Source organism: Pedobacter sp. MC2016-15 (assembly GCF_026239695.1).
Classification (GTDB): Bacteria; Bacteroidota; Bacteroidia; order Sphingobacteriales; family Sphingobacteriaceae; genus Pedobacter.
In genome coordinates this window covers 807,400-1,038,085 of the sequence record NZ_JAPIVS010000001.1, presented here as the reverse complement: position 1 = coordinate 1,038,085, position 230,686 = coordinate 807,400, and the positions used below count along the sequence as shown (strand labels likewise).

Annotated in this window: 199 protein-coding genes, 1 tRNA gene and 1 riboswitch (2 of these 201 running past the window's edge); of the genes, 121 read left to right on the top strand and 79 right to left on the bottom strand. The window is 43.8% G+C overall.

Features of this window, described 5'->3' with window-relative positions:
* From OQY15_RS04630 to OQY15_RS04605, 6 genes are all read left to right on the top strand, one after another.
* Positions 1–117, top strand: partial view of a hypothetical protein gene (locus OQY15_RS04630; protein WP_265788304.1) — the final stretch only. The gene continues 390 nt to the left of window position 1, outside the view; 117 of the gene's 507 nt are visible here — the last part of the coding sequence; the start codon falls outside the window, past its left edge; it ends in the stop codon at positions 115–117.
* A gap of 203 nt (positions 118–320) precedes the next feature.
* Complete coding sequence (locus tag OQY15_RS04625; RefSeq protein WP_265788302.1) at positions 321–947, top strand: hypothetical protein; 627 nt, start codon at positions 321–323, stop codon at positions 945–947.
* Positions 948–968: 21 nt separating this feature from the next.
* Positions 969–4,238, top strand: coding sequence for a SusC/RagA family TonB-linked outer membrane protein (locus OQY15_RS04620; RefSeq protein ID WP_265788300.1), 3,270 nt, complete (start codon positions 969–971; stop codon positions 4,236–4,238).
* A 63-nt stretch (positions 4,239–4,301) separates the two neighbouring features.
* Positions 4,302–5,657: a RagB/SusD family nutrient uptake outer membrane protein gene (locus OQY15_RS04615; RefSeq protein ID WP_265788298.1), complete on the top strand. Its 1,356-nt coding sequence runs from the start codon at positions 4,302–4,304 to the stop codon at positions 5,655–5,657.
* A gap of 24 nt (positions 5,658–5,681) precedes the next feature.
* Positions 5,682–7,121 carry a TlpA disulfide reductase family protein gene (locus tag OQY15_RS04610; protein WP_265788295.1) on the top strand — a complete coding sequence of 480 codons (1,440 nt, stop codon included), beginning with the start codon at positions 5,682–5,684 and terminating at the stop codon, positions 7,119–7,121.
* Positions 7,122–7,192: 71 nt separating this feature from the next.
* Positions 7,193–7,924 carry a hypothetical protein gene (locus tag OQY15_RS04605; RefSeq protein WP_265788293.1) on the top strand — a complete coding sequence of 244 codons (732 nt, stop codon included), beginning with the start codon at positions 7,193–7,195 and terminating at the stop codon, positions 7,922–7,924.
* 92 nt (positions 7,925–8,016) lie between these two features.
* Here the strand turns inward: OQY15_RS04605 and OQY15_RS04600 are convergent, their stop codons facing one another.
* From OQY15_RS04600 to OQY15_RS04585, 4 genes are all read right to left on the bottom strand, one after another.
* Positions 8,017–8,358, bottom strand: a complete 342-nt coding sequence (locus OQY15_RS04600) for a hypothetical protein (protein ID WP_265788291.1) — start codon at positions 8,356–8,358, stop codon at positions 8,017–8,019.
* Positions 8,359–8,404: 46 nt separating this feature from the next.
* Positions 8,405–8,839 (bottom strand): MauE/DoxX family redox-associated membrane protein, encoded by a 435-nt coding sequence (locus OQY15_RS04595; RefSeq protein ID WP_265788289.1) that lies wholly within the window; start codon positions 8,837–8,839, stop codon positions 8,405–8,407.
* A gap of 50 nt (positions 8,840–8,889) precedes the next feature.
* A complete protein-coding gene (locus OQY15_RS04590) occupies positions 8,890–10,071 on the bottom strand; it encodes a lanthionine synthetase LanC family protein (protein WP_265788287.1) in 1,182 nt (393 codons plus the stop codon).
* Between the two features lie 225 nt (positions 10,072–10,296).
* Positions 10,297–10,914 carry a protein kinase gene (locus OQY15_RS04585; RefSeq protein WP_265788285.1) on the bottom strand — a complete coding sequence of 206 codons (618 nt, stop codon included), beginning with the start codon at positions 10,912–10,914 and terminating at the stop codon, positions 10,297–10,299.
* A gap of 264 nt (positions 10,915–11,178) precedes the next feature.
* On the opposite strand from OQY15_RS04585, the gene OQY15_RS04580 reads away from it, so the two are divergent.
* Positions 11,179–11,421, top strand: a complete 243-nt coding sequence (locus OQY15_RS04580; protein ID WP_265788283.1) for a hypothetical protein — start codon at positions 11,179–11,181, stop codon at positions 11,419–11,421.
* Positions 11,422–11,452: 31 nt separating this feature from the next.
* On the opposite strand, the gene OQY15_RS04575 is transcribed toward OQY15_RS04580, so the two are convergent.
* Complete coding sequence (locus OQY15_RS04575) at positions 11,453–11,917, bottom strand: hypothetical protein (protein WP_265788282.1); 465 nt, start codon at positions 11,915–11,917, stop codon at positions 11,453–11,455.
* 347 nt (positions 11,918–12,264) lie between these two features.
* Here OQY15_RS04575 and OQY15_RS04570 point away from each other — a divergent pair, with 347 nt between their 5' ends.
* From OQY15_RS04570 to OQY15_RS04520, 11 genes are all read left to right on the top strand, one after another.
* A complete protein-coding gene (locus tag OQY15_RS04570; protein ID WP_265788279.1) occupies positions 12,265–13,419 on the top strand; it encodes a hypothetical protein in 1,155 nt (384 codons plus the stop codon).
* A gap of 198 nt (positions 13,420–13,617) precedes the next feature.
* Complete coding sequence (locus OQY15_RS04565) at positions 13,618–14,253, top strand: DUF6266 family protein (protein WP_265788277.1); 636 nt, start codon at positions 13,618–13,620, stop codon at positions 14,251–14,253.
* Between the two features lie 30 nt (positions 14,254–14,283).
* On the top strand, positions 14,284–14,577 hold the full coding sequence (locus OQY15_RS04560; RefSeq protein WP_265788274.1) for a hypothetical protein: 294 nt from the start codon (positions 14,284–14,286) through the stop codon (positions 14,575–14,577).
* Positions 14,578–14,614: 37 nt separating this feature from the next.
* Positions 14,615–15,136 (top strand): RNA polymerase sigma factor, encoded by a 522-nt coding sequence (locus OQY15_RS04555; protein WP_265788272.1) that lies wholly within the window; start codon positions 14,615–14,617, stop codon positions 15,134–15,136.
* 152 nt (positions 15,137–15,288) lie between these two features.
* Positions 15,289–15,954, top strand: a complete 666-nt coding sequence (locus OQY15_RS04550; RefSeq protein ID WP_265788269.1) for a DUF6266 family protein — start codon at positions 15,289–15,291, stop codon at positions 15,952–15,954.
* 69 nt (positions 15,955–16,023) lie between these two features.
* Positions 16,024–16,479 carry a hypothetical protein gene (locus tag OQY15_RS04545; protein ID WP_265788267.1) on the top strand — a complete coding sequence of 152 codons (456 nt, stop codon included), beginning with the start codon at positions 16,024–16,026 and terminating at the stop codon, positions 16,477–16,479.
* Positions 16,398–16,946 carry a peptidoglycan-binding protein gene (locus OQY15_RS04540; RefSeq protein ID WP_265788265.1) on the top strand — a complete coding sequence of 183 codons (549 nt, stop codon included), beginning with the start codon at positions 16,398–16,400 and terminating at the stop codon, positions 16,944–16,946. Before OQY15_RS04545 ends, OQY15_RS04540 begins: the two co-directional genes overlap by 82 nt.
* Positions 16,939–17,496, top strand: coding sequence for a hypothetical protein (locus OQY15_RS04535; RefSeq protein WP_265788263.1), 558 nt, complete (start codon positions 16,939–16,941; stop codon positions 17,494–17,496). The genes OQY15_RS04540 and OQY15_RS04535 overlap by 8 nt, the downstream gene beginning before the upstream one ends.
* 3 nt (positions 17,497–17,499) lie before the next feature.
* The gene (locus OQY15_RS04530) at positions 17,500–17,667 is read left to right on the top strand and encodes a hypothetical protein (protein ID WP_265788260.1); all 168 of its coding nucleotides are present in this window, start codon (positions 17,500–17,502) and stop codon (positions 17,665–17,667) included.
* A 95-nt stretch (positions 17,668–17,762) separates the two neighbouring features.
* Entirely contained in the window at positions 17,763–18,386 is a 624-nt protein-coding gene (locus tag OQY15_RS04525; RefSeq protein ID WP_265788258.1) for a hypothetical protein, read from the top strand.
* A 142-nt stretch (positions 18,387–18,528) separates the two neighbouring features.
* Positions 18,529–19,548: a glycosyltransferase family 2 protein gene (locus OQY15_RS04520; RefSeq protein ID WP_265788256.1), complete on the top strand. Its 1,020-nt coding sequence runs from the start codon at positions 18,529–18,531 to the stop codon at positions 19,546–19,548.
* Here the strand turns inward: OQY15_RS04520 and OQY15_RS04515 are convergent.
* The 5 genes from OQY15_RS04515 to OQY15_RS04495 form a co-directional block, all read right to left on the bottom strand.
* Positions 19,545–19,706: a hypothetical protein gene (locus tag OQY15_RS04515; protein ID WP_265788254.1), complete on the bottom strand. Its 162-nt coding sequence runs from the start codon at positions 19,704–19,706 to the stop codon at positions 19,545–19,547. The genes OQY15_RS04520 and OQY15_RS04515 overlap by 4 nt on opposite strands.
* Positions 19,707–19,752: 46 nt before the next feature.
* Positions 19,753–20,025: a hypothetical protein gene (locus tag OQY15_RS04510; protein ID WP_265788252.1), complete on the bottom strand. Its 273-nt coding sequence runs from the start codon at positions 20,023–20,025 to the stop codon at positions 19,753–19,755.
* 71 nt (positions 20,026–20,096) lie between these two features.
* Entirely contained in the window at positions 20,097–20,354 is a 258-nt protein-coding gene (locus OQY15_RS04505) for a hypothetical protein (RefSeq protein ID WP_265788250.1), read from the bottom strand.
* Between the two features lie 56 nt (positions 20,355–20,410).
* On the bottom strand, positions 20,411–20,914 hold the full coding sequence (locus OQY15_RS04500; RefSeq protein WP_265788248.1) for a BLUF domain-containing protein: 504 nt from the start codon (positions 20,912–20,914) through the stop codon (positions 20,411–20,413).
* Positions 20,915–21,057: 143 nt separating this feature from the next.
* Positions 21,058–21,582 carry a DUF892 family protein gene (locus OQY15_RS04495; protein WP_265788246.1) on the bottom strand — a complete coding sequence of 175 codons (525 nt, stop codon included), beginning with the start codon at positions 21,580–21,582 and terminating at the stop codon, positions 21,058–21,060.
* Between the two features lie 241 nt (positions 21,583–21,823).
* On the opposite strand from OQY15_RS04495, the gene OQY15_RS04490 reads away from it, so the two are divergent.
* The 3 genes from OQY15_RS04490 (at position 21,824) to OQY15_RS04480 (ending at position 24,934) form a co-directional block, all read left to right on the top strand.
* Positions 21,824–22,918 (top strand): GAF domain-containing protein, encoded by a 1,095-nt coding sequence (locus tag OQY15_RS04490; RefSeq protein WP_265788244.1) that lies wholly within the window; start codon positions 21,824–21,826, stop codon positions 22,916–22,918.
* A 104-nt stretch (positions 22,919–23,022) separates the two neighbouring features.
* On the top strand, positions 23,023–24,582 hold the full coding sequence (locus OQY15_RS04485) for an ATP-binding protein (protein ID WP_265788242.1): 1,560 nt from the start codon (positions 23,023–23,025) through the stop codon (positions 24,580–24,582).
* Complete coding sequence (locus OQY15_RS04480) at positions 24,566–24,934, top strand: response regulator (protein ID WP_265788240.1); 369 nt, start codon at positions 24,566–24,568, stop codon at positions 24,932–24,934. The genes OQY15_RS04485 and OQY15_RS04480 overlap by 17 nt, the downstream gene beginning before the upstream one ends.
* Positions 24,935–25,427: 493 nt before the next feature.
* On the opposite strand, the gene OQY15_RS04475 is transcribed toward OQY15_RS04480, so the two are convergent.
* A complete protein-coding gene (locus OQY15_RS04475) occupies positions 25,428–26,192 on the bottom strand; it encodes a CHASE3 domain-containing protein (RefSeq protein ID WP_265788238.1) in 765 nt (254 codons plus the stop codon).
* Positions 26,193–26,414: 222 nt separating this feature from the next.
* Here OQY15_RS04475 and OQY15_RS04470 point away from each other — a divergent pair, with 222 nt between their 5' ends.
* Positions 26,415–27,362 carry a chemotaxis protein CheB gene (locus OQY15_RS04470; RefSeq protein ID WP_265788236.1) on the top strand — a complete coding sequence of 316 codons (948 nt, stop codon included), beginning with the start codon at positions 26,415–26,417 and terminating at the stop codon, positions 27,360–27,362.
* Position 27,363: 1 nt separating this feature from the next.
* On the opposite strand, the gene OQY15_RS04465 is transcribed toward OQY15_RS04470, so the two are convergent.
* From OQY15_RS04465 to OQY15_RS04450, 4 genes are all read right to left on the bottom strand, one after another.
* Positions 27,364–28,167, bottom strand: a complete 804-nt coding sequence (locus OQY15_RS04465) for an MBL fold metallo-hydrolase (protein WP_265788234.1) — start codon at positions 28,165–28,167, stop codon at positions 27,364–27,366.
* A 113-nt stretch (positions 28,168–28,280) separates the two neighbouring features.
* On the bottom strand, positions 28,281–29,108 hold the full coding sequence (locus OQY15_RS04460; RefSeq protein ID WP_265788232.1) for a helix-turn-helix domain-containing protein: 828 nt from the start codon (positions 29,106–29,108) through the stop codon (positions 28,281–28,283).
* A gap of 94 nt (positions 29,109–29,202) precedes the next feature.
* The gene (locus tag OQY15_RS04455; RefSeq protein WP_265788230.1) at positions 29,203–29,439 is read right to left on the bottom strand and encodes a hypothetical protein; all 237 of its coding nucleotides are present in this window, start codon (positions 29,437–29,439) and stop codon (positions 29,203–29,205) included.
* Between the two features lie 20 nt (positions 29,440–29,459).
* Positions 29,460–29,759 carry a hypothetical protein gene (locus OQY15_RS04450; RefSeq protein WP_265788228.1) on the bottom strand — a complete coding sequence of 100 codons (300 nt, stop codon included), beginning with the start codon at positions 29,757–29,759 and terminating at the stop codon, positions 29,460–29,462.
* A gap of 602 nt (positions 29,760–30,361) precedes the next feature.
* On the opposite strand from OQY15_RS04450, the gene OQY15_RS04445 reads away from it, so the two are divergent.
* Positions 30,362–31,828, top strand: coding sequence for an NAD(P)/FAD-dependent oxidoreductase (locus OQY15_RS04445; RefSeq protein WP_265788226.1), 1,467 nt, complete (start codon positions 30,362–30,364; stop codon positions 31,826–31,828).
* A 513-nt stretch (positions 31,829–32,341) separates the two neighbouring features.
* Entirely contained in the window at positions 32,342–33,280 is a 939-nt protein-coding gene (locus tag OQY15_RS04440) for an NADP-dependent oxidoreductase (protein ID WP_265788223.1), read from the top strand.
* 78 nt (positions 33,281–33,358) lie between these two features.
* On the opposite strand, the gene OQY15_RS04435 is transcribed toward OQY15_RS04440, so the two are convergent.
* The gene (locus OQY15_RS04435) at positions 33,359–34,099 is read right to left on the bottom strand and encodes a DUF3667 domain-containing protein (protein WP_265788221.1); all 741 of its coding nucleotides are present in this window, start codon (positions 34,097–34,099) and stop codon (positions 33,359–33,361) included.
* Positions 34,100–34,295: 196 nt separating this feature from the next.
* Between OQY15_RS04435 and OQY15_RS04430 the strand changes: the two genes are divergently transcribed.
* Positions 34,296–35,564 (top strand): ATP-binding protein, encoded by a 1,269-nt coding sequence (locus tag OQY15_RS04430; protein WP_265788219.1) that lies wholly within the window; start codon positions 34,296–34,298, stop codon positions 35,562–35,564.
* Positions 35,557–36,264, top strand: a complete 708-nt coding sequence (locus OQY15_RS04425; RefSeq protein ID WP_265788217.1) for an RloB family protein — start codon at positions 35,557–35,559, stop codon at positions 36,262–36,264. The genes OQY15_RS04430 and OQY15_RS04425 overlap by 8 nt, the downstream gene beginning before the upstream one ends.
* Positions 36,265–36,306: 42 nt before the next feature.
* Here the strand turns inward: OQY15_RS04425 and OQY15_RS04420 are convergent, their stop codons facing one another.
* On the bottom strand, positions 36,307–36,768 hold the full coding sequence (locus tag OQY15_RS04420; RefSeq protein WP_265788215.1) for a hypothetical protein: 462 nt from the start codon (positions 36,766–36,768) through the stop codon (positions 36,307–36,309).
* Between the two features lie 261 nt (positions 36,769–37,029).
* On the opposite strand from OQY15_RS04420, the gene OQY15_RS04415 reads away from it, so the two are divergent.
* From OQY15_RS04415 to OQY15_RS04400, 4 genes are all read left to right on the top strand, one after another.
* The gene (locus tag OQY15_RS04415) at positions 37,030–38,133 is read left to right on the top strand and encodes a DUF695 domain-containing protein (RefSeq protein ID WP_265788213.1); all 1,104 of its coding nucleotides are present in this window, start codon (positions 37,030–37,032) and stop codon (positions 38,131–38,133) included.
* A gap of 100 nt (positions 38,134–38,233) precedes the next feature.
* Complete coding sequence (locus tag OQY15_RS04410) at positions 38,234–38,746, top strand: hypothetical protein (RefSeq protein ID WP_265788210.1); 513 nt, start codon at positions 38,234–38,236, stop codon at positions 38,744–38,746.
* A gap of 182 nt (positions 38,747–38,928) precedes the next feature.
* On the top strand, positions 38,929–40,260 hold the full coding sequence (locus tag OQY15_RS04405; RefSeq protein ID WP_265788208.1) for an ATP-binding protein: 1,332 nt from the start codon (positions 38,929–38,931) through the stop codon (positions 40,258–40,260).
* A complete protein-coding gene (locus OQY15_RS04400; protein ID WP_265788206.1) occupies positions 40,247–40,855 on the top strand; it encodes an RloB domain-containing protein in 609 nt (202 codons plus the stop codon). Before OQY15_RS04405 ends, OQY15_RS04400 begins: the two co-directional genes overlap by 14 nt.
* A 36-nt stretch (positions 40,856–40,891) precedes the next feature.
* Here OQY15_RS04400 and OQY15_RS04395 read toward each other — a convergent pair whose 3' ends face one another.
* The gene (locus OQY15_RS04395; RefSeq protein WP_265788200.1) at positions 40,892–41,827 is read right to left on the bottom strand and encodes an AraC family transcriptional regulator; all 936 of its coding nucleotides are present in this window, start codon (positions 41,825–41,827) and stop codon (positions 40,892–40,894) included.
* Positions 41,828–41,902: 75 nt separating this feature from the next.
* Here OQY15_RS04395 and OQY15_RS04390 point away from each other — a divergent pair, with 75 nt between their 5' ends.
* From OQY15_RS04390 to OQY15_RS04380, 3 genes are all read left to right on the top strand, one after another.
* On the top strand, positions 41,903–43,024 hold the full coding sequence (locus OQY15_RS04390) for an NAD(P)/FAD-dependent oxidoreductase (RefSeq protein WP_265788197.1): 1,122 nt from the start codon (positions 41,903–41,905) through the stop codon (positions 43,022–43,024).
* A gap of 442 nt (positions 43,025–43,466) precedes the next feature.
* A complete protein-coding gene (locus OQY15_RS04385; RefSeq protein WP_265788195.1) occupies positions 43,467–45,455 on the top strand; it encodes a hypothetical protein in 1,989 nt (662 codons plus the stop codon).
* Between the two features lie 286 nt (positions 45,456–45,741).
* Complete coding sequence (locus OQY15_RS04380) at positions 45,742–46,413, top strand: hypothetical protein (protein ID WP_265788193.1); 672 nt, start codon at positions 45,742–45,744, stop codon at positions 46,411–46,413.
* 269 nt (positions 46,414–46,682) lie between these two features.
* On the opposite strand, the gene OQY15_RS04375 is transcribed toward OQY15_RS04380, so the two are convergent.
* The gene (locus OQY15_RS04375; protein WP_265788191.1) at positions 46,683–47,144 is read right to left on the bottom strand and encodes a PA2169 family four-helix-bundle protein; all 462 of its coding nucleotides are present in this window, start codon (positions 47,142–47,144) and stop codon (positions 46,683–46,685) included.
* Positions 47,145–47,632: 488 nt separating this feature from the next.
* Here OQY15_RS04375 and OQY15_RS04370 point away from each other — a divergent pair, with 488 nt between their 5' ends.
* Positions 47,633–48,775 (top strand): epoxide hydrolase family protein, encoded by a 1,143-nt coding sequence (locus OQY15_RS04370; RefSeq protein ID WP_265788189.1) that lies wholly within the window; start codon positions 47,633–47,635, stop codon positions 48,773–48,775.
* A 9-nt stretch (positions 48,776–48,784) separates the two neighbouring features.
* Here the strand turns inward: OQY15_RS04370 and OQY15_RS04365 are convergent, their stop codons facing one another.
* A complete protein-coding gene (locus tag OQY15_RS04365) occupies positions 48,785–49,360 on the bottom strand; it encodes a chemotaxis protein CheB (RefSeq protein WP_265788186.1) in 576 nt (191 codons plus the stop codon).
* Positions 49,361–49,987: 627 nt separating this feature from the next.
* Here OQY15_RS04365 and OQY15_RS04360 point away from each other — a divergent pair.
* Positions 49,988–50,776: a carbon-nitrogen hydrolase family protein gene (locus OQY15_RS04360; protein ID WP_265788184.1), complete on the top strand. Its 789-nt coding sequence runs from the start codon at positions 49,988–49,990 to the stop codon at positions 50,774–50,776.
* A gap of 114 nt (positions 50,777–50,890) precedes the next feature.
* Positions 50,891–51,241, top strand: a complete 351-nt coding sequence (locus tag OQY15_RS04355; protein WP_265788182.1) for a nuclear transport factor 2 family protein — start codon at positions 50,891–50,893, stop codon at positions 51,239–51,241.
* Positions 51,242–51,286: 45 nt separating this feature from the next.
* Here OQY15_RS04355 and OQY15_RS04350 read toward each other — a convergent pair whose 3' ends face one another.
* Complete coding sequence (locus tag OQY15_RS04350; protein ID WP_265788180.1) at positions 51,287–51,493, bottom strand: hypothetical protein; 207 nt, start codon at positions 51,491–51,493, stop codon at positions 51,287–51,289.
* A 354-nt stretch (positions 51,494–51,847) separates the two neighbouring features.
* On the opposite strand from OQY15_RS04350, the gene OQY15_RS04345 reads away from it, so the two are divergent.
* The 3 genes from OQY15_RS04345 (at position 51,848) to OQY15_RS04335 (ending at position 54,764) form a co-directional block, all read left to right on the top strand.
* Positions 51,848–52,639 (top strand): SDR family NAD(P)-dependent oxidoreductase, encoded by a 792-nt coding sequence (locus OQY15_RS04345; protein ID WP_265788178.1) that lies wholly within the window; start codon positions 51,848–51,850, stop codon positions 52,637–52,639.
* Between the two features lie 106 nt (positions 52,640–52,745).
* Positions 52,746–53,675, top strand: a complete 930-nt coding sequence (locus tag OQY15_RS04340; protein WP_265788176.1) for a helix-turn-helix domain-containing protein — start codon at positions 52,746–52,748, stop codon at positions 53,673–53,675.
* Between the two features lie 6 nt (positions 53,676–53,681).
* Positions 53,682–54,764, top strand: a complete 1,083-nt coding sequence (locus OQY15_RS04335) for an acyltransferase (protein WP_265788174.1) — start codon at positions 53,682–53,684, stop codon at positions 54,762–54,764.
* 5 nt (positions 54,765–54,769) lie between these two features.
* Here OQY15_RS04335 and OQY15_RS04330 read toward each other — a convergent pair whose 3' ends face one another.
* Positions 54,770–57,139 (bottom strand): TonB-dependent receptor, encoded by a 2,370-nt coding sequence (locus tag OQY15_RS04330; RefSeq protein WP_265788172.1) that lies wholly within the window; start codon positions 57,137–57,139, stop codon positions 54,770–54,772.
* A 109-nt stretch (positions 57,140–57,248) separates the two neighbouring features.
* Here OQY15_RS04330 and OQY15_RS04325 point away from each other — a divergent pair, with 109 nt between their 5' ends.
* The 7 genes from OQY15_RS04325 to OQY15_RS04295 all read left to right on the top strand — a co-directional run bounded on the left by OQY15_RS04325 (position 57,249) and on the right by OQY15_RS04295 (position 71,169).
* Positions 57,249–58,706 carry a HAMP domain-containing sensor histidine kinase gene (locus tag OQY15_RS04325; RefSeq protein ID WP_265788170.1) on the top strand — a complete coding sequence of 486 codons (1,458 nt, stop codon included), beginning with the start codon at positions 57,249–57,251 and terminating at the stop codon, positions 58,704–58,706.
* The gene (locus tag OQY15_RS04320) at positions 58,696–59,385 is read left to right on the top strand and encodes a response regulator transcription factor (protein ID WP_265788168.1); all 690 of its coding nucleotides are present in this window, start codon (positions 58,696–58,698) and stop codon (positions 59,383–59,385) included. The genes OQY15_RS04325 and OQY15_RS04320 overlap by 11 nt, the downstream gene beginning before the upstream one ends.
* Positions 59,386–59,448: 63 nt before the next feature.
* The gene (locus OQY15_RS04315) at positions 59,449–62,679 is read left to right on the top strand and encodes a glycosyl hydrolase (protein ID WP_265788166.1); all 3,231 of its coding nucleotides are present in this window, start codon (positions 59,449–59,451) and stop codon (positions 62,677–62,679) included.
* A gap of 97 nt (positions 62,680–62,776) precedes the next feature.
* The gene (locus OQY15_RS04310; protein WP_265788164.1) at positions 62,777–64,726 is read left to right on the top strand and encodes a beta-N-acetylglucosaminidase domain-containing protein; all 1,950 of its coding nucleotides are present in this window, start codon (positions 62,777–62,779) and stop codon (positions 64,724–64,726) included.
* Between the two features lie 234 nt (positions 64,727–64,960).
* The gene (locus OQY15_RS04305) at positions 64,961–65,755 is read left to right on the top strand and encodes an NIPSNAP family protein (protein ID WP_265788162.1); all 795 of its coding nucleotides are present in this window, start codon (positions 64,961–64,963) and stop codon (positions 65,753–65,755) included.
* Between the two features lie 462 nt (positions 65,756–66,217).
* Entirely contained in the window at positions 66,218–69,442 is a 3,225-nt protein-coding gene (locus tag OQY15_RS04300; protein WP_265788160.1) for a TonB-dependent receptor, read from the top strand.
* Between the two features lie 17 nt (positions 69,443–69,459).
* A complete protein-coding gene (locus OQY15_RS04295; RefSeq protein ID WP_265788157.1) occupies positions 69,460–71,169 on the top strand; it encodes a RagB/SusD family nutrient uptake outer membrane protein in 1,710 nt (569 codons plus the stop codon).
* A gap of 70 nt (positions 71,170–71,239) precedes the next feature.
* On the opposite strand, the gene OQY15_RS04290 is transcribed toward OQY15_RS04295, so the two are convergent.
* The 4 genes from OQY15_RS04290 to OQY15_RS04275 all read right to left on the bottom strand — a co-directional run bounded on the left by OQY15_RS04290 (position 71,240) and on the right by OQY15_RS04275 (position 74,229).
* Positions 71,240–72,262, bottom strand: a complete 1,023-nt coding sequence (locus OQY15_RS04290; protein ID WP_265788155.1) for an LLM class flavin-dependent oxidoreductase — start codon at positions 72,260–72,262, stop codon at positions 71,240–71,242.
* Positions 72,263–72,363: 101 nt separating this feature from the next.
* Positions 72,364–73,278 (bottom strand): pirin family protein, encoded by a 915-nt coding sequence (locus tag OQY15_RS04285; protein WP_265788153.1) that lies wholly within the window; start codon positions 73,276–73,278, stop codon positions 72,364–72,366.
* 94 nt (positions 73,279–73,372) lie between these two features.
* On the bottom strand, positions 73,373–73,669 hold the full coding sequence (locus OQY15_RS04280; RefSeq protein WP_265788151.1) for a GNAT family N-acetyltransferase: 297 nt from the start codon (positions 73,667–73,669) through the stop codon (positions 73,373–73,375).
* A gap of 200 nt (positions 73,670–73,869) precedes the next feature.
* Positions 73,870–74,229 carry a helix-turn-helix domain-containing protein gene (locus OQY15_RS04275; protein WP_265788149.1) on the bottom strand — a complete coding sequence of 120 codons (360 nt, stop codon included), beginning with the start codon at positions 74,227–74,229 and terminating at the stop codon, positions 73,870–73,872.
* A gap of 129 nt (positions 74,230–74,358) precedes the next feature.
* Here OQY15_RS04275 and OQY15_RS04270 point away from each other — a divergent pair, with 129 nt between their 5' ends.
* Together OQY15_RS04270 and OQY15_RS04265 are read left to right on the top strand one after the other, a co-directional pair.
* Positions 74,359–75,156 carry an SDR family oxidoreductase gene (locus tag OQY15_RS04270; RefSeq protein WP_265788147.1) on the top strand — a complete coding sequence of 266 codons (798 nt, stop codon included), beginning with the start codon at positions 74,359–74,361 and terminating at the stop codon, positions 75,154–75,156.
* A gap of 83 nt (positions 75,157–75,239) precedes the next feature.
* Positions 75,240–75,779 (top strand): sigma-70 family RNA polymerase sigma factor, encoded by a 540-nt coding sequence (locus tag OQY15_RS04265; RefSeq protein ID WP_265788144.1) that lies wholly within the window; start codon positions 75,240–75,242, stop codon positions 75,777–75,779.
* Here OQY15_RS04265 and OQY15_RS04260 read toward each other — a convergent pair.
* Entirely contained in the window at positions 75,763–76,632 is an 870-nt protein-coding gene (locus OQY15_RS04260) for an alpha/beta hydrolase (protein ID WP_265788142.1), read from the bottom strand. The genes OQY15_RS04265 and OQY15_RS04260 overlap by 17 nt on opposite strands.
* An 89-nt stretch (positions 76,633–76,721) precedes the next feature.
* Between OQY15_RS04260 and OQY15_RS04255 the strand changes: the two genes are divergently transcribed.
* Complete coding sequence (locus OQY15_RS04255) at positions 76,722–77,579, top strand: LysR family transcriptional regulator (protein ID WP_265788140.1); 858 nt, start codon at positions 76,722–76,724, stop codon at positions 77,577–77,579.
* A gap of 2 nt (positions 77,580–77,581) precedes the next feature.
* On the opposite strand, the gene OQY15_RS04250 is transcribed toward OQY15_RS04255, so the two are convergent.
* The 5 genes from OQY15_RS04250 to OQY15_RS04230 form a co-directional block, all read right to left on the bottom strand.
* Positions 77,582–78,457 (bottom strand): pirin family protein, encoded by an 876-nt coding sequence (locus OQY15_RS04250; RefSeq protein WP_265788138.1) that lies wholly within the window; start codon positions 78,455–78,457, stop codon positions 77,582–77,584.
* A 103-nt stretch (positions 78,458–78,560) separates the two neighbouring features.
* Positions 78,561–79,142, bottom strand: a complete 582-nt coding sequence (locus tag OQY15_RS04245; RefSeq protein ID WP_265788136.1) for a Crp/Fnr family transcriptional regulator — start codon at positions 79,140–79,142, stop codon at positions 78,561–78,563.
* Positions 79,143–79,184: 42 nt separating this feature from the next.
* Positions 79,185–79,985 (bottom strand): AraC family transcriptional regulator, encoded by an 801-nt coding sequence (locus OQY15_RS04240; RefSeq protein WP_265788134.1) that lies wholly within the window; start codon positions 79,983–79,985, stop codon positions 79,185–79,187.
* Positions 79,986–80,046: 61 nt separating this feature from the next.
* Positions 80,047–80,946, bottom strand: coding sequence for an SDR family NAD(P)-dependent oxidoreductase (locus OQY15_RS04235; RefSeq protein WP_265788132.1), 900 nt, complete (start codon positions 80,944–80,946; stop codon positions 80,047–80,049).
* Positions 80,947–81,038: 92 nt separating this feature from the next.
* Positions 81,039–82,220, bottom strand: a complete 1,182-nt coding sequence (locus OQY15_RS04230) for an NAD(P)/FAD-dependent oxidoreductase (protein WP_265788131.1) — start codon at positions 82,218–82,220, stop codon at positions 81,039–81,041.
* 110 nt (positions 82,221–82,330) lie between these two features.
* On the opposite strand from OQY15_RS04230, the gene OQY15_RS04225 reads away from it, so the two are divergent.
* Positions 82,331–83,293 carry an AraC family transcriptional regulator gene (locus OQY15_RS04225; RefSeq protein WP_265788129.1) on the top strand — a complete coding sequence of 321 codons (963 nt, stop codon included), beginning with the start codon at positions 82,331–82,333 and terminating at the stop codon, positions 83,291–83,293.
* A 55-nt stretch (positions 83,294–83,348) separates the two neighbouring features.
* On the opposite strand, the gene OQY15_RS04220 is transcribed toward OQY15_RS04225, so the two are convergent.
* The 4 genes from OQY15_RS04220 to OQY15_RS04205 form a co-directional block, all read right to left on the bottom strand.
* The gene (locus OQY15_RS04220) at positions 83,349–85,127 is read right to left on the bottom strand and encodes a RagB/SusD family nutrient uptake outer membrane protein (protein WP_265788127.1); all 1,779 of its coding nucleotides are present in this window, start codon (positions 85,125–85,127) and stop codon (positions 83,349–83,351) included.
* A gap of 17 nt (positions 85,128–85,144) precedes the next feature.
* Positions 85,145–88,381, bottom strand: a complete 3,237-nt coding sequence (locus OQY15_RS04215; RefSeq protein WP_265788125.1) for a TonB-dependent receptor — start codon at positions 88,379–88,381, stop codon at positions 85,145–85,147.
* Positions 88,382–88,541: 160 nt separating this feature from the next.
* A complete protein-coding gene (locus OQY15_RS04210) occupies positions 88,542–89,849 on the bottom strand; it encodes an ectonucleotide pyrophosphatase/phosphodiesterase (protein ID WP_265788123.1) in 1,308 nt (435 codons plus the stop codon).
* 80 nt (positions 89,850–89,929) lie between these two features.
* Positions 89,930–92,263, bottom strand: a complete 2,334-nt coding sequence (locus OQY15_RS04205) for a mechanosensitive ion channel domain-containing protein (protein WP_265788121.1) — start codon at positions 92,261–92,263, stop codon at positions 89,930–89,932.
* Positions 92,264–92,741: 478 nt separating this feature from the next.
* On the opposite strand from OQY15_RS04205, the gene OQY15_RS04200 reads away from it, so the two are divergent.
* Both OQY15_RS04200 and OQY15_RS04195 read left to right on the top strand, forming a co-directional pair.
* A complete protein-coding gene (locus OQY15_RS04200; RefSeq protein WP_265788119.1) occupies positions 92,742–94,355 on the top strand; it encodes a response regulator in 1,614 nt (537 codons plus the stop codon).
* Between the two features lie 142 nt (positions 94,356–94,497).
* Complete coding sequence (locus OQY15_RS04195) at positions 94,498–96,018, top strand: right-handed parallel beta-helix repeat-containing protein (protein WP_265788117.1); 1,521 nt, start codon at positions 94,498–94,500, stop codon at positions 96,016–96,018.
* A 43-nt stretch (positions 96,019–96,061) separates the two neighbouring features.
* On the opposite strand, the gene OQY15_RS04190 is transcribed toward OQY15_RS04195, so the two are convergent.
* Positions 96,062–96,961, bottom strand: coding sequence for a beta-1,6-N-acetylglucosaminyltransferase (locus OQY15_RS04190; RefSeq protein ID WP_265788115.1), 900 nt, complete (start codon positions 96,959–96,961; stop codon positions 96,062–96,064).
* A 127-nt stretch (positions 96,962–97,088) separates the two neighbouring features.
* Between OQY15_RS04190 and OQY15_RS04185 the strand changes: the two genes are divergently transcribed.
* The 10 genes from OQY15_RS04185 (at position 97,089) to OQY15_RS04140 (ending at position 109,484) form a co-directional block, all read left to right on the top strand.
* Positions 97,089–98,219 (top strand): acyltransferase, encoded by a 1,131-nt coding sequence (locus OQY15_RS04185; protein ID WP_265788113.1) that lies wholly within the window; start codon positions 97,089–97,091, stop codon positions 98,217–98,219.
* Between the two features lie 476 nt (positions 98,220–98,695).
* Positions 98,696–99,436 (top strand): polysaccharide biosynthesis/export family protein, encoded by a 741-nt coding sequence (locus tag OQY15_RS04180; protein ID WP_265788110.1) that lies wholly within the window; start codon positions 98,696–98,698, stop codon positions 99,434–99,436.
* Between the two features lie 31 nt (positions 99,437–99,467).
* Positions 99,468–101,798: a tyrosine-protein kinase family protein gene (locus OQY15_RS04175; protein ID WP_265788108.1), complete on the top strand. Its 2,331-nt coding sequence runs from the start codon at positions 99,468–99,470 to the stop codon at positions 101,796–101,798.
* Positions 101,798–103,342, top strand: a complete 1,545-nt coding sequence (locus tag OQY15_RS04170) for an MATE family efflux transporter (protein ID WP_265788106.1) — start codon at positions 101,798–101,800, stop codon at positions 103,340–103,342. The genes OQY15_RS04175 and OQY15_RS04170 overlap by 1 nt, the downstream gene beginning before the upstream one ends.
* 7 nt (positions 103,343–103,349) lie before the next feature.
* Positions 103,350–104,114, top strand: coding sequence for a glycosyltransferase family 2 protein (locus OQY15_RS04165; RefSeq protein ID WP_265788104.1), 765 nt, complete (start codon positions 103,350–103,352; stop codon positions 104,112–104,114).
* Positions 104,111–105,451, top strand: a complete 1,341-nt coding sequence (locus tag OQY15_RS04160) for an O-antigen ligase family protein (protein WP_265788102.1) — start codon at positions 104,111–104,113, stop codon at positions 105,449–105,451. Before OQY15_RS04165 ends, OQY15_RS04160 begins: the two co-directional genes overlap by 4 nt.
* A 14-nt stretch (positions 105,452–105,465) precedes the next feature.
* Positions 105,466–106,527 carry a hypothetical protein gene (locus tag OQY15_RS04155; protein WP_265788100.1) on the top strand — a complete coding sequence of 354 codons (1,062 nt, stop codon included), beginning with the start codon at positions 105,466–105,468 and terminating at the stop codon, positions 106,525–106,527.
* Positions 106,524–107,366: a glycosyltransferase family 2 protein gene (locus OQY15_RS04150; protein ID WP_265788098.1), complete on the top strand. Its 843-nt coding sequence runs from the start codon at positions 106,524–106,526 to the stop codon at positions 107,364–107,366. Before OQY15_RS04155 ends, OQY15_RS04150 begins: the two co-directional genes overlap by 4 nt.
* A 19-nt stretch (positions 107,367–107,385) precedes the next feature.
* Positions 107,386–108,315 carry a glycosyltransferase gene (locus OQY15_RS04145; protein ID WP_265788096.1) on the top strand — a complete coding sequence of 310 codons (930 nt, stop codon included), beginning with the start codon at positions 107,386–107,388 and terminating at the stop codon, positions 108,313–108,315.
* Entirely contained in the window at positions 108,315–109,484 is a 1,170-nt protein-coding gene (locus tag OQY15_RS04140) for a glycosyltransferase (RefSeq protein WP_265788094.1), read from the top strand. The genes OQY15_RS04145 and OQY15_RS04140 overlap by 1 nt, the downstream gene beginning before the upstream one ends.
* A 19-nt stretch (positions 109,485–109,503) precedes the next feature.
* Here the strand turns inward: OQY15_RS04140 and OQY15_RS04135 are convergent, their stop codons facing one another.
* Both OQY15_RS04135 and OQY15_RS04130 read right to left on the bottom strand, forming a co-directional pair.
* Positions 109,504–110,892: an exopolysaccharide biosynthesis polyprenyl glycosylphosphotransferase gene (locus OQY15_RS04135; RefSeq protein ID WP_265788088.1), complete on the bottom strand. Its 1,389-nt coding sequence runs from the start codon at positions 110,890–110,892 to the stop codon at positions 109,504–109,506.
* On the bottom strand, positions 110,889–111,680 hold the full coding sequence (locus OQY15_RS04130) for a WecB/TagA/CpsF family glycosyltransferase (protein WP_265788086.1): 792 nt from the start codon (positions 111,678–111,680) through the stop codon (positions 110,889–110,891). The genes OQY15_RS04135 and OQY15_RS04130 overlap by 4 nt, the downstream gene beginning before the upstream one ends.
* A 455-nt stretch (positions 111,681–112,135) precedes the next feature.
* Between OQY15_RS04130 and OQY15_RS04125 the strand changes: the two genes are divergently transcribed.
* Complete coding sequence (locus OQY15_RS04125; RefSeq protein ID WP_265788084.1) at positions 112,136–112,426, top strand: hypothetical protein; 291 nt, start codon at positions 112,136–112,138, stop codon at positions 112,424–112,426.
* Here the strand turns inward: OQY15_RS04125 and OQY15_RS04120 are convergent.
* Positions 112,423–113,283 carry an AraC family transcriptional regulator gene (locus OQY15_RS04120; RefSeq protein WP_265788082.1) on the bottom strand — a complete coding sequence of 287 codons (861 nt, stop codon included), beginning with the start codon at positions 113,281–113,283 and terminating at the stop codon, positions 112,423–112,425. The genes OQY15_RS04125 and OQY15_RS04120 overlap by 4 nt on opposite strands.
* A 79-nt stretch (positions 113,284–113,362) precedes the next feature.
* Here OQY15_RS04120 and OQY15_RS04115 point away from each other — a divergent pair, with 79 nt between their 5' ends.
* Positions 113,363–114,307: an NADP-dependent oxidoreductase gene (locus OQY15_RS04115; RefSeq protein WP_265788080.1), complete on the top strand. Its 945-nt coding sequence runs from the start codon at positions 113,363–113,365 to the stop codon at positions 114,305–114,307.
* 27 nt (positions 114,308–114,334) lie between these two features.
* Here the strand turns inward: OQY15_RS04115 and OQY15_RS04110 are convergent, their stop codons facing one another.
* Both OQY15_RS04110 and OQY15_RS04105 read right to left on the bottom strand, forming a co-directional pair.
* On the bottom strand, positions 114,335–115,675 hold the full coding sequence (locus OQY15_RS04110) for an ankyrin repeat domain-containing protein (RefSeq protein WP_265788078.1): 1,341 nt from the start codon (positions 115,673–115,675) through the stop codon (positions 114,335–114,337).
* 11 nt (positions 115,676–115,686) lie between these two features.
* Positions 115,687–116,871 carry an ankyrin repeat domain-containing protein gene (locus OQY15_RS04105; protein ID WP_265788076.1) on the bottom strand — a complete coding sequence of 395 codons (1,185 nt, stop codon included), beginning with the start codon at positions 116,869–116,871 and terminating at the stop codon, positions 115,687–115,689.
* Between the two features lie 185 nt (positions 116,872–117,056).
* On the opposite strand from OQY15_RS04105, the gene OQY15_RS04100 reads away from it, so the two are divergent.
* Together OQY15_RS04100 and OQY15_RS04095 are read left to right on the top strand one after the other, a co-directional pair.
* Positions 117,057–118,256, top strand: coding sequence for a PQQ-dependent sugar dehydrogenase (locus OQY15_RS04100; protein WP_265788074.1), 1,200 nt, complete (start codon positions 117,057–117,059; stop codon positions 118,254–118,256).
* Position 118,257: 1 nt separating this feature from the next.
* Positions 118,258–119,226, top strand: coding sequence for a gluconolaconase (locus OQY15_RS04095; RefSeq protein ID WP_265788072.1), 969 nt, complete (start codon positions 118,258–118,260; stop codon positions 119,224–119,226).
* A 46-nt stretch (positions 119,227–119,272) separates the two neighbouring features.
* Here OQY15_RS04095 and OQY15_RS04090 read toward each other — a convergent pair whose 3' ends face one another.
* On the bottom strand, positions 119,273–120,076 hold the full coding sequence (locus OQY15_RS04090; RefSeq protein ID WP_265788070.1) for an alpha/beta hydrolase: 804 nt from the start codon (positions 120,074–120,076) through the stop codon (positions 119,273–119,275).
* Between the two features lie 246 nt (positions 120,077–120,322).
* Between OQY15_RS04090 and OQY15_RS04085 the strand changes: the two genes are divergently transcribed.
* Positions 120,323–121,171 (top strand): DUF2911 domain-containing protein, encoded by an 849-nt coding sequence (locus OQY15_RS04085; RefSeq protein ID WP_265788068.1) that lies wholly within the window; start codon positions 120,323–120,325, stop codon positions 121,169–121,171.
* 8 nt (positions 121,172–121,179) lie between these two features.
* Here OQY15_RS04085 and nudK read toward each other — a convergent pair whose 3' ends face one another.
* The 4 genes from nudK to OQY15_RS04065 form a co-directional block, all read right to left on the bottom strand.
* Positions 121,180–121,782, bottom strand: coding sequence for a GDP-mannose pyrophosphatase NudK (gene nudK / locus OQY15_RS04080; RefSeq protein ID WP_265788066.1), 603 nt, complete (start codon positions 121,780–121,782; stop codon positions 121,180–121,182).
* On the bottom strand, positions 121,772–122,128 hold the full coding sequence (locus OQY15_RS04075) for a DUF4406 domain-containing protein (protein WP_265788064.1): 357 nt from the start codon (positions 122,126–122,128) through the stop codon (positions 121,772–121,774). Before OQY15_RS04075 ends, nudK begins: the two co-directional genes overlap by 11 nt.
* A gap of 70 nt (positions 122,129–122,198) precedes the next feature.
* Positions 122,199–122,771, bottom strand: a complete 573-nt coding sequence (locus OQY15_RS04070) for a Crp/Fnr family transcriptional regulator (protein WP_265788062.1) — start codon at positions 122,769–122,771, stop codon at positions 122,199–122,201.
* A 4-nt stretch (positions 122,772–122,775) separates the two neighbouring features.
* Positions 122,776–123,855 (bottom strand): endonuclease/exonuclease/phosphatase family protein, encoded by a 1,080-nt coding sequence (locus OQY15_RS04065; RefSeq protein ID WP_265788060.1) that lies wholly within the window; start codon positions 123,853–123,855, stop codon positions 122,776–122,778.
* Positions 123,856–123,987: 132 nt separating this feature from the next.
* Here OQY15_RS04065 and OQY15_RS04060 point away from each other — a divergent pair, with 132 nt between their 5' ends.
* Positions 123,988–125,376 (top strand): S41 family peptidase, encoded by a 1,389-nt coding sequence (locus OQY15_RS04060; protein ID WP_265788058.1) that lies wholly within the window; start codon positions 123,988–123,990, stop codon positions 125,374–125,376.
* Between the two features lie 34 nt (positions 125,377–125,410).
* On the opposite strand, the gene OQY15_RS04055 is transcribed toward OQY15_RS04060, so the two are convergent.
* Together OQY15_RS04055 and OQY15_RS04050 are read right to left on the bottom strand one after the other, a co-directional pair.
* Positions 125,411–126,133: a 3-ketoacyl-ACP reductase gene (locus OQY15_RS04055; protein WP_265788056.1), complete on the bottom strand. Its 723-nt coding sequence runs from the start codon at positions 126,131–126,133 to the stop codon at positions 125,411–125,413.
* 63 nt (positions 126,134–126,196) lie between these two features.
* Positions 126,197–126,682, bottom strand: coding sequence for a hypothetical protein (locus OQY15_RS04050; RefSeq protein ID WP_265788054.1), 486 nt, complete (start codon positions 126,680–126,682; stop codon positions 126,197–126,199).
* Positions 126,683–126,835: 153 nt separating this feature from the next.
* Between OQY15_RS04050 and OQY15_RS04045 the strand changes: the two genes are divergently transcribed.
* A complete protein-coding gene (locus OQY15_RS04045; RefSeq protein WP_265788052.1) occupies positions 126,836–128,005 on the top strand; it encodes a hypothetical protein in 1,170 nt (389 codons plus the stop codon).
* Between the two features lie 82 nt (positions 128,006–128,087).
* Complete coding sequence (locus tag OQY15_RS04040) at positions 128,088–128,447, top strand: hypothetical protein (protein ID WP_265788050.1); 360 nt, start codon at positions 128,088–128,090, stop codon at positions 128,445–128,447.
* Positions 128,448–128,460: 13 nt separating this feature from the next.
* Here the strand turns inward: OQY15_RS04040 and OQY15_RS04035 are convergent, their stop codons facing one another.
* Positions 128,461–128,949: a DUF4385 domain-containing protein gene (locus tag OQY15_RS04035; protein WP_265788048.1), complete on the bottom strand. Its 489-nt coding sequence runs from the start codon at positions 128,947–128,949 to the stop codon at positions 128,461–128,463.
* A gap of 404 nt (positions 128,950–129,353) precedes the next feature.
* Here OQY15_RS04035 and OQY15_RS04030 point away from each other — a divergent pair, with 404 nt between their 5' ends.
* Positions 129,354–129,863 (top strand): hypothetical protein, encoded by a 510-nt coding sequence (locus OQY15_RS04030; RefSeq protein WP_265788046.1) that lies wholly within the window; start codon positions 129,354–129,356, stop codon positions 129,861–129,863.
* Between the two features lie 11 nt (positions 129,864–129,874).
* Here the strand turns inward: OQY15_RS04030 and OQY15_RS04025 are convergent, their stop codons facing one another.
* From OQY15_RS04025 to OQY15_RS04015, 3 genes are all read right to left on the bottom strand, one after another.
* A complete protein-coding gene (locus OQY15_RS04025; protein WP_265788043.1) occupies positions 129,875–131,071 on the bottom strand; it encodes a GAF domain-containing sensor histidine kinase in 1,197 nt (398 codons plus the stop codon).
* A 69-nt stretch (positions 131,072–131,140) separates the two neighbouring features.
* Positions 131,141–133,201: a PAS domain S-box protein gene (locus OQY15_RS04020; protein ID WP_265788041.1), complete on the bottom strand. Its 2,061-nt coding sequence runs from the start codon at positions 133,199–133,201 to the stop codon at positions 131,141–131,143.
* Between the two features lie 138 nt (positions 133,202–133,339).
* Positions 133,340–134,791, bottom strand: a complete 1,452-nt coding sequence (locus tag OQY15_RS04015) for a PAS domain-containing sensor histidine kinase (protein ID WP_265788039.1) — start codon at positions 134,789–134,791, stop codon at positions 133,340–133,342.
* A 131-nt stretch (positions 134,792–134,922) separates the two neighbouring features.
* Here OQY15_RS04015 and OQY15_RS04010 point away from each other — a divergent pair, with 131 nt between their 5' ends.
* On the top strand, positions 134,923–135,606 hold the full coding sequence (locus OQY15_RS04010) for a YetF domain-containing protein (RefSeq protein ID WP_265788037.1): 684 nt from the start codon (positions 134,923–134,925) through the stop codon (positions 135,604–135,606).
* Here OQY15_RS04010 and dnaE read toward each other — a convergent pair whose 3' ends face one another.
* From dnaE to OQY15_RS03995, 3 genes are all read right to left on the bottom strand, one after another.
* Positions 135,607–138,768 carry a DNA polymerase III subunit alpha gene (dnaE, locus tag OQY15_RS04005; protein ID WP_265788036.1) on the bottom strand — a complete coding sequence of 1,054 codons (3,162 nt, stop codon included), beginning with the start codon at positions 138,766–138,768 and terminating at the stop codon, positions 135,607–135,609.
* A 1-nt stretch (position 138,769) separates the two neighbouring features.
* Positions 138,770–139,927, bottom strand: coding sequence for a DNA polymerase IV (gene dinB, locus OQY15_RS04000; protein WP_265788033.1), 1,158 nt, complete (start codon positions 139,925–139,927; stop codon positions 138,770–138,772).
* A 142-nt stretch (positions 139,928–140,069) separates the two neighbouring features.
* The gene (locus OQY15_RS03995) at positions 140,070–140,996 is read right to left on the bottom strand and encodes a hypothetical protein (protein ID WP_265788031.1); all 927 of its coding nucleotides are present in this window, start codon (positions 140,994–140,996) and stop codon (positions 140,070–140,072) included.
* Positions 140,997–141,140: 144 nt separating this feature from the next.
* Between OQY15_RS03995 and OQY15_RS03990 the strand changes: the two genes are divergently transcribed.
* A complete protein-coding gene (locus OQY15_RS03990) occupies positions 141,141–142,241 on the top strand; it encodes a DNA alkylation repair protein (protein WP_265788029.1) in 1,101 nt (366 codons plus the stop codon).
* A gap of 39 nt (positions 142,242–142,280) precedes the next feature.
* Here the strand turns inward: OQY15_RS03990 and OQY15_RS03985 are convergent, their stop codons facing one another.
* Positions 142,281–142,796, bottom strand: coding sequence for a biopolymer transporter ExbD (locus OQY15_RS03985; RefSeq protein ID WP_265788026.1), 516 nt, complete (start codon positions 142,794–142,796; stop codon positions 142,281–142,283).
* Between the two features lie 64 nt (positions 142,797–142,860).
* Positions 142,861–144,768: a DUF4153 domain-containing protein gene (locus OQY15_RS03980; RefSeq protein ID WP_265788024.1), complete on the bottom strand. Its 1,908-nt coding sequence runs from the start codon at positions 144,766–144,768 to the stop codon at positions 142,861–142,863.
* 115 nt (positions 144,769–144,883) lie between these two features.
* Positions 144,884–145,016: riboswitch (cobalamin riboswitch) on the top strand.
* A 171-nt stretch (positions 145,017–145,187) separates the two neighbouring features.
* Between OQY15_RS03980 and OQY15_RS03975 the strand changes: the two genes are divergently transcribed.
* The 3 genes from OQY15_RS03975 to OQY15_RS03965 all read left to right on the top strand — a co-directional run bounded on the left by OQY15_RS03975 (position 145,188) and on the right by OQY15_RS03965 (position 149,774).
* Entirely contained in the window at positions 145,188–147,329 is a 2,142-nt protein-coding gene (locus OQY15_RS03975) for a TonB-dependent receptor (protein ID WP_265788022.1), read from the top strand.
* Between the two features lie 51 nt (positions 147,330–147,380).
* Entirely contained in the window at positions 147,381–148,850 is a 1,470-nt protein-coding gene (locus OQY15_RS03970) for a PepSY domain-containing protein (protein ID WP_265788020.1), read from the top strand.
* Between the two features lie 669 nt (positions 148,851–149,519).
* Positions 149,520–149,774, top strand: a complete 255-nt coding sequence (locus OQY15_RS03965) for a DUF3072 domain-containing protein (protein ID WP_265788013.1) — start codon at positions 149,520–149,522, stop codon at positions 149,772–149,774.
* Positions 149,775–149,852: 78 nt separating this feature from the next.
* Here the strand turns inward: OQY15_RS03965 and OQY15_RS03960 are convergent, their stop codons facing one another.
* Positions 149,853–150,467, bottom strand: a complete 615-nt coding sequence (locus tag OQY15_RS03960) for a DUF4142 domain-containing protein (RefSeq protein ID WP_265788008.1) — start codon at positions 150,465–150,467, stop codon at positions 149,853–149,855.
* 138 nt (positions 150,468–150,605) lie between these two features.
* On the opposite strand from OQY15_RS03960, the gene OQY15_RS03955 reads away from it, so the two are divergent.
* From OQY15_RS03955 to OQY15_RS03930, 6 genes are all read left to right on the top strand, one after another.
* Complete coding sequence (locus tag OQY15_RS03955; RefSeq protein WP_265788006.1) at positions 150,606–152,375, top strand: alpha-L-rhamnosidase C-terminal domain-containing protein; 1,770 nt, start codon at positions 150,606–150,608, stop codon at positions 152,373–152,375.
* Positions 152,376–152,466: 91 nt separating this feature from the next.
* The gene (locus OQY15_RS03950) at positions 152,467–153,069 is read left to right on the top strand and encodes a sigma-70 family RNA polymerase sigma factor (protein ID WP_265788004.1); all 603 of its coding nucleotides are present in this window, start codon (positions 152,467–152,469) and stop codon (positions 153,067–153,069) included.
* Positions 153,070–153,138: 69 nt separating this feature from the next.
* Complete coding sequence (locus OQY15_RS03945; RefSeq protein WP_265788002.1) at positions 153,139–154,128, top strand: FecR family protein; 990 nt, start codon at positions 153,139–153,141, stop codon at positions 154,126–154,128.
* A 171-nt stretch (positions 154,129–154,299) separates the two neighbouring features.
* The gene (locus OQY15_RS03940; RefSeq protein WP_265788000.1) at positions 154,300–157,470 is read left to right on the top strand and encodes a TonB-dependent receptor; all 3,171 of its coding nucleotides are present in this window, start codon (positions 154,300–154,302) and stop codon (positions 157,468–157,470) included.
* An 18-nt stretch (positions 157,471–157,488) separates the two neighbouring features.
* On the top strand, positions 157,489–158,919 hold the full coding sequence (locus OQY15_RS03935; protein WP_265787998.1) for a hypothetical protein: 1,431 nt from the start codon (positions 157,489–157,491) through the stop codon (positions 158,917–158,919).
* Positions 158,920–158,927: 8 nt separating this feature from the next.
* On the top strand, positions 158,928–159,635 hold the full coding sequence (locus OQY15_RS03930) for a hypothetical protein (RefSeq protein WP_265787996.1): 708 nt from the start codon (positions 158,928–158,930) through the stop codon (positions 159,633–159,635).
* A 53-nt stretch (positions 159,636–159,688) separates the two neighbouring features.
* Here OQY15_RS03930 and OQY15_RS03925 read toward each other — a convergent pair whose 3' ends face one another.
* The 3 genes from OQY15_RS03925 to OQY15_RS03915 form a co-directional block, all read right to left on the bottom strand.
* Entirely contained in the window at positions 159,689–160,693 is a 1,005-nt protein-coding gene (locus OQY15_RS03925) for a hypothetical protein (protein WP_265787994.1), read from the bottom strand.
* A gap of 104 nt (positions 160,694–160,797) precedes the next feature.
* Positions 160,798–161,466: a proline iminopeptidase-family hydrolase gene (locus tag OQY15_RS03920; RefSeq protein WP_265787992.1), complete on the bottom strand. Its 669-nt coding sequence runs from the start codon at positions 161,464–161,466 to the stop codon at positions 160,798–160,800.
* 15 nt (positions 161,467–161,481) lie between these two features.
* A complete protein-coding gene (locus OQY15_RS03915; protein ID WP_265787990.1) occupies positions 161,482–161,811 on the bottom strand; it encodes a hypothetical protein in 330 nt (109 codons plus the stop codon).
* Positions 161,812–162,292: 481 nt separating this feature from the next.
* Here OQY15_RS03915 and kdpA point away from each other — a divergent pair, with 481 nt between their 5' ends.
* The 6 genes from kdpA to OQY15_RS03885 all read left to right on the top strand — a co-directional run bounded on the left by kdpA (position 162,293) and on the right by OQY15_RS03885 (position 170,831).
* Complete coding sequence (gene kdpA / locus OQY15_RS03910) at positions 162,293–164,011, top strand: potassium-transporting ATPase subunit KdpA (protein WP_265787988.1); 1,719 nt, start codon at positions 162,293–162,295, stop codon at positions 164,009–164,011.
* A gap of 6 nt (positions 164,012–164,017) precedes the next feature.
* The gene (kdpB, locus tag OQY15_RS03905; protein WP_265787985.1) at positions 164,018–166,048 is read left to right on the top strand and encodes a potassium-transporting ATPase subunit KdpB; all 2,031 of its coding nucleotides are present in this window, start codon (positions 164,018–164,020) and stop codon (positions 166,046–166,048) included.
* Between the two features lie 17 nt (positions 166,049–166,065).
* On the top strand, positions 166,066–166,629 hold the full coding sequence (locus OQY15_RS03900; RefSeq protein ID WP_265787983.1) for a K(+)-transporting ATPase subunit C: 564 nt from the start codon (positions 166,066–166,068) through the stop codon (positions 166,627–166,629).
* 112 nt (positions 166,630–166,741) lie between these two features.
* The gene (locus OQY15_RS03895; protein ID WP_265787980.1) at positions 166,742–167,812 is read left to right on the top strand and encodes a porin; all 1,071 of its coding nucleotides are present in this window, start codon (positions 166,742–166,744) and stop codon (positions 167,810–167,812) included.
* Positions 167,813–167,943: 131 nt separating this feature from the next.
* Entirely contained in the window at positions 167,944–169,071 is a 1,128-nt protein-coding gene (locus tag OQY15_RS03890; RefSeq protein WP_265787978.1) for a sensor protein KdpD, read from the top strand.
* Positions 169,072–169,082: 11 nt separating this feature from the next.
* Entirely contained in the window at positions 169,083–170,831 is a 1,749-nt protein-coding gene (locus tag OQY15_RS03885) for an ATP-binding protein (protein WP_265787976.1), read from the top strand.
* 5 nt (positions 170,832–170,836) lie between these two features.
* Here OQY15_RS03885 and OQY15_RS03880 read toward each other — a convergent pair whose 3' ends face one another.
* Complete coding sequence (locus tag OQY15_RS03880; protein WP_265787974.1) at positions 170,837–172,216, bottom strand: aspartate kinase; 1,380 nt, start codon at positions 172,214–172,216, stop codon at positions 170,837–170,839.
* 292 nt (positions 172,217–172,508) lie between these two features.
* On the opposite strand from OQY15_RS03880, the gene OQY15_RS03875 reads away from it, so the two are divergent.
* The 5 genes from OQY15_RS03875 (at position 172,509) to OQY15_RS03855 (ending at position 182,119) form a co-directional block, all read left to right on the top strand.
* Positions 172,509–173,084 (top strand): RNA polymerase sigma-70 factor, encoded by a 576-nt coding sequence (locus OQY15_RS03875; RefSeq protein ID WP_265787972.1) that lies wholly within the window; start codon positions 172,509–172,511, stop codon positions 173,082–173,084.
* An 89-nt stretch (positions 173,085–173,173) separates the two neighbouring features.
* Positions 173,174–174,388 carry a FecR family protein gene (locus OQY15_RS03870; RefSeq protein WP_265787970.1) on the top strand — a complete coding sequence of 405 codons (1,215 nt, stop codon included), beginning with the start codon at positions 173,174–173,176 and terminating at the stop codon, positions 174,386–174,388.
* Positions 174,389–174,520: 132 nt separating this feature from the next.
* Positions 174,521–177,922, top strand: a complete 3,402-nt coding sequence (locus OQY15_RS03865) for a TonB-dependent receptor (RefSeq protein ID WP_265787968.1) — start codon at positions 174,521–174,523, stop codon at positions 177,920–177,922.
* Between the two features lie 18 nt (positions 177,923–177,940).
* A complete protein-coding gene (locus OQY15_RS03860; RefSeq protein ID WP_265787961.1) occupies positions 177,941–179,443 on the top strand; it encodes a RagB/SusD family nutrient uptake outer membrane protein in 1,503 nt (500 codons plus the stop codon).
* 18 nt (positions 179,444–179,461) lie between these two features.
* Positions 179,462–182,119, top strand: a complete 2,658-nt coding sequence (locus OQY15_RS03855; protein ID WP_265787958.1) for an alpha-L-rhamnosidase — start codon at positions 179,462–179,464, stop codon at positions 182,117–182,119.
* Positions 182,120–182,175: 56 nt separating this feature from the next.
* Here OQY15_RS03855 and OQY15_RS03850 read toward each other — a convergent pair whose 3' ends face one another.
* A complete protein-coding gene (locus OQY15_RS03850) occupies positions 182,176–182,898 on the bottom strand; it encodes a DUF1080 domain-containing protein (RefSeq protein ID WP_265787956.1) in 723 nt (240 codons plus the stop codon).
* A gap of 109 nt (positions 182,899–183,007) precedes the next feature.
* On the opposite strand from OQY15_RS03850, the gene OQY15_RS03845 reads away from it, so the two are divergent.
* Complete coding sequence (locus tag OQY15_RS03845; protein WP_265787954.1) at positions 183,008–185,095, top strand: hypothetical protein; 2,088 nt, start codon at positions 183,008–183,010, stop codon at positions 185,093–185,095.
* Between the two features lie 74 nt (positions 185,096–185,169).
* Positions 185,170–185,874 (top strand): RibD family protein, encoded by a 705-nt coding sequence (locus OQY15_RS03840; RefSeq protein ID WP_265787952.1) that lies wholly within the window; start codon positions 185,170–185,172, stop codon positions 185,872–185,874.
* Positions 185,875–185,956: 82 nt separating this feature from the next.
* Here OQY15_RS03840 and OQY15_RS03835 read toward each other — a convergent pair whose 3' ends face one another.
* Positions 185,957–186,457 (bottom strand): Crp/Fnr family transcriptional regulator, encoded by a 501-nt coding sequence (locus OQY15_RS03835; RefSeq protein ID WP_265788361.1) that lies wholly within the window; start codon positions 186,455–186,457, stop codon positions 185,957–185,959.
* Between OQY15_RS03835 and OQY15_RS03830 the strand changes: the two genes are divergently transcribed.
* Complete coding sequence (locus OQY15_RS03830; RefSeq protein ID WP_265788364.1) at positions 186,401–186,589, top strand: hypothetical protein; 189 nt, start codon at positions 186,401–186,403, stop codon at positions 186,587–186,589. The two genes, OQY15_RS03835 and OQY15_RS03830, sit on opposite strands and share 57 nt — an antisense overlap.
* Positions 186,590–186,676: 87 nt before the next feature.
* Positions 186,677–187,657, top strand: coding sequence for a zinc-binding dehydrogenase (locus OQY15_RS03825; RefSeq protein ID WP_265787950.1), 981 nt, complete (start codon positions 186,677–186,679; stop codon positions 187,655–187,657).
* A 215-nt stretch (positions 187,658–187,872) separates the two neighbouring features.
* Here OQY15_RS03825 and OQY15_RS03820 read toward each other — a convergent pair whose 3' ends face one another.
* Complete coding sequence (locus tag OQY15_RS03820) at positions 187,873–188,793, bottom strand: helix-turn-helix transcriptional regulator (RefSeq protein WP_265787948.1); 921 nt, start codon at positions 188,791–188,793, stop codon at positions 187,873–187,875.
* A gap of 65 nt (positions 188,794–188,858) precedes the next feature.
* The gene (locus tag OQY15_RS03815) at positions 188,859–189,632 is read right to left on the bottom strand and encodes an SDR family NAD(P)-dependent oxidoreductase (protein ID WP_265787946.1); all 774 of its coding nucleotides are present in this window, start codon (positions 189,630–189,632) and stop codon (positions 188,859–188,861) included.
* Positions 189,633–189,955: 323 nt separating this feature from the next.
* Here OQY15_RS03815 and OQY15_RS03810 point away from each other — a divergent pair, with 323 nt between their 5' ends.
* The 6 genes from OQY15_RS03810 to OQY15_RS03785 all read left to right on the top strand — a co-directional run bounded on the left by OQY15_RS03810 (position 189,956) and on the right by OQY15_RS03785 (position 200,298).
* Complete coding sequence (locus OQY15_RS03810) at positions 189,956–190,492, top strand: RNA polymerase sigma-70 factor (RefSeq protein WP_265787944.1); 537 nt, start codon at positions 189,956–189,958, stop codon at positions 190,490–190,492.
* Positions 190,493–190,561: 69 nt separating this feature from the next.
* On the top strand, positions 190,562–191,716 hold the full coding sequence (locus tag OQY15_RS03805) for a FecR domain-containing protein (RefSeq protein ID WP_265787942.1): 1,155 nt from the start codon (positions 190,562–190,564) through the stop codon (positions 191,714–191,716).
* A 173-nt stretch (positions 191,717–191,889) separates the two neighbouring features.
* Entirely contained in the window at positions 191,890–195,186 is a 3,297-nt protein-coding gene (locus OQY15_RS03800) for a SusC/RagA family TonB-linked outer membrane protein (protein WP_265787940.1), read from the top strand.
* A gap of 10 nt (positions 195,187–195,196) precedes the next feature.
* A complete protein-coding gene (locus tag OQY15_RS03795; protein WP_265787933.1) occupies positions 195,197–196,630 on the top strand; it encodes a RagB/SusD family nutrient uptake outer membrane protein in 1,434 nt (477 codons plus the stop codon).
* Positions 196,631–196,638: 8 nt separating this feature from the next.
* Entirely contained in the window at positions 196,639–199,215 is a 2,577-nt protein-coding gene (locus tag OQY15_RS03790; RefSeq protein ID WP_265787931.1) for a zinc-dependent metalloprotease, read from the top strand.
* A 3-nt stretch (positions 199,216–199,218) separates the two neighbouring features.
* Entirely contained in the window at positions 199,219–200,298 is a 1,080-nt protein-coding gene (locus tag OQY15_RS03785; protein WP_265787929.1) for a TlpA disulfide reductase family protein, read from the top strand.
* Between the two features lie 153 nt (positions 200,299–200,451).
* On the opposite strand, the gene OQY15_RS03780 is transcribed toward OQY15_RS03785, so the two are convergent.
* From OQY15_RS03780 to OQY15_RS03750, 7 genes are all read right to left on the bottom strand, one after another.
* Positions 200,452–200,817: a VOC family protein gene (locus OQY15_RS03780; protein ID WP_265787927.1), complete on the bottom strand. Its 366-nt coding sequence runs from the start codon at positions 200,815–200,817 to the stop codon at positions 200,452–200,454.
* A 188-nt stretch (positions 200,818–201,005) separates the two neighbouring features.
* Complete coding sequence (locus OQY15_RS22390) at positions 201,006–201,167, bottom strand: hypothetical protein (RefSeq protein ID WP_323670605.1); 162 nt, start codon at positions 201,165–201,167, stop codon at positions 201,006–201,008.
* A 51-nt stretch (positions 201,168–201,218) separates the two neighbouring features.
* Positions 201,219–201,638, bottom strand: a complete 420-nt coding sequence (locus OQY15_RS03770) for an arsenate reductase ArsC (RefSeq protein WP_265787924.1) — start codon at positions 201,636–201,638, stop codon at positions 201,219–201,221.
* 8 nt (positions 201,639–201,646) lie between these two features.
* Positions 201,647–202,141, bottom strand: coding sequence for a GNAT family N-acetyltransferase (locus OQY15_RS03765; RefSeq protein WP_265787922.1), 495 nt, complete (start codon positions 202,139–202,141; stop codon positions 201,647–201,649).
* Between the two features lie 13 nt (positions 202,142–202,154).
* Entirely contained in the window at positions 202,155–202,715 is a 561-nt protein-coding gene (locus tag OQY15_RS03760) for a DUF6428 family protein (RefSeq protein ID WP_265787920.1), read from the bottom strand.
* Positions 202,716–202,764: 49 nt separating this feature from the next.
* A complete protein-coding gene (locus OQY15_RS03755; RefSeq protein ID WP_265787918.1) occupies positions 202,765–203,094 on the bottom strand; it encodes a metalloregulator ArsR/SmtB family transcription factor in 330 nt (109 codons plus the stop codon).
* A 135-nt stretch (positions 203,095–203,229) separates the two neighbouring features.
* Positions 203,230–203,805 carry a GrpB family protein gene (locus tag OQY15_RS03750; protein WP_265787916.1) on the bottom strand — a complete coding sequence of 192 codons (576 nt, stop codon included), beginning with the start codon at positions 203,803–203,805 and terminating at the stop codon, positions 203,230–203,232.
* A 257-nt stretch (positions 203,806–204,062) separates the two neighbouring features.
* On the opposite strand from OQY15_RS03750, the gene OQY15_RS03745 reads away from it, so the two are divergent.
* The 4 genes from OQY15_RS03745 (at position 204,063) to OQY15_RS03730 (ending at position 207,046) form a co-directional block, all read left to right on the top strand.
* Positions 204,063–205,034 carry an aldo/keto reductase gene (locus OQY15_RS03745; protein WP_265787914.1) on the top strand — a complete coding sequence of 324 codons (972 nt, stop codon included), beginning with the start codon at positions 204,063–204,065 and terminating at the stop codon, positions 205,032–205,034.
* Complete coding sequence (locus OQY15_RS03740; protein ID WP_265787911.1) at positions 205,035–205,889, top strand: AraC family transcriptional regulator; 855 nt, start codon at positions 205,035–205,037, stop codon at positions 205,887–205,889. It begins immediately after the preceding gene.
* A gap of 63 nt (positions 205,890–205,952) precedes the next feature.
* Entirely contained in the window at positions 205,953–206,189 is a 237-nt protein-coding gene (locus tag OQY15_RS03735) for a hypothetical protein (protein WP_265787909.1), read from the top strand.
* A gap of 479 nt (positions 206,190–206,668) precedes the next feature.
* The gene (locus OQY15_RS03730; protein ID WP_265787907.1) at positions 206,669–207,046 is read left to right on the top strand and encodes a hypothetical protein; all 378 of its coding nucleotides are present in this window, start codon (positions 206,669–206,671) and stop codon (positions 207,044–207,046) included.
* Positions 207,047–207,142: 96 nt separating this feature from the next.
* On the opposite strand, the gene OQY15_RS03725 is transcribed toward OQY15_RS03730, so the two are convergent.
* Positions 207,143–208,576 (bottom strand): ATP-binding protein, encoded by a 1,434-nt coding sequence (locus tag OQY15_RS03725; RefSeq protein ID WP_265787905.1) that lies wholly within the window; start codon positions 208,574–208,576, stop codon positions 207,143–207,145.
* A gap of 247 nt (positions 208,577–208,823) precedes the next feature.
* A tRNA-Pro gene (locus OQY15_RS03720) sits at positions 208,824–208,897 on the bottom strand.
* 239 nt (positions 208,898–209,136) lie between these two features.
* On the opposite strand from OQY15_RS03720, the gene OQY15_RS03715 reads away from it, so the two are divergent.
* Positions 209,137–209,955: an alpha/beta hydrolase family protein gene (locus OQY15_RS03715; protein ID WP_265787903.1), complete on the top strand. Its 819-nt coding sequence runs from the start codon at positions 209,137–209,139 to the stop codon at positions 209,953–209,955.
* 6 nt (positions 209,956–209,961) lie between these two features.
* Positions 209,962–211,317, top strand: a complete 1,356-nt coding sequence (locus tag OQY15_RS03710) for an ATP-binding protein (RefSeq protein WP_265787901.1) — start codon at positions 209,962–209,964, stop codon at positions 211,315–211,317.
* Positions 211,318–211,322: 5 nt separating this feature from the next.
* Here OQY15_RS03710 and hutG read toward each other — a convergent pair whose 3' ends face one another.
* The gene (hutG, locus tag OQY15_RS03705) at positions 211,323–212,321 is read right to left on the bottom strand and encodes a formimidoylglutamase (protein WP_265787899.1); all 999 of its coding nucleotides are present in this window, start codon (positions 212,319–212,321) and stop codon (positions 211,323–211,325) included.
* 134 nt (positions 212,322–212,455) lie between these two features.
* Positions 212,456–213,748 (bottom strand): glycosyltransferase, encoded by a 1,293-nt coding sequence (locus tag OQY15_RS03700; RefSeq protein ID WP_265787897.1) that lies wholly within the window; start codon positions 213,746–213,748, stop codon positions 212,456–212,458.
* Positions 213,749–213,899: 151 nt separating this feature from the next.
* On the opposite strand from OQY15_RS03700, the gene OQY15_RS03695 reads away from it, so the two are divergent.
* The 10 genes from OQY15_RS03695 to OQY15_RS03650 all read left to right on the top strand — a co-directional run bounded on the left by OQY15_RS03695 (position 213,900) and on the right by OQY15_RS03650 (position 227,915).
* Positions 213,900–215,513, top strand: coding sequence for a Na+/H+ antiporter (locus tag OQY15_RS03695; protein WP_265787894.1), 1,614 nt, complete (start codon positions 213,900–213,902; stop codon positions 215,511–215,513).
* Positions 215,514–215,857: 344 nt separating this feature from the next.
* Positions 215,858–216,394: an RNA polymerase sigma-70 factor gene (locus OQY15_RS03690; protein WP_265787892.1), complete on the top strand. Its 537-nt coding sequence runs from the start codon at positions 215,858–215,860 to the stop codon at positions 216,392–216,394.
* Positions 216,395–216,485: 91 nt separating this feature from the next.
* Positions 216,486–217,469 carry a FecR domain-containing protein gene (locus tag OQY15_RS03685; protein ID WP_265787890.1) on the top strand — a complete coding sequence of 328 codons (984 nt, stop codon included), beginning with the start codon at positions 216,486–216,488 and terminating at the stop codon, positions 217,467–217,469.
* Between the two features lie 280 nt (positions 217,470–217,749).
* Complete coding sequence (locus tag OQY15_RS03680; protein ID WP_265787887.1) at positions 217,750–221,085, top strand: SusC/RagA family TonB-linked outer membrane protein; 3,336 nt, start codon at positions 217,750–217,752, stop codon at positions 221,083–221,085.
* A gap of 11 nt (positions 221,086–221,096) precedes the next feature.
* The gene (locus OQY15_RS03675) at positions 221,097–222,617 is read left to right on the top strand and encodes a SusD/RagB family nutrient-binding outer membrane lipoprotein (RefSeq protein ID WP_265787883.1); all 1,521 of its coding nucleotides are present in this window, start codon (positions 221,097–221,099) and stop codon (positions 222,615–222,617) included.
* A gap of 36 nt (positions 222,618–222,653) precedes the next feature.
* A complete protein-coding gene (locus OQY15_RS03670; RefSeq protein ID WP_265787880.1) occupies positions 222,654–223,913 on the top strand; it encodes an amidohydrolase/deacetylase family metallohydrolase in 1,260 nt (419 codons plus the stop codon).
* A 9-nt stretch (positions 223,914–223,922) separates the two neighbouring features.
* Positions 223,923–224,852, top strand: coding sequence for an RraA family protein (locus tag OQY15_RS03665; RefSeq protein WP_265787877.1), 930 nt, complete (start codon positions 223,923–223,925; stop codon positions 224,850–224,852).
* 7 nt (positions 224,853–224,859) lie between these two features.
* Positions 224,860–225,750, top strand: coding sequence for an AraC family transcriptional regulator (locus OQY15_RS03660; protein WP_265787875.1), 891 nt, complete (start codon positions 224,860–224,862; stop codon positions 225,748–225,750).
* Positions 225,751–225,853: 103 nt separating this feature from the next.
* Positions 225,854–226,678: an SDR family oxidoreductase gene (locus tag OQY15_RS03655; RefSeq protein WP_265787873.1), complete on the top strand. Its 825-nt coding sequence runs from the start codon at positions 225,854–225,856 to the stop codon at positions 226,676–226,678.
* An 82-nt stretch (positions 226,679–226,760) separates the two neighbouring features.
* Positions 226,761–227,915 (top strand): DUF5009 domain-containing protein, encoded by a 1,155-nt coding sequence (locus tag OQY15_RS03650; protein ID WP_265787871.1) that lies wholly within the window; start codon positions 226,761–226,763, stop codon positions 227,913–227,915.
* A gap of 16 nt (positions 227,916–227,931) precedes the next feature.
* On the opposite strand, the gene OQY15_RS03645 is transcribed toward OQY15_RS03650, so the two are convergent.
* Positions 227,932–229,869: a von Willebrand factor type A domain-containing protein gene (locus OQY15_RS03645; protein ID WP_265787869.1), complete on the bottom strand. Its 1,938-nt coding sequence runs from the start codon at positions 229,867–229,869 to the stop codon at positions 227,932–227,934.
* Positions 229,870–229,949: 80 nt separating this feature from the next.
* Between OQY15_RS03645 and OQY15_RS03640 the strand changes: the two genes are divergently transcribed.
* Positions 229,950–230,525: a sigma-70 family RNA polymerase sigma factor gene (locus OQY15_RS03640; RefSeq protein WP_265787867.1), complete on the top strand. Its 576-nt coding sequence runs from the start codon at positions 229,950–229,952 to the stop codon at positions 230,523–230,525.
* Positions 230,515–230,686 carry the beginning of a hypothetical protein gene (locus OQY15_RS03635; protein ID WP_265787864.1) on the top strand. 1,004 nt of this gene lie beyond the right edge of the window, so only the first 172 of its 1,176 coding nucleotides appear in the window; it begins with the start codon at positions 230,515–230,517; its stop codon lies off the right edge, out of view. The genes OQY15_RS03640 and OQY15_RS03635 overlap by 11 nt, the downstream gene beginning before the upstream one ends.

The following is a 230,686-nucleotide window of genomic DNA, read 5'->3' as shown; positions in this document are numbered from 1 at the left end:
GATGAGTATTACACCAAGTTCCCTTATGCTCTAAAGCCTCCAACAATCTCGGAAGGCAATCCTCCAACACTCAATCTTACAAATGATAAAAACTTGAATTCTGGTAAACCACAATAAATACCCATGCAATCAACAAGTATCCATTCACAATCACGCATCATCAAACCACCGGATTGAAATGCCCTGATAGCGGCCGGTTTATTTAGGTTGGTTATGTCATTGCCGGCCGCTTCGTTTTAATTTATTACCACGCCTGTTTTAGGGAACGGAAATCGATCCCCATGGCCATGCTTTGTCCAAAATTTTAAATATAAACTGTTATGAAAACCTCGAAAATAATTCCATTAGCTGATCTTGAAACCATATACCGTATCCTTTTACAAAGAATCGTCAAAGGCTACAGTGCCCGGCAATTGTCCTTCTTAATTGGTGCTGCACCTAACTACGTTGAGGAAGTTGAAACGCTGCTTCGCCCATTTTATTCTGGTGATGAACTCGCGAGAATTGCACTCGCATTGGATGATGCCGATGTAGATAACTTTTGCCCGGCAATAAACGATGATTCTGAATTACACGTTTCCGTGGATAAGTATGAATACAAAGAAAAAGTAATCCATACCTATTGCCGCATTGATGAACAGGGAGAAGAAGAAGAACTGTTCAGATTGCGTGAGGATATGGAAATGACTGATGTCGATCTGGTAGAAGGCGATGACGAAATGCAACTGGTAAATGACATCATTTCTGTATTACTCCGCGCCAACTACTTTTATGAACCCAAGCTGCCACTTGAAGTCTATAAGGCTATCAATAATCTGTTGCCAACTCCAGTTAATCCCTTTTATGTCTCTGTAGCGATGGAGCGCTTCTTTGATGATGATCTGGAAACGTATCCACTGAGACTGGTAGGAGAGAACGGTGGAGCTTACAGGTACGAAGAATGCTAACCATTTAAACATCTAAATATCATGAGACGTCTCGAAACAATGCGCATGGTAACCCCTTTTGTGGTGAAAACCATGCTTTTTTTAAAAATACTTACACTGCTGACCTGTGGCTCCGGTGGTGCTTCAGCAACGTTACTACAATCACCAATGACCTCGAGAAACATTGATGTTCGCGGTAGGCTAGTTGATGAAGAGGGCAAAGGTATCTCCGGCGCAATTATCTTGGTTAAAGAAAGTCGAAGAACCGTCCGTACGAATGCGGAAGGTTATTTGTTTATCACTGCTATAGCTGAGAATGCTACACTGATCATCACTCACCTGGGCTTTCAGAAATTGGAGCTTAGGGCAAGGAGAGATCTGGGGAAGATCAAAATGTTTGAGTATTCCGGGCAGCTGAAGGAGGTGGGTGTAGTGAGTACCGGATATCAGAATATCCCAAAGGAACGCGCTACAGGAAGTTTTGTGCTGATAGACAGCAGCCTTTTAAACCGTAGGGTGAGCACCAATATCCTGGACCGACTTGATGGGGTAACGAGTGGTTTGATCTTTAACCGGAATAAAACCGGTAATACCCCTGATATCAGTGTGAGGGGGCGCAGTACGATTGCCTCTGATGCCAATCCACTGATCATTCTGGATAACTTCCCCTACGACGGGGATATCGCCAACATCAATCCGCAGGATGTAAAATCCATCACGGTATTGAAAGATGGGGCAGCCTCTTCAATCTGGGGTTCCCGTGCTGGTAATGGGGTAATAGTAATCACTACCTACAAAGGAGAGTTTAACCAGAAGCCAATGGTAAGGATCAATTCTAATGTCACCATTGGCGGCCGTCCTGATTTGTATTACAAACCGCAGCTCAGCAACCAGGATTTCATCGGCATCGAGCAGTTCCTGTTTGATAAAGGTGCTTATAACAGCGTGATCAATAACGGTTACGGAAGCCTTTCGCCTGCGGTAGAGATCATGTTGCTGCAACGAAAGGGTACGATCTCGCAACAGCGCAAATCGGCCATGCTGGATTCAATAGCGCTGCATGATAACAGGAAAGACCTTCAGCAGTATTACTACCGGCCAAGCGTTAATCAGCAGCACCAGCTGAGCATCAATGGTGGAGGAACGTATAATAAGTACTACTTCTCTATGGGCTACGATAAAAACCAGGCGAATACGTTCATTAACAGTAATGACCGCCTGAGCCTGAATGCGAGCAATACTTTGTCACTGCTTAAGAATAAGCTGGAGCTGTCCACGAATATCTTATTTACCACGAGCAATACCAATGTTGATGGATCTCTCTATATTCCCTCTTTTCCGTATGAGCAGCTTGCAGATAAAAACGGGAATGCATTGGCGGTAACCAAGGTGCTGCGCTTGCCTTATGTAGATACGGTAGGCAAGGGTAGGCTGCTGGACTGGCATTACAGGCCTCTGGATGAAATCAGGGATGGTTATGTGACGCAAAGATCACGCTTGACAGATTACCGGGTGAATATTGGGCTGTCTTACCAGATTGTGAAGTCATTGAGGCTTTCTGGAAATTATACCTACGACAAAGGCGTGAATGATCAGGTACGGAACAATTCGATCAACTCTTTTTATACGAGGGATATGATCAATACTTTCTCGCAGATCAATCAGACTACGGGAGTGGTCACCACTCCCGTACCTCTGGGAGATATCGCAGATAATTCGAATAATACTTATTCTGCGCATTACGGTAGGGCTCAGCTGAATTACGAGAATGTGTTTGAGGGCAAACATGAGTTGAACCTTTTAGGTGGTCTGGAGATCAAGGATTACCAGAGCGCTTTTGGTACTTATACTTTGTATGGACTGGACAATACGAGTTTGCTGAACAAGAATGCTACGGTAAATCCAACAATGCAATATCCAAGTTACTATGGTTTCAGCACCTCGCGGATTCCGCTTAATATCTCTAATTCCAGTACTACGGACAGGTTCAGGTCGTATTTCTTTAATGGTTCTTATACTTATGACAACAGATATATCCTTTCTGCCAGTGCAAGAAAGGATGAGTCTAATTTATTTGGTGTAAAGACAAACCAGAAAGGGGTGCCGCTATGGTCTGCAGGTCTTGCATGGAATCTGAGTAACGAGGATTTCTACCACGTAGCAGGCTTGCCTTACCTGAAGCTGCGCGCTACATATGGCTATAGTGGTAATGTGAATAAGTCTGTATCAGCTTACCTCACGGCGCAAGCAACGGGACAGAGTAATCTGTGGAACACTCCTTATATAACGATCATCAATCCGCCAAACCCATCATTGAAATGGGAGCAGGTGAAGAATGTAAACTTCGGATTGGATTTTCAGACTCGGAGAAATGTGCTTTCTGGTAGTGTGGAGTACTGGATTAAAGACGGTCTAGATCTAATTGGGGCCTCGCCCATAGCTCAGCAGACGGGTGTTTCAACCTTTACCGGCAATACCGCGAGTATGAGAGGCAGGGGAATAGATGTGACACTGAACTCGGCAAATTTAAAGCTGAGGGATTTCTACTGGACTACGCAATTCCATTTCAATTACAATACGGATAAGATAACGGAGTATAAAGTTAAACCACTCACCAATGGAGCTATTATTTCTGGAAATTATCTGCAGCCCAGAGTAGGATTCTCTTACTACTCACTTTTTTCTTATCAGTGGCGGGGTTTGGATAACCAGGGAAATCCACAGAGTGTTTTAAATGGTCAGACAAGCAAGGATTATTCTGCGATCCTTAATTCTACAAATACATCGGAGTTAGTTTATAGCGGGACATTAACTCCTAAGTATTTTGGAAACATCATGAATAACTTTTCATGGCGATCTCTTGAGCTTTCTTTGAATGTGGTGTATAAGTTGGGTTATATGTACAGACGACCATCATTAAAAAATGCAAACATATATGCTGCTAATTCCTTTGGAAGTTCAAGATATCAGCAGTCTGATTTTGAAAACAGATGGCAAAGTCCCGGAGATGAGTTGAAGACAAATGTACCTTCATTGATTTATCCGGTGAATTTTGGCAGAGATGAGGTTTATGAATATTCTACAGCATTGATTGAGAAGGGTGATCATATCCGTCTTCAGGATATCAGATTAAGTTATTCACTTATTAAAAAAGAACCATCCCACAGTCCATTGGCCAGTCTTTCCGTTTACACATATGCTTCAAATCTTGGTATTATCTGGAGAGCATCCAGCTATAAAATTGATCCGGACAATGTCAATGGTATACCCTCGCCTAAAACAATTGCTTTTGGACTGAAAGCAACTTTTTAACAATCACATATAAAATTGAATGCGGCCATGAACAAACTATCGATACAACTTTTAATGATGATAATGCTGATGACGTTTTTCAGCTGTCAAAAAGACTTTCTTGAAGTTAAACCAAATACTGGCATATTAACCCCTACCACGCTAAACGAGTTGCAGGGGCTATTGGAAAATGCCGATGTTTTAAATAAATCGACTCCTGCGCTTTCACAGATGGCATCAGATGATTATGTCTTCACCAGCTATGAAAGTTGGCAATCAGCCTTAACCGCTACGGAGCGGAATTCGTACATCTGGGCTAAAGATATCTTTGCCGGTGCCAATCAGATCAGTGACTGGACTTTTGGATACAAGGGTGTATTTTACTGCAACAATATATTGGAAATTCTTCCTCGTTTGCGGGATAAGGAATTCAATATCAGACAGTACAAGACCATAGATGGCTGGGCACATTTTATGCGGGCTTACCTGTTTTATGATCTGGTACGAAATTTTTCGACCGTATACGATTCGGGAACCGCTTCTACAGACATGGGTATCCCGCTGCCATTAGAAGCAAGAGTGGATAAAATTGTGCCCAGATCTTCGGTAAAAGATACTTATGCTCAGATATTAACTGATATCCAGTACGCCGTTCCCGCATTGGATATCATCCTGCCAGTGAACAATAACCGGCCGTCGAGGGCTGCTGCTTATGCACTTTTTTCAAGGGTATTCCTGAGTATGCGGGAGTATAGCAAAGCTGAACTTTATGCTGATAGTGCTCTGGCAATCACAAAGGCATTGATAGATTATAATGGAATCAGCACCACAGCAACCAGTCCTTTCCAAATCAATAATGTTGAAACTATACTCTCTACAGGTGCAATTCTTGGTCAGTATCAAATAACCTATCCATCGTCAATTAATACCCAAGTGACAGTTAACCCCGAGCTTATAGCCCTGTATGATAAAAATGATTTGAGGTTGTCAGTATTTTTCCGATTGAACACTGCAACAAATACACTTTATGTTCGCAGGGGATACTTTCTTCAAACAACGCCTTTTACGGGCCTTGCAACGGATGAGTTATATCTGATCAAATCTGAATGTCTCGTACGGCGTAATGAAGTAAATGAATCACTGGTCTGGCTGAACAATCTGCTAAGGAAACGTTTTTCAGTAGCAAATTTCAGGGAGATTTCGGGCTTGAATCAGCAAACTGCCTTGCAGGTAATACTTAACGAGCGACGAAAGGAGCTTGTCTGGCGAACGCTTCGCTGGACGGATCTGAAAAGATTGAACAAAGAAGGCGCCAATATCACGCTGACCAGATCGCTGAATGGGGTAACATATAATTTACCTCCAAATGATCCAAGATATATTTTTCCTATACCAGATGACGAAATAGCGCTCAGTGGTATTCCTCAAAATCAAAGATAAAATTCACTATAAAAAAATATTATTATGAAAAATTATAAGCTAATTACAATGATTATTAGTCTGCTATATTTGAGTCTGAGCAGTTCGGCCGCTAATAGAAGCGCAACAATTACGGTACATATCGATGATCAGGAACTCATCACGCAGAAGATGCGACTGTTGTTGCAGGATGAGTATATCTATAACGGTTTATGTTCCGTGACAATGGTAACTCATGCAGATTCAAATGGAGATTTTTTATTTGAGATCAAGGATATAAAAAAATATAAGAAAATACAGCTGGAATTTGACGAACTTCCATTTCTATTTGGCTATGTGGAGCCTGGTGATAAAATAAAAATTCGCTATTCAGGCAGTACACATAAAATTACTAAAGTTAAGGATTTTGAATTCTCAGGCCCTGGCAGTGCAAAACTGGCTTTGGCAACGAAATTTGAATATGGTACTGGGATTCGATATAAGAACATATCGCGCACGTCGGTATATGATCAGTTAAAGCTGGATTCTTTGGTGAAATTTGCTGATGAACAATACGCATTTAAGCTTGATATAGTCAATTCTTATCGTAGCCAGATCTCAATAACTATGAAAAGTTTATATCAGGCGGAAGCATTTGGAATCTCATATACTCATGCCCTTAGTCATTTCGATCTGAAAAAAGATTTAAATATGTCTCGCGAAAACGTTGACTATCTGATCCATGAAATCGAGAAAAGAGATTTAAATAATCAAAATCCTGTTAGCTCTAACAGTCCTGCATACCTTGAGTTTTTATGGAAAAAGTCTCAATTTAAGGTGTCACAGGATTCTAGCATTTCCCGTGGAAAATTCTATAGTAGTATTTTTAAAGATCTGATGAGCAGATATACCGGCCAGGTCAGAGAAAAAGCTATTTTGTATTATATATGCGCAGATACCCATGTGAAATTCAGTGAAGATGCTTCCTGGGTTTACCAGAATTCGCTCGCACAGATGAGCACTGCACAACACAGAAAATTCTTACAATCGGTCATTGACTCCAGAAGATTGGGAGTTAAAGCTTTCGATTTTAAATTAACAAATTTGAAGGGAGATACAGTGTATTTACATGACTTCAAAGGAAAAGTTGTGGTTTTAGACGCATGGTATAGTGGATGTGGCGGCTGTGCTGGCCTGGCCAAAGTGATCAAAGCTTCTGTATTGCCTAAATTTGGAAATAATAAGGACGTGGTTTTTGTTGCAGTGAATATTGAACGTACTAAAAAACAATGGCTGGACGGTTTAAAAAGCGGATTGTATACAAATGAACAAAGCGTAAACCTATCCACTTATGGCCTTGGATTACACCACCCCTTATTTCAATATTATAATTTTTTTAGTCTTCCACAATTGCTGCTGATCGGGAAGGACGGGAATTTAATTTCCATGGATTTAGTTCGCAATGGAGATAAAATCAACGAGAGAATCAAAAAGGCGCTAGATTAAATTAGAAAATCCAGTTTTGGATGATCTACGGTAAAAACATTCACTATCTTGCATCTTGTTAACGTTTTCTAATGAGTATTTCTGAGAAGTTCAATCAGGTTTATAATGAAGGTAAGCGAAACCGCTGGTATTACTATTTTACAAACTTTTGCCGTATTGCACTTGCTTGTGGCTTTTTGCCTGCCGGTTATGTAAAAGTCATTGGTGAACGTTTCACCGATCTTTCCAATAATCAGCCATTAGGACATTATCTGGAGGCCTTACATCATACCGGATATTATTACACTTTCATCGGGCTTGCCCAGATGTTAGCTGCAATTTTATTATTAATACCCAGGACGGCAACACTCGGTGCGCTATTATACTTTCCGATTATATTAAATATCTGCATACTATCTGTAGCGGTTCGCTTTGAAGGCTCTGCCATTACGGCTCCATTGATGGTACTGGCAAATGTGTATCTGCTGATTTGGGATTATGATAAATTGAAATATCTCCTTGTACCTGCAGGCGCATTGCCAGTTCCGAGATTACCGATGCTCAGTCTGAAGAAAAGCAGATTTCCTGTGAAACTGTTTGTCGCTTTTGTATTAAGCATATTTGTCGCAGTATTTCTGGCAGCAAATGCTTTTGATATCAAGCCTAAAAACACACTTGCAGATTGCAAAAGACAGTGTAAAAGTAAAGGCAACCCAGGCGCTTGTGAAATATTTTGCGAAGATATTCACACTAGGGGCGATACCTTTGAAGTGGCGCTGGAAAAATATCACCAGGCTATTAAAAAGGCATTGCTCATAAAATAACTCTGAATACATCAGATGCAATCCCGGACAAAAGCTTTTATGAGATGCAAGTTAAAAATAAATGGGTACTGCCTAAGCAGTACCCATTTATTTTAACGTTCTGGTTCAGCTTGCCAGATTCCAACCTGCGAATTTGCAGGACTTAGTCCATATTCTGCCACTAACTGTTCTTTAGTGTAAGTATCTGGTGTTGGTGGGAGCGAGTTGTTTGCTGGTACGATATATGCACATGAGCGGGAATTTGCTGGTGAACATATCCCATCACCGTGGGTCGTCGTTGATACGTAACTATAGCTATTATTCCCTTTTTGCACAAAATACCCGGCAGGCAATGCATTACCACTTTTTACTGTAGTGTGCGACTCTACATTTTTAAACGCACTGCCTCCCAATGCCGTACCGGCAACGAGGAAGCTTAACAATAATCTGTTCATAATTATAAATTTTAGATTAAAAAAACGCGATGTTTCTTTACCCAGGTCATCGCTTTGCCTGTTTCGCGCGCGCGATATCTTGATCAAACCTGATAGCGATTATTGAAAGTATCAGGAAAACTAGATTAAATATGATATGCTGTTTCCAACTTAACTTTGAAATTACCCCGCCACAATTGCAAGGCAGATCATTTGTATACATGACCATGAAGAGGAGGTAACCTGTAAAGATTAGCATCAGCAACAATGAGAATAGCAATCCTACTTTGCGACCAACAGGCGAGAGCAAAAGCGCGGTTGTAAGGAGCTCAGCAGTGGGAACAGCAAATGCAATTAGTTTGCTCAATCTGCCGATCACAGGCAGTGTACTCAGCACCCACTCAAAATTGTGGAACCTCCAGATTTTGTTGGCTGCGGTATACAAAAACAGCAGGACAAACAGATACCCAATGATATCAACAATGATAGATTTGTACTTCATTGATAAAGATGATTGCCGTATTTTTTGAATAAGTGCTTTCATGATTGTTGTTAAAATATAGTGAATGCAGTGATAGAAGGATTATCAGGATCCAGATAACTTTGAAGTTTGATCAGGAAATATAAAATCCCAGCATTACCGGAAAACAGTCCGATATCATGTCCGGTTAAACCCTTGGGATTCCAGTACCGGTTGTAATCCTTATTTTCTATCCGCACGGCTTCAAACAGGTGATAAATCCATACAGCCCTTTCTTCCCAAATAATATTCCTTGTGATCCGTGCGGCTTCTACATAAACCAATCCCAGACCAGCCAGTCCGGATTCTAAACTAAAGTCATAATTAGCGGGCATTGGATTAATTCTGCTCAATATATCTTCTGCCAACTCAAGATACTCTGGATTCATATACTGCTCGTAAGCTTGTAGAAATACCAGAGCGATACCTGTACTGCCACCTATCAGAGACAAATCTGCAGTGGTGTTATCTGATTCTGTTGCCTGCTGCTGCTTGTATTTCTGCATTAAAAAATCAAGGCCATTCCAGATTGGCTCAATCACTGACTCATCAGGGCGTAGCTGATTATACTTAAGCAGGAAATGCAGGATTCCCGAGATCCCATCGGCCAGCCGTAGTTGATCAAGCGGCCAGGAGCCATCCGCAGCTTGTTGATCCAGTATAGTCTGCAACATCACTTTGAAGTATTTCTCCAGCAGTTCATTACCTGGCTGCTGCAGCAAAATGAGTGTAGCCAGGGCCTGTCCTGCAACGCCATTCGCCAAATCCAGGCAGTCTGCTGTGGTTCTTAGCCGTAAATAACTTTGGGGAAGTGGTTTACGGATTTCTATAAACCCCAATTGTTGTTCGCAGCATTGCACCAGGGCATAACCGGCATCCCCGCAAAAAAGGCCAGGTTGTCTTTCGCTATACCCCATATACATACTCCCCGGTCTTTTTTTTATCAATTTTTTAAAATATGATAAAACAGTGCCCAGCATATTGTCTCTGCCATATACGGAAATGACGTATACAATACTGTGTAGTGAATGAGCAAGCCCAGTGCGGGCATCGGTATTGTACGGATCAATGGTTTCATTAAAGTGCTTACTGATCAGCAATCTGAAATAACTCGTGATCATATGTTCTACATCTGAGTAATTAGGCTTGATCTGCTCTTTTACGTTTTGATTGTCCTCTGTACTATTTCCGTCCAAAATTATCTCATCAAGCATTACCCTGATTTCAGAAAGTAATAGTCGGTCATTCTTATCCTCATGTAAACATCCCGATATGATGTTTACTAACCTCCGGTTCAGCCCAAATAAATGCAGTGCCTTATCTATACAATAACTTCGTTGCTGGTCGAATTTTAATGGCGGGTAGTTTGTTAATGCCGCGAGCAGGATATTGCCAAAGGCATAAATATCTTCAGCTACGGTAGGTCTTAGTCTCTGGACCTACTCGGGAGGCATAAAACCCATAGTACCTAGTGAAAAAGGAGGTGAGGGATAATCTGGTATGATCGCATAAGCCAATTCAAAATCGAGAATATATAATTTTCCTTGAGGGGTTATAAGTAGGTTTTCAGGGGTAATATCCCTGTGTACATATCCAAGATCATGAAGTTTCTCCAGTTCATTGACTAATTGAAAAATGATTTTTAAAATAGATGACCGCTCCTCAGATGTAAGATCATACCATATCCTGTTTTTGAAAACAGTGTGCAGATATTTTGTCAATGTGATCCCTTCAATATACTGCAGTACCAGATAAGAACTGCCATTATCATTAAAATAGCCTTCAACTTTTGGGACCGATACTTTTTTGGATACCTTTTGCTGAATGTCTTTTTGCCAATGAAGCTTGTCCCGCATGGTACGGCCAAAGTAATCCGGGGGCAATGATCCGTTGGCCTCCTTGATTACTACGGGCACACGTTTAAACAGATACCTGAAACGGAGCGCAGTATAAAGATTTCCTTTCTCATGTTCTTTGATAATGCCGGTAATAAGATGTCTCTTGAGCAATTGACCTGGTGGTATTAACTTTCTAACTGAGCCTGATTGATCTTCCATAGATTATATCTGATTTATGTTGATACAAGTTTGTTTCAACATAAATTTCAGAATGATCCAGATTTTTCAGGCTACCTTTTTGGCTGAAAATAGTGGTAGATATGGCATTATTTACCTTGCAGTTTGTCTTTTTAATATGTGACAAATGTCTGTCTACATGAAATAATATGCGGTTTGAGGTTGCTTACTACACTAAAAGGTGTAAAAGTTAAACATCTGAATGGCATTTCTAAACCTTCTTTATAGTTTTAGCTTAACTATTATATGCTGGAACATAAATTGTCAAGTGGAAAAATCCGGGGTGCTTTTACAAAAATTGTAATTTATCCATTTTATCATTCTAACTATGAGTATCTCATCGGCTGGAACGAGAGTGAGGCTGGCGTGGTGCTCAAGATTGATCAGAAATGGTATGCTGAGGCGAAAGAATTATCTGCAGTAGTAGAAGAAATAGGAAGTGTGATTGACAAGAATGAAATCAAACTATCTCAAGAGCGATATAAGTGACATCGGAGTATGGCAGCACACGGTTATGAAATCAGGTCCCTGATCTAAAGAACCTCCTTTTTAACCTCGCAAATTGCCTGTGTGACAATCGTAAATATGAGGCCAGGTAATTGTTGCTGCTGTCAACAAAATACTGTGGATTTTCTCTATAACAAGTTTCAAAACGTTCTTCTGCAGGCATCCGTAGGAGTAATTCTCGGCTATGCAGATCACTGATATATTGGTCTAAAATAATCATCCCGATTCTCTTCAACTCTGGGTAAACATCCAGATAATTGATAATATATTGAATATTTATGGCTGACAGCACCGTAGGCATGAGGATCTCGAAACGCTCAGTATATTTTTTGTGAACCGACAACATTGCCGGAAGGATCAAACTGTCCTTTGCGCAGAACCATAAGGTAGTCCGTTCCTTAACTCCATCTTTAGTACCACATAGAAGCCCCTCATCCACAAAATAGACTGTATTTGAAATTGGAGGTAGATAGGGCATTCGATCGCCTTTTGAAAAAAACTGAACAAATACATGTTCGCTGAGATGCTGTCTTAAATCGTTACTTACCGTCGAAACTGATTCCAGATATTTGATCAACTGACTATCCTGCATGAGCTTTTTTGCTCAAAAAAAACTCTTTTTTAGCACACTGTCAAGTGTCCTCGTGTGTCGTTTGTGTCAACTTTTTGACAAAAAACACTATTTTTGTATGTTTAAACTTAATATTGATGTGTCAAAAAAAATATGAAATTTCTTTTGCATTTAATATTTGTTTATTTATAGCTTTGAGTTATAATTACCTTTTCTTGAGATGTAAACTATTATTTAACCGAATATAACATGCCATGAACAAAATCATACAAGACCTGAGTTACTTAATCCGTAGTACTATTAACGATGAGATGGTTGCAAAAGTATTTTCCAGCTCTGCTGAACTTAAATCAGAGTTAGAACGAGAGTTAAAAAATTTACAGCTTGAACTGGAACAGAAAATTTATAGCTTAAACGATGGTAATCTGCATATCGCTACAACTGTAAATTATATCATGCGAGAGCTCATACTATTGAGCAGAGAGCTGGATCAAAACGCAGTACCTGATGACGTTAGCAATGTGGTGATCAATAGCCTTATTGATTTTCTGGGTACTGAATTTCACACCCACCTTAATCCACATACGATCTTACCTGAGCGGTATCTGCTGAGCAAGCTTGATACTTGTAAAAATCTGATGGAGACATGCAGGTACCAGCTCAGGCAAATTGCACCAGCTTCTGCTATTACAAAAATTATAGAGGATTATCTCTTACTAAATGGGTATACCATCAGAACCCTTTCAGAATTACAATATTATGTAGGGTTCATTCGTAAACTGCAGGAGATTATTGCCACAGATACGAATGAATTTTTGGAGACAAGGTTGATTGAAGAACTGTATCATATCAATTTTAATGCCTATGCTTTTATCAGTTATTGCAGCGGTGTTTTCAATGCTCAGATGCAATTGGAGAATTCAAAGCGCAATGCTCAGGATCTGAACTTTGAGCGTTTAACCACCATAGCAAAGATGCCTCAGCACAAAACTTTATCATTTGATGCTTCAGACAAAAGCCTCAAAGCAGTGATCAACGAACTGCTGGTAACAAAAATGGAATACGATGCAGATGCAATCAAAAGAGCACAGCGTAGATTTTTAAAGTTAGATAAAAGCCCCCTTGTTAAGGCCAATATGAGTAGCAGGGTACTGGTAATTATTCTTAATGCCGCAAAAACTACCCAAAGTTTATTGTGTGAAAATTTTAACGATATGTATGTCTGGATTTCAGCAAATCTAGGTACTAAAACTAGCCCGGGACATCTTTCCACTAGGTCATTGAAAAACCGTAAAAATGATGCCGGTGCAGAACATGCCAGGGAGGCCGTGAGGCATCTTAATGCAATGATTGATTCGATTTGCAAGGATTTTAATCTTAATCAGTATTCTGATTCTCGTGGGAAATAGAAATTGATATTACTTTGTTCGTGTATCGTTCGTGTTTTGGTTTGTGTTGCTATAATGCTGGGGTATAGTTTCTCAATGTTTGGTGTATAGTTGGTATATCCATTTGATATACCAACTATACACCAAACATTTCCGAAGGATATCCTGACATAGAACGAGATACGAACCAAATAAGGACATTCTCAAAACTAAATAAATATGGCAACGTCAAAAAAGAAAATGGGTCCGGCAATAGGTAAAATAGGTAAAACTGTTTCATATTGGCTGAAAGGACAATGGGTGACCCGCACAATCGGCATCAATACCAAAAAGGCAACTGTTTTACAATTTGCAATCCGACAGATTACCAGGCTCATTGCAAACCTCCTAAGACCCGTAAAAAACTTTATCAAAATAGGCTTCGCCCTGGAGGCAGAGAACACAACGATGTATCCCTACAACAAGGCTGTATCAGAAAATTACTTTAACGCTATCAAAGGTGAGTATCCAAACATAGAAATCGATTATCCCAAAGCTGTTTTTAGTAAGGGAAAAATGCCTGTAAATACAGAGGCTTCAACTGAGCTGGGACCAGAAGGAATCACATTCAAATGGGATAGTAAAATTATGCTCAGGGGTATGCATCCCAATGACAGAGTAATGATGCTGGCTTACTGCCCGGAAAAAAAATACGCATTTTTTGATCCTGATGGGGCCAGACGACAGGAAGGTTCTGATTTCCTGCGAATGGTCAAATACCCGGAACCGGTTATAGTTCATACTTATATTGCCTTTATTGCAGCAAATAAACGAGGTATATCTACAACTCACTACACCGGTGAATTCCTATGGTGACTATCAGCTCATCTCTTTGCCCTCTGAATTATGAAAAAGCTCTTCGAAAAAATCGATTTTCTCATCTTCCTGGTCCAGCAGATCTATAAGCTCCTGCAGCGTGATAAGGATCCATCCATTGAGTTGGTAAGTCCTCAGCAGAACTTACTATCTGCTCAGCAACTGGCCGACCGCTGTTTAGTACAAACAAGGCAAGTGCGAAGGTGGGTGCAGGATAAAAAAATTGAGCCTACAAAATATATCGGTGCATCACCATACTTCGCTGCAGATTACATTGAAGAGGCATTTGTGACCGGAAGGCTGCGCATCAAAAAGCGCAGGTGATAGCAGTTTATTTTTTACCATCTCAACTCATCATTTTATGGAAATCTTATACAATCGTGAATCATTTCACCTGATTTACCGTTCATACGCTCAGTCACTTTTTAACGTGATCAGACATAAAATTGCGACTACTGAACTGGCTGAAGATGTGCTTCAGGATGCTTTTATCAAAATATGGCTAGGGCTGCCAAATTATAATCCCAGCAAGGGTTCGCTCTACACCTGGATGAGAACAATATGCGTACATGCGGCATTGGATCAAATAAAATCAAAGTCTTACAGAATGTATAAGTATATGGCACAACTGGAGCCTGGATTGCTGGAAACAGATCATCACCAACAAGTCTATATCAATATGGATCAATCGGATATACGGGTTCTGCTTCAGGACCTTGCGAAGCCATTTGAGCAACTGCTGTATTTGTATAGTACCGGATATACCCATATGGAAATTAGCGTTATGCTCGGCCTTCCGCTGGGAACGGTCAAAAGCCGGATTAGGGCTGGGATAAAGATTTTAAGAAGAAACTGTGGGTTAAAAAAGGCAGAAAATCTCTAGAAACGCGGTCATCTACGGTCATCTACGGTCATTTGGCTCTGAAAATTAGATAGTTATAAAATATCGTTGTACGTTTGTATCAAGTTTAACAGCTACCGGTAGCAAGCGAACTTAAATTAACAGATTTATTTAACAATTTAATTTTTTGAATTATGTCAAAAGTAGAAGCAGGTCAGATCGGTACCTTCAAAGGAAAAACCGGTCAGGTAGTCGTAGCCAGCTGGCGCGGCAAATTAGTAGGCAGAAAAACTCCTACCAAATCTAACAAACCAGGAACTGAAGTGCAGAAAGATCAGCGCTCCAAGTTTGGCCTGGTCACCAACTTCTTCAGAGGATTGGGCGGCATCGTCAGTATCGGTTATCAATATCAGAAAACTGGTATGACACCTATGAATGCTGCGGTGCAGTACAACCTGGCGAATGCTGTAACCGGGACTTATCCCGATTACGAGCTCGATTTCAGTAAGATTATGCTGAGCAACCCTATAGGTGCAGGCGAAATTGACACTGGCTTTGCGCCAACAGCTGTTGCTGCTGAGGATGCTGTTTTGAAGGTATCCTGGCAGATAAATCCTGGCAGAAATGCCAGTACGAAAACAAGTCCTGATGACCGCCTGAGCATTCTCATTTACAACGTAAGCAGAAAAAGGTTCATGTCTTATGGAGGTTTAGCTTTAAGGTCTGCCTTGAAGTACGACTTAGAACTCCCTTACTTCTTTAAAGGCGATACTTGTCACGCGTACATGTTCTTCACCTCTAAGTCTGTGAAAGAGGTGTCAATGAGTGAATACCTGGGACAGTTTATCGTCCTTCCGTAATCTTCATCCCGGCAGGCAACTGCCTGCCGGGTTTTTAATTCTCCAATTATTCATCTTAAAATTACGAAAATGACTACATCAACGATGAGGGTATTACCAGACCCTGCAACAAACTTTAAGGCGAGAGGGGCGGCAGCGAAATTGCTTAGGATTGCCCCGCTAAGAATGTCGGCATCAGCTCTCAGCGGCAGTTTTAAAAACTGGAAGCCATGGCTGATATTTCTTTTACTGCTGTCAATATGGTTTATCCCTGCAACCATGATACACCAAATTGACCCAACGGCCGTAGCACCAGACCAAAGCCAGTGGCTAATGGTGATCTTAAGCCTGATTACTTTTTTAATGATCATGGCGATATGCTGGTGGCTGTTAAACCGGCACTGGCAACTGATCGGCCTTCCTCCAGTTTCACAGATGGTTTCACACTTTAAATTAGTTACGCTATGGCAACAGCTCGTGTTTTACTTGCTATCTTTTGCTTTGGTCTTACTGGCAGCTTTAGCCTGTTTGATCGCCATCTGTTAGCAAATGACAGCTGCAGGCAAAGGCTGGTGCAGATTGCACAGCATGAGGTTGGCGTAAGAGAACTGACCAACAACAATGACGGCAAAAGGATTGCAGAGTATCTTGCGGCAGTGAAGCTGAAGGGTCGTTATCCCTACTGCGCAGCTTTTATTAGCTGGGTGTACCAGCAGGAAGGCTTTGCCAAACCACGCTCCGGCTGGTCGCCCGATCTGGTGCCTTTGTCGAGATTAACGAAGGAGCCGCTACCCGCCAATATCTTTGGCATATACTATCCCGAATTGGGCCGTATTGCCCATGTGGGGATGATTGAAAAAGTGCATCACCATTGGGCAATCACGATCGAGGCAAATACGAACGTTGCAGGCAGCAGGGAAGGTGAAGGGGTATATCGGAAACGAAGGCATCTGAAGACGATCTACCGAATGGCCGACTGGATAGGCCGGGAAGGGGGAGCTACCCATGACTGACGTTTTTCAGCGCAGCTGGCTGGATAAAGTAGCTGATCTCTATCCGGGCATAGTATTGCTGGCATGCCTGCTTACTTTAACAATGAATTGCAACTTGTTTAAGAACACAGCCAGCAACCTGAACAATACGCATGAATTGAACAGTGATCATACCAAACTGAAATTGACGGAACAAAGGGCTTGGTTGAGCCGCTCTGCGAAGATTACTCTGCATCATGACAGCAGTAACCTGGATTATATGCTCCAGATCTGGCCGAAAGGGATGTTCAGCTTTACGCCTCAGCAGGGTTTTACCGGCGAGGCGGAAAGGATCCTCCTGACAGGTAAGTCGCGCTCAGGATCTGCCCGCTCGGATATATCTTCGGCTTTGCAGCAGGATAAAGGAAAAACAACGGGGCAACTCAGCACCAGTAAAAAGCATGTAGCTGATGCAAAGCTCCTAACAAAAAGCACTGCGCCCTCATGGAAGTGGATAGTGGCCGCACTGGCCATCATGGGTTTTGCAGGCTGCTACATCTACACGAAAATAAAACTGTTTTTTAAAACATAAGCGATGAAAACTACACGATACCGCCTTAGCCTCGTCAAATGCCTGAGGGATCAGCAGTTCCTGCAAACATCGCTTATCAAAATACAGAAACTGGTGATGATGCGGAAATTGATGAAGCCCTTGATTAATACGATGCAGCAAGCTGCACAAAAAACTGGAGGACCGCCATAACCTCCATATATGGTTCCCATAACCAGCAGATGCGGAGGAGCTCGACCGCCTCCGCAATCTGTATCAATTGACGAAACACTAATATTGATATTCCTATGAAAGTATTAACGACAACCAAGAATTACGAAATCGCAGTGGCAATAACTGCAGTAAAGCTGATTCTCAATGATTTTGTAAGATGGGGGATGCAGGCAGCAGTAATCTATGATTATCCCGATATGAAGGGGCTTGCGGCTTTTGAAGAACTTGCAGAAGAAGATGTGATATTGCTAAAGCGTGCAAAAAATCCCCGTAGCAGTTTGCTGCTTAATTATGCAACCATCATTCATGACTTACTGAGTTCTTATCTGAATCTCTTTGCACCGACACTGCAAAATGCGGTGGTGAGCAAGGATATTTGCAGTTTTGCCAATGAGTTATACTTTCGTTTGATCTATGATAACCCTATGTACTGTACGGATGATTTGGATATTGATTTGGAATTATTTGCCTATTCTGTAATGCATGCGATGTACTGCCTTTGTGAGTTGGTGATTACAGGATCAGTTGATCTTGATTCGGCGTTCGACCATGGTTCCAGCTATGACCTGGTAATGGAAGGTACCTGGGACGCTTATCTGAACCATGAAGATCACGATTTTAGACTGCTGGCTAATTTGATGGAAACTGCTGTTGGTTTTTATGAGGAGGTGGTAGAAGTTCTCATAGGAAATAACTAATAGCTCATAGAATGCAATTAGTTAGAACTAAATGCCGATCTGTGGGTTCTAGTCAAAATTGATTTCTGTGACTATTATCCTCTCTCTCATATTTCTGTTTTTGATCGCTCGTTTATTAGTTGCAGGATATAACTTTTTCTCTATGCCTAAGCTGGTACCGAACAATGTTTTCTACGAAGAAAAGATATCAATACTAATTCCGGTACGCAACGAGGAACATAATATTATACATTTGCTGGAATCGATCCAGTCCCAGGATTGCAGAAATTATGAGGTACTTGTGCTGAATGATAATTCGACGGATAACACTTTAAAGCTGGCGCAAAGTTATGCTAAGTCAAAAAGTAATATCAGGGTAATCAATGGAATGCCGCTTCAGAAAGGTTGGACGGGTAAAAATTTTGCTTGCTGGCAACTGGCGCAGGAGGCTTCCGGAAAGTACTTTCTTTTTATAGACGCTGATGTGAGCTTTGAATCAGGATTATTAGGTAGCGCGATTGCACATATGAAAAGGAACCAGCTATCGTTGCTCAGTCTATTTCCTGATCAGCAGATGAAAACAATCGGCGAGAAAAGGGTGATCCCACTAATGAATTACCTCTTGCTCACCTTATTGCCACTTAAATTGATTTTTGGCAATTCTAATCCGGTATTTGCTGCAGCATGTGGTCAGTTTATGTTATTTGATGCAGCATTATATAAAAAACATCAGTGGCATGCCCGGGTACGAAAGGAGGTGACTGAAGATATCAAAATTATGCGTTTGCTAAAAACTGAGGGTGAAGCAGGTGACTCTTTGATGGCCAATGGTTTGTTTAGTTGCAGAATGTATAGTTCTTACCGGGATGCCATCGATGGCTTTAGCAAAAACTTTATCACTCCATTTAATGATAGTATACCACTTTTTATCTTGTTTCTGAGCTGTGTATTAGGAGGCCCCCTGGTGGTATTTGCCACTATGAACCTTTACCTGATCGTCGCCTTATGTACCATTATTATACTGACCAGACTCATGACATCAAGTTTATCAGGCCAGAAGGGCTTGGTGAATGCTTGTCTGCATCCTTTACAGATGCTGAGCCTGCTACATATTGGCTATCTCGCAGTGCATCGCACATCCACCAAAACCATAGGCTGGAAGGGGAGGATTATTAACTCTTAGCCGGCACTATTGTCGTCACGCAAATCTTCAGCTTCAAACTCTTTGATATCTCCGCTGTCAAGCTTAACGCTGATGGTATGCCCGATCGAATCTACCACTTCGCCATCACCGTCTGGTGTAATGACACGCTGGCCTTTTAAAAACAAATCTTCATTCATAGGATTTAATTTAATTGTTTATAATTTTAACAGAGACTGTTAATTTTTAAGATGGAAAAATGTCATTGAAAGCGGTTGTACACTCCAAACGAATTTCCAGATGCAATGTATCTTTGACATACAAAGCGATATTGTTATTGGAATCAAGGTAATAACGATAATAATTTTGTATTCCATCATTAGCTGCAGGATTCGTTGGCGTACGTCGCATCTCAAACCAATAGGCATAGGCGTCTTGTAAAATTGCTATACGCTCTTCAAAAACTCTGATTCGATTGACAAACCTGTCATCATTTTGGATTGTTGTATGTTCACTCATATGATGTCTGGTTGTAATTTGTCAAACTGAAAAATGAAATCTTGTACGCAATACCGGATCGGGCTTGCACCTTAGGTACTCTGATCCGTATCTGCGTCACTGCCCCTGCTTTCATCGGCAGCTTCTTCAGAGCTGGCCTGATCATCAAAACCTACGTGCTGATCTACATCTGCGTCACTTCCTTTAACTTGTTCAGCAGCTTCTTCAGAGCTGGGCTGATCATCTTTTGGAACAGCATCCTCAACGGGCTTTTCAGCTGCTTTTTGATTCACTTCTTTTAGTACGGAAACTGCTTTCTCTTCTTTGCCTTTTTCTGCGTTCGAACTCATAGTAAATAAATTAGTTATGGCTACTACATGTGGTAGAGAGAATAGTTTTAAATACTTTACTGATCATTTTTATTACCAAAAATTGAATCCTCCTGAAGACCCCGCTGATAGAACGATTTTAAAAATTGGAGAGGACGATTTTCTGATTGTTCAGCGGCAAAATCGATAAATGAACTGTCGAGATTGAAAAATCCGGGAAGCGTAGAATATTCTTCCAATGTAAATGACTGGAATCCCATCCACCAGTTTTCAAAGTCTCTGAACTTTTTGTCTTCCCGCTGCAGGACGACGATATTAGTGTGCCTCTTATCGAGCTTGATCTTACTAAAAATATCATCTACTTCTTGTTTTGATCCTTCCAGTACCTGCATAAATCTGCCAGTTACAGAGGAATTAATGCTGCGTTCTTCTAAACTGGCAAATAAACCTTCCACGTAAATCAGCATACCTGTGATTCCATGATCGGTATTCCATTGAATGGATTCCTTTAGAATGCGCTGTAACTCTTTATTGGATACAAGAGGATCAGCCTTGCTCATGTAGACAAGAGAATGTTCCATGATATTTAATTTTGAATGACTCAAATAGTTATTGATTGTATAGTGGAAGGATGGAATAAACTTATTCGAAGATAAGGAATTTATTTTGGGAAGGTGTTAGTAGGTAGATAACTAATAAGTATAGCTGGTGAGAGTTGTCATTATCATTTTTTTTGCACGTTATCACTTTTACTTTTAAACTGAGGATAAATAATATTCCTTTCAATCTGTATCAGGTAAGCGATATTATTCCTGGAGTCTTCGAGTGACTGCTCAAGCATGAGTGCTGGGTGTTCCATGTCAAGGTTTTCTGCAATTACCTGCAGACTGCTATATGAGGAAATTTTAATCCCATAGATATCTTTGAGCACCTTTAGGATTTGTATATCCTTAAAAAGGCCTGGCTTCTTTCTATCTTTAACTATTTTTTTTAGCTGTTTTTCTACCGCAGTGTGCAGCTCATCAATGCCAATAGCAGGTGTGATCTCAATAGAATCAACAATTTTTTCTAATCGGGAGACATGACTCGCCTGGCCTGAACGGTCTGCTGACAATGCTGACCTCAATTCTTCAGTAGTCGTTGAAGCAGATAGCTTATCAAAATATAGTAAATAATCTTTTTCAGCTTTAAAAAGTTCATTTAAATGGATACTGAAAATGTCTTCCAATTTATAGTTTGTTGATTTCATGGAGGTATAACATAAAATCATATTATTGGTTTTTGATTGTATACTTTGAAGTACTCAATCAGAACCGAGATAAACATTTTAATTGGCCGGAGTTTTGATACTGTGAAATTGGGGTTATTTGGTTAATATTGTTGATAATTTTCCACAATAATCCCATATTGCATTGAGTTTTCTAGCATAACCCCTATGTATAGCTCCTAGGTCATATGCTTTATTATTTAATTTTCACATCATTATCCTTATGCCTTATAAAGAGCTCGAACGACAGCAGGCAGTTAATAAATTCTTGAAACTGAACTTCAGCAAGGAAAAGGAATTGCAGGAAATTGTAATGCTTGCAGCCAAGGTTTGTGGTACAAAGAGTGCCCTGATCACATTAATCGATCACGATACCCAATATGTTTTGATCAAGCAGGCATTCAAATTTGATACAACAAGCAGAGAAGATGCTTTCTGTGATTATGTAATCAAAAAGCGTGATGTGGTGATTGTTCCTGACGCAACATGTGATGAAAGGTTTCACAGCAATCCGCTGGTGCTTGCAGATCCTCATATCCGTTTTTATGCCGGGGCGCCCTTAAGTACCGATGACGGCTATACTATCGGCAGCCTTTGTGTGATAGATCAATCACCCAACTCTCTTACTGATACGCAAATTGAAGTTCTGAGAGCTTTGGCGAAACAGGTAGTGCAATTAATGTATTTTGATATGAGCCTTCAGGTGCTGAAAGATTTATACATTGATACTAAACGCTCGGAGATTGAACTTAAATCCTTTTTTGAAAGCTCCATTGATCATCATTTGCTCCTGGATCAGAATTTTCAGGTGCTTGCATTTAATCGGTCCTGGGAAAGTCATGTAAAAAGCGCATATGGACTGCAAATGGAAAAAGGAAAATCTATGATAGATTATATAAAGCACGAAAACCTTCGTGAGTTTTATCGTGATTACCGGAAAGCTTTAACCGGAACCGCGGTGTATGATGAGCGTAACCTCAAAATGGGTGTAAAAGACAACTGGCGTTTAGTCAAGTTTGAGCCAGCATTTAACTATGAAGGGAGCATTATAGGTGTTTCTGTCAACGTTTCAGATGTGAACAGGAGGGTAGAGAATGAGCAGACAGTAAGGCTACAAAATGAACGTCTGAATGAGATTGCCTTTATTCAATCACATGAGTTCCGCAGGCCAGTAGCGTCGATCATGGGCTTGATAACGTTGATAAGATTACATGATTCTTTTCAGGAGATGGAGGAGTTTGATATGCTAGAGCGGGCTATTTATGAACTCGATGGTAAGATTAAGTTGATTTTAGGAGCTATTGATGATGATCAATAGCGAAAAAATATACAAAAGTAAACATAAATGTTCTTTGGAGCATTTTTTGTGGGGCAGAACTCACTTAAGAAACAGTTTATTATTACATTATTCATTTTTTAAATTTGGCAACATTTCAAGATGGGAAATTTGCGCTTTCCGGAGATTCCCTTATAGAAAATTTTGATTTACTCACCATAGCTCTAGATTCATCAATCTCCGGCATTGTCATTACAGACAATCGTCTGCCGGATAATCCAATCATCTATTGTAACGTTGCATTCGAGAATATTAGTGGCTACCGCCGTAACGAGATCATTGGACACAATTGTCGTTTCCTGCAGGCAGATGATAGAAACCAGGAGGTGCGTGAAACGCTGGCTGCTGCTATTAAAAATGGAGATAGTACGAATGTGGAAATCAGGAATTACCGAAAAAACGGTGACTTATTCTGGAATGAGCTATATATGGCTCCGGTTAAGGATAGTGAAGGAAAAGTAACTCATTTTATAGGTGTTCAGAACGATATCACCGCCAGGAAAAAAGTTGAACATGATCTCCGTCAGCAAAAAGCATTGATGGAGAAGAAAATTGACGAAAGGACTTTAGCACTGAGAGACAGTGAAGCGTTTCTGACCAGTATTATTGAAACGGTCAGAGAAGGTCTTCTTGTACTTGATCCAAAGTTCAATGTAATAAGTGCAAATTATTACTTTTTAAAAACTTTCAAAGTAACCCTTGAAGAGACCGTTGGCAAAGAGCTGTATGCCCTTGGAAATAACCAGTGGGATATACCGCAGCTGCGGGAACTATTGGTGAAAATTCTTCCTACAAATAATCCTGTGGTTGACTTTGAGGTTGAACATGATTTTCCGCATATTGGAAGGAAACTGATGTTATTGAATGCGTACAGAATAGAACTTGAAGGGCAGTTTAAAGACCAGATCTTACTGGCCATTGAGGATATTACTGACCGTAAAGAAATTGAACGGCGTAAGGATGACTTTTTATCGATAGCCAGCCATGAACTTAAAACACCTCTGACAACCATAAAAGGATATCTGCAGGTATTAGAACGTACCATGCCTGATGATGCCTCAGAAAAATTTGGCTCTACTCTTGGAAAGGTGTCTAAATATGTGGAGAGGTTAAATAACCTGATTGCAGAATTACTTGATGTATCAAGAATTCAGACAGGCAATATCGAATTACATCATGCTGATTTTGATTTTGACCGCATGATCAATGAGGTTGTTGATGGTTTCCAGGCTTCAGCTCATGACCATAAGATTGTCTTGACTGGTCATACCAATGCGATAGTCAATGCAGACGAGACGCATATCATTCAGGTGCTCAACAATCTGTTGTCAAATGCGATCAAGTATGCCCCTCAATCCAAACAGGTAGATCTCAACATCTCTAATGTCAGTGAATTTGTAAAGGTTTCTGTAAAGGATTACGGTATAGGCATGAATGCTGAAGACAAAAAAAGGATCTTTGAAAGATTTTACAGAGGCAGCGATATACAAAAGCGTTTTCCCGGTATGGGAATAGGGCTGTATATATGTGATCAGATCATAAAAAATCACAATGGTACGTTGTGGGTTGAAAGTGAAAAGGGCAAAGGATCAACGTTTAGTTTTACACTTCCAAAAAAAGGGAAAAATAATGATGAGCAGCAATAAAAAGATATTAATTTGTGATGATGATGAAGGAATTTTGGATGTGCTGCAACTTATACTTGAAGAAACGGGCCATACAATTATCTCTGAGATAAACAGTTTAAATGTTAAATCACTGATAGACAGGCAATCGCCAGACCTGGTGATCATAGATCTCTGGATGCCGGTATTATCCGGGGACCAGATTTTGCAAATGATTCGTAATCATCCTGATTATAAGAATTTACCGGTTATAGTGATCTCTGCAAGCAGGGATGGTAAAGAAATTGCAGATCATGCACAAGCTACTGCATTTATAGCCAAGCCATTTGACTATGACCAATTGCTGGAAACCGTAGAAAAAATCTTGAATTGACCAGTGGAGGGCCTCATTTTATTACAGATTTAATGTCGAATAATGTCAAAGATGGATACTCCTACAAGATTTCTGGTAGTATACTATACCTATATGTGTAGGCTTCTTTATTTTTTTTTGTGATAATGTTAATTTTGGTATGTAAATTGCACAAAAGGGCAGAAAAAAATCACAAAAAAAATTTAAATAGCTTATGATTGATTTCGAGCAGTTCATTATTGACAGAATTACAAATTTTAGATTGAACCTGGGCTTAACCCAGCGTGAGATTGGAAGTATTATTCATAGCTCAGCTTCCTTTATAGGAAATATAGAGAACAAAAAATCGACAGCAAAGTATAATATTAAACATATCTGCCTGCTTGCTGCTCATTTCAAGCTCAATCCAGTTTACTTCTTTATGTCTGATACAGATTACAGCAAGCTTGAACCTGGCTACAGGTTGAACGATCTTTTAGCAAGCTTAAAATTGCAGAGGTAATCGAAATGCCTATCATAACAGATCATCTTTGTCTATTCTTGCACTGTAGTCGCCCGATGAGATTTTATTGGCGACATTAGATATGATCTCAACCTGGCGGTCTACAGATGATCTCTTATTAGCAAGCTCCTGTTCTAATCTGGAGGCTATAAGTATGCTTTCCTGGATTTTCCTATAGAATGTCAGTGTGATGAGCATGCCGATCAGGGCCGCAACCGCAATGAAAATTGGCGTCATCACCTCGTACTTACTCAATTTCGCATTTCGCACTACCATTAACTGCTCTTCCCTGATGTTCATTACTTTGATGATTGTCCTCACGGAATCCATAATTGCCTTTCCTCTCAAGAGGGTCTTTACTGATGGTTGTAATCCCTGTTTGCGATCCGCAATGGTACTCTCTATAATGTTATATTTCTCTTTGATCAGCTTTTCAAGGGCTGGAAAATCATGCTGCTGACTGTGGTTATCAATGGTTAGTTTCTGTGCGTTGATAAATAAGTCCATCACTTTATTTTTTGATCCATTGTATGGTTCCAGAAACGCTTCATCACCGGTCAACAAGTATCCGCGCTGCCCCGTCTCGGCATCTTTCATCGTTGACATCAGATTGCCAAGTGTTGAACTTACCTCTGAAGTATGCTCTACCCAGCGCTGACTCTCCAGCAATTCGCGGATGCTGAAATAAGAAATGCCTGAACTCAATAATAAAATAAATAAGCTAGTGGTAAAACCAAGGATAAGATTGCGTTTAGTACTTTTCTGAATTTTTTGCATGAAAACAGTGTTGAGGAGTTGCCGGTAATGGGTCAACAAAAATACAAGATTTATGGTAATGTGCAACAATGCCCCCGAATGTCAGTCAATCTATGTGATAGTTGGTTAACTGATTTGACCACATCGCCATAAAAATGATCTTAGTTGATCAAGATCCATATTCCACGTTAATAAATAACTACCTTTAATCAATCCGGTAGTGAACCGGACTAACATAAAATCATGGAAAAAAGGGATATTATCGTCATTGGTGCCTCAGCAGGTGGCTTTGAAGCATTAAAGAAATTGATACTGGACCTCCCTGCGGATTTCGAAGCATCAATATTTATTGTATGGCATATGAGTCCGGATTTGCGCGGAGTACTGCCTGATGTATTTAATAAACTCAATACCATCCATGCGGCCAATGCATATGACAACGAACCAATTGTGGGCAATCGAATCTATGTTGCTCCTCCCGACCATCATTTATTGGTAGAAGAGGGGAAAGTTAGGGTGACACGCGGCCCCAAGGAAAATAGATTCAGGCCGGCAGTTGACCCTTTGTTTCGAAGCGCTGCATATGCTTATGGCAGCCGTGTGATTGGTGTTGTCTTATCAGGCGGTCTTGATGATGGAACCGCAGGTTTATGGCGTATTAAGTATAGTGGTGGTACTACAATTGTACAGGATCCGGCAGATGCTGAAGTGCCTTCCATGCCGGAAAGCGCGCTTCGTGAAGTAGAAGTTGATTATACTGTCCCTGTTTCAGCTCTGGCAGACCTGCTGGTTGAGCTGGTCAAGGATACAAACATCGTAAGTACGCTGATTAAAGATGAGAAGACCAAAATTGAAATCAACATCGCCGCACAACAGAATGCTTTACACAAGGGCTCACTTGATATAGGTGCAATGTCTCCATACACGTGTCCGGAATGCCATGGCGTTTTATCAAAAATAGTGGACGGCAACTTAATACGTTTTCGTTGTCATACCGGTCATGCTTATTCCTTAGATACACTGTTATCATTATTGACAGAAGAAATTGAAGATAGTTTATACAGTGCGATCAGAGGTATGGATGAAAGTATTATCCTGCTTAATCATATCGGAGATCATCTTGCCGAAGAAAATCAACTTCAACGGGCCGCAATTTTTTTCAGAACAGCAAAGGAAGCATCAGAAAGATAGGTTAAGAGGGCTCAAACCAGGTGCCTGGCTGATGAAGTTGGAGGTCAATGCTAAAATTTTCCAGTTGCTTTTGCAGGCGCTCGGCCGGATCAGGGGTTTCAATATATATTGGAGGTTTATTCATAGAATGATAGTGGATTGGTACTACCGACCTGGCACCGATGAGATGTGCTGCAACCGCTGCCTGCTCAGGGCTCATTACGGCCTCGAGCGGACTCATTGGACGTAGAGCCGGAAAATCGACTACGGGAGCATTGATAGGCAGAAAAGCAATGTCGAAAGGACCGAACTTGTTGGCAATACGCCACCAGAAACCATGGAATAAAGTATCACCGGCATGGATAATTCTATGCCCTCCGCATTCAACGATCCAGCTTAGCTGCGGGTCGCCAAATCCATCAACTGCCGGAGCTGAAGATATTTTAAAGGGACCAATGTTCTGCTCTTCCCATTCTCCTACAACTGCAGTTACCAGGGGATGCTTCTGAAATTCTGATTCAGCATGTGCTGTTAACGCAAGGTCTGCCATTGTGCCCGATGCAGCTGCAGGGCGTAGAACGGGTGCTCCGGTGCGGAGTGCTAAAAATAGCGCAGAGGGATCAGCATGATCCGAATGGAGATGGGTTACCAATGCCGCTGATGCGCTGCCAGGTTTTGATGACAGTGGGAAGGGTTCATCGGGACTGCGTAAAATTGCCAGTTGTGTGGTGTTTTGAATATAATCGATCAGGAGGGTTTCACCTTTATATTCAATTTCTACTCCAGACCAGCCTAACCTTTGTAATCTGACTTTTGTGCTCTTCATGATGTTGCTTTTAAATTGATGCAGCAAAAGTGGCGCAATAGGCTATAGGGATGTTAGACAAATTTTCCCGGAGTATTAGCTATTCTTCCCTATTTACCGGAGGATCCAGGACTTCAGATAGCGTGCTTGTCGCGGTATTGCGAAGGGGATATACCTTCGCATTTTTTAAAAAATCTGCTGAAGGTTTGTATATCATTATAGCCCAGCTGGTATGCAATTTCTTTGACGGACAGACTGGTATAGCTGATCTGTCTTTTTGCGTGGATAAGAATCCTGTCGTGAATGATATGCAGTGGAGACCGGTTATAATTAAGAAAGGTATTTGATAGTGTTTTGGGCGATTTGTTTAATGCGGAGGCATAAAATGCGACGTCGTGATGTTCACAGAAATGATTTTCTACCAAATAATTAAACTCCCTGATCAATTCTATCTGACGCTTTTCAAGCTGATGTAAGTAGGTGGAATTTCGTAATATTCTCACAGAAAGAATGAGCATTCTCTTCAGCAAGGTTTCCAGCATTTCTTTCTGCAGGATGTCAGTACGCTGCATTTCATGTTTAAAAATAGTCCATGTCACTTCAAAATCTTCAGTGGACAAAGGATCAAGTATCACTATGGGTACATGTGTTGCCCCGTAAAACAACAGCCCTTTACTGCCTACCTGTTTATCCTGGTCGATCATGCAGAAAAATGACTTGTTAAACCGAACCATTCTGGCACTTTCAAGTTCGATATGGTCAATATGATGAAACTCTGTTAGAAAGATAATCCCGCCCTTTGAGAGCTCATAGGGTATCTTATCAATAACGATTTTTAAAATGTCACTGGTATTCCAGATGAAAGTTTTATCGGTTGCACCTGAATCAAGAACAATATTTTTATTGGTTTCATTCAGCTCGCTGAGGCTGATAAACTCGTTGGAATCATTTTTGAAAACCATGATCATTATATATGGCTTCAAATGTAGCTTCCTTTACAACATCCACAAAAGAATTTGGCTTGAAATCATTGGGGGATTTGGGAAACAAGATGAATTACATATCCGAACTTTCAATAAACCTTCCCAGTTCTGCGGCAATTAAACTCAGTGAAGGTGTGCTCCCTTCCCAGGTAGGGCGTGCCAGATCATTATCCATCTGAGAATAGTACAGATACCCTATCGTTGCGCCTTCAAGTTCCACGCGGTACCGTTCATCTTCGTCATGCGGACTGTAAATGATGAGATCTTCAATCTTGCCTTTATTGTCGATTTTATAGTGATACTGTTCCATAAATTAGAAACAGGGAATATCTATTTAAGTTTGTTTTGATAGTACTCAAATACACGCTGCTGAAAAGCGAGCTTTTTCTCATTGAGTTTCTGCGCCTGTATTTCTGCAGCTTTGAGTCCCGCCATAGGGTTCATGATTTTGAAATCCGCAAACCATTGTTGACCGTAAGTGGAGTGCTCATATTTAATCATAAACTCTTCTGGCGAATACCAGCTTTTGGTAGCTGTGTTATAGATCCAGCATTTGTGACGCAATGCTTCCTTTACCAAAATATTGATATTAGTGAAGTGTACTGCTTTTTGATCTTCCTGATAGCCCATAAGATAAAATTATACTAATATTATTAGTATTTCAATAGAATTGTCTCAAAATACTTTTTTACAAATGTTTTTTTAAGTTGATTTATTTGCCAGATATTCTCTGTACTCTTTGTCGTCTTTTTTGATAAACAATGTTCTGGAGGTAGAATATCGGTGCTGCCCGCACCTGAATCTCAGCTGCAATTCAATATTATTGAGATTACATATCATACACCATTGTTTGATAATTGGTAAAAGATGATTGTATAGAGTTAATGAATATGACTGTATATCAGGTATGATATGTTTATTCTGATATCCCTCACTTAAATGCGACAGGTGAAACTCTAAGGTATTACCAAGCAACATGATGAAATAACAGTTATCAGGAAGGTGTTCCTTAATCCTGCTCTTGTTTACCCATTCCATTAACATGGGTGGTAATTTTCTTCTATCTGAAAGTGCTAAATCCATATAATAAGTTTGTATGCAAATATGAAACTAAAAATATTAGTATTTGTTATTATTTTTTGACGTTTTTTCCACAATCTTGAGATTCTGTTTTTGGGTATTCCCCGATTTTGGTGATTGTAGTGGCTTGAGCAGAGTCCTACTTTCGAATCATGGAAATAGACTTTCAAATTGGGATCATTGGATCCGGTCTGGCAGGTATAGCAGCTGCATTGCAATTAAAAAAAGCTGGTAAGGACTCATATGTGATATTTGAGAAATCTGCGGAGGCAGGTGGCATATGGAGAGACAACGTTTATCCGGGATGCCGCTGTGATGTAGTCTCACACGTATATTCTTTCTTGGATGAACTCAATCCAAACTGGGAAAGCTTATATGCTACGCAGTCTGAGATTTATGATTATATCAATAACGTAATTGATAAGAATGCTATCAGAGAACATATAAAGTTTAACACTGACATTGTTGAAGCGATCTTTATTCCGGAACATGGGCATTGGTTGTTGAGAGACGGGTTTAATCAGACAATCAGAGTGAAAGTTTTGATTGTAGCCCTGGGCAAATTAATCCGGCCTAAAATTCCTTTCTTTAAGAACGCTGATCAGTTTAAAGGCAAGATTATGCACTCTGCAAATTGGGATTCTTTTTATCAGCTGAATAATAAAAGGGTGGGGGTGGTAGGAACGGGGGCCAGTGCAGTCCAGATTATTCCTTCCATCATTCATATGGTAAAGTACCTGACGGTTTTTCAGCGTAGTGCTCCATGGATCACCTTCAGGCATAATATCAATTACACCACTGCAGATCAGAGCAGGTTTAAAAAATATCCTTTCCTGCTCAGACTGAAACGCTTTTTGTATTACCGGAAAAATGAACTCCTGGGATCGGCATTTGTTGGGCCGAAATGGATAAACAGGTTGTTTAGTTACGTGTTTCTCAAAAATATGGTAAAGGCAATTTACGACCCCGATATGATCAAAAAACTCACTCCAGACTACAACGTTGGATGTAAACGGGTGATGAGATCTGACGATTATTATCCGGTATTTAACCGGGCAAATGTTGATCTTGAGGTGGATCAGATTGATAGTTTTACTGCTGATGGTATCAAAACGATAGCCGGCAAAGAATACAAACTTGATGCGGTGATCATGGCTACAGGCTTCGAGGTGGCAGATTTTAATTTCAAAATTAATATCATCGGCCTGAAAGGGCAGAACCTGAGGAATCTGTGGAGGGCTAACGATGCTCAATGTTATAAAGGGATGATCACCAGTGGTTTCCCTAACCTGGCCTTTGTATCAGGACCAAATACGGCATCCGGATTCAACTCTTCCCTGTTACTCATGGAAGCCCAGGCCAGCTATATCGTAAAGTATATCGATCAGATTGAGCTTGCCGGTAAAAGAAGTTATCTGGACTTAAGGCCGGAGGTGCAGAATACATATATGGATGATTTGCATCGAAGGTTTCAGGATACTGTATGGCTTTCCGGTTGCCAGAGCTATCATCAGAACAGCAATGGGAAAAACGTATATGTGTTTCCGGGGTATTTCCGGCAGTTTAAAAAATTAGTGAAGAGGTTTAGAAAAGGGGAGTATCTGGTGTTTCATAATTAGGTTTATACTTAATTTAACTTCTTTATTTTGCTCTGTATGAATTGTGTTTCAATAAAATATATGTCTACTTATTGATTGATAATGAGCAATGTGTAGTGTTTTCTGTCTTTTGTGATATCAGTTTTGTTTACTATATTTGAGTGTTTACTAATAGTAAACACTCAAATATAGTAAACAAAATGGAGGCACTTAATATCTGGAAAGAAGCCTGATTTTTGTGGTGTCCATGACATGTTTCTGGAATCTTAGAAATCAACATCGACGGCATTAAGATTAACACGAAGTCGATCAGAGCCCTGGCTGAAATGCTGAGAGGACTTGCGGATGGATCCCGCATATCATAATCATCCATCTATTTAAAATTCCGGGAACGTAGCTTTTATAGATATTTGCATTTTGTAGCACAACCGTACTATTCAATTAGTATCATAGCATAATTGTACCAATTTAAAGCTATTATGTACAACAGTACATGCCTCGTATCAGTATAACTTTGCTTAAAAGAAATTGAATATGAAAGCATATATCTTAAATGAGCCTGGAGACACGACTCAATTACAAATCAAGGAAATAGCTATCCCGGAGATAGCAGGTGATGAAGTACTGATCAGGGTGAAAGCTATAAGTATTAATCCGGTGGATTCTAAAACAAGACAGGGAAAAGGTATTTATGGCAGGCTGAAGGAAGAGAGTCCGCTGATTTTGGGTTGGGATGTCGCAGGTATAGTCGAAAAAGCAGGAGCTGAGGTCAAAGATTTTAAAGAGGGCGACGAAGTTTTTGGAATGGTTAACTTTCCGGGACACGGTAAAGCCTATGCCGAATATGTGGTGGCACCTGCTTCACACTTAGCATTAAAACCACAAAATATCAGCTTCGAAGAAGCAGCAGCTGCAACTCTGGCGCTACTAACAGCGTATCAGGTGCTGAAAAAAGCCAAAGTTCAGAGTTCTCAGAAGGTTCTGGTGCATGCGGCTGCAGGCGGTGTTGGACACTTTGCAGTGCAACTGGCAAAACACTGGGGAACCTATGTGATCGGTACCGGCTCTGAGAAAAACCACGACTTCATCGTAGGTCTTGGAGTAGACGAGTTCATAGACTATCATGGAGATCAGTTGGATACCATCGTTGGCCATGTGGATTTCGCCTTTGATACTATTGGTGCTGAAAATATCATACGCTCGCTGCCGCTGGTAAAAAGAGGAGGCACTTTAATCAGTATCCCCACTGGTCTCAATGACGAGCAAAAACAAAAGGCCACGGAATTGGGTGTTGATGCATACTTTTATTTGGTAGAGTCCAGTGGTGAAGACATGAAAGAGATAGCGGAATTATTGTCGCAAGGCATCGTAAAAGCTCATGTTTCTAAAGTACTTCCATTTGAACAAATGGCTGAAGCACATCAGGCTATTGACAGTGGCCGAACTGTAGGTAAAATTATTGTTTCCCTATAAATGTAAATTGTTATCATAATATCAGCGAATTTATAGCATACTGGACAAACTTTGTTTGATGCTATAAATTCCTGGTGATTAATGATAAAAATGATTACCAACCATATTGATCACATTGTTCATCACTAGTTTCAATATGATATACAAGATTGAAATTACTATCACCCGAATGATTAATCCGGATTTCTTAAAGTCGAAGACCGAAAAATACTGGTAATAGAAAATGATGAAATACACAAATGTGAGGAAGGTCAGGAAGTAGTTAACTGCAACAGCAAAATCTGTATTATCCGTAAATATCATGCAGATGGGGAAGATCAGGCTGATGGCCAGGAGTCCGCATAACAGATACAAGTTGAGCACCAGATGCTCCGTATAATTTTGCCTGCTTTTTTTGAAGAGCAGATAACTGGCGAAAGCAATAATCGGAATATGCAGGAAGACTGTGATTTTTGAGTAGTCTTTGAGCACCTTGAACAATCCTTTCACACTTGATTTATCATCGTAGAAAATCGACGCATCAGTTTTTGCCCATTTTTTAAGGAAATAAGTGATGGTGAGCAGCAGGATGATCGTTGCGAAATAATTGAAGTGTTTTGTTCTCTTTCCAAGTACATACTCCCTGATACTGTGTCCAGGCCTTGTAAACAGCTCTTTCAGCGTGTAAAAGAAGCCTTTGTCAAAATGAAATATCCCGTGGATAAAATCGTGTTCAAAAACGTGTGCTATCGATAGCCTGTGAGTAGATGTTGATTGGCTGCAATTACTGCAAAATTTCCCTGCGATTTCAGTGTTGCAGTTTAAACAGTTATTAGTCATTGTTGAGGTTGTCAATTTAGGTTGCTGCTTTCTTTTCTATTGCGTCTGCGATCATATGGCCGCAAAATTTTTGTATCGGAATCTATGTTTCAAATATAATAATTTGGTTGTGGTATGGTAGAGGAAGATTTATTTTCTGACTCTTGATATTTGATATGAAGTTGTGTATTTTTGAGAAATAATCTCGAAAAAAGCCATGTTGATAGAATTTAGTGTCTCGAATTATAGATCAGTAGGAGAAAGACAGGTGCTGAGCCTTGTACCGGCAAACAATCAGAAGGACTTTCAGGAAAATATTCTTGATGTTGATGGTCATAAGGCCTTAAACCTAATATCGATTTATGGGGCTAATGGCAGTGGTAAGAGCAATCTTCTGCAGGCGATGGGTATATTTATATTTTTACTTGTGCGCTCTTCAAGTCGCGCTTCGACCGATAAACTTAAATATGATCCATTTTTATTGAGGGATGGATGGGAGAAAATGGCGACAGAATTTGAAGCGGTATTCAGTATAAAAGAAGTACGTTATCGATACGGCTTTAGCTATAATGAAACACACATTCTCACTGAATGGCTCCTTCGGAAAGGTGCTGGCAGAGAGGTGAAGATTTTCCGACGTGAGGAAGATACGATTGACCCATCCTCTGCGCTAAAAGGAAACCAAAAGGTTATCGATGCGGCTATTGAAGCCACCCGGGAAAATGCACTTTTTCTAGGCACATTAGATATGCTCAATATCGAAATTGCTAACGAAATCTTTGAATTTTTCCAGCAGACGCTATATGTCGATGGTATGAATACTGGATCTTATGGCAAAATGGAAAGTGTATGGGGAGGAAACGTTGTAAAAAAAGAAGTTACCGATCATTTAAAGAGACTAAAGTTAGGTTTAGTAGATGTGGAAGCTAGGAAGAATGATCTTTCTCAACAAGGGACTGCATCTCACGAATATCAGGTCCTGGCCTCACATAAGTATTATGATAGTGCTGGCAAGCCTACAAATAAATTGGTTAGCTGGGATTATTTTGAACGTGAGTCGAGCGGCTCCGTAAAGGCATTGGAAATGGGAGCTCCAATAGTGGGAATACTAGCTTCTGGGGGTAGATTGATAATTGATGAGATAGAAGCAAAAATGCACCCCCTTTTAACACTAGACACCATCAACCTATTCCTGAACAAAGAGACTAATCCTAAAAATGCTCAATTGATCTTTTCAACACATGATACAAATCTGCTGAGTTACGCAAAGATGAGAAGGGATCAGATTTACTTTGCTGAGAAAAATGAATGGGAATCCACTGAAATATATTCGCTATCAGACTTTGTTTACGTCAACGAAACAGATGGGTCACAAACTAAAGAACGACCAGATACGGATAAAGAAACGAGATACATCGAAGGTAGATATGGAGCAGTGCCTGTCCTGGGGCCATTGGCGAACTTAAAACGTGTTTTGAATGGCTAAGCGTGGTAAGATCCAGGGATTTGAATTGAGGGGTGATCTTACTCGCCCTTTGCGTATCAGGAAATATAAATATTTGTATCTTATTATTTGTGAAGATCAAAAGACAGAAAAGGTTTACTTTCAGGGGTTTGAAGTTAGAATACCCAAAGAAACGATCTATTTGGAAGCAGTTGGTACGGGCCTGGATCCATTGGGAATTATCACACGTGCGATTGAAGAAAAACAGCGACTGGCAGATTCACTTGGAAGATCTGTTGATGTTGTATGGGTGGTTTTTGATAAGGATGATGCAGATTTAAATGCGTCCAGAATAGCAAGGTTTCAAGGAGCATTCGATCTTGCAGAGCAACAGAAATTTAAAGTAGCGTATAGTAATGAAGCATTCGAATTATGGTTACTTCTGCACCTTGCAGATGTGAATCCTGATTTTCCGTTGAGTAGACATGAAATTTATAAAATGTTGCAAACAGAGATAACTTCAAGAATTGGGCAGGAAGATTTCGTCTATGTACATGGAGAGGATAAGGTATTAAAAGTAGTCTCCACAATTGGTGATGAACAAGCTGCGCTACGTAGAGCAGAACTGCTGATTGCTCACCATACTGGTAAAAATCCTATCGAGAGCAATCCAGTGACTTACGTGGGCAAACTCATTTTAGATCTTTATAGTTGGATAGAATATTTTAGCTACGAACCTTGAAAATTATTTCCAGCTTCTGCTAAGTTCTTCAACCTGTCTTTGTTAAAACATAGTGCTGCCGTGTGCCAAATAAGACTTCAATCCCTCCGGATCATTGGTACCTATAATCACAACTTTTTCTTTGTTGGATTTAAGTTCCTGATAGGTGATTCGAACACCCTTGAATCCATTAACGCTGTAAATGTAGCCCACTGGAGTCATTCGTATTCCGATACCGTAATACAACGGAATATTGATGATGTCAACCTTAATAATCTTGCTGGGCTTAATGCGGAAGTTGAGAAGTCCAAGTCCGTAACGTAAACGAATAACACCATGATCGACTGTAACTTTTAGCTTGTAAAAAGTGGACAATGCGCCAAGCATAATCGCCATCAATAAGATGTATACTTCGGTAGGTAAATGTTCTGGTCCGGATGTGATATAAGCGTAAGTGAGCTGTAACGGAATCAGCGTAAAGAACACAATCATGATCCATCCTATTTGCGTTTTGCTGTAAGTCATTTGTACAATATTTATTTTTGATAATATACGTGTTTTAAAGTTAAGATAATATTATCTTTATAATGAAACGTAATTCTATATTTTATTTATAAATTTATGTTAGGCATTAATAATAGTAATATAATCCAATATTTGCTGGGACAAGAAACTGCCGAGTAGATTTAATATGTAATGTAGCATGGTAACAAAGAAGTGTGATTGGAAAAAATATACTTGAAAGGATCTTATTATATTTTAACAAACTAAAAGCAAGCAATATAAATGGGCATCATCTCTTCTATCTTCCGTAAAAACAGTGTGCCGAAAATTAGCACTTACGAAGAATTCTGGACCTGGTTCTTGCACAATGAACATACTTTCTTTAAGATCATCCGGAGCGGGAAAAATATCGACAAAGCCTTTTTCCCCAGGCTCAGCCCGATGCTGGATCAGTTACACAACGGGATTTTATTAATGACGGCAGTGGACGATAAGGGTAATGTAGAATTGGCTTTGTCAGCAGCTGCTGAGGTTAAAATTATTCCTTACATAGAGGACATAATCGATGCGGCCCCAAGCATCCCCGGATGGAAATTTACTTCATTGAAGCCGGCCATAGATATGGATAAGACGATGCTCAAAATGGCCGGTAAAATATTCAGCATAGACAACATGTTTTTCTATGAAAATGAAGACCCAAATATGCGGGATAATATAGACCTGGTCATCATTCACTCAGACTTCATGGAGTCTGATCGTTCCAACTTTGAAATTGGTGGTTCAATGTTTCTGGAGAATTATCTTGGGGAACTGAACATGCTGACCATGATTGACAGCCTGGAGTTCATCGCAAAAGAGGATGCGAAAGCAGTGCTGATACCAATTTTCAAACTGATGGACTACCTGATTTGGCGTGAAAAGGAATTTGTAGAGAAATATGGAGATTTACGCTATCTGGAAGAAGATGATCGTCGCAACTGCCTCGAATGGAAGCTGGAGAATGGTAAACCGCTCTTCGCCATAGTCAATTCTTCTGTTCTGGAATGGGATGGCAAGGCTTCACATCCCTGGGTGATAGAGATTTCCATAAAATATAATGGGGCAGAGGATAACGGTTTGCCTGATTCCAGGACAGCTGAACTTCTTGATCAATTCCAAGATCAGCTCGTTGAGCAATTGCAAGCTCCGGAGGGCTTTCTGCATATCAGCGTTGAGACCGCCGACGGACTGAGCAGGATTTGTTTCGCCTGTGCAGATTTCCGTAAGCCTGTGCGCGTCGTGGATCGTACTATCAGAGAATTTAAAGGTCAACTCGAAGTGGAATATGAGGTTTATAGAGATAAATACTGGCAGACTTTTGAACGTTATACGCCACAGGTTTTATAAATTACATTGATAACTTTTTGTTATGAACATCACAATTTGAGAGATTGAGATGTTAGAATAGTATTGTTACTATTTAAAGTTTAATTTGATCACACCGAGCATGAAATATATAAGTTTATTAGTACTGATGATTCTTGCAGTTGCCTGCCACTCTCCAAAAGCAAAGGAGTTTAATACGTTGATAGATTCAGCAGACAGAAAAGCTTTTGTCATTCTTGTAGCTGATAGTTCGGAAGATGTACGGCTGCAGGCCCTGATAAACAGAAAAGCAGTTACAGCTATAAAAGTTGCCACAGATCAGGCCAATCAATTAAAATCCTTAATTACTGAAATCGAGTCATTTCCGGTAACTGAAATCTCAGATGCTAAGAGATTAAAACAAAGTACAGCTGCTTACTATAAACTTTTGCTGCAGCTCAAAAATCTGGATATCAGGGAAGCACAGTTGATGGCTGGTACACTTGATCAAAACTCCGGCGAAGCAAAAAAGGCACAAGATGATATGTCTGCATTGCGCAATGAAAGAGTGAAAACTTACAAGCTTGTTAATCAATCGGAGCAGGAAAAATATAAAGCTAAGCTTGCCTTTCAGAAAAATAATCATTTACAATAACACTGAACAATCAATTAACTCTACATTATCTCATTGATGTTGGCTTGCTGGAATAAAGATTAAAATGGATTTCGTTTGCCTGATCATCCTAATAACAAAAATAATTATGTGATATAATGCTTCAAAATAGAATGATTTATTCTTTATATTTGTAAATCACTTACAGAAATCAATGTAAAATTATGATAGTAAGCATTTCCATCAGAAATTTTAGGAGTGTCAAAGATAAAATTACGCTTTCTTTTGAAGCGGAAAAATCTAAAGATCTAGAAGAATATTATGTATTTGAGCCGGTGCCGGGTGAAAGACTTCTGAAACTTGGACTTATCTATGGAGCAAATGGATCAGGAAAGACAACAATCTTAAAAGGTTTAAGCCTATTACGTCAGGTTATCCTGAAGGCGCCTTTTCAAAAACAGGATCCGCTCGACCATTTCCCTTTTTTGTTTGATACAGAAACCCCTGCCCAACCCACAGAATTTGAACTGATCTTTTACCGGAATATGGTTAAATATAGTTATCAAATAGCTTTTACCCGGGAGGCGATAACCTATGAAAAACTAGAAAATTACTCTCCTAATAAGTCTTTGCTATATGAACGCAAAACCAATCTGGAGAAACAGCTCTCTCAAATTAAGTTTGGAGCGAAGGCAAAACTGAAAAAGTCACAGGAAGAAACTCTTGGGGCCAATACCCTGTGGAACAGCCCTGTTTTGGCTGGATTTTTAAGATCTAATATTGATTCTACTGACTTAAGGGAGGTTACGGATTGGTTCCGGGATGTATTGGGTAATTTAATTTCTCCTAAAAGTGATCTGAGTAGCTCGATTAACAAAGCCCTGGAGCTTCAGGAAATTAATAAAAATCATTTGACGCTCTTTCTTCAAAAGGCTGATTTTAAGATTACTGATATCGCACTTGAAAAAAAGAAAACTGACTATGATGAGTCTTTCAAGGAGATTCTTAAGATCATCAATAGAAATGCCAATTCCAGGCTCTCCGAGTCAGCCCCGGCTCAGGATGATGACTATGCTGAGCAGTTGGAGATTGGCTTTACGCATACAGTAAAAGTGAATGACAAAATGTACAACTATCATTTGCCATATGATGAAGAATCCGAAGGTACACAGCGTTATTATCAGCTCAGTGGAATCCTGGAGCAACTCCTGAATAAGCCTGGAATAGCATTAATAGATGAACTTGAATCTTCTCTTCATCCTGATTTACTGAAGCATTTTCTACTATTGTTCCTCGTCAATGTTAAGGATTCGCAGCTGATTGCTACTACGCATTACAGAGAACTGTTGCTTGAAAGGAATATCCTAAGGGACGACGCAATCTGGTTTACGGAGAAGAAGCAAGATGGCAGCATGGAGCTATACTCGTTAAGTGATTTTGACTCCTCAGTTGTGCGTGATACAACTTCTGTTTTTAATGCTTATCGTTCAGGCAAGCTTGGCGCAGTACCTCAGGTAAGTGACCATTATCTTGATATTGAAGATGGGAAGAAGTAAAGGAAATAGGAAAGGAGCAGGAAGAAAGACTGTAGCTTTAATCGTGGATGGCGAAACTGAGTTATGGTATTTGCAAATGCTCAAGAGAAATGAGTTGCTGAAAAATGTTTCTATACTGCCTGAATTGCCTAGAAAAAAAAAGCTTTTTGATCAATTCCAGGTGGTAAAGGCGAATGCGGAGATATATGATCTCTCCATTTGGGTGGTTGACATGGATGTTGTTATCGCTGAGGGAAAGACTGCAGAGCTGAAGTCATATCTTGAAGAGGGCGATGGCATTGACAACATCTATATTTTGATTAATTCTCCATGTTTGGAGTTCTGGTTCCTGATGCATGTGAGGGATACGGGTAGATATTTTGCCGAGTGTGATCCTGTCGGACGTTTGCTTAAAGGATCCAATCATTTAAAATCTTATGAGAAAACTGAAAAATATTTCGTCAGGACCAATCCTGATATCTATAAAAGATTAAGACCACATCTCGCAATGGGTGTAGCTAATGCAACTAAAAGAGGAAATTACGATCGGGAGGCCCCCGAACAAGCAAAAGCTGAGCTCTATAAGCTTTTCACTTTACTTGAAATTCCGCTCTGAGTCAGGCGGGTCACCTTATCAATTAATTCTCAATAATCAGCCCCGGCTGTACTTCTTAGGATTAAAACCAGAATACGCTTTAAAAACTCTTGAGAAATGGCTGAGGTTCGAAAAACCCAGTGCGTATCCGATCTCTGCAACTGAAAGCTCCTGTGCTTTGAGCATACGCGCAGCTTCCTGCATCCTGAACAATTGATAATAATTAAAGATACTGTATCCAAAAATCTGCCGGAATAATCGCTTGAGTTTGGTTTCGCTCATCGCATACTGAAGTGCCAGGTCAGCGATGACAGGTGGGATACTAAGCTGCGAAAGGATCTGATCCTTAATTTGGTAAAGCGTTTGAATATCCTGTTCCTTTAAAGGATAAAGCTGTACTTCCTCACGCTTGTCCAGCTCCATCAGCAGTCTGCAAATAAGTTCTTCGGCCTTTACGCGTAGAAAAAATAGCTGGAAAGCTTTCGTTACCCGCTCGCTCAGTATCTCATCGACGATCTTCCGCAATCCAGGATAGACCAGTTGTTCAAAAATCAGGGGGGAGCGCTGTTCGAGAAGATTCTGTAAGATGGGTGATCGCTCCTGCGGGGCAAAAATTTCGCTCAGATACCGGCTGTCGACTTCAATATTAATTGTTTCCGTATTGCTATGGATAGCGAGGACATCTTCGGTATTGATGGTGCTTGTCGCGATGAGCACTGTAGGCATCTTGTTAGAATTCTGTTCCCGCGGGAAAATGTTTTGGAACTTGAAGAATAACAGGCTTCCGGAAGGAGTATCACGAGGACTGGAAACGAGAATATCATCATGAAGTTCGTAGTCGCTGATCAGCAAACGGATGTTCTCATTGAAAACGTAGCCGGAACAATAACCCTTCCCAAACTTCTCCGGTATCTCTAGACGATTTTGGTTTAACGCTGTCCCCATCGATCTGGCGATGGTCTCCAATATAACAGGTACGCTTTGATCAGGCATAATTTCGGTCGCTTACGACTATTTTTCAGTCAAATATGGTTATTTTATTCTATGATACGACTGTAATTTTGAGTCATGATACTAACTGATAAAAAAGTAGCCATCATTGGCGCAGGACCTGTCGGGCTTACCCTGGCCCGTCTCTTACAGCAAAAAGGGGTAGATGTGAGTGTTTATGAACGCGATAAAGATGCCACTGCAAGGGTTTGGGGAGGAACGCTCGACCTGCATCAGCATAGCGGTCAGCTGGCGATGCAAAGGGCTGGCTTGCTGGAACAATACTTCGCCAAATCTATACCCATGGGGGTGATTATAGCCGACTACAATGCCAATGTCCTGATGACAAAGGAAGTGACTTCCGTACGGGAACATGCTAACCCAGAGATCAACAGGAATGACCTGAGGCAGATGCTTTTACACAGTCTGCAGCCCAATACCGTTCTATGGAACCGCCAGTGTGTGGATCTTGAAATGCAGGAGGGCAAATGGTTGCTGAAATTCGAAGGGAAACCTGCGGAGACTGCGGATCTGGTGATCTGTGCAAATGGAGGGATGTCCAAAGTAAGGAGCTTTGTGACTGATGCTGAAGTTACTGACACGGGTACGTTCATTATTCAGGCCGATGTGCAGCAGCCGGAACTCCGGTCACCGGAATTTTATCGGCTATGTAATGGTTATCGCCTGATGGCAGCGCATGAGGGTAACCTGCTGGTGGCGAACCCTAAAAATGGTGATCTTCTGAGTTATGGGGTGATATTCAAGAAACCTGAAGATCTGAAATCGATAGATTTCACAGACACTGCTGCGGTAACTGAGTTTCTTTCAGAAAGATTTAAGGGCTGGGATGCGCATTTTATGGAGCTGTTTAGTGCAACATCTTCTTATGTAAGCCTGACGACAAAAGTTCTGCCGCTCGACAAACCCTGGAAAGCTGAACGACCTTTACCTATCACACTTGTGGGGGATGCTGCGCACCTGATGCCGCCCTTCGCCGGAGAGGGTGTAAATACAGGTTTACTGGATGCGGTGATCCTGTCGGAGAACCTGACGGGCAACCAGTTCAGATCTATTGATGATGCGATCTGCGATTACGAAGATCAGATGTTTGTGTATGCGAGGGCCGCACAGAAAGCATCGCTTGAGAATGAACTGCAAATGAGAGAGCGGGATTTTTCTTTTGATCAATTGATAAAGTAATTGAGCTCTGAGTCAATAATGCTGAATAAGCAAGCTAAATCTTAGGAACAGCCGTGATTTTTTTGTGATTTTCAGATAAATGTTTTAAGATATAACCAGATACCTCGGCAATGATACGCTTCACATCGAGCATATCCTGCTTTGTGTAAAATAGGTTACTTATCAATTTTATTAGTTTAAGTTAGAAGGGACACCAACCTCTGCTGATGACGTTATGTATAAGCTGTTACTGCTTCTTGTGATTGTATTATCAAGCCTGACGCTGAGGGCGCAATCAATTGATAGTACTTTTTTAGAAGAGAAATTTAATTTTTACAGCAAAAAACATTCATCAGCATCATTATTTCTGCACATAGACAAATCCATTTATACCAGTAATGAAAAAATCTGGTTTGCGGCTTATTTGATAAATCTACCTCGAAATCAGGCTAATCACCATCTGTTGAGCATATTCCTGGTTGGAGAAGACTCCCGGAGGATAGAATTGGATGGTAAGTTTCAGATACAAAAGGGGCACAGCACAGGGAGCATCAGGCTGCCGGATACAATTCCGCCGGGAAGATATCAACTGATAAGTTATACAAATGTTCTGGACAACAGCGGATCTCCGGTTGCGCAGTTTTCGGTGCCCATTGAGATTAAAAGCATCACACAGCAAAGCTCCGGCAACCAGATTGGCTTACGTGATTCTGTACAGCGTAAGGATAAGATGAGGCTTAATAAAATGGGCATTGTGGTCAGATTTTTCCCTGAAGGTGGTAATCTGGCAGATGGATTACCAGGTCAGCTGGCATGGGAGGCAAGGACTGCTCAGGGAGCTCCCATCGCAGTTACCGGTTTATTGATCCAGGGCGAAAAAGTTATTGATACTGTCGAGACCAATAGTTACGGCACCGGCAGGTTCATGCTGAGCCCGGATGCCGGAAGTATTTATACGCTGAAAGTCCGCGCGAATGGGTATTTGCTGAGAGACACGGTGTTTGACCTGCCGAAATCCCGACAAAACTATCTGCAGTTACACTTAACGGAAGCTGTGGTGAATGATACCTTAAACCTGAGAATTTACAGTCTTCAGCGCAAAGCTGTTCAAATAATAGTCCATAACTATCAAAACGATTATGCCTATTACAAAACTTCGGCTTTGCCTGAATTGAGCAAGATCAGGCTTCCGCTGAAAGGACTTCCAAAGGGATTAAGCACGATCACTATCCTTGACGAATCGGGACGACCATTAGCAGAACGTCTGTTCTTTGCGCATTATGATAAAACTATCAGCACTGCTATCAATTCTGAAAAAGATAGTTATAATATAAATGATAGTGTTAAGATCACAATAAAAATGCTTGATCATCCCGGAAGGCCTGTGCAGGGGATGTTTTCTGCTGCTGTGGTTCAGGATACAAGAGTACGCGGAACGCTCTCCGATATTGAAACCTCTGTTTACCTCAATCATAACCTGGGTAAATTGCCTCCGGATCCATTAGGGCAGGGTCTTGGGAACAAAGATTACGTTGAAAACATACTCCTGATCAAAGGATGGCGCAGATATACCTGGCAGGATTTTGTTGATACGAAAGCAGGGGATACGCTTCAGCATAATGATGCGCTGCAAATCAAAGGCAATATAAAGCTCCGCAACAAAGCTGTAAAATCTCCTGTTACGGTGTTTGCGATGAACGGCGAAGGCACAAAGATCATCGAGACTGAACAGAATGGATCATTTGATCTGCTAACTGAACAACTTCTAGCAGCAGAGGGCCACAAAGTTAACCTGATTGTCAATGGAACGCAGGGCAGAAACTATCAGATAAATATCAACGACCCCTATCTCCAGATTAATAACAGAATGGTTCAAAAGTTGGATAGGGGCTATACGAATCAGGTGATTGGCAATTCTGGTTCCGAATCGGAAGTATTAAAAGGACTTCAGCACAATATCAATCTGCAAACGGTTAATATCAAAGCGAACAATAGAAACGGATCTCTACATGGGTATCATGGTGTTCCCGGGGTCAATGAATGTGGTGATTATGTTGACGAACATGATTACCTCAATTATGCAAAAAGTGTAAACAGGTTCAAACCAATTTCGGGAAAGATGTACCAGATAAGGACCGATCTGGAAGGAAACTATTTCGAAGTAAAGGATGTTTACTATCACGGCTGTACCGAAGAAAAGAAAATCTCTGGCCTGACGATGAATGCGATAGGTGATGGTAAGGAATATTATGTTACTGAAGAAGAAAAGAGCAATAACCCTCATCGCTCCACGATCTACTGGCAATCAGGACTGCTGACAAATTCAGCCGGCGAAGCGGAACTTAAATTCAGCACAGGAGAATTGACTGGTCAGTTTCGGCTGATCATTCAGGGAGTGACAACGGATAACCTGATATCGGGTTATGGTTCGGTTAAAGTTAAAGAGAATTGATAATTACTTTATCTTCACGTTAATCAATATATCAATTTCACACATGATAACTACCCCTTTCATCAAAAGCAGCAACTTGTTCAAAAGCATACTTACATCAATATGCATGATGTTATGTGCGCACAACTATTCAATATAACTCTTTCACTCAAGAAAAGAAACAGAATGGCTTTGCACGGTAGACGAGATGTGCCGGTAGATGTTTGACGAATTAGCTCATGATTTTAAAATATCAAGGTATATTTGTCTATACATAAGTTGAGTGGGTCATTAAATATCTCGTAATATGAAATCAGGAATATATCCATTTCTTCGTTATTCACGTTTCTTTATTCTTTTTCTCCTTGTGTTCCCTGGGTTAAACGGTTTGGCACAAGTCCGAAGCTATGACCTGGTAAAGCTCTTATCCCAGGGACTGATTGAGGGAGACAACAGAACTGTTTCTGCATTGAATAAAAGTGCTGTCCGTCTTTCCGAAGCTGATGGATATGGTGTAGCCTGGTTAAAGGGAGTGCAATTTTCTGAGGGCACGATCGAAATTGATTTGCGAGGTAAGGATGTTAAACAGGGTAGTTTTTTGGGTGTTGCCTTTCATGGAACAACGAAGGACACCTGTGAGGCGATATATTTCAGGCCCTTTAATTTTCTTTCGGCAGATAGTGCACAGCGGAGTCATATGGTCCAGTATGTCTTTGAGAATAAGTATGGATGGGAGCGTCTGCGGAACGAATTTCCTGGTATATATGAAGGACAGGTTTCTCCGGCGATCAATCCTGCGGAATGGTTTCATGTCAGGATTGAACTGAAGGGGGAAATGATCAAAGTATATACAAATAAGTCAGATCAGCCATGTCTGACAGTAAAATCGTTGAATGCAGTTCGTAAAGGAAGATTGGGTTTATGGGTAGGGAACAACTCTCCCGGGGATTTCGATCATCTTATAGTAAGAAGCAATTGATAAAAGGGATAATTGAAAAAGCACAGCATCATCATACCGCTTTTAATGCTTTCGTGGCTGTTCCCGGGATGTACGTCGCGGAAGCTTTATCAACAGAAAGATTATTCGCGTTTTACTCGAAGGATTTTACATTGGATAACTCGGCGTTGCTACAGACGGAAGGTGTATATGTTTCGGAACATACAGATTGATATAAATTACTATAATATGAAAAGATATCAGGGCAACTTCATGAGCTACCCTGATATTTATGGTTCTAAATGATATGATTAATTGATATTCTCCAGACGTTGCTTAAAGGTCTCGATTTCGCTGAGAGCTTCGCGGATACCTGTCCGCTGGCGTTGCAGCAATGCGATGTGATCAGCGTGCGTTTCAGGATGGTCGAGCACAGCATCAAACTTTTCTAAAGCTGCTTTTTCGCCCGTTTCAATGGCGCCGAGGATGGCCGTATCTTCCTTGCTGGTCAGTGCCTGTTTGATGTCAATCCAGGTGCGGTGCAGTACGCCGAGAAGTCCACCGCTTTCATTGTCAGATTCCCCTCCATGTGCTGCGAGGTGATCTTTCAGCTCCGCTGCAAAGCCTGCGCGCTGTGCTGAGTATTTTAAAAATAAACCCTGCAATTCAGTGCTTTCGGTTGTTTCACTTGCTGATTCATAACCTTCTTTTCCGTCATTCAGGATATTGATCAATCCTTTCAGATCGCTGGTAATTTCATTATTGTTTTCCATGGTTTTCAGTTTTAATAATTACATAACCCGTATCTGCGGAGATAGTTTTAAGAGTATTTTCCTTGTAGTGCCTATATGAGGCAGAACTGAGATCTTTAATGTCAAGGGTAGGGGTTCTTGTAATCTTGTGTTCAGCTATTTTCCAAATTAACAAGTGACGACTTCGATCATATTTGACAGTCTTGTTACACTAATTTCGAATATCGTTAAACAATGGCATAGTGTATGAGTTATAATATCAAAATCGACGCTATGAAACTCGCAATTCCACCATATATAAACCATAACAAATTGCCTTACAATGGGAATCAAATCGAATTTCTTTCCAAGAATCTGAGAATAACCACAAAAGGTGTTTTTGATATCTTATCATTGATTAGCCTGACATCGGAAGAGCTGGTGTTGTTTATTGTAAACGAGCGACTTAAGAACAGAAAAAGACATACGGCGGAGTATACAACAAAACTATTTAGATAATATCAGTTATCATGAGCGAGCAGATCAGACCTTATCAAATCCACATTTCACAAGAGAATATTGCAAATATAAAAGCGAAGGTTGAAGCCTATGATTGGAGTCTGTTGCCTGATGCCGGTGGATGGACTGCCGGAGTAGGGATTGCAGATCTTAAACGTCTCGTGGATTTCTGGCTGCACCAGTACGATTGGCGCACTACGGAACAGCAACTGAATAAACTACCGCAGTTTATCACCGAAATTGAGGGGGAAACGATTTACTTTATTCATGTAAAAGGCAATGGTACGAAACCTCCAGTGCTGCTGCTGCATGGCTGGCCGGGATCTTTCCTGGAATTTGGCAGTATCCCTCAGTCGCTCGCTGAGGACGGTTATGATGTGATCATTCCTGCCTTACCTGGATTCGCCTTTTCGAATCCGATTACAGGAATTATTGGTCCGCGAAGGGCTGGGCAACTGATGAATCAGCTGATGCAGCGCCTTTTTGGGGAGGATAAATATATCGTACAGGGTGGCGACTGGGGTGCTCATATCGCCTCCTGGATGGCTTTTCAGCAACCTTCGGCTTTGTTGGGTTTTCATATCAATATGGCCAGTATTTTTGCTGAGGATATTGTGCCGGAAACAGAAGAAGAAAAGCTGCGGTTTAGTCGTGAAGAGGTAATTCTCGACTGGGAGACAGGCTACAACCACCAGCAGGAGACGCGTCCGCAGACATTGGGTGTAGCCCTTGCAGATAGCCCTGTTGGACTCACCGCATGGATATTTGAGAAGTTTGGTAAATGGACCGACCTGCCTAAGCTCGCCGACGGGAGTCCGGATGTATGGAGTAAGTTATCGGAACAACAGTTGCTGGACCACATCATGTTGTATATCGCGCCGTCAGCTACGGTCACCTCAACATGGATTTATCACGGCAAGAAGTTGGAAGAGTCTAATCATTTCCCTGCCGGAACGAAGATAACCGTTCCAATGGGTGTGGCAGCATTTCCGGATCCGGTATTTATACCGCCTCCCCGTTCATTCGTAGAAAAAACTTATCATGTGGTGCATTGGACTGAAATGCCGTCGGGAGGACATTTTGCAGCGATGGAAGAACCAGAGCTTTTTCTCTCAGATCTCAGGAAATTTATCAATACCGTTATCACAGAATAAATGGGTCCTTTATTCTACTGTTATATCTAACTTATTAATTTCTGTGGCTAGAGTAACAATGTCGCCCACCATATGCGGATGGTCGAACTCAATTACTGCCTCGGGCATTCCCGTAACGTTGGCTGTTCCCGGATCCTGTACAAACACTTTTCCTCCATGATCGTGAATAGCCTGACATCCTGTTAAGCCATCTTTGCCTCCACCGGAAAGAATCAATGCCACAGCGGATTCTCCGGCATCTGTTGCCAGTGAGCTCAGGAATACATCCACTGCTTTATTCACTATCTCCGTACTACGTGGTTTTACCCGAAGGATATGATTCTCGGTAGTTAGAAGCGTGTTCTCGACCATCACATAAATGTGCCCGGCAGAAAGGGGGGTATCTGATTCTACGCGAACCACCGGGATATGAGCATGACGGCTCAATATGGTATCAAGCTGACTTCTGCGATCACGCAATAAATGAGTCACAACTACAAAAGCTGCATTCATATCAGGCTGTATTTCCTTAAAAAAGTCTATTATCACTTGTAGCGATCCCGCAGATGCGCCAATCCCAATGGTCAGGAAATCTCTCTTCATCATAATTAAGCTAACTATGGAAAGAGTAAAAAGTTTTTGAAATTGTGCTTAAATAACATCTTTATGTGTAGTCATATCCCCGGGTCCTCAGGTTTCTGCACTTGTTGCCCCGGGGGATGTGTGATTACTTTTCAATGGAGGCCATAGCCCCTTGTTCATACCTTTCGCCTGCGGCAGGTTTGAGGTTGTTCAGCTTCTCTATTTGCGCGGCACTAAGCTCGATACTGTCTGTAGCTACATTTTCTTCGAGACGGTCGACACGTTTGGTACCCGGAATAGGAGCAATATAATCGCCCTGCGCCAGTCGATGTAGCGGATCTTGCCTTCCTTAACGAGCTCGGCAAGGGCAGCAATGGTATCTCAATAACGAAACTTTATTCCCAATACCTATTTTAAAATTATTGATTTTGCACTTTGTTTAGTGCAAAATCAGATAGTTTTTGCACTAAACAAAGTGCAAAATAGCGATTAAATTGCACATTCCTGAGTGCAGTTTTGCCCATAGAGATCAGAGCGAATTGCTCTGAATATTATCAGAAGTGCTTATTCTATTTCGAGTTAAATGGGTTAAATCACGTTTTTGTCGCTAATATCTACCGTCAAAAAGATGAAAATTATTATTTTCGGTCTATGAAAATAGCCCTTGCTTCTCCTCCCTTTCCAAAAAGTATCAATGACGGTTTAACTACGCTTGAACAGATGGTAAAGAAGGCAGCAGCACAGCAGGCGGAAATTATATGCTTTCCGGAATCTTATCTTCCCGGGTACCCTGGAATGGGATATCCGCCAGAAGACCAATCTCGGGAAAGCTTGCAATCAGCGTTGGATAAGGTTTGTGATATTGCTGCAGAAAATTCAATGGCTATCATTGTTCCTATGGACTGGCATATCACTGGGCAATTGTATAATCTGGCATATGTAGTTTCTGGTAAAGGAGAAATCCTGGGGTATCAAACTAAAAACCAGTTAGACCCTTCAGAAGATAATCTTTGGGCAGCAGGCAACCAGAGGCAGATTTTCGAGATCAATGGTGTGAAATTTGGTATCACGATCTGTCATGAAGGCTTTCGCTATCCGGAGTCAGTACGGTGGGCGGCGCAACAGGGAGCGAAGCTTGTCTTTCATCCTCACTTTACGGGCAGCAACACCAGCGGAATACAGCTTACAGAATGGGGGCACAAAAACAATCCATACTACGAAAAAGCGATGATGATGCGGGCGCTTGAGAATACAATCTATTTTGCAAGTGTCAATTATTCTTCGTTATATCCTGAATCAGCAAGTGCGGTCGTCGACCCCAATGGTCAGTGTTTGCTGGCGGCAGAGTACGGCAGAGCCGGAATCATTGTCGTTGATATAGACCCTGAGCAAGCTACCGGGCTGTTAGCGAAAAGATTTAAGAATTCTCTTTATTCCTGAGTGTCTTCAGCATTTTTCAATATGGAAAATCATCAAAACGGTTACAAATACCTCCGTTTTGGTGAAGGTTAGAATTTTCTGTTACATCATCTTTGTATCGACAATAAAACATATATGAAGATGAATATACAAACGATGATAAGCGGATGGATCAACGCCAGCAATGCTTTCGATACGGAAAAATACCTGCAATACTACTCACCGGATGCGGTATTAGATGATCCATCTGTCGGGAGAAAATTTAAGGGGCATCCTGGCATCAGAGAATACTTTGAAAATTACTTCATTGGCTATCGTACCCATACAACGCAAGTTAATCTATTGATAAGTGATGAAGAAACTGCGCATTTGGAAGTTGAGTTTACTGGTGATTTTTCGGAAGGTAATATAGGAGGAACTTTTGATTTCAAATTCACAGCAGGAAAGATCGTGTTTGTGAAGGCAGATTTAGTTCATTATCCTTGATTAAGCCGAAAAACATAATAACTGTCGCGTGTACACTGATTGGTGTTAGTGTACCTTTTCCAGCTTTTTACGTATCCTGCCGACCAACTTAGGAGTGACTTCTGTCATTTCAATTATTTGCTCTTCACTGAGCATTTTCATTTCTAACATTCTGGCAACCACTTCTTCTTTTGCTTTCCTTTCCCCAATTTTAATCCCTTTTCTCTTGCCAATAAGTTCCCTTTGCCCCAATACAATCTGTTGAATCGTCATTTTGCTGATGTTCTTATTTGTTAACAAATTAATTTCCTGTTCAAATTTAGCTTGTGTTTCTGAAAATTCAAAATTTACATAGTAAAAAAGAAAATTGACGAGCTCCTTTTCCTTTACATCTGGAATGCAGTCAGATCAGGATCTATCAGGAGCAGGAAATCATAAAAAAAATGCTCCAGAATAACTTTCCATAACCTGTCGTTTTGCTGTTTCATCTGCGAAATGTAATCCCGAAATCATTTACTGTGGTAATTTTTTTGAAACTCATTTCAGCAAAGTTTTCCGGCATTTTGGCAAATTTTATCAAATGCGCAGGTCAGACCTTTGAGTTATTATCTTTTAATAACAAACGTTATGACTAACAAATCTGAAACAAACGCTGCAACACCCGCAGCTATACACGACAAAAAAGTAGCATTGATCACTGGCGCAAACCGAGGCATTGGCTTGCAGGTAGCCAAAGAATTAGCTGGACATGGATTCAGCGTAGTGATTGGCGCCCGTAAACTTGAAAGCGCCAAAGAAGCTGTAGCTGAAGTAGGGGCAAACGCCTATCCTGTAGCTATTGACGTAACCAACAATGACTCCATTACTGCAGCAGCAGCACATATCACTGCGGAGTTCGGAAGACTAGACCTTCTCGTAAATAACGCCGGTATCGCACATGCAGGAGCACCTGGCAGAACACTGGAAGAGATCCTGGCCTCAGGTAAAGCCGTTTCAGCATCGCTGGATGAAGTGCGTGAAGTATGGGAAACCAACGTATTCGGAGTGCTTGCAGTTTCGCAGGCTTTCCTTCCGCTGCTGCGTCAGGCGCCAAGTGCCCGTATCGTAAACGTTTCCAGCGGCATGGCTTCGCTCACGCTGAACTCTGACCCAAGCTTTCCTTTCCGTGGTGGCTTCGGCGTAGTTTATGGCGCCTCAAAAACAGCGCTTAACGCCATCACCTTATCACTGGCGATGGACCTGGAATCTACAAATATCAAAGTAGAAGCTGCCAGTCCGGGTTTCACTGCTACGGCTATGAATAATTTCCAGGGAACTGATAGTTTAGAAGAAGGCTCCCGCAACATCGTACGTGCGGCGCTGGGAGAAAATGGTCCTGAAAGCATCTTCTCAGGTTCTGAAGGAGCCTATCCGTGGTAGAAGAGTCAAATTTTATGATGATCGTGCTTCGTTTACGACATAATTTATAAATTTAGTGATGACACCTGCATGTGGGTGTCATCACTATTATAAACCTATCATTTGAATGAAAAAGAAAACAGCTGCTGATGTGCAACCGGTTACGCTGGCAGATATCCATAAATATCACGCTTTGCCATCGCCGGTACACCCTTTGATCAGCCTCATTGATGGTTCCACTGAAAGGGTGGTATTGCCGATCAACGAGCTCAGCGCTAATACAATACCCAATTTCTACAGGATTGCTTTTAAACCCGGATTGGGCAGCAGGGTAAAATACGGACAGGGTTTTTACGATTTCAGCAATGGCGGAATGTTATTCGCGGCACCCAATCAGCTGCTTGCCAACTGCAGCACGGAGGTGGAAAAGACCTGCTCCATGTATACTTTGCTGGTTCATCCCGATTTTTTCCTGGGCTACCCCATAGCAAAGAAGATCAAGCAATACGGATTCTTCTCTTATGCCGCAAATGAAGCGCTGCACCTATCGGAGAAAGAAGCGGCAACCATCATATCAATTTTCAATAATATTGAGGAAGAGCTGAACAGCAGGATCGATGATTTTAGTCAGGATGTGATCATTTCACAGATCGAGCTGCTGCTCAATTATTCCAATCGTTTTTATAAAAGGCAGTTCATAACCAGGAAGGCTGTAAACAATGATATGTTGCAGAAACTCGATGATATCCTGGATGATTACTTTAATAGCAATGTATCACTGGAAGATGGCATACCCACGGTACAGTACCTGTCTGACCAGATGAATGTATCTCCACGGTACTTAAGTGATATGGTACGCGCCGTGATCGGGCAGAATACACAGAGCCTGATCCATCAGAAGATCATTGACAAGGCGAAGGAAAAATTATCTACCACAGCTTTATCGGTATCTGAAGTAGCATACGAACTAGGTTTCGGCCATCCTTCCTCCTTCACCAAATTGTTCAGGGCAAAAACAAGCTTGTCGCCCCTGGCCTTCAGGAGATCATTTAATTAGTCGCCCGTGCAGAAAACCAGCCTCGCGACAAAACAACATTTTGAGATACTTGACGGATTACGTGGAGTAGCTGCAATATCTGTGGTGGTTTATCATTTTATGGAGTTTGTGGTGCCCGACTACCACGATAGCTTCATCGCCCATGGCCACCTGGCGGTAGATTTCTTCTTCTGCCTTTCGGGATTTGTGATTGCCTATGCCTATGATCACCGCATCGGACAAATGGGGGTATGGCAGTTCATGAAGTTGAGGCTGATACGTTTGCATCCGCTGGTGATTATTGGATCGCTGATCGGTCTGATCACTTTTGTATATGATCCTTTTATAAATTTATATGCTAAGTATGCAGGAAAAACATTTTTGATGTTTATCGCCTCCTGCCTGCTGATCCCTTTCCCGACAGTAACGGAGCGGTATTTTAACTTCTTTCACCTGAACCCTCCAACCTGGTCGCTCTTCTGGGAATATATTGCCAATATCTTTTATGCATTGATATTATTCAAACTCAGGAGAGGAGCGATGCGGATACTATTAATCGTAGCAGCAGTTCTCCTGTGTTATGAAACTTATCAATCGGGTTATCTTGGCGTAGGCTGGGGCGGAGATAACTTTTGGGGTGGTGGCATCAGGGTGTTTTATTCCTTCCTCGCGGGCATCCTGTTATTCCGCTCAAACTGGGTCCTGAAATCCAGGATCGGGTTTCCGGTCATGTCGCTATTGCTGCTGCTTACTTTTATGGTTCCCTTTGCAGAAAAAACTAACTATTTCGTGGACCCGCTGGTGGTGCTGCTCTACTTTCCCTTCCTGGTAGCCCTGGGTGCAGGCGCCCGTTTAACATCCGGCTGGGAAAGGATATGCAAGTTTTTGGGTGATATTTCTTATCCGCTGTATATGATCCACTATCCCTTTATGTGGATCTGCCTCAGTTTTATAGAGCGCCAGAAACCTTCTCTTCAGACGATGGTCATGGTCATTATTCTTGGAACAGCAGCCTTGGTAGGACTGGCGTACCTGGTCTTGATTTTACTGGATATGCCGCTGAGGAAATTCCTGAAGAGGAAACTTCAGAAAAGCATATCCAGCAAATAAAATCACTACTGTGCGCGTTTCCGCTCTTCCTCACTCGCAGTTGTCCTGCTTCGTGCAGCTTTGAGGTTTTTACCCAGTCGGTAGCTAAGGCTCAGCGTCACACTGCGGCTTTCAACCTGATGAAAGAACCTGCTTTGCTGATCCTGAAAATTAATGCCGACGTTATAGTAATTGGTGTTGAATATATCGCTCACTGCCAGGCGAAGATTGCCTTTACCGGCAAAAATATCGGTTTTGATACCGGCGTCGATAAATGTATTATGACCGCTGCGGTAGATCCCCTGTAAACCCGGGCCATTGTAAACACCGTTGATTTCTGCTTTTAAACCCATATCTGATTTGATGGTGAAGGACTGGTTGAGGACTCCACCGAAGGAAACAAGGCGGTTATCATAACTTCCCGACAGGTAAGCAGACTTTTCGCGCTGCCTATACAGATCTCCCAGAGCATAGATTTCCCAGAAGGAGAGGGGATGGATAGTCGCCGATACTCTTAATCCCGCCATGGCGCTATAGCCCAGGTTGGCATGTGTGCCATAGTAAATTTTCGTTTCGTTGTCCTGAATGTTGATGTTGGTAAACAGGTCCTGCGTTTGCGTATAGTAGGCGGTTAGGTTGTAATTTTGTTTGAAGGTATAACCCAATTCAATACTGTGTACAAAGGAAGGCTGCAGGGCGGGATTGCCGACGTAAATATTGTAGGGGGAAGAAAAACGTTTGGCAGGGTTGAGCCTGTTATATTCCGGTCGGTTGATGCGGTAGGCGTAATTGAGAAGCAGCTCATGCTGATCATTGATTTTGTACTGGCCGAAAAACGTTGGGAAAAGCTTGAAGTAATTTCGCTGGTTTAAGGAATCCAGCGTGATAGAATAACCGCGGGTACGGGTGTGTTCTGCGCGCAAACCAGCCTGCAAGGTCAATTTCCCCAGCGTACGCGTAAGACTGGTATAAGCTGCTGCGGTGCTCTCTTTATAAGTAAAATGGTTACCATTTTCCGGCACTGGCCTCAGCGTACTTTCTACCCTGTCGAAGTAATCGAAAGTATTCTTACTCTCCGTACTGCTGTATTTGATGCCTGAACTGAGGTCCCATACTTTTGCGATCTGGTAAGTATAATCTACCTTACCGGAGTAGATGCTGATGTCCTGTGTGCTGGGGGTGAAGATATGGAACATGCTGGGCGTCTGACTGCCGTCGGGCAGAAAGGAACGGTTATCGGCAAATGCTTCAGAGTTCGTATTGTATGTCGAGTAGTCGGCATCAATATTCAGGTTGCTTTTTCCTGAATCGAGCTTCAGGTTATAATTCAGATTATACGTATACTGATTACCCTGGTTTTTGGAAAAGTTATCCGTGCGCAGCGTAGAATCCAGCTGCTGATTGCTGATTACGCTGGTGAGGCCGCTCCCTGCAGTAGTACCATTGCGGTTATTTCCGCTGAACAACACGCCCAGTACCTGGTTTTCTGACAGTTGATAATCTGCGCCGGCGCGGTAGGTATGGTTGTCTGTTTTGTAGATGTTACGGCTGGGGTTGCTCCAGAAGGAGGTGCCAAAATTGATATAGGTATCGTGATCCTGAAAGTTATGGCGGCGGGCATAACTGTAGCTGCCAAAGATATTCAGCTTGTCTTTTCGGTAATTGAAGGATGTTCCCGCACTGTACCTGCTGTAGGTAGCCTGGGTAAAGGCGCTGTTGAGGCTTAAGTTTAAGCCCTGTTTTTTGGTGCTTTTGCTGATGATGTTGATGACTGAGGCACCTTCGGCATCAAACTGTGCCGGAGGGTTGGAGAACAGCTCGATACGCGCCACCTGATCTGAGGGTAAGCCCTGCAAATAAGCCTGCAGGTCGTCGCCGGAGATTTCCAGTGGTTTCCCATCCATGTAGATCCTGACGTTTTTACGGTTGGCAGTTACTTCGTTGCTGGCAGTAATCTGTACGCCAGGTGTTTTGCTGACTGCCTCCCAGGCGCTGCCTCCGGTGGCGAGGATGCTGTTCTCCACGTTAAAGCTGAGCCTGTCGATCTTACGCTCGATCAGCGGGCGGCGGTAGGAGATAGTCACTTCATTCAGTTGCTTGCTGCTGGCCTGCATCACCAGCAGCAGACTGTCTTTGGGCAACTGTATCTGCATCAGCAGGGGCTCATAACCCACAAGGCTGGCCGACAGCATATAAGTTCCCGCCGCGGGATATTTAAGGTTGAAGTTCCCGAGGTCGGCAAAGGCCGAAGCCACCACTTTCTGGTCGAGGCTCAGTGTTACTGTTACGCCATCCAATGGCTTTCCGGAGGTATCATTAATTTTGCCCTTTACTATGGATTGTGAAAAGGCCAGACAAGGCAAAAATAACAGGAGAATAAATGCGATCGTTTTCATGGTACAAACCTAGCCTGGATTAATGTTATGGCTCGTTAAGCAATGTTAAACAAGGTTAAATCTGCAGGAGGGCTGATCAGCATCCGCTAATTATTAGCAACTTAGTAAGATGAAATGGTTATCAAACCGATACGCTTATCCGCTGGTGGCAATCGCGATTATCGCCAGCATTGGCTTGCAGGCTGCATGGCTGCTGCAGCTCTTTCATGCGCAGCAGGTACAGTTAAAACGCGACCTGGAGCAGGCGCTGAACGATGCTTCGCGCACGAACGATTACCTGAGTGTGGCACGCGGGCACGAAAAGAGTGAGAACTTCCGTAATTTCTTTCTCTCGCCGGAGTGGCTGCAGACAAAGCAGGCTTTTGTCAAGATGCGCAAGCGGCATGTGTCGGCGCGCTTCGAATCAGTGATGAATGATGACAGTACCTTCATTGATATCAGTTTAAGAATACCTGAAAAAAAGGGAGTTCAGAAAAAACGGAAGATCGTAAGGATATTTGATAAAGGTGAATCGCTGGAAACGATACAGGAAGCTGACGAGAGAGACCTGAAGCGTATGGACAGCCTGGTGCAAAAGCAGTTTGAGAAGAATAACCTGAATGTAAGAGGGTATCACCTGCTGCATAACTTTGACACTGGTAAACCCGAAGACATGAAGCTCTGGAAGCAGTCGCAGAAGGCCGATTACCGCAGTGAGCTGTATGCCTATAACATCTACTTTTTCCTGCACAGCTATCAGTATGTGGTACCATCCCTGGATAATGTGGTGATCTACCGCATGCGCTATTACCTGATCTCCTCATTGCTGATGTTGCTGATGACTGGTCTGGCTTTCTACTTCCTCTTCAGGATGATGCGGAGCCAGCGACTGTATACGCATGCCCGACTTGCTTTTACGGGCAACATGACGCATGAACTGAAAACCCCTGTAGCGATTATCGATGCAGCACTGGATGCCATTACGCGCTACCAGCTGGCAAATGAACCCGCAAAGCTGGATGAGTATGTAGGCATCAGTAAAACTGAAATTCAGCGGCTGAACCAGATCATTGATAAGGTGCTGAACCTGGATGAGCTGGATAACGGGGGCATCAGGCTGAGGCCGGAATTGTACGACCTGCAGCAGGGACTGGAGAGTGTGGTTTCTGCAATGCGCCTCGGAAATCCACAGCAGCTGCAGATCAATTATCTGCCCTCTGCAGAACCTTGTTTTGTGGATGGAGACCCGGTGCACCTGACCAGTGTTTTTTATAACCTGATCGACAATGCCATTAAATACAGCGGTAAACCTGCAGTGATTACCGTAACCTGCAGATCAGATGCAAAAAGAGTAAAAATTACCGTGCAGGATGAAGGTCCGGGTATTCCGAAACAATACCAGGAGCGGATATTTGATCGCTTTTTCAGAGTCTCGGATCATCCCGATATCCATAATGTAAAAGGGTCGGGCCTGGGCCTTTATTACGTCCGCCAGATCATAAGCCTGCACAAGGGACATATCAGCGTCCAAAGCAGCAGCAAAGGCAGTATATTTACGATCGACCTACCCGCATACCATGAAATATAAAGTATTGTACGCCGAGGATGAGCCTACACTGGCGCAGATCATTAGTGATGGCCTCAGAAGCAGTGGCTATGAGGTGGAGCTTGCCGCGGATGGTGAGGAAGCACTGCGTTTGTTTGAAACATCGCCCCCGGATATCTGCGTGCTGGATATCATGATGCCGCTGAAAGATGGCTATACTCTGGCGGAAGATATCCGGAAGCAGGACAGTGGTATCCCGATCATTTTTCTCAGTGCCAAATCGCTGGCTGCAGATGTGATCAGGGGTTTTAACAGCGGGGGGAATGATTACATGCGGAAGCCCTTTAATATGGGGGAGCTGCTGGTGCGCATGGAAGCCCTGTTGCAGCGTTTCCAACCGACGGGTGTCAAAAATGACGCTGAAGAGAGCCTGCAGAGGTTTGGCGGCTCTGTGCTGGATCCGGTAAGTCAGCAGCTGAGTACCCCTGTGAATACCTACAAACTCTCTTTCAAGGAGACGGCACTTTTACAGCTCTTGCTGAAACACCGGAATACACTGCTGGCGCGGCAGCTGCCTTTGCTGGAAATATGGGGCGATGATAGTTTTTACAATGCGCGCAGCATGGATGTTTTTATGTCGCACCTGCGGAAAATGCTGAGGGACGACCCGGCCATTGAGCTCATGAGTATCAGGGGCGCAGGATATAAGCTCATATTTTAAGGTTGCGTTTAAGTTATAATGCGCTATATTAAGGGCTTAAAACCAAACAAGCCTTTAAACCTGATGAAGAAAACGCTGTGTCTGCTGTTATGCCTTATCAATGTATCACTGGTATATTCGCAAGCTGCCAAACATAAAGAAAAGCCCTTGCTAAAACCGGAAACGGGTTTTAACCAGATTCCGGATTCTATACAAACGACAGTTTACTGGTACTGGATGTCGGACAATATTTCGAAGGAAGGGGTGGTCAGGGATCTGGAAGCGATGAAGCGCGTGGGCATCAACAGGGCCTTTATCGGCAATATCGGTGGGGAAGGCGTACCCTACGGCAAGGTGAAAATCTTATCTGAAGGTTGGTGGGAGATCATGCATGCTGCACTAAAAACAGCGACCAGGCTGAATATCGAAATCGGTATTTTCAATAGTCCCGGCTGGAGCCAGTCGGGCGGACCATGGGTAAAACCTGCACAGTCCATGCGCTACCTCAGCTCCGCTGAAACTTTTGTCAAAGGACCTTTGAAAATAGATCAGACCCTTGCGCGTCCTCATCAGGAATTTCAGGATGTAAAAGTGATTGCTTATCCGGTTTCGGCAGGTTATCATAAAAGTATCAATTCTTTAAAGCCAGGATTGACTTCCCTGCCTCAAATTTCAGATCTGAACCGCCTGACAGACGATAACGATTCAACGGGGATTTCGCTGGAGGCAAAAAAACCTTTTGTGCTGGACATCAGTACTGCTCAGGATTATACGGTAAACAGTTTGCTGATCAAACCCCTGCGCTCAGCCCTGCATTTCTCGGGAGAGCTGCAGGTAAAGGAGGGTGTAAATTATCGTACAGTGAAGAGCTTCGCTGTAGATCATTCCCGGGCGGAGCTCAATGTAGGTTTCAAACCCTATGGCCCGCTCACAGTATCTATACCAACGACCACTGCAAAGCAGTTCAGGGTTGTTTTTAAGGATATTCAAGGTCCGGCAGTGATTGCTGAAGTAAGGCTGGCATCCACACCTGTGGTAGATGATTATATCGGTAAAACCCTGGCTAAAATGTGGCAGACACCCTTGCCGTACTGGGATGCGTATCAATGGAGCGTGCAGCCGGAACCCGCATCTGCTAGCGGAGTAATAGATCCTGCAAAGGTTCAGGATATCAGCAAGTTCATGAGCCCGGAGGGTAAACTGAAATGGGAGGTGCCGGCGGGCGACTGGATCATTGAACGTTTTGGAATGACGCCGACGGGAGTGACCAATGCACCGGCATCTCCTGAAGGTACCGGTCTGGAAACTGATAAGATGAGTAAGGAGCATATTAAAGCGCATTTTGAGGCTTTCCTGGGGCAGATTATCAAGCGGATACCTGCTGCCGACCGCAAAGCCTGGAAGGTGGTAGTGGCGGACAGCTATGAAACGGGCAGCCAGAACTGGACAGATCGGATGTCGGAGAAATTCAGGTTACAGTACGGTTATGATCCTACACCATACCTGCCGGCGATACAGGGCAGGGTTGTGGGCAGTCAGGATCAGTCCGACCGTTTTCTCTGGGATCTGCGTCGCTTTGTAGCGGATAATGTAGCGTATGAATATGTTGGCGGTCTACGGGAAATCAGTCATCAGCACGGGCTGCATACCTGGCTGGAAGGATATGGGCATTGGGGTTTCCCGGCTGAGTTTCTGCAGTATGGTAGGCAGAGCGATGAAGTGGCGGGCGAGTTCTGGAGCTTCGGCAGTTTGGGAGATATCGAAAACCGGGCAGCCTCTTCTACAGCACATATTTATGGGAAAACCAAAGTTTCTGCGGAGTCGTTCACAGGGGCAGACTCTGCCTATTCACGCTATCCCGCGATGATGAAACAGCGTGCCGACCGCTTTTTTACGGAGGGGATCAACAATACGCTGCTGCACTTATATATACAGCAAGCTTATGAGGATAAAAACCCGGGGGTAAATGCCCCATTCGGGAACGAGTTTAACAGAAAGAATACCTGGTTTTTTGAGATAGATGATTTTCTGGCCTACCTGAAAAGGTGTAACCTGATGTTGCAGCAGGGCAGGTATGTGGCTGATGTAGCTTATTTTATCAGCGAAGATGCACCAAAGATGACCGGTGTGCAGGATCCGGCTTTGCCGAAAGGATATTCTTTTGATTATATTAATGCTGAAGTGATCAAAACGAGGTTAACGGTAAAGGATGGCAGGATTTATCTGCCTGATGGGCTGAGTTATGGTATCCTGGTGCTGCCAAAGCTTTCTACGATCAGACCGGACTTGCTGGCGAAGATCAAAGAACTGGTCAGGCAGGGAGCAGTAGTCCTGGGACCAAGGCCTGAACGTTCGCCAAGTCTGCAGAATTATCGCCATGCGGATGCAGAGGTCGCAGCACTGAGTAAGGAGCTCTGGGGAAATATTGACGGTCAGCGGATTAAAACTAACCGCTATGGAAAGGGAATGGTGATGCAGGGAATGGATTTACAACAGGCATTGGATCTGCTGAAGATAGCGCCGGATATGCTGAGCACTGCGCCGGATTCTGTCTTGTTTATCCACCGGCATACCCAGGATGCGGAGATCTACTTTGTGTCAAACCAAAAGAATATACCTGTGAGTTTTGATGCGAAGTTCCGTGTATCTGGCAAACAGCCCGAACTGTGGGAGCCGCTGTCGGGCACAGCGCGGGATTTACCTTCTTTTGTACAGGGGCAGGAAGTGACAACTGTTCCGCTATCGCTTGAGGCTACCGGTAGTGCATTTGTTGTTTTCAGAAAAAACGGTGTTTCTTCGAAGAATGCTGTCAAAAGCAATTTTCCAAAACCTATCACCTCCGCTGAGATCACAAGCCCCTGGTCGGTCGTTTTTGATAAAGGCGGACCTGCTAAAGCTGTTAAGTTTAATCGTTTGATGGACTGGTCGCAGAGCGATAATGACAGCATCAAGTATTTTTCGGGTTCAGCAGTATACCACAATACTTTTGAAACAGGCAGAAGGGCAGCGCACACGCGTGTGATGCTGAATCTTGGAAATGTAGTTGCCCTGGCCAAAGTGAAGGTCAATGGGAAATCTGTTGGAGGTGTCTGGACGGCGCCTTATACCCTGGATATAACTTCTGCCTTAAAGCCGGGAAAAAACACCCTCGAGATCAAGGTGACCAACACCTGGGTAAACCGTTTGATTGGAGACAGCAAGCTGCCGGCTGCGGAGCGCAAAACTTCTGTGAACAAAAACCCCTATCACCCGCAAAGCCGGCTGATGGTGTCCGGTTTGACTGGCCCGGTTATACTGGAGACGCTTGCTTATTGATCGGGAGCCTGAGTTCGGTTTTTTAAATGCTTTTAGCTGAAGTTTTTGTTTGAATGTACTAACTTACGCGCCGAAACCTAAATATTCTATAAGATCAATGAAAATTTTATCCGGAGGCTTGACCATGCTGATGCTGGGACTAAGCACAACCTTTGCACAATCTGTGCAGCAAAACAACAGCCCGGTATCGCCGGCAACTTTACCTTCAATCTTTCCCGCACCGGTATCTGTAAAGCTTGGCAAGGGCGCAGTGGTATGGGGAAATTCGGCAGTGCTGGTTTTTAGTGCTGACACTGACCCTGAAGCGGTTAAAATCGTACGCAGCTCGCTGAAAATGGCGGGTGTGCAAAATATAACGACAACCACTAAGCTACCTTCAGTATTAGACCGGCCTTACGTAGTGCTGGGAACAGGTAAATCGGCACTGGTACGGACAGCGCTGAAAAGAACTGATGCAGCGCTCGACACACACGCCGAAGGTTATACGATTACAAGTGAGGTAACTGGCGGTGGAGTGCTGATTACACTTGCAGGGAAAGACGCTGATGGGCTGTTTCATGCTACACAGACTTTCCGTCAGCTGGCACAACGCCAGGTGGTTCCGGCTTTAGAGATCCAGGATCATCCGGCAATGCCGATCCGTGGAACAATCGAAGGATTTTACGGCGCCCCCTGGTCGATGACTGACCGTACCAAACACCTGAATTTTCTGGCTACAGTAAAAGCGAATACTTATATATATAGTCCGAAAGATGATCCTTATGCGCGCGACAAATGGCGTGAGGCTTATCCGGCGGCAACTTTAAAAGAGCTGGCGAAGCTGGTGGAAACTTCCAGGATCAACCATATCAACTTTGTATATGCAATTTCTCCAGGACCAACCGTATGTTTCTCTGATCCTGCAGATTTAAAAGCACTGGAACTGAAATTCGATGCGCTGCGCTCGATTGGGGTGCACAGCTTTTATGTGGCGCTCGACGATATTGAATATACCAAATGGAATTGTGAACGCGATAAAGAGACTTTCGGTCCTTCTGGCCCTGAAGCGGCAGGTAATGCGCAGTCCTTCCTGCTAAATGCGCTGCAGGCGAACCTTAAACGCAAAGATCCAACGGCTCCTCCACTGATCATGGTGCCTACAGAATATTATGATGCCAAGGAGAGTCCGTATAAAGCGGCGCTGAGGAAAAAACTTGACCCGCAGATTGTGCTGCAGTGGACGGGTACGGACGTGGTGCCACCGGCGATATCTGTGAGGGATGCCAAAGCGGCGACAAAAGCTTTTGGCCGTAAAACGCTGCTTTGGGATAACTATCCGGTGAATGATTACGGTGAATCTACAGGTCGTCTGCTGATGGCCCCATATGCTAAACGCGAAGCTGGTTTATCGCATGAGCTTTCGGGAATCTTGTCTAACCCGATGAACCAGGAAGCACCAAGCCGCGTAGCTGTAACTGGTGTGGCTGCTTTTGCATGGAACGACAAGGCTTATGACGCGGAACGTGTCTGGCATGCTTCGGCACGTGAGCTGTCTGGTGGTGACGCCCGTACTACAGCTGCATTGCTGACCTTCTTTGATACGCAACGACTGGCACCGACATTTGGAAGTCAGCCATGGCAGGAGCAGGCACCGGTATTAAAAGCAGTGCTGGATCAGGTACGTGATGCAATTGCTTCCGGTGATGTGCAGGCGCGTCGTGAGGCGATTGCCGGACTGATCAAACATGCGGATGAGTTTGCGAATGTGCCTGATATCATCAGGGCTGGTGTGGCAGATTCTTCATTTGCACAGACTTCACAACCATGGCTGGATGCGATGCAGCTTTGGGGCAAAGCCTTTCAGTTGACTGCTGCTGGTCTGAATGCAGCAGATCAGGGAAGTGTAGCAGCTGAGCGTTATTTTGCATCTGCAAAACGTTTTGCTGCTGATGCTACAGCGATACAGACGATCAAGGGTGCCACAAGATTTGGGGGTGCGGTAAAGATCGCTGACGGTGTGCTGGATACTTTTGTTGCCGATGCACCAACGCTGATTGCCGTTGATTAACTGAAATACATCTGATAGCAGCCGTTTTTTGAAAAGAAAACGGCTGTTTTTGTTTCTTATACGGTTTTGCAAAAGATCAAGTTTTAATCGTTTAAAATGTTTAGCTTAGTTAAATGAACAGGAAACACATCGGTAAACTTACAAAATCGCTCAAGACGATTGATACTTTATATTGGTTAGGTGTGATCATTACTATTATTTTCTTTAGTAATTGATACTGATCAACGACCAGATATGAAAAGACGTTCTTTTGTTAAGTCAACCCTGCTGAGCACTGCTGCTGCCGCGATATTACCGCGCTATGCTTTTAGTGAACCTACACCTCAAAAAAATACCCGCATGTACTACGAACTGAGAAGATATATCTTGAAGGATGCTAAACAGCAAAGCCTCGTGGAGAACTATTTTGAAAAAGCGGCGATTCCGGCTTTGAATAAACTGGGCGTAAAAAATATCGGTGTCTTTACGGAGATCAAACCTGCGGGCTTTACGAGTGTAGTTGTGCTCATTCCTTATGCATCTCTCGCTGAATTTGAAAACGTAAATGCTAAACTCGAACAGGACAAAACATATCTTGCAGCAGGAGCTGCCTACCTGAATGCTCCGGCAAATGAGCCGGCCTACGAGCGTATTGAAAGTTCCTTGCTCAAGTCTTTCAAAAACATGCCCGGACTGGAACTTCCGCCGAAGGGCAAACGTATTTTTGAGCTGCGCAGATATGAACATGCTACTGAAGCAGCGGGAGCAAAGAAAAGGGAGATGTTCAATGATGCAGGGGAGATCGCCATTTTTAAGCGTTTAGGTTTTAAACCTGTGTTTTTTGGTGAAACTGTAATAGGGGAGTTCCAGCCTAACCTGATATATATGGTGACTTTCGATGATATGGAAGCGCATGATCAGCATTGGAAAACTTTTATCGCGGATCCTGAATGGAAAAAAGTGAGTGCAAATCCTGACTACGCAGATGCGAAGCTGGTATCCAAAATTACGCCCACCTTTCTTGAACCTGCCCCATATTCACAGATCTAGCCACAACTTATCTTTTCCAGCGGCTTCGTTTTGGTTCAGATCTTACAGGAATCAGTCAGTTAAAAGTATTATCTCTGAGAAAATATTTTTGAGTTCTCTTCTTTTATAAGGCTCTCATATACAATACAATCCTATTGGTAATAATTTTTTTCAAAAAAAATGTTGCACTAAGTGTTGTTTTTACACAAGCTATTTACTACTTTAGATTTACCGTTTTAGGAATAACCAAATATAACTTGTAATCCCCTTTTGTGATGCTTAATCCCGCTGCAATAAATTACAAAATTCTAGCCCTTGCTTCTGCAGATTTGTGCTGCTGTTTTCACGTATATGATAATTTTTCAATAGCCTCAATTCATAAAATATAAATTACTATTAACAATTTAACCTGAATATTCACTCTATTTTTAACCATATGTAAATAAAAATTTTACACCCTTACTATTAACCAAATATATTCTTATGCAACGAAAACTACCACTTATCAAGGGGATGGGAATCCTTTTGCTCATGAGTCTGTGTCTTTCCTTCAATCTGAGGGCACAAACCAAAGTCACAGGGAAAGTCATCGCAGGCGACGACCAGTCTCCGATTCCAGGTGCTTCCATCAAAATTAAAAATGCTCCCGGGGGAACGACCTCCGATGCCAACGGTATCTTTGCCCTCAATGTACCGCAAAATGCAACACTTGTAATTTCTTTTGTCGGTTATACCAACAAAGAAGTACCTGTAGGCAGCCAGACTACATTAAACATTACGCTTGACCCGATTAAAAATGACCTTACAGAGGTTGTTGTAACTGGTTATAGTTCCCAGCGCAAAAAGGATTTAACAGGCGCCGTTGCCGTAGTGAACATCGCACAACTGAAGTCGCAACCTGCGGCCAGTGCGATCGAGTCATTACAGGGTAAGGCTGCCGGTGTGGCCATCATCACTGACGGTGCTCCGGGTTCTACCCCTCAGATCCGTGTCCGTGGTACTACTACGATCAACAACAATGATCCATTGTATGTAATCGACGGGGTACCATATGAAGGGAAACTTTCATGGTTGAGCCAGAACGATATCGAAAGCATGCAGGTACTGAAAGATGCATCGTCATCTTCCATCTACGGTGCACGTGCGAATAACGGGGTGGTGATCATCACGACTAAAAAAGGTGCTTTGGGCGCACCAAAAATCTCGGTAGATAGCTACTATGGTATCCAGACTCCAAGGAAAAACTCTTTCCCTAAAATGATGTCGCCACAGCAGTATGCTGATTACCTGTTTTTAGGATACAGAAATGCAGGTTTAACGCCTTCTACCGGTACCAACTATGGCACGGGATCTACTCCTACATTACCAACGTACCTGCTTGCAGGATCTGCAACGGGACAAAACATCACTCCGGCAGATGCTGACCCTTCAAAATATAACTACAGCAGGGACCCTAACACTTTCTACCAGATCACCCGTGCCAATCAGCAGGGAACAAACTGGTTTGACGAAATCACTGAAAGTGCGCCAACACAAAGCTACCAGTTAAGTGCTACAGGTGGGGGTGAAAATGCGATCTACAGCTTCGGCGGTGGTTACCTGAAACAAAATGGTACCATCAAAAACACTGGCTTTACCCGTTACAACTTCAGGTCTAACACACAGTTCACTGCGCTGAACAACAAATTACGCTTCGGTCAGAATGCACAGTACAGCTATTCTGAAGGTTTCGGATTTGGTGTAAACCCTAACGTTGCCGGTGAATATCAGGATGAGGGTAGTCCGGTATCATGGGCTTACCGTATTCCTACGATCATTCCGGTTTACGATATCATGGGCAATTTTGCAGGTAGCCGCGGAAGTGGTTTAGGAAATGCTGAAAACCCGGTTGCTGTATTACACCGCGCTAAAGATAACATCAACAGAAGTAACTTCTTCTTCGGGAACGTTTTCGGTGAGTATGACATTATTTCGGGATTAACAGCGCGTACAAGCTTTGGTTTGCGTTACGAAAACTACAATGGACAGACTCTACGTTATCCAAACCTGGAGTTCCTTGAAGGTAACAACTCTAACAACCTGAATGAATACCAGGGATATACTACAGAATGGACCTGGACTAATACGTTAAACTATAAAAAGACTTTTGACAAACACGTTATTAATCTCCTTGCTGGTACAGAGGCTATCCGTTCACGCAACAGACAGCTGAATGGCGGAAGGAATGATTTCTTCTTACTGGGCAGCCCTGATTATTACTACCTGAATGCAGGTGCTTCAAACATCAGCAACGCCAGTACAGGAACAATCGGTTCTTTGTTCTCGCTGTTTGCTAAAGCCGATTACTCGTACAATGACCGTTACCTGTTCAGTGCAACGATCCGTCGTGACGGTTCTTCCAACTTTGGACCGGACAATAAGTATGGTTACTTCCCTGCTGTAAGTGGTGCATGGAGAATCTCTGAGGAGGACTTCATGAAAGACAATAAGCTATTCAGTGACTTGAAGTTCCGTGTAGGTTATGGACAAACCGGTAACCAGAGAATTCCTTCTTTCAACTACCTGAGCAGATTCCAGAGTGCAATCAACAGCGCTGGTTACCCATTGGGTGGTGGCAACAATGTGATTTCAGGTGTTTATCAGAATGCTTATGCCAACCCGGCAATCAAATGGGAATCACTGAGCTCGCTGAACGTAGGTTTAGACTTCACTGTTAAAGGTGGTGTGTTTGACGGATCGATCGACTGGTACAACAAGAAAACATCAGATATGCTTTACCCGGTACCATTGCCATCTACAGCAGTAGGTATGGGAACTTCTCCTTTTGTGAATGCTGGTGATATGAGCAACAAAGGGGTTGAGGTAAACTTAGGTTACCATGTAAACCGTAACAATGACAATCCTTTCAAACTTGATCTAGGCGTTAACTTCTCAAGAAACGTGAATAAAGTGGTGAAACTGGCTGACGGTATCACTAAACAACCTTACGGTAACTTCAGAAGTTTAACTACTTCAATCCTTGAAGCAGGACAGCCTTTTGGTTCTTTCTACGGATATAAAGTTGCAGGTATCTACCAAAATGCTGGCGAAATTACTGGCAACCCATCATATACTGGTGCTAGGGTAGGTGGTTTCAGATATCAGGATATTGACGGTGATGGTGCCATCACGCCTAACGACAGAACGATCATTGGTAATCCAAACCCTGATTTCCTGTATTCACTAAGCGTAAACCTGGCATACAAAAACTGGGACGTGGCGATGTTCTTTAACGGTGTTCAGGGTAATGACATCTATGAAGCTACACGTTACTTCACAGATTTCCCAACATTTGACGGTGCAAGAAGCACAAGATTACTGGATGCATGGAGCCCTACAAATACCAGCAGCAACATTCCTTCACCTTATGTAGGTGTGTCTGACTTAGAATATGCTTCATCTAGCTACTATGTTCAGAACGGAAGTTTCTTCAGAATGAAAAACCTGCAGATCGGTTACACGATCCCGGTTAAAGTATTCGGAACAAAACAAGGTATCAGCAAAGTGAGAATTTATGCAAGTGCAACCAACATTTTTACAGTGACAAAATACACAGGCCTGGATCCTGAGATCAGTCAGGAATCAGATACATTCTCAGTACCCGGATTGGACAGGGGTATATACCCATCTCCACGTCAGTACTTGTTAGGTCTTAGTGTTGGATTTTAATTTTAAAAGATAAGAAGATGAAAAAGTATATATATATATCGCTCATAGCTATCCTTGGCACTGTGGTATCGTGTAAAAAGGATTTTATTCAGGGAAGCCCGCAGGGAGAGTTGATTACAGAAAACCTGACCTCGCAAGATGGGGTGGAGGCTTTGCTTACCGGTGCCTATGGTTTGTTAAATGGTAACGTAAATGGAACCTGGGGCAACTATGGTGCCGCGCCTAGTCAGTGGTTATTTGGTGAGGTAGCATCCGATAATGCCCACAAGGGTAGTAGCAATGGTGACCAGCCAAACATGAACTTGATTGAGCAGCACTCGCCAACAAGTACAAATGACAACTTAGCGAATCTTTGGGACAGATGTTTTGAAGGTATCCAACGTTGTAACAATACGATCAGAGTGCTTTCTGCCTTACAGGCAGGACAGGGTAGTGTTAAATTTGACGATACCCGTGCAGCACAAATCCAGGCAGAAGCAAGATTGCTGCGTGCACACTATTATTTTTTCCTGGTACGTGTATTTAAATCTGTTCCGTTGATTTTAGAGACAACTACAGAGGCAGCAGTTGATAATACGCCTGATATTTATCCTACAATTGTATCTGACCTGACGTATTCTGTTGCTAACCTGCCTACAGCAAAACCAAGAGGACAGGTAGGACGTGTTGATAAATATATCGCACAGGCTTACTTAGGTAAAGTATTGCTGTATCAGAAAAAATATCCTGAAGCTTATGCTCAGCTGAATGCAGTGATCACTGCTAAAGCTGACCTGGTTTCTATGCCATATGCTGATAACTTCGACATTGAGAAGGAGAATGGTCCTGAATCGATCTTTGCAGTACAACATGCTGTAGGAACTGACGGTACAGGTGGTGATAATGGTAACGTAGGTGATATGCTGAACTTCCCTTATGCGATTGCATGCTGCGGATTCTACCAGCCTACAATTGACCTGGCAAATGCTTTCAAAGTGGATGCCAATGGTCTGCCATTGCTGGACGGTTCTTACCGCACGAATCCTTATACTTCTGATATGGGTCTTACAGGAGCTGCAAAAACAAACTATGTAGTGCCAACATCACTGGCGCTTGACCCACGTATAGATTATACACTGGGCAGACGTGGTGTAGATTACCGTAAAGGTTATGGCTTGATGCCGGGTGATGCATGGATCCGTGATGCAGGGAATGCAGGACCGTTCGTAGTGGTTAAAAATGTACTGGACCAGGGACAGATCAGTGCCGGTACAGCACCTGGAAGTACAAACGTAACAGGTTTGAACGTGAATCTGATTCGTTTATCCGATATCTACCTGATGGCTGCAGAATGTGCGGTTGAAACGGGCGACCTGCCAAGAGCTTTATTCCTGGTGAACAAAGTGCGTGCACGTGCAGCGTTGCTGCCTCCTAAAACTGTTGCTGGTGGTGGTGTCGCTGCTGCTTACAGGGTAAGTCCTTATCCGGCTTTCGCCAGTGCAGACTATGCAAGAAACGCGGTAAGGATGGAGCGCAGGCTGGAGCTTGCCATGGAAGGACACCGTTTCTTTGACTTAGTACGCTGGGGTATTGCGAAGCAGACGCTGGAAAGCTATTTCAGCTTTGAAGGTGGATACTTTAACTATCTGAGAGGAATTGTCATCGAAGCAAGAGATGATCACTTCCCTATTCCTCAGGATCAGATAGACAGAAGTAAAGGGGTACTTAAACAGAGCCCTGGTTACTAGGAACTCGTTAATTACACTCTCATAGAATGCCCTCAGGTTTTGATCTAAAACCTGAGGGCTTTTTTTATGATTAAGATTTTTGTGCGATCAGCGGAATTACTTTGCTGCCGATCAGTTCAATGGAGCGTTTTAGCTGCTCATGTGTTAGTCCGGCGTTATCCATCTGGAAGGTAAAACGGTCTACACCACCAAGGGCCTCACTGTGTCTTAATAGTTTTTCTGCAACCTTCTCCGGTCCGCCGACAACAAGTACACCGCTTGGCGCAATCAGACTGTCGAACTGGTGTCTGGTTACTGGTGGCCATCCACGTTCACGACCCAGTTTTGTCCACAACTCGGCATAACCAGGATAATATTCTGTGGTAGCAGTGGTATCATCTGTACTTACATAGCCCGGAGAATGCAGTCCTACCTTTAACTGTTCAGGACTGAACCCGGCCTCTTTACCTGCCTGACGGTACAGGTCTACCAATGGTCTGAAGCGGTGAGGCTCGCCGCCGATGATGGCCACCATTAATGGGAGACCAAGGCGCCCCGCACGGGCAAAGGATTCTGGCGTGCCGCCGACACCCAGCCATACAGGCATCTTTTCCTGTAGAGGACGCGGATATACGGGTTGCTCATGCATTGCAGGACGGAACTTGCCCGACCAGGTGATGAATTCCTCATCCCGGATGCGCAACAGCAGATCCAGTTTTTCCTTGAACAATGCATCATAGTCTTTCAGTTCAAATCCAAACAAAGGATAAGCCTCGATGGCTGAACCACGGCCTACGACGATCTCTGCACGGCCTTTGGAAATGATATCGAGGGTTGAAAAACTCTGGAAGACGCGCACCGGATCTGAGGTGCTCAATACTGTTACCGCACTGGCCAGCCTGATGTTTTTTGTCCGGGCCGCTGCTGCAGCAAGAATTACCGCCGGCGCGGAGTCCAGGAATTCCCGTTTATGATGCTCACCGATCCCGAAGATGTGCAGTCCGGCTTCATCTGCTGTTACTATTCTGTCCAGCAGCTGATCCATTGCTACTTCACTACTCAGTGAGTTGCTTCCATACATTGCCGAAGCAAAACTATCTATACCTATTTCCATGATATGCTTTTTAATATGTTTTTTTATAAATGAGATGTTCTCAATTGATACAATCTTTGTGAGCTGTTCTGTTTTTTTTCAGGTCTTGCCTGCAGGTTATTCTAAGACAGCGCATTCGGAGGCGGTCCTCCGGCAGGCTTCGAATTCATGACGGGTAAAGGAATAAACTCTTCGTTGTCGTTTGGCGGCAGTATAATACGTCCCTGTTTCCAGTCCTCCTTCGCCTGTTCTATCCTTTCCTTACGACTGGATACGAAGTTCCACCAGATATATCTTTCGCCAAGATGTTCACCGCCCAGCATCATCAGGGTAGACTGCTCGGCAGCGATGATCAGCGGATCTACGCCCTGACTGAACACCAGCAGTTGCCCTTCCTGATAAAGATTGCCATTTACTGTAACACTGCCTTTAGCGATGTATACACCCCTTTCACTATGTCCTGTAGGGATGCCAAACCTTGAACCCTTTTCCAGCACCACATGCAGGTAAAACAGGGGGGAGGTGGTCTGCACTTCGTTTTTGAGTCCGAAAGCTTCACCTGCGATCAGCCGCATCCAGACACCCTTGTCCGTGAATACCGGTAATTGATCGGCGCTGAAATTTCTGAAAGAAGGATCTGCTTCCTCATCTTTTTCAGGTAAGGCCACCCAGGTCTGGATCATTTCCAAATTTCCACCGGCCCTGATGGCGGGATCTTCGAACCTTTCGCTGTGCGCTATCCCTTTTCCGGCGGTCATCCAGTTCACTTCTCCGGGTTTGATTACCTGCTCTACGCCAAGGGAATCGCGGTGGGTAACCTCGCCGCTGAACAGATAACTTACTGTAGATAAGCCAATGTGTGGGTGGGGCAGCACATCCATATTGCTGAAAGCCGCGGAGGGCATAGCCACCGGACCGCCATGATCCATGAAGATGAAGGGGCCGACCATCCGCCGGAGTTGGTAAGGCAAGATACGTTTGACCGCAAAACCAGGACCTATATTTGCCTGTCGTGATGAAATTACTATGTCCAGCATAATTAAGTTTTATTTCTACTAAGTTACAGGTTATGTCAGCTACAAATCATTGATGTATGATAATATCGTTCTGAGCGCCTGCTGCCAATCTGCTCTAATGAACGTTCGACCAGATATCTGCATAAAGTGTTGGATGGCGTCTGAACTGGGCATATACATAGGGGCATAGCGGAATGATCTTCAAACCGTTTTCCCTGGCATAGCCCACTAACTGATCGAGTAATAGTTTCGCAAATCCTTGTCCCTCATATTCCGGACGAACTTCGGTATGGTAGACCACTAATTTTGCGTGATTGATAGAAATGACCATTTCTCCGGCTTTGGTATCATTTGAGAAAAGCTGCACTTCGCCATAACCATTGTCGTTAAAAACTACTTTTGTATTTTCCATGATGTGCTAATTGTTTAGACCCTTCCTGATGATCATACCGGTACTTATCAGTATTTCGGGTATGATACTTTGTTGCAGGTTGGGCCTGCTAATCTCGTTAACCGGGTAAATGGGCAACGATGATATATATCGAAAAAAAAAGTAGACAAATGTCTACTTTAAAAATATTCAGCTTAAGAAGGCTGAAAGGGGATGGTAAATTAGGGAATTACAGGTTCCCATACAGATTTTTTTTCGGGATCTTCCATGTGTGTCCCCCAGTCGTGCATTGCTTTTAGTACCGGTATGACCGTTTTTCCGAGCTCAGTCAGTTCATACTCCACGCGCGGAGGTTTCTCCATATAGCTGTGGCGGACGATCAAACCATCTTCCTCGAGTTCCTTAAGCTGCTGACTCAGGATCTTCCGCGAGATATCGGGCATCTGCACGGCGAGTTTTCCGAAACGTACCTTCACGCCATTAAGTATCCGGATGAGTACGATCGGTTTCCATTTCCCGCCAATATAGCCCATAGTGCGCACAATAGCGCAGTTATCAGGGTTTTGAAGTTGTTTTCTCATTAGTTACGTCTATGATACCAGTATTTGCCTTTAGTTACCGACTGGTTACCACCAATCTGAGTGGAAATCTGAAATGCCAGCCTCTACTTTAGTTTCTTTGCGAAACAAAAGTAATTTAAATCAAAGACAATGAAAAATATTCAACAGCAGGAGCAGGATCTCCTGGGAAAAATAGCGTTAGTTACAGGCGGCACAAAAGGTATTGGAAAAGCAATAACTGCAAGGCTGATCGCTGCCGGGGCTACAGTCATCGTGACTGCCCGCAATGCGCCGGAGGAGACTACGCTGCCTTATCATTTTATAGTGGCAGACTTGTCGAAGACGGAAGAGGTTAATCAACTGGCTCAGGAGATCAACGAAAAGTTTGGTGGCGTAGATATCCTGGTGAACAACATGGGTGCAAATACATTTCCCGGTGGGGGGCACAGCACGCTGAGCGACGAACACTGGGATCAGGCGCTGCAGATAAACCTGCTATCTTCAGTGCGTCTGGACAGGGCCTTGCTACCCGGGATGCTGGAGCAGAAAAGCGGTGTAATCATTCATATCTCCACTTCCAGCAGCCAGTTTCCGATCTGGGAATCTACCATGGCTTACAGTGCGGCTAAGTCGGCACTAAACTCCTACAGCAAATCCTTGTCCGATGAGGTGGCTCCGCAGGGTGTCAGGGTGGTGACGGTATCACCTGGATTAAATAAAACTGAAGCGATGTCGTCTTTCCTGGATAACCTGGCGCAGAAAGCGGGGATCACAATGGAAGAGATGACGCAGGGGCTGTTTAACCGTGTTGGTGGCGTGCCGATGGGCAGGATGGCGGCGCCTGAAGAAACGGCCGAGCTGGTTTACTTTCTGGTATCACCAAAAGCCTCATACATTACGGGAGCCAATTATATCATTGATGGAGGTAATTTCCCTGTGGTGAAATAGAGCGGGTCAATAATAAACATCAGCAGGCATAGGACTTTTTGAAAAAATTATTGTCCTGCCTGCAGATGACTATTATCTGAACTATGTCCACCAAAGAGATATCTGCGAATCAAACCTCATTTGATCAGCTTTACCGCGATTATTATACCTCGCTTTTAAAAGTGGTAAGACACAAGATTTCCTGCCAGGAGATTGCCGAAGATGTGCTGCATGACGCCTTTATCAAAATCTGGATTGCCCTGCCAAACTATGATCCTGACAAGGGCAGCATTTATACCTGGATGGCTAAGATTTGCTCACATATGGCTTTGGATCAGCTAAATTCAAAATCGTACAGGAAGCAAAATATCACCGGTCAGCTGGAACCGGAGATCAAAAATTTAAACCGCCGTCAGTGTGCGGTACTCAATACCGACCAGATAGATGTGTTGCTGCAGGTACGGCGGCTCCAGAAAACTTATACAGAACCCTTATTATTATATAGTACAGGTTATACCCATACTGAGATCGGGACCCTGCTGGATCTCCCACTCGGTACAGTAAAAAGCCGGATCAGGGCAGGATTGATAATTCTGAGAAAGAGATGGGCATACGATGCACTGCCATCTAGGCAGGAAGTGTAACCATAAACTCAAGAATTTCTGCTCCGATTGCTGCAGCGTGTGTCTCCAGCGCAAAATGACCGGTATCGTAAAACTTTACTTTCGCATCCTGTAAGTCCTTCTTATAGGCTTCGGCACCTGCCGGTAAAAAGTAAGGATCTTTATTTCCCCATACCAGTAAGACCTTCGGCTGGTATTTCCTGAAATATTCATGGAATTTGGGATACAGCGCAACATTGGTCCTGTAATCTTTCACCAGGTCGAGCTGAATCTCGATGTTGCCGGGCCTGTCCAGGAAATACTGATCCAGCGTGTATGCCTCCGGGGCAATCAGTGAGGGATCGGTCACACCTTCATGGTACTGAAACCAGGTAGCCTTTTCTGAAACGAAGTCGCGCAGTGCTTCACGGTTGGCCTGTGATGGATCTCTCCAGTACTTTTGGATAGGCTCCCACTCTTTGCTTAACCCTTCTTCATAGGCATTTCCGTTTTGGGAGATGATGCCGGTGATCTTCTCCGGGTTGGCCATCGCCAGTCGCAGTCCCACAGGGGAACCATAGTCGAAGATATAAACCGCAAAGCGCTTGATACCTAGCTGATCAATAAAGCCCTGTACAGTATCTGCAAGGTTGTCAAATGTATAGGAGAACTGATCGTGGGCGGGTGCATCAGAGTATCCGAAACCCGGAAGATCAGGTGCAATGATATGATACTTTTCCTGAAGCTGCGGAATCAAATTGCGGAACATGTGTGAGGATGTAGGGTATCCATGCAGTAGGAGCAGGATGGGAGCATCGGCTCTGCCCGCCTCTCTGTAAAAGATATTTAAGCCCTTTACTGTAATGTTGCGGTAATGAATTGATGTATTTTCCATTGTCATGATTTTTATATCAAATTTAAAGCTCATATTTGATTATATAAAACGATTAGATGTGATATTAAGTATCACCTTTAGTGATGGGTATGAATACAAACGATCTGAAGATATTTGAAGCGGTAGAAGCGACCGGCAGTTTTACAAAGGCCGCAAAGGCGATGTTTACTGTGCAAAGTAACGTAACGGCGAGAATTAAAAGCCTGGAGGAAGAATTTGGTGCCCCTCTGTTTCTCCGAAGCTCCCGCAAGGTGGAGCTCACTCCCGAAGGGCATATCCTGATGAAATACTGCAAGCAGATCGGGCTCCTGATTGAAGAGGCAAAAGTTAATATCCAGCATGGTAGCAAGGTTATTGGCAACCTGAAAATAGGATGTATAGAAACCACCATGGCCTTAAAAGTTCCGGAGACACTCAGGCATTTTGAAGAGAAATATCCCGACGTAGAGTTGGAATTTAGCTCTGCCATGAGGAGCGCACTGATTGATAGGGTACTCAATTATGAGCTCGACGCTGCTTTTGTTTCCGGTCCCATCAATAACAGTGGTCTGGATCAGCTCAGCATCAGGGAGGAGCAGCTTGTGCTGATCAGTGCTGCTGAAGGACCCAGCCTTAAACATCTGCTGGCTAAGGAGCCGCTGAAGATCGTGGTATTTGGCGAGGGCTGTATTTTCAGGGCCAGACTGGAAGCCTGGCTGAGCTCCAAAGGCATTGTACATTATAAGAGTACTGTGCTCAACTCTATCGAGGGGATCATCAATTTTGTAGAGGCAGGAGTGGGGATCAGCTTGTTGCCGGAAGAAGTGATCACAAGCTATTACGCCGGGCGAAAAATCTCCAAACATGGATTGAACAGGGAGCTTGGTACCATGAATACCCTACTGATTTCCAGAAAAAATGAAACACGCTCAGCTGCCCTGAGCGCGTTTATGGGAATGTATCAGTGATGCTAAACCCTTCCGGCGTCTGTCTTGATTTTACCGTAGTTGCCGGCATAGAAGTCGCGGTAAGCATCAGCTATTTCGCCAGAAGTATTCATCACAAAAGGGCCCTTGGCGACAATAGCTTCTGTATAAGGCTCGCCACCAAAAAGGATGATATCGGTAGCTTCCTGCAATTTGTTTACCATTAGGATGTCGCCCGCGGCCCTGTCGAATTCTATGAACTCTCCCTCTCCAAATTCATCTCCGTTTAATATCGCTTTCTGACTTGGCAGGAAAGCAGCGACTTCAATTTTTTCATCGATCGTAATGTTAAAGCTATGTCCCGGCTGAAGCTGGATATGGTATAAAAACTGTGTGGTGTAATTGGGAATGATGGATTGCAGATCCTCGTAACTGCCAACAATTACTTTAATCCAGCCAGCATCATTTGGTAAGTTCTTTTGTGGGACCATTTCACTTTGTATCGCTAAATATTCTGGTTGCTCTGCTTTATTTTTCGCCGGAAGGTTAATCCAAAACTGGAAAGCATGAGTGCGGTTATTGTCTGTTTTAGAGTCAGGTTGCAGAGTTTCATCATGAAGCACACCATGGCCTGCTTTCATCCACTGGATGCCCCCGGAATATACCTTTGCATAGTTGCCGGCACTGTCAAAATGCTCGTCCTCGCCGTCAATGATATAAGTTAATGTAGCTATGCCGCGATGCGGATGTGCGCCGGTGCTGCTATCTACAGGCGAGGTATGTACTTTGGGACTGATATGGTCCAGGAACACAAAGGGACCAACAGCATCAGTATATCTGTTCGCCAGAATCCGGTAGATGGTGAGGTCTCCGATATCTGCTCTTTGTCCTTTGGTTGAAAAACTGGTTTTCTTTTGCATATTCTGATTGCTTTAGATTTGAAGCAAAAATGCATCGGGCAGCCCGGAAAAAACGATGATCTATGACGATAAAGAATATAGATAAATGTCTATGATAACGCTCTTACTTCTGTAGTCCTTTTTTGCGTACCCTACTCAGGGTATCTTTTGAAATACCGAGGTACGAAGCGATGATATGCTGCGGGAAACGGTTTACAAAATAAGGATGGCAGTCGACAAAATCCTCGTAACGCTGTTCTGCAGTACCACTGATCGCCGACGTGATTCTCCTGTGTGTAGAGATGTTGTTGCGTTCATCGAGCTTGAGTAACATCTCATTAAAAGCCGGGAAGTCACTGGTGAGCTTTGCTACACTTTCCCGGGTCACCAGCAGCACTTCACAATCTTCCCAGGCGTCCACGCTGTAGGCACTTGGAGTAGAAAAAGAGAAACTTTCGCGGTCGCCCGCCCACCAGTTTTCAATATACAGATTAACGATATGCTCTACACCTTTCTGGTCTGTATGATACTTTCGCATGGCACCTTTGATGATGAATGCAAATTGTTTACATATGGCACCCTGTTCTAACAGACACTGCCTTTTCTTAATCTTCTTAGGAACGAAATAACTTTCAATGATTTTGAAGTCGTCCTCAGTGATCAGATTTGTAGCGTAGTTGTTGATATAATTGAATAATGGGTGCATGCAGGATAATTAATTATTCAAAGTTAGGTAATATTTTTTGTATCAGACCTCCTTGGGCGCGTAGCCAAACTGTTTCTTGAAGGCGTAGGAAAAATGCGAGAGGTTCTCAAAACCAACTTCACGGAAGATCTCCACAGGTTTTTGCTGGTTTGCTGACAGCAGGTAATGCGCCAGCTTCAAACGTTTTTCTGTTAACCAGCGTTGGGGTGTAGCACCGTAAATCCTACTAAAATCACGCTTGAATGTCGTGAGGCTACGACCAGTCAGGAAGCTGAACTTATCCAGCGTCATGTTGTGCATATAGTTCTGCTCCATAAAATCTGCCAGGTCAATCTTTCCGGGTTCCGAGAAATCGGATAGGAATGCATCCACACCCTGATCAATCGTTCGCAGAATCGTCAGTGCTTCTTCGATCTTTAAGGTCACCAGTTTTTCGGGCAACTCCTCATGGAATTCCAGATATGGGATCAGCGATGCGAAGTAACTTTCCAGCAGCGGATGTCTATCGAAAGCTTTTACTGCCGGCACGTGCGCTGTATTCTTCTCAACAGGATTTGCAGCATAGTATTCCCTGAGGCGTTTCGTTTTCAACATAATCAACACACACTGATAGGGCTTATCATCTTTTGGGTACTGTACAACAGTGGACAACTGGCGGCGGGGCAGCAGAATCGTGTCACCGGGCTGGAATATCCGGGAGCTGTCCGACTGCGTGATTTTAATTTCTCCGGAAATAATCCTGACAAAACAGTGGTCATCAAGCATCACCTCATTTTTCAGATACTTCTCGGAGAGACAAGTGATTACCACCTCGGCAGCAGGATTGCGCAGCTTTTTTTCCATTGATCAAATTTACGAAAATGAAGAGCATAACCAACCTCAGCTGATTATGCTCCTGTTTGAGTTACTGATTGTTGAGATTGTCCTGAGTCTTGACTTTAGTTAGGTGTGATAGCTGGAAAGCCTCATATACTTTTTCATTTGCTTCGGCCAGTTGTTTATTTAACGGAGCCACAAGATCACCCATAAACATCCTGTCTACTTCGGTTCGCATTGGGCGGGTTCCCTGGGGCATGTTCAGCAATTTGAGTACCGCTGCAGGGATGGGATCCAGGCTCTGGTCAGGATTAGCCTCAAAGACACTTTCTATGGATGCCAGCATGGCTCCGGGAAGGTCTTTTGTAGCCCCGTAATCTGCTGCCCGTTCCTGCTCACTGGGCTGTAGCAGCGAACCGATAAACTGGGTAGGGAAGGCTCCCGGTTCGATGATGCAGGACTCGATACCTAAATTTGATACTTCTGTGCGGTAGCTTTCGGCCAAAGCTTCGGCAGCCCATTTGGAAGGACTGTAAGGGCCCTGGAAAGGTACCGCGAGTCTGGCGCTGAGGCTTGATATCAGGATGAGGAGTCCATGCTGCTGCTGTTTCATAAATGGCAGAACACTGCGCGTCATACGCTGTACGCCAAAGACATTTACGTCAAATACCTTCTTCCAGTCGTCTGCAGTAAATGCCTCCTGGATTCCTCCGGCGCCCAGTGCCGCGTTATTGATAAGGATATCTATGCCCCCCATTTTTTCTGCGGCAGCACGTACACCCTGTGCTACACTTTCATCGCTGGTGACATCAATCTCCACCACATGAACACCTTTCGCTTGCAGTTGTTCAGCGGCTTGTTTGTTTCTGCCTGTGGCATCGCGCAGAGCGCCGGTAATGTGATAACCTTCGGCAAGGAGCGCCCCGATGATAACCGTTCCGAATCCACCGGCAGCGCCAGTGATCAGTACATTCTTTTGTTTATCCATTTCTTATTGTCTTTAAGATTCTGATGACAAAATTACTGTACCGAATACTGGCAAACTTTGTTTAAACGTTCGATTTTACATTGTTCAAAAGGCTATTCTGCTGCGGTACCAGCAGGCCCTTCAAACATCTGCAACAGCTTCCGGAGACCATCAGGGGAATGCATCAATTCTGTATTATCCAGTGTTTCCTGTCCGATTTTAGCAAAGCGTTCAAACATCTGCTGTTCATAATGGCCTATGGCGGTTTTCAGGTTTGGCTGACTATCATCTGTCAGGCTTTCGCTGAGTTGCAGGGCATCCAGCATCGCCATGTTTACCCCTTCGCCGGCATAAGGAGGCATGAGATGAGCTGCATCTCCGATGAGTGTAATGTTGGCATGTGCTTCCCAGTTTTGATCCAGCGGCATGCAGTACTGCGGTCTGGGATTAAAGGTAGTACCTGCATTTTTGAACAGTTCCAGCCAGATATCGCCCCAACCTGCATATTCTTTCCTGAACCAATCCATTACCTGCTGATGGTCTCCGAAATCTATACCGCTGTCTTTGGCCCAGCTGTCTTCTACTCTCCAGCCGGCATAAAAATCAATGCTTCCATCGCCCTTGGCACTCATGCTGAGCGTTTTTGAATTATTCAATCCCATGATCTTTCCTCCTTTGAGTAAGCTATTGACGTTGGGGCTATTCTTTGCCGCATCTGCGACATTTGCTTCCAGAATGGTGACTCCGGAATAAAAGGGTTTGATAGGGGTAACGACAGACCTGATTTTGGAGTTGGCTCCATCGGCACCGATCACGATATCCGCCGTTGCGGTATGTCCATTTTGAAAGAAGATCTTCCATTTTTCGCCTTCCGCTTCGATGCTCCTGATATGGCGGTCCCAGATCACAGTATCGGGTTGGAGTGAATCCAGGAGGAGATTTCGCAGTGGCCCACGGTCAATTTCAGGTCTGAAATATTCATCTCCGAAATCCGCTTTGCTTTCTTCTTCATGATCATCCAGAAAGATCTTTCCGTATTGGTCGACAACCCGGAGCCGGTCGGCATCAGGTCTGTAAACTTGCTTAAAAGCTTCCATTAGCCCTGCTTTCTCCAATGCCAGCAATCCAGACTCATAATGAAGGTCCAGCGTAGCCCCCTGTGCCCGCACTTCGCGGTTGAAATCCCTTTCATAAACTATAACAGCGGCTCCCTTTTGTTGTAGCAGACGTGCCAGCGTTAATCCACCCGGGCCAGCACCTATAATTGCTATTTCCTTATCTTTTAATAACTTCATTTTCGTTCCTGATATTTATCAAAGATAGATCGTATATTGAGGTTAAAATAGCAGTATTTGATCATAAAATAGTCGGAAAACAAAATAATCATGATCTTTATACCTATCAGATGAAGATATCAGTTACCGACAAAAAGGGCTCCGGGATCATGCTGCAGTTTGCGAGAGCAATAGGGGCAAAGATCGAGGGACGGTTTTTTTATATCCCCCCGGAAAAGGGCGAAGGGTATATTACCGGTTTTTCTTTTGGAGAAGAAATGCGGATACTGATCAGGAACTACTACCTGAAGGAGCAGATTGAGCTGGACCGTAACAACGAGTTTGCGGAGGGACAGGACGATGTGATCTTTATCTTAAGCGGGATCTTCCCATCTTTTGACACTGCAGGACTCAGGATCGAGCAGCCTAATGTTTTTATCTGTAAACAGGAACTCTCTTCGCAGCTGATCATGGCTTCGCACACGATCTTCAGGAGCATCACCATTGCAGTCTCCCGGAGGTACCTGGAAAAGATTTTTGGAACACTATCCCATCCGGTAGTGAAGAACATCCTGCATTCAACTGCGCAGTTTGCCTTTGAGACCAGAGTCTCTTCGGAAATGATCCGTACGGCTACGGAGATGCTGGAGCGGCGGTTTGTAGAAAGTATCGAGAGCCATTATTACAGGTTAAAAACTGAGGAACTGTTATGTCATGTGTTTTCATTGTTGATACAACGGGAAGAGGATAGGCTGACCGGCATGCATATCAAAGATATCGAGGCCATTTACGCAGTGAAGCAGCAGTTGTTATCAAATTTGAATTCTAACGCTAATATTGCCCGGCTGGCACAACAGGCCGGAATGAGCGAGCCCAAGCTACGTAAGTTATTCCGGCAGATCTTTGGAAAAGGTATCTTTGAATACTACCAGATGATGCGGATGCAGGAAGCGGCCGATTTACTTCGTAGCAATAAGTTCAGTGTTTCTGAAGTGGGTTATCGGCTTGGCTTTAGCAATATGAGCCATTTTTCGAGAGTGTTTGAGCAGCATATCGGCATGAAGCCCAAGAAATACTCCGCCGCAGTTTCATAAAAAGAGCCGGATCATCCTTGAATGCCCCGGCTCCCTTAATAAACAACTGCTGAAATTATTGCCAGCCGGCATTTTGTCCCAGTGCAGGATTCCGTTGTAAATCTGCCTGCGGAATAGGGTAGTAGTACATTTTATCGTCCCATTGGCGAACAATCTCATTCATCCAGGTCAGCTCACCAGAAGTATTGCTTTTCAGGCGCTGAGAGTTTACTGCTGCACCAATTGTAGGGGAAACGTTCACATAAGTAACGCCTGCCACTGCCGGTGTTGGTGGGGTACCTTGAAAGAACGCTACATCAAGGATACCATCCTCATTGAGGTCCATCGGTGTATTCAATGCAGGTACATAGAAACCATTCCATTCCTGGTTCATGAGCGCTCCTCTTTTCCATCTCAGGATATCACTGAAGCGGAAGCCTTCAAGACTCAGCTCAATACCTCTTTCCCTTCTGATTTCCAGGATCGTAGGATCAGCGATACCCGGGAAGTAGTTGGCGATCAGGTAAGGGTCGGCTACCACAGGTTTTGTGTTCAGTCCGCCTGTAATGCCAGCCCGGGATCTCAGTACACCAATAGTACTTGCCCATTCAGCATCCGTCAGCGTACCCAGTTCGGCCTTTGCTTCTGCATAGTTGAGCAGTACTTCGGCATATCTGAAGAGCGCAATCGCATTGATATTTAAGGCACCTGCATCATAATACATGTCATCCAGCGTCCATTTGATCGGCTGATAACCCGTAAAAGTATAAGAGAATACTGGCGGAGCCGGAACCTGCACGCCGTTGCTGATCCGTTTATAGTCGCCCGAACGAATCGTCTGCTTTAACCTCAGGTCCCTGTTTTTCACCTCATCTTTGAATAACTGCGTGCGGTAAGAAGGGTCATTTGTATAGGGCGTACCGTCCAGTTTCAGATAGGTATTGATAAAAGTTCTCGTAAAACTCGCCTTTTCACCATAAGTACCGCTGGTCCACCACCAGTTGGCTTCATTAAGTACACCCAGGTTAACATCAGCCACTGCTGATTGCAGCACTTCTGCCGCTACCGGCGCAGCACTCGTAAATACCTGACGGTAAGATACCCCTGCACCACCGGCAGTATTGATACTGTATCCACCCTTATCCATGATTTCCTTTGCGGCACTGGCAGCATTGTCCAGCCAGGTATTGGCACTGGCCTGCAGGTTGAGTTCGGTATGATACTTTCTGTAGGTACCCTCAAACAGGCATATCCTCGATTTATAAGCATAGGCCACGTATTTGGTTACCGTAGTACGACTCGGGTCGTTGGTTGCCGTGATGTTCGCACAGGCAAAGTTGATATCTGCCAGTACCGAATCCATTACCAGTTCACGTTTGTCCCTGCCGGCAACCAGCTTTGGATCATTTACGTCAAGCGGTTTACCGATCCATGGCACATCTCCAAAGCGTTTCACCTTCTCCATGTAAAAGTAAGCCCTGTAATATCTCGCGATACCGAGGTAGTTGTTCCTGATCGCTACAGGAACTTTAGGATCATTACAGTTTTCGATAAAATAGTTGATGTTTCTGAGATCCCTCCACTGCCAGCTCGTGTCTGAAGTAGAAGTAAAAGCCCCGGGTCTGATAAAGTTGTTGACACTTCGTACTGCCAGGTAATCAGACATTGCATCTTTGCTGGTAGAGTTTTTTGGCAGGAAGCCCATGCCATAGAAGGAATTGGAGTATAATCTCAAACCACTTTCTGTACCAAAGACAGCTTCCCTGGTGGCTGTAGATTCAGGTACCTGATCAAGCTTTTTACACGCGGCAAAAGCTAAAATACTCAGGAATAACCATATATATTGTTTTTTCATCTTCATTGATTTTATGATTAAAACGTAACGCTTAGTCCAAGCGAATAACTTTTCAGCAGGGGATAGTTATAACCATCACCATTTTTTGAATCTTTATTCAGATCTTGGTCGCTAGGTACAGCATTTTCTACATCTATAGTTTTTACAATTTTGTACAGCGGAGAGTAAGTCCAGAGGTTTTCTCCTGAGAAGAACACCTTCGCCGTGCGGGCACCGATTTTTGATACCAGTCGCGCCGGCAGGCTGTAACCTAGCTGCAGGTTTTTCATTCTCAGGTACATCACGTTTTGCAGGTACCTCGTCTGAGCTACACCCAGTTCCCTGTTGGTATTGCTGGATGCCGCGCGGGACATCGTTCTTGGAAAATACGCATCCGTATTGTCCGGAGTCCACATATTGCCCAAATGAAAGGTCGGGATGTTATTGTATGGCCTGTTGTACTGTCCCCAGAACATCTCTGTTTCTGTACTTGGGTACCATTGCTGTTTACCTACACCCTGGAAGAAAGTACTGATGAAGAAGTTATTCCATTCAGCCCCCAGGTTAACGCTGTACAGGTAACGCGGAGCAGAATTACCGATGATCTTTCTGTCACCAGGATTGTTCACTGAGTTGGTACCCACATTGATCAGCCCATCGCCATTAAGGTCCTTCAGTTTGATATCGCCTGGTGCCCAGATATTGGTAGGGGATGCCCTCATCTGCGGACTCTGTTTGGCATGTGAATCGATATCCGCCTGGTCGATAAAGAAACCTTCCGTTTCGTAACCCCAGATTTCGCCGATCGTTTGGCCTTCGTAGTAATCGCTCAGTAGTTTGTCAGGATTGTTGTATCTCGTAATTTTCGATTTGTTATCTGCGATGGTCAGGCGCACGTTGTAGCGTACCGGCTTGCTGGAGTTACCAATCAGGTCGCTCCATGAAACCGAAGCTTCCCATCCTTTGGTACGTAAATCTGCGTAGTTGCCTTTAGGTACTGCTGCCCCGAATGTTGCCGGAGCCGTCAGACCTACGGTAAACATGTCCGTAGTGTTCCTGATATAGGCATCTGCCGTAAAGTTCAGGCGGTTGTTAAACATCCCGAGGTCGATACCCACGTTGGTAGTAGTAGAAGTTTCCCAGGTAATCCCGTCAGGTAATACTGCAGGAATCTTAGTGGTTTGAGGTCTTGTACCATTCAGGATGAAATCGGCCTGTGTAATATTAAACAGCTCCTGGTAGGCATAGGAATCAATATTTCCGTTTCCTAAGGAACCATAGGAAGCACGCAGTTTAAAGTCTGAAATAACCTTTGGTGAAACCTTCCAGAACCCTTCCTGATTGATTCTCCATCCGACAGAAACCGATGGGAAGAAGCCGTAGCGCTGATTTGAAGGGAATTTGGATGATCCGTCATATCTTGCATTTACCTCTACCAGGTACTTGTTTTTGAAGGAATAGTTTAAGCGGGAGAAACCACCCATGATAGCCCACTGGTCATAACCACCACCGGTATTGATGGAAGTACCCAGCGCCAGGTTCAGGTCGTCTGCATCTTCGAAGATCAGACCATTACGCTGTACCAGCAACCTGTTGTAGGTAGACTGCTCATAGTTATAACCAGCCATAAACTTCAGGTAATGATCATTTTTGAAGGTATTCTCATATTCTGCATACACGTTGGTAGCCAGGTATTGCGTTTCCTTCTGCTCAAACCTCAGGTCGTTGGTAGTTGTACCCACATAAGCAAGCTGCCCTACACCAGTGCTGTAAGGCACCTGCACACGTTTCTGTTCCGTATCGTTATTGGTATTTCTGAAGGTAAAGTCTGCATTTACACGAAACTTGTTATTGAAGAAGTTAGATCTCAGGCTCGTGATGTTCCTGAATACCTGTTTTTTTGTGTCGATACCATTTTTGCCGAGGTAGAAGTCGCCCACGGTATAAGCACCCGTAAAAGTTAAAGAGCCATCCGGATTCAGCATTGGCATCGTAGGGTGACCTTCATCAGCGATGTTCCTCCAGATACCGCCTCCTTCACCCACGTTGATCGGGTTGTGGTAATTCATCACCGAGTAATCCGCGTTATTCTCCACCTTCAGCCATGGAAAAACCTGTACCGAACCTTTGGCCCGCAGGTTTTTCATATTGTAGTCGTCAGAATTGTATTTGAAGAGTCCGTCCTGCTTCAGCGTACGCGCCGAGAGGAAAAAGTCAGCTTTGTCCGTACTTCCCGTTACAGAGAGATTGTTCTCCTGTGCAAAAGTATTGTCTTTGTACAATTCTGAATACCAGTCTGTACTTCCATAATAAGTATATTCACCGGTTACTGAGTTCACCTCCACCTGATTGTAAGGCTGACCAGATTCTACACGTCTTTTAAACTCATCCAGGTAAGCCTGTGAGAATTTCTGTGTTTTGTTCGCATTTTGCGGGAAGGCACCATCACCGTTTACGAAAGCTTCAGCAAACATCTTAGACCAGGTATAACCATCGGTAACAAAGTCTGGCGTCTGCAGGGGACTTTTGATGGCGAAGTTTGTAGAAAAGTTAATGCTTGTTCTTCCTTTTTCTGCTTTTTTAGTAGTGATGAGCACCACCCCGAAAGCACCACGGGCACCGTAAATTGCTGCCGAAGCCGCATCTTTAAGGATCGATACCGATTCTACATCATTTGGGTTCAGCACACTTGGATCACCCTCGAAGCCATCAATGAGCACCAAAGCATTTCCGCCCTGACCGATGGAAGTAGTACCGCGGATATTGTACTGTGGCGATTGGGTTGGTTTACCGTCGCCCATTCTGATATTGAGGTTGGGCAGTACCCCCTGCAGTCCCTGTGTAAGGTTTGGGATAGGGCGACCCTCTAATGCATCACTCCGCACCTGGTCGACCGCCCCCGTAAGGTTCGCCTTTTTCTGAACGCCATAACCTACCACTACAGTCTCATTTAACGTTTTAGCATCCGATGCAAGGCGTACATTGAAAGTACTCTTTGTCCCCGGTGCCAGTTCCTGAGTGATATATCCGATTGACGAAAATACGAGCGTCGCTTTATCATTTACATTTTGTAACTGATACTTTCCGGAGCCGTCCGTCACTGCATGTGTTTTTTCACCCTTCACCACGACGTTTACGCCGGGTATGGGTTGATTCTCATTGTCCGTCACCGTACCCTGCACTGTCTGCGCCTGTGCAAAAACAGTGGTGCAGAGTAAAAGCAAGGCTACCGGCACGACCTTTCTGAGGGATTGTGTGGTAATTTTTAGATTCATACGCTTTAAGTTTGGCTGCAAACTTATCCTAAGCGTATTAACCCTGTAACAAAAGCAGTTAAAGTATAAGTGTATTTGGATGTTAAAAAGTGTTAAATTTTATCAAAAATTTAACACTTTCATTATCATTTGATGATAGACTGGTGATCTGCAGTTTATCTTATTTTAATAAACCCGCAGGTATTTTTCCATCCACCTGAGGGAAAGGTATATCCAGCAGTTTTACGATGATGGGCGTCATATCGCGGAGGTTCATTTCTTCGATCACAGCCCCTTTGCGGATACCCGGACCATGCGCTACCAGTCCTGTGCGAATATTCTTTGTATCAGGGAAATGGCCGTGGGTACCGCCTTTACCAGCTTTCACTGCCTCACCAGTCAAGGATGTGCTGAAAGTAGCATCATGTTCACCTGTAAGTGCAAAAGCTACATTAGGGTTAAATCCGCCTTTGCTGAGCTGCTCTTTGCTGATGAAACGGTAGTATTGTTTCACGCTGTCTGGCTGTTTATCCAGCAATGCTTTTACCTTTTTTGCAGTCGCCTGGTCGGATGGATCTTTCAGGTACAGGAATGCGGATCCACCGGCATTGTTAAACTGCGCCTTCCAGTCGCCACTCTTCAGATCCGTAATTAAACCTGCTTCTTTGAGCCACACATTTGGCGAGATCGTTTTTTTGATATTGTAAAACCCATGGTCGCCCCCAATGAGGAATACCGTGTTTTCCCAAATACCCGCTGCTTTGAGTGCATCGATGATGATGCCTACAGCTTCATCCGCATCGGCCACTGCCTCATCTACTTCTTCACCCTCGCGCCCCTGCACATGCTGCGCATGGTCGGCAGAGAATAAATGGATTGTCATCAGCTGTGGTTTGCTTTTGCTGATCACACGTGCTGCGATCTTAGCCACGTTCTGGTTCTTTCCGGCATCGATTTTATCAACACCACCGAATACCTCATTTTTTACTTCGGCATAAAAACCCTTTGGCAGTGAATATTGCTCACGTACCTCATCACCAAGACTACCGATATCAGGAATATTGTAATCCACAGGGGCATTGGCAGAAACCGGCCAGTACAGCGAAGCCACAGTCATGCCTTTGGCTTTAGCGGCTTTCCAGATGGTGGTTACGTGGATGGAGCTGTCCTGCCAGTACGGCTGCTGTTTTGCTCCATCAGGAGTAAAAACATTATTGTAAAAAACGCCATGTTTAGCTGGCTGCACACCAGTGATAATTGTAGTGTGCGAAGGGTAGGTGACAGAAGGGAATACGCTGTTTACACCTTTAGCATAGGCACCGTCTTTCATCAGCGCACGCAGGTTTGGCGTATGCCATTTGCTATCCAGATAAAAATCAGGGCGAAAGCCGTCGATAGTGAGAAAAATCACATGTTTTGCGGTCTGTGCGCTGAGCTGTCCCGCCGCAATAAAAAATAAAATAAGGGTAATTGATAACTTCTTGTTCATACCAATAAATGTCCCTCAAATATTGTTAACTTATGATTATCCTATCATTAATGTACGTCAGGCTTCAGATAAAAAAATGATTACAATAACTTGATCCCCGCTTCATTAAATCGTGGCAGCAACAGCTTGAACAGATCACTTTTGAATCCGGCTTCGATATAAATATTATTGATCCATACTAGCACTTTCAGTTCAATACTGTCGGCGCCAATGGCATTGACTAATATCTCAGGCTTCAGCTTGCCCACGGTACTGGTTTTTAGCTTAAGTAACTCCTCCTCAACGATTTTTGATACGATATCCAGGTTATCCAGGGTAGTAATCTTGAAGGTCAGTTCTGTCTTGATATAATCATTCGTCAGCGTCCAGTTGACCAGTCGCCCGGACAACAGATCCCCATTGGGAATAATCACATCAGAACCCTGTGCCGTCAGCATGCGGCTGGAGCGGATACCAATGTCCTGCACTTTACCTTTTTTATCTGCCAGCTCCACATAATCCCCGATACGGAAAGGCTTTTCAAAAATCAGGATGATCCCCGATACAAAGTTATTGATGATGTTCTGCATCCCCAGACCAATACCCACACCAAATGCCCCAAGTACCACCGTCAGTTTATCCATCGGAACCCCTGAAGCTGCCATGGCCATCAATACGCCCAGTAAGATAATAATCAGACGGATCAGCGCAAGCTTGGAACTCTTGTGTTCCACCTTTTCTTCAAACTTCATCTTGCTGTCGCCAAAAAGCAGTCCGATGTACTTCTGCAGCACGTTCGTCACATATACAATCAGTGCGAAAAAGAGAATATTACCAAAAGAGAACTTGATACTTCCAAATACTCTGCCCTTTGCCAGAACCACCGAAAGCAAGTCTAGCAGTCCATTGGCAATGCCCAGGTTAACGAGGAATACGATCCACCACAGCGCAATTGATAACCAGGTGAAGAACTTTCTGAAGCTCATACTGGCTTTGCCCGTATTAATCCTGGAGAAGATCCCCTGTGAGCAGGAGCTGACCTTCATCTGCAAGTCCATCGCTTCCATGCAGATCTGCACAAAAATGAGCAGTCCGATTGTTTGCGTCAGGCCGATAATAGCAGTAATACTGAAAACTTTAGCAAGAGTAATACGTCCAAAAACATTGAACAGAACTGCCATGATATTAAAGCCGAGATAAATAAAGGCTACCATTCTAACGAATCTGGTGGTCAGCGTAGCCTCCCTGTATCTGCGGTATGCGATTATTCCATAATATACCGATCCTACATTGATCAGCATCAGCACAAGTCGCATCCAAAGGGCGTCATTGATCATTGCACTTGCCGATACGATGACGATATGGAGACCCACTGCTACAAACCAGAGCCTCAGATCGGGCTTATCCAATCGTGTCCAGAAACGGAGCGACAGGATGACCAGCAGCACAAACTGGATCATTTCTATGTAGAACGATGGCGCATCGGGCTCAAACAGCGGTACTACCAGCAGCATCATCACCAATGTTACAAATATCGGCACTGGTCTGATATGCTCATAACTGAGATCTCCGATCAGCTTATGTGCTGCCGGATCCGAAGCCTTCTGAAAGTTCTTCCGTATCCATAAAAAGAAAATGAGTCCTGTGAGCAACAGCAGCGTCCTGTTATCCCAGGTAGAGCGGATAAAGTACGCAAGGATTTTATTTTGTCCCTGATAAGTAGTGCGCAGCAGTTCGCCGATGCTGCTTTCGAGACTTGTGGAGGGGGCCGACCAGATATACGGTGACTCGCGGCGTACTTCATTCATACCCGTATTTCGTAATCGTTCTGTAGTATTGTTCTGCAGATCGGTTACTAAAGCATTGGCTGCCGCTACATCTGCCAGCAAGCGGCTGACAGTATCCAGTCTGAGATTTACTTCTGCACCGGAACGTTGTAAACGCAGTCGCAGTGCAGAAACCTGACCGCTGTATAATGCACGTGCAGTAGTATCATCCGCACTAACCGTCATCAGTGAATCATCGCTGAGGGTGATGATCTGTTTTGACCATTTCTGTAGTTCCGCATTGCGTTTACTGAGGTCTTCCTGCCATTTCTGTAATTTGTTCTGCGCATCTTTTAGCAGCAGCTCATAACTCTGCAGACTTTTTTTATCGATGGTACTGGCTGTATCCTGCAGATCAGTTTTTACGGGGTCGAGATCCCCATTCAGCGAACTGAACTCTTTTCTGATGCGTTTCACATCAGCAGTCTTTTCATTCACAGCATCAATCTGATTAACGGTAGACTGTGCCGTCTGAATCTTAAACAGGAGCGTATCCGGAATGGTGCTTGAGCTATCGGCTGCGGGAGTTGCCTGATTCTGTGCATTCGCGCTGTTGAAAGTAAACAGGAGTGATAGTATCAGCAGAAAGGAAGGATATCGTAAATTCATAGAATAGGTTTTCGCCTTGATGTATTAAATCCATGTTGTCACAATAACTTCGCCAATACACATTTGGCTGGAATACGTTTCGGTTTGAAAAATCATTATGCCTGCCTATCGTGAAAATACACTTATTTGTGTTTTGTGTGCTTTTATTGATCATTAAAGGCATTTTATTGCCAGGATTTAGTGGAGTATATTACGACTGAAACCTAAACATTATACCGGATGGAATACTCTATTTCTTTCGTATGGATTATTGGACGGTACTGCATGACTGCAAGGACTGAAAACTGCACACTATATATAGATGTAAAAGAGCTCTTTATCTAAATCTGCAGAGCCTGTCTCATGTAAGTTGTAATGGTATGATGTTTGTCACTTAGAAATTAGCCTGATTTATTTACGCATAATCCTGTTATACAATGTTGCCGGATCACAGCTGGCGAACTGAAACCTAAACCTGATATAAATTCCTAAAACGATTATGCTCTCCACTCTGAAACCTGTTAATATTATCATTGTAGATGACAGTGTAGACAATCTTGAAGTCATTAAAGCAGTTCTTGAACGTCCGGGTGTAAACATTCTCACCTCTGATGACCCTACAGAAGTTTTGGATTTATGTATTTCTTCAGAAATCTCCATCGCTTTGATTGATGTAAAGATGCCTGTCATGTCTGGGTTTGATCTGCTGAACCAGCTAAAGGGAAACCCTCTGACTGAAAATATTGTGGTGATTCTGATGACTGGTTATTCTATGAGCAATGACGAGGTTTTTCATGGGCTGAGCAATGGTGCAGTAGACTATCTTTTTAAGCCGCTGGATATGCATATCATGACAGCTAAAGTGAATTCTTTGCTGACCATGGTACATTACCGCAGGGACATTGAGCAAAAGAATAAAGAGCTGGAATATTTTCAGAGCGATCTTTATCTCGCTGTGGAAGAGGCAAAAAGAGGAAAGATTATCAAAGAGAATTTTCTCGCCAATATGAGTCATGAGATCCGCACTCCGCTAAATGCGATTGTAGGGATCGCCAATCTGCTCAAGACTTCGGGGCTCAATCCTATACAGCTTAAAATGATGGAGCTGATGGATTTTTCATCTACGGCATTGCTGGGCATCGTAAACGATATTTTGGAGAGCTTTCAGATTGATGCCGGAAAGATTATACTGAAACCAGAACCTACGGATATCACTGAACTTTTTATTACAGTAGCCGATGCCATGCGTCCCCTGGCACAGGAAAAAGGTTTGGTGCTTGGCTATACCATTATAGGAGAGCTGCCGCCAATGATTAAGGCAGATCCTTTGCGAGTGAAGCAGATTTTGATGAACCTGATCAACAACGCGATAAAATTTACTCAGGAGGGCCGGATTGATTTGTCATTGAGCGCCACTGAAAGCACAGTGTCAAATGTGGAGCTACAATTTAAGGTGAAGGATACGGGGCCTGGAATTCCTGAAAGCGCTATACATCAGATCTTTCAGCGTTTTGAGCAGCTGGAGGACAAAACCTGGCAGAAGTTTGGAGGTACCGGACTGGGCTTGTCCATCGTTAAGCGGCTGGTAGAATTAATGAACGGCAAAATCGAAGTAGACAGTGTGCTCTGTCAGGGTACAACTTTTTCTTTTACAGGATCATTTGAACTCAGCGATGAAGCTATTCCGGTAGATATTACACACCAGAAGATCTCTCATCATATCTTACAGGATTTTCACAATGTGACTGTGCTGTTGGTAGAAGATAACAAGATCAACCAGTTTGTTGCCGTTAAGATGTTGCAGAACTGGAATGTGAAAGTGGATGTAGCTGAGAATGGGCTGGAGGCACTTTACAAACTGAAACTTAAAAACTACGATCTGGTTCTGATGGATACACATATGCCGGTGATGAACGGGATAGAGGCAACGCAGAAAATCAGGCGTGAAATGCCTGCACATATCAACAGGATCCCGATCATTTCTTTCTCAGCCTCAGTAATCGAGCATGAGAAAAAAGAAGCTTTGGACGCAGGAGTAAATGATTTCCTGGAAAAACCATTTCAGCCCAAGATGCTACATGAGAAAATATCCCGTCTGACGGGTTATCAGTAGCGGATATTCTGCGTTTTCATTCTCTGAAGTTGTATTTTAGAAATCTAAAACAAAGTTTGCAATTCTGTGTCGTACAAGAGGTTAGGTGCTTATTTTGGCGTTAATCAGAGTAATGGTCATCTTTACTCACAAATCTTGTCTTATGCATATACCTCTTGTAACCTTTCAGAAACTTCAGTACAGCTTTTTGTTGGCGACCATTGTGATCAGTCCACTTTTGATTTCCTGTCATAAAGACATTCCTACCAATGAATTGCAGACCTCACCAGGAGTGATGGCGGTAAGCAACACTGCCTCGGTTCAGAATCTGGTGACCGGAAGTGTGATCAGAGAGTTGTGGAATAACAACCCTGGTAACGACGTTGCCCAGATCCCCTTGCAAACCACCCCTTCAACGATCACTCCCCTTACTGCGTTGCAGGTGCCCGTCAATTCCGGGGAGAACTATGGAGAACGGATCCGCGGGTATATTGTAGCGCCCACCACAGGCAGTTATACCTTCTGGATCTCTGCCGATGATGCTGGCGAGGTGTGGTTGTCCACAGATGCCCAGCCATCCAATAAAGTCAAAATTGCCTATACCCTCAGCTGGAGCAGCAGCAAGGAATGGACAAAGTTTGCTTCGCAGAAATCGAAGCCTGTTACCCTTCAGGCAGGGCAGCAATACTATATAGAAGTATTGCACAAACAGGGTGGAGGCGGAGCAAACATGGCAGTGCAGTGGATGTTGCCGGGTGGTGTTATAGAATCTCCGATTCCCGGCAGCAGGCTCGCAGCTTATACAGCTACCGAGGCTGCAGATCCCGCTTATACCAATTCCAGCGTGATCGATTTATACGGGCAGCATGATATTACTATTAACGGTAAAGCAATAAGCGGAGGTTCGGCACCATTGATCAAGCTGACCAATTGTTATAATATCAAAATTACTGGAAACAAATTATCAAATGGTACCAATGTTGGTATTTACTTATACAATTGTGAAAACATCACGATAGAAAACAATTTCTTCACCAAAGTTAGTACAGGGGTTTATGCCGATCATACTAAAGGTGGCATTGTGGTCAACAATAACCAGTTCCTGAATATGCAGGGCCCCTTTCCGCGTGGTCAGTTTGTGCAGTTTAATAATGTGAAAGGCGCCAGCAGCTCAATCAGCAACAACAGGGGCGAAAATATCATCGGACAGAGCTTTGCTGAAGATGCCATAAGTTTGTACCAGAGTGAAGGTACAGCCAGCAGTCCGATCAATATTAAGGGTAACTGGATCCGTGGTGGTGGCCCTAGCGCCAGCGGCGGTGGAATCATGCTCGGAGATCAGGGCGGTGCTTATCTTTATGCTTCTGAGAACATTCTCGTTGACCCGGGCCAGTTTGGTATGGCCGTTTCAGGCGGTCACCACAATACCATCATCAACAATTCTATTTATGGGAAGCAGCAGTCGTTCACTAATGTGGGCCTTTATGTGAATGACATTGGCGGCTTTAAAACCTCAGATCTGAAGGTTACCAATAACAAGGTCAGATATTATAATAAGGACAATTATCAGAATAACGCATGGCTATCGCCAAACAGTTTAAAACCTGAGGGCTGGGATGCGAATCAATGGGGTGCAAACCTGGATCCGTCAATACTGCCGCAGGTGATTATTACCAAAAAATAAAAAAGGCCGGCCCAATGGGCCCGGCCTGAATTTTTTCTCATCTCTATTGCCTGGCGCTGAAATTGGTTTTGTTTAACAGTTGTTCATCAATCAGATCCAGGATGGTTTCATCTGCTATTCCTTCAAATTTCCTGGCAAAAAGCGAATTGGCCCGTCCAAGATCAGTCAAATCCCGGGGCGTTAATACCTCAGGGTGTGCATTTTCCAGGTTTTCCCACTTGATGTAGCGGAGGTTATCCTTGCATATTCTTTGTTTAAGCTGTTTATCTTGAGAGTTTAAAAGGATGATCTGGAAGAATAGTTCATCAGGTGCAAAAGTGAACTTATGAAACTCTACATAGTCGGGGTGCTTTCTGATAAACTCAATAATATAATCCAGCGCATACATATCGATCGTCCACCATTGTGATCCGCAATAAGGAACCAGGTTTGGAGGCAGTTTCCTTGCAAAAGCAGGAATATAAGTAGATAACAGATTCATCATCTGAGAACATACCAATGATATCCTGTCTATACCAAAAAAATACTTTTGATAGCGATAGGTGCCACCGGATTCCCACCTTCGGTAATTAGGGAGGGTAAAGTAATCCATAAAAACTCCATATTCTGAATTTTCCAGGAATTGATCGATCTCTGCGTTGCTTTTGATCGGGTAATCCTGTCCGCTCAGTAAACTGATTGCTTTAAAGTCGATACCACTACTTTTTACTTCATATAGTGCATTCAAGGTAACCTGGGCGAGGCTAAAGCCACCCCATGAGGTTGCAATGCGCTTAATCAATGTTACCTGTTTACGTTTGGCTAATACGGAATAGTTGCCAGGTAGTTTGGTCTTGAGGTCGACATGTATATAAAACCAGGAGTTGCCGTCATCCAATCGGTCAACCAGTCGCAGGAGATGATCTAAATTCTTGTGTGCCAGAATTATATACGCTTTTTTCATTTGTTTTCGCTGGAGTATAACAATATAAACGTTTTACCGCATAATTGTTTTAAGTATTTGAATATATTTTAAGGTATCAATGCTTTTACATGAGCTGTTCTGGCCTGATTTTTATCTTTTTTTATACATGCAGGGAAACACAGGTGCTATTCAGCCGGAGAATTTATCAGTAGCGCCATCTTTTGAACCGGCTCTGCTCAGAAAAAACAACTATGCTTTTGTAGACTGGATCAGAATGATCAGTATGGTCGGTATTATTTGGGCACACACGCCGGGATTTGCCGGTGCTGAGAACTATTTCATGCTTGACAATGTACCTGCCTACCTGTTCCTGATGGACTTTTTTAAATTTGGTGTCATTTGTTTTTTTATGATCTCTGGTTTCCTGCTGGCAGGCAAGATCCACCGGGAACCGCCACTAGAATATTTCCTCAGGAGGTTTTACGCTACCTTTCTGCCTTACATTGTTGCTTTTAGCGGTGTTGTTTTGCTCTTTGCATTTAAAACATATGTCCTGCAGATGGCTGGCGACCTTACTGTGGGTGAGTATATCATAGATATGTTCCTTAATTCTGCTTTGTGGTTTCTTCCAAGCTACTGGCTGTCGCTGCTCGTTATTATCTCCTGCCGCAGGTTTCTTGATCATAAGTATTTTGGCTTGTTACTGTTGAGTATCACGATGGGGCATAGCTGGTATTTTGCTTATTCGTCGAATGCGCAGTCGCACGTACACGCGCTGTTTGCGTTTATTCTCTACCTGTGGCTCGGTTACTATATCGCAAGGGCCAATCTAGCAAGGTATTTCCAAAAGATCAGTGTAGCCACGCTGGTTGCGGGTCTGGTGCTGATGTATATTCTTTGTTCACTGGAGTCTGTAGCCATGTGGCGTAATGGTTTTAAGGAACCGCTCAGCATTTTACGCATCAGCAATCAGTTTTATTCTGTACTTGCTTTTATCACGATGATGCGTGTGTTTCAAAAACCTTTGGTGTCGAAATGGCTGAAGCCCCGCAGTGAAACCTTCGGCATCTACCTCTACCACATGTTTCCTTTGGCTGTACTGGTTTTCCTGTTAAAGATCCTTTCCAAATTCGGTATTAATACCTACAGTCTGCATACTCCGGTATTTATTGGCTGGTTCATTGTTAAATTCATCTTTGTGTACCTTTTCACACTGATTATCGTTAAAGTATTGCTGCGTATAAATTTTGGCTTTTTACGTACAACGGAGAGTACACCTGTAGCTGATAAAGTGTAAAAGCCTTACTATGTGTTGTATTTTGCTCAATTAGGTAGTCCCGTACAGTAAATGCTACAACCACGGTATTGAGTTTTTTTTGCAAAAAGATCTAATTTCCGGAATACGGGCTTAAACTTTATTCCTTTCAGGAATATTCGTTCATTGTAGTTATTTTTTTTCCTGTGCTGATAGTTTATCAATTTTCTCAAAATTGCTCAATCGGGGGAATTACTTCCGAAGATTTTCTTCGGAGAAAAACATCTTTTAGGAATATGCCGTCCTGAATGCCGTTAAACGCATTATTCTTAAAAAATATGCGTTTTTTTAATCACCCAGCAGAGTATTGGCCGAGAATAGCATAATTTTTGAACCGGCGAAAAAAGGCCTGATTATGGCATGGGTAGTTGCATAAACTAATTCTACCGATGTTCAAAGGAATCAAAATTAGCGCTCGCGGAACGGCGCTCTCACTTTTAGTGATTATCTGCTCTCAAATGTTACTGAGTTCTTGCTCAACTTCTAAAAAGACAGTTTACTTTAACGATCAGCAGGATGCTATCCTGAAATCTGCAAATCTTCCTTCCAAAAACGTGATTCAGGCCAACGACCTGCTGAGTATTGCAGTTACAAGTTTAAATCCTGCAGCGACAGAAATATTTAACAAACCAAACAATTCCTATGTGAGCAGTACCGGTTTGGGTGGGATCAACCTGACCTCTCCTGGATATCTGGTAAACGAGCAGGGGATAATCCAGTTCCCGGTTTTAGGTGATCTGAAAATCGCTGGTCTTACTACCAATGAACTTCGTTTAAAAATTACCAATGAACTGGTTAACAGAAAACTGTTGGTAGACCCAATTGTCATTGTACGCCAGCTGAATTTCAAAGTCTCTGTACTTGGTGAGGTTTCACGTCCATCTGTTGTAAACGTACCAAGTGAGAAAATCTCCCTGCTGGAAGCCCTCGGCCTTGCCGGTGATATCACAATTTACGGAAGGAAAGACAATGTGATGATCATCAGGGAAGAAGATGGCGTTAAAAAAATCAAAAGAATCAACCTCAACTCCAGCGAAATCTTTGAATCAGAGTACTATTACCTGAAATCAAATGATATCGTATACGTTGAAACAAACAAAGCAAAAGTTGCAGGGTCTACAAGGACATCACAACTGTTGCCTATTATATTAAGCGCACTCTCATTTGGTGCAATCATTATTGACCGCATTGCGCGATAAGTAAGGATGCCCGTTATTTAATCTAAGAAGGATGAAATTGATCAGAAAAACTTCAGAGCCGCAACAGGGGACAACAGAGCAGGGAGGAAACATGCTTTTCAAGTTATTGCCATACTGGCCAATGTTCGCCATTTTGTTTGCCGTAGCCATTGGCTGTTCCTGGGTGTATTTGAAAATGACCGCCCCGCTCTATGAAGCATCGGCACGTATCATGATAAATGAAAAGAAGGGTGCCGACGAACTGAAGTCGGACGCTCCGATGCAGATCACAGCTCCAAAAAAGACCATCGACAATGAGCGTGAGATGATCATGTCAAATCCTATTCTGTACAAGGTAGTGGAGAACCTTTCCCTGTATGCTCCGGTGTATACTAAAACTGCTCTCTCCAAAGAGATCGCCTACCAAAATTCTCCGGTACAAATTGTTGCCAAAGACCCTAAATCGATTAAGTCTTCTGATCCTGTAGAATTTACCTTCGCACAATCGGCTGTCACTATCGATGGAAAGAAATATCCGCTCAACACCTGGGTAAATACACCCTATGGTGCGCTGATGTTTATGATGAACACAAAAAACAAAAACCTGCACAGTAATGGGAATTTCTTTTTTTCTCTGATTCCGGAAAAGAAAGCTGTTGCTAACCTGGGTTCAAGAATAAAGGTTACAGAAGCCAATAAACTTTCTACCATTCTGAGTGTGACGTTAATGGATGAAGATCCTGCAAGGGCTGAAGACATTCTAAATGATGTACTGAAAGTTTACAATGATGCTGCAATTGATGAGCAGAATAAACTGGCGGCAAATACCATGGACTTTATTAACAAGCGACTGTCGGGTGTACAGAGTGAGTTGCTTGCGATCGAAAGCAACCTGCAGGACTACCGCAGTGTGCAAGGGGCCGTGGATGTTGGTACACAAGGGAAATTGTACCTGGAAAATGTAAGCAATAACGATCAGAAGGTTGGTGAGATTAATATGCAGTTGTCTGTGCTGGATCAGGTAGAACGCTCGGTACGTTCAAATGACCTGTCCAATGGGGTAGTGCCTTCTACAGTGGGGGTGAATGATCCCGGGCTAACACAGATGGTGAAAAACATTTATGAGCTGCAACTGAATGCCGAAAGTCTGAAAAAAACTACAGGAGAGAATAACCCGATGTATGTATCTTACATCGATCAGATTGATAAAATTAAACCGCAGATTGTTCAGAACCTGCGTAACCAGCGCGCCAGCCTTGAGGCCAGCCGTAAAAATCTGTCTTCTACTACGAGCAATTACTCTTCGGCACTTCAGACGATGCCTGAGAAGGAGCGTAAAGTGGTAGATATCAGCAGACAGCAGCAGATAAAAAGCAATATCTATACTTTCCTGCTGCAGAAAAAAGAGGAAACAGCTTTATCCTATATTTCTAATGGTTCCGGAAGTAAAGTGGTAAACAATGCGGAATCTTCGGAATTTCCCGTAAGCCCAAAAAGGAAAATGATTTACCTGGCCGCACTTTTTGGTGCAGGAATCATTGGTCTTGGTTTCGTAACAGCTAAAGAAGGGATGCGCAGGAATATCATGTTCCAGAGTGATATCGAAAAGTTAACTGCTCTGCCGGTGATCGCTGAGATCTCTACAGATAAAGCCAACCGCGCTATCGTGATGGGAGGGCAGCAGCGTACGCTGATTGCCGAACAATTCAGAAGTTTGCGTACTACATTAAGATACCTTGGCGTGAGCACTACGAATAAACGCGTAATGGTGACTTCGGCAATCTCGGGCGAAGGAAAAAGTTTTGTGGCGTCCAACCTGGCAATCACATTGGCCATGACAGGCAAAAAGGTGGCTCTTTTGGATTTCGATCTGAACAATCCAACGTTGCACCGTAAGTTTAATATCAAGCAGTCTGTAGGGATTACTGAATACCTGCAGGGCTCGATCACTGCAGAAGAGGCGATCATTCCTTCAGGGCAAAACAGCAATCTGTCACTACTGCTGACCGGATCATTGCCTGATGACCCTTCAGAGCTGATATTGAGCAGCAAAACTGAGGCATTGCTGAACTACCTGGATGAAAAGTTTGACTATATTGTTGTAGACGTACCGCCAGTTGGACCGGTATCAGACGCTTATACTCTGGCACAATATTGTGATGCAACACTGTATGTGGTGCGTCATGCCTATACTCCTAAGGCATTTGTAGAACGTATCGACGAAAATATTAAGCTCAACAACCTGCCCAATCCTGCAATTATCTTTAATGCTGTAGCTCCACGGGGCTTTGGCAAAAATAATTATGGATATGGTTATGGCTCTGGTACGGTTTACGGGGGTGCATATGATCAGAAACGAATTAGTATCGACAGCGGTAAATAATGAACAAAAAAGTATTAAAGTGGAACTTTGTTTTTCAGTATGGATATGTGATCACCAACATCATAAATTCTGTCATATTGCTGCCGCTTTACCTGAAAAGAATTGATGCATCAACACTGGGTTTGTGGCTTGCCACAGGAAATATCCTGGCCTGGATGACGCTTGCTGATCCCGGAGTAGGAGATGTACTGCAACAAAAGATTGCCCAGTTGCGCGGAGAAAGTGCAGACAGGGAGATTGGGCTGACTATAGGCTCGGGTTTTTCGGCTTCTGCCTGTATCCTTGCCATATCAGTGATTGCGGGTTTTATATTTTACTTTCTGATCGGTACCATCATCAATAAGGATGTATCAAAATATGATGGACTGCAGGTGGCTTTGCTGGTGTCTATCATCGCCACCGGCATGTCGCTGGTTTCTTTTAGTCTTTCAGGCATGAACCAGGGACTGCACAATTCTGCCCCTGTGGCCATAGGTTCTTTGACAGCCAACGTATTGTTCCTGATTACGAATGTCATTCTGTTGTATATGGGCTTCGGGGTGATCTCTATTGCTGCATCCAATCTGGTGCGCTCGCTCTATATCAATGTATTTAACTTCGCAGCGCTGAAAAGGGTGCTCAACAGGGAAAAGTTGGAGATCATCTTTAGCGGCAGTCATTTCAAAAAGTTTATCAAAATCTTCTCCTTTACCTCCGTATCGCGGATTATCGGGGGATTTGCTGCAAGTATGGATATGATTGTGCTGGCCAGGTTTGTGAACCCGGCAATGATCACAGTCTTTGAGATCAACAAAAGGCCAATCCAGATGACGCAGTCGCTCATTGGCAGGCACTCTGTGGCCCTGATGCCGGTCATTTCACATGCAAATGGTAAAGGTGAAACCGAAGGGATCAAAAACCTGATCGACACTCAGTTTAAATACTATACCTATGCGGCAATATTTATCGCCATGTGTTTCGTCTTCAACTACCATAGTCTGATCACGGCATGGACGGGTGAAGGTAAATATGCGGGAAACCTGGTGGTATACCTGTTGATCGGAAACTTTGTGTTCTACCTGATGGGTTATTTTATGGCCAACATGGGCTATGCGCTGGGAGATATCAAGATGAACAGCTTTATCAATATCCTGAAAGGTATTGTATCAGGTTTGCTGTATTACTTCGTGACTAAAGCCTACGGACTGATCGGATTGCTGATCACGATGCTGACGCTGAATATCCTGATCGATTTTATCTTTTTCACAGTGAGGCTCTATAAGCTGGGTTTCCTGAATATGAAGCTGATGAGCCGCTCGCTGATGTTATGGGGGATGATCATTCCACTTTCAGCATTGGGTGGCTGGGGATTCGGGCTGTTGTATAATACGGTTGTTCCACCGGAAATGCTGATCATCAAAATCCTGCTCAATGGGGGTAGTTTTACTGTGTTTTTTGCAGGGTTGATCCTGGCATTGGATCAGTCGCTGAGAAATGATGTTACATCGATGTTATCATCGGTTTTCAAGATAAATTTTAATAAACAAAGTATCATTAACCAATAGTAGATCTATGGCTAAATTAGTAGTTATGCTCCGTGTAAAGGACGGAATGTTCTTCGTTAAAGAATGGTTAGACTGTTTCGAGAAACTTGCAGATGAAATCGTAGTGCTCGATAATGGATCTACTGATGGCACTTACGAGGCCTTAAAGGCACATCCGATGGTGGTGGATATTGTGCGTACCGAAGGCTATAATGAGGGCAGGGATAAAAATCTGATGTATGAACGTGCGCGTTTACGCAATCCTGACTGGTGCCTCTGGCTGGATATCGATGAGATCTTTGAACCAGGACTTACGCGTGCTCATTTTGATAAGCTCATGAGCAGCAAGATAATCAATAAGTTTGCTTTCCGCAGGTTCCATTTTATTGACCGTGAGCATTTTGCAGGTTCATGGTACCGGTTAAACTATTCTTCAGGTCATGACCGCATTATGTGGCGTGAACATCCCGACGGACATTTTCAGAATCTGATTATTGATTCACCGAATGTAAAGGGGATCAAAGGGTTGAAGAAGGGGACTAACTTCCGTCTGAAACACCTGGGATATATCAACAAAGAGCTGGTAGATAAAAAAGCAGAGATCTACAGGGCGATCATTCCCGAAAAGGAGGATATCTTCCAAAGTATGTACCTGAATGGCGAAAAAGCAATCCGTTGGGAAGACGACCGCAACAGCCTGAAGGTGATCATGCTCAATAACTTGCTGAGCACAATTCAGCTGACGCATATCTTTCCTAAAGTATTCCGCAGAATAAAGAAAATGATCGCATGAACCGCATAGTAAAAATATTCAACTATCAATTTTATGTGAAGGAGCTCCTTGTAGTATTCTTCACCTATCTGCTGATGGAGAATATTTTTTCCTGGATGGTGATGCCTGTTTCCGTGATCGTACTGATGTATGAGAAACTGCTGAGCATTGCGATCTTTGGCTTTGTACTGTACAATTTCCGTAACCTGAAAAGGAACGAGCAGATTTACATTGGCCTTATGACTTTTATGCTGGTACGGCTGGTATTTGACTCGATGATCAATTACGGATCGGTCTTTCAGCAGCTGACGATGTTCAGTGTGCTCTTTCCTATATGTTACGTGATTTATATCAAGGCGGTATGCCGCTCTCTGGACCTGGACCTGCTGGAGTTTCTGGCCAAGTTTTACCTGGTGCTGTATGTGGCCTTTATGGTGGTGTACGGAAGGGGTTTCTCCTTTAGCCTCGAGCAGGTGACCATGGATGACTATGGGCCTTTCTCGGGCGACAGCAGGATTATCCATGCACGTTCGATCTTTATGATGATCCTGCCGCTGCTATGGTACCTGCATCAGTTCCTGAAGCAGGGAAAAATGAAATACCTGGGGATTTTTATCTTCTGCTTTGTGGTGATCCTGATCCATCAGCATCGCTCGGTTTGGGCATCTGCCTTGTTTTCTCTCGGTGTTTACCTGCTGATGAGTATCAGGAATAACCTGCTGGGAATGTCAAAACTGGTGAGAACGGTTATCGGTGCGATCATCCTGCTGGCGCTGACAGTGTTTGTAGTGTCGCAGGTTTTCCCGGGCTTCCTCGACTTTATGGGCGAGCGCTTCAGTGAGATTCTTGACCCCGCAAGGGAGGATGGAACGGGTAAATTCCGCGACGATCAGCGACGTACCTACTTCCCGATGGTGCTGGAGAGGCCTTTCTTTGGATGGACCTTTGAAGGTTTTGAAATGAAAAACCCACTGGTAGACTGGTGGCCGGAGAAATCGGGTCAGCATTTCCACGAGGGCTATATGGAGATGCTGTTTTACCATGGCTTTTTTGGCCTTATCCTTAAATATTTTTACCTGGTTTACCTGGGCTTTAAAGCCTTCAGCAAAAGGTTGAGCCAGGAATCTATCATCCTGATTGCCTTCTCGCTGGCAGGATTACTCTTCTCGTTCAGTTATGTGCTGCCATTCGTTTTCTGGGGTCATGTAGGGCTTTGCCTGTACTATCTGGAGCGTGTGCCGGAAGCTGAAAGTGAGGAGCCCGGGGAAGCAGAAGAGGTGGAGTTTGAAGAGCTGCATCCCCGTCATCAGGTAAACAGAAGAAGAATTAAAGACTACGAATTATCAAACCATAACTAGATCAACTCAGAACTATGAATTATATATGTACCTGGCTATGTGCGGATGTAAAAGGTGAAGAAAGTATTTACCCGCAAACCGGTGAGAAATCATCAGGACAAAAACATCAGAATATCTACTGGCGCTGTCTCGTTTTGTTCTATGCTACCAGCAAACGTTTTAATAAAACACAGAAACATCTGCTTTTTACCAATGTGAACGTATTACCCGAGGTGGATGGCAAAAGTGTGCAGCATATGCTGGATGAACTGGGTGTGGAGGTAATCTTTACCGACTTCAAATACAAGACCCCAAAGGGTTATTTCAACTTGTTCCAGAACCAGTTCTATGAGTTTTCTATCCTGGAGTATATTGTGGGCCATAATAAAAACCCGGAGGACAAGTATCTGATTGTAGACTCTGACTGCATTTTTACAAAAGCTGCGGATGAGTTGTTCTCAGAGGCCGAAGCCAACAACGGCTTTATCTCTTTTGAAGATGCCTGCAGCACTGAGCTGGTGATCCACGGACTGAGCAGGGTGGATATGAAGCATTTGTATGAAGATTTATCGGGCGTAGTGCTGGACGAGATCCCGGGTTACCACCTCGGTGAGTTTTTCCTGGCGAGCGTAAAAAATATCAATACGATTTTCAGCGACTTCCTGGAGCTTTGGCCGGAATTAATGCGCAGACATACGAAGGGGCTGCCGAAGTTTAACGAAGAAGCACAAACGCTGAGTTATATCTATCACAAAAACGGTTTCAAGGCAAGTCCGCGAACGGATCTGCTGAAACGGATCTGGACAAATCCTGTGTTTTACCGCAACGTGGAGAAAACAGATCCTGAGGTAACGATCTGGCACCTGCCTTCAGAGAAAACATACGGACTGGCAAGGTTATATGAAACGCTGGTGAATACCTCGGCCGATTATGGCATGGCTCTCTCAGATAAGGCATACCTGGATACAGTAAAAACTACGCTGGGCATCCCATACCTGACATTGAGTATGCGTCTTGAATATTATGTACTGAGTTACTACCGGGCGCTGAGAAAAAGGGCCAAGAAGATTAAATTTTTACCAAAAGCTGCATTATGACTATAGCTGTATTACTGGCCACCTTTAACCGGCGGGAGAAAACGCTGAGCTGCCTCGAAAGTCTCTTTGAGCAGGCTTTGCCCGAGAATGTTGAAATCACTGTTTTTCTAACGGATGACAATTCTTCTGACGGTACGAGGGATGCATTGAGAGAGAAATATCCGGAGGTGAATATCTTTAAAGGTAGTGGCAGTTTATTTTGGGCAGGGGGAATGCGCAATTCCTGGACTGAGGCGCTAAAAGCTGATCCTGATTACTACCTGTTGCTCAATGATGATACGCTGCTGGAAAAAGACGCGATTATTAAATTGCTGCGCTATTACGATGTGTATGGCACTGAGCCCAATGCGATTGCTATAGGGAGTACGATTGATCACGACAATGAGATCTCTTACGGTGGCAGACTCTTGTACAACCAGAAGAAAGTACAGAACTACACGGCATACAGCGAAACGGAGTATGTAGAATGTGATCTTGCCAATGCCAACATTATGCTGGTCCCACGCGAGATCGTGGAGCAGGTAGGTATCCTGTCAGATCGTTATACGCACAGTATTGCAGATTTTGATTACACCATGAAGGCGAAAAAAGCGGGCTTCAAAGCCGTGGTGATGCCTGGCGTACTGGGCAGCTGTATTGATGACCATGGCAATAACTGGAAAAGTGGCAAAGCCACACTGAAAGAAAGGATAAGCTACCTCAAGAGTCCCAAAGGACTGGCCTACAAGGAATATATGGGTTTTATCAGACATCATTTTCCCACGCATGTGCCTGAGGCTTTCGTTAAGCTCTGGATGAAAACACTATTCCCGGTGATATGGGATAAATTCAAAAGATAAGGTAAAAGATTATATAAGGATGGAAAGATCGATTATTATAGGGGTATTTTGTTATAACAGGGCTGCCAAGCTTAAAACCTGTATAGAAGCATTGCTGAAAAACCCGGAGTGTGCTTCAATGGATATCGTGTTCTTTAGTGACGGCTATAAAAAGGAAGCTGATAAGCAGGGGATACTGGAAGTGCGTGCATATATCGACTCGCTGACGGGATTCAGAAATGTGATTAAACACTACCGCGACCGTAATTACAGCACGGGACCAAACTTTCAGGAAGGATTAACTTTTCTGAGTCAGAATTACGATGAGTTTATCGTGGTGGAAGACGACCTGGTTGTAGCACCCAACTATATCAAGTACCTGATGGATGGGCTCGACTTCTATCGTAAGGACAAGTCTGTGTTTTGTATCACGGCCTATGTTTTCCCTATCACGAAGGAAAAAACTTATCCATATGATACGATCGTTTACAAACGCTTTTGCTCTTATGGCTGGGCAGGCTGGGCAGACCGCTTTGAATCGGTGATTTGGGATAAAGATCAGCTGCAGCATATGATGGATACTTCACCGGGCTTCAAAAAACGCATGAACGCTGAAGGTTACGACCTGGTACGTATGCTGAAGAAGCAGATCTCGGGGGTAATTTCTACCTGGGATGTGCAACTGCAGGCGCATGTCGCGGAAAACCGCCTGAAGGTGATCTATCCTACATTATCCAAGGTGAGTAACATTGGGTTTGATGAAGAATCAACGAATACTTATGGTATCAACTACCTGGTGACGCCGATTGATAAGGGAGTAAAGAGAACGTTTGCCTATTGCAAGGGCGATTATATTGTTCCGGAACTGCAGGCACAAATCAAAAAACCTTATGGACTTAAGGCGCTGGTTACGCGTAAGCTGATCAATGAATTTATCCGCGTGACCAACAGGGTTAAAAAAGCGGGTTAATGAGGATACTGGTTGTCCATACGTATTACAAGCTAAAAGGGGGCGAGGACAGTGTGGTCGCCAATGAAATTGAGCTGTTGCGCGCTGCCGGAACGGAGGTGGAGCAGCTCAGTTTCAGCAACAGCGGATCAACGTTGCTGAAACTCTTACAGGTACCATTCAATTACAGTTCCTACCGTAAAACCTTACAAAAACTGCGTGAATTTAAGCCGGATGTGGTGCATATCCATAACCTGCATTTCAGCGGCTCTGCCTCGGTAGTGTATGCTGTTAACAAGCTGCACATACCAATGGTGATGACGCTGCACAACTATCGTTTGTTGTGTCCTTCGGGATCTCTGTACCACAATAACGATTTTTTCCTGGATTCGCTGCAGCCTGGTTTCGCCTGGCAGGCCGTAAAACAGGGGGTCTACCAAAACTCAAAAGCGATCACATTCTGGATTGCTGCTTCGATGTATCTGCATGAACGTCTGGGTACATGGGGTAAGATCAATCAATTTCTTGTTCTTGGAGAACACTCCAGACAATTATTCAGCCATTCTAAATTTGGGCAGTTTGCGGATCGTATTGTAGTGAAGCCCAACTTCTGTTTCGCGCCCTCAAACGATTTGGAAACTATAACACCCTGTCTGGGATCTTCCTATCTCTATGTAGGCAGGCTTACAGAAGAGAAAGGCCTCCCTGTTTTGCTGAAAGCATTTGCGTCCTCAGGATATCAGCTGGATATCGTCGGTACTGGTCCGCTGGAAGAGATGGTAAAAGAGTATAGCCGCAATCATGCAAACATTCATTTTCATGGTGCTCAGCCCCAGGAGAAAGTTTATGAGATGCTGGAAGCTGCTGCGGCGCTGATCTTTCCATCAGTATGGTATGAAACCTTCGGAATGGTCGTGATCGAAGCTTTTTCGAGGGGCGTTCCGGTAATTGCGTCAGATCTGGGCAACATCAGAAACCTGGTGGAAGATGGTGTTAATGGATTGCGCTTCAAATCGGGTGATCCCGAAGACCTCAGCAGCAAAGTACAATACTTTGATCGGCTGCCCGCGGCGTTGAGGGAAGAATTTTGTGAAAATGCCAGACAGTCATATCTCCGGCAATATTCACCTGAAGCAAACGCGGTTCAATTGATGAAATTGTACCGCAATATTGCTCCAGGTGCTGATTAGTCCATAGGTAAAGGGAATATCAGTAAGCGTTTTTATCGCCTTTGAAAGTGACGTATATAGTCATCATCACAATTTTTATATCCAGCCAGATATTCCAGTTTTCAATATACCAGATATCATGCTCAAGTCTCTGTCTGAGTTGACCGGGTTGTTTGATTTCTCCGCGGTGCCCGTGTATCTGTGCCCAGCCCGTTACTCCTGGTTTGGACAGATGACGCACCATGTACTGATTTTCCATCGTAGAGAAATCAACGGTATGCTTTAACATGTGCGGCCTGGAACCTACTATTGACATCTGGCCCATGAGTACATTGAGGAACTGAGGCAATTCATCGAGGTTAGATTTCCTTAGGAATCTGCCCACACGTGTTGTCCGGTCATCGTTTTTGGTTACTTGTGCTACTGCGCCATCTGCATTATTATGCGCCTTGAGGCTGCGTAGTTTCAGACAGGAAAACTCTTTGTTATTCTTACCACTGCGTTTCTGAGTAAAAAATACCGGTCCCGGAGAGTCGAGTTTGATAATCAGTGCCAGTATCGGCAGCAGCCATGATAAAAGGAGTACACAGATTGCCAGGCTCATAATCACATCAAAGATGCGTTTTTTCACCTGAGCAGTATGGTATTCCATTGGCTCAGAACGCAGAGAGAGAATAGGCATATGGTCGATAAAATCGACATGCACCTTGCGGTCGATAAATTTGCGCAAGTCGGGCACAAACCGGAACCTGATAAAATGTTTTTCAGCTTCTTCTGCCATCTGATAAAGTTCTGCCGAATTTTCTGGTGATAGCGTGCAATAGATTTCCGAAATCTGGTTATTGACCGCAAAATCAAGGCAATCTTTAATATCTCCAAGAAAGGGATAATCCTGCTGATTAAAATCTTTAGGATTGTAATCAAAATACCCCTGTATTCTTACATTCTGGTTATTGTTATAGATCATACCGATCAGAGAACGTGAAATTTCATTACACCCGATAATCACTACATTGGTATAAAAGCGGCTGTTTCGTGAGTATAATACATATGAAATCAGTAACAGACGGCTGATCAGAATGAATGTACTGAAGCCAACCAGCAGACAGGTGATAAAGAACCAGTCGTAACGGAAGTTTACCAGCGCTGCGAAAAGTATAACCGATATACAGAACAAAACCAGCGAATAGCTGGTTCGCATGGAAATCACTTTTAGTTTTACATTACTGTAGATGATATACGTTGCCGTCACATAAGACCATACCAGCCAAACCGCATTAGCGGCAAGATATAAGATCGTATAACTTTTCATGTCCGTCGAGGGCATATCTTCCAGCCTGGAAAGCAGCAGGAGAAAGATCACGTTGAGCGAGATCAGATCTGCCAGGAGAAAAACTATCCTGTACAGATTGGTATACCGGCCCCTCATGATGCCTTCGTGACTTTGAACTCATTTTTCAGCGTCATCTCTTTCATTTCAGGGATAGGATCGCCATTCTTCATTTTGTGCTTTAGGATGAGGTACAAATAGATAGGGCCGAAGTAGAGATATCTGCGCCACATTCTCTTTGGTTCGCTGATCAGTCTGCCCAGCCATTCCAGCTTCAGATTGATCATCGTGCTGCTCGGACGCTTTACGGTACCAGCATAAAAGTCGAAAACGGCACCGATGGCACAAATAACCTTTGCATTAATGGCTTCTTTATGGTCATGTGACCATTTTTCCTGTTTTGGGGCAGTTAATCCTATAAATAACACATCAGGAGCAAAGTCATTGATGGCATCTATCATATCTTTATTGTCCTGCTCGCTAAATTCTGTCTTAAAAGGTGGCGAGTAAAACGCAGCCTGAATTTCAGGATACTCTTTGTCCAGATTAGCTTTAATTTTATCAAGTGTTGCCGGAGAAGAACCCAGATAAAAACACTTTCCTTTCTTTTTTGCCAATGTGGCTAAAAAATGATCATGTAATTGGGCTCCAGATATCTTTTTTATCTTTTTACCAGTCAGAATACGCTCTGCCATGACGATTCCTTCGCCATCCGGCAGTAACACCTCAGATTCCTGTAATGCTTTTTTAAAATTCGGGTCGCTTTCAGCAATACAAAATGAGTATTGGTTGATGGTATTGATTACCGTCTTGCGCGTATATGATAAGTCATTTAAGATCCCAGTATAAAGGTTATAGTCGATTCCGTTAGCGTTGATGTTTTTCATAGTGATGAGGTCTAGTGATCACATAACTGCAAAAAGGTGACCAATGATACGCTAAAAACATACTTAAAACCCTTGTGAATGAGTATGTTAATGGTTTTTTATGTTTGGCACGGCATGTTTTTACTCCTTTAGGGAATATACGGGAATGTAATTCCCCAATTGTGATTAAATGGGTATGTTGTGATATGTAATTTTATTTCTTACAGTGAACGTTAAAGTGGTATTAATCCGCGGTTTTAAATAAATCTGTGTTGCGCTATTGTTTTGGCATCATTATATATGGTTACATATCATAGGTTTGAGTATTAGTCATGACCGATTTATGCGATGGAAATATTTTCAAATAAAGTGTGGACCTTTATCTACAGTTTCTTATATTTGTTTGCATTCATTACAGTTGTGCGTTTTATTTTTAACAATTTTTAAGAGTGTTCTCAATCCTGACATTTACCATTATGAATATCATCATGACTACTTCCGGATACATTTTACGCCTCAAAGATTTGATCAGCAATAAAATAATGAATTTGGTTGGTAACAACCAGAATGAAGTAGCATCCGCTATGTCGGAGAGCAGTAGCCTGACAGAAGAAACTGCCTTACATGCATTACTGGATCAGGGGAAATCTTTTCGTGAAGCTGAGTTGATTATAGCGACGATTAAGGAGTGGGACCTGCCCCTGGAAAGTGTTTTTACCATGAGCTTTGAAGTCCATGGAGATTCTGTCTGGATCAAAGGAGACTAAACAGCAGTACTCATTTTATTGGCTAGTATAGCTTTCCGGTAATCAGTGGGGCTGATGCCTTTCTGATTCTTAAAAAATTTATTCAGATGACTCTCATCTGTAAATCCCATTTCCACAACTATTTCATTCATCCTCTTGTCACTGTGCTTCAATCTGTGCTCAATAAGTGAGCTGCGGTAATTGTTCAGATAAGACTGCATGGTTTGGCCCGAGTGTTTTTTAAAGAACTTACCCAGGTAGTGTTCAGATATTCCAAAATGTTCGCTAACCACAGAGGCACGTGTTTTTCCGGGATCAAATATATTACGCTGCAGGTAGTTTAAGATGTCTACTATTTTCTGATCAGAACTCATATAAACCTGCTCAGGGAGGTATTTGGCAATATTGCGGGCAACAATCACGATGATGGTGTTAACCAGGTGTTCCGTAATCTCCCTGTCATAGATGTCCTTGTTCACTAACTCCCGCAGTAACGCTTCCACCATCGGTTTTACTAGTCCTTTGTCCGACTGGTTTTTTAATATACAGCCAGGTTTGTGATTTGCATTATGCAGAATGTATTCAAGCCGCGAAACGTTTTCCACCTGCAATGCCTTTGACTTGATATAGATGTCATTGAAACGCAGGAAAAAGAACTCAGTAGTTTCGTCTATTTCAAACGAATGGCAGTCCTGAGGTGTTATCAGAAACAAATGCCCCGCATGATAGTCAAACTTAAACTGGTTGATGCACTGCCGGCCTTTGCCTGAAATGATATAAACCAATTCAAAAAAGCTGTGCTGGTGCTCCGATTTATTATATTCGTCAAGCGTTTCAAAGCTCACTGAAAAGGGATGATAGAGATGTTCACTGCGCATGGGACAAAGGTAAGTGCAATAACCGATTTGTACAACATGTGTGGGTATAATTGGTATAACTTAGTTAAATTAGAAAGATATGAAGGCGATAATAATAGAAGTACCCGGTGATCCGGAAGTCTTGAAACTCTCTGAACAACCTGTTCCGGAGCCAGGAAAAGATGAGGTACTGATACAGGTAAAAGCCATCAGTATTAATCCCATCGACTTCAAAACCCGTAAGGGGGGTGGAGCTTTTGGTATGCTGAAAAATGACGACCCCATCATCCTGGGTTGGGATGTCGCCGGAGTAGTAATCAAAATGGGAGCCTCGGTTGTGGATTTTGAGATCAATGACGAGGTATTTGGTATGGTTAATTTCCCGGGACATGGCAGGACATATGCCGAGTATGTAGCAGCACCAGCTTCACATGTGGCATTAAAGCCCTCAAATATCAGCTTTGAGGAGGCTGCGGCAACTACGCTTGCGGCCTTAACAGCATACCAGGCACTATATACCAAAGGAAATATTTCTGCTGAAGATAAGGTACTCATCCATGCCGCGGCGGGCGGGGTAGGGCATTTTGCCGTACAGCTGGCCAGGATCGCCGGAGCCTATGTAATTGGTACAGCCTCTTCAAAAAATGCGGAGTTTGTACTTGGTCTGGGGGCGGATGAACATATTGATTATCATGGCGAAGATTTGGAGAACAAGGTAACCGGTATCACGCTCTGCCTGGATGCGCTGGGTGGTGATAATATTCAACGGTCCCTGGAGCTGATGGAGAAAGGGGGAAGGCTGATCAGTATCCCCTCAGGAAAGAATGATACCGTGGAAGAAGAAGCCAATGCCTATGGAGTTGTAGGTAGTGTTTTTAAAGTTGCCTCAAACGGAGCGGATATGAAATTACTGGCCGGCTGGCTGGAGAGCGGGAAGCTTAAGCCTCATATTTCTGCTGTCTTAGCCCTTGAAGAGATGGCTTTGGCGCACGAAAAAATAGAGAGCGGCAGGACTGTGGGCAAGGTGGTAATTACGGTGCAATGATCAATCACTGCACCGCTATAACATCATTTATCCTCTGAGGATCTTCTGCTTTTCTGTTTCAAATTCCTCCTGTGTGAGTATACCTGCATCCAGCAGATCTTTGAGATCCAGCAGTTCCTGTTTTTTATTACTAATGGATGCAGCAGCGGGTTGCTCCGTCGCAGGGGCGGTAGCGAATACCGCATTGGCTTCCTGTGATCCGGATGAAAGCAGGAGGGCAGTGATTTCATTAAAGCCTTTGATGTTGGAATAATCAATGGCCTTTTGTTCCTTCACATTGACCACTGCAGGGTCTGCACCATTATCAATCAATAATTTAACTATATCCTTTTTGCCATTGGCAGCGGCGTAATGCAGGGATGTATTACCACTCTCATCCTGGATGTTTACGTCGGCACCATTTTCGATCAGCAGTTTTGCCAGACTCAGGTGCCCGTTTTTAACCGCAACATGCAGCAGGCATTCACCACCATACTGGTAACTGTTATTGAGAGAGAAATTTCTGTCGGCCGATAAGTCGTTCGCCGTCTGCACCCAATCCAGATAGGAGTTCATAGCATCGTCGTCATTGGTGAGGGCTTTGCTATAATTTACATCCATGCCATTTTTAAGGAACAGGCTGACAATCTCTTTTTGATTATGATTGCAGGCATACCAGATTGGTGATAAACCATTGTTTGAAGAAACCGTAAGATCTGCACCCTGCTCAACTAATAGTTTGATAACCATATTATTGTTTTGATAACAGGCCAGCAACAGCGGGGTTTCTCCTTTATGGTTGGCATGATTAATATCTGCAGCCTTTTCTAGCAGCAAGGAAATAACGGCAATGCTGCCAGATTCTACGGCAAGGAACAGGGAAGTATTCCCGGCTTTATCCGTCGCATTTACTATAGCACCCATAGCTAGCAATTGGGATACGGTATTGATATTCTTGCTCCTTGCTGCATACATCAGGGGCGTACGTGCATCGTTGTTTTCCTGGTCTACATTCAGGCCGGTTTTTAGCAATTCTGCCATCAGCTCCTGCTGTGCCATTTTTGCGCTGAGGTGTAAGAGACTGTTTCCCTGGTGATCCCTGATATCCGTTTTTGCTCCCTTTTCCAGCAAGTACATCGCCGTCTGTTTCTGCTTCTGCAATGCCGCGAAAAACAAAGGGGTTTCTCCATTATGATCTTCATAATCGATATCAGCGCCAGCTTCAATCAGGGAAGTAACGATATCTAAATAGCCCCTGTGTGCGGCGTAGTGTAAAGCAGTTCTGCCTTTTTCATCAGCATAGGCCACATCTACTTCGTTATTCTTTAATAGTATTTCCGCAATTTTCCTCTTGCCCGCTTCACAGGCAATAATAAAAGACATCGACATAGGGTTCAGGTTTATTTGTTTTTAAGCAGTAGTTCTACCGTTTTAGTTTTGAGGTTATCGCTCATTGCCAGGGCGAGCGGCGTTTCATCTTTATTGTTGGTCAGGTTTACATCCGCGCCTTTTTCGATCAGCAATTTTACTTTTCTGTAAGTATCTTTTGCTGCCTCCTGATCAAAATTAATATCAAATCCACACACCTGGTGCAACAGCGAGTTACCATTCTGGTCGGTGCCCGTGATATCCAGCTTCTCCAGCTGCATAATGGTATTGAAAACCGGGAAAGGTTTCTCAGCGGCGATTTCAGCGGGAGTTCTTTCCCTGCCATAAAAAACGGAAGGTGTATACATGTCTGCACCATCTTCGAGCAGTTCCTTTAAAAACAGCAGCTGTGAGTCTTCAGCACGGTTCAGCCTTTTGAGGAATTCAAATAAAAGGGTACTGCCGCTCTTGCTGACGTGTTCAAACTCCGGGCTTTCATATTCTTTTAACTTTTGATACAGCTTGAAGTTTTGCTGATGCACAACTGCGTGATAGAATGCCGTTTCTTCTTCTTTATCCGGGATATTGGCACTGGCTCCGTTCTCCAGCAGGATATCTATCAGATGGGTTTTATTGCGTGAAATCGCGATGATCAGCGGGGTGCTCTTTACAATATCCTGGGCGTTTACATCCAATCCTTCGCTGATCAGCAGGCGGAGATATGCCGCTGCGGTATCAGGCTGAATGCGGTTGTTGGAGGCTACCTGATGTAAAAAGCTCTGCTCAGCATTGTTCAGCCATCCGGTGTCTGAACCCGCACTGATCAACTTTTCAATAATAAAAGGGGCGGCTCCGGCTTCAAGTGCATAAGCCAGAAGCGTCTGACTGTTTACGCTGTCATTGATATTCTCCAGCTCTTCGAGAAATTCATCCAGGAAGGAAAGACTTTTCTCATCGTCCTGTACTTTTGATACTATCTTTTGAAGAATAGTGTTCTCAAAAGTATCATATTCAAAAATATCAGTTTCTATGAGCTTGTGATCAACAAAAAGTAAAATGATATCAAATGCTTTATGTTCAATCAGGTTGTCAAATAATCTGATTCTTTCAAAGGAGCTGAGATCAGCGGGTAGGTTTAATTCATCCTTAAGTAATTCCCTGGCTTCTTCGTAATTGTTGTCTTTTAACGCTTCAAATAAAAGTGATTGTTCCGGCATATTATTAAGTTATATCAAATTGATATCAAAAATTGCGCCTTTTAATTTCTTTGCGTTATAAAAGATTTCCACAAAGGTGGAGTTGAAAGCTGTAACAACCTCAGGGGGTAACAAGAATTGCGTTTAAAGTGGTTCTGTAAAACTTATACTGCTGGTGCATGTTAGCAACACAACCTACAAGATATATGAAAAACAAAAAACTACCTTACCTCGCATTGTCTGCAATGCTCCTCAGTGCAGGAGTGGCAAATGCACAGCGTGGCATTCCTGTAAAGGAGGTGACCACCTACACGAATGTGATCAATTACGCAGATGTGATGGATTACAAACCCGCAATGCTGAAATTGCTGAAGGTCCCGGAGGGATTTGAGGTTTCGGTTGCTGCTTCAGGATTGGGGAAACCCCGGATGCTCTATACGAGTCCCGAAGGCAGAATCTATGTTACCCGCCGTGATGGGGGAGATGTACTGCTTCTCCAGGATCAGGATAATGACGGAAAGTTCGAAAACCTGGTTACCGTGCTGGCTAACTTCAAAGGGGTGCATGGCATCACTATGAAGGACGGCTGGATGTACCTCTGCAATAGTAATGAGGTAAAGCGGTATCCGGTAAAACCTGATGGTACACTGAACACCGATGCCGGGGAGCTGCTGATCAAAGATCTGCCTGCCGGCGGACAGCATCCCAACCGTACAATGGACTTTGGTCCGGATGGGATGTTATATATAAGTGTGGGCTCGCTCTGTAACGACTGTAAGGAAAGTGACAAGGAAACGGCTGTGATGCTACAGGTTGATCCTAAAACCTGGGGTCGTACCGTTTATGCCAGCGGACTGCGCAATACGATTGGGTTCGACTGGCACCCGCAGACCAAAGAGATGTGGGGTATCGATAACGGTGGGGATACCAAGGGTAACGACTGGCCACCTGAAGAAGTAAACCGTATTGTAAAGGGTGGCGATTATGGGTTTCCGTTTGCCTATGGTAAGAGGGAGATCGACAAGAGCCGCGAAGACCCTGCCGGCAATACGAAGGAAGCCGTAGTGAAAGGCACACAGCCTTCGGTATTGGAAATGACCGCCCACATGGCTCCCATAGCTTTTGCGTTTTTTGATGGCGCTGCGAACATCCCCAAAGATTGGTCGGGCGACGGACTTGTGGCATGGCATGGCTCCTGGAACACGGCGAAACCTGTAGGCTACAAGGTGCAGCGTATCCATTTTGAAAATGGAACTGCTGTTAAAGCTGAAGATTTCCTGACGGGCTTTCTTCAGGGAGATTCCCGTTTCGGGAGACCCGCAGGAATAACTATCACCAAAAACGGAACTGTATACATCTCTGATGATGCTGCAGGAAACATTTACGCTGTTAAAAAAACGAAATAAGATGGACGCACAAAGATATATCGCTATTGCCATACTGAGCATAGCTACAATTGCCGCATCAAAACCTGAACCTTCTCCGAGACTCGAATTCGATGCGCCGGGAAGTTATCCCGAGGGAACAGTTTACCATAAGGCCGCCAATGTATACTACGTATCATCTGCCCGTCTTGGCAGCATAGGAAAGGTTACGCCAGGAGGTGCATATTCAGTATTGCATAAAGACAGTACCCTGAAATCTACCTATGGGTTAAAGCTGAGTCCTGATGGTAAACGCCTGTTTGCCTGTGTTTCGGATGCCAACTACAGCAAGTATACCAACCCTGCAACGCGAATGAAAATGGCGCGACTTATCAGTATCGATGTAAAAAGCGGCAAAAGGCTTTCAGACGTGGATTTATCCAAATTGTTACCAGGTAAACACTTTGCGAATGACCTGACTTTCGATAACATGAAAAATGCATACGTTACGGACAGTTTTGCAGGTGCGGTTTACAAAGTTACACCGGATGGTACAGCTTCTGTCTTTGCGAAGGATGAATTATTCAAAACAGAAGGAGTGGGGCTCAACGGTATTGCTTTCCATCCTGACGGATTTCTGATCGTGGATAACAGTGCCAAAGGTCAGCTTTTCAAGATTGATCTGAAGAACCCTAAAGAAGTGAAGAGGATCATGACGGATCAGTTTTTTATAGGAGCGGATGGATTGCTCCTGACGGATAAGAACACCCTCACTATGGTAGTGAACGGCGGGACGGATAAAGTGTTCAAGCTAACAAGCAGTGATAGCTGGTCCACGGCAAAGGTGATTGCATCAACGCAAACGGAAGACAGGTTTACGTATCCTTCTACGGCAACACAAAATGGTAATGATGTGTGGGTAATGAATGCCCAGTTTAGTCAGCTGCTGGACAGTAACGCGGTGCCGGTTAAAACCTTCGCACTGCAAAAGGTGAACTATAAACCTATGTAAGTTGAAAAAGAAAATCCACCTGTTAAAAGTGGATTTTCTTTTTTTATCAGATATTGTTGTTCAGTACATTATCTGCAGCTGGTGTACGCTGCTCGAGGCTCTGGAGCCAGTCGTAAACATATCCGGCTACTTCTTCCCATCCGGGTTCTCCGCAGATATAGTGGCTTCTTTCCGTAAATTCCCTGAAAGCCGTCACGCTATTCGTGTCTGTATAAGCTTCGAAGTTTTTTCTGGTTAAGGTATTAGGGATGATCTCATCCTTATCTCCGGTAATGAACAATAGTGGTACATGAGGAAGTTCAACATCGAGCTGACCGCTTACACCCATACAATCCCTCAACACATTGCGGCTGTCGTGCGTAGCAAATTCTGCAAATGCCTGATTTGAAGCTTCCTCACTCATCGTATTGGCAAAGGATCCGTGGAAACTTTTTTCATCCATATAAAAAGGTTCATTTCCTTTAAATGGATTGGCGATCAGGGCACTGTTCTTGAAAAAGCCCCAGTCGAAATCCAGCATCGCGTTTGGCGCTACAGAATTTATGGCGATACCTGCTGTAACAGTATCCCGGTTGACCAGCAGCTGAACAATCAGTCCCCCTACAGAGTGGCCAACAACAATAGGACGGTCGTGCTGTAAGACGAGGGTTTCAATCTCTGTAACAATATCGTCAAGTTCAAGATCTCCTAGTCCTGCCGGTGGGTTGGCTCTTAGTGCTGCAGGCTCACCACTATGAAGTGGCCATGCCGGCGCAATGCAGTTGTAACCTTTGGAAGCAAAAAAAGCTTCCCATTTTTTCCAGCTCTTTGGATTCTGGAACATTCCGTGTATAAAAATGATGTCTTTCATAAGTAGGATTTTCAGGAATAACACCAGTATTCCCTGTCAGTTTAGATTAAAAAGTGCTTATTCTTATAAGGGGTTGTTTTCTCTTGTTCAAATCATGTATTAAAAATTCTCTGCCGACAGGAGGGCATGGATGTGAACAAATGATGAACTACCTGATTAGTTTCAGGCAGCAGCTGGCGATAGGAGAGAAAGTTTTGGAAGATTAAAAAACATATTTGTACTTTAGTACAACCAAATAAATCTCACGTGAAAACTATCTCCAAAATCGCTCTCTTATCGCTTTTTTGTCTTTATTTAGACAGCACTGCACAAGCACAAAGTGTTAATATCCCGGCAGCAAGTTCAGGACAAACCATCATCCAGGATTTCGGTCTCGGAAAAGTAACGGTTAAATATTCGCGTCCAAATACCAAAGGGCGTCAGGTGTTCGGTAAGATGGAACAATATGGTGCTGTATGGCGCACCGGGGCAAACAGTGCCACCGTCATCAGCTTTACCGAAGATGTAACTTTTGCGGGAAAACCGGTTCCGGCAGGGGAGTACGCTTTGTTTACCATCCCGGAGAAATCAGAATGGACAGTAATTCTGAACAAGAATACAAAACAATGGGGTGCCTATGAATATAAGGAAGCCGACGACTTTTTGCGTGTGAAAGTAAAAGCAGGCAGTACAAAAGATAAAACGGAAACTTTCAATATCAGTTTTACAGACGTTTATCCTGGAAAAGCCTCCTTACAGCTGGCCTGGGAAAATACCGTACTGAAGGTTGATCTGACCACTGAATATGATGCCAAAGTAATGGCAAGCATTGATGCAGCGATGAAGGGGGAGAAGAAGCCCTATTTTCAGGCAGCACAATATTATTTCGAAAACGGTAAAGACCTGAATAAGGCGCTGGAGTGGATGAATGCTGCTGAAGCTGCCGATCCAAAAGGGCCCTGGACCAAACTTTGGAAAGGAAGGATGCAACTTAAAAATGGCGATAAAAAGGGAGCAGCAGAAAGTGCAGCAGCTGGTATACAACTGGCAACGGAAGCTAAAATCCCTGAATATGTGCGCCTGAATTCGGAACTGCTGATTGAGGCAAAGAAATAATCCGGTATTTACCGGATGTTGAGCATCAGGTACTGCAGCAGCATGATTGTTTTTGCGTCTTTGATCTCTCCTGTACGGATCAAATTAAAGGCTTCATCCATACCCATTTCCAGTACCTCGATGTTTTCATGTTCCTCTGCCATGCCGCCCCCTTCACTAACCTTCATCTTCGGGCTGTACTCAGCAATAAAGAAGTGCAGGATTTCTGTTACCGAACCGGGTGACATGTAGGCTTCAAATATTTTCTGCACGCGGCCGACTTTATAGCCTGTTTCTTCTTCAGTTTCTCTTCTGATGCAGTCCTCAGAATTTTCATCATCAAGCAAGCCGGCACAGGCTTCTGTTAGCATGCCTGTTTCATTGCCATTGATAAACGTGGGGAGCCGGAACTGCCTTGTAAGTATAACTGTTCTTAGTTCGGTATTATATAACAATATAGTCGCACCATTTCCCCTGTCATATGCTTCCCTGCTTAAATGTTGAACTGAACCATCTTTGTTTTCAAAGGAATAAGTGATTTTCCGCAAGGTATACCAGTCGTCAGAGAGGATCTCCGTTTTTAAAATACTGACCTTGGAAGGAGTGAGGGAGGTTTCTGGGTTATTCTGCATCTGGAACCTCGTCAATGTTAAAGTAAATCTTCAATCCTCTTTCTTTGCCAATCCGCACATCCTCATCAGCACCTTTGGATGCACCCTCAATGCGCAGGATGGCATCACATTTTTCGAGCAGCCGGTGTGCACAGGGATACTGGATTTCGTTCCAGATGTCGTCGCCCGTAGTTTTAGAGCCTGCGAGATGGATGAGCGGCAGAGCTACCCATTCGCCAATCATGGGTACGTGACCTTTTTTAAACAATGGAACAGCCATGGCTTCGAGCTTGCTCAAATTCTGCTGCATTAAAACCGGATCATCATTTGTGCCACTTCTGTAAGGGCCTGCAATTAGTATCAGCATATCTTTTTTCGTTTTTACAAATAGATGGAAAGATTTTAAGAAAAAAATTAAGGTACCTTAAGACATGGTATTAAATTTCAGGTTTTTTAAGCGTGCTTAAAAATTCGGGCGTGATACCAAGATAAGAGGCAATCTGCTTCTTGGTAACCTGCCTGACGATCTGCGGGTATTTCATCACAAAGCTATGATACCTTTCCTCGGCTGTTAATGATAAGTTTTCCATGACCCTCAGCTGCTCACGGGTGTAGGCATTCTGCATCATGATCCTGAAGAACTTCTCAAACTTTGGAACGGCTTCAAGCAGCTGGTCAAAGTTTGCTCTGCTGAGTTGAAAAATGGTACTCTTCTCAATAGTTTCTATATGCATCATTGCCGGTTTCCTGTTCAGGTAACAGTACATGTCAGTAATCCACCAGTCGGCAATAGCAAACATGATGGTTGATTCCCTGCCCTCTCTGTCAACATAATAAGACCTCAGTGCTCCTGATGACACATAACTCAGGTAGCGGCAATCCTGGTCTGCCTGCAGCACCAGGGTCTTTTTGGGCAGGGTTTTGCAGCTCAGTAATGAATTGAAAAGGGATCTTTCTTCATCGTTAAGGAGGATGTGTTTTGATATGTTTTTGAGAATGCCATCTTCCATTGGATCAGACTAATTTTTCCTTTAAATAGTTATCAGTATGGTCTATACAAACTTCTACCCACATGGGCAGATGGTCAGACATCTGGAAAGTGCGCCAATATGTTTTGTAATAAGTCTGTTTGCCCTTATCATCACGTGCCTTGCCTGATGAACTTTGCAGATATGCAGGTCCCATGGCAGTTGCATATTCAGTTTCATCCGCAGCGGTATCTTTATAAAGAGACTGGAAAAAGTCAAATACCCCTGCCTTACCGGTAGTTTCAAATTTTCCAGGCCTCACCTTAAAGGCGATCTGATCATAAAACTTGTTTTTAATCGCATTTGAGGGGAGCTCCTGCAGGGCCTCTGGAGTAACGAAACCCGCCCTGGTAATTGCTTCGTAAGTATGGTCTTCTTTTTTAAAGATATTAAAATCACCCAGAAGAATCATGTTGTGCGACCAGGCTGTTTTCTCAGCGGCTTTATTCGCGATCATTTTTGCCAGGTCTTCAATTTCTTTAATCCTTTCGGGATCATTGGCAACGGCATCCCCATAAAGGATATGTACGGTAGTCAGCGTAAAGTTTGTCCATCCTGCTCTGAAACCACATAGAAATGGTGTCCTTGCAAGTTGTTTCACAGGCTTGTAGATCGTTTGACCACTTTCCGGATCTTTCTCTTCCAATGGAGGCAATACAAGCTGACCTGCCAGTCCGCCAAACCGCACTTTACGGGTGTCAAACAAAAAGGCAGTACGTTCAGAATTACCTTCACGCCCTTCGGTGACATCCGTGAACATGTACGACCAGTAGGAACCAAGGATTTCCATCACCCTGTTTAATGCACTGAGATCTTCACGCACTTCCTGCAGGGCAATGAGGTCGAATCTGGCAATGATTTCTGCAATGTAGTAATAGGATTCTTCGAGCCTTCCGCCGTATTTGCTGCCGCCAAACTCACGGATGTTCCAGGTGGCCAGCAAAAGATTGCTTTCCATCTGCTTGACAGGGATTTCTGCTGTCAGTTGTGTTCTCAGCGCCTGAAGCCTGCTGATCGTTCGTTGCCCTTCGGGACTTTGAAATTTAAGACTGTGGTAAAAGGGCATGACGATGAAAATCAGAGTGTTTACTTAAGCTCTATTCAAATGAAAATTACAAATCTATTTTTAAACTATCAATAAATGATCATTAAACTATTGGTATGAGAGTCACAGGTATTGTTTATACTTGTGATGCCTATGAAATTACTACCACTCATCGCTCTGCTTACATATTCTACTGCTTCATTTGCACAGGTTTGTGACTGTCAGAAGGAATTTGCTGATGTTAAAGATAAAATCGAACGCAATTATGCGGGATTTAAGGATAAGGTAAATGATCAAACGTTGGCAGGTTATCAAAAGCATACGGAGACAGCACTTGAAAAGTCGAAACCTATCACAAAGCCTGCTTATTGCGTTTCGCTGATCAGCGACTGGTTGAAGTTCTTCAGGGACGGGCATATACAGATAGGCAGGAACAGGATTTCTGCAGAAACAGAAAAGCTGTGGCTGAAAAGAAGAACCGGGGAGCTGGAGCATATCAATGTTTCTGACAAAGAGCTCTCTGCATTGAGAGGTTCAAAGGCTGTAGCTGGTATCTATTTCGATGAAGACTCAACTTCCAGAATCGCTATATTAAAGAATAAAAATAGTTTCCGTGACTATGTGGGCGTGGTCATCTCTTCTGCAAAGGGTAAATGGCTGCCTGGTGAGGTCGTCATGGAACTTAAAGAAGGGCAGGATACCCTGAAGGGGATACTGTATGATAAATATTATATCCCAAACAGTGTATTACTGGACGTCAAAAAAAATGCCTTGGGCGGCTGGAGACGGGAGGGGAGTCCGCGCAGGAATAACATCGTCGTCACTGAAACATCGGTGGATAGCAAGGTATTGTCTGCGAAAACACTCTACCTCAAAATCAGCACCTTCAACCAGGGGAATGCGGCAAACATAGATTCATTGTTTAAAGTCAATGCCGGCCGGCTCGCCGCAATGCCTAATCTGATCCTGGATCTGCGCGGCAATGGAGGTGGTGCCGATTTTTCTTACCGGCCGATTACGCCCTATCTTTATACGGGTACGATGAGGCTGACTGGTGCAGATGTTTGGTCTACGGATGATAATATCGCAGGATGGGCGGCGGTGGCAACCACACCGGGGCTTCCCCCTGACCAAAAAACTTTTATCGGCGAAGTCATTCAGAAGATGTCTGCAAACAAGGGAAAAGCTGTTTCTTTCTCTGAGGACAGGAGTATCACTCGTGATAGCATTGCTGCATACCCCAAAAAGATCATCATCCTGATGAATAAAAACTGTGGCAGCACCACTGAAGAGTTTTTGCTGATGGCAAAACAAAGCAGCAAAGTGACCTTAATGGGTGAACATACGGCGGGGGTGCTGGATTATTCCAATATGAGGGGCGGCGCGTTCAGCTGTATGCCATACATGTTATACTGGGCTACATCAAGGAGCAGGCGGATAGATCAGGGGCTCGCGATTGATAATGTAGGTATCAGGCCTGATCAGCTGATTGCTGAGGGAAAAGATTGGATTGAGGAAGCCCGGAATTTCGCAGAAAAGTGATACCAGAACCGTGGTAGTCCTGGTATCTGAAATTTTATGGGTTTGTTGACCAGAGGCCAATCTCTTTTACAAAAGCTCTTTGTGGCAGTTTCAGGTTGTTGACCACGAGAAAGGCGAGATCTTCAGGTTGCAGTACCTTTTCGGCATTGCCATCAGTAAAATTCGCATTAATGGTCATATCCGTTGCAATTGTACTTGGGTTAAAGGTGGTCACCCTGATGTTCGACTTACGTACTTCCTGCATCAGCGACTCAGTAAGATTAACTACTGCCGCTTTCGAAGCGCCGTAAGCACTCATTTTTGCAGCACCCTTTGCTCCCGCAGTAGAGGCAATATTGATGATATCACCCTGTCCACGCTCCAGTAAGAACGGAAGTACTTCATGCACCATGTAATAGGTACCCAATACATTAACCTGAATAACCTGTTCCCATTCCTCCACCGGAAGTTCCAGGATTCCGCCATGTTTCAGTATTCCTGCATTGTTAATCAGAATATCTACTGTGTTCAATGTTTTTGTAATCGTTTCTACAGCATCCTTTACAGCTATATAACTGCCTACATCGGCCGTAGCGTGTGCCACGTTGATACCAGGATAGAGATTTGTTAACTCAGCATGCAACTGCTCCAGATCAGCAGTTGTACGGCCAATCAATCCCAGGTTTACTCCTTCTGCTGCAAGTGCCAGTGACATTGCTTTGCCTAATCCCTTTCCTGCTCCTGTTATTATTGCTGTTTTTCCTTTTAATGATTGCATCTGTCGTTGATTTGTATGAGGCCCAAAAGTCATCAGAATTAAAATTCAATCCAAGCGATTTGCTTACTGATTTTTCAGCCTTGTGTCAAGAGCTTGTTTTTCCTCCTGTTGTTTCATTAAACGGTAGTTCAGGGTAGCGAATACGGCGAAAACAACATGGGCAGGGATGCGCTGCAGGTAGAACAAATTGTATTTCATAAATGGCGGAATGGGATGTTTTTTGAATGTACCCTTCCAGATGAGTAAACCTAAGAGTCCGCTCATGAGGCCCAGGATGAGTCCATTTTTGATGGTATGTTTGATCTGGCGTGTTTCCCACAGCTCTACATAAACTGCTGCAAATACAATCCCCATAGCGTAGTGGGCACCCCATCCTGCAATAATCGTGGCTCTTTTGGAAAGAAAAGGCGCCAACCTGCCTATCATTGTGCGCAGGTGGTCGGCTTCACTGAAATTTGGTCCTGCGAGCGACATCAATTCGCTTGATATTGTCATGAATGTGGTTCCGGTGATGCCGGAAAGTGCAATTTTGGCGATTTTGCTTGACATAGGTATGAGGGTTTGAAAAATAAACACTCCCGCCCGGAGAATTGTTTACGGTCGCCTATGTTTCCATGAAAACTTGTGCTATCTTAGAGCTGGATTTCTCACAGCTGCCAGGTATATCTTCCTGCGGCCTGTTTTATTCCCTCAAAAATCTTTATGGAATCAGTAATTTGCATTAAACACGTTGCAGAAGCAGCTAATCGTCGTTTTGATCGTGATATCCAGCGTTTTTTACGTCTCTGGGTAAAGGTTCACGATGAATTGACGATTCTGCAGTTTGACCAGACCATGGATCAATATCTTGCAAATGATGCGTTACGTGATTTTTTTCTGCATACGGCACAACCCTTCCAGGTGATTCTGAAGAACCGCTTTATTGCAAAGCACCTGGGCAGGCGTGCAGAGCTGGTGCATTTTGACCCTGTCAGCGGAGATCCATTGCTGGCACGTACTGAGCAGCGAATCTATAACCTGGCCCGCAGAATGGATAGTGAACAGATGCATATCCCTTTCCGGTCGGTTCAACCCAACAAACAGACCGTTGCGGGAGATACTGCGGATATCAATACCTATCCTGAGGGATCAGAGGAAATCCGGTATAACAGCGGCAACCATTTTACCAGCCGACCTGCCAATGAAAACGTAATGGATCAGCATAGTAAACGATGCACGGCAAAGTCGGAGGGAAACCTGCATGTCCTGTTTAAACGCGGTTATCTCGAAGATCGCCTGCAGGATGTCAGGGAGCTGACCAGAATTATGGGTGAAGCTGGTGAAACGCAACTTCAGTTTTTTGTAATCTGCAGCAGGCATTCTCCTAAAGAAGGTCATTTTGGGGTATCTCTGCTGATTATGGATCCTGTCAGGCCGGACTTCCCGCGTCGTGTGATGGTCTGTGATACCCTGCTGAAAGACCTGCCTCATCATCCCCGCTGGTGGAATCATTTTATGGCAGAATATACACAGGTGTTTGGAGAGGCAATTGTAGAAATCATCGAGGATCTCTCTCATCCTTTGCAGAAGGTCAATATCAAAGGTGATGCACCTTATCGTCACGACTGGAACTGTCCGTATTATGCAGCGGCAATGGCCGATTCGCTGGCCGATTTAGTAAAGGCACAGCCTGACTTGATTTTGTCAGGGGAGCTGTCCGAAATTCATCATGGAATGAAAACTGTAATGCCGGATTATTACGGACACGATACCGAACTAAAGGATAGGGTAGGGATCCAAATTACCAATCGAATCAAGCGCTGGATGAGCGGTAGCAGGTTGATCCGGGAACTGGTTACCGAAGCAACTTTCATGGCCCAGCAACAAATGTGATATGATGGTAACAAAGTAATTCGCTCTCTTGCTTTGTTGCCTCTGGCTTCCTATCTTAGGAATACACATAAAAGAAATCTGTATGAAACCATTTAAATTTATTTTTATCTCAGGCATCGCCCTGTGTTTAACTTCCTGTATGGCCTTGTATGGTCCTACTTATTTTGGGTCGGAATTTACACCAACAAACAGTGTAGATATCTTCTATTCTGCCCGGGATGTCAAGCAGCCTTTTAAAGTGATCGGTCACATGAATGCGCCGACCGGAGGCTTACAATCCAGCAGTGAAGAGACCAGAGAGCTGGTGATCAAAAAGGCAAAACAGGTAGGTGCCGATGCTGTAATATTTTCAGAAGTAGAGAGGCAAACCAATCACAAAACTACTGACGATCTTTCTGTAAAAGTTGAGGTGATTCAATATCTAAACAAACCCACTAACTAATCTAAAGTTCTGTCTAACCCAATCGGGTCTTCCATTCTTTTTTCATTTGAGTATATGCAGGATCAGCTTCCGCATCTTTCCATTTTTTGTAAAAGATAGCTGCTGATTCTGCTTTTTTCTGTTCTCCGGTTCCGCGTTCAAGCTCTGCATAATTGTTTTCTTTATCATATTTCTTTCCCCCTTTGTAGTTTGCATATCTTCTTGAACGGGTATATCCCATTTGTAGAAACTTCCTTGCCATATCGGCGCCAACAAAGTTAGAATCTTGAATATAAAGTTTAAATAGGTTATAGATAGTATCACTACTTTTAGTTGCAACCTCTGGATTTTTGAAACGCCAGTGCTGACCGATTTCTGTTTTATAAGGTTCACAAATTAAAACTCCCTGTTCACCTTTTCCTACACGATATTCTTCCGGATATTTCTGGTAATCTATATCTGATTTCCATGGATAACTCTCATTATCAAAATTGATGTATGATGGTTTTTGTTGTTTCGTCATGCTGATTATTATTTCTCCGTTTTTGATAATAAACAAGGTAACTAATGATTTGTTTTGTATCAAAAAAATGAATTGTGATAATGCTTTTGCAGTTGAATGATTCCTGCGAGGGTAGGAGGGGATCAATATAAAAATATCCTTTAAATTTCAATGTAAAGATAATTAATGCATATAAACATACAATGTGTTATTTATGATATAACACTGTAAATCAGTATATATATGAGTATTATATTATATTTTTATTTATTTTAAGTTTAGATCATAATTTTAATATATAAACTTTATGATTCATGTTCTAAACATTATGTATAAAGTGTCTGTGACCTGATGTAAAATAAATTTAAATTACTTCTTTATAATGTGCGAAACATTCCCTATACTTGAACTATAATTAGAGAATAATGGAATCAACAAATAAAGTTTCAGAACTTATAAAGAGTGAAATACTCGCTTTGCAATCTGCAGCTAATGTAAAACAAAATGAACTGGAGTCTGCTTACAAAGAAGCTATGTCGGAAGCTAATAAGATAAGAAAGGAATCTCAGAAGGAAGTAGATAACGATCTAAAGACGATTGAAAATCTAACTGCTGCACTTGCTGCTTTAGGAGTAAAACCAGAAAAGTCAAAAGTTGTAGGAAAGCAACATCCTTTGCTAATTGTGCCTGCAGATTATCATTCTGGTTTGACTATAAATGAAAAGATAGCGTATATATTAGAAGAAGCAGGGAAGGAACTTTCTAAAGAAGAGATTGCAGAGGTGATGGCAGTATATGATGATACTGATCCGGAAAGAGTTGCAAAACAAATTGGGGGTGTCTTATCTTCTTTAAAAAGTAAAGGCCTGTTGTCGGCAAATAAAGACGGTAGAAAGGACTTGTTCACTTTAGTAAAGCAGGAGAGTCAGGAATAGATAAGAGAGAACTAGGAAGCAGATAAGGGAAGGGTAAACCAGAATTCACTGCCATGATTCAATGCGGTATTTACACCTATATCGCCACCATGTTTCTTTACAATTCCCGCGCTGATATATAGCCCAAATCCCAGACTTGAAAATTGTAAACCTGTATGGTCGGCACGGAAATATTCATCGAACAGGCGGGGAACTTTTGCGGGATCAATACCCCTGCCTTTGTCTGTAACAGCAATCTTTGCATAGTCGCCACTCTGTTCAATATGAATTTTTATCACTGGTGATTCTGGTGCATATTTAATGGCATTGCTCACCATATTTGCAACGACCTGTTCTATCCTATTTGCATCGGCATACACCTGAAGATGCAAATCGCCGCTCAGTTTGAGCTCGTATTTTCCCGCTGCACGGATGTCTGTACAACAACCGTTGATCATATCTGCGAGCGTAAAAGTTGTTTTCCTGAGTTCCAGTTTGCCGGCAGTAATACTGTTTACATGCAGCAAATCGGACACCAGTGTATTCAGTTTTTTCAGGCTTTTGTTGGCCTGTGAGATGAGCGTTGGGATCATTGGAGACTCCGGCTTGTCTTTCAGTTTGTCCAGGATCTGAAGAGATCCCTGCAGCGAGGTAATGGGCGTTCTCAGCTCATGGCTGGCAATGCCGATAAAATCATCCTTCTCCTTCATCAGCTGAATATTCGCCAGCCTCAATTCCGTTTGTTCCATGACCACTCTGGCCAGGTCAGCTAAGATATCCTTCTCGTGATTGCTCAAAGTCCGTGGTTTCAGATCAACCAGACACATTGTGCCGATGATTTGTTGCTCCGGACTGATGATTGGCGCAGCTGCGTAGAACCGGAGACCGAATTCACCATGGACATAAGGATTGTTCTCCAAAGCAGGGTCAATCAGCGCATTTTCAATCACCTTCACCCCCGGTTCGGAGATGACAAGTGAACATAAACTAATTTTGCGGTCTACCAGTTTGATGATAGGGTCAATACCAACCTGTTCTTTTACGAACTCCTGGTGTTCCCCTAAAAAAGAAATGTGTGCAATGGGCACCTTGAAAATTGTAGCCGCCAGCTGACAAATCTGCTTAAATCCCGGCTCATCCGGGGAATTAAAGATCATGTACTTGTCCAGTGCTGCCAGGCGTTCATTTTCTCCCTCTGGAATGATATGGATAGGATAGGTGTTCTTCATAGGTGTTGTAAAGCAAATATATTATTAAATTACATTTTTACAACTTGAAGTATGCTATTCGTTTTTCCTTTACTTTTCTGTGAATAAGGGCAAATTAAAGTTGAAGGTTGACCCTTCACCAAACTCACTTTCAGCCCAGATTTTTCCATTGTGGCGGTGAATAATCTCTGCACAAAGGTACAAACCAATACCGAAACCAGAGATCGAAAACATATGACCACCTTCCACCCGGTAGTACCGGTCAAAGATTTTTGTGATGTCTTCAGTTTTGATACCCATACCTTGATCCTTCACACTAATATGTGCAGTGCCATTCACTGTCACACAGGCAATATTAATGGTGCTTCCCTGTGGAGAGTATTTTACTGCATTGCTGATCAGGTTATGGATGACTTGTCCAATTTTATCCCAGTCGGCATTCACCTGCGTAGGTTCCACCGGTGCGTAAATGATCGTATGACTGGCAATTGTTGCCAATGACTCAGCTTCAGATTCTCTGATGAGTTCTGCGAGGTCAAAAATTTCATGATCGATATGAATTTTACCTGATTCCAGACGAGAGATATTCAGAAAACCGTTGATCATACTGGTCATTTTAATGACCTGCGTATTAGCTTTTTCAAGGATTCCCGTGGCAAAGCCCTCTTCCTGTTTTCTCATTTTGCCCAGCACCAGCTGGATATACCCTTTCATGGAAGTAAGTGGTGTTTTCAATTCGTGGCTGACCATACCGATGAAGTCATTTTTACGGATTTCATCCAGTTTTTTCTCTGTGATTTCATGGAGGATACCGGTGAAGTAATCTTTGCCTTCGCTGTGCTGCATTTCACCAATACCACGTACCCATCGTAATTTGCCATCATGGAGCCCGATGATGGGATATTCCATATCAAATCGGGTACCTTTTGAAAAAGTAGATTCGGCCATATCTACAGCCTCTTGTCTGAAATCGTCATGTATCTGGTTGAGTGCGATTTCATAAGTCATTTCCTCGTCGGCATTAATGCCGTAGAACTCTTTAAACTGAGGTGAGACTACGATAGTACGCTCATTCGGATTGATGTAGAATGTTCCCAGTCCCGCGGCTTCAACAGCCATACGCAGATTCTCTTCGGCACGTTTAATTTCAGAAGCAGCAAATTGTTGTTCCACAAGACCTTTTTCAACCTTTTCCTGTGCAATTACCAGTTCACGGTTTACAAATGCCACTTCTTCATTGATCGCAATCAGTTCCTCGTTGGAGGCAGCTTGTTCCTCATTGGTTGCCGCCAGTTCTTCGTTAATAGCCTGCATGTCTTCAGAGGCCTTTGCCAGCGTTTGTTCCCACTGTTTACGCTCTGTTACATCACGTGTGGTTCCTGCTACTGCTTCAACCTCACCTTGCTCGTCAAAAACAGGAATTAGGATATAGTCGTAGACTCTCACGCCAAGGGTAGCATGGGGGAAAGAAACCTCACCCCGGATGGGCTTTTTGGTAGCCCTTACTGTATCGATCTCCCGCTCATGCATTTCGGCATGCCAGGGTTCATAGCCGTTTTCCAGTAAACCTTTGCCAATGGCAGTATCCCATGTTTTGCCCCACATGGTGAGCAATGCTTCATTGGCATAGGTGAAAATGTAGTTCAGGTCGAACACATACATAAGGTCAGGTGTGCCTGAGGTAATCGTTTCATACACCCTTTTTTGCTGTTCTGCACGGATTGTAGTTTCTTTCAGCGCCTGTTCGGCTTTTTTGTGTTCAGTAATATCACTCGCTGCACCGAACCATTCAAGGATTTCACCATTGTCATCCAGGATAGGTACGGCCCTTGAAAACGTCCAACCTGCGGATCCATCGGCTCTGAGTACCTGATGTTCCAGCTCGAAAATGGTCTTATTCTTTAACGCCCTGGCAACAGCTGCTTTCACCTTTGCCTTGTCTTCAGGATGAACATGCGTGTCGATCCAGTCTACCCTTGGCCCGGAGGCATCCTTTAAGAATCCTCGTCCGTCAAGTTCGTGCATCACACGCCAGTCTGCGCTAAGGCTATAAATCACATCTGAGGTAGCATTTACCAATGCTCTGAAGCGGGCTTCAACTGAAATATTTTCGGATGGATCTGATGAAGGGGTTTTTGAGTTACTGGTCATAATTGGTGAAATCGCAGGGCAATTGTCAGAAAATTAACTAATATAAAATGATTGGATTTGATATCAAACTGTACAAACAAAATATTTCTGTTAAATGTTCTGTAGCTTGTAAATCTAAGTTGTTTGAGCTGCTTTATCTTACTCAGCTTTTGGGATGGATATCATGTAAGTGACGCCCTGTCCGGGTTCACTATCGATATTCACGGATCCGTTTAAAGCTTCGATATAGCCTTTCACGAGGAATAGTCCCAGGCCTTTGCCCTTGCTGCCGGGATGGAAGCGCTGATAGGGCTTGAATACATCGCTGCGGTAACGTACCATATCAATCCCGCATCCGTTATCATTGTAGGTAATGTAGACTGAGTTGTCGGTTTGCAACAAGTGGATGCTGATCACCGGAGGCCTGTCGAGCAGGAAAGTGATAGAATTGGAGATCAGGTTATGCAGGATACTGTGAATGTATGCTTTATTTGAGCGCAGGGTGAATGGGCCGCCTGAGATAGTCAGATGCGCGTCGCATTGCAGGATCTTTTCCGAAAACTCCTTACAGATGAGATCTATGACATCCCGGATGTCAAATTTTTCCATTTGCAGATCAACCGACCTGTTTTTAGCACTCAGAATTTTACTTAAGTCGATGATCACGTCATCAAGATTCGCGATAGAGCTGTTAAGATTAGTCAGGTATTGCTGAAGATGTTCCGGCGTATCCGGTTCAATTTGCATGAGACTGGCAATCCCCTTAATATTTGCCACTGGAGAACGCAGGTTATGAGAAATGATATAGCCAAACTCATGAAGTTCACGGTTTCTTTTAAAAAGATCTTCCGTGATTTGTTTCATCTCGTTGAGTCCTTTTTTTCTTTCGCTGATATCGTGCATAGCACCCACCATCCTGATAGCCTTGCCCTTTTCATCACGGATTACAAATCCTCTGTCTACCACATCGGCGTAATTTCCATCGGCTTTGCGGTACCGGTATTCTTCTTTCCAGTTGGTTTCCTTGCCTCCACATGCAGTTTTAATAGATTGGAGGACATATTTGGCATCTTCGGGATGGATAAATCTCGTCCATGAATCAGCCCCCTGGGGCAAATCCGAAATTTTGTGCCCGAAAATAGTTTCAAGTCCTTCTCCCCAGTAGATCGTGCGATCCACCAGGTTCCAGTCCCAGATAGCGTCAGAGGTTGCCTTTGTCACGTACTGGTACCTTTTGTTGGATTCTTCGAGAGAGCTCCTCATCGCCTCTGTCTGGGCGGTAATATTCCCATTCCGGGCAATGCAATACATCAGCTGATCTTCATCATCCCAGTGTACACTCCAAAAAAGCGGGACAATGGTGCCATTTTTATGAAGATGACGTAGCTGTATTTGTGTATTGGGCTGGCTGGACATCAGCAACTCCACTACCTCCTCTGCAACTTCAAAGTCGGAAGGTGACAGGAACTCTTTGTAGGACTTACCGCACATTTCTGCCGGAAGGTACCCCAGAATAGCATAGGACGCATCACTAACCTCCACATACCTGTCGTGGGCATCAACCGTGCAAATCAGATCGCCCGATAGTTTCAATAGCTTGTTCAGGTCCATTTTTGAGAGATTAGCGTCATACGCTGCAGGGGATATACAGCGTAAGGTGTGTATTGCAAAAATCAGACCCAGCACACCACAGGTTGTATGGTATGAAAATTGATTTGTTTAAAGCTATTTAAACGCATCAAATGGAAGTTGACTGGAACAATGTATTTATGAAAGGCCTGGACTTGTCGCTGCTGATAGAAATCAGCGTGAGGACTTCCATCATGTTCTTTTTTGTGATAGTTTTTCTTCGTTCCACTGGGAAAAAGGGGGTGAGGCAGCTCAGTATTTTTGAAGTGGCCATCATCATTGCACTCGGATCTGCTGCGGGCGATCCGATGCTGAACAGCGAATCTGCCATTCTGCCCTCCCTGCTGGTTTTTGCATTGATCCTTCTGATTTACAGGATTTTCACCTATCTGGCGTCGCGGAATGAGAAGATTGAGAGCTTGCTGGAAGGAGATCCGATGTATATCATTGAAGATGGAAAGTTTGTACTTGAGCAGGATGGGGATTCCAATTTTGCAAGGGATGAGTTTTTCGCAGAGATGAGGGCGCAAAGTATTGAACATGTGGGACAAGTAAGAACAGGTGTACTGGAATCAAATGGGCAGATCAGCTTTCTGTATTATGCTCAGGACGAAGTAAAAAAGGGATTGCCGGTTTTCCCGAAACCTTACGGCAAAAAGTCAACTACCATACCTGTTCCCGGAGATTATGCTTGTACCCATTGCGCTGAAGTTCATTATCTTGGGGCCGGACAGGATTGTCCCCGCTGCGGAGAAAAGGAATGGGTCCCCGCGATAAGCACAGTTCGCACCGTCTGATTATTTCATTTTCTGTCGTGGCAGATTGATGTCCTGAGCCTGTGGATAGGGCGCCCTGTTCGTCATGCTCACATCTTCCTTCATATTCTGCTGTGTTCTGTACTGCCTTTTTTCATCTGCGCTCGAAAATCTTGGATCCGGAATAAAAGGCATTTTCGCCATCTTTATAATGGTGACAGTAGGGAAGTGGTAGTCCACCTCTACATTTCCGAGCAGGAGATAACATCCACCACCCTGAAAAGGGTATTGCTTTAAGCTATTGGTAAAATGCGCAGTATCAAACATCTCCCCCTCAGCATCGATCCAGGTTCCAAAATACATTTCGCCCATCTTGGTAGGCACGTGTTTACGGGAGATCAGGTAAGCGATCATCTTGACCTGCTTTTTATGGTGTCTGGCGAGGTCTTTGGCCATCACATCACCACGGAATTTGGTTTGCAGCAGATCAAAGGGCGTGCAGGATACCGGGAAGCTCAGCAGTTCTATCTCATCAAATGCATCTTCAAATATGGAACGCTCCAGTACCGGCAGCTGGTAATCTTTCACAGGTTCGCGGATCAGCAACAATCCCCGGTTTTCGGGCTTAAAGTTCATCAGAATTAGTCTTGCGATCACCAGTAGCTGGTTTTTTGTTTTTCCCGTAAACCTGAAGGCACCAATGAAAATCAGGATCTGTACCCCCTCAATGCCTATGGGAACACGGTTAATGAAATCTTCAAGAGAGAGGTAGAGTCCATTACGCTCCCGTTCCCCGATGATTTCTTCCGCAACTTTCAGATGGAGGCCATCCAGGTGCATAAAACCCAGGAAAACTTCAATCCCGTAGACTGTGGTTTCATACTCGCTTTTGTTCACGCAAGGGTTCAGTACGCGGGCGCCACACATCCGGGCTTCATGAATATAAACTTCCGTCCGGTAAAATCCCCCCTGATTGTTGATTACCGCCACCATGAACTCAATGGGGTAGTTTACCTTCAGGTAGAGGCTTTGATAACTTTCCACCGCGTAGGATGCCGAATGTGCTTTACAGAAAGAATATCCTGCAAAAGATTCTATCTGGCGGTAGATCTCTTCGCTCAGTTTCTGGGGGTGGCCCTGCTGTGCACAGAGGTTGAAGAAATTGTCTTTTACCTTTTGCAGTGCAGCCTTAGACCTGCCTTTGCCACTCATCGCCCTGCGTAAAATATCACCATCTGCGGCAGGTAGCCCCCCATAGTGCAGGGCAATCTTGATCACATCTTCCTGGTACACCATGATGCCATAGGTTTCGCCCAGCTGCTCCTCAAACACCGGGTGGAAGTATTCAAACTGGTCGGGGTAGTTATGTCTGAAGATATACTCTTTCATCATCCCGCTTTGCGCCACCCCGGGGCGGATGATTGAAGAGGCGGCAACCAGCACCTTGTAGTCGTTGCATTTGAGGCGGCGCAGCAATCCCCGCATCGCCGGACTCTCAATATAGAAGCAGCCAATTGTTTTCCCTCTTTCAAGGTAAGTGTTGCATACGGCTTCATTGAGAGAGATCTTATTATCCCGGATATCTACCCGGACACCCTGATTTTTGTATATCAGTTTTACACTGTCGTCAATGTGCCCTATGCCGCGCTGGCTCAGGATATCAAACTTCTCAAAACCTATTTCTTCGGCCACATGCATATCGAACTGAACGATGGGGAAGCCCTTTGGTGGCATTTCCAGTGTGCTGTAGTTAGTGATCGGTTCTTCAGAAATGAGAATTCCGCAGGAATGCATGCTGCGCTGATTGGGATATTTTTCCAGCATCTCCCCGTATTTATGTACCTGTGCCACGATAGAAGTTTTGTCGTGCAGGTGCCTCGGATTAATTGCCAGCGCATCCAGCTCCGCTTTCGGAAGACCAAAAACCTTGCCCACCTCTCTTAAGATCGATCGGTATTTGAACTCCACATTTGTACCGCAGAAAGCCACATGCTCGCGCCCGTATCGGTTGAATATATATTCCAGGATGATATCCCGTTCCTTCCAGCTCCAGTCGATATCGAAGTCGGGCGGACTCTTACGGTTCAGGTTCAGGAATCGCTCAAAGTACAGGTCCAGTTCCAGGGGGCAGATGGCTGTGATTCCCAGACAGTAGCTCACGATACTGTTTGCCCCGCTTCCCCGGCCGATATGCATAAAACCTACGCTGTTGCTGTACCTGATGATGTCCCAGTTGATCAGAAAGTACCCGCTAAAGCCCAGGTCGTCTATCACCTTCAGCTCTTTTTCTACCCGGGCTTTTGCTTCGGGATTTTTACCATATTTATCATGCAGACCCTGATAGGCGAGGCCAGTCAGTAAACGCATGTCACTCTGCTTGTCCTTCGTATAGAACCTAGGGTTTTTTGGCGTTTTAAAATCAAAGTCGTAATTACAGCCTTCGATCAGCTGTTCCGTATTGGCGATGATCCGGGGGTACTCTGCATAGTGTTCAAGCAGGAGTGCCGGCGGCTGCAAAAACTCAGTAGTTTTACAGTAATCCTCCTCTGTTAAGCGCGAGAGGATCACGTTTTTATCGATAGCCCTTAAAACTTTGTGCAGGTTAAACTCTTTTTTGGTACGGAAAGTAACGGGCTGCAGCATGACCATCCTATCCTGCCGTGAAGACCATTTTTCATGGTACATCAGCAGCAGCTGCTCTGGTCTGATACCGATGTATTCATTTGATCTGAGTTCATCAGGCACGTTTTCAACCGGATAGATCACTGTGACATGGTTGAATTCCGGCGCGCTGAAGGGCAGGGCTGTACCATCAAAATTATGGCCGGTAAGGAAATGGTTCATCTCTGCGATCCCGGCCTGGTTTTTCGCAAGGCCGAGATAGCGGAGCTGATGTTCGCAGCGGAACTCCATGCCTACCATGGGTTTGATCTTAGAAGCTATCTCCAGTCGGCGGAGTGCCTGTTTTTCCTCTTCGCTGAATACTTTATCATTAAAAGCACCTTTTTCCTTCGCTTTCAGATAATCTTTGTATTCCTTTTTCATATCCTTCCAGGCTTTGAAGAATTCATAGATGCCGGTGACAGTATTGATATCGGTTAAAGCCAGTGCGCCTACCTGGCTCTCGATTGCCTGTTCTATCAGATCGTTGAGTGGAATAGTGCCGTAACGCAGGCTGTGGAAGGAGTGACAGTTCAGGTACATGCTATTTCGTTTTAGGTTTTGTATCCAGCGCGGCACAGCGCATCACTGCGTTAGTACCAAATCTGTTTTTCATTTTGTCCATAGCCTGGTAGAGGGACATCATTTCTACTGTATCTTCAAAGATGTTGATCTGGTAAGTTCCCCGTACGAGTCCGCTGAGCTGAATACCCACCATCCGGAGCCGCATACGGCGCTGGTAGAGTTTCTCAAAAAGCTCCATCACCACTTTTGTGAGCGTATGATCGGCCGAAGTATAGGCCACGCGGGATTGTTTGGTCTCGGTATCAAAATTGGCGTACCTGATTTTTACCGTTACTGTAGAAGTCAGCCATTGCTCTGAGCGCAGCTGGAAGGCCAGCTTTTCCACCATGCCCATCATCAGGGATTTCAGCTTCGGAATATCTATGGTATCCTGATCAAAGGTATTTTCTGTGGAGATCGACTTCCGTTCTCTGTAAGGTTCCACAGGGTTATTGTCTATGCCCTGTGCCTTTTTCCAAAGTTCCAGCCCATTTTTACCGATCATCTGCTGTAGCACTTCTGCCGGCATCTCGGAGAGTGTCTGTATGTTCCTGATGCCGATTCGCGAAAGAAGGTTAAAGGTTACTTCGCCCAGCATAGGGATCTTGCGGATGGAAAGAGGGTTGAGGAAGCCGCGCACCATGGGTTCAGAGATCTGGAGATTACCACTGGGTTTACCTTCGCCGGTAGCGATTTTTGATACAGTTTTGTTGACCGAGAGGGCAAAACTCATGGGGAGCCCTGTTTCTTTGGTAATAGTTTTGGAGAGTTCGTCTGTCCAGGAGTAGGCGCCATAAAACTTGTCCATGCCCGTGATGTCGAGGTAAAATTCGTCGATGCTTGCCTTTTCCATTAGCGGCGCATTGGCTTCAATGACGCTGGTTACGTCATGGGATAAGTTGGAGTAGCGGTCCATGTCTCCCTTGATCACCTTTGCCTGGGGGCATAACAGCAGGGCCATTTTCATGGGCATCGCGGCCCTTACACCAAAATACCGCGCTTCATAGGAACATGAAGCGACTACACCGCGGTCGCCACCACCAATAATCAGGGGGATACCACTTAATCTGGAATCTGAAAGTCTCTCACAGGATACAAAGAATGTATCCAGGTCCATATGCACAATTGCCCTCTCCATAAATAGGTAAATAAATAGCTTGACAAAATTACTATTATTATTAGCATTTAAATCAATTTATGTACTATAAATATTAGCAATACTTCTGTGTGCTCAGAAAAAAACAATTAGTTTTGGTCATTAATCCTTACCTGACTGCTGGCTAGTTGATAATTTCTATTTTCTTTCTGACCCTTTTTACCAGAGATATTGAGGTCTCAGCAAAATCCACAATCTCTTCGTTCGTTAATCCTTGTTTTCTGATTAACCTGGAAACTTCATCCTCTTTTGCTTTTTTCTCCCCTTGTCTTTTTCCCTGTAGCCTGGCCTGACCTATTAAAATTTCCTCAATTGTCATATCCTGAATGTTCTTATTTGTTAATAAATTAAGTTTATGATCAAATTTAATCTTAGTTTTCTGAAATTCAAAATTTACATAGTAAAATAGAAAATTCATCAGAATCCTTTCTTTCTCCGGCGGAAGCTGTTTTTCCAGAATCAGGTTTGCGATTTTTATTTTCTGTTCCAGCAGCATCCGGTCGTATTCCTGCCTATCCTTATATATTTTCTTCAGTGCTCCTAATTTCGCGATCAATACAACCAATGCGAATGGATTATGATGCTCCATCAATAAGGTCTCCTCCTGCAATGCTATCTTATAGGTATTAAATGTGTAGCGCAAAGTGGTACCAAAACAATCAACCTTGAAAACATTATCACGTTTAATTCCATTAGGCTCTGTAAAAATTGCATACGCAGTAATCGGAACGTTATATTTGATATAAAGCCTGTTAAAGTAATTATACATACGCTTGCCAAAATCTTTGTTATACTTTTCCTGAATCTCTAAATGCAGCAATATCCACTCTTTGTTAGTATCAAGCGTATGTAATCTGACAAGCTTGTCTACAATTTTTTGTTCGTAAATCTCATTTTCTGAGGGGCTTTCCTGGCTAAGTTCCTTATCCATAAACACAATTTCCCGCCCCTGGTCAACGGTTGCTGCCAGAATCGGATCTACAAACAGCAAGAAATCATAAAAAAATGGCTCCAATATACCTTTCCATAAAGTGTCGTTTTGCTTTTTCATCTGCCGAACTTAATACGAAAACCAAATAAGCTGGTTATTTATTTCTAAATCTTTGAGTCAATATCTTCAGGTAACAGAACAGCTTTTACTCCTACATGATCTATTTTTTCAGGGAATAAAATAACTTTGTTTTCAAATGATCTTATGGGCTTAATTAAAGATATCTATTCTCCTGCATTTTATAACAAATTCGCAGATGCTGTTCAATATGTAGTTCCCGCTTTTGATAAGGAAGGTTTTATCAAAGGGATCTTTTGTGATGCTTTTAAAAACAAGGAATGGAAAGACCGGATGAAACATACCACAATGGTATTTCATGAGTATCTCGCTGCGGATTTTCCTGAAGCTGTGCTATTGATACAGCAGATTATTGAAAAACTCAGAGCAGACCGGCCGGGTGAAGGCGGACTGGAATATATATTTCTGCCTGATTATATAGAAACATACGGAATTGATGATTTTGATCACTCCGTTCAGGCATTTGAATTCATCACACAATTTATCAGCTGCGAATTTGCCGTGCGTCCCTTTATACTGAAGTTTAGCGAGCAAATGATCCGGGAAATGTTGAAGTGGTCTAATCACAAAACACATACTGTAAGAAGACTCGCCAGTGAAGGCAGTCGCCCGCGGTTGCCATGGGCGATGGCCATCCCTTTTCTGAAACAAAACCCACAGCCCATTCTGCCGATCCTGGAGAATCTCAAAACAGATCCTTCAGAATCCGTAAGAAGAAGCGTGGCAAACAGTCTCAATGATATCGCCAAAGATCACCCTGACGTAGTCATCGCAGTTGCTGCCCGCTGGCAGGGGATCAGTAAAGAAACCGATGCGATTATCAAACACGGCTGCCGCACCTTATTGAAACAGGGGCATTCGGAGATTCTTAAACAGTACGGTTTGGATAGCACAAATATAACCGTAGAGGATTTCAGGATCCTCAGTCCGGAGGTAAAGATCGGGGAGAGCGTAGAGTTTGAGTTTTCCATTACCAATCAAAACCCTTCCAATCAGACTGTGCGACTCGAATACGGCTTGTACTACCAGAAATCAAAAGGACACCTGGCAAGAAAAGTTTTCAAAATCAGTGAGAAAATCTATGAGCCCGGTGTTAGGGTGAAGGTCAACAGGAAACAATCCTTCAGGCTGATCACCACCAGGATTTTTCATCCAGGTGAACACCAGGTTTCCATTATCGTCAATGGTGTAGAAAAAGGAGTGCTGGCGTTCAACCTATCAGCATAATCTGAAATTCCGGGGACAAGCGATGCTTAAAATTTCGGATTACAAAATCTTGTTCTCTTTCATAAAGCTTTGTTCCGCCTCGGTGATATGATCGTCATCTATGGCAGGAGCAGAGCTAAGTTTCGCGATGTGCAGCTCATCCATGATATCTACAAAGTTTTTATAGTTTGCTCCTGATGTAGGTTTGATCACAACGATCAAGGATTTTTTACCCTTACCATTTTCTGAGGCAACTTTCGAATTGTTATCCAGGATAGATTTCCTGATCTGTTTATAGTCGGCAACACTGGGTCGACTTTTTCCTGCCTCGCCCATATACCAGGCAACTTTATTGTTTTTTCCCAACAGGATTGTCATCGTTCTGGAAGCAGGCAGCTCAGTAAAAACAGTATCATCGTTTTCATCTGGCTTCACGATGTCCATTGCTTCCTGCTTCGCGAGAGAAGTGGTGAGCATGAAAAATGTAATCAGCAGGAATGCGAGATCAACCATTGCTGTCAGGTCTACTCTAGGTGTTTCTTTTTTGTTTCTGGAGGTTGTGTTTAGTTCGGCCATGATGTTGATGTTTAGTTTTAATCATGATGCCGGCTAAACGGTTATTCCATACGCTTTTAATTTATCATTTGACTTTTATCAGGAAGGCGCTATCATAGAAATAAAAATCTTTGATCGTTTTGCTTTTATTACGGTCAAAATGAATAGTTCCTAATTTCAGCGTAATCCTGAAATTTTTAGTTTCCTGAGTAATGCTTAACATTTCTGCCGGCAGCTGATACTGATAAGTGGCGTTGATATGATTTTTATTCTCTTTATATTGATTTAACTGTTCAGGTTTGGCCAGCAAATTATTTACTAATGCTTTGACATCGAACAGAGTACTGTCATTATTAAGCTGTAAGCTGATCTGTCCGCTTTCCTTGTTGAAATCTGTGATATAGATCTTCAATCCGGCATGGTTGATCTCAGTATGATCATGATTTCTAGTTTCCACTATATAATCATAACCTTTAATGTCCATCAGGTTGGGTTCATTCTGTTGTAAATGATAACTCTGCAAGGCAACGGGTTTTTCAACCCTTTCATAATCATCATAATCAGAGGTACTGAATTCTTTAAGCCCAAGATAGTCTTGCAGCCATTTTACTTTCAGGTTCCTTAGCTCATACCTTACATTATATGAATTTGATTTTGCTATCGCTTTTGTGTTTTCCAGAGAATCTGCGATGTGATCAAGATCTATGTTTACATACTTCTTCAGCGAGCTATACTCATAATTATCAACAATATATCTCAATGTTCTGGCAGCCTGGTTGCCATCCTTATCCGATATCTTCTTCGGCTTAACCAGCTTATTATCCTGTAAAGCATTGTTCCTTTTAAATATTTCAGTCAGGATTTTAGTCTGCGAATATTTTGATACTGAAAGCGCACTTTGAGGTCCGTAGATCGACAATAATGTGAAGATGCACAGCGATATAGGGATCAGTTTAATATTCTGTTTCCGGGAAGTCAGGGAATAAATAGTGATGATCAGCAGCCATACAGCCAGCATGATCAGGAAATAGCGGTTTTCTGTTATACCATATCTGAAAACCCTTGCTCCCACGGCTAAAAACAGCAGCACAATCAAAGGCAGCATCAGGAAGTAAAAACTTCGGGCATAGGTCTTTATCCAGGTGTTTTCATCCTGTTCACGGATCGGGAAGATCATCAGGATGGCCAGAATACCAAATACCGCATATCCCAGGATCAGATTGGAGACCAATCCCTTCGGCAGGTTCCATTCTATCAGGATTTTAGCTTCATATGCCAATAGTATCACTACATAAATACTTGCCAGAGGTATCAAAACATATTGTGTAAATATCTTCAGGCCTTTTGGATAGCTGAAATCATTATTCAGGGAGTCCAGGTCTTTAGGGATTCCTGCAAGAAAAAAGGTAGTATTGAATATTCCTGCGATGAAGATAAATAAGATCGTGTACGTTTTGGAACTGATATCAATATTAAACAGAAACTTCGTTGCGCCCAATGCCGCCGCCAGTCCGAGGTAAAGAACCCCACTGTTGAGCATCCCCGTCAGAAAGCGGATAAAGATCGTTTTGTTAAACTGCCAGAAACCCTGTATCGACTCCACGTGGATATATGCTGCGAAAGAAACCAGCAGGTGACCGGCGAGGCTCAGCAGGAAGAACCTGATATAATCGCCACTATACAGCACAGGATTCAGGAAGAAAATCAGGCAGGATGCCAAAAGGGCAACGATGATTTTGATCAGATAAAGCCTTGGTCCCTTGATGTTTCTGCTTTCCAGGTACAAACTTGCTGACAGGCTGAACAACAGTCCCAGGTTGGCGGTAAAGATCACCCTCAGGCACCAGCTGGAAACTTTTGTATCCGGATAACCCAGCAGGGCATTCTGCGTTGCAGCTATTGTTCCGATAACTGCAAAGGCAATCTCCAATGGGAAACGCGCGATCACATACTTGATATCCTGTACCAGGTTCTGAATAGAAGGGAGTGCCATAGGTTAATCTCTTATTTTCAGGTAATTTACTTGATTGATTCGATAATTTAAAATCAAATAACTAAATGGCTGGATTTTTTACCTAAGTTTGCCGCCTTATAGTTCTTTAATTATTTCTTCATCAACCGGTATAGGTTCTGCTTAACTGCAGATCAAAAGGGAATCGTGTTCAAATCACGAGCTGTCGCGCAACTGTGTGTAACGTTAACGTTATTAGCCAGATACCTGCCTTTACCGTATTGACAATGCTTTCGCGAAATGAGGCAATTGGTCAGATCTGATTTGTTTACACCCTGCTCTGCAGCTGCTGCGGTGGTGTACCCCAATTTTTCTTTCCCAATTTCTTTTAAAGCATTGCGAAGTTAGCCTTTGAGAGCTTTTAACCGATTTATTCATTTAATCTTTTAAAAGAAATGCTAATGCAAAAAACCGGCTGCCGGCTAAGAGGCAGTTATTTCTGCAGTACCGTGATGGTCAGCGTGCTCAGTACTGCTTTTTACATGCAGGCTGATGCCCAGGAAAACAAGACCAAACTTCCTAAAGATTCAGTAAAATACGATCTGAATGAAGTAAACATCAATTCAAACAAACAGGGCAGGGGAACTCTTAAGCTCAATGCCCCGCTCAAACAAATTCCCATTACCTTTAATTCTGTCGGGAAAACTTTACTGGACGACCAGGGGGTGGATGATTTCCAATCTGCATTAAAAAATGTAAGTGGCGTAAATCCCGTGGAAACGTACGGGGGATTCCAGCAGTTTGTGATCCGGGGATTTACTGATTTCCTGATGCTGGTGGATGGTTTCAGGGATGAGCGTCAGAATATCTCACAGAGTGCCCCGATGAGCAGTACGGCTTCGGTAGATCATATCGAAGTGGTAAAAGGTCCGGCATCAGTACTTTTTGGTCATTCCGCATTGGGCGGCATCATCAACGTGATCAGGAAACAGCCTACCACTACCCCGACCTATGATTTCTCACTGGCTTACGGAAGTTACAATACCAGGAGGATGACGGCAGGCGCCGGAGGGGCAATTACCGATAAACTGAGCTACCGTGCAGATTTCGGGATTTCGGATCAGGATGGTTGGAGAAAGGCAGGTTTCAGTAAAGCCAATGGTTACCTGGCTTTAAACTATGCGCTTACAGCCAAAGATCAGTTCCAGTTCCAGATCGGCGGAGCCAAAGACGATTACCAGCTGGATGCGGGAATACCCACCATCAATGGTGTCATTCCTGCAGGAGTTGCCTTTTCAACGCGGTACAATACGCCGCAGGACAGAATGAAATACAGCCGTACCGATTACCAGTTAAGATATAACCACAGCTTTTCAGCTGATACCAAACTAACAGAAACGATTGCCTATGCAACAGATAATTACCATTATTTTTCTTCAGAAACGCTCTATTTGAATGCTGCTCAGGATTCTGTAAACAGGGAGTTTTTCTATTTCAATACTATCTTAAAACCGCTTCAGAATACGCTGGAGCTGAGTTCTGTTCTTAAAACCGGAAGCATAGAGCAGCGCTTTACTTTCGGAAATTCCCTGAATTACCTCAACTGGAAACAGTTCCGGGATTCATCCCTGCCTGGAACGACCACTGTCGGGTTGATCAATCCTGTAGAAACGCAGCCGGCGATTGTGTTACACAATGATACCAAAAGGAGGGTGAACGAATTCTCCACTTCATTCTATTTACAGGACTGGATTAACTTTACGGCGCAGCTGAAGGCTTTGATTGGTTTGCGATATGATTATTTTAAAGGTGAATACCGCACAGACAAGCTGAATAGTGCAAATGATTATGTGAAAGGTGTCGCTACCGACAGAGAGTCTGATGCGTTTACGTACCGCTTCGGACTGGTCTATGAGCCTGTAACTGCCCTCAGTATTTATGGTTCCTATGCCAATTATTTCAAACCTGGAAGACAGCTTCCTGTAAATGACATCGTACTGAAGCCTGAAAAGGGTGCCATGAGCGAGCTGGGTGTTAAGCTACAGATCAATGAGCAGCTGAGTTCAACGACAAGTATATATCATATCAAAAAAACTGATATTATCATTGGCAGAGGGGCAGGGGTGTTTGAGCAGGCTGGAAAAGCAGTTTCAAAAGGTGTCGAAGAAGATCTCACCTACACCCCAAATGCACATCTTTCTGTAACTGCAGGATATAGTTATACCGATGCACGCTTCAAAGACTATGTGCAGTCGCCCACTGTGAATTTAGCAGGGAAACGCCTGTTTTATGCGCCGGATCACCAGGCAAATCTTTGGGCTACCTACCGTTTCGCCCGGAATATAGAGGACAATGGTTTCAGGATTTCTGCCGGAGGAAACTTTCTGGGGAGCAGCTTCGCTGATAATGATAACGCGGTGAAGCTTCCGGCTTATACAATTATAAATGCTGCGGTACATTATCAATTTAAACACGTTGATATCGGGTTGAACGTAAACAATGTATTTAATAAGCGGGAATACTTTGTTTCAGCAATCAATGATAACCAACTGTATCCGGGCAAGCCGGCCAACTATCTGGCTTCGGTAAGGTATAAATTCTGATTTCTTTATTGAGGCTGTATCATTTGATCAGCCTCATATTTTTTCTTTGAGATGACGCTTAAAAACCAAATTGTAAGGATCCACCGCTGGTTTGGATTGATCATGTGCCTGTTTTTTGTTGCCTGGTTTTTGTCGGGCTTCGTGATGATGTACGTAGATTTTCCGCAGTACAGCAAAAAGGAACGCCTTGCACATCAGTCGCCATTACTTCTGGATTCTCTTGAACTTCCTCCTTCAGCTTTGAGCAAACTTCTTTCGCAGGATAGCTCCTGGAAGCACATCCGTATAGATATGCTGTTGAACCGGCCAGTGCTCAGACTGGAAAACCAGCAGGGGGAGCGGTATGCTTTTTATGCAGGTAATGGCAAACCTGTGGGGCAACTTTCTGCTGGTACAGCGCTTGCTGTCGCGAAGGAGTTCATGTCATTCAGCTCCTCGCCTTTGCTGCTGGAGAAGATTGAAGAACTTGATCAGTGGATTCCCCGCAAGGCTTTTCTGATCCATATGCCTATATACCGGGTCAGGATGGATGACCCTGCCGAAACGGTGATTTACATCTCTTCGAAAACCGGGGAAATCCTGCAGGTTCATACATTCTCCCAGCGTGTCATGGCATGGTGCGGGCCGATCATCCACTGGATTTATCCCAGGGAGCTGATCCTTCGGAGAGCCCTGTGGCGTGTAGTGGTGATACTATTTTCTTCGTTGGGGATCGTTGCCAGTATTGCAGGGATTGCTGCAGGATTGATCAGAGTAAAGAAAAAATCCGGCGTTTACACCAGTCCGTATCGTCACCGGTGGTTCAGATGGCATCATTATACGGGTTTTATCTTTGGGCTTTTTACTTTCACCTGGGTATTTAGTGGCTTGTTGACGATGTCTCCTTTTGGATGGAGCCCGGAGGCGGATATCACCGATCAGGAAAACCGGCGTTTACAACAGGGGAATCTGGTTGTTAAATCATTCACGAAGGCTCCCGGGGGGCTTTTTAATGCTCAAACTTTTTCTCCTGTAGAGATTGAACTGAAACGTTTTCAGGGCCGGAGCTATTACATTGCTGCTGATGGTTCAGGAAAGACGAGGATGGCCATTGCAGATACCGCTGTCAGGGGCTTACCTTTCAGGAGTTTTCCTCAGGAACTTGTCCTTCGCGGTATACGCTCGGTCCATCCTTTAGGTTCTCCTGCTGAGATCAGCATGCTTGATCAGGAGGATCATTATTACTATTCCAAACACAAGGATAAACCTTTACCTGTACTTAGAGTTAAATATGCAGATGAGGACCAAACCTGGTATTATGCAGATTTGTCTACGGGAGAAATCGTGCTGAAAAACAATGCTTCGTCCAGGTTGAGCCGATGGCTTTATCACGGGCTCCACAGTCTGGATTTCTTTAATTTCCAGCAATCGCGGCCAGCATGGGATATCTTCGTGATCTTGCTGCTTAGCGGAGGTACTTTGGTAAGTTTGACGGGATTGATTTTGGCGCTGAAGTATTATTTTAAGATTAAAAGATTATAATATACTTGTTCATTTTTAATCTTTTCCCTAATTTAATAATCCTGGTGATATATAAACCCGGTATACTACTACAAACTCTTCATATCTTATTCGTAGAGAGGTTCTACTGTCATCCCCGAGTGTTCTTATAGTGATCCCTTTAGCCATACCACAGCTATACCTCGAACATACCCCGGCTTTACCTCAGCGTTACCTAAAAGGTAAGGAAATAGTAAGTCCGGGGTATGACTGTGCTATATTTATGATAGGGGTTTACAAAGCACTCTCAGAACTTAGGGTGAACACAGGGGGATCTCTCTACGAGCAGTATACGGTCTTCAATTAATTTAAATTGAGCTAATTTATTTACAACTTGTGCACCATATGTATCAATATTTTACTATTCCACATTTATACAGAAATGTTAATAAAAAATATATGAAGTTGAGGAATCAATTCCTTAAATTGGTAACAACAAATTCAAAGAGAAAAAAAGTCCTGTGAGTGGGTGATCCGCGAAGGGCAGGCACAACATAAATCTGTTACTGAAAGACAGAATGTATTGAAAAAGGGTTGTCAGATAATGGCAACCCTTTTTGTTTATGCTACAATTCATCTCAACCTGTCACAGCTCAAAACAAAGCTTCATTCTATCTGTTCATCCCTCAGAATTACCAGAACAAAAATCCTATGATAAACAAAGAAGATGAACTGTTCAATGAACAGGAAGACCAAAACCCGGACTCAAAAGGCTCCAACACCGTCAAAGATCCCGATGAGTGGACCACAGGTGATGAGCCAATGACAGGCGCACAGCATTCCTATCTGAAAACCCTGTCTGACGAAGCTAAAGAAGAGTTTGATGAGACACTCAGCAAAGCTGAAGCATCAAAACGTATTGACGAACTACAGCATAAAACCGGCAGGGGTTTAGCTGAGAACTAATCCCATAAAAAAAGCGCTGTAAAGGCTGTGGCAGAGGAAATCTGGAACAGCTTTTACAGCGCTTTTTAGCAGTATATTTTACTTCCTTCCCATATTCTGATCGAACAACTTCGAGATCTCCCGGGATTCATTATAATGTTTCTGCAATACCGGCAAAGTCTTTTTCGCAAATGCGCTCACGTCAGTATCCGGGCTCTTGGATGCCCCTTCAAATAAAGCAATATCACTGATATGATCTTCAACCATCATGTTGATATAGTAGTTATCAAAATCTTTACCCATCGCACGCTTCAGGTCGTTCAGATGTTCCTGTTTTACTTCAGACAATTCAGCAGGTACAGGAAATCCTTTCTTTTCTGCCAAAGCCTTAAGCTCAGCATTAGCTGCGGTATGATCCTTTACGATTGTTGCAGCAAAATCTTTGATACTTTTCAGCGATGCTTTCTCCTCACCAAGCTTGCCCATCTGAACTTCTACCAATCCGCTGATCGCTGCTTCTTCAAGGAAACGGTTTACTGCTGTACCATTTTTCATGTTATCAGTACTGTCTGTAGTTGGTGCAGAATGCGCCATTTGATGACCTGCAGTCATGGATCCGGCATCACTCTTTTTTGGATCAGAGTTACATCCCTGTACTAATATCGCTGATGCCAGTATCACAACCGGCAGTATTTTGAATCCCTGTGTTTTCATATTTGGTGGGTTTATCCGACTATCTAACAGTAATTTATTCTAAAATGTTTGTCGGCAATCCTGCACAGGGGGCGATTATGTAAAATTAATGCTGAGGTTATCAATCTCAATATTATAATCAGCATTTTTAATTCCAACATGATGATGAAAAACCTGACTATCTTTTCTTTACTCTTCTTATCAATTCATACGATTGTGAAAGCGCAACTGCCACCGGTATTCAGCGCAGATCGATCTTCGCAATCCCGCAAGGAAGAAACAGTGAGACGCTATCTCCCACCTGTAAGGGTACTCTGGCAATCAGACCATACCGGGGAACAGATCAAAAATGTAGCTACACTGTTGAAGAAAGGTACCGGTCAGGCCGATCTGTCAGGTAAAAACCTCTGCATCCTCAGCAGCAAAGGAAAAGGAAAACCAGGCATTCTGCTGGATTTTGGAAAAGAGCTTCATGGAGGTCTACAGATCGTAACCGATCAATCCAATGGTGGTAAACCTATCAAAATACGTGTCCGCTTTGGTGAATCAGCCTCCGAAGCCATGTCTGACATCGCCGATACGGCAAAAAATGCAACCAATGATCACGCGATGCGCGATATGATCGTTTCAGTACCCTGGCTGGGCAAGCTCGAAATTGGCAACACAGGCTTTCGCTTTGTGAGGATTGATCTGGTAGACGATCAGGCAGTGCTTAAACTGAAAGAAGTAAATGCCATTTTCATCTTCAGGGATATCCCTTATACCGGATCCTTCAAATGCAGCGATACACTGCTCAACAAAATATGGATGACTGGCGCTTATACGGTTCACCTGAATATGCAGGATTACCTTTGGGACGGAATCAAGCGCGACAGGCTGGCTTGGGTAGGGGATATGCACCCGGAAACTTCTACGATAGCTGCGGTGTTCGGCTACAACAACGTGGTACCCAAAACGATGGATTTCGCACGTGATATTACTCCTTTGCCCTCCTACATGAACGGCATGGTGTCATACTCGATGTGGTGGGTACTGATACAGCACGACTGGTATATGCACAATGGCAATTTGAATTACCTGCAGCAGCAGAAATCCTATCTGCAGCAGCTCCTTAAACATTATATCAGTAAAATTGATGACACTAACAGTGAGGCGCTGAATGATGGAACGCGGTTTATCGACTGGCCTTCAAGTGAGGATAAACCGGCGATACATGCGGGTTTGCATTCGATGCTGGTGATGACGTTAAGCACCGGCGCTGACTTGCTGGATCTGCTGAAAGATCCTGCCACGGCCAAACAATGCAGGGATGCTGTGGCGAGGTTAAAAAAACATGTTCCTGATGCCCAGCATTCCAAACAGGCAGCGGCATTACTGAGCTTATCGGGTCTGATGCCTGCAGCAAAAGCAAATGAGGTGATTTCTGAAAATGGTGTGAAGGACTATTCTACTTTCTTCGGCTATTATATGTTGCAGGCGAAAGCCAAAGCAGGGGATTACCAGGGCGGGATCAACGATATCCGCAATTATTGGGGACCTATGCTGGCGCTGGGTGCCACTACTTTCTGGGAGGATTTTAATATCGACTGGCTGCCGAACAGCTCGCGCATTGATGAACTGGTACCAGAAGGCAAGAAGGATATTCATGGGGATTATGGGGCGTATTGCTACAAAGGTTTCAGGCACAGTCTGGCTCATGGATGGGCATCAGGGCCTACGCCATGGTTAACTGAACATGTACTGGGGGTACAGGTTGTTGAGCCGGGCTGCAGGGTGATCAGGTTGAAGCCAAACTTGGGCGACCTGACTTTTGCAGAAGGAACTTTTCCTACACCTTATGGCGTGGTGAAAATCAAGCATGTAAAATTGAAGAACGGCAAGATTGAAACTACGGTAAAGGCCCCGGCTAGTGTAAAGGTCATTAGGTAGGTAATCGTAGCCGGATTCAATATAAATATTAAGAGCTGCTTTGTAAGCCACACTTAATATTATGTTCACAGTAGGCAGGTAAATTTGTACCATGAAACTACTCTCGGACGATGGCTTGCTGGATTTAATTAAAACCGGAAATCATCTTGCTTTCACGGTCTTAGTCGATAGGTATTGGGGGAAGCTGTATAAACATCTCTTTGCACGGATCCGCAATGAAGATGAAGCTGAAGATATTGTACAGGAAATTTTTATTGGGTTCTGGAAAAATAAAGATAACATCACCTGCAATCAGGAAGAATCACTGAGCCCTTATCTGTTTACTGCTGCGAAGTATTGTGCAATAGACTATTTCGGCAGGCCCGAAACAACCATTCCCTATGAAAATGCCCTTACGACAGTTCTGGAGTATGCATCATCGGACTATTCTGATGAAGAGGTATTACTTCATGAACTCAAAGAGATGATCAGCGCCGAAATTGCAAGCCTTCCTGCGAGGTTAAGGCAACCTTATGTCATGAGCAGGGAAGAACACCTCAGCATCAAAGAAATTGCCAGTCAGCTACAGCTATCCGAGCAGACCGTAAAAAACAATATCTCCACCGTATTGAGTAAACTTAAAATCAAAGTGGACGAATATAATTCTGATGTTACCGTCACCCTCATCCTGATACTTGCAGCCTTGCGAGGTTAACATACCCTTGTTGTTTTTATAACATTTACTTAAAGTACTTGCAGCCCCTATTGCAGATAGTATAAGTAGATGTCAGAAAAACAAAGAAGTTCGACGGAGCTAAAGAAAATGCTGCGTAAGTTTAATAGTAAAGACTTAAAGCCTCAGGAATATAAGGCTATCAATGCATGGTACGATGCCCTTGACCAGGATATGGCGGAAGCAAACCCGCATCGCGAGTTGAAGGCTAAACTGAGGATTACACAGGTTATTCTTGAGGAACCGCTGGCGACTCCCTCCGATGAGTCCTCTAAACACTGGTTTCTAAATCCGGGTTTAAAATATGCCGCTACGTTAGTGCTTATTGGCATCGCTGCCTACTTTAGCCTGAAACCTTCCAGCCTTAAAAAATCTTCGGGTTACAAATTACTGGTGAGCACTGGTGATACCAGAAAGAATGTAAGGCTGTCCGATGGATCAGTAATTATGCTGAATAGCGGAAGCAGCCTGAGTATTGCCGAAGATTTTAACCTCAGGGACCGCAGGATAAAAATTACCGGAGAAGGTTTTTTCAAAATAGCTAAAGATACAACCAGGCCATTTATCATTCGGTCTGAGGATCTGAATACCACTGTTCTGGGCACCTCCTTCAACATCAGTTCCTATCCCGATCTCGAAGAACTTAAAATCGCCGTTAGCAGCGGGAAAGTCAGAGTTGCAAGTATACGTGAAGGCGAGAAAGAAACTCTGCTGTCCGCCGGGATGGTTAAAAACCAGGTACTGATTTATAACAATAAGAGTAAGGCGATGGAAATCAAAACCGGAGAGGCCAGTTTGTATAATTCATGGACTAATAATGAATTGTATATCGATAATGCATCTGTTGAAGACATCGCCCATCTGTTGAGCCGCTATTATCATATAAAAACCAACATAGAGCCGGGCTTAGGCAGGTCCGACAGATACACCATCAAATTAGGTGACGAAAGTATAGATGCCGCTACTCAAATTCTATCGCAGTTAACAAAATACAGATTTTCTCATCAGCAAAACCAGATTTATATTATGAAGAATAACTAACCCGCTGTATCATAAAAAAGCCGGAAATGCGTCAACATTTCCGGCTTAAAAGAAAGCTGTAGCAGCTTTCTTATTTCTAACGAATTGTCTAAAAACATCAAAAACATATCAAATATGCAATTTTTTTATAAGGGTTACAAACGCCCTCTATGGTCGCTTATTCATTTAAAAATGAAATTAACAATAGCACTTTTATTATTTTCCAATATCCTGCTGCATGCGGCAGGAACATCCGGCCAGTCCATGAAGGAAGTGAAAATCTCATTTACCTCGAAGAACGTCAGCCTCAGGCAGATCTTTAACACCATCGAAAAACAAAGCTCCTTTGTGATAGGCTATAAAAACAACGATGTTGATGTGAGCAAAACCCTTACTTTTTCAGCCAGGGAACAATCAGTCTTCGAAGTGCTGCAAAAGCTAATGAAAGATGATCATGTGAAGATCAGGCAGCTTAGTGATAAATATATCCTGATTGAAACCTTTAAAGAAGCTCCCCTTAGGCAGAAAGTGGAGAAGGCTGTCGTCCCGCTAAGCATCAGCGGATTGGTTAAGGATAAAGCCAATAAGGAAACGCTTCCCGGTGTAAGCATCCGGATTAAGGGCAGCATGATCTCCGCCCAGACAGACATCAGTGGTAAATTCAGAATCACCGTTCCCTCAGAGTTTGAACAACCGGTAATGGTGATCAGTTACGTAGGTTACAGAACGCAGGAAATTCCTGTAAGCGCAGGGAGTCAGGGGCAGCTGATTACTATTGAACTGGACCAGGACTTACTGGGACTCAACGAGGTAGTAGTAACTGGTCAGGGACTGAACGTAAGCAAAAGACGTTTGTCCACCAATGTGACAACGATCTCCGAGAAGCAGATTCGTGATATCCCTGTGAACAGGATTGATCAGCTGATTCAGTCGCAAATCCCCAATGCACAGATCAAACTTTCAGGTGGTCAGGCAGGCGCAACTTCAATCATTCAAACCCGCGGTTTTAATTCCGCATTTTCAAACTCTACACCAATTGTATATATCGATGGAGTAAGGGTAGATAACCTCAATACTGCTCCCTCAATAGGCATGAACCTGTCGGGAGGCATTTCTCAGGGAGCCTCAACAAGTTCACTTTCGGATATTCCGGTAGATAATATTGAGAAGATCGAGTTTATCAGCGGTGGTGCCGCTACCACTTTATACGGATCTGATGCCGCCAATGGGGTATTGCAGATTTTTACAAAGAAAAGAGGTTCCGGCGAAGCCTCATTCAATGCCGGGGTTGATGTCGGTCTGGAAACCCCAACAACTGATTTTCAGTATTTCAAGAAAACAAAGGAACTCCTCTATCAGAACGGATTGTTCACCAGATACAGTCTTGGCGTAAATGGCGGTACATCAGATTTGGGTTACAGCGCTGCCGGTTCATATAATAAAGCTACCGGGGTGTTAATACACGACCAGAATGAGCAGGAGAAAATAGATTTCAGGGTAGGCTTAAATGCTAAAATTGCAAAAGACCTCAACTATGAAAGTACCTTTTCGTACAATAACCAAAACCTGAGAAGAGTTAGAAATGGAAACTCTGGTGGTTATTCCGGATTGTGGTTTGCCGAAGACGGAGCATCCAAAGTGATTGGCGGCGGCTTCAACCCAGACCTTAATGCGGTATCGGAAGCAGAGTTTGCAAGGATGAAACTCTTTGTAGATTCTGCAGAGCGGCTGCAGAATAATACTTCCAGAACAAACCGCTTTCAAACCTCCCAGGCTTTCAGGTATCAGCCGGTGAAGAACTTACTGATCAAAGGTACTGCAGGTATCGATTACCGTTTGCAGAGAGAGCAGTCGGTGGTAAGCAACGCTTTTAACAGGCTGATCCGCTCTAGCGCTGCAGGTTCACTATCCAATTACGAACGTAATTACCTGGGCTTAACCTTTGATTTAACAGCTCAGTATGAATATAAAGTGGACGACTTTTCCTTCTTAACTACTTTTGGTGGTCAGCTCTTCCGTACTGAAGACAGGCAGATTTCATACATCGGACAGGATATCAGGGATGGAGCACTTACCGTTGGGCAGGCAGCGACGACAACGAGTTCAGAGTATTATGCTGAAGTGGCCAATTACGGGGTGTTTTTCCAGGAAAACATTGGATTCAAAGACCGCTACTTCCTGGATCTTGGTCTCAGAGGCGATGGTAACTCAGCCTTCGGAAATTCTGTGGGGATACAGTATTATCCAAAAGTAGGATTTTCCTATATACTGAGTTCGGAGCCCTTTTTCATGAATCTGGGCAAGCAGATTATCAATACGGTAAAGATCAGGGCTAACTATGGTGTTTCGGGTAATTTCCCACCGGCATTCCAGAATGAGCGCACTATCGCCATCACAGGTTATAACAATGGGCAGTCGGCCACTTTCGGATTTCCCGGAAATGATAACTTAGGCCCTGAAAAAACATACTCCAAGGAGATCGGACTGGACCTTGGACTTTTCAAAGACAGGATATCTTTTACTACCAGCTACTTCAATAATACCACAAAGGATGCGCTTTTCTATGTTCCACCAGCATCATCAACTGGTATGGCTACCTCAGTACAGAATATCGGTGAAATCAACAATAAAGGATTTGAATTTGCGCTCTCCACAGCGGTCGTGGAAAATGAAAAATGGGGAGTTAGGGTCAGAGTTTCTGCCAATACAATTGATAACAAAGTGGTAAGCACGGGCGGTGCGCCTGCATTTAACCTCAACGGACTGACATCAAGAACGGTTCAGATCGTGGTTAAAGAAGGTTATCCAATTGGATATATTAGTGGTAATTACGGTGTTTTTGGTGCCGACAATACGCTGCAGAGCACAGTACCGCTTTCATTCCTCGGTTCTACGATCCCTACATTAAATGGGAGTATGGGCTTAAACCTAAGGTATAAAAACCTATCGCTTTTTGCGAATGCGGATTACCAGCAGGGAGGATACATTTCTAACTGGGATAAGCAGTTCCGTATCAATTACGGCGCTTCAACTGAAGGTGTCCCGGCAGAAGAACTGGCAAAAAATAAAACTACTAACTGGCTCAATTACTCGCAGTTGTTTGTGGAAAAAAGCGACTTCATCAAGGTGCGTACAATTGGTTTGCTCTATGCATTCGACAAAAAGGACCTCGGCAAATTAAAGAACCTGACGATAGGTATTACTGCAGTAAATCCCTTGAACTTTACGGCCTCATCTTCAGATCCTGAAGCCGTAATGCCGGGTGGTGCACAGGGCCAGGGCTCTGCCACAACAGGAGGTATCAATTATGCAGCACATTCTGCAGCACGCCAGTTTCTGGCCTCAATTAAACTCAATTTTTAGTGATAAAATTATAAGATCATGAAACACAGAATTTTTCTATTCGCCTTAATCTGCTGCGCTCAGCTTTCAGCATGTTCGCTAACGGAGGTGCAAAATCCAAATATTACAGATGATTCTTATCTGGGATCGCCACAATCCACGCAAGTATGGATCAGCGGGGTAAATAAACAGCTTGCACTGACGCTCAATGAGAGCATTGTAGATGCTGAAATGGCCTCTGACAATTATTTCAATAACAGTTCTCTTTCGAATCAGATCTTTGACCTTCCTTCGTTACTGGCAACAGATCTTGACGTTGACAATATGCAACGTGCAATAGCGAAACTTACGCAGATGGCTGAGTATGGAATCGAAAAAGTTGTTCCTGCAGACAGAGACGCTACGGGCAGCATGCGTGCCCAGCTTTATTTCCTGGGAGGTTACGGGTATCTGCTGGGTGCAGAGCTCTATAAATGGTTGCCAACTACTCCGGGCAGTGCGCCAGGCGCATCAGAAGAGCGCTTGAGAAAAGCAATCGCATACTTCAACTCAGCCAGTACATTTGAAACTGATCAGGCAAAGAAGAATGTATATGCACTCGCATTAGCCAGGGCCTATTATGATCTTGGAGATAAAACGAATGCCGTTCTAAATGCCAATCTGGTCATCAATGCTGCGCCTATGACACTGCAAACAGCAGTTTATGACGGATTGAGATCGGTTTCCAATACCATGCAAAGTTATACTTTCAGCAATTCTACCAATGTTTTTGCTCCACTGCCAAGACTTGACTTCCTGGACCCTAAGTATTACACCATTGGTACTGCCACGACCGACCAAAAGCCTATCGCGATCCTGAAAGGTGAGGAGGCATTCCTGATTGCGGCAGAGGCTGCTCTGGGAAGATCAGATATCGCAACAGCAAAAACGCTGCTGAAAAGGTTGATTACGGAGGTGATTAGCGTACGTCCCAGAGCGTCTGTAAACGGCAGACTGGCACTGAGAAGAGGTACCCGCAGTGATTACCCCTTACTGGCAACGGTGAATGTTAAAGCTGATGCTACTGCGCCTGCAAAATCAGGTTTAGTACTGGACAGGCAGGCGGGTAATATCTCCGTATATACGGTATCCGGAACTTCAGTGAAAAATGCAGATATCGATGCTGCTGCCACAGTAGATGATGTACTTTATCTGTTATGCCTGATGAGACAGGAAGTTTTTATGTCTGAAGGCAGAAGGATGACTGATTTGGGTATCCGTTTCCCGGTGTCGACCATAGAGCAGCAGAACAACCATAATGTAACTCCTGAACATACTTTAGCTGTCATCCCTGCATATATTCCTTTAGCAAGGGGTATGGATGATTTCACCTACGACAGGGCTGCGGGGGTTGTGACGATTAAACACGATATGAACAGGGTTCTTGTGCAGCGTAAAGCAGATGCCGGTATACTTCCAATGATGAAATAATAAAGCAGATGAAACTAAACAGATTAAACATACAGATTTTAGTAATTATCCTTTTATTTACAATTTCAACCAACGTATTTGCGCAATCTAAACCTGACGTGAACAAGCAACTGGAGAACAATTTTAAAAGGATAGTCTTAAAGTATAAAAAAGACCCTGCAGCAGCTGATATCTTGTGGACAGAGATTGTTAGCAATTACAGTGGTGAAAAGAGACATTACCATACAATGGAGCACCTGCAGAATTTCTATGTGCAGTTACAAAAGTGCAGGAAACTGACTACAGATCCGGACCTGCTTTTTATGGCTTCACTTTATCATGATGTGATTTACAATTCTGAAGACCACCGTGATGAGGAAAGGAGTGCGGAGCTTGCAGTAAAAAGGTTAGGGGAGATCAGTTATCCGGCAGAAAAGATAACTAAATGCAAAGATCTGATTCTGGCTACGAAAACGCATGCCCTCAGTGCAGATGCGGATACGAATTATTTCAATGATGCTGATATGACGATTCTTGGATTAGATCAGCAGATTTATGAAAGGTACGTGAAAAATGTAAGATTGGAATATGGGAATACTCCGCAGTTTGATGCCGGAAGAAAACGCATCCTGCAGTATTTTTTAAAGATGGACAGGATTTACAAAACTGATTTCTTCAATCAGCTGTACGAAAAACAAGCGAGAGCAAATATTGCCTGGGAGATCAGTACGCTGTAGAAATGAATTTAAAGTGCTGGTCATCCTGATTTTAGATGACCAGCACTTTTTTATTAGAACGTCTCCTGCGTTACAGCTATACCAAACTCTTCCAGACGGCTGATGATATGAGCAGTGGATACAATAGTCTCAGGTGAATACAGTCCGCCTTTCTCAGCAGCGGTCTGCCCGCCATATCCAAATATCCCCTCCAGAATCAATAGGGTGCCGACAGCTGTCAGATGAGCAACGCCTTGTGGATCAGAAACGATCGTACGCAGCTTTGTGCTCTCACCCGATAAGTCGAAACCTTCGATATCAATATACAAATCATGTGAGGCTGCTGTACCATTCCGGCTTCCTATAGATTCACCTGTAGCAAAATCAAACCGGATGTTCGGCGCGCCCGTTAAGGCGCCAATGCTGGGCACATCGAGACTGCTCATTGGAAAACCTTCAAAAGAACTTTCATCCGCCAGCTGAATCGTCCTGCCATTTTCTTTGGCTTCAACATATTGCCACTTTCCCTGCTCACGCAGCAATGCTTTTGCAATAAATCCACCCACCTCGTTAGTCACCATAGGACCTACATGGTCTTTCTCGTCGTATAATCCCGCAGTTTCCACAGTGCTGATCTCATTAAAGCCGGCAGCAAGCTGTTTAGTTACAAGAGTGATGATCCCTGCCTGCCAATGACCAGCAAAAACAACCGGGGCCGAAAGTTCCTGATGCAGGGCGAGAAATACTGCCGGAGAAATATCTTCAATCACTTCGGCAATATGGATCAGGGCAATTCCATTGGCGATGGCAGTCTCCCTGATGATGTTCCTTGGATCACCCATTGAGGTGATGATCAGATCCAGCGGACCATAAGCTGCCAGGTCAAAACCTTTTTCCAGATCTGCATACGCCGTTTTTGCATGATGAAGTTCCTTCACAAGCGCTTCTCCTTTTTCAGGATTCCTACCGGCCAGAATCAATTCCACTGAGCTGTAATTTTTACTGATCAATCTCGCTATGCTGCTGCCAACAACACCATAACCGCCAACAATGAGAACGCGTTTTTTCTGTAATTCCATGTAAAATCATTAAGTTAGTTATCCTGTCACCTGACCCATAAAACGATATAGGTTAAGTAAAACTAACAGCCCTTTAATGATAATGGTTTTGAAAAGACAGCATCTTACTTAGGATCGGCCTTAAAACTACCCTTGTCCACATCTTTCAAAAAAGTAGTCAGCGCAGCAAAATATCGCTGCTGATCATCGTACATCGCCATATGGCTGCCTTCAGGACAAAGATAAGTGCGGCTATTTGGGAGTAGGCGCCCCTCTCTTCGCATGCTTTCAGGATTCATCTCATCATGTTCCCCTCCGAGTACCAATGCAGGAACTTTCAAAGTTGGCAGTTTATCCCAGAAATCCCAGTCCTTGAAGTTACCTGTGACGTGAAATTCATCAACACCCTGCATTTGTACATACACCGTCTGGTTCACCTTTTTAAATGCCCTCATCAGCGGCTCCGGCCATTGCTCCATCGGCAAGCGGCAAAGTACTTTTGAATACAATTTATTCATCAGAAGGTCGGTATATAAGGGTGAAGAATAGGCTTTTTCCTTATCCAGCGAGTCAAATAGCTGTTTGTCTTTTGGTGTGAAAAGTTCCGACTTCAGTTTTGCTGTGTAATCTACAAAATCTTTGAGGCTGGCGGTCATGTTTGAATATACAACACCCTTGACATGTGAGGGATATTTATGGATATACTCCATGGCCAGCAGGCTTCCCCAGGAATGGCCAACGATGTAAAAGCTGTCCAATCCTAATCCCTTTCTTACCTGTTCTACCTCCTCCACAAAACGCGGAGTGTGTCAGAGGCTCGTATCTGCCGGGGCATCAGAATTGCCGGATCCCAGCTGATCATAATAGTAGATCTCCATACCTTCTTTTGGCAGGAAATCCTCAAAACACTCCATGTAATCGTGTGAGAAACCCGGACCACCATGTAACAGCAGCACTTTGATCTTGCCCTCGCCAACCTTTTTGGTCCATACTTTATTTTTTCCGTCGATGGTGATTAATTTATTACCTCCTGTTTTGATACTGTCAGTTTGCGGGGATGCAGCAGGGTTTTCCTTTTTTGCTGAGTTGCAGGCCAGTATTGATATTGAAATAATGGCTAATAATAATTGTTTGATCATGATTGTGTTTGATAAAATAATGTGATCGAGCGATGCGCAAAAGTATCAATCAGAATTTATCAGGAAAGAATATTAACTATCACGGAATTTATACTTGCTATCATAAAAATGATTGGTAAGCCGAGAAAGCGATCAAGCCCTTTTTCAAATTGATAAAGACCCTTTCAAAATGGAAGGGTTTTCTTTTTCCTACAGGAGTCTGAATCTTAAATAGAGATGGTAAATATCTGATAAATAATAAGTTGTAAATAACCCCAGCTTCATGGCATCCCTATTGGCATAGGGCAGATATAAAATAAAAATATCATGCTAACACTCGTCTTATTTCTCGCCCTGCTCATCCTGGTCTGGGTAGTTTACAAATCAATCGACTGGTTCGAAAAAATCTAACATTATGATCGCATTATTCATCATTGCAATCGCCGTCTTCATCTATATGATCTACGTGCTGATTAAACCCGAAAATTTTTAATTAAACGTTATGAACACAGAATTACTTGGAATTTTAGCCACCTTCCTGCTCACGCTGGTGATCGCTGTTCCACTGGGCAAATACCTCGCGAAGGTATTTGCCGGAGAAAGAGTCTGGACAGACTTTTTAAAACCTATTGAATCCGCAATCTATAAACTGTCGGGCATCAACCCCAAAGAAGAAATGAACTGGAAGCAGCATATGAAAGCGCTGCTGACCATCAACCTGGTATGGTTGGTCTACGGATTTTTTGTACTGATCTATCAGGATAAACTTCCCCTGAATCCTGACGGAAACCCCGGAATGACGCCCGACCTCTCCTTCAATACCATCATCAGCTTTGTGGTAAACTGCGATTTGCAGCATTACTCTGGTGAGAGCGGAGTCACTTATCTTACACAACACGTCGTGATGATGTTCCTCATGTTTGTGAGCTGCGCAACCGGTATCGCCGCTGCGGTGGTATTTTTTAAAGCATTCAGGGATAAGACCAGTGTAAAGCTGGGCAACTTCTGGGAGTTTTTTGTCAGATCTATCACCCGCTTGCTCTTGCCTTTATCGCTCATTATGGCCCTGGTGCTGGCTTTTAACGGTACACCCACAAGTTATGAACCTAAAGATCAGTTTATCTCGCTGCAGGGCGATACAGTGAATGTATCGAGAGGTCCCGCTGCAGGGATGATCGCCATCAAACACCTGGGAACAAACGGAGGTGGATGGTTTGGCGCTAACTCAGCACACCCATTGGAAAATCCAAACTATATCACCAATACCGTAGTACTGATCGCACAGATGATCATCCCTATCGCGATGGTAGTCGCCTTTGGTATCTTCGTCAGACGTAGAAAACTTGGCTGGATTATTTTTGGAGTGATGACAATAGGCATGTTCCTGTTGCTGATCCCAACGGTAAACTCTGAACTGGGTGGCAATGCTGCCCTGGCTAAAATGGGCATCTCCCAGAGTACAGGTGCGATGGAGGGCAAGGAAGTACGCTTCGGACCAGCCATATCCGCCTACTGGAGCACAGTTACAACAATCATATCTACAGGATCTGTAAACAGCATGCACGACAGTACGATGCCCTTAACGGGTGCATGGCAGCTGCTGGGGATGATGGTCAACTCTTTCTATGGCGGTTGCGGTGTAGGTATCCTCAACTATTTCATCTACCTGATCATCGCTGTGTTCATCTCCGGGCTGATGGTGGGAAGAACACCAGAATTCCTGGGACATAAGGTAGAAGCGAGGGAGGTGAAAATTGCAGCACTCATTACACTGCTCAGTCCATTCCTGATCCTGGCAGGTACCGCAGTGGCAAGTTTCATCTTTACCAGCCATGGCGATGCGGCATGGGCAGTACAGCCAAAAAACTGGCTCAACAATCCCGGTTTCCATGGTTTCTCCGAAATGCTGTACGAGGTTACATCCGCCAATGCAAACAACGGTTCTGGTTTCGAAGGTCTGGGAGATAACAACGTATTATGGAACGTCCTCACCGGATTTGTATTGCTGATCGGACGTTTCCTGCCGATTATCGGGCCGGTTGCGATTGCAGGTTTGCTGGGAGCGAAGAAGTTCATCCCTGAATCTGCGGGTACATTAAAACCTGATACCCTGACTTTCGGTCTGATGACTTTTGCCGTAATCGTTGTCCTCAATGCCCTTTCTTACTTCCCTGCGCTGGCCCTAGGTCCTCTGGCAGAATATTTTACCATGCTTAAATAGATTATAATGAAATCTTCATCAAATAAATTATTTGAACCCGCTCTGGTGCAAACGGCACTTAAAGAGTCATTCATCAAGCTTGATCCCAGGGTGATGATCAAAAACCCGGTGATGTTTACCGTGGAGATCGGCACAGTGATCATGGCTTACGTTACGGTATACTCCTTCAGTCACGCCGGACAAGGCTCGCCGGCTTATAACTTCTTCATCTTTCTGATTTTACTCCTGACGGTGCTCTTTGCAAATTTTGCTGAAGCCATCGCCGAAGCAAGGGGAAAGGCACAGGCAGATTCTTTAAGAAAAACACGTGAAGAGACACCCGCTAAGGTCCTTCTGCCAAACGGAAAGACAGAAGTACGCTCCTCCAGTCTACTCAAAAAAGGCGATGTGTTTATCTGCGAAGCAGGGGACACCATACCCACTGATGGCGAGATCATCGAAGGTATTGCCACCATCGATGAATCGGCCATTACAGGAGAATCTGCCCCCGTGATCAGGGAGTCCGGAGGTGATAAATCTTCCGTAACAGGCGGTACCAAGGTCCTTTCAGACCAGATCAAAGTGCAGGTAAATACCCAGCCGGGAGAAAGTTTCCTGGATAAGATGATTGCCCTGGTAGAAGGTGCTTCACGTCAAAAAACACCAAATGAGATCGCCTTAACGATCCTGCTGGCGAGTTTTACACTGGTATTTATCATCGTCTGTGTCACCTTAAAACCGTTTGCAGATTATGCAAACACGCCGATCACTATTGCCGCGCTGATCTCGTTGTTTGTATGTCTGATTCCTACCACTATCGGCGGATTGCTGTCCGCGATAGGTATCGCAGGGATGGACAGGGCACTGAGGGCCAATGTGATTACGAAATCCGGTAAAGCCGTAGAGACTGCGGGTGATATCGATGTGCTTCTGCTTGATAAAACTGGTACCATCACGATCGGTAACCGTAAGGCCACTAACTTTTATCCTGCGCCGGGCATCGACAGCAAAGCCTTTATCGAAGCCTGTGTGATGAGCTCCCTGGCGGATGAAACCCCTGAAGGAAAATCTATCCTCGAACTCGCTACAGCGCAGAATTTCAAAGTAATGCCGGCACCTGAAGGTTCCACATTTATCAAGTTCACCGCAGAAACCCGTTCCAGTGGTCTGGATACCCTTGATGGTAAAAGGACACGTAAAGGGGCTTTTGATTCGATCAGGAACATCGTGCTTACAGCTGGTAACCCCTTTCCTCTGGAAACTGAAAAACAAGTCAGGTCAATATCCAGCAATGGCGGTACACCGCTGGTAGTATCTGTGAATGAAAAAACAATGGGTGTGATTGAACTGCAGGATATCATCAAGCCGGGCATCAGCGAACGTTTTGAACGCCTGCGTAAAATGGGGGTGAAAACCGTAATGGTAACGGGGGATAATCCGCTGACCGCAAAATTCATTGCTGAAAAGGCGGGTGTGGATGATTTCATCGCGGAAGCCAAACCTGAGGATAAAATGAATTATATCAAAGACGAGCAAACACAGGGTAAGCTGGTAGCGATGATGGGCGACGGCACAAATGACGCTCCCGCCTTAGCACAGGCAGATGTGGGCGTGGCGATGAACAGCGGTACGCAGGCTGCAAAGGAGGCGGGTAATATGGTGGATCTGGATAATGACCCGACCAAGCTGATCGAGATCGTTGAGATCGGTAAACAGCTTTTGATCACCAGAGGAACACTGACTACTTTTTCTATTGCCAATGACGTGGCCAAGTATTTCGCGATCGTGCCAGCTCTGTTTATTGCCTCCATTCCTGCATTGCAAAACCTGAATATCATGGGCTTGCACAGTCCGGAAAGTGCGATTCTTTCGGCAGTGATTTTTAACGCGATCATTATCCCGATACTGATCCCGCTGGCGCTTAAAGGTGTAGAATACAAACCCATTGGTGCAAGTGCGCTATTGCGCAGAAACCTGCTGATCTATGGTCTGGGTGGGGTGGTCGCACCATTTATAGGGATTAAACTCATTGATTTACTGGTAGGCTTATTCGTGTAAGCTCAAAATTTATAAAAATGAAAAAATACATCATACAATCTATCCGCTTAACTGTAGTCCTAATGGTACTGCTATGCGTCATCTATCCGCTGCTGGTCGCCTTTGCCGGAAAATTCTCCAAAGGTGAAGGTGGTGGTGAAAAGATCACTAAAAATGGAAAAGTAGTAGGCTACGCCCTGATCGGGCAGTCGTTCAGCAAGCCTGAATATTTCTGGGGAAGACCTTCTGCTGTGGATTATAATGCTGCCGGATCAGCTGGTTCCAACAAAGGTCCTTCAAACCCTGATTACCTGCAGGTCGTTTCAGACAGAATCGATACACTGCTGAAATACAATCCAGGCATCAGAAAGTCTGATATCCCTGCAGATATGGTAACTGCCTCAGGCAGCGGATTGGACCCGAATATCTCTCAAGAGGGAGCGATTATCCAGATCAAAAGGATTGCCGCTTACCGTAAACTGGATGAGAAAAAAGTAGCTCAGCTGGTAGTAAATCAGACCCAGGGACCATTATTTGGACTCTTCGGCCCATCATCAATTAATGTATTAAAACTTAACCTCGCACTCGACGAACTCAAATAAAAATCTCATTTAAAATAAAATACAATCTTCCTTTGCTGCCTGCTCCAGATGCGTTTGCCAACCATGGAACAGGCAGCTTGAAAGACACTAAGTTCTTTTTATTAATAAATTCATGAAAAAACTATTAACACTTGCACTAGGACTAACTTTCGGATCTGCTGTATACGCTCAGGAAGAACCAAAAATAAAAGTAACAGGATACCTCGAAGCTTATTACGGATTCGATTTCAACAAACCAGCCAATAACACCAGACCCGGATTTGTCTATTCACACAACCGTCACAATGAAATGAACCTGAACCTGGGTTTTATTAAGGGTAGCTATGAAAGCGATATGGTACGGGCAAACATCGCCGTGATGGCCGGCACATACGCCAATGCCAATCTCGCAGCAGAGCCGGGGGTACTCAAGAATATCTTTGAAGCCAATGCCGGCGTAAAACTTAGCAAAACTGCTAACGTTTGGGTAGATGCGGGTATTTTCGCTTCACATATCGGATTCGAAAGTGCTATCTCCAAAGACTGCTGGGTGCTAACCAGGAATATCGCTTCCGATAATACACCTTATTATGAATCCGGGGCAAAGATCAGCTACGGTACAGAAGACGGCAAGTTTACGGCAACGGCGTTGTACTTGAATGGCTGGCAGCGGATTACACGTCAGGACGGGAACAGCCAGCCTGCGGGAGGAATACAACTCACCTGGAAACCAACAGGGAAAATCACTGTCAATTACAGTAATTACCTCGGTACTGAAGGGGCGGATTCTGTACGTGTAAGACGTTTCTATCACAACGTTTATGGTATAATTCAGTTGACGGATCACTTTGGCCTTACTGCCGGTTTTGATTATGGAACACAGCAAAAAGCAAAAGGCAGCAGTGATAAAAATGAAGTGTTATCACCGGTAGCGATTGCGCAATACAGAATCAACAGTAAATGGGCAATGGCCGGAAGGGTAGAATACTATGAAGATAAAAACGGTGTAATCATCAATACAGGCACGCCCAATGGATTTAAAACCACGGGTTATTCACTGAACCTTGATTATGCGCCGGTAAGTAATGCAGTGGTGAGGCTTGAGGGCAAAGTGTACGACAGCAAAGACAAGATCTTTGACAGGGACATGAATCCCGTAAACCACAGCGCTACGCTTACAGCCAGCATCGCGGTGTCATTCTGATCACAATGGTACCCGGATATTTGAAAACACCCCTTGTAAAAATAATCCTGTGCATCTGCATAGGGTTATTTTTTGGCGTAACCTGTTATCTGGTCAAAGAAGGATACGTGATTTTAAAATGGTAAATTAAGATGATGGAAGACGATAAAGCATCTGTAAAAAAGTTCCTCGACCTGGTGAAGAAATCCAGGAGGGGAAAATTTAAAGTGTATATCGGGATGAGCGCGGGCGTGGGCAAAACGTATCGTATGCTCCAGGAAGCACATGCGCTTTTAAAAAACGGTATCGATATCCAGATCGGCTATATCGAAACCCATAACCGTGCAGAAACACATGCGCTGCTCGATGGTATTCCTGTAATCAAAAGAAGGACAATCTTTTACAAGGGTAAAGAACTTGAAGAAATGGATGTGCAGGCTATCCTCAACCTGCATCCCGAGGTGGTGATTGTAGATGAGCTGGCGCATACCAATGTTGATGGCAGCAAAAACGGAAAGCGCTGGCAGGATGTGGCCGATATCCTGGATGCAGGAATCAGTGTCATCTCTGCCGTCAACATCCAGCACCTGGAGAGTATGAACGAGGAGATTGAAACCATTACCGGTATCCCGATTACGGAACGTATTCCCGATAAAATCCTGGAAGCTGCAGATGAGATCGTCAACATCGATTTAACTGCCGATGATCTGATCGACCGGCTAAAAGCGGGGAAAATCTACGACCCTACAAAGATCCAGCGTGCGCTTGATAACTTTTTTCAGCCGGAAAGAATCCTGCAGCTGCGTGAGCTGGCCCTCAAGGAAGTAGCGCATCACCTCGAAAGAAAGATCAGTGTGGAAGTCCCCAAGCAGATCAAACTGCGTCCTGAAAAATTTCTGGCTTGTATCTCCACCAATCATGAAACGGCAAAGATCATCATCCGCAAAACAGCAAGGCTGGCTTCCTACTACCGCTCGCCATGGATCGTGTTGTATGTTCAGCGCAGCCATGAGGGGGGCGACAAGATCAGGCTCGACCTGCAGCGTCACCTCATCAATAATTTCAAGCTGGCCACAGAGCTCGGTGCAGAAGTGCTCAAAGTAAAATCTGAAGACGTAACCGAAACCATTACAAGGATCGCAGCAGAGAAAGAAATTACAACCATTTGTATCGGCAAGCCACATCTCAATCTTTTCCAGGTGATCATGCGAACGGCCATCTTTAACAAACTTTTAAAAAGTATATCCAAAACAGAAACAGACCTGGTTATCCTCTCTTAAATCATAAAATCATGAAGATAAAAACAAAATTACGCCTCGGATTCGGATTCCTGTTCGTGGTGGTGATCTTCTTCGGGGCCATATCCCTGTATTACATGAACAAGATTTCGGTCAACTCCAAAGTTATCCTCAAAGACAACTATGAGAGCCTGAAATTTGCCCGCGGCATGCGAACGATTCTCGATGAAAGCGAACTGCCCTTATCAGCCTCAGCAAAGGCAAAATTTGCTGCACAACTACGCCTGGAAGAAGCCAATATCACTGAAAAAGGTGAACAGCAGGCCGTGAGAACACTCGCGGAAGTGTTTAGCCAAATGACCAGTACCTCTGCTGATCCGGATAGGCAGAGACAACTGCTGCGAAAAGCGCAGTTACAGCTCAGAATTATTGATGAACTCAACATGAACGCCATCGTGAGGAAGAACGATCAGGCACAAAAGGGTGTGGAGATGGCTGCTACCTATCTCGTGACAGCGGCCTCTTTATGTTTCATTGTGCTCTTTTCATTCAGTGTAAACTTCCCTGGGTTTGTAGCTAATCCATTAAAAGAATTCTCTGAAGCCATCAAAGGTGTAAGCAGAAAAAACTACAAACAGCACCTGCACTTTGAAGGTACGGATGAGTTTTCCGAGCTGGCACGGGAGTTCAATGCGATGACGTCACAGCTCAATCAATGGGAAAACAGCAACCTCGCAAAAATCCAGTCGGAGAAGCTGCGGATCGAAGCCATCATCGAACAGATGCAGGACGCGATTATTGGCCTCAATGAGCAAAAGGAAGTCTTGTTTTTAAACCAGGTGGCAGGGCAGCTGCTGAACATGAATGAAAAAGATGTAATTGGTGCCAATACTGCCGAGCTGGTCAAAAAGAATGACCTGTTGTACCAGATCCTGCAGGAAAGCGGCAACGAGAAACCCATGAAGATCTATGCCGACGGCAAGGAATCTTACTTCCAGCTGGAGCGACGGGAGATCCTGATCCCTTCGTACGACGACCAGCATGACCTGGCACGGGCAATGAAGACAGCAGGAGAGGTCTTTATGTTAAAAAATATCACCCAGTACAAAGAGCTGGACGAAGCGAAAACAAACTTCATTGCCACGGTTTCGCATGAGCTGAAAACACCCATTTCTTCCATCAAAATGAGTTTAAAGCTGCTGGATGATACACGTGTAGGAGGGATGAACTCCGAACAGAAGGAACTCGTACAGCACATCAAGGAAGACTGTGGCCGACTGCTCAAGATCACCACGGAGCTGCTGGACTTGTCGCAGGTAGAAACAGGGAACCTGCAGCTCAACTTTGTAAAATCTGACCCCCGCAAAATTGCGATCTACGCGATGGATACCGTGCGTTTTCAGGCAGAGCAGAAATCCATTGAGCTGGAACTGATCAGCAGGAATGATCTTCCGAAGGTGAATGTAGATACCGAAAAGACCGCCTGGGTGATGGTCAACTTTTTGTCGAACGCCCTGCGTTACAGCGCCCCGAAATCCCAGGTGATCATTCAGATTATACAGTCAGGCAGTAATATTGAGTTTTCTGTACGTGATTTTGGAAAAGGAATTGATGAGCAGTACCAGAAACGGTTATTCGACCGCTACTTCCAGGTACCCACTGATGGGAACAACAAATCCGGTTCGGGACTTGGACTCGCGATATCCAAAGATTTTATCACTGCCGAAGGCGGCAAGATCTGGGTGGAAAGTGCTATAGGTGAAGGAAGCAGGTTTTGTTTCCTGCTTCCTATTGCAGAGTAATCTGTTTAAGCAGTCATTGCGGCATTGAGCGCAATGACTGCTGTTTTGAAATCCTCCCTCGCTACCAGAAACTGGATGTTTACTTTTCGCAATGCAAAACCACCGCTCTTGATGCTGATTCCATTTTCTGTGAGTGCATTGGCACTTTTGGCGAGCAATCCCGGCTGATCCATATTGGAACCCAGCACGCAAACCAGTGCTATGGGCTCCACCGTAATTTTCTCAAACTCATTTTGCAGGTCTTTCACCAGTCGCTGATTGCAATCTTTTTCCCAGATTACCAGGGAGATGCTGTTGGCACTCGTGGTTTTAAAGGTATAACTGATCTGGTGCTGCTGAAAGATCTGCATAATTTTTAAGTCGCTCCCCACAGCGCCCACCATTAAGGGATCATAAACATCGATGATCAGCAGTTTGTCGCTCCCTGTGATGATCTCCACACGTTTCTTGGCGCATACAAAATCCTTGGTGATCAGCGTTCCGGGGTGTGCAGGTTCAAACGTATTCTTAATCCTGAGGTCGATCCCGTTAATCTCCAGAGGTTTGGCTGCCTTCGGATGGATAGCTTCCATACCTACATCCGCCAGCTGGTCGGCAATATCATAACTGGTGAAACCCACAGGCTGGCAGTTGGCCACACCAACCAGTCCGGGGTCTGCCGTGGAGAGGTGATATTCCTTATGGATGATCGCTTCCTTAGGTTTCAGTAGCGCCGCGATCTTACTAAAGGTCACCTCTGAATAGCCCCTGTCAAACTCCCTCATGATACCATCCTGTCCCTTGGTATAACCTGTGACAATACAAATGCGGTTGGAGAGGTCCAGCCCCTTGAACGACTGCCTGATGCGCTGGTCGATCGTCAGCGGGTGATGGTCTTCGGAGCCACTTAGGTCTACAAATGAAGTCGTCAGCCCCATGTGCTGCAGGATATTGCTGAGGTTAAATGCAGAATGTGCCTCACCGATAGAAGCAAGGATTTCCCTGGCGGCCAGCAATATCCCTTCTTTGCTCACATAACCGGAAGCGAGGATGTTCACGAGATTATCCAGGTAAACCCCTGCGCGATGGAGCCGCATCGTAATAAACCAGTCTGCCAGTTCCAGGTCAAGCCCCAATTCAGCCTGGCTCTTATTGATTTGTTTGAGAGATTCTGCAACCTGATCCAGCATGTCATGGAAATCAAGGTGTTTGGCAATCCGGTGATATACACCTGGCTTCCCTGTTTTCTTGTTCTCCAGCAGCATATCCGTGACCCCTGAAAATGCAGAAACCACATAAATGTGGTTATAACGTTCGGCGCCCTCGCGCTCAAATAAAATGATGTTCTGAATAACTTTGTTAAGCGCACTCATCGAAGTGCCACCTATCTTTTCTACTGTTAGCATGCCTGCCGGGTTACAATCGCAAGACCAGAAACAGGGCTGCAAGCATGCTTTTTGAAGAAGAAACCCGCCACTAATGAATGGATGCGGTTTTCTTTCCGAAAATTTTATCTGCGATTAAATGGAATAGGAGCGATCTTTCTGTGAGACCACCCCATTTTGAAAGAACGGATTTCATTTTGGAAGCACTTGCAGGCTTTGCTAAATGATTTTATCAATTGCAATTTGCTTTGGCAGATTAACTTAATTTCCTAACTTTCCAATCTACAACCAAATAACAAATACAGACGGTAACGTGGAAGATATTTTTGATGAAGACATTCAACTTCTGATTGACGGACATGAGTCTGCCGTCAGGTTAGTCTATTCAAAATACCACAACAAAGTATACAATCTTGCTTTCCGTTTCTTAAAAGATCACGACCTCTCCTGTGAAATTGTACAGGAAAGCTTTATCAAACTCTGGCTGAACCGGCATAAGCTGGATGCTGCAGGAAATCTTTGGCTGTACCTCTTTGTGATCGCCAAGCGACTATCTTTAAATAAGTTGCGTGAGATCAACAGATCCCAGAGCCTCTTTGAGAAACTCCTGGGCCGTATGGAAGAAATCCATAATCCTACGGAAGATGCCATTATGGATAAAGATCTGCTGCATTATACGGAAAAGATTGTGCGCACACTTCCACAGCAGCAGCAGAAGGTCTATCGTTTGAGTCGCGAAGCCGGCTTATCACACCGCGAGATCGCTTCAGAGCTGCAGATATCTTCAAGCACCGTCAATAACCAACTGACTGAAGCACTCAAAAAATTGCGCAAAGACCTCAGATATTGTGACGTATTCTATCTGATGATCCTGATAATGTTCAAATAAAAATATATTTCTACTTCCACTAGTTATCCCCCTTTGCTGCGGTGTTCTCTTGTAAATGGTCTTTTTTACAGGACTTACAAAACCACATCATGACAGAGGAAAAATTAAGGGAACTCTTACAGCAATATTTTGATCATACGATCAGTCCATCTGATTGTAAGGGATTATTGGAGTATCTCGATATCAAAGATCCGGCAGAGATTGCGGCCGTGATGGATGAGGTTTTGTTTGCCCTGCCCGAGGAGCGGCACTTAGATCAGACAGATTCCGATAACATCTATAAAGCTATACTATCCGACGAGCGTTATATCAAATCACTGGAACCTGCGGACAGCCCGCGTCGCATATCCTTTAAATGGTATTATGCAGCAGCCTCAGTATTGGTATTGCTGACAGCCGGTTTGTTTCTATATCGCCCTTCAAAACAGCCTCATACGCAACAGCTCGCTGCTGGAAGATCCGGCGCAGCGACAATCATTACCCCCGGCAGCAAAAAGGCGACACTCACGTTAGGCAACGGTAAGGTGATCGATCTCGAAGCCCAGCAGAAAGGCATTTTGCAGGGGACAGGTGATTCCGGGATCAGGAAAGTAAAATCCGGGCAGATCGTTTATCAGGCAAGTCAGGCATCCGCTGTGCAAACACAAAGCGAATATGAAGCAGCGTTCAACAACCTGCAGACCCCAAAGGGTGGCGAATATCAGATTACCCTGCCCGATGGCACAAAAGTATGGTTAAACTCTGCATCATCACTGCATTTTCCTGCTGCTTTTAAAGGAGAGAAACGTCAGGTGATCCTGAATGGCGAAGCCTATTTTGAAGTAGCCAAAAATGCCGCGATGCCCTTTGTGGTCACAACCGGCAAGACAGAAATCAAAGTCCTTGGTACACATTTCAATGTTGCAGGATACCAGGATGATGAAATTGCCACAACTACATTGCTGGAAGGTTCGGTGCAGCTGACTAAGGGTAAAAACCAGCGCCTGCTCAGTCCGGGGCAGCAGGCTTCTACCAGCAAAAACTCAGATCAGATTCAAATCTCACAGGCTAATGTAGCGCAGGCGATGGCCTGGAAGAATGGCTACTTCCGCTTTGACGACCAGGATATCAGGAGCATCATGAAACAGGTATCACGCTGGTATGATGTGGAGGTAGAATTTAAGCAGAATCAGATGAGCAACAAACAGTTTGGCGGTACATTTTACCGTAATAAAAGCATAGCTGAGCTGCTCAGCCACCTGGAACAACTGGATCCACATTTACACTTTAAAATCATTGGAAGGAGGATCGAGATTATGGAATAAATCAAACTATTCCAAACGTTTTGACGAAGAACCAGGAGCGTTGGCCCGCCCCTGGTCTCGGGCAATAAGCCAGGTCAGACCGTTTGTTTCAATTGCATAGCATACAACCTTAAACACTAATCCGACATTCAAATGTACAAAAATTTTACTGCTCTAAAGGGCGGCAGGCAACGCTGCTGGCCATTAAAAACGATACTGATCATGAAGTTAACGTTTATATTGATCGCTGTAACCTTCATGCAGGTATCGGCGGCAACCTATGCACAGCGGGTATCGCTCAACGTGAAAACGGCGACCCTGGCTGATGTATTTGATCAGGTACAGGCTCAGACCCGGTACGACTTTCTTTACAAAAGTGATGAGCTCAAACTCGCAAAGAGAGTCAGCTTAAAAGTCAAGGATGCGACATTACAGCAAGTGCTGGAGCTTTGCTTCGCCAACCAGCCGCTGTCGTACAAAATAGAAAATACAACGATCCTGATTTCTGCAAAACCAGTAGTGAAAGCTGCAAAAGTTACGCTTACAGGTAAAGTTACAGACACCAAGGGCGAACCACTTCCCGGGGTAACTGTTAGGGAGAAAAACGGACAGGGTAGTGCCATGACCGACCAAAATGGGAACTATAAAATCAGCGTCGAGGAAAATGCCGTGCTGGTATTTTCTTATATCGGTTTTACTGGCCTGGAAGTGCCGGTGAGCGGCAGAACTACGGTAAACGCCGTGCTGCAGGATAGCAACCAGGGCTTAAATGAAGTCGTAGTTATTGGCTATGGCAGCCGCGAGAAAAAAGACCTTACCGGTTCGGTAGCTACCATCACTGCGGCACAGGTTAAAGATCTTCCGGTGGCATCTATCGATCAGAAACTCGTAGGGCAGATGCCGGGTGTGCGCATCAGCCAGACCACGGGTACACCGGGCGGGGGAACAACCGTACGTGTGCGTGGTTCGGGCTCCATCGGCGCCGGCGATAATCCGCTGTACGTAATCGACGGTTTCGCCATCTCCAACACCACCGGACAGGTTTACAATCCACTGAACGTGCTGAGTCCCGATGATATCGAATCTGTGAGTGTACTGAAAGATGCTTCCTCAACAGCAATATATGGTTCCAGAGGTTCCAATGGTGTCGTGATCATCACCACCAAAAAAGGAAAAAAAGGAGCTCCGATAGTGAATGTCAATTCCTATATCGGTGTACAGCAGGTACCACAGAAAGGCAGGCAGGAAGTCTTAAACGGAACGGAATATGCGCAGTTCCGTAGAGATATGATTGTGGATGCCTTTGCAGCACAGGGCCGCGTTGCTACTGATGCAGATATTCCTGAGCAATTCCGCAACCCTGCACAATATGGCGAGGGTACCGACTGGTATGATGCGGTTCTGCAGTCGGGCATACAGCACAACATCGATGCGAGCTTGCGCGGCGGAACAGACAGCACCCAATACTCGTTTTCTGTGGGCCGTCTCAAACAGGATGGTACGATCAAATACACCGATTACACCCGTTATACCTTACAGGCAAATGTGCAGTCACAGTTAAGTAAAAGGTTAAAGGTGACCCTGAATATCGCACCAAGTGGGGGTATCCAGAACCGCAACTCCTTTGAAACCGGACAGCGCGATGTGCTTACCCGCACGCTCTGGCTGAGTCCCATCGTGCCGATCAATCAGCCAGATGGCAGTCGCACCTTATTCATTACCTCACCAGGTGCCATTGGCGCCGGAAACCCTTTGAATACGCTGGAATTTGCAGGCACAAACGCTAAATATTTCCGCGGACTAGCATCTGCCACAGCAGAGCTGGAAATCATGACCGGCCTGAAAGCGAAGTACGCCTATAACGTGGATTACACCAGCAACAAGTCGTCCTCTTTCAGTCCTTCTTTTGTTTATGGGGAAACCAGCAACCAGAATCCCAATCCAGCCATTCCAGGATCCAGCACAGACTATGGAGAAGCTTTTAACTGGCTTTCAGAGCTGACGGTAAACTATGATAAAAACTTTGGGCAGGACCATAAATTTAATGCCCTGCTGGGTTATACCGCACAAAAGGAAAGAAGTGAAGGCTTTGGCATTAACGCAACAAACTATCCGGACAATCTGATCGAAACGATTAACGCATCGCCTTTGATCAACGGACAAAGAGCCAATGTAGACAAGTGGTCGCTGATTTCTTACCTGGCCCGTGTAAACTATACCTTCAAAGACCGCTACCTCGTAACCGCCTCCATCAGGTCTGACGGCTCATCGCGCTTCGGTGCCAATAAACGCTACGGAACTTTCCCTTCGGCAGCTCTGGGCTGGCGTGTATCCGAAGAGGATTTCATGAAAGAAGTGAAATGGGTAAGTAACCTGAAGCTGCGTGCAACCTATGGTCTGGCAGGAAATTTCAACATCGGTAACTACCTCTATGCCTCAAACGTGGGCAGTGCCAACTATACCTTTGGCGGCACTGTTGCCGGCGGACGTGCATCAACGAGTATCAGTAACTCTGAGCTGACCTGGGAAAACTCAAAGCAGTTTGATATGGGAGTGGACATGTCCATCCTTAAAAACAGGGTAAACTTTACACTTGATTACTACAACCGTATTACCTATAACCTCCTGCTGAGCAATGAGCTGCCGCTGTCATCGGGCTTTGCCAGTGCTACAGTAAACCTTGGTAAAATGCGTAACAGAGGTTTCGAAGGAACGGTTTCTGCAGATATCCTCAGCGGCGGATTTACCTGGAACACGAGTGCCAATATCTCCTTTAATAAAAACATTGTACTGGGCTTAAACCAGAACAATGCACCTATTTATTCAGGGCGCAGTGGCGAAGGAAACTTTACGCATAAAACCGAAGTGGGAAAACCACTGGGACAATTCTATGGATATATCGTCGAAGGGGTTTACCGTGATCAGGCCGACTTCAATAACTCTCCAAAAAATGCTTCTTCTGTGGTTGGATCGATCAAATACCGCGACGTTGATGGCAATGGCATCATTGAACCGGTAAAAGATTTTGCCGTAATCGGTGATCCATATCCTGATTTTACTTATGGCCTGACTAACAACTTTGGCTACAAAAACTTTGATTTGAATATCCTCCTGGTAGGATCACAGGGAGGAGAGATCATGAAGAGCTCCAATGAGTTCCTGAGCAATATCGATGGGGTGTTTAATGTGGACCGCAAGGTGCTCAACCGCTGGAGATCTCCGGAAAACCCGGGCGATGGGGTTACCCCAACTACCAATGGCGGTCGTGTATTGTACCGTGATGTCAACTCTGCATGGATCGAGGACGCGAGTTTTCTTCGTATCCAGAACATCACCCTTGGTTATAACTTCAAACAGAAATTTGCCACTAAAGCCAATTTCTTCAAAGGACTAAGGGTATATGGCAGCGTACAGAACCTGGTTACCTTCACTAAATACAGTGGTGGCAATCCGGAAGCCCTGACGAACGGTGCCAATGCACTGACGCCGGGCCGGGATTTCCTGGGATATCCACTGCCAAGAACAATCACCATGGGCGTAAATATGACCTTCTAATTTTTTAAAGCAAACATTATGATTAATCAATATAAATATACCATCCTCGTTGTGCTCTGTCTTTTGGGAACATCCTGTAAAAAATCATTTCTGGAACAGCCACCTGAAGCCAGTCTTACCGGAGCCAACTACTGGAATACAGAATCAGATATCAAGCAGGGCGTGAACGGGGCTTACCGCTCATTACGTGATCTCGGACTTTTCAGCTACTGGGTTTTTGCTGAAATGCGTGCCGATAACACTACATTTCAGTACAATGCGCCGCAAAGGGGACAGGAAAACCGCGAGTTTGTCGACCAGTTTCTCGTGATCTCCACGAATACGCTGATCCAGGATTTCTGGGGACAAACTTATACCGGTATCGCGCGCTGTAATGATGTGCTGGGTAACGAATCTCGGATCACGATGTCCGACCAGAGCCGTAACCAGGCTGTTGGCGAGGTTAAGTTGCTGCGTGCCTTTCATTATTTCAATCTTGTACGCCAGTTTGGTGGAGTTCCTTTGCGCTTAACCACCGTTTCTGCTCCTGAGCAGGCTGGATCGCAGGGCAGGGCAACGGCCGAAGCGGTATATCAGCAGATCATTTCCGACCTTAGCGATGCCGCAACTAAATTACCTGCTAGCTATGGTGCTGCAGATAAGGGCAGGGTAACCAGCGGTACGGCAAATGCGCTTTTGGGCGAAGTATACCTGACCAGGAAAGATTATGCCAGTGCTTTAACAGCCTTGCGTAAGGTAACGGGCTACAGCCTCATGTCTACCTACGCATCGATCTTCGTCCCGGCGAATAAGAACAACGCTGAGTCGATCTTTGAAATTCAATACCTGGGATCAGATCCTGGTCTGTCGAGTAACTTTATGTACCAGTTTGCACCATTCGATTCTGGTACCAGCGTTACCAATGATCCGGGATTCAACCTGAGCTTTAATGCCGGATGGAACACACCATCTACTGACCTGATTGCGGCTTATGAGACAGGCGATCAGCGCAAAATTAGTTCTCTGTCTGAGGGGTATACGCTAAACGGAGTTTTCAGACCGGTTCCTTATATCACCAAATATAACCAGGGTTTTGTACAAGCCGGACAAACAAATGTGAACTTCCCGATCATCCGTTATGCGGATGTGATGCTGGAAATTGCAGAATGTCTTAACGAACAGGGTTTTGCTGCCGGAGGCGAGGCTTTCAGTCTGCTCAATGCCGTACGTGCAAGGGCAGGCCTGGCACCTAAAACTGCGGGTAACGCTAATCCTGCACTGGATGTATCTGGTCAGCAGGCTTTCAGAAACGCTATCGCGCAGGAGCGCAAGGTGGAGCTGGCCTTCGAGAACCACCGCTGGTATGATCTGGTAAGAACAGGTGCTGCTGTAGAGGTGATGAACGCACATGGTGCCCGCGAAGTGGCTAAAGCACCTGCACAATTTCCTGCAGGATCCTATGTAGTCACGGCAAATAAACTACTTTTACCTATTCCTGAGCGGGAGATCACACTGGATAAGTTAACGCAAAATCCATTGTAGCTTTTACTATTTAATGATATGAGATATAGACAAATTCTTTTTTTGACTGCTTTGCTTGGCTCAGCAGGACTGAAGGCATCTGCGGCGGAAGCTGCTGTCACGGGCCTGAGAACTGAATACCTCGTCAATCCTATTGGGATTGATGAGGTTCATCCCCGACTGAAATGGATGTTGAAAGATAGCAGGAGCGGGGCAACACAAACCGCTTATCAATTGATCATCGGTACGGATTCCATGGCGGTGGTTAAGGGTGAGGGTAATGGCTGGACCACAGACAAAACTACCTCAGTAGCAATGCTGGTTGCCTATGCCGGTAAGCCTTTGGCTCCCTACAGCAAGTATTTCTGGAAAGTTAAGGTCTGGGATAAGGATAACAAGGAGATCAGCTCTGCAGTGAATTCCTTTGAAACAGGACTAATGGGAGAGCGCTGGACAGGTGCCTGGATCAGTGACAGGAAAGGTATCGATGCGCGTCCGGCACCCTATTTCAGGAAAGGCTTCAAAGCGCAGAAAAAGATCAAGTCTGCCAGAGCATATATTGCGGTGGCGGGTTTGTATGAGTTATTTCTCAATGGCAAAAAGGTAGGTAACCACAGGCTGGATCCTATGTATACGCGTTTTGACAGGCGTAACCTTTATGTAAGTTACGATGTGACGGCCAATCTGCAGCAGGGTGAAAATGCCATAGGCGTGTTGCTTGGTAATGGCTGGTACAATCACCAGGCCTTAGCGGTATGGAATTTCGACCGTGCCCCATGGCGTCAGCGACCAGCATTTTGCATGGATCTCAGGATCACTTACACTGATGGCACTACGGAGGTGATCGCTACGGGCAACGACTGGAAAACGAAGACCGGACCTATTACTTCCAACAATATCTACACGGGTGAGCACTATGACAGTCGCCTGGAGATCCCGGGATGGAACAAGCCTGGCTTTGATGATCAGAAATGGGATGGTATCTCATTGCGCAGTGCACCATCAAGGCAAATCGTTAGTCAGACGATGGAGCCGATACGCAACGTAGAAGAAATACTACCAAAAAGTATCAAAAAGATCAATGATACAGTGTATCTGGTCGACCTGGGCCGGAATATCGCGGGTGTAACCAAACTGAAGCTGAATGGAGAAAGTGGCACGGTGGTGAGAATCAAACATGGTGAGCGGCTTTATCCAAACGGAAGACTGGATATGTCAAACATTGATGTTTACTATCGTCCAAAAGATGATTCTGATCCATTCCAGACGGATATCGTCACCTTAAACGGTAAGCCGGTGGAGTTCATGGCTAAGTTTAACTACAAAGGTTTCCAGTATGTGGAACTTCACAGCAGCAAGCCGATCAAGCTGTCAAAAAATGATGTAACAGCGTACTTCATGCATAGCGATGTGAAACCAGCTGGTCAGTTTGGCTCATCTAACGAGATCGTGAATAAGATCTGGTGGGCATCCAACAATGCGTATTTGAGCAATCTCTTTGGGTATCCGACCGACTGCCCGCAGCGGGAGAAAAATGGCTGGACGGGTGATGGTCATTTCGCAGTGGAAACAGGGCTTTACAATTTTGATGGAATCTCAGTTTATGAAAAATGGATGGCCGATCACCGTGATGAACAGCAGCCCAATGGGGTATTGCCGGATATCATCCCAACCGGTGGATGGGGATATGGCACTGCAAATGGTACCGACTGGACAAGCACGATAGCGATTATCCCCTGGAATCTGTACCTGTTTTATGGAGATACAAAAGCCCTCAGTGATAACTACAGTAATATCAAAGCATATGTAAATTATGTAGAAAGTATCAGTAAAGATGGACTGACTAGTTTTGGCCGGGGCGACTGGGTTCCTGTTAAATCTTCCTCTTCTCTGGAATATACTTCTTCCGTATATTTTTATACTGATGCCTTGATTCTGTCAAAAACTGCCGGACTGTTTGGAAAAACCGAGGATCAGGAATACTATACCCAGCTTGCTGAAAAGATCCGGACTGCAATCAACAACAAGTACTTTAATAAGGAAACATGTCTGTATGGAAGTGGTGTACAGACGGAGCTGAGTATGGCCCTGCAATGGCATGTGGTTCCTGAGGAGTATCGTTTGCAGCTGGCAGCTAACCTAGCCAAAAGAGTGGTGGCCGACAAAATGCACCTGGATGTAGGCGTATTGGGTGCTAAAGCTGTGCTGAACGCCCTGAGTGAAAACGGACAGGAAGAGATCGCCTATAAACTGGCCGCTCAGGACACTTACCCATCCTGGGGATGGTGGATCGCCAATGGTGCCACTACGCTTCAGGAGAACTGGGATATGCAGGCACCGAGGGATATCTCACAAAATCACATGATGTTTGGTGAAGTTGGAGGCTGGTTTTTTAAAGGTTTGGGCGGTATCAAACCTGATGAATCGGCCGCAGGTTTCAAAAACATCCTGCTTCGTCCAAACTTTGTAACTGGTCTTTCGCATATGGAAAGCGAATATGAAGGACCTTACGGCAAGATTGTTTCATCATGGAAGCGCAGCGGAAAAAGCATCGCTTACACGGTTGTCATTCCGGCAAACAGCAGTGCTGATTTCCAGTTATCAGGTGCTGAAAAAAGACACATTTATCTGGATGGTAAGCAGCTTGATAACAATTATCATTTATCAGCCGGAACTTATCATTTTATCATTAAATAAGTTTTATTCATGACGAAGCCCCTTGTTCAGAGGGGCTTCGTCATTTTATGCTTTTTCTATAAAGCGAGAATCTTTACGTTTTTAAAGGATATCCCTTTCGTCCAGTCCTGCAAAGCAATATGGCCTGACAGCGCTTTTCCAAAGTCGGGGAAATTCTTGAAATTGGTTTCCTTGATCTTTTCTTTCCAGGCAGCCGCTTTAAGATCTTCTTTGGCTGTTTCAATCCCGTCGAGGTAAAAAGTGATCACCCCATCTTTCTGTACAATTCTGGAGGTATTCCACTGATCTGCCGGTTTTGTATCCACTTTGTTTAGCTGTGCACTAAATCCGTACAAACATCCGGAGTGTTTTGTAGGCTTATCCATATCCAAATGTTCAGTACCTAAAAGCTGATACTCCGGACCTGTAGTCCATGCAGTAGGGTATTCTTTCTTCTCTACCACATTGATAAATACACCACTGTTGCCAGTAGCCTGCAGCTTCCAGTCGAACCTCAGGTCAAAGTTTTTGAATTCCTCATCACTCAACAGGTCTCCATGTTCAACATTGGGATCAGAGGTGCAGACCAAAGCTCCATCCTGGACCTTCCAGGCTGAGTTGATCTTGCCCTTGTTATACAAATGCCATCCGTCAGAGGTTTTCCCATCGAAAAGCAATTTCCAACCCGCTTCTTTTTCGGCGGAAGACAGCTCATTGTCGGCAGGGGCTGAATTTTTACAACTCATTAGTAAGGTAGCGGCACACAAAAATGTTGCTGCAAGTTTTAAAGATTTGTTCATCGTTTATATTTAGGTTATCAATAGCCCATCCAATTTAGAGAAAATACATGAAATTTTTGCTATTGAATGTGCACAAAAAACTGTAGGTTAGAATTATAAACTACCAGATATGAACTTGAGAACTCTTTTTGCGGTCGTACTGCTGCTCACAGTAGTGTCCCGGGCCGATGCACAGCTGAAATTAGATACCAAACTTTTTAAGAATAACGGGGAGGTCAGTATAACCATGCAAAACCAGATTGTCGAAATTACCTGGCCTGCGGGTAAATCACAATTCGGAAAGGTACAATTTGATCTTTCAGCCTCTAATCCTTTGTTTAAGCGCATTTCATTGGGTGCAAAATCCAATCCTGCAACCATTTCAGAGGGTCTTGATCCCGTGTTTTTACTGAGTACCGGAAAACGCGATTTGTTATCACAAAACGGATGGAACATATTTTTTGATAAAGTTCCGCTAAGACCTTTTAGTACTTCTCCGGTAGTGCTGACTAAAAATTCAATAGCTGCAGAAACTACAGGCAGCAGGACTATAGTAAGAATAGGAAAACTTAAAGCAGATACCTTTACCGGTGAGCTCGAGGTGACCTTTTACAATGGAAGTCCACTGATCAATATTGCCGCGGTGATGTCTACCGAGGCTGATGCCACTGCGATTGTATACGACGCAGGACTGGTCAGCAAAACGCAAAAATGGAAGAAACTCTCCTGGATCAGTACTGCAGACGAGCTGGCTTCTGCTGCGGTAAATTATACAGACACTGCCCGGAATCTGGCCGTTAAATACCGCAGTATCGCCGCACAGGATGAGAAGGGAAGCCTTGCCGTATTCCCGGCGCCACATCAGTATTTTTATCCACTGGATGAGGCCTTTAACCTGAAATTTATCTGGCAGGGAAAGAACTACCGGAAGAGTGTTCCGGGGTATGGGATCGGCATCCGTCAGGAGTTGCAGGGAGATCACCGCTATGTACCCTGGTTTAATGCGCCGCCACAAACAAAACAACGACTTAACTTTTTCTGTCTGCTGAATGAGGGTGATAGCCCTGCTGTACTGGACGAGGTGAAGAAGTTCACTCATGCTGATCGCTACGTGTCTGTACCTGGCTTTAAAACCATGTCCAGCCATTTCCACAATGAGTTTATCATGAAGGTGGTTCTGGGTGGTCAGCCTGTTCCTGAGAAACCGGAGTTTGTGGATGTGTTTAAACGTATGGGGGTGGATATGGTTCACCTGGGTGAGTTTCACTATACTGCTCATCCTAAAGGACCAGATTCGTTGCGTTTAAAGGAGCTGAAAGCGCTGTTCGACCAGTGCAAGCGCCTATCTACTGACGACTTCCTGCTGCTGCCCGGAGAAGAACCTAATGAATTCTTTGGCGGACACTGGCTGCAGATCTTTCCAAAACCGGTTTACTGGGTGATGTCACGTACCGGTGATCAGCCTTTTGTGGAGCAGCGTCCGGGTTTTGGAAAGGTGTATCACATCGGCAACAAAAACGATATGCTGAAATTACTGGAAGCGGAGCAGGGACTGGCATGGACGGCCCATGCGCGTACCAAAGGTTCAGTAAATACTCCTGATATCTATTCCCACGAGGATTTCTTCAAATCCGATCGTTTCATGGGGGCTGCCTGGAAGGCGATGCCGGCAGACCTTTCACAACCACGGCTGGGGAAACGGGTGCTGGACCTGCTGGATGATATGAACAATTGGGGCGAAAAGAAAACGATCATTTCTGAGGCTGACTTATTCACGATCACTAAGGAGAATGAGATGTATGCGCATATGAATGTCAATTACATGATGATGGATAAGTTGCCGAAATATGAGGATGGCTGGAAACCCTTTATAGAGCAGATGCAGCAGGGTAAATTCTTTAGCACAACTGGGGAGGTGCTGATGCATGAGCTTAAGTTAAATGGTAAAGTATCAGGAGAAACGGTAAAACTGAACGCTGCGGGTGTAGCAGATGTCCGCCTGAAACTGAGCTGGACCTTCCCTTTGAACTTTGTTGAGGTCATATCTGGTGATGGGAAGAAGGTATACCGTGAGAAAATAGATCTGCGTTATACCAAAGCTTTCGGCACAGAGCAGCTTGATCTTAAAGCAAATTTAAAGGGCAGGAAATGGGCACGGGTTGAGGTTTGGGATGCCGCAGTGAATGGGGCGTTTAGCCAGACGTTTTATTTGAAATAGCGCATATCTATAGCTCTAAGCCAAAACTTATTCAACAATTGCCTGAAAACTGTGTTTCAATAGAAAAGAACACGATGAAGAAAAGACCATACGTAACTTGTCTGATGATGACGTCAGTAGACGGAAAGATTTTGTCTGAGAAATGGGGAAGTGATGCAACCGTAAAAAAGCTGGCCAATAAATTTGAAGAAGTCCACGAGAAAATTGGTGTTAAAGCCTGGATTGTAGGGCGTACTACAATGGAGAAGGATTTCACTGACTTTGCTAAGCCTATCCTTAAAAAGGGACATCAGGAGGTCGACCGTAAGGATTTCGTTGCCGAGCATCAATCGGATTCTTTTGCAATAGCTATTGACGGGCAGGGGAAACTTGGATGGGAAGAGCCAGAAATGGAAGGTGACCATGTGATTTCAGTATTGACGGAAGCTGTTCCGGATGCCTATTTAGCGCATCTTAAAGATATCGGTGTTTCTTACATCTTCGCTGGCGAAAAGGTGATTTCATTACAAACGGCCTTAGAAAAGTTGTATGCGCTATTTGACATTAAGCATTTAATGTTAGAGGGTGGTGCCCATATCAACGGCAGTTTTCTCAACGAAAAACTGATTGACGAGTTGCAGCATGTACTTCTGCCCATTGCCGATGGTACGATAGAAACTTCTACTCTTTTTGAGATTGACAAGGATATTAAAAGGGAAGGAGCTACACTTTTGAAACTTGAAAATGTGAAACAGATGGAAGATGATGTGCTCTGGCTGAGTTATACGTTTAAGTATTAATAGTCAAATCTGGAAGTATTGGATTCCACGTATCCAATTTTACATTTCCCACCAGCTATTTATATTGCGATAGGCAAAGATATTAATTTCTTATCCTGCTAAGAGTTTCCCGGGAAACTCCCAGATATGCTGCAATGGTCCTTAATGGTAAACGGCCAATTAATGTGGGATAAGTTTTTATAAAATGATCGTATTTTTGTAGGGCTGTAGAACTTATATTTAAATAAATTCTTTGCTGACTGGCATCATAACTTCTCGCTTGCAGCTTTTCAATCAGCTGTTGTAAGTTCGGTATCTCTTTCATCAGAAGGTCAAGATTGTCCTTTGATATTAAAATCACCTCGGAGTCTTCAAGCGCATCGATGTTACTTTTTGATGGTTGGCCCGTACGATAACTTTCATTATCGTTAACCCACCAGTTTTCTACTGCAAACCGAAGTATATGTTCATTGCCATCATCACTAATCCGATAGGACCTCAGACAACCTTTGGTCACAAAACAACTGTATTTGCAAATCTCCCCTTCATGCAGAAGAAATTGCCTTTTCCTGATTTTTCTGTAGATATGGGCTTTACGGACCATATCTATTTCTTCAGCAGTCAGCTCTACCTGGTTGGTAATATAGTTTATAAACACATCGAACATCTATTCAAATTTAATGATAAAAATCAATTGGTGTCTTCCCGCGAGATATTTGCTGAAAAACCTGCGTAATCGGTGATAAATGTCACCGAATACTGGTGACAAATCTCCTTGATTTGGAATACTGACATTGGTCACCTTTGTAAAAAAAATATACTTATGGTACCAACGCAAATAAAAGCGATCACTGTTGATGAGAATGATGAGCACCGTCTTGCCATTCGTACTGTTGATCTTGGACCCGCCCTGCAAGGCGAGATTACAATCCGTATTACTGCAGTTTCTCTCAACCGTGGAGAAACAAAGAGGGCACTAACTACCAGCGTAACCGGAACCCGTCCGGGCTGGGACTTCGCAGGAATTGTTGAAGATACCAATGGGGTAGTGGGTGCGCCCATCGTGGGAACACGTGTTGTTGGCCTGCTGGCGATCGGATCCTGGTGTGAGCGGATTCATGTGCCTTTGGATTCCATTTCAGTGATTCCCCAGGGCGTTTCTGATGCACAGGCTGCATGTCTTCCATTGGCGGGTTTAACTGCCTTGCACGCATTGCGTAAGGGTGGTTTTCTTCTTGGTAAAAAAGTCCTGATCAATGGCGCAAGTGGGGGAGTAGGACAGATGGCTATTCAACTTGCTGCTTCCGCCGGTGCGGTGGTATATTCACATATAAGAAGCGCAAATCAAAAAAAACTTGTAGAAGAGTCAACCAGTGGTGCTGTCATCATTGGAACTTCAATGAACGAAGCACAACCATATGGCGCTTTTGACATTATCCTTGATTCTTTAGGTGGATCTGCGTTATCAGCTGCGCTCGGGATGCTAAAGAAAAACGGGACATGTATTACGATCGGTGCTTCTGAAAGTTCACAGATAACCTTTGATAGCAATGTCCTGTTCTATGATTCACCAGGCGCATCTCTAAGGTCAATGCATGTATTTCACGAAATTTCTGCTGCTGGATCAATGTCTGACGATCTTGCAATTTTGCTGAGTTTAGTTGAAAAAGGTAAATTAAAAATAAACATCGGTGTAGAAGAAGCATGGACAAAAATCTCAGCTGTTGCTGAGGCACTTATTGAACGCAAGTTTAGTGGAAAAGCTGTCCTGCATTTGTCACCATCCTGGATAAGATCAAGATAAATAACAGCTGGGTCCAGTAGATAATTTGTAACCAAATTGAGTAACAAGCAATTTAGTGTCTTTTGATCGTTACTACACACTTAATGTGCGTTAATGAACGGTTTGTGCGTTTATATTAAAATTAAACCATTCATGGTCACCTGGGCTGAATAAAGACAACTGTATATCCTGCTGTGGCATAGGAAAAAAGATGGAATCTTTTCCTATGTCGTACCTCAATTAAATGACTGCCGAAACTCTACCGGGCTTTGGTTAGTTTTGTTCTTAAACAATTTGCTGAAGCTCTGCGAGTGCTCAAAACCCAGGTCATACGCAATTTCACTGATTGATAACTCTGTCGTTGACAGCTTTTCTTTTGCTTGCTCAATAAGTTTTGCGTGGATGTATTGCTGTGCATTTTGTCCGATGAGTGAGCGCAGCATATCGCTTAAGTAGCCGGTCGACAAGTTCAATTTTTCCGAAAGGAACTGAACTGTGGGCAGGCCCTGCTGTAGAGGTTGCTGCGTTCTAAAATACTCATCCAGAATAGCTTCTGTCTTTTGAAGAATATCATTGTTAACTGCTTTGCGGGTGATGAATTGTCGCTTGTAAAAGCGATTAACATAACTGAGGAGTAATTCTATCTGGGCAACAATAACCTCCTGACTAAACTCGTCTACGCGGCTATTCAGTTCCTTCTCCATTATCCTGAGAATAGTAAGAATGACCTCCCTTTCAGGGTCAGATAAATGGAGGGCTTCATTAACCGAATAGGCGAAATACCCATACTGCTTTATCTTTTTTGCTAAGGGATAACCCAATAAAAATTCTGGATGTATCAGCAGGAGGTAAGCGTAAGTTTTCCGGTTGTATTCCGTACTTCCTACCAGTTGGTTGGGAGCCAGGAAAAGCATACTTCCTTCGTTATAATCATAATAGTCTCGTCCGTATTTTAGCTTCCCGCTGTTTTGTGTGATGAAAGTTATCTTGTAAAAGTTCAATACATCATAAATAGGAGCCATATCTGTATTGAAAGGATTGCTCTCATTGAAATGTACCAAGCTGATCAAAGGATGTTGTGGCTTGGGTAAGCCAAAAGCCTGATGGCTTTCGGATATGGATATAAAGCGTATGAGTTTACCTTCCTTATTTTTCATTTGATAAAATTATTGAAAAATCCTATGACAAGGATATCATCATAGGTTTTTCAAGCTGTTAGATATTACCAGAGAAGAATGTTGTCTGTTCCTGCAAAGTTGGCCGGTCCGGTAAAGCTACCGGTAGGGATGTCCTCTGACAATGCTACCCTGATTGGCTCCAAAGAACCTTCTTCAACCGTATCTGTTCCCTGAAAATTATTGAGTGCCGTCGCAGTAAAACCAGGACTCACGAGATTTACCTTGATGTTTGTACTTTCCAACTCTATGGCCAGGGAGAGAAAAATTCCATTAAGTGCAGTTTTGGATGCACCATATACAGCATCAAAATTATCACGATATGGATTGTCAGGGTTTGCATTGATCGCAAGGGAACCTAGAGCACTGGAAACAGTTACAATCCTTGCCGCTGATGCTTTTCGCAATAAAGGTAAAAATGCCTGCGTGACAGCAAGTGTACCAAATACATTGGTATCCCAAACCGTGCGCATCTCTTCTAAGGGTGCAATGCTGGCGCGTTGCGCTCCCAATACTTCTTCCATGGTGCGACCAGGTTTCCCTGCATTTGAAATGGCGGCGTTATTGACCAGCAATGTAAGATATCCAAATTCACTTTCTATCTGCTTTACTGCATTATTGATAGAAGTAGAGTCTGTGATATTTATTTGAATGGCCTTTGCATCACCGTCTATTTCCGCAACAGCGGCTTCTCCTTTTTGCAGATCGCGGGACCCTACAAACACAGTATAACCATTATTGGCCAGGGCTTTGGCAACTTGAAATCCAACGCCTGTATTGGCCCCTGTAACCAGGGCTACTTTCTTTTCATTTGACTGCATAATCTTTTATTTAAAATCTGATGCAGCAAAATTCTCCATAAGCTGTAGCACCCCTGTAGCCAAATCAGGAATTATTGTAGCCTAAAAAGGGGTGTAAAATTTGTGATTTTTTTAAAAACAGAAGGTCAGGTCATGCAAAAGATGAGATAAAAGTTGTAAGAATTCCTGTTATCACGGTACATCTCGGACTTAAATACTGAAAAAAATACTATTTTTGGTTTCTATTAAGCTACACCCAAGCAAAATAACACCATATTCATAAATTAATGACTGGCGCTGGCATTATATACGAGAATTTGACCGACGATGATCTAATATTTCGTATGAAAAATAATGATCATCATGCCTTTACCGAGATATTCAACCGTTATAGCCAGCTTTTGTACGGTCATGCATACAATAAACTTAGGATTGAGAGCGATGCGAGAGATGTATTGCAGGAAATGTTCATGAAATTTTGGGATAAACGCGGATCCCTAGAGGAAGGAAATAACCTGAGTGGTTATCTTTTTGTTGCGCTTAGGAACACAATTTTTAATCTGATCAGAAGCAAAGCAAGGATAAAATCCTATGCTGAAACTTTCAGCAAGACAAATGCAGACAGTGGCATTTATACGGATACCCTGATTCGTGAAAAACAATTCGCAGCGATGATAGAAGCAGAGATTGCTAAACTACCTCCTAGGATGCGTGAAGTTTTTGAACTACGGAAAAAACAAAATCTGTCAAATAAAGAAGTAGCTGTTCGTTTGGGTATCACAGAGTCTACAAGTGCAGATCATATGAAGAAGGCCGTGAGAATACTCAAAAGTAAAATAGGTCTGTTGTGGTTTGTGCTATATTATATTCATGTAAAATAAATATTAAATTCATATCCCCAATCTTCATTCTTTGTGTGTATTACATATATCAACCCTATGATATAAGTAATGGAAGAGGAAAAATTCAGAAAAATATTAGACCGGTATATCGCGGGTGAAGCTTCGGAAGAGGAGCAGGCCTGGCTGGAGTCTGCTTATGTAAACTGGAACCGTAACGAGCATCAGCAGCCATCGGAATCCTTCTTAACAAAAGGTAGTAATCAGGTCTTGGATCACGTTTCAGGATATATACATCAGGATCTGAAAACACAAAAACAATTCAGGCAAGCAACAACAAAGAGGTTACTTCCTTTAATTTCAGCGGCAGCACTGCTGATCATTTCACTATCCGGTATCTTTATATATAAGCAAAACCATCCTTCATCTTACCTCAGCAACCTCCCTGCAAACGCCGATCTTAAAGCTGGTAAAAACAGGGCTGTTTTGGTTCTTGCCAATGGAAAGAAGATTAATCTTGATCAGACTGTGAGCGGACATATTGCTGATGAAGATGGTATATCCGTTTCTAAAACAGCCGATGGACAGATTATTTATGATCTTCCCGAACAGGAGACTATCTCTGTGAAAACAGAATACAATACTGTGTTTACACCAGCCGGGGGCCAGTATCAGGTCAACCTTCCTGATGGGACCCGGGTTTGGTTAAATGCTGCCTCATCACTCACATTCCCGACAACTGTTACTGATGTACGTACAGTGAAGCTAGATGGTGAAGCTTATTTTGAGGTGAGTAAGATTATAAACCAGGGTAAAAAAGTACCCTTTGTTGTTGAAGGCAAAAATCAGATAATAGAAGTTCTGGGTACTCATTTCAATGTAAATGCATACGAAAATGAGCCATTTGTCAAGACAACGCTTCTTGAGGGGAGTGTGAAAATCAATAATCAAACGCTTTTACAACCAGGTCAGCAAGCCCGCGTCCAGGGCGAGTCGATAACCGTTGTCTCTGTAAATGCAGAGGACTTTACCGACTGGCAAAGGGGAGATTTCATTTTGGAGAATAATGATTTCAGATCCCTCATGAGAAAGATTTCCCGCTGGTACGATGTTGATGTCATTTATGCTGAAGATGCACCGGAGAAGCTAAAGCTGGGAGGCTGGATATCCCGATCCAGGAATATATCGTCCATACTACAGGTCATGGAAAAAACAGGAAAAGTTCATTTTAAAATCGAAGGAAGGAGGATTACAGTAACTAAATAAATAAATACTGTGATTTTGAAATAAGACCAGAAGTGCTCGAACACCTCTGGTCAACGGTTTCTAAAGTCACAAATCAATCGAAGACTATCAACTTTAAACCCTAACAAATGTACAAATTTTACCCAAACAATCTGGGTAGGCCTTCTCGTCCTATTCGACAATTTTTGCTGATTATGCGTATCACTACGTTTCTATTACTGGCTGCAATGATGCAGGTAAGTGCAGCCACACTGGCCCAGCAAATTACTATCAAACGAAAAAATGCAAATCTGACCGAAGTTTTTAAAACTATCAGGTTACAGACAGGTTATGATTTTGTTTATGACCAGGAATTGATTTCAAAGGCCTCACCAGTTACTATTAATGTTAACAACGCAGAGCTCAATGATGTTTTAAAAAATTGCTTAGCCAATCAATCATTAAGTTATATTATTCAGAATAAAACAGTTATTATTCAGGAAAAAGGTTTCATTGATAAGGTGAAGAGTCTTTTCAGCACTGTTACTGTTAACGGTACTGTGCTTGATGAAAATGGGGAGCCTTTGCCAGGAGTAACTATTAAGGTAAAAGGTACTACCCGTTACACCATGAGCAGTACCAACGGAAAATTCTACATTGCCACAACTGATGAAAATCCAACTTTAACAATCTCCTATCTCGGATATAAAACTATTGAACTAACCGGCGTTCCAACCATGACCGTGAAGATGGAGCCCGATCCGGCAAAACTGGATGAGGTGCAGGTGATTGGTTATGGTACTACAACCCGCCGCTTAAATACCGGCTCCCAGGTTGGGATCTCTGCAGATCAAATAGCGGATCAGCCAGTTACCAACGTACTGCAAGCCATGGCGGGGCGAATGGCGGGTGTAACTATCACCCAGTCTAATGGTTTGCCAGGTGCGGGAATCGCTGTCCAGATCAGAGGAGTGAATTCAATTGGAGAAAATGCAATTAAGCCTAACCGTCCATTCTATCTTATAGATGGAGTACCTTTTCTGTCTGAACCCATCAACTCAGCTACTTACAGTGTGACATCCCCAACAAACAGCAGGTTACCATCAGCCGAGGGAACAACCAGTCCGCTCAACTCAATAAACCCTTCAGATATAGAGAGCATTGAGGTATTAAAAGATGCAGATGCTACCTCGATATATGGTTCCAGAGGTGCAAATGGGGTGGTCTTGATTACTACTAAAAAGGGTAAACCAGGCAGAACTAGATTTAGCGTGAATGCATCTTCAGGTATTTCTGAAGTTTCACATTTTGTTGAGATGGTTGGAACGCAGCAGTATCTTGAATTAAGAAGAAAGGCGTTTGCCAATAATACCACCAATCCGGCAACGCCGACGGTTACCTCTGCACCAGATCTATTGGTCTGGGATCAAAACGGTTACACTGACTTCCAGAGAATGTTTATGGGCAGAACAGCCAAGACGAATGACGTTAATGCCAGCATGTCTGGTGGTGATACACATACTAACTTTTTTCTGAGCGGAACATATCATAAAGAAGGTAATGTTTTTCCGGGCAATCAGGGATATCAGCGTGGTGGGGGAAAGTTTAACCTGAATCATTCTTCATACGATCAGCGCTTTAATCTTGCTCTGTCCGCCATGTATTCTACGGATAAAAATAATATAGCAAGTACAGATCTGGCCACATGGGCCTATATCCTTCCTCCCAATTTTCCGCTCTACACCTCAGCAGGTGCCTTAAACTGGGATGGATTTGTCAGCAATCCGCTGGGTTACCTCAATCAATCAAATGACAACCGTACTTCTAATCTGCTCACTAATCTGAATTTAAAATATACACTGTTAAAAGGACTTGATATCAGGACTAACCTTGGTTTCAACAAAACCGACATGACGCAGGTAGTAACCAGGCCGCTTTCGTCATTGAACCCGAACTTGTATTCCGGATATACTGCGGGTACAGCCTCATACGTATATAACTATACCAATAACTATATCGTTGAGCCACAGATCAATTACACCACAAAGGTCTGGAAAGGTACATTAAACGCCCTGGCCGGGGGATCTTACCAGTATAAACAATCAAGGATGCCATACAACATCAGTGCGTCTGGCTTTACGTCTGATGATTTCCTGAGAACGGTTACTGCTGCAAGTATGATCTCTACATCAAGTGGTTCTGTCGATTATAAATATGCTTCATTATTTGGCCGTGTAAATTATAATCTGATGGAAAAATACGTTGTAAATGTCAATTTCAGGAGAGATGGATCATCAAGGTTCGGCCCAAACAATAAATTTGGTAATTTTGGATCTGCGGGTGCTGCCTGGATTTTCTCGGAAGAGAAACTACTGAAAGATAAATTTAACTGGTTTAGCTTTGGTAAATTGCGTGGAAGTTATGGTGTTGTAGGTAGTGATGAAATTGATAACTATGGATATCTCGATACTTATGCTGCTTCAACCTATGTTTATGGAGGATCCACAGGTTTAAATCCTACACGTTTGCCCAATCCTGATTATAAATGGGAGGAGACAAAAAAACTAGATATAGGCCTGGATCTTGCTTTTTTTAAGAACAGACTTTCTGTAAGCGGGGGATATTACCGCAACAGAACAAGCAATCAGCTCGTTACTTTAACAACAAGTTCTCAGGCCGGATTTACCGGATATCTGAGCAATCTGCCAGCCACTGTTCAGAACTCAGGATGGGAACTCTCAATCACCAGCACCAACTTAAAGAACAAAACCTTTAGCTGGACTTCATCCTTCAATATCAGTCAAAACAGGAATAAATTATTATCATTCCCCAACATAGAAAAATCGTCTTATTACACCACCTATATCGTGGGCAATCCAATCAGTGCTTATTATCTGTACCAATATGCAGGCATCAATCCAACTACAAACTTGCCATCCTTCACAGATTTCAATAATTCCGGAAGCATCAGTACAGGGTTTGCTGCAACAGGCAGGGGCGACAGGTATTTTGCAGGTACATCATACCCTAAGTATTTTGGTGGTTTAACCAATACGCTTAACTATAAAAGTGTTACCCTCGACTTCACCTTCCAGTTTGTGAAGCAAATGGGCAGGAGTCTGCTTGCCTCTTCTAATTATCCTCCTGGATATTTCAGTAATGCGGCAGCAAGTGTAGTCAACGAATACCTCGCTTTGGGTTCACAGGATTATCTGGTAAGTGCAGGTACACGCGGTACCGCTGGTTCGGCTTCTTATCTGGCCTATACGAATTACACCGGTTCTGACGCCTCACTGGTTGATGCCTCTTTTATCAGGCTGAAAAATGTAAACCTTTCGTACACATTGCCTTCAAAATGGTTAGGGAAAAACAATGGACAAACTCTGAGGATTTTCACTCAGGGGCAGAACCTCTTTACGATCACCAAGTATAAAGGTTTTGATCCTGAATCACAGAGCATCGCTACTCCTCCCTTGCGTACCATAACTGGTGGTTTTCAATTTACTTTTTAACTCCAATAAGATGTCAAAATCGATATATCATATAATGACCAGCCTGCTGGCATTCACCATAATTATCAGCTCAGGCTGTGAGAAAACTGTGGATATTGATCCACCATTGAATCAGATTACAACAAGTTTAGTGTTCTCTTCTGATAAGCTGGCTACAGCAGCACGATCAGGTATGTTCAGCACCTTAGCGTCAATAAGTACACAGTCGCAAAACCTTACAACATACAGTTCTTTGCAGGCTGATGATCTGCTGTATATTGCAACAGCAGTAGCCTTGCAGGAGTTTAATAATAATACATACACAGCAGTAAGTACCTCACAGGCCTCAATATTTTCAGACTGGTATTCCGTTATCTATCGTGCAAATGCCATGATAGAAGGTTTGCAAAATACGTCCGGAACTACAGCGTCTTTAAAAACGCAATATATTGCAGAAGCCAAATTAGTTAGGGCCTATTGTTATTTTCACCTGGTAAATACTTTTGGTGATGTTCCACTGGTGCTAGTAACTGATCCGTCTGTTACAGCATTTCTTCCTAAGTCAGCTACTTCAATAATTTATGCCCAAATGATTGAAGACCTGACAGAGGCGAAATCAAACCTTGGCGTAGTATATCCTGGTGTAACGGCAACCACGACCTCATCTAATGATCGTACACTGGTAAATAGGTTTGTTGCTACAGCTTTGCTTGCAAGAGTGCAACTGTATACAGGCAATTATGCGGCAGCAGAATCCAATGCCTCTGAGGTAATAGCATCTACTCTTTACAATATGATTCCGAGGACCACAATGGCCACTGGTGTATTCACAAGGGATAATGCAGAATGTATCTGGGCCATGTCTCCACCGGTCCTCTATACCAATCAATATACGGTTGAAGCCTCTGTGTTTATTCCCAGCTCCCTTACTTCGGTAACTACTTTTAACTACCGTCTTGACCCAAGGTTTGCTGCACTATTTACCAGTACAGATCTCAGAAGAACTGGCTGGATGAGTAATGTGACCCTGTCCGGAACTACCTACATCATTCCTTTTAAGTACAAGTACCGTACGCAGCCGCTTGCCGTGGCCGCAGGTATCAGTGAATCTCAGGTCGTTGTCCGCCTGGCGGAAATGTACCTGATCCGTGCCGAGGCAAGAGCGAGAACAGGCAGCAATCTTTCGGGCGCACTGGCAGATCTGAATGTGATACAAACAAGAGCTGCTGCAACTTTAACTACGGCCACAGACGCATCATCGTTATTAACAGCAATTGCACTTGAAAACCGTAAGGAATTTTTCTGTGAGCAGGCCTACCGCTGGTATAATTTAAAACGTACAGGCGAAGCCGATGCGGTATTGGGTGCCATAAAATCTAGCTACACACCTCACGCTAAACTGTTGCCGATACCTCAGGCAGCAATTGACGCTAATTATAATCTAACTCAAAACCCAGGTTACTAAATAAAATCATGAACTACAAAAATCAATCTAAGGCCAGGTATTTTTACCTGGCCCTGGCCATCGGCTTGCTCGGTAGTACCGCGCAGTCATGCAGTGTCTTCAGAGAAGAAAAGAAAGTTACAACTAAAACAGCTGCTACTGCAGGCGCTGCAAAAAACAAGGCAGACTCCCTTAAGAATCCTATTAAACCATACAAAGATGTGGTTACCGCCAAAGCAGTTACGCAGCGTGGATTATTTACCGTTCATAAGGTTGCAGACCGGTATCTTTTCGAAATAGGAGATACGCTGCTGAAGAAAGATATTCTTACGGTATTACGGTTAAGTAAATCTACCCCTGGTGCTGGAAACTATGGAGGCGAAGAGGTTGCAGAGCATATGGTATACTGGGAGAAAGGACCAAACGATAAACTCTTTTTGAAAGTTTCTACCCTGGTTAGTGTGGCGGATTCTGCAGATATGATTTCCAGGGCAGTAGAAAGTTCAAATCTGAATCCAATTATTGCAGCTTTTCCTGTAAAGGCCAAATCAAAAGACTCTGCAGGTGTGGTAATTGACGTAACTGACTTTCTTCTCGGAGAAAATAATCTCATGTCATTTGAACCAGCCGATAAGAAATCTTATTCCCTGGGAGCACAGGCAGCAGACCGTTCCTATATCGAGAGCGTTAAAAGCTTTCCGATCAATACAGAGATCAAAACTATCAGAACATATTCTGCTGTTCCATCGGCAGGTCCCGGACCTGGGCTACCTGCAGCAGCACAGGCGGGTACGGTCACTCTAGGAATGAACGCATCTTTTATATTACTTCCGGCAAAGCCCATGCGTAAAAGATATTTTGATGCACGTGTAGGTTTCTTTGCCAGCAGCTATAACAAATTCAGTGATGCACAGCAAAAAGTAGAACAGGAAGCATTCATCCACCGCTGGAGACTGGAACCTAAAGATGAGGATATGGATAAGTTCAGAAGGGGAGAGCTTGTTGAACCGAAAAAGCAAATCGTTTATTATATCGATCCTGCAACACCAAAACAATGGCGTCCGTTCCTGATCGCTGGTGTGAACGACTGGCAGAAGGCTTTTGAACAGGCAGGCTTTAAGAATGCGATCATTGGTAAGGAGTGGCCTGAACAAGATACCACGATGAGTCTTGACGATGCACGTTTTTCTGTGATTCGTTACTTTGCTTCACCCCAACAAAATGCCTACGGACCAAATATTGCCGACCCGCGTACGGGCGAGATCATGGAGAGCCATATCGGATGGTATCACAACGTGATGAAACTGGTACACAGGTGGTATATGATCCAGTGTGGTGCCGTAGATCCCAGAGCTCGTAAGAACAAGTTTGATGACGAGCTGATGGGCCAGTTGATCAGGTTTGTATCTTCTCACGAAATAGGGCATACCTTAGGTCTGCGTCACAATATGGGCTCCAGCAGCACCGTTCCGGTAGAGAAACTAAGAGATAAGGCATGGGTAGAGGCCCATGGACATACACCTTCAATTATGGATTACGCAAGGTTTAATTACGTAGCACAGCCTGAAGATAATATCTCTGAAAAAGGATTATTCCCCCGCATTAATGATTATGATAAATGGGCCATACAGTGGGGGTATAAACCTGTACTGGATGTATCAGACGCAAAAGCTGAAAAGAAAATTTTAAATAAACTCACGATCGACAGTCTTGCAGGCAACAAAAGACTCTGGTTTGGAGGTGAAGGTAAGGATTATGATCCCCGTTCACAGTCAGAAGATCTGAGCGACGATGCGATTAAAGCAAGCAAGTATGGTATTAAAAATTTAAAGCGTGTTGTTCCTCAGCTCATCAACTGGACCAGGGAAGATGGTGAGGGATATGCAGAGCTGCGGGATATGTATAATGAAGCTGTGGGGCAATACTCGCGTTATGCTTTCCACGTACTTAAAAACCTTGGTGGTGTAATGGCAACACCAAAAACCTATGAACAGGCGGGAGCTGTTTATCAACCTGTAAGTCTTGCAAAGCAGAAGGAAGCCATTAAATATTTTAATGAAGAGATCTTCACTACTCCTAAATGGTTATTGAACCCACAGATCCTTAATAAAATAGAACCCGGATTTGGATCTAATGCCGTAGAAAAGCTACAGCAGGAAGTCATTGCGTCAGTAACCTCGCAAAGCCGTTTGTACCGTATGATGATCAATCAGCGCGATTATGGGAAAGGTGCCTATTCGCCACAGCAATGGTTAAATGATTTGAAAGGCGGAATTTTCACAGAGCTGAAAACTGGTAAACCTATCGATTCTTATCGCAGGACAATGCAGAAGATGTATGTAGGTAGTATCATCACGATGTATAACAAACGCTTCGCCTTGCAGGGATCTTTGGATAATATTTTGGCTGGAGTGACACCTACAGAAATTCTGCTTTATTCAAATGTGAAGCCGCTCGCCCTGGCTCATTTAAAAGATCTGCGTAAAGATATAGGGGTAGCCATTAATGGTACATCAGACCAGGACAGTAAAATACATTTGATTTATTTAAAGCAAATGCTCGATAAAATCCTGACTGAGTCTCCAATCCCGGGTTTGAATTATTAAGAGATGAAATATCAACGCATTTTTTTAGCAGTTTTTAGTTTAAGTGTTGTTTTATTTGCTGATTCATATGCGCAGTCCGCTGCGCATATTACAGCAGATATCGCAGGTTTAAATAATAACAAAATCGTATTTTCTTATGAAATGGACAATGTGATTTATAAAGATTCTGTACCTGCTGATCATGGGGTATTCGCCAAGGATCTAGCGCTACCAGAGGCAGTTTTGTGTACTTTATCCAACTCTGTTAACCAGCAGATCCGGATATTGCTTTTAGACCATCATCCCTCAAAAATTACCGGTGATGTGAGCAGGTTTTATGAACTGAAGATATCCGGCTCTGAAGAGCATGAGCTGCTCAGTCAGTTTAAAGCGTCCCTGAATGCCCTTCCGGGTAAGCGGCCAAAGGCTACCGGCAATGTAGAAAATGATAAGAAAGCACTGATGATCTTTGCTGCTAAACAGCAGTTATCAAAGGATAGTGTCTTATCAGGTTTTGTCCGAATGTATCCTCAGCATATCGCTACAGCAATTGCAGTGTATGATATGTACGTTACTTATCCCAACAGAGATAAGGCTGTGCAGAATTTCAAATTGCTGTCTGCAGATATACAGAGGAGTTACTATGGCCGAAGGATCAAAACCTTTCTGGATGCACAGGTTGTAACCAGCGTAGGGGCTACTGCTGCAGACTTTTCCCTGGCAGACAAAAATGGGATATCTTACTCACTCAAGAATTTCAAGGGAAAATATGTGCTGCTTGATTTCTGGGCAAGCTGGTGTGTACCCTGTCGTAAGGAAAACCCTAACCTGATCAAAGCATATCAGCAGTATAAGGACAGAGGGTTTACCATCGTTGGCTTATCTATGGATGCTTCGGTAGAACACTGGTTAACCGCAGTTGAGCAGGATCAACTTCCCTGGCTGCAATTGAACGATCCCAAATCGACAACAGGAAAAGCAGCAGATACCTATGGTGTAAAAAGCCTGCCTGCAAACTTTCTTGTAGACCCTGAGGGGAAGATTGTAGCAAAGAATCTTCGTGGCGATGCGCTGGAGAAGAAACTAAAAGAGCTTATTCGTTAGGTTTAAGAACAGTTAATAGTTAAAACGCAGATGGTGGATGCCTCTGCGTTTTTAGCTTAAAATATAGTCATGTGCAGTAAGATGTGATCGTATTTAAATCATCTTTGCAGGACTTACAACAAAGTCTACAAAATTCTGTTCAGAAGCCGTAAGTTAGTTTTTTAGTTGAAAGTGTGGATTGTAAATTAAGCCAATAACATTTCCAAATGGGTCTTTAACAGTTGCCGTCATGATGTCTCCGCCAACGTTATATGGCTTTTCATTTTCGGTCGCACCTAATTCAATAAGCCGGTCAAAAGCTTCCTGAATATTTTCTGTACCCCAATACGAGACTACACTTTCAGGTTTATCCAGTGTCGGGTTTTCTTCTGGTTGAAGCCCTAATTCATAACCTTCAATATTGAAGCCGACATAATATGGCTCGTTAAAATATGGGTTCGTTTCAAATGCTTTTGAGTACCATTCTGTTGCCTTTTGAATGTCTCCAACTTTATAAATTGTTGTTCTGAGTCCTAACATATGTTTGTTCTTTGCTTTTATCTAGCGTTTATCAGTGTATTTGGGTTAGAATAAGGTTGGTAGGTCTGACGCAATGGACTTACAACAAAAAAATGATTGTAGGATATGTCTGACAATCTAGCCTTACCAATAAATCAAATTTAAAATATTAATGTAAAGTAGAGTTTAAAAACTTTTAAACAGGCGAACTAATGATTTATAAGTTCCTTCCCAATATTATTTCTTCCTGGACCATAGCGACTGATCATACCAATGGCGAAAGGAATACCAGGATAGATACCGACACTCTCTGCGATTTCCGCTACCGGAATGTTTACTTCAAATCCTTTAAATCTAAATAAAGGTGGCAAGAACAGGACCGCAGGTATTCACTGACATGATAATCTCGGTAAGGATGTTATTTAGTAGCTCAAATGGCCTTTAACGAAGTCAAAAGAATAGGTTTTGATCATATCACTTACCCTTCTAAATTCGTTCATGATCTCTTCTTCCGTTCCTGTAGCCTTCGCCGGGTCAGGGAAATCGTAATGAAGCTTTTGTGCCTGTGTGGGGAAGAAAGGGCAGCTTTCTTTTGCGTTATCACAGACGGTTATTACATAGTCGAACTTGATGTCAGCGTATTCATCTACATGGTTTGACGTGTGTCCAGAAATATCAATCCCGCTTTCAGCCATTACTTTTACAGCTTTGGGATTTAGCCCGTGGACTTCGATACCGGCGCTGTAAATATTGGCGTTGTTTCCCGCGAAGTGTCTTAGAAACCCTTCTGCTAATTGACTACGGCAGCTATTGCCCGTGCACAATACTAATACATTCTTCATGTTGTACTCTAGTTTATGCCTGTTGTTTTACTTCTACGTTCAAGCAGATTGACGTCCCGCCAAACGCCATTCATTTTGCCAACTTTTTCCCGATATCCCATGACACGAAAACCTGCTTTTTCATGAAGGCGGAGGCTTGCTACATTCTCAGGGAATATCCCTGCCTGTAACGTCCATATATTCGCCTTCTCACTTTCGGTAATCACATGCTGTAATAGCTGAATGCCGATTTTCTGCCCCCTAAAACGTTCAGCGATATAAATGCTGACTTCGGCTACTCCGGCGTATACACAGCGGCTGGAAACGGGCGACAAGGCAACCCAGCCTGCAATCTCATTGCCGACAGCAGCAACATAACGCAGTTCTGCCAAGTGCGCCCGATCCCAATCATCCCAAGAAGGGGCATCAGCCTGGAAAGTTGCCTGACCTGTCGCGATCCCTTCAAGGTAAATATCTTTAACTTCCGGCCAGTGTACCGGCCACATTGTATAAATATCCATCATAATCACTTCTTTTTTAGCAGCAACCCGATCCTGGAGTGCATGTTTCAGCAGCTGCCGTTAGGTTTACCAATTGAATTTTAGGTTTCTCAGCAGGGGCGCAGCATTCTTCGCCGCTTTCAGTTGTGCCGCAACTACCGCCGCGATTAATGGCCTTGCATTGCACAGCATCCGGGCGCAGATCAACAATCAGATTGTCGCCGCTAACGGTAATATCATTCGGGAACATCTGGCGGGTATCAAACTCGCTATTGCCAAATTCAATTTTTACGGTTGCTAAGGGGTTTAATGATAAAGTCTTCTCAACCAGTTCCACGATGGATAACGCTTTACCTACTTTCATGGCCCGCTCACTGTCGCGCACTTCTGGTTCCCAAAGCTGAACAATAACTTCCGTCCACGCATTCATTACCCCGCCACAATCAACCGATGTAATCGGTGCCTGTTTGATCTCGGTAATGTGATAAGAGGCATCTACCCAATTGTCTTCACCATATTGAAATTGTAAATCTAAAGACGGGTTTTCTAAAAGCAGGTCTTTAAATGTTTTCCAGTTCATTGCTTCTTGTTTTTTCATGGTTTCGATTCTTTTATTGTAATATTACGATGGTTAAGTCCAAATTTTTTTAGCAGCAGGTACTTATGTTTTTATAAGATTGAAAGAAGATACCAAGCTCGCCTTGTAGTTTCGCCCAGGCTTTAGGCTCGATGCAGTAGCAGACACTAACGCCCTCAATCGTTCCTTGTATCAATCCGGCATTTTTCAATTCTTTTAAATGTTGGGATATCGTGGCTTGCGCCAGTCCTAGTTCATTTACCAGATCACCGCAAATGCAGGCATTAGCTTTAATGATATGTTCGAGAATGGCAATACGGGCAGGATGAGCCAAAGCTTTCAGCATAATGGCTAAGTGGTTTTGCTCTTCTGTGAATATTTCTGTTTTTGTCAGCCCCATTGTATCGCAATATTACGATATTCAAAGTTATGTTACAAATTATTATAAGTGATTTAAATAAGTTTGTTTGATGAATGTCCCAGAAAAGGAATTTTTTCTAAATGAATAATTATTATGTGTAATTCTGCGCTTTAATTACAACTTCAAATCTAACAAGCACTTATCTGTAATCTCCTTTACAAACTCAGTTTTTGCAATCCTATATGCTACCCTCTCGTGTTTATGTTTATCGGCCAGAGTTTTTTTAAGATCTTCATAGTCCTTAGCCGTCTCTGGGTGTTTGATCAAATAATCTCTGAAATGGATTCTATTCCATAGACTATGACTCTCGGGAGCCGCATGGATATGATAAGTTTGTTGCTTTGGGTTGTTGGGGTCATATCCTTTTATAAATACCATATGAGTGTTGGCACCTTCATTTTGCCAATTAAAGTCATATCCAATCTTTTTCATTGGTTCAATGATCTCATGCTCTGTGGTGCTTTCAAATTCAACTGCCATGAGAATATCAATTGTATTTTTAGATGATAATCCAGGTACAGAGGTGCTCCCAAAATGTTCAATTCTGAAAAATAGGGAGGGAGGGATATTTTTTTCGATTAGTTGCCTTTCTTCTTCATAAAGTTTAGGCCAGTTAGGATCATAAGGGCTAATTTCGATTGGAAACAATTGTCCAATTTCTTCCGCAGTTAAATCACTAAGTGTTTTCATCTTTATATTCATAAGGCAATTTAAATAAATTGTTCTAACCTAAATGTTAAATCCCAGCGAGGGCTTGAAGTCGAAACTTAATGTGAGAGCATTCTGTTATTTAAATGTTTGTCTCACAAAACGAAGGAACCTCTAAGCAAAATTAAAGCAGCAGTGAGTTCTAATGTCACAACTACAATTTTAATCTGAGCCGTACAAGCACAATATATGAGCTATACAAGCAACTAAAATTTTCATTTATAGCTGTGATTTGTACTATGGAAAAGATAAAAAAAATTCAGTTAGGCCACGATGGCCCTTTAGTTTCTGCGCTTGGCCTTGGCTGCATGCGCATGTCTTCTGTCTGGGGCGGACCAACTGCTGATGAGTCAGAGAGTATCGCGACAATCAATGAAGCGCTTGACTTGGGTATCAACTTTTTAAATACTGGCGATTTCTATGGTGCTGGTCACAATGAGATGTTAATCGGTAAAGCTATTAAGGGAAGGCGCGATGATGCTTTTATTAGTGTAAAGTTTGGCGCCCTATTTCATAACGGACAATGGTTAGGAATGGACCTCCAACCCAATTCTATCAAAAACTTTATCGATTATTCACTTACCCGTCTCGGTATTGATACGATTGATCTTTACCAACCGAGCAGAATGGATGGGAGTGTACCTGTCGAAGATATTATCGGTACTGTTGCAGATCTAGTGCAGGAAGGCAAAGTTCGCTACATCGGTGTATCTGAAATTTCAGCTGCACAGCTTCGTCAGGCTCATGCCGTTCACCCTATCAGTGCACTGGAATATGGATACTCCCTTGCAGACCGCCAGATAGAAAACGATCTGCTGCCCGCTGCAAAGGAACTTGGAATAGCCGTTGTCGCCTTTGCAAATACAGCGGAGGGTTTACTCACCGGAGATCTGACCGCTCCACTTGCAGCCAATGACCACCGCAGACATTTCAGTCGTTTCGAAGATGATAACCTGATTTATAATCTTCAAAAAGTAGATATACTAAAACAGATCGCCAGGAGCAAAGGATATAGCCCTACGCAGCTCGCTATTGCCTGGGTAAAAGCGCAGGGCGATGACATCATGCCTTTGGTGAGCATGAGCAAAAGATCAAGGTTGCCAGAAAATATCGGAGCGATGGAAATTGAGTTTACAGCAGAAGAAATGGAAACTTTAAACACTACTTTTGCAATAGGCGCTATCAAGGGCGGCACATACTTACAGCGATAAATGGAAAGTCCAGCAGAAATTCTTCCCGGTGTTATCTTTTATTCTTACCTCTCCAGGGAGAGGAAACAAAAAGTCTGCTTTTGGAATCACCATACCTTGATACTGCAGGCTTCAGGCAAATTCTTTCTTGAAACTTCTGCCCAAAGTATCTCCATGAGCGGAGGTGAAATGATGCTCATCGGGAAGAACCAGCTCGGCACACTTACCAAAACACCTGTGCAGGAAGGGAACTATGAAACCATTGTTATCTCCCTGCAGGAAGACCTCATGCGCAGGATCGCTCTGGAAGAAAAGATAGAGTCCGGCGGAAAATATGTCGGCCCACCCAATCTGCTGATTCCTGTCAACGAATTTCTGCAGGGCTATTTCCAGTCGATCGTTCCTTACGCTAGAAGTTCCGGTGCAACAATGACCGATGAAATGGGGATTCTGAAGGTAAAAGAAGGGGTTAAGCTCTTGCTTCTAGCCCTTCCCGCCCTGCGGAGTTATCTTTTTGATTTTGCAGAACCTCATAAAATTGATCTGGAGAAGTTCATGCTCAACAACTTTCAGTTCAACGTGCCGGTAGAGAAGTTCGCACAACTGACGGGACGTAGCCTGGCGGGATTTAAGAGGGATTTTCAAAAAACTTTCGGCGTGCCACCACGGCAATGGCTACTTGGCAGGAGACTAGAAGCAGCTAAGTTTTTGATAGAGAACAAGCGTCAAAAACCCTCAATGATATACCTGGATCTAGGTTTTGAAAGTCTTTCGCATTTTTCCCATTCCTTTAAGAAGAAGTTTGGCAAGGCGCCGACTGAAGTGATGCAAATCCCTGTTGAAAAAATAATGTTTGTCTCAAGAAACGAACCCTAAAAGGATTATGATAAGATCAAATAGATAGATTTATAAATTTTAATATACTATTAGTAATAGCTTATGCCGAGACGTAAAAACTTAAATGGAATACCTCATAATATAACAAAGAGCTTTTTTGGAACAGAGCGTTATTACAATGGAGGTTATATGGGTGATTGGTTACTGAACGCAGCAAAAAAACTTCACTTGTCAAATGCTTCGTTAGATGTATTCCAAGCATCATTCATGCCCAAACAGTTAAATTTACGACCATTGATTTTAAATGCACAAGATTTAAAAGGAATCATAAATAAGTAATTAGAAGCAAATGGTTTTAATCAGGATTTTATAAAAGAAGCTGTTATTGACTTTCAGTTCCCAGATTCTGAAATTCCTAACACTAGCTTCTACTGCTTCGCATATCTGGTTGATAAAGATGGTAATAGATATGAAAGTGGTCGCATCATGGAAGAAGGGCTTGAACTTGGATTTGATCCATTTGACGAATCAAATATCTATCCTACAAAAATCCGCCCAGCTACTTTTAGCAAGATCAAAAAATTTTTAGGATGATAAATAGCAGTCAATACTAAGCTATGGTTGAGTAATTGTGGCTGATTTAACTTCGCTTCTTACAGCTCTGATTAGTCCATCCATACGATCTAACTGATCTCTTTTGGAACGCAGTGCGTACCGAATTGAGTTGGACTCATTATCGAATTATAAGCCGTCTTGAAACGGAAAGTCTGAGGAATCAATATGTCATTCATGCAATTGAATCAGGATGAAACACACGTATGCTACAACGAAACATTACATCGCAGTATATCGGACGTGTTTTAGATACAAGTGAACAGGGAACTCCAAAAGCTCAGCAATTAATCAAAGATCCTTATATATTTGAATTTCTGTGTTTACCAATTGATACCACGCTATTCGAGAGTAATAATGGACTTTGTGGATTTAAACTTATACCTGATCCTTCTTTATTGACAAATCTGTCCGGCTATTGTGGTGCGTTACTTATAAGGGCTATTCTACAAAAGCTTTCGATTGATGAGCATCAGGTATTAAAATTCAGGCTAGAAAACAAGTTTAAGCAGTACCAAATTTTCAACCATTTTGCTCCCGGATGCATGCCCGATACTCTGCCTTTTTCAAAACTGCTCGCATAATCTGATGGTGAACAAAAAATCGAACCATTTTCTTGATGATTTGAAAAGACTTACTAAACTTTTAGCATCTTGGTCCGATCAAATCGTGGCTCAGTATCAAGTAAATAGCAGGGACATGGTAACTTCATTTTGGATCAGGCCAATTTTATAGCTGTTATTCTGTACTCCAAATGTCGTGATCATAACCATCATAATGGTTTTTGAGGTCTTAGTTTCCTGTTTAAATACATCAGCTTTACTTTTTAACTCGTCTGCGTACTTTTTATTTATACTAAATTCTGTGGTTGAGAATTTCATTTCGCAAATATTTATACAAAAATCAGCCCGGTCGATGAGGAGATCAATCTGTGCCCCTGCCATTCCTTTTCCTGGTACATGTCTCCAGGTCGATGGCTCTGCCTGAATGCCGTTTATGCCTAAAGCGACCTTGATTTGTTCAATGTGTTTTAAACAAACACTTTCAAATGCAGTACCGCTCCAGCTTCGCCATGAAGGGGTGGAAGACATTTTTATCCAGGTTCCTTCACCTGAAGCACGATTACCTTCCATAAATTTCAAATAAAATCGGGAATACTCGTCGGCCAATTTATAAATAGTGTCACGAACGTTTTTCTTGAATGGTAAGTAAGATGAAATAAATCCAGATTCCGTCAGCTCATCTAAAAGGCTGGTGACCCTGCCACCTGTTGACACGCCAAGAACGTCGAGGATTTGCTTTCTTGTCAATCCGCCAGGTTTATTAGCCAGTGCCCTCACGATGGTTATATGTTTACCAGCTTCGTCAAATAAAGACCGATACAAGTCAGTAAATTCAGTTTGTAGAATACCTTCTTTGGTGAAACACATCTGATCGATATTTTGGGCTGCACTTTTACCAACTTCGACGCCTTTCAAATATTGAGGTATTCCACCCATCGCCATATATAGCTGCATGATCTGGTATTCATCTAGGTTGATATTTCGGTGGTTTAAATAAGATTTCGTTTCTGATAGATTGAAAGGCAACAGGCGAATCTTCCTGGTAATCCTGTTATGGAGCCCGTTTTTATTCCTTACTACATTCTGAATCATCCAGGAAGCAGCAGATCCGCAGATAACCACAATTAAATTTTTTTGACGGGATGCCCAGGAATTCCAAAAAAATTCAAATGCCTGTAAAAAACCTGACCTTGGAGAATTAAGCCAGGGAAATTCATCAAGAAAAATAACTCCCTTATTTTTTGTGATCAAAGGTTCAATAGTATTGCGCAACTGAAAGAATGCATCAGTCCAACTAGCAGGTACTTCCGTCAGAATATTTAATTTCAGATTATAAGTAAGCGTATTCCTGAAGTTTGTCAGCTGTTTTTGCAGTGATTCATTGTGAACCCCTGAAAAATCAAAAAGCATTTGTTTATGGAAATATTCACGTACAAGATAGGTTTTACCAACTCTTCTGCGGCCAAATACCGCAATTAATTCAGCTTCGTTTGAATTTAGTGCTTTTAAAAGTACCGCTTGTTCGGCTGTTCTTCCGATAATTGCTTTCATATCAATTTGGAATGTGGCTCAAGATGATAAATTTAAAGCGGCCACATCTATTGCAAATATAGAGATGTGGCCGGATATAAAAAACATAAATCGGCCACATCTCCTTTTTGTAATGATCTCAAAAGTTTTTCAATCGTTATCATATGCCACAAGGGCATAAAAACCTCGATATTCTCTGCTTTTAAGAATGGGGTAAAAACGAAAAAACCCTCTAAACTGTGACATTTAGAGGGTTTTTAAATTTAAGTCGGGGTGGCAGGATTCGAACCTACGACCTCCTGCTCCCAAAGCAGGCGCGATACCGGGCTACGCTACACCCCGAAAAAATGGTATCACCTTTTAACTTCCTCGTTGTGATCAAAACGATCATTCTGATTTAGTGTGCGACAAAGGTAAATAAATAGATGACATTTTTACGCTCTCAAAGTATTATAAACGCAGAAAATTCTTAAAACCTTGCTTTTCAAGGAGAAAAATTTTAAAACACTTTGATAATATTTATATCAGGGCTATATCATCTGAATATTCTTTATTTTTAACCCTATAAATCATCCTTATTTATGATCAAACAACTCCTGTTTTCCGTCCTGATCTCCGCATCGATGCTTCATCAGGCCTATGCCGCAAAAGTAGATACCGTAAACACCTATAGCGCTGCCATGAAAAAAAACATCAAGGCAGTAGTGATTACACCAGACAGTTATAACAAAGACAAGAAATATCCTGTAGTCTACTTGCTTCATGGCGCTGGTGATAACTATTCCGGATGGATAAAGAAAGCTCCGGGGGTAGAAGCAACGGCAGATCAGTACCAGCAGATCATTGTTTGTCCGGACGGAAACGTCACCAGCTGGTATTTTGATAGTCCTGTAAATAAAGCCTGGAAATACGAAACCTATGTCACCAAAGAGCTCGTTCCATTTATAGATGAACATTATCAAACTATCAAAGACCGTAAAGGAAGAGGCATTACCGGTTTGAGCATGGGCGGGCATGGTGCGCTGTATCTTGCTTTCAGGCATCAGGATATCTTCGGCGCTGCCGGAAGCATGAGTGGGGGAGTGGATATCCGCCCTTTTCCAAAAAACTGGAAGATCGAGGAGAAGCTTGGCAGTTATGCAGAATATCCCGAAAACTGGGAGAAAAACACTGTGATCAATCAGCTGCACCTGCTTACGCCCAATTCACTGGCATTAATTATCGACTGTGGCACTGAAGACTTCTTTTACAAAGTGAACATGAACCTTCATGAAAAACTCGCAGAAAGAAACATTGCCCACGACTTTATCACGCGTCCCGGCGGACATACCTGGCCGTACTGGGCAAATGCGGTGAAGTATCAGATGCTGTACATGAGCATCTTTTTCAATAAGGAATAACTCTGAATGAAGATAAAAGCTAAACTGCGGCTGGGATTTGGGTTCCTGTTTGTGATCGTTCTCCTTTTTGGAACGATCTCACTTTACTACATGAACCAGATTTCGGCCTCTGCCAGGCTGATCCTGAAAGATAACTATGAAACGCTGAGTTATACCAGGGATATGCGGTCGATACTTGATCAGCAGGAGCTGCCTTTAGACAAAACTGCAGTTACACAGTTTGCCGGAATTCTGAAGAGACAACAGCAAAACATTACTGAAAAGGGTGAAGCACATGCGGTAGCGGCTCTTAACAGAGCTTTCAGCGAATTGAGAGCTTCTGAAAAGCAACCTAAAATGACCCTCAAAGCGATCAGGTTGCAGCTTAGCATCATCGAGCGGTTAAACATGGATGCTATTGTCCGCAAAAATAGTGCTGCCCAGCAGGCCGTAAAAACCGCAAATCTGTACCTGATCTTAGCGGGATCATCCTGTTTTCTGGTGCTGTTCTTCTTTATTGTCAATTTCCCAGGATTTGTAGCGAATCCATTGAAAGAATTTTCTGAAGCGATCAAGGCGATAGCACGTAAAAACTACAAACAGCAACTCAATTTCGAGGGTTCTGATGAGTTTTCTGAACTGGCGAAATCCTTCAATGATATGTCGGTGGTGCTGAACACAGAATTTAAACAGCTGAACGAAGCCAGGACAAACTTCATCGCTACTATATCACACGAACTGAAAACTCCAATCTCATCTGTTAAAATGAGCCTGAAGCTATTGGAAGATACCAGAGTTGGCGATCTTAACTTAGAGCAGAAACAACTGGTTGAGCATATTAAGGACGACTGTAGTCGTCTGCTCCAAATCACGGGAGAATTACTCAATCTGGCACAGGCAGAAACAGGTCAGCTACAGTTAAGTTTTGTAAAAGCAGATCCTGAGGAGATTGTCCGCTATGCGATGAACGCAATCAGTTTTCAGGCCCAGCAGCGGAATATCCAGCTGGAGCTGGTCAGTAATCAGAACCTGCCAAAGGTAAACGCTGATGTAGAGAAAACTGCCTGGGTGCTCATCAACTTTTTGTCGAACGCCCTGCGTTACAGTACAGAGCATTCCAAAGTACAGATCAGCATTGCAGAAAAGGATCAGTCTGTAGAGTTTTCGGTGCGGGATTATGGAAAGGGGATTGACGAGCAGTACCGTAAAAGACTGTTCGACCGCTATTTCCAGGTGCCCTCAGATGGGAACAATAAATCAGGCTCAGGCTTGGGACTGGCCATCTCCAAAGATTTTATAGAGGCAGAAAACGGGACGATCTGGGTAGAGAGTGAAATGGGTGAGGGTAGCCGCTTTTGTTTTCAGCTTCCTACAGCAAAATAAGTCTTTTAAATCTGCTTGCTCAGCAGGTTAAACGCCAATGCTGCCGCCAGCTTCGCAGTGATATGCTCGGGATCATAAATCGGGTTATACTCCGCAATATCCATACTGATGATCTTATTGCTGTCGATAATCAGTTGCAGACATTTGAAAAAGAAGGGATCGGGAAAGATTCCGGAATAAGCAGGTGCACTCACTCCCGGAGCAACTGATGCGGCAAACACATCCAGGTCGATCGTCAGATAGATATGCGTATTGTCGCGGATAAAACGTTCTATTTTTGACAGCACCTCCTGTGCATAGATCACCGAGAAACGGTTGGCAGAAATATATTCTGCGCCAAACTCTTCAGCAGCCTTGTACAAACGTCTGGTATTGCTGTTTTGCTGGATACCTAAAGCGAGGTAACTAAAAGGTTTACTGTCATTACCGCATTCGTCGGCAATCTGGAAAAAGCCAGTCCCGGAATTGCTCAGGCTCCCCGAGGGATCACGAAGATCAAAATGCGCATCAAAGTTGATGATCCCCAGCCTTGCCTTTTCGCTGATATGTTTGCAGATGCCCGCATAGTGTCCGTAGGAAACCTCATGCCCGCCACCGATTACGAGTGGATGATAACCATAGTACAGTGCCAGTTCTACCAGGTTTGCCAGTTCCGATTGCGCTTCTTCCATCGCTTCGGTTTCGCAGCATATATCTCCCAGATCGACAAATAGAGAAGACTCATCCATATGCACCGGCAGGTTCCCGCAAGCCTGGCGAAAACACAAAGGCCCATCTTTGGCACCTACACGTCCGCCATTGCGCAAAACTCCTTCGTCGCAGGCAAAGCCGATGAGCGCAATGCTTTTTCGGCCCAGTGGAGCCACAGGCATTCTTTCTTCCAGTAAATTTACGGTAATCAGGCGCTGATGCCAGCGTTGCACATCGAAGTCTGCACCATCTGTGCGGCCCTTCCAGGTACCACTTAAAGTGCTGCTGTAAAAATCGGGATTAACTTCAGTCATATGCCTGACATATAGACCTATAAGTTACGCAAATTATCGACGTTTGATGCGATTATTCCCGTAATTTGTACGATTCTTTTTAATTCATATCATTGATCTGTTTATGATCCGGTTTACAACTAAAATAAAGATTTTTATAGTCCCAGTAAATTTTCGATGTGTTCAGCGCAAAGTTGAAGGGAATGATAAGTATTCAGCGTATCTGCGAGTCTGCTTACATTTTCTTTATATTGCTGATCAGCCAGGATAGTGATGACACCCTCACGTATCGTGGCAATATCCGGTGTTTCTGTTTTAAGATCTATGCCTAACTTAAAATATCCCACACGCGCACATACTTCATTTTTTCCTTCATGAAGGCCTGCTACCAGCATCGGTACCTTGTGTGTGATACTCAGTAAGGTGCCACCGTAGCCACCATTGGTGACATATACATTTACATAAGGCATGACATCTTTGAAAGGAATAAAATCCTCAATGATCACATTTTCGGCCTCATATTGATCCCGGAGTTCCTGCGTTCTGCTACCCCCGGTAGTGACGATCAGCAAAACATTAGTATCCCGGAAGGCTTCGATGGTAGGGATAATCAACTTGCCAGAGTCCTTCTCCACCGTGCCCTGCGTTACAAGGATGACCTTGCTGTATACCTGGAGGCGCGGGTCATACCATTTCTTGGATTGATCTTCAGGAGAATAGGGTAATAGTGCGCCGATAAAATGAATGTTCTTGCCTATATCCCTGCGGGGGTACTCAAATTCTGGTGCACCAATCTGCAGGTAAACATCGGCTTCGCGGATCAGCCTGTTCTCTATCGCCATCCTGGTATAAGGAACACCATATTCTGCCAATAGTGATTCAAAGATATTTGTGGCTTCAAGATATCTTTCAGGTGTCTTTTGATAAAGATCTGCATATGTTTTGCGCTCTTCCTCATTTTTTGGCGGCCACAGTGCGTAGCCATAGGGTGCGGTGTCTACAGAATCCTCGGCCAGGGGCACAATTCCTATGGCGACCAATGGAACTGGAAGTAAATGTTTGATATAAGGAATGGCAGGGAAAAAGCTGTCAACCACGATCAGATCAAATGGGAAGCTTTTGTAGATATCCCTGATATCTTCAAAATACTCACTGGAGTGCAGCGCATATTGAATCCTGTATATCGCTATCCTTTTTTCGGCATCATTCGTTCTGATTTCAGGTACGAGTTCAAATATATTTGTAGCGTTGATATCCAGTGTTTTGACCAAAGGATAATAGGGTATGGAAAGCTTTTTTATCTTTTCTGCGCAGATGGAGGAGCTCAGCCAGCGTACGTCGCAGCCCAGCTCTGTGAGATATTTTGCCAATCCACTGAGCGGATTGAAATGCCCATCAGCAGGCACATTGGAAAATAGTATCTTCTTTCCGGCTAATTTACTGTTCATTTTTCAAATCTGTTTGATAGAGGATAGAACGACATCTGTATTGGTCATTCCTGTCGGCTCAAAGTTTGAATAATCAGGAGCCATTTAAAATAACCTATTGTGGTGATTTTGGCTGATTCTTTATATTTTTAGCAAAAAACGCCCGCATCCTATGTTTCACGAACATCTCCTGATTGTACTTTCCCTGCTTTTTGCCGTCTTTATGCTGACCATGCTGGCCCAGAAACTGAAGATTTCCTATCCTATATTTCTAGTGATTGCAGGCTTGGCAATCAGCTTTATACCAGGTATCCCACAGATTGAAATACAGCCGGAAATGATCTTCCTGCTGTTTCTGCCACCTCTGTTATATGAGGCGGCATGGTACACGTCATGGAATGATTTCTGGAAATGGAGAAGACCGATTGGCATGCTGGCCTTCGGCCTGGTGTTTTTAACGTCAACCATTATCGCTTATGTAAGTACAGCCATGATTCCAGGTTTTACGCTGGCCCTGGGATTTTTACTGGGCGGAATTGTATCTCCTCCGGATGCCTTGGCGGCAACTTCAGTGTTGAAAAATGTGAAAGTACCACAGCGTATCACTACGATCCTGGAAGGCGAGAGTCTGATCAATGATGCCTCAAGTTTGATTGTTTTCCGCTTTGCGCTGATGGCGGTAATTTCAGGTCAGTTTTCATTGCCACAGGCAGTAGGACAATTCTTCATCGTATCTGCGATGGGGGTAGTGATCGGACTGGCCATTGCACACCTGATGTATGTGATCCATCGTTTTCTGCCAACCACGCCCAGTATTGATACGGCACTCACCTTGATGAGTCCTTATTTTATGTATATCGCGGCAGAGGAGTTTCATTATTCCGGTGTAATGGCTGTGGTAAGTGGCGGTCTGTTTTTATCGTACCGTTCGCATGAGATCTTTTCTTCAGGAAATGCCCGTCTGCAAACGATTAATGTTTGGGCAACCGTTGGCTTTATCCTCAACGGACTGGTGTTTATCCTGATCGGTTTGGAATTGCCTTCCATCATTAGAAATATGGGAACCGATACGATGGCCGATGGAATCAAATATGGATTGATCATCAGCCTGATAGCTATCCTGATCCGGATCATTTATGTTTTTCCGATCGCTTATGTTCCAATCTGGCTCGGTAATCTGAAAAGAGCAGACCGTGGCAATCCGCCATGGAAAGCACCGGTAGTTGTAGGTTGGGCAGGGATGAGGGGTGTAGTATCGCTGGCCTCAGCTTTATCTATCCCCTTGCTGATGAAAGACGGAAGTGATTTCCCGCACCGGAGTCTGATTCTCTTCATGACTTTTATCGTGATCCTGGTGACTCTGGTTTTTCAGGGGCTCACGCTTCCGGTTATCGTGAAATGGGTAGGGATGAGAGATTCAGGAGATTTCCTGCCGGCAGAAGAACAGGATGCAGCTATTCACCTCAGGCTGATGGAAGTTGCACTGAAGCGCCTAAATCATAAATATCAGGACGAGGTAAAAGAGAATGAACTGCTCGGATTTCTGAAAAATCAGCTGGAGAGTGATATTTCAATAGCAGGAAAAAGACTGGAATCTTTAGAATGTGATATCTCGGAACGAAGACAGGTAGAAATGTATAACCGAGTCCTGCTGGATTTATATCATGTTCAGCGGAAAGAAATCTCTGTTTTGCGCCATGAAAAAACATTCAGCGATGAAGAACTGCGAAAAATGGAAAGCGAACTCGATTTCGATGAAGCAAAGATTAACCTGAACAGGGACTAGTTACGCAGAATTTCCTCTTGTGTTAGTTGCTTTTGCCATGTTTTTTATTCTTTTAGGAGCTGGAAATACCATCAAAACACAAAAAAGTTCATACGTTTTAAAAAAAATACATATTGTACGATATTGTTATGAATCGTCATCCTGAGGCACTGATAGGTGTGTTAATTGATAATATCATACTATATTATAGCTTTTTGCTCTGTTAATGGCGGTGCAAAAACAATTTATTTACAGGAATTCTGAAAATTTGTTGAAAATATTATCAATAAGTTGTAATTTGAGCTTGCTTTATCGATTTTTATAAACACTTAACCGACGGCTATAGATTAATTTTTACTAATTCAATGAAAGACGACTTCAACCAAATGTTTAATAACTACAAGTGTAGGATTTATGCCTATATACTTGCTATTACTAAGTCGGAGTACGTTGCTGAAGAGATTACACAGGAAATTTTCATTAAATTGTGGGTAGCAAGGGAAAATCTTCATGAAATCAAGAACCTGGACGGCTACGTTTTCAAAATAGCAAGAAATCTCTCGCTGAATCATCTCCGCAAGGTGGCGTATAATGAGAAAATGTCTACGGAACTCATTAGAAATGCTGCTAATGACGGTGATAGTGCAGAAACTAAGCTTAATCTCTTTGATTATAACAAATTGATCAATCAGGCCGTGGATGGTCTTTCTCCACAGCGCAGACTGGTGTTCAAATTGAGTAAGGAAGATGAGCTCAGCTATGACGAAATCGCTTCACAACTAAAACTTTCAAAAAATACCGTTAAAAACCATCACCTGACTGCCATGGGTATCGTGCGTTCCTTTTTAATAAAAAACGGAATCAGCTCTGCAGTGACAGTTTTGTTCCTTTTTACCTGCTAATTCCGCTCCTCTAAAATTTTATTTATTTTTTTTCTGTTTTGATTAGTCTGATCCTCCTGTTGGTGTGTCTTTCTTTTAAATCAGCCAGAAAATGGAAGTAAAAAATAGGATTTCTGTACTCTTTAGTAAATACGTAGCAGGCGAAGCCAGCAAAGCTGAAGTGGCAGAACTTCTTGAACTTACCAAAAGTGAGAACGCTGAGCAGGAACTTGATGCTGAGATGGAATTGCTCTGGAACCAGCAGCAGTCGACCACCGAACATGATGTGGACTGGCAAAGGATATACGACAGGGCAGTAGCTGCTGATCCTGAGATCGTACCTATCCGCAATAACAATACTGGTATATGGTTAAAAGTTGCAGCCATGCTGATTACGGTATCTGCCCTTGCATTTTTGTTCAGCACCTATAAAAATTCAACAACACAACCTGAAACATATGTTTCCGGTAAAGCCGCAGCAGGTAAAATGCTCGTGGTATACCTGAACGACGGAACTAAAGTAACCCTGAACTCAGGTTCTGAATTACTGTATCCTGAAAAATTTAATGGCGACAAACGTGAGGTTTACCTTACAGGAGAGGCCTATTTTGAAGTGGCACATAACAAGGCAAAATCATTCCTGGTACACTCAGGTAAAGTAGTGACGAGCGTATTGGGTACTTCATTTAATGTGATGGCTTACCCGGCAATGTCCAGAATGTCTGTAGCAGTGCTCAGCGGAAAGGTAGCCGTTAAAAATACAAGCTCTGAGAAACTGGTGACTTTATTGCCAAAACAGCGTGCGAGCCTGAACATCGATAAGGATGATTTCGCCGTAGATTCGGTAAAAGAGGTGAGCGATATGATCGCATGGAGCAAAGGAGAACTGATCTTCGACAATGCCACACTGGAAGAGATCGCGCTCAAAGTTGGAAACAAATTTGGCATCAACGTAAAAGTACTCAACAAAGAAAAAATAGACAGAAGGATTACGGGAACATTCAACAAGCAATCGTTTATTGAGATCATGAAAGCCGTAACCCACTTAACAGAAACCACTTATAAACAAACGAAACAGGACTTTTTTATATACTAACACAGAAAAATAGATCTCCACTCAATTGAACCGGAACTATTGATTAACTACCAGGAATGCCTATGCAGTAAGAATACTTACAAAAAAAAAGTTGGATGTGTCCCACCACATCCAACTAATTAAGCTTTCGCTCTTAAATTCATTTTCTCCACTCACCGGAGAAGTATTAACAAATTTCCTCTAATATATGACAAATAACATATTGTCGGGCCAATTTTCATGTAAAAATCTGGTTAGTATTATATTTACGGCGTTTTTGCTTCTTCTGAATGTGTTTTCCATGGCAGAAAATGTGCGTTTTCAGGACCCTGACCCAAGAATTTCACTAAATGTGAGCAAAATTCCCGTAACAGAAGTCTTAAGAAGAATTAATAAATTAGCGAAGGTTGACTTTGCATATGGCTCCGATGTGTTAAGCTCCTCGGACCGCGTGACGATCAATGTGAAAGATGAAAAGTTGTCGGTTGTGCTCAAGATGATCCTTGAACCGCTCAACCTGCAATTTTCAATTGGCGACAACCTGATCATCATTGAAGCCGTAAGACCCAGGAATAAACTGCCCGCTGCAAAAGCATCCATTTCCCCGGATCAGCAGCAAATTCCCATCAAAGGTACGGTGACGGATCAGAAAGGACTGCCACTCCCCGGGGTCAGCGTAAAGCTCAAAGGGAGTACAATTGCCACCACCACAACTTCAGATGGAAGATATTCGCTGCTGCTGCCCGATGGTAGTGGCACACTCATTTTTACATTTATGGGTTATCTGGTGCAGGAAATTGCCATTGCCGGTAAAGCCGTGGCCGATGTAGCCATGAAAGAGCAGTCGCAGGAGCTTACTGAAGTAGTAGTGACCGCACTGGGAATCAAAAGAGATAAGAAGTCGCTCGCTTATGCCGTGTCTGAAATCAATGGCAGTGAGTTTACTCAGGCCCGTGAAAATAACGTGGCAAATGCACTGACAGGCAAGGTAGCCGGCGTAAATGCCACAGGCTTGTCGACAGGTCCGGGAGGTTCCAGCCGCGTGATCATTCGTGGAAACGGATCTCTCAATGGAAGTAACCAGCCGCTGTATGTGATCAATGGCATGCCGATGGACAACAGTACACCCGGCGGAAGTGCAACCTCCAATGGGGGCTCTGACGGAACGGGAAACGTGGACAGGGGAGATGGCATCAGCGGGATCAACCCGGATGATATCGAGTCGATCAGTGTTTTGAAAGGTGGTACGGCTGCGGCGCTTTATGGGGCAAGGGCCGCCAATGGTGTGATCCTGATTACTACAAAGAAAGGCCGTGCACAAAAGGGGGTAGGGATAGATTTTAACAGTACATTTAATGTTGACAGGGTCATTGTGTCGCCCGACTGGCAATACGAATACGGTCAGGGTACCGATGGCACAAAGCCGGTTACGCAGAGTCAGGCACTGGCAAGCGGACGCCGTTCCTTTGGTGCCAGGATTGATGGTTCCTCCTTCATCGCTGCGGATGGATTATCACATACTTACGCTGCCGTAAAGGATAACGTAAAGGATTTCTACAAGACAGGTACTTCATTTACCAATACGCTGGCTTTTACCGGGGGCAACGACAACCTCACTTACAGGTTCTCGGGAAGTGACCTCAGCAGTAATAGTATTTTACCCAACAGTACCTACAACAGAAAAACCGCCAATCTGAGTTTAAACGGCAAGGTAGGCTCCAAGGTGAGCTTTGAAGCGCTGGCGCAGTATAATGTAGAGAATGCGCGCAACCGCCCTACGGCAGGGGATGCTTTGGGAAATCCCAATTGGACACCCTTGCTGGTGGCAAATACAACGGATGTGGATTGGCTGAAACCTGGTTTTAACGGCCTTGGCAATGAAATACCATGGAATGATGCATCCATCGCCACTAATGGCTATTTTGTAGTCAACAAATTCAGACAGAAGGATACAAAAAACAGGTTTATCGGACAGGCAGGTCTGACCTTTCAGCTGGTAAAAAATCTTACAGCAAAGGCTACGGTAAGCCGGGACTTTTACAATTACGACTACGAGTATATCCTGCCCAGCGGAACTTTATATACTCCGAATGGCCAGTATGCCGCTTTAAAAGCGGATAATGCAGAAACGAATGGCTTGCTTACGCTGAACTATAGTGGCAAGATCACGGACGACTTTACGCTGAATGCACTGGCGGGAGGGAACCAGCAGAGATCGGTGTATAACCTGCTCAGCACGACGGGAAGGAACTTTACGATACCTTATTTTTACAGCACGACTAACTTGTCGACCATCGCTTCGGTGCCGACCAATAACCGCACGGCGATTAACTCTTTGTTCGCCTCGGCAGATCTGGGGTTCAGGAGTTATCTGTTCCTGACGTTAACGGGGCGGCAGGACTGGTTTTCTACACTTAGTCCCGAGAATAACCACCTGTTCTATCCCTCTATAGGGGGTAGTTTTGTGCTTTCTGATGCTTTTGCCTTGCCTAAGGTGATCAGCTTTGCAAAAATACGGGCTTCATGGGCACAGGTTGGAGGAGGTGCTCCGGATCCTTACCAGATTAATCTCGGTTATACGAGTCAGCCTTCCTCCGGACAACCGATACAAAATGTAACGAGCACGACCATCAGTAACCGCAACCTGCAGCCCTATACTTCTACCACTACAGAGGCAGGAATTGAGGCTAAATTACTGAACAACAGGCTGGGGGTGGACCTGACGTTTTACAACCGGAAAACGACAAACGATATCGTTTATACGGCGATCAGTGGTACTACAGGTTTCAACAATGTGATCCTCAACGTAGGGGAACTGGATAACAGGGGTGTAGAAGCTTTATTTACGGGTACTCCTGCAAAGACGAAGAATTTCTCCTGGAATGTGAGTTACAATGTATCCTACAACAAGAATACCGTACAAAAGCTGAGTGAAGGACTGAACCAGATCCAGATGGCTTCTTCAGTAAATTCCTATGCTTTTATCAATAACATTGTAGGGCAATCCTATGGTTCTATCGTAGGTACAAGAATGCAGAAAGATGCCAGTGGCAATACCGTTTTTAATGCGACTACGGGTTTGCCCGTAACTACGGGACTTGAGGTATTGGGGAAAGGGGTAGCACCATGGACGATGGGTATTTCCAATGATTTTCGCTTCAAGGATTTTACCCTCAGTATTTTGGTAGACGGCAAGTTTGGCAATAAGATCTTCTCGCTCATGGATGTGTATGCCACTCGACTGGGGCTCAATAAAATGACGCTGCCTGGCAGGGACGGCGGACTAACAGTGACGGGTGTAACTCAAAGCGGAGCTCCCTATACGAGGTTTATACCGGTGAGCGGACTACAATCTTACTACGACAACTACAAATCCTATACAGACCTTTTTGTTTACAATGCGGGGTTTGTAAAACTCAGACAGATCATTCTGTCTTATGCTTTGCCGGTGAAGAAGATCGCTGCGGTACAATCGGCTGCCATCTCACTGGTAGCACGCAACCTGTTAACGATCTATAAACAGACGGATAATTTTGACCCTGAACAGAGTTTCACCAACTCTTCCAGTCAGGGGTTTGAATCGATAGGCCTGCCCAGAACAAGGACAATCGGGCTTAATCTCATGGTTAAATTCTAACGGATAAAGATATGAAAAGACAGTTTTCTCCTATCATTCTTGTTTTCCTTCTCTGCTTTGCGCTCTCGGGATGCGACAAAGGTTTTGAAGAGATGAATACCAATCCGAATGCTTCTCCGGTGGTTAACCCTGCTTTTACCTTTACCAAAGCGGAGCTGGACGGAGCTGCCAATGCAATGGTTCTCCTGCAGGGCACGATGCAGTATACCACGAGTTATAACGATGTTGCCGGCTTTGGCGCCAAGTATGTGCTGAGTCAGCGCAGCTCCAGTTACCTGGCTTTTACCAACGCCTATCCCAAGGAAATCAATGAGATTATTTCTGTCATCAATACGATTAAGGACGATCCCGCACAGGTAAATCTGTTGTCGGCTTCGCGGATATGGAAAGCTTATATCTTTAGCAGGCTCACGGATTTATATGGTGATATTCCCTATACACAGGCAGGCAAGGGCTATACTGATGCGATCTATAAACCGGTGTATGATACGCAGCAAAGTATTTACGCTGATCTTTTTAAAGAACTCGAAGAAGCTGCACTGGCCTTTGATGCTGCGCGGGCTACCTTCGGCCAGGCCGATCTGATTTACGGTGGGAACACTACACAGTGGAAGAAATTTGCGTATTCCCTGATGCTGCGTCAGGCGATGAGGATGACAAAAGTAGATCCGGCAGCTGCCGAATTATGGGCCAAAAAGGCGATTGCAGGTGGGCTGATTCTCGACAATGCAGATATCGCAAAGGTAAACGGTTATGTGGTTACAGGTCAGGATATCAATAAGAACCCGTTGGCGCTCAATATGCTCAACTCAGACTATATCCAGGCCAATGGCAACAGCAATACAGAAGGTGGTAAATTCCAGGATGTTTTTATCAACTCGCTGAAAGCGAACAAGGACCCGCGACTGGCGGTGTTATCTGTAGTATACATCAATGGGCGCCCGGATACGTCAGCCGCGATTCAAAAGGGGATGTCGGCAATGCTGGGCTCCAAACCTTCGGATTTTGTGACTTATTCTGAACCGAATCAGCGTACGATACTGCAGCTCAACAGTCCGTATTTGTTGCTGACCAACGCAGAAACGAATTTCCTGCTTGCAGAAGCGGCCTTGAGGGGTTGGTATACAGGAAACTCTGCGGCTGCACTGTATGAGAATGGGATAACCGCGGCCATGCAGCAATGGACATTGTTTGGTCCGGCAGGTATCATCACGCCAAACCAGATCAGTACGTATATCAGGTATCATAAACTGCCGGTTTCAGGTACCGTAGCGGCACAACTGGAACAGATTTACAATGAGTTTTGGGTAGGGGTATATCCCAACTCGCAGGAGGTTTTTGCTACCTACAGGCGCACGGGATTTCCGGCACTGGTACCCAATAATTATGTAGGAAACGCAACGGGGGGCAAGATCTTCCGCAGAATGGAATACCCGATGACAGAACAGAATCTGAATGCAGAAAATTACAAGGCCGCAGTGGCAAGGCAGGGGGCCGATGATTTCCTGACGCGGATGTGGTGGGACAAATAATATGAATCTAAACCAATAACAATATATACACACACAATGAAGAAGTTCTTCCTTTTTTGCACTGCTGCAGCCTGCATGTTCAGTTTTACCGTACAGGCACAGCATTACAGTATCGTGATCAAAGGTGGTCATGTGATTGACCCGAAAAACAACGTCGACAAGATCATGGATGTTGCTATCCTGAATGGTAAAGTGGCAAAGGTGGCCGCAAATATCAGTACCTCAGATGCAGCACAGGTGGTGGATGCGAAAGGGCTCTATGTCTCGCCGGGACTGATCGATATGCACTCGCACAATTTCCAGGGTACTACGCCGGACCATTACCTCAGCGATGGCTTCAGTGCCTTAAACCCTGACGGATTTACTTTCCGCGTGGGTGTCACTACGGTGGTTGATGCCGGCAGCTCAGGCTGGAAAAGCTTCCCTAAGTTTAAGAAAAACGTAATCGATCAGTCCAAAACAAGGGTGCTGGCGATGCTGAACATCATTGGCGAAGGGATGCGTGGTGGAGCATATGAGCAGGATACTACTGATATGAATTCAAAAATGCTGGCGATGGTGGCTAACGACAATAAAAAGGTGATCGTGGGGATTAAAGTGGCGCATTACGAAGGCCATGAATGGACTCCCGTAGACCATGCTGTTGCGGCTGGTGTAAAGGCTGACATCCCGGTGATGATCGATTTTGGGGGTGCTACGCCTGCGCTTTCGCTGGAGGAACTTTTCATAACGCACCTGCGCAAGGGTGATATCTTTACGCATTGCTTTGGTGCTCTGGCGCCTTCAAGGGAGGAAATGATTGATAAGGCTACAGGAAAAGTAAAGCCATATTTTTATAAAGCACGTGAGAAAGGGATTATCTTCGACGTAGGTTATGGCGGAATCAGCTTTGCTTATTCACAGGCGATACCAGCGATGAAGGAAGGTTTTTTCCCGAACACGCTGAGCACGGATATCCACACCGGCAGTATGAACAATGCGATGAAGGATATGATGAGTGTGATGTCTAAATTCCTGAATATGGGAATGCCGCTGAAGGATGTGATCAAAGCTTCGACATGGGCACCTGCACAGGCGATTAAGATGGAAGAACTTGGAAATCTTTCTGTAGGCTCTCCGGCAGATGTGACGGTTTTTGATATCCGCAAAGGTAAATTTGGTTTCTTTGACTACACCGGACACAAAGAATCGGGAACACAGAAATTTGAATGTGAAGTGACCATCAGGGATGGTAAAGTAGTATATGATTTGAACGGAAATACGACTCCGATTGCATTAGGTAAAGGAGATCACTAATTTTAAAATATGAACTTAAACATTAAAACCAGCCTTATCGCTTTAGGCATTACTTTTTTAGCCTGCACTGCAGATGCACAAACTATACCCAAAGAGGAACTGATTTACCTGACTTCCGACTGGAAGGGTGAACGTTTTCCTGATGGCAGACCGCGTATACCGGATGAATTGCTGGAACGCGCAAAAAATGTAGGTATCGAGGAAGCATGGACGATCCTGAACAACGAAGGATACAAATGCCAGTTCGATGGCGGATTTAAAATGGTGCATGATAACCAGCCTTTTGTTGGTCGCGCATTGACAGCTGCCTACATGCCGACACGCCCTGACCTGGAGAAAAACATCAAGGACCGCGGTGCAAAGCAGGGCAGAAAAGGAAATACCAATGCCTGGGCTATCGACCTGCTGACCAAAGGTGACGTGTATGTTGCTGATGGTTTTGGCAAGATTGCTGAAGGTACGCTGATCGGGGATAATCTGGGGAACTCTATTTACTCGAAAACGGGTACCGGAGTGGTATTCAATGCTTCCAGCCGCGATCTGGATGGTTTGAGACAAATCAAAGGTTTCAACGCCTATGTTCGCGACTGGGATCCTTCATACCTGAAAGATGTGGTATTGACGGGATTGAATACGCCGATCAGAATGGGCAGGGCAATCGTGATGCCGGGCGACCTGGTGCTGGCTAAGAGTGAAGGGGTGATCTTTATTCCGGCACATCTTGCAGAAAAAGTGATTCTTACTGCAGAATTTATCAGTCTTCGTGATACCTTTGGAATCCAGATGCTGAAAGAAGGTAAGTATTCTACAGGGGAGATCGATAACCAGTGGACAGACAAGATCAAGGAAGATTTCCTGAAATGGCTGGATAAAAACCCTGGAAAAATACCGATGAGCCGCGCCAAGCTGGACGATTATATGAAAGGTAGAACCTGGTAAAATAAATATGATAGAACAGCATTCTATTGAGACTTATGCACCTGAAATAGCCGCCGGAAAAGATCATTCCGGCGGCTATTTCGCTGCGGTGCGCCTGGAAGATTTTTCTGCGAAGAGCATTGCCGCCACGGCAATCTACAGCCGTAAGGATTTCTACAAAATATCTCTCATCACAGGGAATGCTTCTTATTTTCTCCGCGATGAGGAGTACAGGTTTAACGGGAACGAATGGGGACTGGTATTTACCAACCGGTACGACCCTTACCGCTGGGAAGTTCACGATGGGATCTGCAACGGCTTTAGCTGTATGTTTACGGAGGATTTCCTGCCGCTGCATACACATCTGCGTCCGGCCGACTGGCCAGTGTTTAACGGGGAGGCTCAGTCGGTATTCCATCTGAAGGATGGGGACAAAGATCTCTTTGAGTCTCTGTTTCTGAAAATGATCGCTGAACAGGCGGCTGGTTATACGCATAAGTATGACCTGCTTTTTATCTATGTGCTGGAATGTATCCATGCTGCGCTCAAGCTGGAGCCCGAAGCGGAAACGCGAAAACAAACAGCAGCCACCCGACTGACGGATGGCTTTAAGAATCTGCTCTCTGGTCAGTACCCTATACTTTACCCGCATCAGCAGCTTAGTCTGCGTACTGCGCAGGATTTTGCCGACCGACTGGCGGTGCATCCAAATTCTCTGAACCGGGCGCTCAAAGAGGTTACGGGCCGTACCACCAGTCAGCTGATCAATGAACGCATGATGCAGGAAGCCAGTGCTTTATTGCTGCACTCCAACTGGTCGGTCAGCCAGATCAGCAACAGCCTCGGATTTGAAGAAGCCACACACTTCACCAGGGCATTTAAGTCGCACACCGGGAAGACGCCAAGCTCATTGCGCTAAATTCTGCAGATGGTTTGATTTTGGTCGGCATTGGTTTGAATATGGCTAACCCTTGTTATGCTGTGTAAGGTAGTTTTGTCTTGTTATTAATTAATCAGACAATATGAAAACATGGTTTATTACCGGTACCTCCACCGGATTAGGAAGAGTATTAACAGAAAAATTATTGGAACAGGGTCACCGTGTGGCGGCAACCTTACGCAAACCTGAGGCGATCAACGACCTGAAGGATAAATATGGCGACAAGCTGTGGATAGCGAAACTGGATGTTACGGATACAGCGGAGATCAACACCGTAGTGAAACGTGCCTTTGATGAACTGGGAACGATTGACGTGATCGCCAATAATGCCGGCTATGCGCTTTTTTGTGCAGCGGAAGAAGCTGCCGATGAACAGATCAGGCAACAGATAGATACAAATATCCTGGGCTCCGTAATGGTGATCAGGGCTGCACTGCCATATCTGCGGGCACAGGGAAGTGGCCGTATCCTGCAGTTCTCCTCAGCCGGGGGACAAACAACATACCCGAACTTTAGCTATTACCACCTTACGAAATGGGCTGTGGAAGGTTTCTGCGATACGTTTGCCAAGGAAGTGGCGCCCTTGAATATCGGAGTAACCATCGTAGAACCCGGAGCCCACCAGACTTCCTTTGGTTCAGCAATGACTACAGCTCCGGTCATGGAAGCTTATGATGCCACTCCTGCCGGTGATGTGCGCAGGGCGATTGCCTCCAACAGCTTCCCGATCAGGGGAGATGTAGATAAAACCGTGCAGGCAGTGATCGACTCGCTTGAAGTCTCTCCTGCACCCTTACGTCTGGCTCTGGGTGGAGATGCCTACCGGGATGTGCGTGCATCACTCGTAGCCCGTCTGGAAAGCCTGGATCAGCAGAAGGATCTTGCCCTGGCGAGCGAGCTGCCGTAATAGGTTTTTCCTGAGACAAGGCTTTTTTAAAAGGATAGGTTTGCTTACATTAAGGGCTGAAAAAATTGACGTTTCAATCTATATGGCAGAAATACCAGCAGTCCCTGAGGGCAAACCTATCCTGACAAAAGCACCGCGATTATTGTCGCTCGATTTCTTTCGCGGTTTTACCGTAGCGGCTATGATCCTGGTGAACAACCCGGGCAGCTGGTCGCATATTTACGCCCCTCTGGAACATTCTGCATGGCATGGATGCACGCCGACAGATCTGGTGTTCCCATTTTTTCTGTTTATCGTAGGGGTGTCTATTGTATATGCCATGGAAAGCAGGAAGGCGAACCCTGAACTGCATGCTGCAATGCTGGTTTCCATCCTGCGGCGGTCGCTCACGATCATCTTTCTGGGCATGTGTTTGTCGCTCGTCTGGAATTTTGACTTCGCGCATTTGCGCATTCCCGGCGTACTCTTCAGAATAGGCGTAGTCTTTGGAATCAGTAGTTTTATCTATATCAAAACGACCACCAAAACGCAGCTGTACATTGCTGCTGCGCTTTTGCTGGGTTATTATATCCTGATGAATTTTGTTCCCGTGCCGGGATACGGAGCTCCCAATCTGGAGCCTGAAACAAATCTCGGTGCCTGGCTGGACAGGCTGGTGTTTACTGAGAACCACCTGTGGAAGTCGTCCAAAACCTGGGATCCTGAAGGACTGCTGGGTACTTTACCTGCGATAGGTACCAGCCTCCTTGGTATCCTCACCGGTACCTGGCTCAAACAGGGGAAACTGAAAGCGCTGAAGGATCTGGGAAGGATTGCGGGAACTGGCGTGTTGCTGGTGGTTCTGGCCCTGATCTGGAATCTGTTTTTCCCGATAAACAAATCACTGTGGACGAGCTCATTTGTGTTATTTACCGCTGGATTAGCGATCATCATCCTGTCGCTCTCGTATTGGCTGATAGATATCAAAAGATATCAGCTGCTGATATGGCCTTTTGTGGCTTTTGGACGGAATGCGATTACAGCGTTTGTGTTGTCGGGCATTTTGCCGAGGTTGATTTCTTTTATTCCTTATACCCATGAAGGTGAAAAGACCAATATCTGGTCTTTTCACCTTCATGTATTTGAAGCGCATCTTTCACCAAACAATGCCTCATTGATTTCCGCGTTTACAGTTGTACTTCTGATATTTATCCCGATCTGGTGGATGTATAAAAAAAATGTAATAGTCAAAGTATAACTGATCAGTTCTGCTTTTACTTTGTATCACCTGCTGAAGCACTATTATTTGATAACAATTTTGCACTCTGTGCCAGGTTGATAAACTCTGCGCGGTAGCCTTCTTCATCAGCCCCTTTGGCTGCTTTTGCGCGATTGATCAGGTTGTCGAAACTGGCATTTTGTTTATACTCTGAGTCGCGCAGCAGCATCCCCAGTTCTGCAACGGAAGTGGCAAACCTGAAGTCGGCACTTGTTTTTGACAAGGCTGTATTTTTGTCGACAACCGCTACCTGGGTCATTTTGCTTTTACTGCCTTCCGGGGTTTTAAACCTGAACTTTACTGTCGCCATTTCCTGTGAGCCAGATTTGACTTTGGTTTCCTTTACGCTCTGGTATTTTAGTGGGTCGACACTCGTAGTATAACTATCTTTGACTCCTGCAGGGATGATCTCATACAGCGCTGTAACGGTATGTCCTACGCCCATATCGCCCCCGATCTTCTGGTCGTCGTTAAAATCTTCTTTTTCCATCAGCCTGTTTTCATAACCAATCAGGCGGTATGCCTGAACCTTGCCCGGGTTAAACTCTACCTGGATTTTCACGTCTTTGGCAACGGTGAAGAGCGTAGCTCCAAATTCGGTGACCATCGCTTTTCTTGCCTCAGCAATGTTATCAATATACGCGTAATTCCCGTGGCCCTTATCTGCCAGGGTTTCCATCTTACTGTCTTTGTAGTTCCCCATTCCAAACCCCAGGACAGATAGTGATACGCCACTTTTTCTTTCATTAACAATCAGGGATTCCATATCCTGGTCGCTCGTAGCACCTACGTTAAAATCGCCATCACTAGCGAGGATAATCCGGTTGTTGCCACCTTTGATAAAATTCTGGCGGGCAACCTGGTAGGCGAGTCTGATACCTGCAGCACCGGCAGTAGATCCTCCTGCGCCCAGGTTATCGATGACGTCCCTGATCTTCATTTTTTGTGCGGCAGATGTACTTGGCAACTGCAGTCCGGCTGCCCCGGCATAGGTCACGATGGCCACATGATCCTGATCGCGCAGCTGGTCGATCAGCAACTTCATCGATGATTTTACCAATGGCAACCTGTTGCTGCCCTCCATTGAGCCTGAAACATCGATCAGGAAAACAAAATTTGATGGAGGAAGCTTTTCAGTTTTTACCGACTTGGCTTTCAGGCCAATCCTTAATAGGCGGTGCTGCGTGTTCCACGGCGCTGCAGACAGCTCTGTATGGATGGCCACGGGATCTTCATTTGGTGGTGCCGGCATATCGTAGTGGAAATAATTGATCATTTCTTCAATTCTTATGGCATCCTTTGTGGGTAAAGTCCCTCTGTTGATCATCCGGCGGGCGTTACTGTAAGATGCAGCATCTACGTCGATCGCAAAAGTAGAGAGGGGAGTGCTGCCGGGATTTAAAAATGCGTTTTCTACAAAGCCTTTATAAGATTCTGTATTTCCTGGATAAGGTGGGAAGATGAGTACTTCTTCTCTCAGCTGCGTTCCGCGTGACCGGTCGCTTTTGATTACACCGGGAACCTTACCTGCCAGTATCTGATTAACACTGAGCTGTTCGCGCTGAGGTCCTGGCTGCTGATAATTTCTCTTTAACGGGCTGCCGTAGCCCGTAACGACAAGCTCTGTCAAAGACTGATCGGATTGCTTTAGCCAGACATCTATTTTTTTTGTCTTTCCGAGTTTTATCACTTGCTGCTGATAGCCGATGACAGAAAATCTAAGGGATTTAACTCCTTCAGCAACAGAAATACTATAACGGCCATTCTGATCTGTGCTGGTCTGCACAGTGCTGCCTTCTGCGAAAATATTAACATGGGACAATGGCCGGTTGTCTTCCTTGCTGTAGACAGTTCCGGTGATGTTGCGGTTGCTGCTGTTTCTAAATCCTGCCAGGCTAAGAAATAGCATGATCAAATAAATATTTCTTTTCATGTTGTTGAATTTTGCCTGGGGATGCATCATGATAAATAATTCCATAAACTATTTATGAAAATATTTTTACCTTGCTATTAATGAATTGGTTCAGCAACTCCAAAAAATCAGATCCTGTAAGCGATGAGGTGCTGCTGAAGCGTTATCTTCAAACGGACGATCTCAAACTGCTGGCTGAACTTTTTCAGGGGCATGCTTCAATGGTATATTATGTTTGTAACCGCTATTTACAGGATAGTGAACTGAGTAAGGATGCCGTGATGCAGATCTTTGAGGAACTGATTGTAAAGGTGAAGAAACAGGAGATCAGGCAGTTTGGCAAGTGGTTGTATGTGCTGAGCCGTAATTATTGTTTGATGCAGCTGCGCTCAGGAAAAAAAATGCAGTATGTTCCTTTTGAGGATTTTGTGGAATTTCCCCTTAACCTGCATCAGGATGATCACGAAGTAAAAGAGAAAAAACTTACTGCGCTGGAAAGATGTCTGGAGAAGCTACCTGCACGCCAAAAGGAGAGTGTAAGCCTGTTTTTTCTAAAGGAGAAGTGTTATAAGGAAATTGTGGATTTCACGGGTTATAGCTTAAATGATATCAAAAGTTATATCCAGAACGGGAAGAGGAATTTGAAAATTTGTATGGACAAAAATCGTGAAGAATAATAAACCCGACATATCATTAATCAGGAAGTATCTCAATGGGGAGCTTGATGCGGCAGCCATGTACCAACTGGAAAGGCAGGCACAGGACGATCCTCTGCTGATGGATATGATGCAGGGCATGGAAGAGGGTGACCGGGAAAGGGATGAGCGTAATCTCCAGG

Bases quoted from the DNA above. Each gene is read 5' to 3' on its own strand.
- OQY15_RS04050 (WP_265788054.1), bottom strand. From the start codon at position 126,682: ATGTCAAGCAAAATCGCCAAAATTGCACTTTCCGGCATCACCGGAACC.
- OQY15_RS03850 (WP_265787956.1), bottom strand. From the start codon at position 182,898: ATGAACAAATCTTTAAAACTTGCAGCAACATTTTTGTGTGCCGCTACC.
- OQY15_RS04100 (WP_265788074.1), top strand. From the start codon at position 117,057: ATGAAAAACAAAAAACTACCTTACCTCGCATTGTCTGCAATGCTCCTC.
- OQY15_RS03815 (WP_265787946.1), bottom strand. From the start codon at position 189,632: ATGCAGTCAAATGAAAAGAAAGTAGCCCTGGTTACAGGGGCCAATACA.
- OQY15_RS03760 (WP_265787920.1), bottom strand. From the start codon at position 202,715: ATGAAAAAACAAGAAGCAATGAACTGGAAAACATTTAAAGACCTGCTT.
- OQY15_RS04405 (WP_265788208.1), top strand. From the start codon at position 38,929: ATGATAGTAAGCATTTCCATCAGAAATTTTAGGAGTGTCAAAGATAAA.
- OQY15_RS04395 (WP_265788200.1), bottom strand. From the start codon at position 41,827: ATGCCTGATCAAAGCGTACCTGTTATATTGGAGACCATCGCCAGATCG.
- OQY15_RS04430 (WP_265788219.1), top strand. From the start codon at position 34,296: ATGTTGATAGAATTTAGTGTCTCGAATTATAGATCAGTAGGAGAAAGA.
- OQY15_RS04605 (WP_265788293.1), top strand. From the start codon at position 7,193: ATGAGTATTTCTGAGAAGTTCAATCAGGTTTATAATGAAGGTAAGCGA.
- OQY15_RS03925 (WP_265787994.1), bottom strand. From the start codon at position 160,693: ATGGAATTACAGAAAAAACGCGTTCTCATTGTTGGCGGTTATGGTGTT.
- OQY15_RS04585 (WP_265788285.1), bottom strand. From the start codon at position 10,914: ATGGAAGATCAATCAGGCTCAGTTAGAAAGTTAATACCACCAGGTCAA.
- OQY15_RS03935 (WP_265787998.1), top strand. From the start codon at position 157,489: ATGAAACACAGAATTTTTCTATTCGCCTTAATCTGCTGCGCTCAGCTT.
- OQY15_RS04620 (WP_265788300.1), top strand. From the start codon at position 969: ATGAGACGTCTCGAAACAATGCGCATGGTAACCCCTTTTGTGGTGAAA.
- OQY15_RS03765 (WP_265787922.1), bottom strand. From the start codon at position 202,141: ATGATGGATATTTATACAATGTGGCCGGTACACTGGCCGGAAGTTAAA.
- OQY15_RS03710 (WP_265787901.1), top strand. From the start codon at position 209,962: ATGAAGATAAAAGCTAAACTGCGGCTGGGATTTGGGTTCCTGTTTGTG.
- OQY15_RS03700 (WP_265787897.1), bottom strand. From the start codon at position 213,748: ATGAACAGTAAATTAGCCGGAAAGAAGATACTATTTTCCAATGTGCCT.
- OQY15_RS03915 (WP_265787990.1), bottom strand. From the start codon at position 161,811: ATGATCAAACAATTATTATTAGCCATTATTTCAATATCAATACTGGCC.
- OQY15_RS04595 (WP_265788289.1), bottom strand. From the start codon at position 8,839: ATGAAGTACAAATCTATCATTGTTGATATCATTGGGTATCTGTTTGTC.
- OQY15_RS03640 (WP_265787867.1), top strand. From the start codon at position 229,950: ATGAATTGGTTCAGCAACTCCAAAAAATCAGATCCTGTAAGCGATGAG.
- OQY15_RS03855 (WP_265787958.1), top strand. From the start codon at position 179,462: ATGAGATATAGACAAATTCTTTTTTTGACTGCTTTGCTTGGCTCAGCA.
- OQY15_RS04090 (WP_265788070.1), bottom strand. From the start codon at position 120,076: ATGAAAGACATCATTTTTATACACGGAATGTTCCAGAATCCAAAGAGC.
- OQY15_RS03990 (WP_265788029.1), top strand. From the start codon at position 141,141: ATGGGCTTAATTAAAGATATCTATTCTCCTGCATTTTATAACAAATTC.
- OQY15_RS03790 (WP_265787931.1), top strand. From the start codon at position 196,639: ATGAACTACAAAAATCAATCTAAGGCCAGGTATTTTTACCTGGCCCTG.
- OQY15_RS04185 (WP_265788113.1), top strand. From the start codon at position 97,089: ATGCAGGGAAACACAGGTGCTATTCAGCCGGAGAATTTATCAGTAGCG.
- OQY15_RS03835 (WP_265788361.1), bottom strand. From the start codon at position 186,457: ATGGTCCGTAAAGCCCATATCTACAGAAAAATCAGGAAAAGGCAATTT.
- OQY15_RS04180 (WP_265788110.1), top strand. From the start codon at position 98,696: ATGTTACTGAGTTCTTGCTCAACTTCTAAAAAGACAGTTTACTTTAAC.
- OQY15_RS03975 (WP_265788022.1), top strand. From the start codon at position 145,188: ATGCAAAAAACCGGCTGCCGGCTAAGAGGCAGTTATTTCTGCAGTACC.
- OQY15_RS04580 (WP_265788283.1), top strand. From the start codon at position 11,179: ATGCTGGAACATAAATTGTCAAGTGGAAAAATCCGGGGTGCTTTTACA.
- OQY15_RS04615 (WP_265788298.1), top strand. From the start codon at position 4,302: ATGCTGATGACGTTTTTCAGCTGTCAAAAAGACTTTCTTGAAGTTAAA.
- dinB (WP_265788033.1), bottom strand. From the start codon at position 139,927: ATGGAGAGGGCAATTGTGCATATGGACCTGGATACATTCTTTGTATCC.
- OQY15_RS04375 (WP_265788191.1), bottom strand. From the start codon at position 47,144: ATGGAAAACAATAATGAAATTACCAGCGATCTGAAAGGATTGATCAAT.
- OQY15_RS04210 (WP_265788123.1), bottom strand. From the start codon at position 89,849: ATGAACAAGAAGTTATCAATTACCCTTATTTTATTTTTTATTGCGGCG.
- OQY15_RS04625 (WP_265788302.1), top strand. From the start codon at position 321: ATGAAAACCTCGAAAATAATTCCATTAGCTGATCTTGAAACCATATAC.
- OQY15_RS03970 (WP_265788020.1), top strand. From the start codon at position 147,381: ATGACGCTTAAAAACCAAATTGTAAGGATCCACCGCTGGTTTGGATTG.
- OQY15_RS04275 (WP_265788149.1), bottom strand. From the start codon at position 74,229: ATGAGAAAACAACTTCAAAACCCTGATAACTGCGCTATTGTGCGCACT.
- OQY15_RS03830 (WP_265788364.1), top strand. From the start codon at position 186,401: ATGCAGAAGAAATTGCCTTTTCCTGATTTTTCTGTAGATATGGGCTTT.
- OQY15_RS03670 (WP_265787880.1), top strand. From the start codon at position 222,654: ATGAAGAAGTTCTTCCTTTTTTGCACTGCTGCAGCCTGCATGTTCAGT.
- OQY15_RS04425 (WP_265788217.1), top strand. From the start codon at position 35,557: ATGGCTAAGCGTGGTAAGATCCAGGGATTTGAATTGAGGGGTGATCTT.
- OQY15_RS04015 (WP_265788039.1), bottom strand. From the start codon at position 134,791: ATGGACCTGAACAAGCTATTGAAACTATCGGGCGATCTGATTTGCACG.
- OQY15_RS04390 (WP_265788197.1), top strand. From the start codon at position 41,903: ATGATACTAACTGATAAAAAAGTAGCCATCATTGGCGCAGGACCTGTC.
- OQY15_RS03665 (WP_265787877.1), top strand. From the start codon at position 223,923: ATGAACTTAAACATTAAAACCAGCCTTATCGCTTTAGGCATTACTTTT.
- OQY15_RS03825 (WP_265787950.1), top strand. From the start codon at position 186,677: ATGGTACCAACGCAAATAAAAGCGATCACTGTTGATGAGAATGATGAG.
- OQY15_RS04340 (WP_265788176.1), top strand. From the start codon at position 52,746: ATGAAAAAGAAAACAGCTGCTGATGTGCAACCGGTTACGCTGGCAGAT.
- OQY15_RS03950 (WP_265788004.1), top strand. From the start codon at position 152,467: ATGAAACTACTCTCGGACGATGGCTTGCTGGATTTAATTAAAACCGGA.
- OQY15_RS04465 (WP_265788234.1), bottom strand. From the start codon at position 28,167: ATGAAGAGCACAAAAGTCAGATTACAAAGGTTAGGCTGGTCTGGAGTA.
- OQY15_RS04060 (WP_265788058.1), top strand. From the start codon at position 123,988: ATGAAATTACTACCACTCATCGCTCTGCTTACATATTCTACTGCTTCA.
- OQY15_RS04040 (WP_265788050.1), top strand. From the start codon at position 128,088: ATGAAACCATTTAAATTTATTTTTATCTCAGGCATCGCCCTGTGTTTA.
- OQY15_RS04450 (WP_265788228.1), bottom strand. From the start codon at position 29,759: ATGGGCTATCAGGAAGATCAAAAAGCAGTACACTTCACTAATATCAAT.
- OQY15_RS04280 (WP_265788151.1), bottom strand. From the start codon at position 73,669: ATGGAAAATACAAAAGTAGTTTTTAACGACAATGGTTATGGCGAAGTG.
- OQY15_RS04160 (WP_265788102.1), top strand. From the start codon at position 104,111: ATGAACCGCATAGTAAAAATATTCAACTATCAATTTTATGTGAAGGAG.
- OQY15_RS04220 (WP_265788127.1), bottom strand. From the start codon at position 85,127: ATGAAAAAACAATATATATGGTTATTCCTGAGTATTTTAGCTTTTGCC.
- OQY15_RS03685 (WP_265787890.1), top strand. From the start codon at position 216,486: ATGGAAGTAAAAAATAGGATTTCTGTACTCTTTAGTAAATACGTAGCA.
- OQY15_RS04305 (WP_265788162.1), top strand. From the start codon at position 64,961: ATGAAAAGACGTTCTTTTGTTAAGTCAACCCTGCTGAGCACTGCTGCT.
- OQY15_RS03755 (WP_265787918.1), bottom strand. From the start codon at position 203,094: ATGGGGCTGACAAAAACAGAAATATTCACAGAAGAGCAAAACCACTTA.
- OQY15_RS04435 (WP_265788221.1), bottom strand. From the start codon at position 34,099: ATGACTAATAACTGTTTAAACTGCAACACTGAAATCGCAGGGAAATTT.
- OQY15_RS04270 (WP_265788147.1), top strand. From the start codon at position 74,359: ATGAAAAATATTCAACAGCAGGAGCAGGATCTCCTGGGAAAAATAGCG.
- OQY15_RS03945 (WP_265788002.1), top strand. From the start codon at position 153,139: ATGTCAGAAAAACAAAGAAGTTCGACGGAGCTAAAGAAAATGCTGCGT.
- OQY15_RS04035 (WP_265788048.1), bottom strand. From the start codon at position 128,949: ATGACGAAACAACAAAAACCATCATACATCAATTTTGATAATGAGAGT.
- kdpB (WP_265787985.1), top strand. From the start codon at position 164,018: ATGAAATCTTCATCAAATAAATTATTTGAACCCGCTCTGGTGCAAACG.
- OQY15_RS03930 (WP_265787996.1), top strand. From the start codon at position 158,928: ATGAAACTAAACAGATTAAACATACAGATTTTAGTAATTATCCTTTTA.
- OQY15_RS04440 (WP_265788223.1), top strand. From the start codon at position 32,342: ATGAAAGCATATATCTTAAATGAGCCTGGAGACACGACTCAATTACAA.
- kdpA (WP_265787988.1), top strand. From the start codon at position 162,293: ATGAACACAGAATTACTTGGAATTTTAGCCACCTTCCTGCTCACGCTG.
- OQY15_RS04265 (WP_265788144.1), top strand. From the start codon at position 75,240: ATGTCCACCAAAGAGATATCTGCGAATCAAACCTCATTTGATCAGCTT.
- OQY15_RS04010 (WP_265788037.1), top strand. From the start codon at position 134,923: ATGGAAGTTGACTGGAACAATGTATTTATGAAAGGCCTGGACTTGTCG.
- OQY15_RS04205 (WP_265788121.1), bottom strand. From the start codon at position 92,263: ATGAATTTACGATATCCTTCCTTTCTGCTGATACTATCACTCCTGTTT.
- OQY15_RS04380 (WP_265788193.1), top strand. From the start codon at position 45,742: ATGAAATCAGGAATATATCCATTTCTTCGTTATTCACGTTTCTTTATT.
- OQY15_RS04310 (WP_265788164.1), top strand. From the start codon at position 62,777: ATGAAAATTTTATCCGGAGGCTTGACCATGCTGATGCTGGGACTAAGC.
- OQY15_RS04560 (WP_265788274.1), top strand. From the start codon at position 14,284: ATGAAAAAGCTCTTCGAAAAAATCGATTTTCTCATCTTCCTGGTCCAG.
- OQY15_RS04540 (WP_265788265.1), top strand. From the start codon at position 16,398: ATGGCAACAGCTCGTGTTTTACTTGCTATCTTTTGCTTTGGTCTTACT.
- hutG (WP_265787899.1), bottom strand. From the start codon at position 212,321: ATGACTGAAGTTAATCCCGATTTTTACAGCAGCACTTTAAGTGGTACC.
- OQY15_RS04075 (WP_265788064.1), bottom strand. From the start codon at position 122,128: ATGCTGATACTAATTGCAGGCCCTTACAGAAGTGGCACAAATGATGAT.
- OQY15_RS04145 (WP_265788096.1), top strand. From the start codon at position 107,386: ATGGAAAGATCGATTATTATAGGGGTATTTTGTTATAACAGGGCTGCC.
- OQY15_RS03680 (WP_265787887.1), top strand. From the start codon at position 217,750: ATGGCAGAAAATGTGCGTTTTCAGGACCCTGACCCAAGAATTTCACTA.
- OQY15_RS04135 (WP_265788088.1), bottom strand. From the start codon at position 110,892: ATGAGGGGCCGGTATACCAATCTGTACAGGATAGTTTTTCTCCTGGCA.
- OQY15_RS03740 (WP_265787911.1), top strand. From the start codon at position 205,035: ATGGAAAGTCCAGCAGAAATTCTTCCCGGTGTTATCTTTTATTCTTAC.
- OQY15_RS04370 (WP_265788189.1), top strand. From the start codon at position 47,633: ATGAGCGAGCAGATCAGACCTTATCAAATCCACATTTCACAAGAGAAT.
- OQY15_RS03840 (WP_265787952.1), top strand. From the start codon at position 185,170: ATGAAGAAAAGACCATACGTAACTTGTCTGATGATGACGTCAGTAGAC.
- OQY15_RS03750 (WP_265787916.1), bottom strand. From the start codon at position 203,805: ATGAAAACACTTAGTGATTTAACTGCGGAAGAAATTGGACAATTGTTT.
- OQY15_RS04415 (WP_265788213.1), top strand. From the start codon at position 37,030: ATGGGCATCATCTCTTCTATCTTCCGTAAAAACAGTGTGCCGAAAATT.
- OQY15_RS04515 (WP_265788254.1), bottom strand. From the start codon at position 19,706: ATGAATGAAGATTTGTTTTTAAAAGGCCAGCGTGTCATTACACCAGAC.
- OQY15_RS03985 (WP_265788026.1), bottom strand. From the start codon at position 142,796: ATGGCCGAACTAAACACAACCTCCAGAAACAAAAAAGAAACACCTAGA.
- OQY15_RS04070 (WP_265788062.1), bottom strand. From the start codon at position 122,771: ATGGAAGATGGCATTCTCAAAAACATATCAAAACACATCCTCCTTAAC.
- OQY15_RS03730 (WP_265787907.1), top strand. From the start codon at position 206,669: ATGCTACAACGAAACATTACATCGCAGTATATCGGACGTGTTTTAGAT.
- OQY15_RS03785 (WP_265787929.1), top strand. From the start codon at position 199,219: ATGAAATATCAACGCATTTTTTTAGCAGTTTTTAGTTTAAGTGTTGTT.
- OQY15_RS04500 (WP_265788248.1), bottom strand. From the start codon at position 20,914: ATGGAACATTCTCTTGTCTACATGAGCAAGGCTGATCCTCTTGTATCC.
- OQY15_RS03995 (WP_265788031.1), bottom strand. From the start codon at position 140,996: ATGAAAAAGCAAAACGACACTTTATGGAAAGGTATATTGGAGCCATTT.
- OQY15_RS03745 (WP_265787914.1), top strand. From the start codon at position 204,063: ATGGAAAAGATAAAAAAAATTCAGTTAGGCCACGATGGCCCTTTAGTT.
- OQY15_RS04360 (WP_265788184.1), top strand. From the start codon at position 49,988: ATGAAAATAGCCCTTGCTTCTCCTCCCTTTCCAAAAAGTATCAATGAC.
- OQY15_RS03940 (WP_265788000.1), top strand. From the start codon at position 154,300: ATGAAATTAACAATAGCACTTTTATTATTTTCCAATATCCTGCTGCAT.
- OQY15_RS03860 (WP_265787961.1), top strand. From the start codon at position 177,941: ATGATTAATCAATATAAATATACCATCCTCGTTGTGCTCTGTCTTTTG.
- OQY15_RS04575 (WP_265788282.1), bottom strand. From the start codon at position 11,917: ATGCCCTATCTACCTCCAATTTCAAATACAGTCTATTTTGTGGATGAG.
- OQY15_RS04155 (WP_265788100.1), top strand. From the start codon at position 105,466: ATGAATTATATATGTACCTGGCTATGTGCGGATGTAAAAGGTGAAGAA.
- OQY15_RS03660 (WP_265787875.1), top strand. From the start codon at position 224,860: ATGATAGAACAGCATTCTATTGAGACTTATGCACCTGAAATAGCCGCC.
- OQY15_RS04495 (WP_265788246.1), bottom strand. From the start codon at position 21,582: ATGAAATCAACAAACTATAAATTGGAAGACATTTTCAGTATCCATTTA.
- OQY15_RS03845 (WP_265787954.1), top strand. From the start codon at position 183,008: ATGAACTTGAGAACTCTTTTTGCGGTCGTACTGCTGCTCACAGTAGTG.
- OQY15_RS04130 (WP_265788086.1), bottom strand. From the start codon at position 111,680: ATGAAAAACATCAACGCTAACGGAATCGACTATAACCTTTATACTGGG.
- OQY15_RS04285 (WP_265788153.1), bottom strand. From the start codon at position 73,278: ATGCTGGACATAGTAATTTCATCACGACAGGCAAATATAGGTCCTGGT.
- OQY15_RS04195 (WP_265788117.1), top strand. From the start codon at position 94,498: ATGCATATACCTCTTGTAACCTTTCAGAAACTTCAGTACAGCTTTTTG.
- OQY15_RS03955 (WP_265788006.1), top strand. From the start codon at position 150,606: ATGATGATGAAAAACCTGACTATCTTTTCTTTACTCTTCTTATCAATT.
- OQY15_RS04545 (WP_265788267.1), top strand. From the start codon at position 16,024: ATGACTACATCAACGATGAGGGTATTACCAGACCCTGCAACAAACTTT.
- OQY15_RS04365 (WP_265788186.1), bottom strand. From the start codon at position 49,360: ATGATGAAGAGAGATTTCCTGACCATTGGGATTGGCGCATCTGCGGGA.
- OQY15_RS04535 (WP_265788263.1), top strand. From the start codon at position 16,939: ATGACTGACGTTTTTCAGCGCAGCTGGCTGGATAAAGTAGCTGATCTC.
- OQY15_RS04525 (WP_265788258.1), top strand. From the start codon at position 17,763: ATGAAAGTATTAACGACAACCAAGAATTACGAAATCGCAGTGGCAATA.
- OQY15_RS03870 (WP_265787970.1), top strand. From the start codon at position 173,174: ATGACAGAGGAAAAATTAAGGGAACTCTTACAGCAATATTTTGATCAT.
- OQY15_RS03715 (WP_265787903.1), top strand. From the start codon at position 209,137: ATGATCAAACAACTCCTGTTTTCCGTCCTGATCTCCGCATCGATGCTT.
- OQY15_RS03690 (WP_265787892.1), top strand. From the start codon at position 215,858: ATGAAAGACGACTTCAACCAAATGTTTAATAACTACAAGTGTAGGATT.
- OQY15_RS04590 (WP_265788287.1), bottom strand. From the start codon at position 10,071: ATGCTTGATGAGATAATTTTGGACGGAAATAGTACAGAGGACAATCAA.
- OQY15_RS04125 (WP_265788084.1), top strand. From the start codon at position 112,136: ATGAATATCATCATGACTACTTCCGGATACATTTTACGCCTCAAAGAT.
- OQY15_RS03650 (WP_265787871.1), top strand. From the start codon at position 226,761: ATGGCAGAAATACCAGCAGTCCCTGAGGGCAAACCTATCCTGACAAAA.
- OQY15_RS03965 (WP_265788013.1), top strand. From the start codon at position 149,520: ATGATAAACAAAGAAGATGAACTGTTCAATGAACAGGAAGACCAAAAC.
- OQY15_RS04420 (WP_265788215.1), bottom strand. From the start codon at position 36,768: ATGACTTACAGCAAAACGCAAATAGGATGGATCATGATTGTGTTCTTT.
- OQY15_RS03655 (WP_265787873.1), top strand. From the start codon at position 225,854: ATGAAAACATGGTTTATTACCGGTACCTCCACCGGATTAGGAAGAGTA.
- OQY15_RS03885 (WP_265787976.1), top strand. From the start codon at position 169,083: ATGAAGATAAAAACAAAATTACGCCTCGGATTCGGATTCCTGTTCGTG.
- OQY15_RS04170 (WP_265788106.1), top strand. From the start codon at position 101,798: ATGAACAAAAAAGTATTAAAGTGGAACTTTGTTTTTCAGTATGGATAT.
- OQY15_RS04055 (WP_265788056.1), bottom strand. From the start codon at position 126,133: ATGCAATCATTAAAAGGAAAAACAGCAATAATAACAGGAGCAGGAAAG.
- OQY15_RS03735 (WP_265787909.1), top strand. From the start codon at position 205,953: ATGCCGAGACGTAAAAACTTAAATGGAATACCTCATAATATAACAAAG.
- OQY15_RS04230 (WP_265788131.1), bottom strand. From the start codon at position 82,220: ATGAAGTTATTAAAAGATAAGGAAATAGCAATTATAGGTGCTGGCCCG.
- OQY15_RS04165 (WP_265788104.1), top strand. From the start codon at position 103,350: ATGGCTAAATTAGTAGTTATGCTCCGTGTAAAGGACGGAATGTTCTTC.
- OQY15_RS03695 (WP_265787894.1), top strand. From the start codon at position 213,900: ATGTTTCACGAACATCTCCTGATTGTACTTTCCCTGCTTTTTGCCGTC.
- OQY15_RS04245 (WP_265788136.1), bottom strand. From the start codon at position 79,142: ATGCACCCATTATTCAATTATATCAACAACTACGCTACAAATCTGATC.
- OQY15_RS04555 (WP_265788272.1), top strand. From the start codon at position 14,615: ATGGAAATCTTATACAATCGTGAATCATTTCACCTGATTTACCGTTCA.
- nudK (WP_265788066.1), bottom strand. From the start codon at position 121,782: ATGCAGAATAACCCAGAAACCTCCCTCACTCCTTCCAAGGTCAGTATT.
- OQY15_RS03820 (WP_265787948.1), bottom strand. From the start codon at position 188,793: ATGAAAAATAAGGAAGGTAAACTCATACGCTTTATATCCATATCCGAA.
- OQY15_RS04550 (WP_265788269.1), top strand. From the start codon at position 15,289: ATGTCAAAAGTAGAAGCAGGTCAGATCGGTACCTTCAAAGGAAAAACC.
- OQY15_RS03795 (WP_265787933.1), top strand. From the start codon at position 195,197: ATGTCAAAATCGATATATCATATAATGACCAGCCTGCTGGCATTCACC.
- OQY15_RS04215 (WP_265788125.1), bottom strand. From the start codon at position 88,381: ATGAATCTAAAAATTACCACACAATCCCTCAGAAAGGTCGTGCCGGTA.
- dnaE (WP_265788036.1), bottom strand. From the start codon at position 138,768: ATGTACCTGAACTGTCACTCCTTCCACAGCCTGCGTTACGGCACTATT.
- OQY15_RS03810 (WP_265787944.1), top strand. From the start codon at position 189,956: ATGAAAAATAATGATCATCATGCCTTTACCGAGATATTCAACCGTTAT.
- OQY15_RS04020 (WP_265788041.1), bottom strand. From the start codon at position 133,201: ATGACCAGTAACTCAAAAACCCCTTCATCAGATCCATCCGAAAATATT.
- OQY15_RS03805 (WP_265787942.1), top strand. From the start codon at position 190,562: ATGGAAGAGGAAAAATTCAGAAAAATATTAGACCGGTATATCGCGGGT.
- OQY15_RS03770 (WP_265787924.1), bottom strand. From the start codon at position 201,638: ATGAAGAATGTATTAGTATTGTGCACGGGCAATAGCTGCCGTAGTCAA.
- OQY15_RS04190 (WP_265788115.1), bottom strand. From the start codon at position 96,961: ATGAAAAAAGCGTATATAATTCTGGCACACAAGAATTTAGATCATCTC.
- OQY15_RS04510 (WP_265788252.1), bottom strand. From the start codon at position 20,025: ATGAGTGAACATACAACAATCCAAAATGATGACAGGTTTGTCAATCGA.
- OQY15_RS03895 (WP_265787980.1), top strand. From the start codon at position 166,742: ATGAAAAAACTATTAACACTTGCACTAGGACTAACTTTCGGATCTGCT.
- OQY15_RS04350 (WP_265788180.1), bottom strand. From the start codon at position 51,493: ATGACGATTCAACAGATTGTATTGGGGCAAAGGGAACTTATTGGCAAG.
- OQY15_RS04345 (WP_265788178.1), top strand. From the start codon at position 51,848: ATGACTAACAAATCTGAAACAAACGCTGCAACACCCGCAGCTATACAC.
- OQY15_RS04110 (WP_265788078.1), bottom strand. From the start codon at position 115,675: ATGTCGATGTCTTTTATTATTGCCTGTGAAGCGGGCAAGAGGAAAATT.
- OQY15_RS04175 (WP_265788108.1), top strand. From the start codon at position 99,468: ATGAAATTGATCAGAAAAACTTCAGAGCCGCAACAGGGGACAACAGAG.
- OQY15_RS04030 (WP_265788046.1), top strand. From the start codon at position 129,354: ATGGAATCAACAAATAAAGTTTCAGAACTTATAAAGAGTGAAATACTC.
- OQY15_RS03645 (WP_265787869.1), bottom strand. From the start codon at position 229,869: ATGAAAAGAAATATTTATTTGATCATGCTATTTCTTAGCCTGGCAGGA.
- OQY15_RS04240 (WP_265788134.1), bottom strand. From the start codon at position 79,985: ATGGAAAAAAAGCTGCGCAATCCTGCTGCCGAGGTGGTAATCACTTGT.
- OQY15_RS04570 (WP_265788279.1), top strand. From the start codon at position 12,265: ATGAACAAAATCATACAAGACCTGAGTTACTTAATCCGTAGTACTATT.
- OQY15_RS04475 (WP_265788238.1), bottom strand. From the start codon at position 26,192: ATGCAAAAAATTCAGAAAAGTACTAAACGCAATCTTATCCTTGGTTTT.
- OQY15_RS03880 (WP_265787974.1), bottom strand. From the start codon at position 172,216: ATGCTAACAGTAGAAAAGATAGGTGGCACTTCGATGAGTGCGCTTAAC.
- OQY15_RS04325 (WP_265788170.1), top strand. From the start codon at position 57,249: ATGAAATGGTTATCAAACCGATACGCTTATCCGCTGGTGGCAATCGCG.
- OQY15_RS04400 (WP_265788206.1), top strand. From the start codon at position 40,247: ATGGGAAGAAGTAAAGGAAATAGGAAAGGAGCAGGAAGAAAGACTGTA.
- OQY15_RS04460 (WP_265788232.1), bottom strand. From the start codon at position 29,108: ATGGTTTTCAAAAATGATTCCAACGAGTTTATCAGCCTCAGCGAGCTG.
- OQY15_RS04330 (WP_265788172.1), bottom strand. From the start codon at position 57,139: ATGAAAACGATCGCATTTATTCTCCTGTTATTTTTGCCTTGTCTGGCC.
- OQY15_RS04120 (WP_265788082.1), bottom strand. From the start codon at position 113,283: ATGCGCAGTGAACATCTCTATCATCCCTTTTCAGTGAGCTTTGAAACG.
- OQY15_RS03960 (WP_265788008.1), bottom strand. From the start codon at position 150,467: ATGAAAACACAGGGATTCAAAATACTGCCGGTTGTGATACTGGCATCA.
- OQY15_RS04565 (WP_265788277.1), top strand. From the start codon at position 13,618: ATGGCAACGTCAAAAAAGAAAATGGGTCCGGCAATAGGTAAAATAGGT.
- OQY15_RS04150 (WP_265788098.1), top strand. From the start codon at position 106,524: ATGACTATAGCTGTATTACTGGCCACCTTTAACCGGCGGGAGAAAACG.
- OQY15_RS04065 (WP_265788060.1), bottom strand. From the start codon at position 123,855: ATGCCCTTTTACCACAGTCTTAAATTTCAAAGTCCCGAAGGGCAACGA.
- OQY15_RS04250 (WP_265788138.1), bottom strand. From the start codon at position 78,457: ATGCAAAAGAAAACCAGTTTTTCAACCAAAGGACAAAGAGCAGATATC.
- OQY15_RS04105 (WP_265788076.1), bottom strand. From the start codon at position 116,871: ATGCCGGAACAATCACTTTTATTTGAAGCGTTAAAAGACAACAATTAC.
- OQY15_RS04260 (WP_265788142.1), bottom strand. From the start codon at position 76,632: ATGGAAAATACATCAATTCATTACCGCAACATTACAGTAAAGGGCTTA.
- OQY15_RS03725 (WP_265787905.1), bottom strand. From the start codon at position 208,576: ATGAAAGCAATTATCGGAAGAACAGCCGAACAAGCGGTACTTTTAAAA.
- OQY15_RS04520 (WP_265788256.1), top strand. From the start codon at position 18,529: ATGCCTAAGCTGGTACCGAACAATGTTTTCTACGAAGAAAAGATATCA.
- OQY15_RS03900 (WP_265787983.1), top strand. From the start codon at position 166,066: ATGAAAAAATACATCATACAATCTATCCGCTTAACTGTAGTCCTAATG.
- OQY15_RS04295 (WP_265788157.1), top strand. From the start codon at position 69,460: ATGAAAAAGTATATATATATATCGCTCATAGCTATCCTTGGCACTGTG.
- OQY15_RS03780 (WP_265787927.1), bottom strand. From the start codon at position 200,817: ATGTTAGGACTCAGAACAACAATTTATAAAGTTGGAGACATTCAAAAG.
- OQY15_RS04480 (WP_265788240.1), top strand. From the start codon at position 24,566: ATGATGAGCAGCAATAAAAAGATATTAATTTGTGATGATGATGAAGGA.
- OQY15_RS04315 (WP_265788166.1), top strand. From the start codon at position 59,449: ATGAAGAAAACGCTGTGTCTGCTGTTATGCCTTATCAATGTATCACTG.
- OQY15_RS04355 (WP_265788182.1), top strand. From the start codon at position 50,891: ATGAAGATGAATATACAAACGATGATAAGCGGATGGATCAACGCCAGC.
- OQY15_RS04045 (WP_265788052.1), top strand. From the start codon at position 126,836: ATGGAATCAGTAATTTGCATTAAACACGTTGCAGAAGCAGCTAATCGT.
- OQY15_RS04320 (WP_265788168.1), top strand. From the start codon at position 58,696: ATGAAATATAAAGTATTGTACGCCGAGGATGAGCCTACACTGGCGCAG.
- OQY15_RS03980 (WP_265788024.1), bottom strand. From the start codon at position 144,768: ATGGCACTCCCTTCTATTCAGAACCTGGTACAGGATATCAAGTATGTG.
- OQY15_RS04300 (WP_265788160.1), top strand. From the start codon at position 66,218: ATGCAACGAAAACTACCACTTATCAAGGGGATGGGAATCCTTTTGCTC.
- OQY15_RS04410 (WP_265788210.1), top strand. From the start codon at position 38,234: ATGAAATATATAAGTTTATTAGTACTGATGATTCTTGCAGTTGCCTGC.
- OQY15_RS04115 (WP_265788080.1), top strand. From the start codon at position 113,363: ATGAAGGCGATAATAATAGAAGTACCCGGTGATCCGGAAGTCTTGAAA.
- OQY15_RS04225 (WP_265788129.1), top strand. From the start codon at position 82,331: ATGAAGATATCAGTTACCGACAAAAAGGGCTCCGGGATCATGCTGCAG.
- OQY15_RS03800 (WP_265787940.1), top strand. From the start codon at position 191,890: ATGCGTATCACTACGTTTCTATTACTGGCTGCAATGATGCAGGTAAGT.
- OQY15_RS04470 (WP_265788236.1), top strand. From the start codon at position 26,415: ATGGAAAAAAGGGATATTATCGTCATTGGTGCCTCAGCAGGTGGCTTT.
- OQY15_RS04610 (WP_265788295.1), top strand. From the start codon at position 5,682: ATGAAAAATTATAAGCTAATTACAATGATTATTAGTCTGCTATATTTG.
- OQY15_RS04505 (WP_265788250.1), bottom strand. From the start codon at position 20,354: ATGAGTTCGAACGCAGAAAAAGGCAAAGAAGAGAAAGCAGTTTCCGTA.
- OQY15_RS04255 (WP_265788140.1), top strand. From the start codon at position 76,722: ATGAATACAAACGATCTGAAGATATTTGAAGCGGTAGAAGCGACCGGC.
- OQY15_RS04140 (WP_265788094.1), top strand. From the start codon at position 108,315: ATGAGGATACTGGTTGTCCATACGTATTACAAGCTAAAAGGGGGCGAG.
- OQY15_RS04445 (WP_265788226.1), top strand. From the start codon at position 30,362: ATGGAAATAGACTTTCAAATTGGGATCATTGGATCCGGTCTGGCAGGT.
- OQY15_RS04455 (WP_265788230.1), bottom strand. From the start codon at position 29,439: ATGGAACAGTATCACTATAAAATCGACAATAAAGGCAAGATTGAAGAT.
- OQY15_RS04200 (WP_265788119.1), top strand. From the start codon at position 92,742: ATGCTCTCCACTCTGAAACCTGTTAATATTATCATTGTAGATGACAGT.
- OQY15_RS03865 (WP_265787968.1), top strand. From the start codon at position 174,521: ATGTACAAAAATTTTACTGCTCTAAAGGGCGGCAGGCAACGCTGCTGG.
- OQY15_RS03675 (WP_265787883.1), top strand. From the start codon at position 221,097: ATGAAAAGACAGTTTTCTCCTATCATTCTTGTTTTCCTTCTCTGCTTT.
- OQY15_RS04600 (WP_265788291.1), bottom strand. From the start codon at position 8,358: ATGAACAGATTATTGTTAAGCTTCCTCGTTGCCGGTACGGCATTGGGA.
- OQY15_RS04530 (WP_265788260.1), top strand. From the start codon at position 17,500: ATGAAAACTACACGATACCGCCTTAGCCTCGTCAAATGCCTGAGGGAT.
- OQY15_RS03890 (WP_265787978.1), top strand. From the start codon at position 167,944: ATGATGGAAGACGATAAAGCATCTGTAAAAAAGTTCCTCGACCTGGTG.
- OQY15_RS04025 (WP_265788043.1), bottom strand. From the start codon at position 131,071: ATGAAGAACACCTATCCTATCCATATCATTCCAGAGGGAGAAAATGAA.
- OQY15_RS04490 (WP_265788244.1), top strand. From the start codon at position 21,824: ATGCCTTATAAAGAGCTCGAACGACAGCAGGCAGTTAATAAATTCTTG.
- OQY15_RS04235 (WP_265788132.1), bottom strand. From the start codon at position 80,946: ATGGATAAACAAAAGAATGTACTGATCACTGGCGCTGCCGGTGGATTC.
- OQY15_RS04290 (WP_265788155.1), bottom strand. From the start codon at position 72,262: ATGGAAATAGGTATAGATAGTTTTGCTTCGGCAATGTATGGAAGCAAC.
- OQY15_RS04095 (WP_265788072.1), top strand. From the start codon at position 118,258: ATGGACGCACAAAGATATATCGCTATTGCCATACTGAGCATAGCTACA.